This is a genomic window from Nocardia sputorum (assembly GCF_027924405.1).
GTDB lineage: Bacteria > Actinomycetota > Actinomycetes > Mycobacteriales > Mycobacteriaceae > Nocardia > Nocardia sputorum.
The window spans coordinates 6,460,397-6,688,633 of record NZ_AP026978.1; the positions used below are offsets into that span (position 1 = coordinate 6,460,397).

Genomic DNA, 228,237 nt, shown 5'->3' on the forward strand with positions numbered 1-228,237 from the left:
GCTGCTCATCAACCAATACGACGGCCTGGCCACGACCATCACCGCCCTGCGCATCCAGCGCGACGGCGTCTAGCGGTCGGCGGACGGCCCCTCGATGCGGCGCGCCAAACCGTCCAGCACCAGCGTCAAGCCGAACTCGTAGGCGTGCTCGGCGCTGTAGGCGGCGTCGTGCGCCTGGCCCGCCGCAGCGCCGACGCGCGCGGCCAGCGGGTAGCGCTCCGCGTCGAAGACCCGCGCGAGAACCGGCGCGGCCCGTTCCCACCACTGCCCGTCGGACATGGCGCTGTCGGCCGCCGCACGCGCGCTGTCGATGGCGATGCGGGCGACGGAGGTGACGAAGCCGAGCACGAACGTCAGTGCGGCGTCCATGGCGACGTCATCGAGGCCGAGTCCCGCGAACGCGGCCAGCTCGTGGTCGTATTTGGCGGCGAGACCGGGTCCGAGCGGCGGCCGGGTGGTCGGCAGATACGCCACCCACGGATGCCGGGCCAGCATGGCGCGGTTCTCGGCCGCGATCCGGGTGACCCGCTCGCGCCAGGACAGGCCGGTGAGGTTTCCGCGCTCCATCTGCGCGTACACCGTGTCCAGCATCAGATCGATCAGCTCGGCCTTGCCCGGCACATACGTGTAGGTGGCCATGGGGGTCAGGCCGAGCCGGTTGGCGACCGCGCGGATCGTGAGCGCTCCGATGCCGTCCGCGTCGGCGATCTCGATCGCGGCGGCCACGACCGCCTCGACGCTGCTGCGCTGTTTCGGGCCCCGGCCCGACTCGGCCGGCACACGCCATAGCAACTCCAGCGTGCGCACCGGGTCGCCCGCACCGCTGCGTTCCTTCGGCTGTCCCATTGCCGCCTCCTCCATTGCCGCGCCGCACCGATGGTATCGATGTGACGCAGCTCATAGTGACTCCCACCCGCTTTTCCTCTACAAAGTACAATGTACTTAGTACAGCTTACCGAGGAGGGCCTATGAACATCACCGCTTCCGCCATCTCGCTCAACGTCCCCGATCCGGCCGCCTCGGCGAAGTTCCTCATCGACCACCTCGGCTTCGAGGAGAAGATGTCGGCCGACGGATTCGTCTCGCTGGATCGCGCCGACGCCGGCCTGAACGTGATCTACCTGCGCACTGGACTGGCGAGTTTCAAACCGAAGAGCGCGGCGGGCAGCGCGGGCGAAGGCCTGCTCGTCGTCTTCGTCGTCGACGACATCGATGCCGAGTACGCCCGGTTGCAAGGCGAGGGAGTGCCGATCGTGACGCCCATCGAGACCGAGGAATGGGGCGAGCGGTACTTCCAGATGAGCGACCCGAACGGGATCGTCATCCAGTTGGTGCAGTGGGTGTGAGCTGTGTTCGATCGGCCGCGACTGCGTCGCGGCGTGTTCGCATGCTCGATCTCGCTTCGCTCGAAAGACGTAGTCGAGCTGGGCTGAGCACGTATCCGGCCGAACTCGGGACGCACAGCACGCGCAGACAGCAGTCGGGCGGCGATCGGCGCCCTCGGTTGGCACTACCTGCGATGGGCCAGGCGTGGGCAACGAAGTCACCACACCTGGCCCATCGTCCTTTGGCAGGAGAAGCCACCGGAGGGGTTCAGGCGAGCGCCGCGCGGAAGACCTCGACCGCCGGGGTGGCCGGTCGCCCGAGGAGTTTCTCCAGGTCACCGGAGCGCACATCGAGGATGCCGGTGGCGATGCCCGCGTCGGCGTCGGCGAGCGCCTTCGCGTAGACGTCGGGCAGGCCGGCCTGGCTCAGCACGGCGGCATAGTCCGCTTCGGGCAAGTTCTCGTAGCGCACCGGCTTGCCCGACGCCTCCGAAATCGCCTGTGCCAGCTCGGCATAAGTGAGCCGCTCGCCGCCACCGAGTTCGTACACCCGGCCCGCGTGACCATCGGTGGTGAGCACACGGGCGGCCGCTTCGGCGTAGTCGGCGCGCGCCGCGCCCGCCACGCGCCCCTCACCGGCAGCTCCGTGCAACACCCCCGACTCCACCGCGTGCGCGAGGCCGCCCACGTAGTTCTCCCAGTACCAGCCGTTGCGCAGCAAGACGTGCGGCACGGACGATTCGGCGAGCACCGCCTCGGTGCCCCGGTGTTCCTGGGCGAGGATCAGCGGGTTGTCGGCCGCGTTCGGAATGCTGGTGTAGGCGAGCAGTCGCACGCCCGCACGTTCGGCCGCGCGAATCACATTGGCGTGCTGGGCCACGCGCGCGCCGAACTCGTTGCCTGAGATCAGCAGCACCCGGTCGACGCCGTCGAGGGCACGCTCCAGCGCGGCCGAGTCGTCGTAGGCGGCCTGCCGGACGTCGACGCCGCGTTCGGCCAGATCGGCCACTTTCCGGGGATCACGCACGATCGCGACGGGCGTCGACCCCGCGCGCAACAACTCCTCCACTACGAGTCGGCCCAGCTGGCCGCTGGCTCCGGTGACGGCGACGGTCATGACTGCCTCCCAAGGTACGATTTGCATAGTACTAACTATTCGTAAGCACTATGCATTACGCCGCCACTGCGGTCAAGTTCGCTACCATGACGGTCATGACCACCCAGCGCACCGTCTCGGCCGAGGCCGACGACCCCACGCTGGAAGCCGACGTCTTCGCGCGCAACTGCACCTCACGGCCGGTCCTGCAGAATGTCGCCAGCCGCTGGGGCACCTTGGCCCTGGTCGCGCTGCGCGAAGGCCCGTATCGGTTCAGCGCCCTGCGCAGGCGGGTCGACGGCGTGAGCGAGCGCATGCTGTCGCAGACCCTGCAAGCACTGGAACGTGACGGTATGGTGCATCGCGAGGTGCAGGAGACGATCCCACCGCGCGTGGAATACACCCTCACGGAACTGGGCGCCGAGGTGGCCGCACACCTGGAGGCACTGATCCAGGTGCTGGAAACCAACATGCCCCGCGTGCGAGCGGCCCAGGCGGCCTACCACCGCGACTGACCGGCCGCGACGGGGAAGAGACCCGTCACGCGATGGGTTACACGGGCATGGAACTCGCCGCCGCAGTTGATTTCGCCCGCGATCACCGCAGGTCCGTACTCACTACGATCCGCCGTAACGGACGCCCGCAATTGTCCAACGTGCTGCATGTCGTCGGCGACGACGGCCGCATCCGCATCTCGATCACCGCCGACCGCGCGAAGTATCACAACCTCGTCCGCGACCCTTGGGCGGCGCTGCATGTGACCCGTGAGGACTTCTTCGCCTATGCCGTGCTCGAAGGCCCGGTGGAACTCACCCCCGTCGCCGCCGCGCCCGACGATCCCACCGTCGACGCGCTCGTCGACTACTACCGCACCGCGAACGGCGAGCATCCGGACTGGGACGAGTACCGCGACGCGATGGTGGCCGATCGCCGCGCCCTGGTGCTGTTCACGCCGACGCACGCCTACGGGATGCTTCCGGCCGCCGGTTAGCCGAATGGATTCCGCACCGCCCCTTCCGAGTCTTCCGAGGTCCGCGATCGGGCAGTGGTCGGCGACGGCGGAATCGGCGTCGGAGGCGCCTACGGCGAGTCGACCCGGCGCGGATCAGCGCGACATCAGATCGGAGACCGTGACGAATTGGTAACCGGCGGCGCGTAATTCGGCGACAATGCGGGGAATGGCGGCGATCGACGGCTCGGCGTTCCCGTGCATGACGTGCAGCAGGACGATCGAGCCAGGACGGACCTTGCCGAGGGTCTCGGCGACGATGTCGTCCGCCGTGGCGCCCGCCTTGCCCGAATCGGGCTCCACGTCCCACGTCACGGTGACCCGGTCGTGCTCGGCCAGGTAGTGCGGCAGCACCCACAACTTCTTGCCGTAAGGCGGGCGGAACGTGATGGGGCCGACGTAGCCGGTCCGCATGATCTCGGCGTCGGTGCGCTCCACCTCGTCACGAACCGTAGCGGGCGTGACGAAGACCATCCGGCGATGCGAATAGGTGTGGTTGCCGATCTCGTGGCCCGCCGCGGCGATCGCCCTGCCGTACTCCGGGTGCGCGGCGAGATCGCGCCCGTTCAGGTAGAAGGTGGCCGGAACCTGCGCCTCGGCGAGCACTCGCAGCACTTCGGGGGCCCGGTCGGACGGTCCGTCGTCCAAGGTCAGCGCGACCACCCTGGCGTCGGTGTCCACCCTGCTCACGACGTGACCGGCCAGCTGGAAGGTGCGCGCCTTCGTCAGGTAGAAGGTGCCCGTCCCCAGCAGCACCACCACGACGAGCACCGGCACACTTCCGATCAGCCACCTGCGAAACATGCACGCTGTATAGCAGACCGCCGACGCCCGCGCCGACCGCCGACTTCCCTACCGGTGCGGAAACTCTTGCCGGACAGACGAAAAGGGCGCGCGATCAGCGACCGCACGCCCTTTCTCCGCGACCGGATCAGAAGTTGATCATGTGGCCGGCCAGGCCGTGGAAGGCTTCCTGGAGGGCCTCGCTGAGCGTCGGGTGGGTGTGCACGTTGCGGGTCAGCTCGTTGACCGTCAGATCCCACTTCTGCGCGAGGGTGAGCTCGGGCAGCAGCTCGGAGACGTCCGGGCCGATGAGGTGCCCGCCGATCAGTTCGCCGTACCTGGCGTCGGCGATCAGCTTGACGAAACCGGTCGGGTCGCCGAGACCGTGCGCCTTGCCGTTGGCGGTGAACGGGAAGGTCGCGACCTTCACGTCGTAGCCCTCGTCGCGGGCCTGCTGCTCGGTCAGGCCGAAGCTGGCGACCTGCGGCTGGCAGAAGGTGGCGCGCGGCATCATCCGGTAGTCGCCGAGGGTGACGGTCTCCGCACCCGCGATGGTCTCGGCCGCCACCACGCCCTGCGCCTCGGCGACGTGCGCGAGCTGCAGCTTGCCGGTGACGTCGCCGATCGCGTAGATGTGCGGCACGTTGGTGCGCATGTAGTCGTCGATCCCGATCGCGCCGCGGTCGGTGACCACCACGCCGGTGGTCTCCAGGCCGTAGCCGTCGACGCGCGGGGCGAAGCCGACGGCCTGCAGCACCTTGTCGACGGTGACGGTCTCGATCGAGCCGGACTTGTTGTCCTTGATCGCGACGGTGACCTTGGCGCCGTCGTCCTCGATGGACTGCACGGCCGCACCGGTGGTGATGGTGATGCCGAGCTTCTTGTACTGCTTGGTGATCTCCTTGGAGACGTCCGCGTCCTCGTTCGGCAGCGCGCGATCGAGGAACTCGACGATGCGCACGTCGACGCCGTAGTTCTTCAGGACGTAACCGAACTCCATGCCGATCGCGCCCGCGCCGACGATGAGGATGGAGCCCGGCAGGTCACGGGTGAGGATCTGCTCCTCGTAGGTGACCACGTTGGCGCTGAGCCGGGTGCCGGGCAGCAACTTGGTGACAGTGCCCGCCGCGATGATCGCGTTGTCGAACGTGATCGACTCGGTGCCGCCCTTGCCGAGCTCGACCGAGAGCGAGTTCGGGCCGGTGAAGGTGCCCTTGCCGTCGAACTCGTCGATCTTGTTCTTCTTCATCAGGAAGTGGACGCCCTTGACCCGGCCGTCGGCGACCTTGCGGCTGCGGTCGAAGGCGACCCCGAAGTCGAAGTTCACCTCACCGGAGATGCCGAAGGTCTTCGCCTCCTTGGTGAAGATGTGGGCGAGCTCGGCGTTGCGCAGCAGCGCCTTGGACGGGATGCAGCCCACGTTCAGGCACACACCACCCCAGTATTTCTGCTCGACGATCGCTGTTCGCAAGCCGAGTTGAGCGGCGCGGATCGCGGCGACGTATCCGCCGGGACCAGCACCGAGAACGACGACATCGTAGTGGGAAGTCACGCCCCGAGCCTAACTCCGCGATGCAACCCGCACGCACCCGTACCCCACAACTGTGCGGCGTGGTTCACACCGATCGCGGAACTTCCCCCGATCGGGAAGAACGCGCCGGTCGCGCGGCGTTAGCATGCCGCGTGAGCAGCCGTTTCGATCCGATCGCGGCACCCGTTGCCAACGACGCGGGAACACTGTCGGATCCACTCGACGGGACCGCTTCCACCCATCTGACCCGGCTGGTCCGCGACACCGCCGCGGACGCGGGAGTCCGGCCCGAGGTGCTGGCAGCCGTTCCCGGAACCGATGACGCCACACTGACCGGCGAATTGAACCGGATTCCGCTGCGCTCGGTGCTCCGGCTGTGGGATCTGCTGGCGCACAGCACGACCGGTCCCGGCGCGGGACTCGCCGTGGCCGCCGCCGCACCACTCGGCACCCTCACCACCTGGGACTACCTGGTCACCAACGGGCCGACGCTGGCCGATGCCCTGCGCGCGGCTGAGCCCTACCACCGCCTGGTCACCGCGGCCGCCGAGGAGTTGACGCTGAACGATGACGGCCCGTTGAGCGTCGCCTTCCGCACCACCGCGCCCGACCCGGCGACGGCCGCGACGATCACCGAGTACGTACTCGCCTACTACCTGCGCCGCGCCCGCGAAGCCACCGGCCGTCCGGTAGTTCCCGAACGCGTTGTCTTCAGTGGTCCCGCGCCGGCCGACCACCGGGTGGTCATCGAGGCGTTCGGCACCGACCGCATCGAGTTCGGCGGGCCGGTCGACGCGGTCGTCTTCGCCGAAGCCGACGCGCGCGCGCCGCTGGTGCGCGCCGATCCTCGGCTGGCGGAGCTGCTGCGCAGTCACGCCGACCTCGTGCTGGCCACCGCCCGGCCGATCGCGGGACCGCTGGAGTCCTTCCGGATCGCGCTCGCGGCGGCGATCGATGACCGCGACGCCTCGCTCGGGGCCGTCGCACGCAGGTTGGCGGTGAGCACCCGCAGTTTGCAACGACGACTGTCCGAGCAGGACACCACGTGGCGCGCAGAATACGACCTCGCCCGCTACGAGCGGGCACGCGTCCTGCTCGCCGAGGGCCGGTCGACCACCGCGGCGATCGCCGGTCGGCTGGGATTCGCCGACGACCGGGCGCTGCGCAAGGCCTACCGGCGGTGGAGCGGCTCACCCCCGTCGGGAGCCGGAAAGCGCTGACGCCCGGAGGACTTCGCGCAGCGCGGCGGCGCGTCGGGACCGGTTGATGGCGGCGCGGGACCTGGGAGCGGAGCCGAAGCGCTCGTAGCGTCGTGGATGCCGGAGAGCCGACGCATTTCGGACACCCGGCCGCAGCGCAACCCGGACGGAAGGCACCACCATGACCGACGCGACCATCCCGAGCACCGCACGCGAGATCCACCTCGCCGCACGCCCGACCGGCGTGCCGACGGTGGCGAACTTCGCGCTGGTCGAACGACCGCTCCCCGCACTCGCCGACGGGCAGATCCTCGTCCGCAACACCTGGATGTCGGTCGACCCGTACATGCGCGGGCGGATGGACGACCGTCCGTCGTACATCGCACCGTTCCAGGTAGGGGAAGCCCTGGAGGGCTCGGCGGTCGGTGCGGTGATCGCGTCGGCGTCCAGCATCCCGGTGGGCGCGACGGTCACCCATTTCGCGGGCTGGCGCGACTATTCGGTGGTCGACGCCGACACCGCGACGCCGGTCGACACCTCGCTCGCCGCACCTCAGCACTACCTGGGCGCGCTCGGCACCACCGGTTTGACCGCGTACGCGGCACTCGTCGACGTAGCGCGGGTCGAGCCGGGCGACACCGTGTTCATCTCCGCGGCGGCGGGCGCGGTCGGCAGCGTGGCGGGGCAGATCGCCAAACGGCTCGGCGCGGCCCGGGTCGTCGGTTCGGCGGGCGGCGCGGTCAAGACGGCGCTGCTACTCGACGAGTTCGGCTTCGACGCCGCCCTCGACTATCGGGAAGGCGATCTCGCGGGGCAGCTGGCGGCGGCCGCACCGGGCGGCATCGACGTGTACCTCGACAGCGTCGGCGGCGAACACCTGCGGGTCGCGGTCGAGGCCATGCGTCCCGCCGGTCGCATCGCACTGGTCGGAGCGATCAGCGGCTACAACGGCCCCACCGGCGAGCCGGGCCCGGACCTCTACCTCGCCGCCGTCAAGGAACTCTCCCTCCGCGGGATGCTGGTCACCAGCTATCTCCCCCGCTTCGGCGAATACATCGCCAAGGCCGCCGGCTGGCTTGCCGACGGCACCCTGCGCACCCGGCAAACCGTGTACGACGGACTCGATCAAGCTCCCACCGCCTTCCTCGGCGTCCTTTCCGGCGCCAATACCGGCAAAATGCTGGTCCGCCTCCCGTGAGCAGCCGGGCACCAACGCGAAGGGCTCAGGTTCGCCAGACCTGGCGGGCGACGCGGCGGAAGTTCTCGCCGAAGACCGCGGCTCGGTCGGCGGGGGTGAAGCCGCGGGCGGCCAGGGCCTCGTCGAGGCCGGGGACGTCGGAGTCGCCGGTCAGGTCTTCTGGTGGGACCCACTGCAACGGACCGTATTTGGTGTACGCCTCGGAGAAAGCGCCCGGGTTGTTCGCCATCTCGGCGTTGAAGTCCTCGGCGTCGAAGGAGTAGTCGGAGCCGATGCCGATGTGCTCGACGCCGACGAGTTCCGCGCCGTACTCGATGTGCCGCGCCATCGCCGCGATCCGCTCGGCGCGCTCGCCTGCCGCGTTGCGTCCGAGGAAGATGCCGACGCCGTTGATCCCGATCACGCCGCCGGTCGCGGCGCAGGCGCGCGCTTGGTCGTCGGTGATATTGCGCGGGTGGTCCCAGAGCGCGGCGAAGTTGGAGTGGCTGTAGATCATCGGGACGACGCTGAGCTCGGCCAGTTCCAGCCCGGTGCGCCGGGAGCAGTGCGAGCCGTCGGCGAAGACACCGGCTTCGTTGAGCGCGTGGACGAGGTCGCGCCCGTATCCGGTGAGGCCGGTGTCCTCGGTGTCCAGGCATCCACAACCCGCGGCGTTGGCGTGGTTGTAGGCGGGCAGCAGCGACCGCACGCCGAGTTCGGCGAAACGCGCGACGTTGTCCAGATCGCCGCCGAGCGGGCCGGAGTCCTCCAAATCGAACGCGAGCGCGATGGCGCCGGGCGCTCCGACGTCGTCGATGCTGTCGACCAGATGAAACCGCCCGTCCGCCACAGCGGCACGGCGAAATCGCTCCAGCAGCGCCAGCGAGTCGGCGGTCGACTGCCGGGAGTATCCGACGTTCACCGACAAATACGATCCGGCCGGGTAACGGGCGAGGTCGCCGATGCGTGCGGCAGGCGTCAGCGGCAGACAGCAGTGCTGCTCCCAGAGGAAGGGTGGCAACCTCGAACCTCCTGGTCGGATCGGCCTCGCCAGCAGCGATCCTACTGTCCGCACCGAGCGAGCATCGGCACGCGGCGAACGGTCGGCGGCTCCCGGCTCCGCGTAGCTGCCGAGTTGCGATAGCGGCCAACATATTTCGTCGCCATCGCCGGTAACAGGGCGCCCACCTGGACCGATGCATGAAGTACATCAATCCTCCCGTGCCCCGAAGGCGGTGCGACCATGCGTCGCTTGCTTCTGCTGTTGTTTTCCTTCGTGACATTCGCCGGTCTCTGGATCGCGCCCGCGCCGGCGTCCGCCGCCCCGGCGTGCGCGTCCGGTTGGGGGTCGATCCCCAAGACGAGCCAAGCCCGGTCGCTCGCGCCGCTGACCGGAGTCCGCGCCGGCCGGCACGACTGCTTCGACCGCCTGGTGTTCGACGTCGCCGGACCGGTGACCGGCTATCACGTCGGTTACGTCGAGCGGGTCGTCATGGACGGCTCCGGAGCGCTTGTCCCGCTGCGCGGCGGAGCGTTCCTGAGCATCACCCTCAACGCTCCCGCCTACGACGACTCGTTCACCCCCACCTACAACCCGTCGAACCGGACGGAGCTCGCCGACGTGCGGGACCACCGGACCTTCCGCCAAGTGGCCTGGGCCGGCTCCTTCGAGGGCCAGACCACGATCGGCGTCGGCACGCGCGCCCGGTTGCCGTTCCAGGTGTCCACCCTCACCGGGCCGGGCGGCGGATCGCGCGTCGTAGTCGACGTAGCGCACTCCTGGTGAACCCGCGCCGCGCCGCTCGGCCACAATGTGGGGATGAGCGGCGTTGAGCGGACTGTGACCGACCCCTACCTCTGGCTGGAAGAAGTGACCGACGAGCGCGCCCTCGACTGGGCTCGCGCGCACAACGCGGTGGTGCACGCCCGGTTCGCCGACTCCGAGCGCTTCCGCGACCTGGAGCGTCGCATCCTCGACATGCTCGACACCGACACCAAGATCGCCTACCCGGCGCGCCGCGGCCCGTGGCTGTACAACTTCTGGCGCGACGCCGAGCATCCGCGCGGCCTGTGGCGGCGCACCACGCTCGCGGAGTACGCCGAAGACTCGCCGGACTGGGACGTGCTGATCGACCTGGACGCGGTAGCCGCCGCCGAGGACGAGAACTGGGTGTGGGGCGGGGCGGCGGTGCTGCGCCCGGAGCAGTCCCGCGCGCTGATCAGCCTGTCACGGGGTGGTGCGGACGCGAAGGTGGTCCGCGAGTTCGACCTCGAGCGCAGGGTGTTCCTCGAGCCGGCCGACGGCGGCTTCTTCCTGCCGGAGGCGAAGTCGGAGATCCGCTGGATCGACATCGACTCGGTGTACGTCGGCACCGACTTCGGCCCCGGTTCGCTGACCGATTCGGGATACCCGCGGATCGCGAAACGCTGGCGCCGCGGCACCGCCCTGGCCGACGCGATCACTGTTTTCGAGGGCGAGAGCGGCGATGTCGCGGTGTCGGCGGGCTACGACCGCACCCCGGGTTACGAACGGCACTACGTCGGCCGCGCCACCGACTTCTTCAACGAAGAGGTCTACCTGCTGGAAGCCGACGGCACACTGCGGTACCTGGACCTGCCCAGCGACGCCGATGAATCCTGGTACAAGGACTGGCTGCTGGTACGGCTGAAGTCGCCGTGGGAAGTCGGCGGCGCGAGCTATCCGGCGGGCGCGCTGCTGACCGCCGACTTCGAGAAGTTCCTGGCCGGCGACCGCGATTTCGAGGTTCTCTTCACCCCGGACGCGCACACCTCGCTGCACGGCTACGGCTGGACCGAGAACCACCTGTTGCTGGTCACGCTCGAAGACGTGCAGACCAAGCTCTACGTGCTGACGCCGGGGACGGACGGCTGGCGCCGCGAGCCGCTGGCCGACACCCCGCCGATGGCCACCACCAGCGTGCTGAACCTCGACCCGCTGGACAACGGCGACGAGTTCATGCTCAACACCAGCGGATTCACCACTCCGGCCACGCTGCTGACCGGCGCGGTCGGCGAGCGCACCGAGCGGCTCAAGCAGGAGCCCGGGTTCTTCGACGCCGACGGCGTGGTGACCGAGCAGTTCTTCGCCACGTCCGACGACGGCACCAAGGTGCCGTACTTCGTGATCCGCCATCGTGACCGCGAGGGCTCCCCCGGGCCGACCATGATGTCCGGCTACGGCGGTTTCGAGGTGTCGCGCACCCCCGCCTACAGCGGCGCGTCGGGCATGGGGTGGCTGGAGCGCGGCGGGACCTGGGTGATGACGAACATCCGCGGCGGCGGCGAGTACGGGCCGCAGTGGCACACCTCGGCGCAGAAGGCCAACCGGCACAAGGTGTACGAGGACTTCTCCTCGATCGCGAAGGACCTCGTCGCGCGCGGCATCACCACCGCGGATCAGCTCGGCGCGGTCGGGGGCAGCAACGGCGGACTGCTCATGGGCGTGATGCTGACCCGCTATCCCGAATTGTTCGGCGCGATCGTCTGCCAGGTGCCGCTGCTGGACATGAAGCGCTACCACTTGCTGCTCGCGGGCGCCTCCTGGATGGCCGAGTACGGCGACCCCGACAAGCCCGAGGACTGGGAGTACATCGGCAAGTACTCGCCCTACCAGAACGCCCGCGCCGACCGCGCCTACCCGCCGATCCTGCTCACCACCTCCACCAGGGACGACCGGGTGCACCCCGGCCACGCCCGCAAAATGGCGGCGCTGCTGGAGGAACAGGGCCACGAGGTCTGGTACCACGAGAACATCGAGGGCGGCCACGGCGGCGCGGCCGACAACAAGCAGTCGGCTTTCCAGGCGGCGCTGATCTACGAGTTCTTCACCCAGATGCTGATCGAACGCCGCGCCTGATCAACGGTCGCGCAGCCACTTCTCGATCTGGTCGACGGTGCTGGTGTACTGGCGGATCCAGCCGTTGTGCCCCAGTGGCTCGGGCTGCCGCCAGCGCGTCACCTCGGCGTTGGGCAGCTTCTCCAGCAGGTGCTCGGCGGAGCTGGGCGGGGTGAGGTCGTCGCCGGTCATCGTGATGGACAGCACCGGAAGCTTCAGCCGCGCGATGCGCTCCTCGTAGTCGATGTCCGCGCCGACCGGGACGAACCGGCCGGTGCGGGCCAGCCGGGCCCAGTCGGAGATCAGCACCTTGGACTGGCGGCCGAAACCCATCGAGACCCGGTCGCCGGGCCAGAAGCCGGCCAGGTTGGCCGTCAGCGAGATGGCCGTGGTGCCGACCAGCATCCCCGGACCCGAAAGTCCGCGATAGCCACGGTAATACGGCGTGCCGGACGCGACCAGGACGAGCCCGCCGAGCCTGCCGCGGATGCGCGCGGCGTACATGACGCCGAGCTGACCGCCCATGCTGTGCCCGAGCAGATACGGCGTGCTGTCCGGGAACTGCTCGCGGACCACCTCGAAGATCGCCGGGAAGTCCACCGAGACCAGCTCGTGGTAGCCGTACGTGCTGGCGGAACTCGGCTTCGGCCTGCTGTCGCCGTTGCCGCGCAGCTCACCGATGGCCACGTCGAACCCGCGCGCCGCCAGGCCCGCGGCGAACAGTTCGTAGTAACCCGCGGGGACGCCGAGGCCGGGCACGATGACCAGCACCGGGCGCGGCGTATCCGGGGTGACCGGGTGCCGGTGCGCGCCCCCGGCGGGGATCAACCGCACCGGGACCGTGGTGCCGTCCGGCATCTGGATCGGAACTGTCTGCATCCCCGCACGTTACCGCGCTCGTCACCGCCGATCCCGCGGACCGGAACGCTAGGCGCGCACCGCGCCGATGATCACCCTGCTCAGCACCCGGATCACGTCGTCGAGCGGCGGGCGCGGCTCCGCGCCGCTCCAGGAGTCCACCACATAGTTGACGCCGCCGATGATGGCGAGCATCCGCATCTCGTAGTCGCCGGCGGGAATCTCGCCGTGCAACGCGGCGTCTTCGGCGGCGCCGGCCAGCAGCGAACCCCATTCCCGGCGCACCGCGAGCCGGAATTTCTCCACCTTCGGGCCCGCGCCGACCACTTCCACCAAGGCGACGCGCGCCTTGCGCGGATCGGATCCGATCGATTCGACGTAGGCGCGGACGGCCGCGTCGATGACGTCCAGCGACTTCGCCCCGGACTTGGCGTCCAGCGCCTTCTTCACCGCGTCCCGCGACTCCCGGTCGATCTGCTCGTACAGCTCTAGGAGTAGGGACTCGCGACCGGTGAACTCCTCGTAGAACTGTCGCGAGGAGAGTCCGGCGTCCTTGCAGATGGCGCCGACCGAACTGTTGGCGTAGCCGTCCCGCGCGAAGACCGTCAGGCCTGACTCCAGAAAACGCGCACGCCGCTGACGCTGCCGGTCCTCCACGGGTTGCCCGGCATACATTCGACCCGTATTCGCATCCTGTGACATTGGGGCAGACAATACAGAAGGGCCCGAACTCATCGTCATGGATCGGGCCCTTCGTTACAACCCTCGGCCGACAATGCGTTAGCCGAAAGTTGGCTGAGCAGTTGCTACCTCATTGATCGGTCGCCGAGCCGAAGCCCGGCGACCATAGTAGTTTGCGCACAAGCACGCTCATCAGCGAATCGAGCATCCGGCAACTCCGATCTGTCCGTGAGACATTCCTTGTCACTGGCTATTTGCCGGAACAGACGATACCCAGCAGTGCCGCGATTGCGGGCAATTTTAGAGGGAAACTGTAGAATTTTTTGTTTCATTCCGATTCGTCGGTTACGGCGGGTTCGCCCGACCCCCTTGCCGGGCCAGCAATTCCGGCAGCGCGGCCACGGAATCGATCACGTGATCGGGCGGGCGATCGGCCGACGCCAGCACTCCCGACCGGAATTTACCGGTGCGCACCAGCACGCCGGTCAACCCGGCGTCTTGCGCCGCGAGCACGTCCGAATACAGGTCGTCACCGATCATCAGAACCTCCGCCGGGTCGAGCCGCATCAACGCCGCGGCGGTCCGGAAGCCGGGCGCGGCGGGCTTGCCGACCACCTCGATGCGCGCGTTGCCCGCCGCCTCCAGTCCGGGCAGGTACGCGCCCGCGTCGACGCGCAGTCCGTCCGCCGTCGCCCAGGTCAGCCCGCTGTGCATCGCGACGACGGGCACGCCGTCCAGCATCAGTTCCACCACCCGGCTCAGCGCCGCATGGCTGAATTCCGGTCCAGCGCCGCCGATCACCACCACGTCCGGATGATCGTCGTCGAGTGTGAGGCCCGCGAGGTCGGCCTCGATGTCGCCGTGGTTGAGCACCCAGACGGCGGCTCCGGGATAGCGGCCGCGCACGAACTCGGCGGTGAGCCGTGCGGCGGTGACGATCTCGGCGGGCTCGACGTCGATACCCGTGTCGCACAGACGCTTCGCGATCTCGTCACAGGTGCGCGAAGTGGTGTTGGTCAGGAAGGCGCGGCGCAGCCCGCTCTCCCGGATCCGGCGCACCGCGGCGGCCGCGCCCTCGATCTCCTGCCAGGAGGTCACCAGGACGCCGTCGATGTCGTAGAGCACACCTCCGATCCGGTCCGGCATGGCTTCAGCGTACGACCGGTCCGCTCGCCCGGCACGCCGACCGCCCCTCGGGACATCGGCGCTGTGCAGGCTGCGCGACGAACATCTGCCCGTCCGATCACTGATGCCGGGGGCCGACGGCGAGGCGGCCCGCGGGTCGATGCCCACGGCGGCAGGGTTTCTCGTGCGCCGCACCGGCCGGGGACGCGCCCGGCGGGCGGGTCAGCGCTGAGCGCCGGTGATGACCGCGTCCAGCAGGCCGGGGAAGCGCTGCTCCAGGTCGTCGCGCCGTAATTCGACCAGCCGATTGCGGCCGGAGACGAAGGTCGTCGTGATGCCCGCGTCGCGCAGCACCTTCCAGTGGTGCGAGGCGGTCGCCGCGGTGATCTCCACGTCGAACTCCCGGACATTGCAGCTCAGCGGTTCGCGCTCCCCGGCAAGCGCGCGCACCAGCTCCAGCCGGACCGGGTCGGCGAGGGCGCTGAGCACTCGGACCAGATCGATGTCGGCGGTGCTCGGCTGCGGCAGCGGGCGCATCTCCATTCTCCGATCGTTTGACAACAATCGAATCATACCCGACCCTCATTCCATGATGCTTCGACAACCATCGAACAATCTCTATCGGTCGCTCCTTCCGCTCGCCGTGGGCACTTTCGTGCTCGGCACCGACGGCTTCGTACTCAGCGGCCTGCTACCGCTGATCGCCGCCGACCTGCACGTCTCGGTGGCCACCGCCGGGCAGCTGACCACGATGTTCGCCTGGACCTATGCCCTCGCCTCCCCGGTGATCGCCGCGGCGACCGGCTCCTGGGATCGCCGCTGGGTACTCGGGGGCGGCGCCGCGCTCTTCGTCATCGGCATGATCGGGCAGGCCGCCGGGGAAAGCTTCGCCATCATGGCCGCGGCGCGCGTCGTGGCGGCGATCGGGGCGGCGGCGTTTCAGGCCAACGCGTTCGCCGTCGCGGGCGTCGTAGCCGATGACGCCCACCGGGGACGGGCGCTGTCGATCGTGACCGCGGGCATCACGCTGTCCAGCGTCGCGGGCGTGCCGATCGGCATCTTCGCCGAGCGCTGGGTCGGCTGGCGCGGCGTGCTGTGGGGGATCGCGCTGGGCGGGGCGGTAGCAGCGGTACTCGTGCTGCTCCTGCCGCGGGTGACGCTGCCGAGCACGAGCCTGCGCGACCGGATCGGCGTGCTGACCCGGCCGCCGGTGCTGCGCGTGCTGATCGTGACGACAACGCAGATCACCGCCGTCTACACCACCGTGGTCTACCTGCCGGTCGTGGTCTCGGCCTCGGTGCCGCAGACCATGCTCGCCTGGTTGCTGCTGGCCATGGGCATCGGCCAGGTGATCGGCAACGCGCAGGCCGGTCGGGCGGTCGACCGCTACGGCCCGCGGCGCACGCTGATCGTCGGGCTCGCGGGCGCGCTGGCCGGCCTGGCGCTGCTCGGCGTGGCCGTCCCTGCCGCATGGGCGGTGTTCGTCGTACTCGCCGTCACCGGGCTGTTCGGTTCGGCGATCCTGGTCCCGCAGCAGCACCGCCTCTTCGGCATCGCCCACGACGCGCCCACCGTCGCCCTCGGCCTGAACGGATCGGCCATCTACCTCGGCGCGGGCCTCGGGTCGATCATCGGTGCGACCGTGCTGGAATCCCACGGCGCCGAGTGGCTGCCGTGGACCTCAACACTCATCGCCTGCCTGGCGCTCGCGCTCGCCCTCGCGAAGGTCAAGTCTCCGACCGCGATTCCGGTTCCCGCCTGACCCGACCCGAGAGGGGCGCGGCCCCCGGTCGCGCCGCTCTTCACTAGGCGGCGGGACCGGGGCGGATCGAGTCCAGCCGGTCCGCGCATCGAGTCAGCAAGTCCTGCAACGTAGCCCGTTCGGCGTCGGTGAACTCCTCGGCGAGGGCCCGTTCGACCCGGACCGCGCGGACGTCCGCGTCGCGCATCACCGCCGCGCCCTTGTCGGTCAGCGTGGTCTCCAGGACGTTCTTGTGCCACGGGTGCGGCGTGCGCTCGATGAGCCCCCGATCCTGCAGATTGCCCAGCACGGTGTTCATCGACGGCGGGGTGACGCCGCAGAGCCGGGCCAGGGCGGCGGCCGAGATGCCGGGATTCTCCGCGAGGAACAGCAGTGCGGCGTACTGCGGCACAGTGACTCCCGCCGGTTTCAACGCGGCGTTCTTGGCCGTGTTGAGGGACTGCTCGGCACGTTTGAGATACGAGCCGATCCGTTGGGCGGCGGGCAACGACGTCATAACCGCATGGTATCCGTGCGTCACATCGTATGAACCTTGACGGATATTAGAGTTCTAACTTAGATTCATAGACGTTTTCAAATGTGAATGCATTAGATAGAACGGACTCGTATCTCGATGCCCCACGCACTTCCCCACCGCCTGCTGTCGAGCCTGGCCGCGGCGAGCGCCTGCGTCACGCTCGCCGCGTGCGGCGCCGGTGACACGCCCAGCGCCGCCGTCCACACCGTGTACGAACTCCCCGGCGACCGCGTATACCCGGAAGGCATCGCGGTCGACGCGCGCACCGGCGACGTCTACGTCGGCTCGTACACCACCGGCGCCGTCTACCGAGCGACCCCGGACGCCCGGCGCGCCGAAGTCTTCCTGCCCGAAGGCGCAGGCAATCACAAGACCGCCAACGGCTTGAAAGTCGACGCCGCGGGGCGGCTGTGGGTGACCGACTCGACCAGCGGTGTCGCGGTATACGACGTCGCGACCCGCGCTCTGCTCGCCGACTTCACCGTGCCCGGAAGCGATCCCCGCTTCGTGAACGATCTCGCCTTCACCCCGGACGGCACGGCGTATCTGACCGACAGCACGCGGGCGGTCGTCTATCGCGTCACCCAGGACCAACTGGCCGCGGCCAGAGCGCAGGGCGGGCGCGCAGAACTGAGCCCGCAGTTCGACCTACGCTCCGTGCTGCCGCCGATCGAGCCGGGCGGCTTCAGCCTCAACGGCATAGTCGCCGATCCGGCCGGCCGCTATCTGCTCACCGTCGACATGCCGCGCGGCGACCTGTACCGGATCGCGCTGTCGCCGGAAGCGAACCCGATCGGCAAGGTCACCCTGCGTGGCGGCGATCTCCGCCAGGGCGACGGACTCGACCTGCGCGACGGCACCCTGTGGGCCGCGCACAACACCACGAACACGATCAGCCGCTGGACCGTCTCCGGCGACGGGACCACCGCGACGCTGGACCGCCAGCGCAGCGACGAGGCGCTCGCCATCCCGACGACCCTGGCCCGCGCCGGCGACCGGACCCTGATCGTCTCCTCGCAGTTCGACAAGGGTGGTCCGATGGGCCCCGGCAGCCCGAAGACGCCGTTCGCCGTCGTCACCCTCGACGGGATCTGACGCCGGAAACGCCGGAAGCCGGCCCACCTCGCGGTGGGCCGGCTTCCGGTTCGAAATAAGGTGCACCCGGCCCTTGACGGCCTCCGGGTCGCCCGCGCCCTCGACGATCGTGGTCTCGTCCTTGGTGACGACGACCTTGCGCGCCTGACCGAGCAGCTCGATACCCGCGCTCCCCAGCGACAGGCCGACCTCTTCGGTGGTGATCAGCAGCGGCTTGCCCGCCTGGATGACCTTCTCCAGCAGCGGCAGCAGGTCCTTGACGGTCGAGACCTTCGAGCCGACCAGCAGGATGTACGGGTCCTCGAGGACCGCTTCCTGACGCTCCGGGTCGTATGCTGCTGGCCGGAGCACCATTAGCGGGTGCTACAGGATGTTCCAGGTGATCGGCGCGTCATCCCGAAGTGCCTCCACCCGCCGCAAAACCTCGGCGGCGGTCGCTGATCCCGGCCCGCACTTGCGTGCGTTCGTGGTGATCATCCGCAACTCGCGCAGGTCGCGAAGCCACTCATAGCCAGCCCAATCGCGCACATCGAACCCGTACACGCGGCTGAATGCCTCGTATTCATGCGGCGGGTGCCCGAATCGACGGCAATGGATCTCGATGGTTACCAAGTCCCATTCTGGTTGCCCAATTGCCGCGTTCTCCCAGTCGCACAGAACGGCCTGCCGAGTGCGATTGTTCCACAACGCATTTCGGTGTTGCGCGTCGCCATGAATCACACCTCGCATGAGCGTGTACTGGATGCCATGTTCTCGAGCCGCGAGTTCATCAAGGCGCGCTCGCAGCAAAGCGCGGTCTTCGGGCATGAGGATTCTGCTGGTATCGATAGCATGGGCGATCGACGTGATGGTGTCGTGAATCTGCTTGTCCGGCAGTGCGATCGGCGGATTGGAAGAGCAGGCGTGTAAATCAGCGAGTGGCTCTGCGAGTTCGGCCGCGGTTGTTATTCCCCGTTCCTGGTCGATGTACCTCCAGAAGGTGACCGGGCAACCGCCCAGGTTCAGTGGTTGTTCGGTATCGACGAGCGGAACCGTTGGTACAGCCTGTTCCTCCAGCCACCGGACGAGGGCTACGACATCGATGTGGCCGACATGGTTCGGTCGACCGATCTTCACTACGACCGGTTTGCTCGTCAGCGCGTATACGGCGTTGGTGTGGTGGCGCAGTAGTTCGGCACCCGTCGAATCGAACCCGGCTACGAGACAGGCGGCATCGAGGATGGCTCGGGTCCGCTCGGGGGTAAAGGTCGATTCCGTCAGCCGCGCAGGTTCGGTGTCCTGGCGCATCATCGCACCACTGTCTCGGCGCTGAGGAGTTGCCGCAAGGAGGTGGCCGAGGGAAGCAGGCGATGCCCGGTCGGCAAGGCGTCCAGAACATCGCCGGCTCGTGTGGCCACGATCTGAGTCCGATGTTCGTCAGGCAGACTCTCGAGCACATGTTCCGCAAGTCGGCAGCCGTCGTCAGCCGATCCACTCATCGCGTACCCCAGCGCGGTGTCGAATTGGATCAGTGCTGGATCAATTACCACCGCAGTCTCCTGGTAGAGCTGCAACGCCTCGTCTTGGATCCGGCGGGCCCTGGTAACGCGTCGCATGTAGGTCAGTGTTCCAGACATGTACAACAGAAGCCGTCTTGCGCTGAATCGAAACGCTTCGTCGCTGGCAGTGTTGGGCAATGCTTCGGTCAGACGCTGGGCCTTGTTCATCGCCTGTTCGGCGCCCTCTCGGTCGCCGAGTCTGGCGAGCGCGCGAGCCTCGGCCGCGGCGGCAAGTGCGGTGGCGTCGCAGGCGGTATCCGATAGGATTTCCTGCGCCGACCGGGCCAGCGAGATCGCTTTCTCGAGATCGCCATAGTAGTACGGCAGCATTGCGTGTTGCGCACGGGCGGCGGCCTGCAGCTGTCGGTTCGAACTATCGTCAGCCGCCATCCGAGCGGTGCCAAACCACGTGTTTGCGCGGCCGATCTCACCGAGCTTCATCAAAGCATCAGCGGTCAGCAAGCCGAGCACTGCCGAGGACCCTGACAGGCGCGCTTGGATGGCCGCTGGCTGCCGCTCCGCAGAGATGGCCTGTAGCTCCAGCAGATCCGGAGCGATCTCTGCCAGGGCCACCGCCGGCGGCGTCGTGGTGTATGTCCGGATTCGATCCGCGACACGTTCTTCGATCAGTTCAACGCGCGCCGGAGTCACGGTGCACCTCGACAGCGTTTGGTCGACCACCAACCGGAGACCGTCGAACGTTGCCAGCAGGTCACCTTGTTGAGGTGAAACCGAAGTATGAATCCGGCTTGTAGGTTCCGTCGTGGCCGGAGGTAACCGGCCGACCTGTTCGAGCGCAGCTTCAAAACGTTGCCGCGCAGGATCATTGAGGCTCGCGTACTTGCTTTCCAACAGGCGTTTACTGCTTGGATTGAGCTGCGCTCGAGAACCTTTGGATTCCCACAGTCGAACCGACCGCGGAGAGCATCCGATCGTGTGGCCGAACTCATCGACACTGAGGAGCATCGCCTCACGCAGGCACGCGACCTCAATTCCCGTCCAGTGGAGACCTTTCATCAGTAACTCCGCAGCGTTTTGGGTAACGGTGGTCTGAGGCTAGCCCGACCATCGCTGGGTTGAAACACATTGCCGGAACAATTCCGGGTCGCTGCCTTATCGCTTCCAGAGATACGGCGCAGGCTATCACCAGCACCCGGCGTCGGGTCGAGTTCCGAACTCCCCGACGGCGGGTGCGTACCACGCAACAACCGAACAAGCACAGGGGGTCACATCGGATGCCCGCAGTCATCGTCTTGATGGTCGTCGCCGCGCTCGGCGCTCTCGCGATCGTCGTCTATCTACTGCCCAGCCTGGACGAGCCAGTGTCACTCCACAGCGCTGTCCACATGTCCGGCGCCGAATACGCACATCAGGTGTGGCAGGACCACGCCGAATGCGTCATGGCACTCTGCCCGGCCAAGGCCGCCGCATACTGGGCGCTGGTCGACTCCGGCAAGATAGTCCCCGACGCTCGGGTCATCCGATGACCCCCCTCGGCGACGCCGAGATGTGGCGGCACCTGCATCGAAACCACCTCTCCAAGAGAGAATTTCGATCGGTCGATCAAGCGCGGTTGATCAGCAACATCCAATCCGGTCACGGTCCTACGTGTCTGCGATACCTGTCGGCATCCGCCTACATCTGCGGATCGGTAGACGGGGCCGATCATGGCGAGTGACAAAACCCCGAACCCGGAACTGCCGGTGCGAGTCCCGTTCGTCGGGCCATCGGAAGACTATCCCGGTCCGCCGCAGGAAACGGTGGCGATGTTCGCCGAAGCCATCCGCGAATGGGCGGGACCGGACGCAATCGGCTACCGGGAGTCCTTCCTCGACGGGCACGTCTACCTCGTCGGCGACGACGGGCACTCCTACACGTTCGAGGAATACGCCGACCGCCTCGGGGAACGTGCGATCGACCATGCGCGCGATTCGAACGACTGCACCAATGAACCCGGCGGCACTCGACAGCTACCTTGTCAGCGGTGATACCGGAGCGGCGCTGGTGGCATCTTCGGCCGGCGGTCGTCACCGTCGCCGGAATCTGACCAGAAGCGCCGGAAGCCGGACCCGCCTCTCGGCGGACCGGCTTCCCGATGGAGGAGAAGATCTCCGTTGGTATGGAACCGGGAGCGCACCGCACGCGTCGAATTCAGGTGTAAGGCAATGAGGTCGGTTGTCGTGGGTTGCGCCCTCCATCTTGCTCGGGAGGCTCGGGGGTGCGCCTGGCTGACGATGAAGCCCTCATTGGCGCACGCAGCAAAGTTATAGGTAGAAGCGCCAATTAGTGCACAAGATGGGGGTCGAGTTGAAGATATCGGCACTTGTAATAGCTACAGAGGCAGCAGTGGCGTCGGTCATGGGCCTGATGCCGAGTCCGGTGGCTCACGCCTCGTTCCCGTGGGGGGCTTGTGGAATCAGCTCGGCCGAGGAAAAGGTAGTCACAACCTTCGGCGAATGGAAGCTGCTGTGCGGTAATAAAGACTACGGGTATCGGCATATTCAGGCCGGTCACATGAGCGAATGGGAAGGGCTCGCCGCAATCGAGGGGCGCAACTGGCGCGACATTGCCGATATGGCAATCGCCAAGGCTCACGACGCACCCGACTGGCACGGCCCGCAGAGCGGCGGCCGGTATTGTTACACGGGGCAGATCTACCTGGTCAACCGCGTTACCGGAGCGATAGCCAAGACCGTCCAGCCCACCGTGATCGTGAGTGAGGGCGGGATAGTGATCACCGCCTTCCCTGGAGGAGGATGTCGTGGAAAAGCATGAGCCCAGTGTGGAAGAACTCACCGAGTCTGTTATTCGTGCCGGGACCGAGTCCGGATACCAGATCAGCCGCGATGACACTGGTCGGTTGCAGATCACGGCAATCGATGAATCGCCTGTGGAACCCCCCCTGACCTTCGCGGTAACCGACCAGGAACTCCACGACTACTACCTACGGCTCGCGGCGAATACCGGAAAACCGGTGGGCGCGGACTCTCCGTGGAAGACATGGATGCTCTTGATGGCGACCCACCTCGATGAAGCCGTCTACAAGGCCGGGGTCCTGGATCAGCCCTGCGTGATCACGATCGGCGAGACTGGTTTCTGGCCTGTGCCAAGGTGAGTCGGCGAGTCACCGCTGTGCGAGGGCGCTGGCGGCATCTCCGGCCGACGGTCGTCACCCTCGACGGCATCTGACGCCGGAAACGCCGGAAGCCGGCCCACCTCGCGGTGGACCGGCTTCCGGGTCGAAATAAGGTGCCCGGTGGCCGGACTCAGAAGTCCATGCCGCCCATGCCACCGGTCGGGTCGCCGGCGGGAGCGGCGGTCTTCTCCGGCTTGTCGGCGACAACGGCCTCCGTGGTCAGGAACAGGGCCGCGATCGAGGCCGCGTTCTGCAGCGCCGAACGGGTGACCTTGACCGGGTCGGCGACGCCGGCGGCCAGCAGGTCCTCGTACTCGCCCGAGTCGGCGTTCAGGCCGTGGCCCGCGGGCAGGTTGGCGACCTTCTCGGCGACCACGCCGGGCTCGAGGCCCGCGTTGAACGCGATCTGCTTCAGCGGAGCCGACAGCGCGACCTTCACGATGTTCGCGCCGGTGGCCTCGTCACCGGCCAGCTTCAGCTCCTCCAGCGCAGGCGCCGACTGCAGCAGAGCCACGCCACCACCGGCGACGATGCCCTCCTCGACAGCCGCCTTCGCGTTGCGCACGGCGTCCTCGATGCGGTGCTTGCGCTCCTTGAGCTCCACCTCGGTGGCCGCACCCGCCTTGATCACCGCGACACCGCCGGCCAGCTTGGCCAGACGCTCCTGCAGCTTCTCCCGGTCGTAGTCCGAGTCGGAGTTCTCGATCTCGGAACGGATCTGCTGCACCCGGCCCTTGATGGCCTCCGGGTCGCCCGCACCCTCGACGATCGTGGTCTCGTCCTTGGTGACGACGACCTTGCGCGCCTGACCGAGCAGCTCGATGCCCGCGCTCTCCAGCGAGAGGCCGACCTCTTCGGTGATGACCTCGCCACCGGTCAGGATGCCGATGTCGGCCAGCTGAGCCTTGCGGCGGTCACCGAAGCCGGGCGCCTTGACGGCGACGGACTTGAAGGTGCCGCGGATCTTGTTGACCACCAGGGTGGACAGGGCCTCACCCTCGACGTCCTCGGCGATGATCAGCAGCGGCTTGCCCGCCTGGATGACCTTCTCCAGCAGCGGCAGCAGGTCCTTGACAGTCGAGACCTTCGAACCGACCAGCAGGATGTACGGATCCTCAAGGACCGCTTCCTGACGCTCCGGGTCGGTGACGAAGTAACCCGAGATGTAGCCCTTGTCGAAGCGCATGCCCTCGGTGAGCTCCAGCTGGAGACCGAAGGTGTTGCTCTCCTCGACGGTGATGACGCCTTCCTTGCCGACCTTGTCCATGGCCTCGGCGATCAGCTCACCGATGGACGCGTCGCCGGCCGAGATACCGGCGGTGGCGGCGATCTGCTCCTTGGTCTCGACCTCCTTGGCGGTGTCGAGCAGCTTCGCGGTGACGGCCTCGACGGCCTTCTCGATGCCGCGCTTCAGGCCCAGCGGGTTCGCACCGGCCGCGACGTTACGCAGGCCCTCGCGCACCAGCGCCTGGGCGAGCACGGTCGCGGTGGTGGTGCCGTCGCCCGCGACGTCGTCGGTCTTCTTGGCGACTTCCTTGACCAGCTCGGCGCCGATCTTCTCGTACGGGTCCTCCAGCTCGATCTCCTTGGCGATGGACACACCATCGTTGGTGATCGTGGGAGCGCCCCACTTCTTCTCCAGGACAACGTTGCGACCCTTGGGGCCCAGCGTCACCTTGACCGCGTCGGCGAGGCTGTTCAGACCCCGCTCGAGGCCGCGGCGGGCCTCTTCGTCATACGCAATTGTCTTGGCCATGGCGTTGTTGAGATCCTCCATGTGGATGGCTGACACACAGGACGACCGCCGGTTGGGTCGTCCCAGTTACGCTGGCCAGGTTCGGTGCCCGCGACGGACGACCGAGGGTGTCTACGGAACCCGGTCTCACCGTCCCGACCTGGCACTCACAGGTCGAGAGTGCCAAAAGCATTTTTAGCACTCAGGGGTGGCGAGTGCAAGGTCCGCACCGGGTCAGGCCCGGTCGTCGACGCGAAGCACCAGCGCCACGAACGCGTCGGTGCGGCGTTCCTCCGGCGTGCGCGGCTCGCCGCCCTCCACGGTGACGAGCTCGGCGTCGTGCAGCAGCAGCTCCGCCTCCACCCGCATGATGGCGCGAATGAACGGCGGGGCGACGTCCGGCGGTAGGTCGCCGTTCACCACGTAGCTGCCGTCCGGTTGGGACTCGGTGGACACATACGAAAGCGCGCGCAGCAGATCTGCGCGCCGTTCCCCCGCTATTAGGTCGGAATCCATTTCATCCGCCATTGCTATAGCTTAGCCGCCAGCGGTTCACATCTCCGGCCGTACGATCCGCGCCACCCGGTTCGCACAGTAAAAGCCCAGTTCACGACGCCGCCGCCGCTCCCGCCCGCACCTCGCCGCCGCGCCCGCCCGTCCGCGGCGGCGTAGATTCCGAGTGGACCATGATCAACCTCAGCCCGGAAGGGGACGCGGGTGGCCGACCTGCCGTTCGAATCGCTCTACCGGCACGGCTTCGCGCGGGTGGCGGTCGCGGTCCCCCGGGTACGGGTGGCCGACCCCGCCTACAACGTGGAGCAGACCGTGGAGCTGGCCGCGCAGGCCGCGGCCGCGGGCGCCGTGCTGACGGTGTTCCCCGAGCTGGGACTGTCCGCTTACACCGCGGACGACCTGTTCCACCAGGACGCGCTGGACGCCGCGGTCGAGGCGGCGCTGGCCCGGCTCGTCGCGGCGAGCACCGACATCGACACGGTGCTCGTCGTGGGCGCCCCCGTGCGGGCCCAGCACCGGCTGTTCAACTGCGCGATCGCGATCTGCCGTGGCCTCGTGCTCGGCGTTGCCCCGAAGAGCTACCTGCCGAACTACCGGGAGTTCTACGAGAAGCGCCAGTTCGCGGCGGCGCGGGAGGCGCTGGAGGACCACGTCACCATCGCCGGGCACCGGGCGCCGTTCGGATCCGACCTGCTGTTCCGCGCGAGCAACCTGGACGACTTCGTCTTCCACCTGGAGATCTGCGAGGACGGGTGGGTGCCGTTGCCGCCCAGCGGTTTCGCCGCGCTGGCGGGAGCGACCGTGCTGGTCAACCTGTCCGCCAGCAATATCGTGATCGGCAAGGCGGACTACCGGCGGTCGCTGTGCACCTCGCATTCGGCGCGCTATCTCGCGGCCTATCTGTACTCCGCCGCGGGAACCGGCGAGTCGACCACCGATCTCGCCTGGGACGGCCAGGCGCTGATCTGCGAGAACGGCGACCTGCTCGCGGAGGGCGAGCGGTTCCGCGACGATCCCCAGGTGATCACCGCCGACCTGGACCTGCGCCGTCTCGTCGCCGACCGGCTGCGCACCACCAGCTTCGCCGACAACGTGCACGACCACCGGGACCGGCTGGCCGCGATGCGGCACATCGACGTGCGGCTGCCGGTTCCGGAGGAGCCGGTCGCGCTGGAGCGCGAGATCGAGCGCTTTCCCTACGTCCCGGCCGACCCGGCCGTGCGCAACGAGCGCTGCGCCGAGGTGCACCACATCCAGGTCGAGGGCCTGAGCACGCGCTTGCGCGCCACCGGCACGCAGCACGTGGTGATCGGGGTGTCCGGCGGCTTGGACTCCACCCAGGCGCTGATCGTGGCCGCCAAGACGATGGACCGGCTCGGCCTGCCCCGCTCGAACGTGCTGGCGTACACCATGCCCGGCTTCGCGACCAGCACCAGGACCAGGACCGACGCGCATCGGCTGATGGCCGCCCTCGGCGTCACCGCGCGCGAGATCGACATCAGCGCCTCGGCGACGCAGATGCTGCGCGACCTCGGCCACCCGGCCGCCGACGGGGCGCCGGTCTACGACATCACCTACGAGAACGTGCAGGCGGGTGAGCGCACCTCGCACCTGTTCCGGCTGGCCAACATGCATCGCGCGCTCGTGGTGGGCACCGGCGATCTCAGCGAACTCGCGCTGGGGTGGTGCACGTTCGGCGTCGGCGACCATATGGCGCACTACAGCGTGAACGCGTCGGTGCCCAAGACGCTGATCAAATACCTGATCGCCTGGGCGGTGGACACCGAGCAGTTCGGCCCCGAGGCGAACGAGGTGCTGTCGTCGATCCTGCGCACCGAGATCTCTCCGGAGCTGATCCCGCACGAGGACTCCTCCGCGCCCGCCCAGAGTTCGGAGGCCACGGTGGGCCCGTACGAACTGCAGGACTTCCACCTCTACTACCTGTTGCGTTTCGGCTACCGGCCCAGCCGCGTCGCCTACCTGGCCCGGCATGCCTGGTCGGATGCCGCGACCGGCCGCTGGCCGGACCTCGTCCCCGCCGACCAGCGCAACGCCTACGACCTCGCCACCATCAAGCATTGGCTGGGCGAGTTCCTGCTCCGCTTCGTGCAGACCAGCCAGTTCAAGCGCTCGACGCTGCCGAACGCGCCCAAGGTCGGCTCCGGCGGTTCGCTCTCCCCGCGCGGCGACTGGCGCGCGCCCAGCGACGCGTCCGCGGCAGCCTGGCTGGAGGAGCTCGCCGCCAACGTGCCGGATGCCTGACCGCCGAAGCGTCCGACGCCCCTGAAACGGCCGGGGACGCGCTGCTTATGGTGGCTGCGTGAGTGAGAAACCCGGCTGGGATGCGATCGACGAGGCGTTGCGGCCGCTGTACGGCGATATCGAGCCCTTCCATTGGGCGTCCGACCACCCGTGGTCCCTGGGCGGCTCCGACCCTCTCGACGGAATCAGCGCCTACTCCCGCACCGACCCGGTGCCGCACTGGCATTACGTCAGCTACGGGATGACCGAGCTGTACGAGAAGGAGTGGGACAACCCGGCCGAGTCCGGCTGGGGCTTCGAATTCACCTTCCGGCTGGCGCGCGGGCTCACCGACACCGAACCACCCGCCTGGCCGGCGAACTTCATGCAGAACCTCGGCCGTTACGTCTTCCAGTCCGGCAAGTGGTTCGAACCGGGACACACCATCAAGACGAACGGGCCGATCGCGGCCGACCACGCGGACTGCACCAGTCACGCCGTCTGCTTCACCACCGACCCGGAACTGGGCGCCGTCGACAGCAAGCACGGCCGCGTGCTGTTCCTGCAGATCGTCGGGCTGACCATGCCGGAGTACCGCGCGGCGCAGGGCGGGCGCGCGCTCGCGCTGCTCGCCGAGCTGGAACCGCGACTACCCCTGTACATCACCGACATTCGGCGTGAATCGCTGGTCTCCGAGCCGAAGCCACAGGCCCGCTGGCCGCGGTGGGGTGGCGGCCTGGCCGGGCGAGGGTGATCAGGCCGCTCGGGTCGAGCGCTGTTCGAGCGGCGTGATCCGGCGCGGCCCGCGGACACCGGCTCCCCGGGTGCGCAACGCCCGGCGGTGACGCGCCCGCGCGGCGTGCGCCCCACGAACCCCGTTGACGACGTTGCGGATCCGGTGACCGGCACTCGTTCGCCGGACCGCGCCGATCAGCAGCAAGGGCACCGCGAGTGCGATCCGCGCACGAGACTTCCCGCTGCCCATGCCGAATCAGGGTTTCTCGGCCGTGATGGACGCGAGCAGTTCGCCCAGGTGCGTTTCGACGCTTGCCTTGTCGACGCCGAGGTCGCTGAGCAGACCGGCGCCGTTCTCCTGCTCCAGCAGGGCGAGCAGGATGTGCTCGGTGCCGATGTAGTTGTGCCCCAGCCGAAGCGCCTCACGGAAGGTGAGTTCCAAGACCTTCTTGGCCTCCGCGCCGAACGGAACGAGCGCGGGGACGTCCCCCTCGCTCGGCGGCAGGGACGCGGCGGCCGCGGCGGAGATGACGTCGACGGCCACGCCCTGGTGGACGAGTTCGTGCACGGCGAGCCCCTCCGGTTCGGTGAGCAGGCCCAGCACCACGTGGCCGATCGAGATCTCGCGGTTGCCCGCGCTGCGCGCCGCCTCCTGCGCCGCCATCACGACCGCGCGCGCCCGCTGGGTGAAACGGGCGAAGCCCGCGTTCGGGTCCATGGCCGCCGCGGCGCCCGGTTCGGGCACTTTGGGCACGAACCGCTTCTGCGCGGCCTGCTTGGTGACGCCCATGCTGGCGCCGATGTCGGTCCAGGAGGCGCCGGAGCGGCGGGCCTGGTCCACGAAGTGGCCGATCAGGTGATCGGCCACCTCGCCGAGGTGATTGGCCACGACGACGGCGTCGGACAGCTGGTCGAGCACGTTGTCGGGACGGGCCTTCTTGATGCCATCGATCAGGTCGTCGAGGCGGAATTGTGAAGTCATGCGTCAACCATAGGTTGACGATGACGTATCGTCAACCGTTGGTTGACGTATCCTTCACGGGCGTGCCGACCAGGCCGCGCCGCGCACGATGCGCTCCTTGACCCACGCCGCCGTCCGCCCGGTCAGCACCGTCCGCGCCGGCGCGTCATCGGCGTGCACGACCTGCACGACGCCGTCCCGGCGGCCCAGGCTCAGGCACTGGAGCACATAGCGGAAGCGGAGATCCCCCGGCACGCGACCACGCATCCGGGCGACGGCGGCATCGGCCGCGTGCTTGCCGGTGGGCAGCGCTGTGGCACATGCCATACGCAGATCGCGTCCACCCGGCCCCGCCACGACGGCGGCGTCGCCCGCGGCGAAGATGTCGGGGTGCGAGGCCGATCGCAGCGTGGCGTCGGTGAGCACCCTGCCGTCGGAATCCACCGCCAGACCGGAGCGCGCGGCGAGGTCGGGCACCCGGAAACCGGTGGTCCACACTGTCGCCGCGGCCTCGACCAGGGAACCGTCGGCCAGGCGCGGGCCTTCGGGCGTCACCTCGAGCACCTTGGCTCCGGACCGGATCTCGACCCCGAGACGCTCCAGCGTCCGCTCGATGTGCGCCTGCGCCCGCGCCGACAGCCACGCGCCCGGCTCCTCCGACCCGAGCAGCAGCACCCGGGTCCCCGGCTGCGATTCGGCGAGTTCCGCCGCGAGTTCGATGCCGGTCGCCCCCGCGCCGACGATCGCCACCGGGCCGCCCGGAGCGGACAGGTCGGCCAGATCTTCTTGCGTCGCAACGCGATAGGCGTATTCGGCGACGCCGGGCACGCTCTCGACGTCGGCGACGCTGCCGAGGGCGTAGATCAGCGTGTCGTAGTCGAGGGCGGGCGCCACGTCGAGCACCACGCGCTTCGCGACCGTGTCGATCTCCGTCGCCAGGGCGCGGACGAAGCGAATCCCTTTGCTTTCCAGAACATCCCGCAGATCCCACGTGGGAGTCGCCTGTCCGGCCGCCCGCTGGTGCAGTCGCACGCGCTCGACGAACGTCGCGTGGGCGTCCACCACGGTGACCTGCGCGTCCCGCGCCGTGCGAGCCAGTCGGCGGGCCGCCGCCAGCCCCGCGTATCCGGCGCCGAGAACGACGATCCGATGCTGTCCGGTCATGATGTGGCTCCTTTCGATCGGCCAACACCCTTCAGACCGGACAGGCCCCCGATTCCTGACAGACCGGGGCCGTGAAGCCGGTCACAGCGGACGGCGACGGTCCGCCGCTGCGCCCACCACGCCATCCGACCCGCCCGCGGCTGCGAGATAGGTCAGCTTGTCCGGGTTGACGATCAGCCGCAGCGCGGTGACCACGCCGTCGGCCGCATCGATCCCCACCACGAGCAGCGGCGCGCCGTCCACCCGCGCGACCGCGGCGGGCGCGCCGTTGACCTCTTCCACGAGCAGCCGCATCCCCGGCACCTCCCAGCGCATGAGGCCCGCCAGGTACCGCGCCACGTGATTCGCGCCGTGTATCGGCCGCCGCGCCGCGTTGATCTTGCCGCCGCCGTCGGCCGTCGCGGTCACGTCGGCGGCGAGCATCCGCTCCAGGGCCGCGATGTCGCCGTCGCGCGCCGCCTTCAGGAATCGTTCGATCAGTTCGCGGGCATGGTCGGGCGGAATACCGAAGCGGGCCCGGCCTTCTCGCACGCGCCTGCTCGCCCGGCGGAAGATCTGCTGCGAGTTCGCCTCGGTGACGTCGAGCATGTCGGCGATCTCGCGGTGGGCGTATCCGAATGCCTCGCGCAGCACGAAGACCGCGCGCTCGACCGGGGCCAGCCGCTCCAGCGCGGTCAGCAGCGCGAGGGAGACCTGTTCGCGCTCTTCGACGGTCTCCAGCGGGCCGAGCTCGCCGCGCGCGGTCGGCACCGGCTCGGGCAGCCACGGCCCGACGTAGCTCTCCCGCCTGGCCCGCGCCGAAACCAGCCAGGTGCGGCACAGATTCACCAGCGCGGTGGTCAACCACGCCTCGGCGGAGCGGATACCGCCGCGGTCGGCCCCGTCCCACCGCAAATACGTCTCCTGCACCGCGTCCTCGGCCTCACCGGCCGAGCCGAGCATTCGATAGGCGAGCGCGAACAACCGCGGTCGATGCCCCTCGAATTCCCGCAATGCGTCCGGCTCCATACGCACCCTTCCTCCACCCGCCCGACGGATATGACCGTACCGCTCGCAGCGGAGGGCGCGAGGGCGCCGGTGCGCCGATCCGACGACCCGACCCGACGACACGGCGCGGCAGCCGCCGGTCCGGAAGCCGCCGCGAGAGCTTCGCGCTAGAGCTCCGCGCTCGGCGGGTGACCACCGTTCTGGCGTTGCTTCGCCCCAGGTCGGCGCAGCCGCAGACGCGCGGAGCCACGAATCGCCGGACGCGGAAGGGCCGGACGGCGGATGGCCGGACGGCGGATGGCGGGCAGCCGCCGGTCCGCACGTCGCTGCGCACGCCGCTCGGCGGGTTTGTGTGTCCAAGTCTCCGGACGCGCGGCCACCCAGCGCTGGGAATGCCAGGCGAACGGGATGTGGCCCAGGTACAGCGCGACCAGCACCAGCAGCAGCACGATCGGATAGGTGACCAGCGCGGCCGCGGCCAGCGCGACCAGCACCAGCAGCCCGGCCGCCGCCTGCGGCGCGACCGACACCGATTTCATCGCCAGCGTCGGAATGGTGCTGACGGCCAGCGCGGCCGCGAACACCGTCCACGCCGCCACCTCGTAGAAGCCGACCCACCAGCCGTCGCCGAACTGCACGAACAACGCCACCGGCACCATCGCGATGAGGGCGGCGGCCGGGGCGGGCACACCCACGAAGTACTCCCGGGCCCAGTCCGGCCGGGTGTCGTCGTCCATCAGGGTGTTGAACCTGGCCAGCCGTAGCACGAGGCTGACCGCGAACAACAGGGCGACGATCCAGCCCACGCTGTTGCTGCTGAGCAGGGTCACGTACAGGACCAGCGCCGGGGCGACGCCGAAGGAGATGGCATCCGACAGCGAGTCCAGTTCGGCGCCCATCTTCGTGGTGGCGTCGAGCATCCTGGCCAGTCTGCCGTCGAGGGTGTCCAGCACGGCCGCCGCGCCGATCATGGCCAGCGCGATGCCGAGTTGGCCGTCGAGGCCGAATTTCACCGCCGACAGCCCGGAGCACAGCGCCAGGATGGTCACGATGCTGGGCAGCAGCCGGATGCTCCGCCGCCTGCGCCGTTGGGTGGGTACCGCCGCTTCCATCAGGCGTCAGCGGGTGAGCCGAGCACGGCGAGCACGGTCTCGCCGCCGATGGTGCGCTGGCCCGGCTGTACGAGCAGTTCGGTGCCCGCCGGGAAATAGGTGTCGACCCGCGAGCCGAAGCGGATCAGGCCGTAGGTGTCGGCGATGGTCAGCACGTCGCCGACCTGGGCGTCGCAGACGATCCGGCGCGCGAGCAGCCCGGCGATCTGCACCACCACGACCTGGCTGCCGTCCGGGGTCTCCAGCAGCATGCTGTTGCGCTCGTTGACCGAACTCGCCTCCGGCAGGTCCGCGGAACGGAATTGGCCGGGCTGGTGCTGCACCGCGCGCACGATGCCGGAAACCGGCGTGCGCTGCACGTGGACGTCCAGGACGGACAGGAAGATGCTGACCCGCGGCAGCGGCGCGTCACCGAGACCCAGTTCGGCGGGGGGAGCGGCGGAATCGACCAAGGCGATCTCGCCGTCGGCCGGGGCGACGACGACGCCGGGCCGGTTGGGCGGCACGCGATGCGGGTGGCGGAAGAAGGTCGCGCAGGCCGCCGCGGCGAACAATCCCGTGCGCCGCACCCATTTGCGCTTGCCGCCTACGACGGCGACCGCCAAGGGCGCGGCGACGAACGGGAGCCCGGCGGGATGCAACGGAGGGATCGCGTTGCGGACCAGGTCGACGACGTGGCCGACTCCGGTGCGTTCAGGCGTGCCGGGCGGGGTGGGACGGCGGGCCACAGGCTCCTCTTTCGTGCTCGATGCAAACGGTTCGCGCCTCTTCAACGATAGGACGGGCGCAAGCGTTCACACCTTACGGGAAAGGAGCCCGTGGCACGCGAGGTCACGACCTGACTCGGGCCCCCGTGACCAGTCGAACCAGGAACAGCAGGATCACCGCGCCGCCGAGGCAGGTGAAGAAGCTGAACCAGAGGCCGCCGCCCTCGACGTCGACGCCGAGCAGCTTCAGCAGGAACCCACCGAGCAGACCGCCGACTATGCCGACGACGATATTGAGCAGGATGCCCTGTTGGGCGTCCGTCTTCATGATCTTGCTGGCGATCCATCCGGCAAGACCGCCGATGATGATCCATCCGATAATCCCGAGACCGAGCATTGTGTCCTCGCATCCTAGTTGGGCCACGCCTCGTACAGCAGTGGCGTGCGTGGACGTGATACCCACCGATTGTCGGAATACGCGCGGCAGATGAGCGACTTTCAAGCTAATATGAGGAAGCCTCATGTCTATCCGCTGATGGGCAGTGGCTGATGAGGGACCGATTTCGATGCTTCGGGGAAACCCGGCGGCGCCGCCGCAGGTACATAGGAGACGCAGATGGCTGCTCGAATCGCCCAGACCACCGGAGCTGAGCACACGGCGATCCTCGGGCTCGGCGTTTACCGCCCTGCTCGCGTGGTCACCAACGACGAGGTGGCGGGTCCGATCAACTCGAGTGACGAGTGGATCAGGACCAGGTCGGGCATCAAGACCCGGCGGTTCGCCGACGATTCCGAAACGATTCAGAGCATGAGCGTCGCCGCCGCGCGTGGCGCGCTGGAATCGTCCGGCATCGCCGTCGACCAAGTCGATTGCGTGATCGTTGCTACATCCACCCATCTGTTGCTGACGCCGGCCGCCGCGCCGCGCATCGCCACCGAACTGGGCATGAACGGCTCCGCCGCGTTCGACGTCTCGGCCGGCTGCGCGGGCTTCTGCCACTCGATCGCGCTGGCGTCGGACCTGGTCCGGGCCGGTACCGCCCACCATGTCCTCGTGATCGGCGTGGAGAAACTGACCAACACGGTCAACCCGACCGATCGCTCCACCGCCTTCCTCTTCGCCGACGGCGCAGGCGCGGTGATCGTCGGCCCCTCCGACGAGCCGGGCATCGGACCCACCGTCTGGGGCTCCGACGGCACCCAGCACCACGCCATCCGCCAGGACAAGGACTGGATGGAGTACTTCCACGAGATCGACGAGAAGGGCTTGGACGCGGTGCGGCCCTACCTGGCCATGGAGGGCACCGCCGTATTCCGGTGGGCCGCGCACTCGCTGGAGAAGGTGTGCCGCGACGCCATCGACCGCGCGGGCCTGTCCCCCGAAGACCTGGACGCGATGATCCCGCACCAGGCCAACGGCCGGATCATCGAGATCATGGCGCGGGTGCTGAAGCTGCCCGAGCACTGCGCGCTCGCCAACGACATCGAGGAAGCGGGCAACACCTCGGCCGCCTCGATCCCGCTGGCCATGGAGGCGCTGCTGCGCAAGGGCGAGTCGAAGCCGGGCGACACGGCGTTGCTCATCGCGTTCGGCGCGGGCCTGTCCTACGCGGCTCAGGTCGTGAACCTGCCCAACTGGAAGTAATCCGCCCGGAGAACACCGTTGCGCGCGGTCGTTCGCCGCGGTGCTGAGCACGACTTCCCGTGCCACCACCGCGTCGAACGCGCGTGCCGCGAACCGGGCTCAGACGCCCGCTTCGACTGCCGTCTTGATGTTGCCGAGCGTCTCGTTCATGCCCCGCACCAGCGCCTCCTCGAACGGCAGCTCGCCGCCGAGCGCGGCATCGATCGCCCGGCGGGAGAACCAGGTCGTGCCGTTGGGCACGTCCCGCCGTTCGATGAGCCGGGTGCCGGACTCGGTGGGCTCCAAGGTGTAGCTCCACACCGTCCGGTTCTCGTTGACCCGGAAGGCGAACGCCCGGTTCGGCTCGAACCGCACGATACGGGCGGTGGTCGGCCAGAACTTCTTGCCGTCACGATTGAGATTGAGCGTCCAGGTACCCGCCTTCAGCGAGCCGAGCGCCACCATGCGCACGCACTGCGGGCTGAACTCCGGCATCCGCCGCAGATCGGAGACCACCGCCCAGACCCGCTCCGGAGGTGCGGAGATGTCGATGCTGGCTTCGAGATTTTTCGGCAACGCTGCCTCCGAGATCGAGCGACGGACCGACGGTCATCCGTCCGACCGCGCGGTGGAACGAGTCGCGCACATCTTAGACGGGAAGACAGTTGCGTCACATTTCCGCTACTCGTACACCGGCCGCTGTAATGATCGGCGCACAATAACAGATAGATCAAGCACAGACACTGCCTCCAACATTTCGGCGTCCCAACGTGAGGTGATCGGCCGTGAAACTGCGCTCCCTGCTACATCGGCGACCGGCGGACCGGGTTCCGCTACTTCCCGCCATCGAGCCCGAGGACGGGCGAATAACGCGCGGCACGTCGGTATTCCCGCGGCACGCCCGTTCGGCCGCGCAGGAAGAACGCCTGGAGCGTCTGCTCACCCCGAGTGAGCTGGATCTCGTCCTGCGTCATCGGCTCTGAGCCCTGCGCGAACGCCCACGACAGACGGCCCCGCGAGGCTCCATACTCGTCAGGTGACTTCACCCGCTGCTACGAAACCGGCCATCCTGAGCGTCGACGACGACCCGGGAGTCTCCCGGGCGGTCGTGCGCGACCTGCGGCGCCGTTACGGCGCCGACTACCGGATTCTGCGCGCGGAATCGGGAGCCCAGGCGCTCGACGCGTTGCGCGAGATGAAGCTGCGCGGGCAACCCGTCGCGGTCTTGATCGCCGACTACCGGATGCCGGGCATGGACGGCATCGAATTCCTGGAGCAGGCGATGGACCTGCATCCCTACGCACGCCGCGTGCTGCTGACCGCCTACGCCGACACCAACGCCGCGATCGACGCGATCAACGTCGTCGACCTGGACCACTACCTGCTCAAACCGTGGGACCCGCCGGAGGAGAAGCTCTACCCGGTGCTGGACGGGCTGCTGGACGCCTGGCGCAGCAGCGAGCATCGGCCCGTCACCGAGACCAAGGTGATCGGCAATCGGTGGTCGCCGCGGTCCTCGCAGCTGCGCGAATTCCTCGCGCGCAACCAGCTGCCTTACCGGTGGTACCTGGCCGACGAGCCCGAGGGCGCGCGGTTGCTGGAGGCGGCGGGGGCCGACCCCGACCGCTGTCCGGTGGTGATCACCTCCGCGGGCGAGGCGCTCGTGCAGCCCTCCGACAGCGAACTGGCCCAGAACGTGGGCCTGACCGTCGATCCGGCGGGCGAGTTCTACGACCTGATCGTGGTCGGCGGCGGTCCCGCCGGTCTGGGCGCGGCGGTCTACGGCGCGTCCGAGGGGCTGCGCACCGTGCTGGTCGAGCGGACGGCCACCGGCGGGCAGGCGGGACAGAGTTCGCGCATCGAGAACTATCTCGGTTTTCCCGACGGCCTGTCCGGCGCGCAGCTGGCCGACCGGGCCCGGCGGCAGGCGGCGAAGTTCGGCGCCGAGGTGATCACCACGCGCGAGGTGGTCGGGCTGGAGGTCAACGGGTCCGCGCGCACCGTGCGGTTCGCCGACGGCGGCCGCCTGTGCGCGCACACCGTGATCATCGCGACCGGCGTCGACTACCGCCGCCACCCGGCGCCGGGCGTCGACGACTTCACCGGGCGCGGCGTCTACTACGGTTCGGCCATGACCGAGGCGTCGGAGTGCGCCGATCACGAGGTCTACATCGTGGGCGGCGCGAACTCCGCGGGCCAGGCCGCGGTGTTCCTGTCCCGCAACGCGCGCACCGTGCACTTGGTGGTCCGGGCGGATTCGCTGGAACAGTCGATGTCGCATTACCTCATCCAGCAGATCGGGCAGATCCCGAACATCGAGGTGCACACCAACACCGAGGTGGTCGCCGTCGACGGTGACGACCACCTGCAACAGATCGTGCTGCGCGACAACCGGACGGGCGCCGAGGAGAAGGCCGACGCGGAGCGGCTGTTCCTGTTCATCGGCGCGGCGCCGCAGACCGATTGGCTCGACGGCGTGGTCACCCGGGACAGCGCCGGCTACGTGCTCGCCGGGCCGGACCTGATGGTCGACGGCGCGCGCCCCTCCGGCTGGGAACTGTCCCGGCCACCGCATCATCTCGAGACCAGCGTGCCCGGGGTGTTCGTGGCGGGCGACGTGCACGCCGAATCCGCCAAGCGCGTCGCCTCCGCCGTGGGCGAGGGCGCCATGGCCGTCATGCTCGTGCACCGCTACCTCGCGTAACCAGGAGACCGCAGATGACTTCCAACCAGACCGCGGACCGCAGCAGCCGGTCGGTGTGCGATCCCGCCGAACTGCGCAGCCTGTTCCTGTTCGAGAAGCTGAACGACGAGCAGCTGGAGTGGCTGTGCGCCGACGGGCGGATCGAGACCATCGAACCGGGCGTGGTCTTCCGCGAGGGCGATCCGGCCACCTGCTTCTACGTGCTGATGGACGGCGAGGTGGTGCTCACCAAGCAGTCCGGCGGCACGGAGATCGAACTGGTGCGCACCGAGCATCGCGGCGCCTACGCGGGCGCCTGGATGTCCTACATCGGCGACAAGGTCGAGCAGACCTACAACGGGACGATGCAGGTGACACGTCCGTCGCGGTTCTACGTGCTGGACGCCGACGTCTTCGCCCGGATGATGCGCGAGTGGTTCCCGATGGCCGTGCACCTGCTCGAAGGCGTGTTCTTCGGCAATCGCAACACCAACGCGCGCATCGGCGAGCGGGAACGGCTGCTGGCGCTCGGTTCGCTGTCGGCGGGCCTCACCCACGAGTTGAACAACCCGGCCGCCGCCGCGGTGCGCGCCACCTCGGGCCTGCGCGAGCGGGTCGCGGGCATGCGGCACAAGCTCGCCATGATGGCGGAAGGCAAGTTCGATCCGTCGTCGTTGGGCGCGTTGGTGCGCCTGCAGGAGGAGGCGGCCGCCCAGGTCGCGAAAGCGCCGGAACTCACGCCGCTGGAGGCCGCCGACCGCGAGGATCTGCTCGGGGAATGGCTCGAGGAGCACGGGATCGGCGACGGATGGAACCTCGCGCCGAACTTCGTGCAGGCCGGATTCGACACCGACTGGCTGGAACGGGTGGCCGCCACCCTGGAGGGCTCGCCGGAACAGGTGTTCCAAGGGGCCATCCGCTGGCTGAACTACACCATCGAGACCGAGCTGCTGATGAACGAGATCGCCGACTCGACGACCCGCATCTCCTCGCTGGTCGGGGCGGCGAAGCAGTACTCGCAGATGGACCGTGCGCCGTTCCAGGTGGTCGACATCCACGAGCTGCTGGACAGCACGCTGGTGATGCTCAGCCGCAAGATCGGCGACGGCGTGCGCGTGGTCAAGGAGTACGACCGTACGCTGCCGCAGGTGCCGTGCTTCGCGGCCGAACTCAACCAGGTGTGGACCAACCTGATCGACAACGCGGTGTACGCGATGAGCGGCGAGGGTACGCTGACCATCCGCACCAGGCACGAGAACGACTGCGCGGTCGTGGAGATCGGCGACACCGGGCCGGGCATCGCACCGGAGGCCCGTAACCGGATCTTCGAACCGTTCTTCACCACCAAGCCGATGGGCGAGGGCACCGGCCTCGGGCTGGACATCTCGTTCCGCATCGTGGTCAACAAACACAGCGGCGACATCCGGGTGGACTCCGAGCCGGGCGACACCAAGTTCACCGTCTGGCTGCCGCTGCACCGCCCCGACCAGGAGCCTGTCGCCGCCACCGACACGGAAGGGTTGTCATGACCGAGCAACTCGCGGGCATCGACCCCGCGGTACCACCGAGCGGCCCCGGTTGCCAGGAGTGCGAGCAGAACGCCGGCTGGTGGGTGCATCTGCGCCGCTGCGCCCAGTGCGGGCACGTCGGCTGCTGCGACACCTCGCCCGCGCAGCACGCCACCGCGCACGCCGAGAGCACCGGTCATCCGTTCATCCAGAGCTTCGAACCGGGCGAGGACTGGTTCTACAACTTCGAGACCGGGGAGATGTACAGCGGCGGACCGGAATTGGCGCCACCGCGCAGTCACCCGGTGGACCAAGGCGTGCCCGGCCCGCGTGAACGGGTGCCTGCGGATTGGCAGGCACACATCCACTGAACCCGGGAGAACCGGTACGCTGCTGCGGACGCCGGGCCTCCGGCACCACGATCCACCCGGGGAAAGCACGGTATGAAACGAACATCCGCCATCGTCCTGATCGCCGGGACGGTGGGTTTCCTGCTGGCAGGCTGCGGCGGAGGGGACGAGTCCACCGACGCGAACGGATTGCGCAAGGGTTCGACCGGCGTGACCACGTCCGCCTCGGCCGAGCGCACCACGACCGCTCCCGGCACCGCGGCGCCGAGCACCCCGGCGGACCCCGACGCCCCGGCCACGACGAAACAACGCGACTCCGCACTCGGTCCCGCGTCCAGCACCACCTGCGGCGAGTTCCGGAAGCTCGACAGCGACCAGGAGAAAGCGCTGATCGAGCAGATCCTGGCGGAGAACCCGGGTGGCCGGTTCGACGGCAGCCCGAACGTCGCGCTGGGCACGGCCAAGCTGGTGTGCCTGTCGCCGAGCGTCGCCGACACCTCGGTCGCGGTCGCGACCGGAATCACGAAGAAATAACCGGCGGTTCGTCGTCCTCGGCTGCTTCCGGGACGACGAACCGTGACCGAGGGCGGGCCCGCGCGGCAGAATGGCACAGTGGCAGAACTGGCACTCACCGCCCGCCTGAATCCTTCGGCCGCCGACGCCCGGCGCGGGGTGGTCCGGCTGCATCCGGAAGCGCTGACCGCGCTGGGGTTGCGCGAATGGGACGGGATCATGCTGGTCGGCTCCCGGCGCACGGCCGCGGTCGTCGGTGTAGCCCATCCGGACACGCCCGCCGGAGTCGCCCTGCTCGACGACGTCACGCTGTCCAACGCCGGGCTGCGCGAGGATGCGACCGTGGTGATCTCTCCCGCGGTCGTCTACGGCGCGAAGCAGATCACGGTGAGCGGCTCGGTGCACGCCACCCGGACGATTCCGGCCGCGACGCTGCGGCAGGCGCTGCTCGGGAAGGTCGTCACGGTCGGTGACGCGGTCTCCCTGCTGCCGCGCGACCTCGGCCCCGACATCAGTTCCACGGCCGCCACCCAGGCACTGTCGCGCACCTTCGGCATCGCCTGGACCACGGAGTTGCTCACCGTCACCGGCACCGATCCGCGCGGCCCGGTGAGCGTGCAGCCGAACACCGCCGTGGCGTGGGGCGCGGGCGCGGTCGCCGCGCAAGACGCCCCGGCCTCGGCGGTGGCGTCGCTCGCGGCGGGCGAGGCGCCCCTCGGCGTCGCGGCGACCCGCACCACGCCGCCCGGCGAGACACCGAGCATCTCGGTCGAAGACCTGGCGGGTGCGCGCAGCCAGGCCGCGAAGCTCACCGAATGGCTCAGCCTCGCCCTCGACGAACCCGAATTGCTGCGCACGCTGGGTGCACGACCGCACCTCGGTGTGCTGATCACCGGCCCGGCCGGCGTCGGCAAGGCAGCGCTGGCCCGCGCGGTCGCCGCGCCGCGCCGCGTGGTGGAACTGGACGGCCCCACCATCGGGGCGGCCGAGAGCGGTGCGCGACTGCGCGAGGTCGCCGAGGCGGTGGCCGACATCGGCTGCGGCAAGGGCGGCGTCCTGCTGATCACCGATATCGACGCGCTGCTGCCCGCCGACGCCGAGCCGGTCGCCACGCTCATCCTGGACCAGTTGCGCGCCGCGATCGCCGAACCCTGCGTCGCGTTCCTGGCGACCACGGCGCACCCCGCCGGGATCGACCAGCGCCTGCGGGCGCCGGACCTGTGCGACCGCGAACTCGCGCTGCCGCTGCCCACCGCCGCCGTCCGCAAGGCCCTGCTGGAACAGCTGCTGCGCCGGGTGCCGACCGCGGAGCTGAAACTCGACGAGATCGCGGCGCGCACCCCCGGGTTCGTGGTCTCCGACCTGGCGGCGCTGTGCCGCGAGGCTGCGCTGCGCGCGGCATCGCGGGCCAGGGAGAACGGTGAGCCACAGCTCACCCAGCCCGACCTGCTCGGCGCGCTCGAGGTCATCCGGCCGCTGTCGCGGTCGGGCATGGAGGAACTCGCCATCGGCAGCCTGAGTCTCGACGACGTCGGCGACATGGCGGACACCAAACAGGCGCTCACCGAGGCGGTGCTGTGGCCGTTGCGTCACCCCGACTCCTTCGCCCGCCTCGGCATCGAGCCGCCGCGCGGGGTGCTGCTCTACGGCCCGCCCGGCTGCGGCAAGACGTTCCTGGTGCGGGCGCTGGCCGGCAGCGGTCAGCTCAGCGTGCACGCGGTCAAGGGCGCGGAGCTGCTGGACCGGTGGGTCGGCTCGTCGGAGCGCGCGGTACGCGAATTGTTCCAGCGCGCCCGCGATTCCGCGCCGTCGCTGGTCTTCCTGGACGAGGTGGACGCCTTGGCGCCGCGCCGCGGGCAGAGCGCCGACGCGGGTGTCGGCGACCGAGTGGTCGCGGCGCTGCTCACCGAACTCGACGGTGTGGAGCCGCTGCGCGATGTGGTGGTGCTGGGCGCGACCAACCGTCCGGAGCTGATCGATCCGGCGCTGCTGCGCCCGGGCAGGCTCGAACGGCTCGTCTTCGTGCCGCCGCCGGACGCCGCCGCCCGGCGGGAGATCCTGCGCACCGCGGGCCGCGCGGTGCCGCTGGCCGACGACGTCGACCTCGACGCGCTCGCGGACGACCTGGAGGGCTATTCCGCCGCCGACTGCGCGGCGCTGCTGCGCGAGTCCGCCCTCGCGGCGATGCGGCGGGACATGCACGCCGCCGATGTCACCGGGGCCGACGTGCTGGCCGCCCAAGCGGTGGTACGGCCGTCGCTGGACCCGGCTCAGATCGACACGCTGCGCCGGTACGCGGAAAGCCGCGGGTAGGCGGCCTCACTCAGCCAATGTGCGGCAAATTGGCTTATGCCGCATATTTCGCACCCGAGACATTTTCGGGCGAATCGTCGGCAATCACAAGATCGCGCCCGCGCCCCGGGTATGTTCGACAACCGTGCGCAGGGTCGGCGACATTGTCGACGCGATCACGGCCTTCACGGGAGCCGCGGTCGCGGGCGTCACGCTGTTCCTGCCGGTCAGCGTCAGCACCAAAGGCCAGTCCACCTCGTACCGGATCGCCGGGCTGCTCAACAGCGTGCCGCGCAGCGCCGCGCTCGGCGTGATCGTCGCCGTCGCGATCGCCGTGCTGGTGGCGACCACCAAGCGGCCGTTGACCGGCTGGGCGACGGCGACGGCCGCGGCCCTCGCCCAGTTGCTCAACCACTTCGCCGGCCGCCGTGGGCCCACGGCGGAGATGCTGACCACGCAGAACTACATCGACTCCATCTGTGCCGCGGTGTTGCTCGGCGGGTTGGGCGCGGTGGCGCTGCGCCGCCCGCTGCCCGGCGCGGCGTTCGCGATAGGCGGCGTCGGGTTCTTCGGCTTCGGCGATCTCGCGGGCCTGCTGAATATCAACGCGGATCCGTACGCGGTCCTGGAGACGCCGACGCGCTGGATGATCGGCGCGGCCCTGACGCTGCTGGTGATCAGCACCTTGCACAACTGGAGGCGCACCGACGAGCCGAAGACGCCGGGGATGGCGATCGCGCTGCCGGTGACGCCGATCCTCGCCGCCATGGTGCTCGCGCTGGTGGTGCTGGCCGGCACCGAATGGCTGGGCCGCCAGTACAGCAAACTGCCCGCCGAGAGTCACGGGGTCGAGATCGCCATCGTCGTCGCGGCAACGCTCGTCAGCGCGACCGCGGCGGCCATGCTGCTACCCGGCCGCGACGGCACCGGCATGTACCTGGCCGTGAGCCTCACCGCGGCGGTCGACGCCGTGGGTTACGCGGTCCGGCCCGGCTGGACCTCCGCGGTGCTAATCGCGCTGACCGCGGCCGGACTGGCCGTCGGCGCCCGCATGCCGTCGACCGCGCTGGCCATCCTGCTCCTCGCGGGCATCTCGGTCTTCGCCCTCGTCACCTCGACGTCGGCGAGCACCGTCGCCTTCGCCGTGATCAGTGGGGTCATCGCGTTGACCGCGGGCTACTGCTGCGGCACGGTGCGACCGCACTACGCGCCCAGCGGTGTGCTCGCGCTCGCCGCGCTCTACCTTCCCTCGGCGGTGTCGGTGATGCCGGACAGGGTCAAGGACTGGCGCGAAGAGGTGGAGGTGCACGACGCGACGCCCGGCCGGACCGCGCTGGCCATCGTCGTCGGGAGCGCTCTCGGGCTCGTCATGTTGCGTAAATTGCGGCCGCGCAGCAAGGCGCAACCGAATGGGCAGCCGGAAAGCGAATCATTAGCGGACATATAGCAGGGGTCCGCGCGGATGGCGTACGCCATACGCGCCCCTTCCGCGAGAAAGGCACCCTTTCCGTAGGCTTGTCCCGAACACCCCGCCGCCCCTACTCGACGGAGTGAAGTTTGCTCGTAATCCTGCTCGTCCATGCCGCGGCCGCCTTGCTGGCTCCGCTGTGTGTGCGGGCACTGGGGCGCAACGCTTTCTACCTGCTGGCCGCGATCCCGCTCGGCGGCCTGGGGTGGGTCCTCGCGAATTGGTCCGAGCCACAGCGTGTCCGGCTGGCCTGGGCGCCGAGCATCGCACTGAATATCGAACTGCGTTTCGACACGCTCGCGGCCGTCCTGTGCGCGCTCGTGCTCGGCATCGGAGCGCTGGTTCTGGTCTACTGCGGCAGGTATTTCGACAACGACGAGCCACGGCTCGGGGTGTTCGCCGCCGAGCTGGTCGGCTTCGCCGGGGCCATGTTCGGGCTGGTCACCAGCGACAACATGGTGCTGCTCTATGTGTTCTGGGAAGCGACGACAGTGCTGTCGTTCCTGCTCATCGGGCACAACGCCGAGCAGGCGGCCAGTCGAAGGTCCGCGATTCAAGCCCTGCTGGTGACCGGGGCGGGCGGATTGGCGATGCTGGCCGGCATCGTCGTGCTCGGCACCGCGAGCGGCAGCTATCTGCTCTCGGATCTGCTGTCCGGGGCGCATCCACCGAACGGGCTCGCGATCGACGTCGCGGTGGCGCTGTTACTGGTCGGCGCGCTCACCAAGTCAGCCGTGGTGCCTTTGCATTTCTGGCTGCCCGGCGCGATGGCCGCGCCGACGCCGGTGAGCGCGTACCTGCACGCGGCGGCGATGGTGAAGGCGGGTGTGTACCTGGTCGCCCGCCTGGCGCCGGTGTTCGCGCAGAATCCGGTGTGGCACCCGCTCGTGCTCACCCTCGGCCTGGCTTCGATGCTGCTGGCCGGGCTGCGGGCGCTACAGGTCGTGGACCTGAAGCTGGTGCTGGCCTTCGGCACGGTGAGCCAGCTGGGGTTCCTGATCGTGCTCGTCGGCATCGGCACGCCCGGCGCCGCGCTGGCCGGGGTGTCGTTGATCGTCGCGCACGCGCTGTTCAAGGCGTGCCTGTTCCTGGTGGTCGGGATCATCGATCACGGTGCGGGCACGCGGGATCTACGCCGGTTGTCCGGTCTCGGCCGCCGGGCTCCCGTGCTGTGCGCCACCGCGGTGCTCGCCGCGCTCAGCATGGCGGGGATCCCGCCGCTGCTCGGCTTCGTCGGCAAGGAGAGCGCGCTGAGCGCCGTGCTGGACGCCGACGTGCTCACCGCCCCCGCACGCAGCGCGGTATTCGCCGGCGTGGTGCTCGGTTCGATGCTGACCGTCGGCTACAGCATCCGATTCGTCTGGGGCGCCTTCGCCGACAAGCGCGGTGCGCCGGAGCCCGCCCCCGGCACCACCACCGTCGCTCACCACCCGAGCGAAGTACCGATCGCCGAGGACCAGCCGGAAGGCGGGGACCATTGCCGCTGGCACCCGCCGGGCGCGCTGTTCCTGGCGTCACCGGCGCTCCTCGCCGTCGCGAGTCTCCTCGCCGGTCTCGCGCCGTCGTGGCTGGACGCCCGGTTGCGTCCCTACGCCGAAACGCTGACCGGCCCCGCGCCCGAGCATCTGGCGCTGTGGCACGGATTCACCCCCGCATTGGCGACGACGCTGCTGATCGTCGCCGTAGGTGTCGCGCTGTACCGGCTGCGCACCCGCTTCGTCGAATCGGCGCACCCGCGCCTGGGCAACGCCGACCGCGCCTACGACGCCACGCTGCGCGCGATGGACACCCTCTCGCTGCGAATGACCGGCGCCGTACAGCGCGGGTCGCTGCCGCTGAGTCAGGCCGCGATCCTGGTCACGCTGATCGTCCTGCCGACCGCCCTGCTCGCCGTCGGCACCCGCACCGGCGTGACGCTGCGGTGGTGGGATTCGCCCCTGCAAGCGGCCATCGGCGCGATCATGGTGGTGACCGCGCTCGCGGCGACGGTGCTGCGCAACCGATTGGCGAGCGTGCTGGTCGTCGGCGTGACCGGTTACGGCAGTGGCGTGATCTTCGCGCTGCACGGCGCGCCCGACCTCGCGCTGACCCAATTCCTGGTGGAGACGCTGACGCTGGTGATCTTCGTTCTGGTCCTGCGCGCCTTTCCCGCGCGGATCGAGGCCAGCCGCGCGACCGCGTTCAAGTTCCGCAGGGCGATGCTGGCCGCGGGGACCGGAGCGGTGGTCGCGGTTCTGGCCGGTTTCGCCGTCGCCGCCCGCACCGCCGAACCCATCTGGCCCCGGATTCCCGACGCGGCTTACGAATTCGGCGGCGGGAAGAACGCCGTGAACGTCCTGCTGGTCGACCTACGGGCCTGGGACACCCTCGGTGAGATCTCGGTGCTCGTCGTCGCCGCCACCGGCGTCGCGTCCTTGGTGTTCCGCAGCAGGCGTTTCGGCAGCGCGCCGCGCGCGGCGGACTCTCCCGACTACGACCCGGAACTGGTGAGCTGGCTGCCCGCGGGCCGGTTGGTCGACCGGGCCGAACGGTCGATGGTCCTGCAGATCACCACCCGGCTGGTGTTCCCGACCATCATGCTGCTGTCGGTCTACTTCTTCTTCTCCGGGCACAACGCGCCGGGCGGCGGGTTCGCGGGCGGGCTCACCGCGGGGCTCGCGCTGACCCTGCGGTATCTCGCGGGCGGGCGCTACGAACTGGGCGAGGCGCTGCCCGTCGACGCGGGGCATGTCCTCGGTGCGGGCCTCACCTTGGCAGCGGGCACCGCGGTCTCCTCGCTGCTGCTCGGCGCGCCGCCGCTGTCCTCGGCGATCATCGAGGTTTCGCTGCCGGTGGTCGGCCACGTCAAGGTGGTCACCGCGCTGCTGTTCGATCTCGGCGTCTATCTGATCGTGGTCGGCCTGGTGCTGGACGTGCTGCGCAGTCTCGGCGCGCGGCTGGACAGCGAGCTGGCCGACGCCGAGCCCCCGGCGAGGAAAGGCGGTTCCCGCGCATGACCGCGAATCTGACCCTGCTGATCGTGATCGGCGTCCTGGTCGCGTGCGGGGTGTATCTGATCCTGGAACGCGCCGTGTCGAAGATGCTGCTCGGGTTGATCCTGTTCGGCAACGCGGTGAACCTGCTGATCCTCACCGCGGGCGGCGGCGACGGCGCGGCACCCATCCGGGGGGCGGCCGCCACCGCGGAGATGGCCGACCCGCTCGCTCAGGCGATGGTGCTCACCGCCATCGTGATCACCATGGGCATCGCGGCCTTCGTGCTCGCGCTGGCCTACCGCGCCTACATGCTCACCACCAGCGACGACGTCGCCAACGACGAAGAGGACGCGGAGGTCGCCCGGCGGCGGGCCGGAGAGGACCCGGAGACGTGAGCCTGTCCCCCGGCCTGCTGCCGGTCCTCGCGCCGCTGCCGGTGCTCGTTCCGCTGCTCGGCGCCGCGGCCACGCTCGTCTTCGGCCGCAGGCCCCGCATCCAGAGCGTGGTCATCGTCGGGGCGCTCACCGGTGTGGTGGTGATCTGCGGGCTGCTGCTGTTCCTGGCCGACCGGGACGGCACCACCGCGTTGCAGGTCGGCGATTGGGCGGCGCCGATCGGCATCACGCTGGTGGTGGACCGGCTCTCGGCGGCGATGCTGCTCGTCTCGTCCATCGTGCTGCTGTCGGTCGCCCTCTACGGCGCGGGCCAGAACATTCGCGACGGCGACGAGCGGCAACCCACCTCCATCTACCGGCCGACGTATCTGGTGCTGACCGCGGGTGTTTCGGCCGCTTTCCTGGCCGGTGACCTGTTCAACCTGTTCGTGGGTTTCGAGATCCTGCTCGCCGCGTCGTTCGTGCTCCTCACGGTGGGCGCGACCACCGAACGCATCCGCGCGGGCGTGGCCTACGTGATGGTGTCGATGGTCTCCTCGCTGATCTTCCTCACCGGCATCGGGCTCACCTACGCGGCCACCGGAACGCTGAATCTCGCCCAGCTCGCGGTGCGGTTCGGCGCGGTGCCGGAGGGCACCCGCACGGCGATCTTCGGAGTGCTGCTGGTGGCGTTCGGCATCAAGGCCGCCGTCTTCCCGCTGTCGAACTGGCTGCCCGACTCCTATCCGACCGCCCCGGCCCCGGTCACCGCCGTGTTCGCCGGCCTGCTCACCAAAGTCGGTGTGTACGCGATCATCCGCACGCACTCGCTGCTGTTCCCCACGGGCGGCTTCGACGCGATCCTGCTGACGTGCGGCCTGCTGACCATGCTCGTGGGCATCCTCGGCGCCATCGCGCAGAGCGACATCCGCCGCTTGCTGTCGTTCACCCTGGTCAGCCACATCGGTTACATGGTGTTCGGGGTGGGCTTGGCCACCGCGTCGGGGCTGGCGGGCGCGGTCTTCTACGTGGCGCACCACATCCTGGTGCAGACCGCGCTGTTCCTGGTGGCGGGGCTGATCGAGCGGCAGGCCGGCTCGACCTCGCTGCGCAGGCTGGGCGGGCTCGCCGCGGCCAGTCCGCTGCTGGCGGTGCTGTTCCTCATTCCCGCGCTGAATCTCGGCGGGATACCCCCGTTCTCCGGGTTCATCGGCAAGGTCGCGCTCTTGCAGGCGGGCGCCGAACGCGGCAGCGTGCTGGCCTGGCTGCTGGTCGGGGGCGCGGTGCTCACCAGCCTGCTCACCCTCTACGCGGTCGCCCGGGTATGGAGCAAGGCGTTCTGGCGGCCCCGCGCGGACGCCCCCGAGGGTCATCTCACCGCGGCGAAGCCGCCGACGCTGATCGAGGAGGCGACCGACGTGCACTACGACGAGCGCACCGATCCCGGCCGGATGCCGCCGCTGATGGTGTTGTCCACCGCGGCGCTCGTGGCGGTCGGGCTGTGCCTGACGGTGCTGGCCGGTCCGATCCTGACGATCGCCGACCGAGCCGCGGCCGACCTGCGCGACCCCGGCGTGTACATCGGTGCGGTGCTGGGTGGTTCGCGATGAGCGTCGAGCAGACCGGGCGCGGCCGCGGACACGAGGCGGTCGTCCGGGTCGGCGTCCTCGTGTGGCTCACCGTGGTCTGGCTCGCCCTGTGGGGCGATCTGAGCGTCGCGAACCTGCTGGGCGGGCTGGTGGTCGCCGCCCTGATCATGGTGGCGTTGCCGCTGCCACGCGTTCCGGTGTCGGGTCGGCTGAACCCGCTGCCGCTGCTCGAACTGGTCGTGGTGAGCGCCTATTACGCGCTGGAGTCGAGCCTCCAGGTCGCCTGGTTCGCGATCCGGCCCGCTCCCACCCCGGTGTCCGGAGTGCTGCGGGTGTACGCCCGCACGCGGTCGGATCTGGTGCTGGTGCTCTGGACCGATGTGCTCAACCTGATCCCCGGCACGATGGTGCTGGAGATCGACCGCAGGCGCTGCGTCATCTACGTCCACGTCTTGGACGTGGGCAGCGACGCGGCCGTGGACAAGTTCTTCCGGATCACCCGGCGGCTGGAACGCCTGCTGATCGAAGCCTTCGAACGCCCGACCGGATGGCCGTACTCCCGGCCGCCCGCACCCTCGGAGGTGGCGGAGTGACCGTCGTCGCCGTGCTCGCCGCCGTCGTCCTGACGGCGGCCGGGCTGCTGACCACCTATCGCGTCGTCCTGGGGCCGAGCACGTTGGACCGGGTCGTCGCCCTCGACTCGCTGATGGCCATCGCGGCTTCGGGACTGGCCGTGTGGGCGGCCTACAGCGCCGACACCACCGTGGTGCCCGCGATCGTCGCGCTGGCGCTGGTCGGATTCCTCGGTTCGGCCGCCGTGTCCCGATTCCGGGTACGGGACGACAAATGAACCTTTGGCACGTGCTCGCCGGCTCCCTGATCCTGCTCGGCTCTGCGCTGGCGCTGACCGCCGCGCTCGGCATCGTCCGCTTCCCGGACACGCTGACCCGGATGCACGCGGCCACCAAACCGCAGGTCACCGGGTTGATCCTGGTGCTCGCCGGTGCCGCGATCCAGCTGCGCGGGCACGGCGGTGTCTGGGCGCTGGCGCTGGTGGGGCTGTTCACCCTGCTCACCGCCCCGGTGATCGCCCACCTCATCGGCCGCACCGCCTACCGCGAGCAGCGCCACCGGGACGGCCTGTTGCGCGTCAACGAGATGCGCGACGACGACGTCGACTAGCCGCGTGCCGGACTCAGCGCGCGGCGGGCTCGACCTCCCGTTCGGCCCGCAGCGGCGGCCGCGCGGCCGCGAACCAGGTCGCGTGGAACGCCGCCGCCAGTCCGGCCAGCAGCCCGAGCACGACGGTGCCCGCGAGTACCGGGTACTCGGCCATCGGCACGGCGAGGTAGCGGTAGGACAGCAGCAACGCCGCCAGCACGACCGCCCCGGAGCCGACCAACCGGATCCGGAACCATCCCCAGCCGCGCTCCGGGTCGCGCAACGCCGATTCGACGGTGAGGCACAGCACCGCGCCCGCCACCAAGTCGACGCCGTAGTGGTAGCCGAAGCCGAGCGTGGCGGCGAGCGTGGCCAGCAGCCAGAACGCGCCGCCCCAGCGCAGCCAGCCCGGGGCGGGTTCGCCGTCGCTGTCGCGGCGGGTGTGCAGGAACACCGACAGCGCCCACGCGGTGTGCATCGAGGGCATGCAGTTGCGCGGAACCGCCGCGTCGAACGGCAGCGGCATCGGGTTCCGGTCGATCGGCGGCACCACCCCGGGCCAGTAGTTGCCCAGTTGCAGCCCGTTGCCGTCCGGCCCGAACGCGAACATCGGCCCCACCACCGGAAAGAGCACGTACACCAAGGGACCGATCAAGCCGAGCACCAGGAAGGTCCGCACCAGGTAGTGCGACGGCCACCGGCCCGACGACGTCACTCGGCGCAGCTGCCACACCGCGACGACGATCGCCGCCACGGGCAGCTCGATGTAGACCCAGTGCAGCACCGCGTAGACCACCGGTCCCATCGCGTCGACCGCCCGGCCGAGCACCCACGACGGATCGCCCAGCGCGTGGTCGGCCAGGATCACGTACTCGTCGAGCACGGTCGGCCTGCCGATCACGGTGACGTGCAGCCAGACGTCGCCGACCTTGGTGGCCAGCACCAGCAGCGCGCCGAGCGCGGCCGCGTGCAGCGCGTCGCGCCGTTCGGCGCCGGACCAGCGCAGCCAGGCCACCAGCGCCAGCCCGGTCAGCACGATCACCGGGCCGTTCCCGATCGCGAACGGCGCTCCCGCCACTAGGCGGACGCCCGCCCACACCACGTCGATGGCCGCCGCGACACCCACCACGACCAGCCTGCGGCGGGTCGAGATGCCCACCAGCGCGAGGACGAGCCCCGCCCAGGGCACCGACATCGATTTGGGTGTGCCGATGTAGTCCCGCCCCAAACTCTCCAGGGGGCCTTCGAATCCCTGCCAGAGGGCGACGCCCTGCAACACGATCAGCAGAACCGGCACCGCGGCCACCGCGGCGACGACCCCTACCCGAGTTCGCGGCACGCGACGGCGCGATACCGCACTTCCTACTTCGGAACCCGGGTATTCGACAAGCATCCGACCATAGTAAACGGGGGGTGAACGCCGTCCCCCTGACCAGCTGAACAGCAGCCGACCGCTATCCGGCCGGACGCTACTGCTTCAGCTCCTCGACCAGCGCGTCCACCACCGCGACCAGATCGCCCTGCGACGCCGCCGCGACGCGGCGCTGCCGCTGATAGGACGCCCCGCGCTTGGGGATCTCGGCGACCAGCGCGAGTTCGTCCGCGCAGCCCAGGCGCGCCGCCGTCGGCTCCAACCGGTTCAGCAGATCGTCCAGGTCGTCGGTGACCAAACGCTCGTTGCTGTCGGCGTCGGTGATGATGATCGCGTCCAGCCCGTAACGGGCGGCGCGCCACTTGTTCTCCTGCACGTGCCACGGCGGCAGGGTGGGCAGGTCCTCGCCGTTCTCGACGCGGTGATCGAGGTCGACGATCAGGCAATGGATGAGGGCGGCCAGCGCCGCCAGTTCGGTGCGCGTGGAGATGCCGTCGCAGACCCGCACCTCGATGGTGCCCCACTTGGGCGCCGGGCGGATGTCCCAGTGCATGCCGCCCAGCTGCGTGAACACGCCCGTCTTGACCTCGTCGTGCACGAAATGCTCGAACTGGGTCCAGTTCTCGAACTGGAACGGCAGGCCCGCGGTCGGCAGCTGCTGGAACATCAGCGTCCGGTTGCTGGCATACCCGGTATCCGACCCGGACCACATCGGCGAACCCGCCGACAGCGCGAGCAGATGCGGATACGACAGCAGCAAGGAGTTGAGGATCGGAAACACCTTGTCGCGGTGGGAGACCCCGACGTGCACGTGCACACCCCAGATCATCATCTGGCGGCCCCACCACTGCGTGCGCTCGATCAACTCGTCGTAGTGCTCCGACCGGGTCAGTTGCTGGGCCGACCACTGCGCGAACGGATGGGTTCCCGCGCAGAACAAGTCGACGCCCAAGGGGTCGGCCGCGCGCCGCACCGTGTTCATGGTGCCGGTCAGGTCCTCCACCGCCGCGCCGACGGTCTCGTGCACACCGGTGACGAGTTCGACGGTATTACGCAGCAACTCCTTGGTGACCTGCGGCGTGCCGTCGTGGGCGCGCAGCTCACCGAGGGAATCGAACACCGCCGCAGCGGTATTCGACAGGTCGCGGGTCACCTTGTCCACCAAGGCGATCTCCCATTCGACCCCGATGGTGGGCCGGGGCGAACCTTCGAAGGGAACGTGCTCGATTCCTGCCCCGGCCATATGCCACCCGCGCTACTGGATCACGCCACAGGCGACACGGCCACCCGCGTCGCCCGTCGCTAGGGTCGACTCATCGGGACCCGCGACGCCGTCGGCGCGGGAATAACGGTTGGGGATGTTGCCGAAGTTGTCGGCGTCGGCGTGGATGATCAGGGCCTTGCCCTTGACGTCGTCCAGCGTCACCGCGTCGGTGGTGGTGACCAGCTTGGCCACGCCGTCGCCGCGCACCTCCAGCGAGGTCAGATCGCCGCTGGCCGGATGCGCGTTGGCGCTGCCGACCTGCAGATGGCCACCGGCGGACAAGAAGTCGCCCGCCGGGCCGCCGGTCGGCGCGACGGAGTTCGGCTCGCACTTGCCTACCTGGTGCACGTGCAGGCCGTGGAAGCCGGGACGCAGCCCGTGCGCCTCGACGGTGATCTGCAGGTGGTTGCCGTCCTTGGCGAAGTTCGCGGTGCCGACCGACGCGCCCGAGGGGTCCTTCAACTGCACGTTCACCCCCTCCTCGGTGTGCGGGGTGCCGTGCTCGGTGCTCGACCGACCGGCCGGGGCGGGGGACCCGGTCCACACCGGCGGGGTGGTTCCCTGGACGTCACTCGACTCCTGGCTGTTCGAGCAGGCGGCGAGGCCGAACACCGCGACCGCGAGCACCGGGGTCACAGTCCGCCAGGACGGGCGTCGAGTTGTGGACGGGGCCATCGGGGAACTCCTTTACGAGTACCGAGTTTACGAGTAAAGCTGGGTGGACACGTTCGTTACCGGACAAGATGATGCCACGCCGCGCCGCCGCGCCCCCGACAGGGCGGCGTGCCCTCACCTCACGTTCGCCGGTCCGCGCGTACGAACAGCGGCTACACGGGTCAGTTACCCGTGACGATCACGGTTACACCCGGTCCGGTGTCCCCGATTGCGTCCGATTTGGGTGCCACCGCCGCGCCGAGATCGTCCGCGATGGCCTGTGCCGCTTCCTTGTCGCCAGCCGAATTGCCGTAGTAGACAGTGGTTTTCGCGATATTCGAGCCGGGGTAGTTGCCCGTTTCCGCGATGGTCCACCCGTCCGCCGCGAGCTGACCGGCCGTCTTGGCCGCGAGCCCGGCCACCATACTGTTGTTGAGCACGCGAACCGGGACCGAACGGGCCGCCGCGGACGTGGTCGGCGCGGCCGTGGTGGTCGGCGTCACCGCGGCGGACGAGGCCGCTGCCGAGGTCGGCGCCTTGGGCGCGGTGGTGCTCGCCGGGACCTGCGGCGCGGCGGTCGCGCTGGAGGTCGGCGAATCGCTGGTTCCCGAGGCGTCGGTGTCGGCGTCGGAACTCGACAGCGACATCGCGCCGAGACCGGCGAAGACGATGGCCAACGCGATCAGCACCATCGCCAGGGCGCGCAACGGTGGCCCACCGGAGGTGGGATTCGGGTAGCTCACCCTCGCGAGCCTAGTCGCACCGAGCGGGTCCGGGTCCGCATCGCCGGGTCAGACCTGGAATCCCAGCCGGCGCGCCGCACGCGCCTTCTGCCTGCTCGCGCGCAGCCTGCGCAGCCGCTTCACCAGCATCGGATCGGCGGCCAGCGCCTCGGGCCGGTCGACCACCGCGTTCAGCACCTGGTAGTACCGCGTCGGTGACATGGCGAACAGCTCGCGGATCGCCTCTTCCTTCGCGCCCGCGTACTTCCACCACTGGCGCTCGAAGGCCAGGATGTCGAGTTCGCGGCGGCTCAGTCCGGCGTCGTCGGCCTGTCCGGCCGCGGCGTGTCCCGTCGTGACCTCTTCGCTCGCGGAAAGGCCGTCCTGGCTCTCGGAAAGATTCCGTGCCGCTGCGCCGTCCATCTCGCTCCCTCGCCGAGTGACCACCAGACGAAAATGGTGCTTGTACGTCGCGGAACATTCAACCACGCGCGCCGGGAATCGCCCGGGCCGCGGCGCGGCGTGTTCCCTACCTGCCGGTAGTTCCCGGCACCCGGGGCGGGGTGACGTGGCGCGCACGGCAATAATTGGCGCATGGCAATCCTCCCGATCGTGATCGTCGGCGACCCGGTTCTGCACAACCCGACCGAGCGGGTCACGCAATCGCCGGAGGAATTGGCTCCGCTCATCGCGGACATGTACGAGACGCTCGAGGCGGCGCACGGCGTGGGCCTCGCGGCCAACCAAGTCGGCGTTCCGCTGCGCCTGTTCGTCTACGACTGCCCCGACCTGGGCGCGGACGGCGCCGCCACCCGCCGCCGCGGGGTGGTGGTCAACCCGGTGCTGGAGACCTCGGAGCTCCCGGAGACCATGCCCGACCCGGACGACGACGAGGAGGGTTGTCTGTCGGTTCCCGGCGAGCAGTTCCCCACCGGCCGCGCCGAGTGGGCGAAGGTGACCGGCACCGACGAGCGCGGCGAGCCGATCGAGGTGGAGGGCAAGGGCTTCTTCGCGCGCATGCTGCAGCACGAGGTCGGGCACCTGGACGGGTTCCTCTACGTGGACGTACTGATCGGCCGCAACGCGCGCGCCGCCAAGAAGGCGATCAAACGCAACGGCTGGGGCACACCGGGCCTGACCTGGCTGCCGGGCACCGATCCCGATCCGTTCGGGCATGACGACTGACCCCGCCGCCGGTCTGCCCGATATCCCGCTCGGCCGCCGCGTGGTGCTGCGCTATCAGCTGCCCGCGGGTTATCCCCAACCGCTGACCGACGTGATCGGCGAGCTCGTCTCCTTGGACCCGCCGACCGTGCGCGGCGCCGACGGCACGGTCGTCTCGGTGGCGCCGGAGCGCGTGGTCGCGCTGAAGGCCCTGGGCCCCAGGCCGATTCGCACGAAGGAGATCCGCGCGCTGGAGGCCGCGGCCGCCTATGGCTGGCCGGGCGTCGAGCACGCGTGGATCGACGGCTGGCTGGCACGCGCGGGTCACGGATACACGGGGCGCGCGAATTCGGCTGTGCCGCTCGGCAGCTCGGACGGGCCCGCCGCCGTCTCCGCGGAGACGCTGCGCCGGATCGGCGAGTGGTACACCGCGCACGGCCTGCCCGTGCAGCTCGCGCTGCCCGATCGGCTGGCCCCCGTGCCGCCCGGCTGGCACAGCTGGCGGGAGACGCTGATGCTGGCCATCGATATCGACAATTTCGTTCTGCCGCAGGGCCCTTCGATGGTGCGGATCGCGCCCGCGCCGGACCACGACTGGCTGGGGATGCACCGCTACGGCGGCGAAGATCCTGCCGCTCGCCCGATTTCCGTTCCCGCGCCGGATCCCGAGGTGCTGACCGCGGTCCTGGACGGTGAACTGGGCTTCGCCTCGCTCGGCCTGCCGCGCCCCATCGCGATCGGCCGCGGCGCGCTCACCACCGCCCCGGACGGACGACGCTGGATCGGCCTCACCTGCGTGGCCGTCGCCGCCGCGCACCGCAGGCACGGGCTCGGTTCGCTGGTCTGCGCCGAGCTGGTGCGCTGGGGTCACGACCGCGGCGCGACGCACGCGTATCTCCAGGTGGAGGCGGCCAACGAGGCGGCCGTCGCGATGTACCGCGAACTGGGTTTCGTCGATCACCACGCCTACCGCTACGCCGCGCCCGAACCCCTCGCCGGGCCCGGCGGACTGCGGTAGAACAGACCTGTCACCCGCGAAGGAAGGCCGCAGTGCGTCTCGCCACCTGGAATGTCAACTCGATCCGCTCCCGGCTCGACCGTGTCGCGGACTGGCTCGATCGCCAGGACATCGACGTGCTGGCCATCCAGGAGACCAAGTGCCGTGACGACCAGTTCCCGTTCGAGCGCTTCGACGAGCTGGGCTACGAGGTCGCCCATCTGGGGATCAACCAGTGGAACGGGGTGGCGATCGTCTCCCGGGTCGGTCTCGCCGATGTCGAGTTCGCCTTCCCGGACCAGCCCGGTTTCGACAAGGACGCGGGCGAGTCGCTGATCAGCACGCCGGTCGTCGAGTCCCGCGCGATCGGCGCCACCTGCGGTGGCGTGCGGGTGTGGAGCCTGTACGTGCCCAACGGCCGCACCCTGGGCGACCCGCACTACGCCTACAAGCTGGAATGGCTGGCCGCGCTGCGGGACAACGGCGCGCGCTGGCTGGCCGAGGACCCGCAGGCCAAGATCGCGCTGGTGGGCGACTGGAACATCGCCCCGACCGACGACGATGTGTGGTCCGTGGAGTACTTCGCCGACAAGACGCACACGTCGCAGCCGGAACGCGCGGCCTTCCAGGCCGTCGTGGACGCCGGATACGCGGATGTCATGCGCCCGTTCGCGCCGGGACCGGGCGTTTACACCTATTGGGATTACACCCAGCTGCGCTTCCCGCGTAAAGAGGGGATGCGCATCGATTTCATCCTCGCTTCCCCCGCGCTCGCCGCCACCGTGACGGACGCCATGGTCGATCGTGAGGCGCGAAAGGGCAAGGGCGCCAGCGACCACGCTCCGGTGATCGCCGAATTCGCCGACGAACCCGGGCGCTCGTGACGCGCCCGGCACAGCCGCCTTTCCCGCGCCGCAGCAGCGGAAACCGGCCGGCCGGCGCCCGGCTCGGCGTGAACGGCGACGCGGGACAACGGCAGCGGGCGCAGCATCTCGGCCCGGAGCGCCGCCGCCCGCAGGTGCTCGACGCCGCGCTCGCCATCGCCGTGGAGCACGGCATCGCCGCGGTCACCATGGCCGCGATCGCGGAGCGGATGAACGTGACCAGGCCGGTGGTCTACGCCTGCTTCGCCGATCGGGTCGAGCTGATCGAGGCGCTGATCCAGCGCGAGGAAGGCTACCTGGTCAGCGGCGTGCTGGAGGTGGTGACGCCGCGGGACGTGGACGCGGACGAGACCGTGTTCGTCGAGGGATTCCGCGCGCTGCTGACGAAGGCCGCGAGCAGGCCCGACGCCTGGCGGCTGGTCTACGGGAACCCCGACCCCGCCGTGGCGAAGTCGTTCGGGCGCGGCCGCGCGCTCGTGGTCGAGCGCTGTGCCAAGCTCCTACGCCCGACGTTGCGCGCCTGGGGCACCGCCGACGCCGAGCGCAAGCTGCCGGTGCTGGTGGAGCAGTGGGTGTCCGCGGGCGAGGGCGCCGTGCGCGCGCTGCTCGCGGACCAGGACGGCTGGACACCGGCGGATCTCGGCGCGTTCGTCGGGGCCGCGGTCTACCGCGCCCTGCGAAACGCCTGATAGACGATCCGGCCGCACTACGATGGTGATCAACTATCCGACCACGGGCTGGCGGAGGAACGGTCATGGCGTTCTATCGGCAAGTGGGTGCGGTACCGCCGAAGCGGCACACCCAGCATCGTGACGAGCAAGGCCGGCTCTACTACGAGGAGCTGATGGGCGAGGAGGGCTTCTCCGGCGACTCCTCGCTGCTCTATCACCGCGGCCTGCCGCCCGCGCTGGTCGATTCGACGGTCTGGGAGTTGCCCGACCAGCGGACCACGCCGAATCATCCACTGCGCCACCGCCATCTGCGGCTGCACGCCCTGTTCCCCGGCGACACCCCGGCCGAGACCGATCCGGTCACCGGGCGGCGCCTGCTGCTCGGCAACGCGGATGTGCGCATCTCCTACGTCGTCGCCAAGGGCGGATCGCCGTTGTACCGCAACGCGATCGGCGACGAACTGGTGTACGTGGAGTCCGGCGCGGCGGTGGTGGAGACCGTGTTCGGCGCGCTGCCCGCGCGTCAGGGTGATCAGGTCCTCATTCCGCGTGCGACCACGCACCGCTGGCGGCCCACCGGACCGGATGCCCTGCGCGCGTATGTGATCGAGGCGACCGGGCACATCACGCCGCCGAAGCGCTACCTGTCGAAGTTCGGCCAGCTGCTCGAGCACGCCCCGTATTGCGAGCGCGACCTGCACGGACCGACCGAGCCGCTCACCACGACCGGCGCCGACGTGGAGGTGCTGGTCAAGCACCGGCCCGGCGGACAGGTCGTCGGCACCCGGATGGTCTATGCCAGCCATCCGTTCGACGTGGTCGGCTGGGACGGCTGCCTGTACCCGTTGACCTTCAATATCGCCGACTTCGAGCCGATCACCGGCCGCATCCATCAGCCGCCGCCCGTCCATCAGGCATTCGAGGGCGGCAACTTCGTCGTCTGCAATTTCGTGCCGCGCAAAGTGGACTATCACCCGCTGTCGATCCCCGTGCCGTACTACCACTCCAACGTCGACTCCGACGAAGTGATGTTCTATTGCGGCGGGAACTACGAGGCGCGCAAGGGCTCCGGGATCGCCCAGGGTTCGGTGTCGGTGCATCCCGGCGGCTACGCGCACGGCCCGCAACCCGGCGCCTACGAGAACAGCATCGGCATCGAGTACTTCGACGAGCTGGCCGTCATGGTGGACACCTTCCGCCCGCTGGAACTCGGCGAGGGTGCGCTGGCCTGCGAAGACACCACCTACGCGTGGACCTGGTCCGGGCGGGGCCCCGAGTGAGGACGAGAGTCGAGGTATCCCCGGAGTCCCTGTTCGGTCCGGACAACCTGCCGTACGGCGTGTTCGCGCCGACCGGCGGCAGTCCCCGGGTCGGCGTGCGGCTCGGCGAACACGTCATCGATGTGGCTGCGCTCCTGGATGATCCGCTGTTCGCCCAACCGAGCCTGAACGCCTTCCTCGCGCAGGGTCCCGCACGCTGGCGCGCGGTGCGCGACCGAATCCGCGAGGCGGTCGAGGGGGAGGTGGACAGCGCCGCGGTACACCCCCTGTCCGACGTGGCACTGCGGCTGCCGGTGCGGATCGGCGACTACGTGGACTTCTACGCGAGCATCGATCACGCGACGAATCTCGGCCGCCTGTTCCGGCCGGATGGTGACCCGCTGCTGCCGAACTGGCGGCACCTGCCGGTGGGCTATCACGGGCGGGCGGGGACCGTGGTGGTGTCCGGCACCGACGTGGCGCGGCCGTGCGGGCAGCGCCGATCGGAATCCGGCGCGCCGGATTTCGGCCCGTCGCGGCGGCTGGACATCGAGGCGGAGCTCGGCTTCGTGATCGGCGTCGGCTCGCGGCTCGGCGCGCCGGTCGGCATCGACGAGTTCGCCGACCGGGTGTTCGGCGTCGCGCTGGTCAACGATTGGTCCGCCCGCGACATCCAGGCGTGGGAGTACCAGCCGCTCGGCCCGTTCCTCGGCAAGTCGTTCGCGACCTCCATGTCGCCGTGGATCACCCCGCTGGCCGCGCTCGAGTCCGCGCGGGTACCGCTGCCCGAGCAGTCGCCCGCGCCGCTGCCCTACCTGCGCGGGACGGAGCATTGGGGCCTGGACATCGAACTGACCGTGGCGTGGAACGGACAGCCGGTCGCGTACCCGCCCTACCGCCGGATGTACTGGTCACCGGCGCAGATGCTCGCCCATCTCACCTCGAACGGCGCCGCCACGCGACCCGGGGATCTGTACGCCTCAGGCACCGTCTCCGGCCCCGAACCGGACCAGCGCGGCTCCTTCATAGAGTTGTCCTGGGGCGGCAGCGAGCCCGTCCTGGTGAACGACCGGAAACGTACCTTCCTGGAGGACGGCGACGAAGTGACGATCACGGCCTCGGCTCCCGGGCCGGGTCCGGCCCGGATCGGATTGGGCGAGGTCACCGGGCGCATCGTTCCGGCACACTCGCCCGGTCGCGGCGCCCAGGAGCGACGACGATAGCCGCGCCGCAGCAGCAACCGGCTGGCGCTTGAGCGCGCCGGCATCCGGGTACGCCGCCGCTACGGCCCCATCCGCCTGACAAGGAGCGAGGTCATGACCGATCGCCCGCACGCAGCGCACCGCCGCCCCGATGGCGTCGACGATGTCACCGTGGCCGCCACCGGCAAACTCTCCGAAGCCCTGGAGACCATCGAACGCGCACGCGGCCATCTGTACGCCTTCCACCAGCTGACCGGCGGGGCTGATCTGGCGCTCGACGAGGCCGTGGAGCTGTTCCGCGAGGCCGGGCACGCGCACATCGCCGAGCGGATCTCCACCGAGTTGATCGGCCGCAACGTCCTGGCCGGGCGTTGGACATTCCAGGTCGTCGAGGAATACGACGACGGCTACTACGGCCTGTTCCGCGACGTCGAGCGGGCCGCCCGGGAGGAACTGCTCGGCGGACGCCGCCACCTCTACGAAGCCGAGATGAAAGAAGCCCGCCGTACTCATGGCGCACCGGGCCATTCGGCCACGCCGGAGACAGCGGAAGACCCCTGACCGGACAAGCGCCGATGCCGCTGCCTGGCCATTCGCTCCCGCTGCGCGAATCACCGGGCACGGGTCCGGGACGGCCGGGTATGGTCGGGCGGGAAAATTCCACAACCAACGGGGGCTCGCACCAGCGGGCTGAGAGGACGGCTAGCCGCAAGGCGTCAGGGCCGTCGACCGTATGAACCTGACCGGGTAATGCCGGCGTAGGGAGGAAAGAATGGCACCCGACGGCGTCTCCGCACCTGTCGACAGCGTCACCACCGGCCCCATCGAGGGCAGCGTCAAGCACTATCTCGAGGTCGAGGACCTGCGCATTCCGGTGCGCCGGATCAATCTGACCAACGGGGAGCATTTCGACGTCTACGACACGTCCGGCCCGTACACCGACGAGACGGCGACGATCGATCTCGAAGGCGGTCTACCGAAGCTGCGCGACACCTGGACCAGACCGGAGGGGAAGGGCCCGCGCACCCAGCTCGCCTGGGCCCGTGAAGGCATCGTCACGCCCGAGATGCGGTTCATCGCCGCGCGTGAGGGCGTCTCGCCGGAATCGGTACGCGAGGAGGTGGCCGCGGGCCGCGCGGTCATCCCGGCCAACCATAAGCATCCGGAGCTCGAGCCGACCATCATCGGCAAGAAGTTCCTGGTCAAGATCAACGCGAACATCGGGAACTCGGCCGTCTCCTCCTCGATCGCCGAAGAGGTGGAGAAGATGGTGTGGGCCACCCGCTGGGGCGCGGACACCATCATGGACCTGTCCACCGGCAAGAACATCCACGAGACCCGCGAGTGGATTCTGCGCAACTCCCCCGTTCCCGTCGGCACCGTGCCGATCTACCAGGCGCTGGAGAAGGTGAACGGCGACCCCACCGCGCTCACCTGGGAGATCTACCGCGACACCGTGATCGAGCAGTGCGAGCAGGGCGTGGACTACATGACCGTGCACGCGGGCGTGCTGCTGCGCTATGTCCCGCTGACCGCCAAGCGGGTGACCGGCATCGTCTCGCGCGGCGGGTCGATCATGGCCGCTTGGTGCCTGGCGCACCACCGGGAATCGTTCCTCTACACGCACTTCGAGGAACTCTGCGAGATCCTGGCGCGCTACGACGTCACCTTCTCCCTCGGCGACGGCCTGCGTCCCGGCTCCATCGCCGACGCCAACGACGAGGCGCAGTTCGCCGAGCTGCGCACCCTGGGCGAGCTGACCAAGATCGCGAAATCGCATGGCGTGCAGGTCATGATCGAGGGACCCGGCCACGTGCCGATGCACAAGATCGTGGAGAACGTGCGGCTCGAGGAGGAACTGTGCGAGGAGGCGCCGTTCTACACCCTCGGCCCGCTCGCCACCGACATCGCGCCCGCCTACGACCACATCACCTCCGCGATCGGCGCCGCCATCATCGCGCAGGCGGGCACCGCCATGCTGTGTTACGTCACGCCGAAGGAACACCTCGGCCTGCCCAACCGCGACGACGTGAAAGTCGGCGTGATCACCTACAAGATCGCCGCGCACGCCGCCGACCTCGCCAAGGGCCATCCGCACGCGCAACAGCGGGACGACGCGCTGTCGAAAGCCCGTTTCGAGTTCCGCTGGCGTGACCAGTTCGCGTTGTCGCTGGACCCGGACACCGCGCGCGAATACCACGACGAGACGCTGCCCGCCGAGCCCGCCAAGACCGCGCACTTCTGCTCCATGTGCGGACCCAAGTTCTGCTCGATGCGGATCTCGGCGGACGTGCGCGAGTACGCGGAGCGTCAGGGTCTGAACGAAGTCGAGGCGCTGGAGGCGGGCATGGCGGAGAAGTCCGCCGAGTTCGCCAGTCGCGGCAACGCCGTCTATCTGCCCGTCGTCTCGTAACGACCACCCGCCGCCCGCCACCGGGGCGGGCGGCGGGACGCCGGATCATCACTGGTCAGCGTTCGAGGTAGAGCCGTTCGCAGGGCAAGCGTGGGAGCCCGGTCGTGTCGCCGGGCAGCACAGTCGCCGCGCCGGGGCGGTGGTGGGCGTTCCATTCCCGCACGAACACCAGGGCGGCGGTCAGGCAGGCGGCGAAGTCCATCCGCTGATCGTGCAGGTACACCGACAGGTGGACGTCGGGCTCCTCCGGGTGTGGAGACCCTCCCGGGCCGGTCACGGCACCACCCGCCACACCGCGTGCCGGCTCATCGACCCGCCCGAACCGCTCGCGCGAGCAGGCACGCGCGCACCGCATCGACCACCACCCGGCCCGAAGGCCGGTAGGTGTCCCGCGGCGCTTCCATCCATGCCCGGTATCCGTTGGTGCTGTCGGCCGGGGACGGAAGCGCGATCAACGCGCCGTCGCGGATCACCTTCACTCGGTCGCGGAACAACCCCGCGAACGTGTGCGGGTCGTCGGGCAGATCAGGGCGGACAAGGAACGTCCAGGTCCGCGAGGACGGGTGCGAGATGATCGGGCCGAGACTGTTGCCACCGCTGCGCAACCGCTCCGCCACCGCGTGGCCCAGCGGTTCGGGCACCGACACACCCCACACCATCGACCCCGCCCGCACCACGATGCGGCCGAGGGCTTCCGGTTCCACCTCGGCCGGGAGCTGGCACACCAGTTTGTAGAACGCGCACCGCCCGTGCGGGGTCGCCAGATCGAAACTCTCCGCGCCTGCCGCGCTCACCTCCGCACCCCCGTGTCGAGGTGGTCGCCGAACGATGAGCGCGCGGACGTGGGACACCGCGCCTCGATGGTGGCTTGATCACTCGCCGCCTCCGCACCCGCGACGGATGCGCACCGCAACCCGATCGCCGACGCGCCGGGCGGTTCCGCAGGTGAGCCGTGTAGCGGCATGGACTGGTCTCTCAGATACGCCGCCATCCGTTCCAGCTCGGCCACTCCCGCCGAATACAATCCCCGCTCGCTGCTCGCATCCATACCCCTGCGCCTCCCTGCGATTCGAATGGAAGGCACCCGACGCCGAGGGCATCGACACCAGCCAGCGGCCATAGCTGTGCTGGCGCGGCCGAGATGAGGAATCGACCGGCTCACCCCGGCGTCGGGGCCGGGGACGACGTTATGAGCAGGGGCACAACGGATTTGCCCTCAAAGGACAAACACGAGTTCGATCATCCATTCGGTCCCGGTTCGGGAGCAATGCCCAACCGCCAGGCCAGGCCGCGCAACTCCCGGCCGCCCGCATCTCGACGCGCAGCCCGTAACTGGTTCGCCACAGCCTCACGAACGAAGAAATCACTCCGAACCCTTTGTGGGGCCAGCTTTTCCGCCTTCAACAACAGCGCTAACCCACGGTCGCGATACTTCCGTTCGATCAATAGCGCCCGGCCCGCCTCTGCGTAGTAGTTGGCCTGCCGTACCGAGCTCGGGATCGCATGAACCGGGACATCGACAGCGCTGTCAACCGCCCGTGCCCCGTCGCCGAGCTCCAGCCCGATCGAGGAACGCCAGATATCGACATTGACTCTGCCGAAAAAGAACCCGCCAAAGCCGCCTACCGGCTGGTCCATACGCTTCGCCACTGCTGCGGCTTCGTCCAGATGTGTTTTGGCGGTCTCTCGATCCGCCTGTACGGCAGCAGCAAGCGCCGCATTCAGATGCAGCATCCCGTATACCTGCACAACCTCTGAATCATCCAGATGCTTCAGCAGTCGATCCGCCATATCCACCGATCGGTCGTATTGCTGGGTGCGGGACACCTCCCCGGCGACGCTGCCACGCAGCCACACTCCGAACCCTATCCGGGCCGGTGATTCGAGTTCTTCCGCGCACTGGCGCACCGCTTTGGCAGCCAGCAACGGCAGCCCGCGCCCGGCGAGTCGTTTCGTCGCCCACGCCATCGCGTCGTAGCAGGTGATCAGTCCGACCAGAATCTGCTGCCGAAGTTCGGGATGACGGACGTAGGCCGCGTGCAATTCGGCAAGAAGTCTCGGCGTCAGATTGCCCTGCGCCGCGTAGTCTGCTGCCTGTCGGTGCTCGAACACGCGCTGGAGGTCGGCAGCGACTTCCGGCCACGGCCGTACCGGCACCCCGGAGTCCTCGCCCAGTTCACATACCTCTAATGCGTTCTCGAACGCGACCAGAGTCGCGTGAGATTCCGACGAGGGTCCGTCTGTCATCTCCCATGGTCGGCCGTTGAATTCCGAAGGTGCCACGCGCAGTGCCCGCGCCAGCGCCTCGAGGGTGTGACGGTTGGTCAGCGCCTGTTCTCCGCGTTCCAGGCGACCGAGGTATCCAAAGCTGAGGCCAGCCAGGCCCGCCACGACCTGGAGGCTTAACCCCCGCCACGCGCGGATCTCCCGCAGCCTGCGCCCGACTTCGTTCGGTGGAATGTCGTTCATGGCGTACTCCTCCGCCGATGGCTACCACCTGCGACGGTACCTGTTGATCCCCATCGTGCAGGCGGAGGAACGCGCCAGAAATCGATTGGCGGGGCCTGACTCCCGCGATGGGGGCGATCTCCGGACCGCTGTAGCGGGTTTTCGAAAGCGCTGGGTTACGCCGAGCGTGATGATCGCAGGACATCGATCCGAGGAGAATCATGCGACGACATGTGGGGCGGGCCTTGCTGGCCGCCGCGGGGCTGCTCAATACCGCGCCTGCGATCGGCGCGGCCGCGCCACAGGGAATGTACGCGGCCTACGGCATAGCTTCGGCAGACCGCGATCTCGAGGTGGTGCTGCGGCATCGGGCCGTGCTGTTCGCGGTCGTCGGTATCGGTTTGCTGCTGGCGATCCTTCGTCCCGCGCTGCACCCGATCGCGGTGTGCGCCAACGCCATCAGCTTCGGCGGCTTTCTCGTCCTGGTGATCGCCGGAGGGCCGGTCGGCCCTGGATTGATGCGCGTCGCTGCATTCGACGTCGTGGGACTGGTTGCACTCGGCGTCGGAGTCGCGTGCCTGCGGGGTGAGCGCCCTGTCGAGCGAGGCGCATGCCGACCCGCTGCCGCTTGACATGGGAGATGCGCCACCACCACACCCCGATGCTCCCCAGGGGACTTGGAAACACGGTCAGCGCACCGTCTGCTCGATCAGGCGGCGGGCCGCGCGATCGGTCCGCTCGACGTCGCCGGTGATCAACCGGTCTTGCAGGATGCCGCGCAGGCCCGCGATGAGAAGAGTGGCAACGACTTCCGGGTCATCGATGGTTCGGAGGTTGCGCAGCCCGTCGGCCAGCGCCGACACGAAGACGGCGATGGCCGAGGTGGCGTAGTCACTGTATGGACTCCGTGGCGCGCAGGCCGCGCCGAGGACTTGGAGCATCACCCGGACGCTCGTGCGGCCGTCGCCCGAGGCGTTGGCGGTCCAGAAGCTCCACAGCCGGTCGCGCAGTTCGGACGCGTCATCGATGTCGGCGAATACGGCCGCGATATCGGGGCGCTGCGTCGCCAGCGCTTGGACGAGCAGTTCCTCTTTGGTCGAGAAGTAGTAGATCAGCATGCGCGAGCTGGTGCCGAGCTCGGCGGCCAGCGGGCGCAGCGACAGGTCCGCGAGGCCGTGCTCGGCGATGTAGCGCACGACGGCGGCGAGCAGTTCGGCGCGTTTGGCGTGGTCGAGGGGGCGGGCCATGAGTTGACTGTAGCGATTGGTACAGGTATTCATGACATCGTGACTGTAACAATCGCTTCAGAAACTCGGGATTCGGTCGTGGTCACCGGATACGCGGCGACCACGTCGCTGGCCGACGACATGGACACCACCTGGTCCCGATTGCTGGCGGGGCACAGCGGCATCGGCGCGCTCTCCGACGATTTCGTGGCCGAGTACGACCTGCCGGTCCGCATCGGCGGCAAGCTGAAGTCACAGCCGAGCGCCGAGCTGACCCGGGTCGAACAGCGCAGGCACTCCTACGTCGAGCAGATGGCGCTGGCGCTCGGCCGCCGGGTCTGGCGTTCGGCGGGCGCGCCCGAGGTGGACGGCGACCGGCTGGCGGTGTCCATCGGCACCGGGCTGGGCGGCGGTGACGCGCTGATCGAGGCGGTCGACGCGATGCGCGCCGGCGGCTACCGCAAGGTGTCGCCGATGTCGGTGCCGATGGTGATGCCGAACGGTCCCGCCGCCACCGTGGGACTCGAAATCGGGGCTAGAGCAGGCGTTTTCGCGCCGGTATCGGCGTGCTCCTCGGGTTCGGAGGCGATCGCGCACGCCTGGCGGCTGATCACCACCGGCGAAGCGGACGTGGTGGTGGCCGGTGGCGTCGAGGGACACATCGACGCCGTGCCCATCGCGAGCTTCGCCATGATGCGCGCCATGAGCACCCGCAACGACGACCCGGAACGCGCGTCGCGCCCGTTCGACCGGGACCGCGACGGGTTCGTCTTCGGCGAGGCGGGCGCGCTGCTGGTGCTGGAATCCGAGCGGCACGCACGCGGGCGGGGCGCCACCGTGCACGGGCGGGTGCTCGGCGCGGGGATCACCTCCGACGCGTACCACATCGTCGCCTCCGAACCGGAAGGGATCGGGGCGGCCCGCGCGATGCGCAAGGCCATCGAGACCGCGGGTCTGCGGGCTTCCGATATCCAGCATGTGAACGCGCACGCCACGTCGACGTCCATCGGCGACGCCTCGGAGGCCAACGCGATCGCCTCCGTCGTGCCCGACGCATCGGTCTACGCGCCGAAATCCGCGCTGGGGCATTCGATCGGGGCGGTCGGCGCGCTGGAATCGCTGGTCACCATGCTCACCCTGCGCGATCAGGTCGTCCCGCCCACCCTGAATCTGGACAACCCTGATCCCTCGATCGACCTGGACATCGTCGCCGGCGCGCCGCGTACTCAGCGCATCGACTTCGCGCTGAACAATTCGTTCGGCTTCGGCGGGCACAACGTCGCGCTGGCGTTCGGCCGGGTCTGACGGCGGAGGACCGCACCGGCCGAGCTAACGTCGTGGGACATCCGACCACTCGGCCTGAGGGACATCGACGTGAGCGAGCGAGACAACCGAGGACACCGCGTGCGGTCGCGCACGAGGGTGGGCAGGGAACAGTCGTGAGTGACGCCTTCTATCTCCCCGACCCCGCCCAGCCGGATCGCTTTCTTTCCACCGAGCTGACCCGCGGCCCATGGTCGCCGGACGCCCAGCACGCGGGTCCGCCCTCGGCGCTGCTCGGGCACGTGATCGAGCGGTGCGAGCCGCGTCCTGGGTTCCAGGTCGGCCGGGTGGCGGTCGATATTCTCGGTCCGGTGCCGCTGGCGCCGCTGACGGCGGCGGCGCGCGTCGTCCGTCCCGGACGCAGCGTCGAACTCATCGAGGCGACGCTGTCCACCGAGCGCGGGCCGGTGATGCGGGCGAACGCCTGGCGGTTCAAGCTGTCCGAACCGGAATTGCCGCTGCCGGAACGCTTCTTGCCGACCGGCACCCGCCCCGGTCCGGAGCAGGTGGAGGCCCCCGAGCCGTTCCCGTCCACCCAGCCGATCGGCTTCCACACCGCTATCGATTACCGCTTCGTCAGCGGGTCCTTCGCCGAACCCGGCCCGGCGATCTGCTGGATCCGGATCAAGCACCCGATCGTCGCGGGCACCGAACCGAGCCCGCTGGAGCGCACCCTCGCGGCCGCGGATTCCGGCAACGGCGTCAGCGCGATCCTGGACTGGTCGAAGTACCTGTTCATCAACACCGACCTGACGGTCACCCTGCACCGCCAGCCCGCGGGCGAATGGGTCTGCCTCGACGCCGTCACCTACCCCCAACCCCATGGCATAGGTATGGCCGAATCGGCGCTCTACGACGAAAAGGGCCCCCTGGGCCGCAGCACGCAAACCCTCTTCCTCGGCACCCGATAACCGAGGCAGACCCACTCGGCGTTCGTCGCCGACGCGCTCACGGACGGGTGGAGATCGACTGACCGCTCCAGTCGTCCACAGATCGGCCCGCTGAGTGCATGGCAGTGTGGGCACCATGTCACGTCGACTGCGAAACATCCGCAAGCGCTTTGCGATTCGGCCGTGTGGGGCGGCAACCGTTGCTCTGCTCGCCCTCGCCCTCGTAACGTCCGGCTGCAACGAACCGGGTGCGGTGGACATGAAAGTCGGCGAGTGCGGCTTTTTCACGCCGGGCCAAGCGAACCGTGCGTGGGAGGTACAGCGGCGCAGTTGCACCGACCCCGAGGCTGCGCTGGTCGTCGTGCGAGGTGCCTCGACGGTTGATTGTGCTGACCTTTCGTTCAGCTGGTCCGGCCGGGGGAGCCAGAAGCTCAACGTCTGCACCCACTTGAATGCCCAGGTCGGGGACTGCTTCAACAACCCGAAGAACCAGTATTCGCACCTCGTCCGTTTGCGGAAAGTGCCGTGCTCGACGCCCGAGGCGTACCAGGTGAATACCCGCGTCGAGGGCGACGATTACGGCGTCTGCAAAGCTACGAACAGCAAATACGGCCAGACCGCCGACATCGTGCACAAGCAGCCGCCGGTGTCGTTCTGCCTGCATCGCGTCGGATCCTGACGACGCTGCCTGCGCAGCGGCTCATGTCCGGTGGCGCGCACCTCGCTCAAGGACGGGTCGAGATCTGCTGGACGCCCCAGCCGTTGCCGTCGGGGTCGGTGAAGAAGAAGAAACCGACGTTGTCCAGGGGGTCGGGCATGGGGGTCGGGTTTTCGCCGAGGACCTGGATTTCGGTGACTTCGACGCCACGGGAGGTCAGTTCCTCATGGGCCTTGCGCAGATCGTTGACCACGAGTTGCAGGCCCTGCTGGGAGCCGGGGGTCATGTCGGGTATCGCGCCCTTGCCGATCACGATCGAGCAGCCGGAGCCCGGCGGAGTGAGTTGCACGATGCGGACGTTGTCGTCGATCTTGGTGTCGTGGTCTACGGCGAAGTCCAGCTTCTCGGCGTAGAACCGCTTCGCGCGGTCGATATCCGACACAGGCACGATCACGACCTCGAGCGTCCAGTTCACGGTGCTTCCTTTCGGCAGTCTGCGGTGTTCGTACCAGTGCGGACCGGTTACGGCGGGGAAATTCATCGGCGCGCTAGCGCCGCACCCAGCGCCAGGCGAACTCGTCCGGCGCGGGCGGAGGTCCCGGGAGTTCACCGTCCGCGCTCATTCCGGCCAGCAGCATGGCGAGTACCCGGCGGCGCAGCTGGGCGGTGCGCTCCGGGCTGGGCAGCGTGATGGCCGCGCAGGATTCCAAGATCAGGCCGAGGTCCTGCGGTGTGACGTCCGGGCGCAGCTTGCCGGAGGCATGCGCGCGGCGCACGATCTCCGCGGTCGCCTCGCCGGAGCGGGTGACGTCGGGCAGCATCGATTCGTCAGGGGTGAAGGTGCCGGCGAGATGCACGGTGAGCGAGTGCACGTCGGCGTCGACCACCCGCTCCAGGAAGCCGACCAGGGCGCGCCAGCCGTCCGGGTCCTCCAGCGCCGCTTCGGCTTCCGCGTTGTACCGGCGCAGACCGTCGTGACAGAGCGTACGTAGCAGCACTTCCTTGCTGGGATAGCGCCGGTAGAGCGCGCTGATCCCGACGCCGGCGCGTTCGGCGACGGCGGAGATCGGAGCCGTGGCGTCGGCGAGGAACACCGCGCGGGCGGCCTCCAGGATCAAGCCGTCGTTACGGGCGGCCTGCGCCTTGCGGCCGGGCAGGCCCTTCTGAGCTGGGGCATCGGATGTCTTCGGCATGCTCCGAGAATAGCACTTGAACGGAATGATCCGTTCTGTTACTGTTCAAACAGAACAGAGCATTCCGTTTCAAAGGAGCGAGCACATGACCGCCATCACCCCCTTCCGCATCGACATCGACCAGGCCGACCTGGACGACCTGCATGATCGCCTGGCCCGCACCCGCTGGGCGGAGCAGATCCCCGGCTCGGGCGACACCTACGGGGTGAGCGTCGATCGGGTGCGCCACCTGGTCGGCTACTGGCGCGACGGGTTCGACTGGCGCGCGGTCGAGCGGGCACTGAACGCGTACCCGCAGTTCACCACCGAGATCGACGGCCAGAACATCCACTTCCTGCACGTGAAATCCGCTCGGGACAACGCGTTCCCGCTGATCCTCACGCACGGCTGGCCGGGCACTTTCGTCGAATTCGTCGGCGTCATCGAGCCGCTCACCGCGGCCGGGTTCGATCTGGTGATCCCCTCCGTGCCCGGGTACGGGTTCTCCGGCCCCACCACCGAGGCGGGCTGGAACGACGCGCGGATCGCCCGCGCCTGGGCGGAGCTGATGCGGCGGCTCGGCTACACCCGCTACGGGGCGGTGGGCAACGACGGAGGGGCGCAGATCTCGCCGGAACTCGGGCGCGTGGCGCCGGAGCAGGTGGTCGGCGTGCACGTGACGCAGGTGTACTCCTTCCCCTCCGGCGATCCGGCGGAGCTGGCCGACCTCGACGAGGACGAGCAGCGGTCGCTGGCCACCCTGGACTGGTTCGTGAAGAACAAGATGGGCTTCAACGTGCTGCAATCGCAGCAGCCGCAGACGCTGGCGCACGCGATCACCGATTCGCCCGCCGGGCTGGTCGGCTGGAACGGCCAGCTGCTGGGTCCGGATCTGGACGACGACTTCGTGCTGACCAACATCGCGATCCACTGGCTCACCGGCACCGCGGGTTCGGCGATCCGGCACTACTTCGAGAAGGACAAGGCCGAGCACCCTGCCACGCCGTCCACGGTTCCGCTCGCGCTGTGCGGCTCCACCGGCGATTTCCACGGCATCCGCCGCTTCGCCGAGCGCGACCACAACATCGTGTCGTGGCGCACGCACGACGTGTTCACCCACTACCTGCACCACGTGGCGCCCGCGCTCATGGCGGAGGAGATCACGAAGTTCTTCGACCCGCTGCGCTGAGACAGTCTCTTATGGCATCGAGACTCACGGCCATGGTTCGTCTCGTTCTCCGCTGATGTACTGAATCCACAAGAACACAACAGCTTTCGAACCAGAGGAGAAACCATTGAAGATCGCGGTCTTCGGAGCCACCGGTACGGTCGGTCGTCTCGTCGTCGAGCGGGCGCTGCGGGAGGGGCACGAGGTGACGGCCTTCACCCGCAGCGCCGCGGGCGTCGCGCAGCGGCACGAGCGGCTGCGGGTCGTGGAAGGCGATGTGCTGGACACGCATTCCGTGCAGCGCGCGGTGGAGGGGCAGGACGCGGTGCTGATCTCGCTCGGCAACGGCCGCAAGGGCGTGGTCCGCGCGGAAGGCACCAAGGCGATCATCGCCGCGATGAACCGCACGGGTGTCGAGCGGCTGATCTGCCAGACGACGCTCGGCGTGGGCGACAGCCGGGGCAACCTGAACTTCCTGTGGAAGTACGTGATGTTCGGGCTGCTGCTGCGGCCGGCCTACGCCGACCACGTCCAGCAGGAGAAGTACGTCGAGGCCAGCGATCTGGACTGGACGATCGTGCGGCCGAGCGCCTTCACCGACGGACCGGCCACCGGCAGCTACCGGCGCGGATTCCCGGCGGGCGAGCGCGGTCTCACCTTGAAGATCGCCCGTGCCGACATCGCCGACTTCATGGTCGAGCAACTGACCGACACCACTTACCTCCGCCAGGCGCCTGGCATCTCGAACTGAGCGCACCGTGCGGCGGCCGGGAAGCGGTCTCAGGCGTGCTCGTGCAGGTCGCCCCAGGCCGGGAAGGGATCGGGATACTCCGCCCACGCGCCCGGCCCCTCGGCGAACTCCGCATCGGTGAGCAGCGCGCCGTCCAGCAACGCGCGCACGTTGTCGCAATCCAGTTTGATTCCGATGAACACGATCTCCTGCCCCGGCGGCACCTCCAGTGACGACCACCAGGCGGCGGGTTCGAAGACCAGGTTCGGCCCCGCTTGCGACCACACCGCGGCCAGCGTCGAGCGGCTCGCGATCCAGCAGAAACCTTTGCTGCGCAGCAGCCCGCGCAACTGTTCCAGCGCGGCGGACAGACGCAGCGGATGGAACGGCCGATCCGCGGTGTAGGTGAGACTGCGAATGCCGTACTCCTCGGTCTCCGGCGTATGCCCGCCCGCGAGTTCCTCCGCCCAGCCCTCGGCCTCGGCGGCGACCAGCGGGTTGTAGCGGCCGGTGTCGAGCACCTCGCGCAGGTCGACCACACCGTTGCTGGTGCGCAGCACGTGAGCGCGTGGATTGAGCCTGCGCACCGTCGCCTCCACCGCCCCCGCCGCGGCCGCGCCGACCAAGTCGGTCTTGTTGACCAGCAGGACGTCGGCGAACTCGACCTGATCCACCAGCAAGTCGGCGATGGTGCGCGCGTCGCCCTCGCCCGCTTGCAGGTTCCGCTCGGCCAGCGCCTGCCCGCGCGCCACCTCGGCGAGGAAGGTAGAGGCGTCGACCACGGTCACCATGGTGTCCAGCCGCGCGACATCGCCGAGCCGGAAGCCGTCCTCGAACTCCCAGTCGAACGTCGCGGCCACCGGCATCGGCTCGGAGATGCCGGTCGATTCGATCACCAACTGATCGAACCGCCCCTCGCGCGCCAGCCGCGCCACGGCTTCGATCAGGTCCTCGCGCAGCGTGCAACAGATGCAGCCGTTGGTCAGCTCGACCAGCTTCTCCTCGGTGCGATCCAGGTGGCCCTGTCCCGCGACCAGCGCGGCGTCGATGTTGACCTCGCTCATGTCGTTGACGATGACCGCCACCCGGCGGCCCTCCCGGTTGGCGAGGATGTGGTTGAGCAGCGTCGTCTTGCCCGCACCGAGGAAGCCGGACAGCACGGTGACGGGAAGCAGATCGGAGTCCATGCATTAATGATAACGATTTTCATTTGCTGACCGCGGGCGGGTCCGGTTGCCCGAATCGCGCGAACCGGATCGCCGTAGGGTTTGTGTCGTGAAATTGCTGCCATTGCCCGCCGAGGGGCAGACCCCCGTCCGGGCGCTCACGATTGCCGGTACCGATTCCGGCGGAGGCGCCGGAATCCAAGCCGATACTCGCACCATGGCCCTGTGCGGCGTGCACGCGCTGGTGGCCGTCGCGGCGGTGACCGTGCAGAACACGGTGGGCGTCAGCGGATTTCACGAGATTCCACCGCAGGTCGTGGCCGCTCAGGTGCGCTCGGTCGCCGGGGACATCGGGGTCGGCGCCGCGAAGACCGGCATGCTGGCCTCCACCGCGATCATCGAGGCGGTGGCGGCGGTGTGCCGGGAGGTCGGCATCGGCCGTGACGGCGAAGTCCCGCTGGTCGTCGATCCGGTCGCGGCCTCTATGCACGGCGATCCGCTGCTGCACGCCGAGGCGCTCGACGCGCTGCGCTCCACCCTGATCCCGCTCGCGACGGTGGTGACGCCGAACCTGGACGAGGTCCGGTTGCTCACCGGGATCGACGTCGAGGACGACGATTCGGCGCGCCGCGCCGCCGAGGCGCTGCACAAGCTGGGGCCGCGGTGGGCGATCGTGAAGGGCGGGCACCTGCGTTCCTCCGAGTACAGCACCGATCTGCTTTTCGACGGCGAGCAGTTCCTCGAGTTCACCGCACCGCGCATCGCCACCGGCAACGATCACGGTGGCGGCGACACCCTGGCCGCCGCCATCGCCTGCGCATTGGCGCACGGCTATTCGGTGCCCGAAGCGGTCGAGTTCGCCAAGGAGTGGACCTATCGCTGCCTGGCCGCGTCCTACGATCTCGGCGCGGGCCACGGGCCGGTGTCCCCGCTGTGGCGCTTGCATCGCAGCTGAGCGGCGACCGCCCGGCACACGCCATTTCTTGTCGGTGGTGGCTGCGATACTGAGAACGTCGCCGACACGGATGGCTTCAACGGCGAGGCGATCGGAACAACGAAGTTCGGCGTGAACGCGGCGGAGACCTCGGCGCCCGGCCCGGGGGGCGCTCCGGTCACATAGCGGAAAAAGCGAGGTGCAGCGGTTGATCCGCCGCCATCGCGATGCCGTGCAGTCGAGCGCTCGCGGCCACCAGCGCGAAGATGACCTCGCTCAGATAGTCGGCGAACTGCTCGACCGGCATGGCCGGTGGCTCGGGCTGTTTCACCCCCAGCCACCAATCGGTGGCCGAGGCCACCGCGCCGAAGATCGAATAGATCACCAGCTCCACGCTCGCGACCTGCACCGACTCGTCGTTCACCGCACCGGCGAACAGCTCGGCGGCGCGTTCGGCGGACTGCCTGGCCGACTGCAGGGCGCGGTCGGCGTCGCCGGACCGTCGCGTGAAGTGGCTGTGCAGCATGAACCGGAAGACGTTCGGCTGCCGCGACACCACCAGCGCGTATTCGGTCGCGGCGCGGCGCACCAGGTCACCGGCCGAGTCGCCGGTCAGGTCGAAGCTGGTCATGACTTGCTCCCAGAGCATGTCGCGCACCCGGTCGACGATCGCGTTGTAGAGGTCGCTCTTGTCCTCGAAATGGCGATACAGCTTCGGCTTGGCCGCGCCCGCTTCCTTGGCGATGTCGCCCATGCTGACGGCGGGACCGAATTTGTCGAGCGCGCGGAACGCCGCGTCCACGAACTCCTCGCGCACCTTCCGGCGATGCTCACGCCAACGCTCGGTGCGCGCGTCCACACGTTTCGACGGCTGGTCGTCTTCCGTCCGGCCGCGCAGCATCACGAATCCGGATGCTACCTGCTAGCCCGGGTACCGAGACCCGGCCGTGCGCCGGGTCTCGTCCCCCGGTCAGTGTTTGCCGGAACCGGCGCCGCCGTCGCCCGCGGCCTTGGCCTTCTTCTCCGCTCGCTTTTCCTTGAGGGTCTTCCCGGATTTCTTGGACATCGAACTGCGCGGAGATTTGTCGGACAAACGTGGTCCTTTGCTCGGAGAACCTGAATGGTCCCGCTGGCATCGACCGTACGCTACGGCGGCTGCCGGGGACGCGAAACTCCTCGGGCGGCACCCCCAGGAACCTCACAGCTGAGCCCCAGCACCGTGGCAGCGTGGCCCTCGACTCTGGTTCGCATGACCGAGACTTCGACCGTCGCGGCGACGGAACGGACCGAGACCACGGGCGCGCCCGTGCTGGACGTGGTGATACCCGTCTACAACGAAGAGACCGACCTCGGCGTGTGCGTCCGCAGACTGCACGCCTACCTGCGCGACGGATTCCCCTTCCCGGCGCGCATCACGGTCGCCGACAACGCGAGCACCGACGACACGCTGCAGGTCGCACAGCTGCTCGCCGAAGAACTGGACGACGTGCGCGTGGTGCACCTGTCCGCGAAGGGGCGCGGGCGGGCGCTGCGGGCGGTGTGGGAACGCTCCGACGCACAGGTGGTCGCCTACATGGACGTCGACCTGTCCACCGACCTGAACGCACTGCTGCCCCTGGTCGCACCGCTGATCACCGGGCATTCCGACCTGGCCATCGGCACCCGGCTCGACGCCGCGTCCCGCGTGGTGCGCGGGCCCAAGCGCGAGATCATCTCGCGCTGCTACAACTTGTTGCTGAGGGCCTCGCTGCGCGCGCACTTCTCCGACGCCCAATGCGGCTTCAAGGCGATGCGCGCCGACGTGGCGCGCCGTCTGCTGCCGCTGGTGCACGACGGGGAGTGGTTCTTCGACACCGAATTGCTGGTGCTCGCCGAGCGGGCCGGTCTGCGCATCCACGAGGTTCCGGTGGACTGGATCGATGATCCGGACAGCCGCGTCGACATCGTCGACACCGCGCGCAAGGACCTGCTCGGCATCTGGCGGCTCGGGCGGGCGCTGGCCACCGGGGCGCTGCCGCTCGACGAGTTGCGGCGCTCGGTGGGCCGGGAACCGTTGGTGCCCGGGGTGCCGCTGGGCATGGTGGGACAACTGGTGCGGTTCGCGATCGTCGGCGTGCTGAGCACGCTGGCCTATCTGCTGCTCTACGTGGTGTTGCAGCCGCTGATCGGCGCGCAGGTGGCGAACTTCGCGGCGCTGCTGATCACGGCGGTGGGCAATACCGCGGCCAACCGGGCTTTCACCTTCGGCGTGCGCGGCTCGAACGGCGCGGTGTCGCACCAGTTCCAAGGACTGGTGATCTTCGGGATCGGGTTGGCGCTCACCAGCGGGTCGCTGTTCGCGCTGCATCGGTGGGCGCCGGACGCCTCGGTGCATCTGGAGCTGTTCGTCCTGGTGGTGGCCAATCTGGTGGCTACGCTGTTGCGGTTCGTCGGGCTGCGCTGGGTGTTCCGCGACAGCGGCGGTGATCGCGCGCCGAGCGCACCGGCTCCCGCCGCCGTCGGACGCTCCGCCGAGGGAGACCGTTGATGACGGCGACTACGACCGCACCGCCGGTCGCGACCGAACCGCCGCCGAAAGGCCGCCGGAACTGGGAGTATCCGGCGCTGGCTGCGCTACTGTTCGGCACGGCCGTGGCATATCTGTGCAACCTGAGTGCCAACGGATGGGCGAATTCGTTCTACTCGGCCGCCGTACAGGCGGGTTCGGTCTCGTGGAAGGCGTTCTTCTTCGGGTCCTCCGACGCGGCGAACTCGATCACCGTGGACAAGCCGCCCGCCTCGCTGTGGCTGATGGAGCTGTCGGTGCGGGCTTTCGGGCTCAACAGTTGGAGCATCCTGGTGCCGGAGGTGCTGCTCGGCGTGGCGAGTGTGGCAGTCCTGTGGGCGACGGTGCGCAGGCCGTTCGGGCCCGCGGCCGGATTGCTCGCGGGGCTGGCGCTGGCGGTGACACCCGTCGCGGCGTTGATGTTCCGGTTCAACAATCCCGAAGCGCTGCTGGTGTTCTTGATGATCGCCGCCGCATGGGCGATGACCCGCGCGGTGGAGGACGGCCGCTGGCGGTGGCTGATCCTCACCGGCGCGCTGATCGGATTCGGTTTCCTCACCAAGCAATTGCAGGTGCTGCTGGTGGTTCCGGCGCTCGCGCTGACCTACTTGCTCGCTGGTCCGCCGAAACTCGGCAAGCGCGTTCTGCAACTCTTCGCGGCCGCGGCCGCGATGGTGGCGGCCGCGGGCTGGTGGCTGCTGGCGGTGGAGCTGTGGCCGGCCTCGTCGCGGCCGTGGATCGGCGGCTCGCACGACAACTCGATCCTGGAACTCACCCTCGGTTACAACGGGCTCGGCCGGCTCAACGGCAACGAGCGCGGCAGCGTCGGGCCGGGCGGCGACCTCCCGCCGGGCGGCAACGGCATGTGGGGATCCACCGGCATCACCCGGATGTTCGAACCGGCTCAGGGCGGTCAGATCGCGTGGTTGATCCCCGCGGCGCTGGTCGCGCTCGTGGCCGGAATCCTGCTGCGCGGCAAAGCGGCTCGCACCGATCGACAGCGCGCTTCCCTCGTCCTCTGGGGCGGCTGGCTGCTGGTGACCGGGCTGGTGTTCAGCTACATGGCTGGCATCTTCCACCAGTACTACACCGTGGCCCTGGCTCCGGCCGTCGCCGCGCTCGTCGGCGCGGGCACGGTGCAGGCGTGGCGGCAGCGGCAGCGGCTGTGGGTGCGGCTGGCCTCGGCGCTGGCAGTGGGCCTGACCACGGCGACCGCGTGGATGCTGTTGTCCCGCAGCCCGGAATGGCAGTCGTGGCTGCGCTGGACGGTGCTGGTCGTCGGCGTGCTCGCGACGCTCGCCGTGCTCGTCCCCGCGCCGCGCAAACTGGCCGTGGTGTCGGCGCTGGCGGTCGCGTTCACCTTCCTGGCCGGACCGGTCGCCTACGCCGTCGACACCATCGCGACGCCGCACGCCGGGTCCATCCCCTCCGCCGGACCGAACGTCGCGATGCGCAATCGGCCGCCGTGGGGCGAGGGCATGCCGGGAATGGGCCGTCGCATGCAGGACGGAACCGGAACCACCGGCCGCGACGGCACCGCGCAAGCCCCGGGCGGTACGCCACCGGACGGCGGTGCGCCGGGAACGGGTCCGCAGGGCACGGCACCGGACGGCCGGATCCCGCAGCCGGGCAGCCAACTCCCAGGCACCCGGCCGCAGGGCAACGCGCCCGGCGGGCAGGCACCGGACGGCGCGATGGCCCCGCAGGGGCAGGGCATGCCCGGAGACGACGGCCCCAATGGCGGCGGAATGGGCGGCTTCCTCGGGGCGAGCGAACCGAGCGCGCAAATCGTGGCCCTGCTCGAGCAGAACGGCGGCGACTACACCTGGGTCGCCGCGGCCATCGGCTCGAACAGCGCCGCGGGGCTGCAACTGGCCACCGAACTTCCGGTGATGCCGATCGGCGGCTTCAACGGCAGTGACCCCTCGCCGACGCTGGAACAGTTTCAGCGGTATGTCGCCGAAGGGAAGATCCACTACTTCGTCGGCGGCGGACGTGGCGGACCCGGTTCGTCCGAGTCCTCCCCCAGCGCGCGGATCACGCAGTGGGTCCAGGAGAACTTCACCGCCATTCAGGTGGACGGGGTCACCTTGTACGACCTGACCGCCACCCGCTGATACCACGCGATGCGGTCCGGTCGCCCTGCATTCCCCCGGACCGCATCGCCTCCCGTGTTCAGCGCTTCCCCCTGCGTCCGCTGAACACCGCATCCGCACCGGCGCCATACCTCGGCGCCGGTGCGGATCGCGTTCGCGCACCGGATCCGCCACCGGCGTGCGGCCGGTTCGGCTTCCCGCTCTTGGCATCCCGCAAAACTCCAGCGATGATGATCGGACCTATGACGGCTCCCGGCCGGGAGCCGGGCCATCAGGTCCCGTGTCCACGCGAAACATGCAGGGAAACAGTTGAACGCTTTCATGAAGCTGGCCGTGACGGTGGTCAGCGCACTGGTCGCAACCGCGCTCACCGTCGGATTCGCCGCCACCGCGTCGGCCGCGCCCGCCGACCGCGCCGAACCGCTCGCCGCCGCGACCGGTGAGCCCCCGCAGGTGACCTACATCAAAGCGTGCCTGCCGCCCGGCGACACGATCGAACTGCGCACCGGAATCGGCGCGGCGATCGGGGCCGCGATCGGCGCGCTCGTCGGCCTGCCCGTCTTCTTCGTCGGCGCGATCCCCGGCGCGATCATCGTCGGCCTGATCGGCGCCGCCATCGGAGCCTCCTCCTACGCCATCGATTCGGGACGGCTCGAACAGCAAGGTCTGTGCTGAGCGCCACGGCGTGACGGCACGCCGAGCCCCGTAGGCGCTGACCGCCGTCACTCGCTCGCGGCGGTCAGCGCGCGCACCAATCGGTCCAGCGCGGGGCGTGGATCGAAGTCCGCTTCCGGGTTCACCAGCTGATGCAGGATGATCCCGTCGAGCTGGTCGACCAGGGGCCGCGCCGCGGTCCGATCGGCGCCGACCCACGCCAGCAGCGTCGCGGCCCATTCGGTCAGGCGCAGGTGTCCGCGCCGGACGCTCTCGCGCAGCGCGGGAATGGACTGTCCTTCCAAGAACAGGGCGTAGCGGGCCAGCGTGCGCACCCGGTCGGCGCCCACCGCGCGCACCGCGAAAGCGGCCATGCCGTCGACGAGTTCGTCGATCGATCCGGGCGCTGGTCGCCGCAGGAGCGCCTCCCAATTCGCGTGGTCACGTGCCTCGAGGCGCTCGGTGATGCCGATCAGCAGCGCTTCCCGGGTGCGGAAGTAGTTGGAGGCCGAACCGGCGGGCATCCCCGCGGCCTCGTCGACCGCGCGGTGGGTGAGCGCGCGGGTGCCGCGGGATCCCAGCAGGTCGATCGCCGCGTCCAACACGAGTTCGCGTTTGGTGGACACATTTCGATACTACGTAAGTAGTGGTACAGGTTACAGTCAGGTGGCGCTGAATTCGCCGCGCTCGCACGCTCAGCGAGCCTCGCTATGCCACAGCTTCGCCCCGATGCCGAGCTCCGGTTCAGCGGGGTGCGTGCAAGGCGGCGTGCAGCGTGGCCGCCCATTGTTCGACTATTCGCTTGCGACGGGCCGAATCGTCGGTGAGGACATCGGCGAGGCCCAGACCACGCGCCATGTCCAGGGTCGCCTGGACCAGGTGATGGGCGACCGGGTCCGAGTCGTCGACGCCCAGGGCCTCGACCGCGCGGCGATGGGAGGCGCGCCCGAAGCGGGCCTCCAGCGGGACGATGCGTTCGCGCAGCGCCGGGTCCGCGGCGGCATGGGTCCACACCTGCAACGCCGCCTTGAACAACGGGCTGGTGTAGGACTCGACCAGCCCCGCCACCACCGCCTCGGTGCGGGCGATGCCGTCACCCAGTTCCGTCAGCGTCGCCGCCTCCTGCACCGCCTGCCCGCTGCGCGTGTCGAACATGTACTCCAGCGCGGCGGTGATCAGGTCCTCCCTGGTGGGAAAGTGATGCTGCGCCGCGCCACGCGACACCCCGGCCCGTTCGGCGACCACGGCGACCGTCGCTGCCGCCCAGCCCATCTCGGCCAGGCAGTCGATGGTCGCCTCGAGCAGGCGCTGCCGGGTGGCGCGGCTGCGGTCCTGCTTGGGTTCGTGGGGTGTCGCCATGGTCGTTATTCTGCCCAGCTCGGCGGACGGCGCTGCAAAAAGGCCAGCATGCCCTCGTGCACTTCGGGGGTGCCGAAGAAGCTCGCCGAACGCCGCGCGAGTTCTTCGGCGGAGGCGTCGAACTCGGCGAGGATGCCCGCGTTGACCAACCGCTTGGCCTCGGCCAGGCCCTGCGGGGAGCCCTTGCGCACCTCCCCGCACAGCCGTTCCACTTCGGCGGCCGGATCGTCGGCGGTCACCGTGACCAAGCCGATCTCCCGAGCCACGGTCGCATCGAACTTCTCGCCCGTGAGGTAGTACCGGCTGGCCGCGCGCGGGTCGAGCCTGGGCAGCAGGGTCAGCGAGATCATGAACGGCGCCAGCCCGATGCGCACCTCGGTGAGCGCGAAACTACTGCCCGGACCGGCCACGACGATGTCGCAGCCCGCCACGATGCCCATGCCGCCGGCCCGCACATTGCCGTCGATCCGCGCGATCACCGGCTTCGGGATCTCCACCAGCCTGCGCAGCACGCCGATCATGACCCGGGTGCGCTCATCGGCGGCCACGGCCGGATCGGCGTCGCTCGCCTCGCTCAGATCCGCGCCCGCGCAGAAGGTGTTGCCGGTGTGCGCGAGCACGATGACGCGCACCTTCTCGTCGGCGGCCGCGTCGTCGAGCCCGCGCAGCAGTTCGGCGACCAGCTTGGACGACAGCGCGTTGCGGTTGTGCGGCGAATCGAACGTGAGCGTCGCGACGCCGCCGCTCACCTCGTAGCGGACGAACGGGCCCGTCTCGGTCATGCGCGTCCTCTCAGTACGACTTCGGCAGGCCCAGCGAGTACTGGGCGACGAAGTTCAGGACCATCTCCCGGCTCACCGGCGCGATGCGGCCGATGCGCGCGGCGGCGAGCATGGCGGCCAACCCGACGTCCCTGGTCAGACCGGAACCGCCGTGGGTCTGGATGGCCTGGTCGAGGGCCTTGATGCTGGCTTCCGCCCCGGCGTACTTCGCCATGTTGGCCGCCTCGGCGGCGCCCATCTCGTCGCCCGCGTCGTAGAGGGCGGCGGCCTTCTGCATCATCAGCTTCGCCAGCTCCAGTTCGACCTTCACCTGGGCCAGCGGATGCGAAATGCCTTGATGCGCACCGATCGGGGTCTTCCACACCGTGCGCTCCTTGGCGTATTCCACGGCGCGTTCGATGGCGTAGCGGCCCATGCCGACGGCCATGGCCGCGCCCATGATCCGCTCCGGGTTCAGGCCCGCGAACAGCTGCATCAGCGCCGCGTCCTCCTTGCCGACCAGCGCGGTGGACGGCAGCCGGACGTCGTCGAGGAACAGGTTGTACTGGTGGTCGGGCTCGATGATGTCCATCTCCTGCGCCGTCTTGGTGAAGCCTTCGGCGTCGGTCGGCACGATGAACAGGGCGGGCTTGAGCTTGCCGGTCTTGTGGTCGGAGGTCCTGGCCACGATCAGCACGGCCTCGGCCTGGTCCACGCCGGAGATGAAGATCTTGCGGCCGTTGAGGATCCAGTCGTCGCCGTCGCGGCGCGCGGTCGTGGTGATCTGGTGGGAGTTGGAGCCCGCGTCCGGCTCGGTGATGCCGAACACCATCTTGCCGGAGCCGTCGGCGAGCTTGGGCAGCCATTGCCGCTTCTGCTCGTCGGTGCCGTACTTGGTGATGATGGTGCCGCAGATGGCCGGGGAGACGACCATCAGCAACAGGCCCGCGCCCTGCGCGGACAACTCCTCCATCACCAGCGACAGCTCGTACATGCCCGCGCCGCCGCCCCCGAACTCCTCGGGCAGGTTCACGCCGAGGAAACCGAGTTTGCCCGCCTCCTGCCACAATTCGTCCAGCGGCTCGTTCTTGCGCGCCTTCGGCAGCACGTAGTCGCGGTAGTTGTACTTCGCGGCCAGCGCGGCGACGGCGGCCCGCAGCGCCTTCTGCTCGTCGGTTTCGATGAACGACATCAGTTCTCCTGGGTTTCGGTGTTGTCGGCGGCGGGGTCGACGACCGCGAGCACGGCGCCGACGTCGACCTGCTGGCCGACGGTGACGTTGACGGCGCTGAGCACGCCCGCGGCGGGCGCGGCGATGGTGTGCTCCATCTTCATCGCCTCCAGCCACAGGATCGGCTGGCCCTGTTCGACCCGGCTGCCGACTTCGGCGCCGAGCCGGATCACGCTGCCCGGCATGGGCGCCAGCAGGGAGCCGGTGGCCACTTGGTCGGCCGGGTCGCTGAAACGCGGCAGCCTGCGCAGGGCAACCGGGCCGAGCGGCGAGTCGACGTAGACCTGGTCGCCGTAGCGGGCGACCTCGAACTGCCTGCGCACCGGACCGCGTTCGCCCGGAACCGACAGCACGACACGATCGGGAGCCGCTTCGACGAGATCGAGACCGTCGTGCCCGTCCACGGCGACACCGGTGCGGCCGAAGCGGTAACCCACCTCGTGCCTCCCGGTGGCGCGGCTCTCGTAGGACTTGCGCTGCGACTGCGACGGCAGGTTCCGCCACCCGCTTGGCAGTCCGCCGCCCACCCGCGCGCGGCCACGGTTGGCGGCGGCGTCGGCGAGCGCAGCGGCCACGATGGACAGCGCCTCGTCGGACTCCGACACCAGCGGCGCGGCGAGCACGTCCAACCCGTGCGTGGCGAAGAACGCCGTGTCGGTGTCACCGGACAGGAACGCCGGATGACGCAGCACGCGCACCAGCAGATCCCGGTTGGTGACCAGCCCGTGGATCTTCGCGCGATGCAGTGCCGCAGCGAGCAATCGCGCCGCCTCGGTACGCGTCTCGGCGTAGGAGATGACCTTGGCCAGCATGGGGTCGTAGTGCACGCCGACGACCGAGCCGTTCACCACGCCCGTGTCCAAGCGCACGCCCGGCCCGTCGAGCAGGTCGAATTCGGTGCGGACCGACGGGATCTCGATCCGGTGCACGGTTCCGCTCTGCGGCTGCCAGTCCTGTGCCGGATCCTCGGCGTAGAGCCGCACCTCGATCGAATGTCCGCGCATCGCGGGCGGTTCGGCGGGCAGCGCGCCGCCCGCGGCGACGTCGAGTTGCAGCCGGACCAGGTCCAGACCGGTGGTGCACTCGGTCACCGGGTGCTCCACTTGCAGGCGGGTGTTCATCTCCAGGAAGAAGAACTCGCCCTGCTCGTCGGCGAGGAACTCGACGGTGCCCGCGCCGGTGTAGCCGATCGCGCCCGCCGCCAGCCGCGCCGCCTCGAACAGGCGCGCCCGCATCCCTTCGGTGCGTTCCACCAGCGGAGACGGGGCCTCCTCCAGCACCTTCTGGTGGCGGCGCTGGATGGAGCACTCGCGCTCGCCGACCGCCCAGATGACGCCGTGCGTATCGGCCATCACCTGGACTTCGATGTGCCTGCCGGTCTCCAGGTAACGCTCACAGAAAACCGTCGGGTCGCCGAACGCGGATTCCGCCTCGCGCCGGGCGGCCTCGATCTGCGGGGTCAGGTCCGCCAGCTCGCGGACCACCCGCATGCCGCGCCCGCCGCCACCGGCGGATGCCTTGATCAGGACCGGCAGGTGCGCCTCGGTGACCTCGGCCGGGTCCAGTTCGGCGAGCACCGGCACGCCCGCGGCGTCCATCATCTTCTTCGAGGCGACCTTCGAGCCCATCTGCTCGATCGCTTCGACGGGCGGGCCGATCCAGACCAGCCCGGCGTCGAGCACCGCCTTGGCGAATTCGGCGTTCTCGGAAAGGAACCCGTATCCGGGATGGATGGCGTCGGCACCGGCGGCGAGCGCTGCCTCGATGATCAACTCACCACGCAGATAGGTTTCCGCCGGCGTGTTGCCGGGCAGGCGCACCGCGGCGTCCGCCTCGGTGACGTGCGGCGCGGCGGCATCCGCGTCGGAGTACACCGCGACGCTGCCCAGACCCATCCGGCGGCAGGTGGCGAAGACCCGGCGAGCGATTTCGCCACGGTTGGCGACCAGAACATTCGTGAGCCCACCCGTCACCCGGCCGCCACCCCTCATCGAATCGCTTTGCGATGCAGTCATCATCGGCCTCACATTCGGAAGACGCCGAAGCCGTCGGCGCCTTTGATCGGGGCGTTGTGAATGGCCGACAGGGACATTCCCAACACGGTGCGGGTGTCGCGCGGATCGATGACGCCGTCGTCGTAGAGCCGCCCGGACATGAACATCGCCAGCGATTCGGCCTCGATCTGCGCCTCCACCATGGCGCGCATCCCGGCGTCGGCCTCCTCGTCGAACGGCAGGCCCTTCGCCTCGGCGGCGGCGCGGCCGACGATCGAGATGACGCCCGCCAGCTGCGCGCCGCCCATCACGGCGGATTTCGCGCTGGGCCAAGCGAACACGAAACGCGGGTCGTAGGCCCGGCCGCACATGCCGTAGTGGCCCGCGCCGTAAGACGAGCCCATCAGCAGCGAGATGTGCGGCACCTTCGAGTTGGACACCGCGTTGATCATCATCGCGCCGTGCTTGATGATGCCCTTCTGCTCGTACTCCTTGCCCACCATGTAGCCGGTGGTGTTGTGCAGGAACAGCAGTGGCGTGTTCGTCTTGTTGGCCAGCTGGATGAACTGGGTGGCCTTCTGCGACTCCTCGGAGAACAGCACACCCCGCGCGTTGGCCAGGATGCCGACCGGATATCCGTGCAGCTCGGCCCATCCGGTGACGAGGCTGCTGCCGTAGAGCGGCTTGAACTCGTCGAAATCCGAGCCGTCCACGATGCGTGCGATCACCTCGCGCGGATCGAACGGGATCTTCAGGTCCGACGGCACGATGCCGAGCAGGTCCTCCGGGTCGTACAGCGGCTCGATCACCTCCGCTCGCGGAGCCGGGCCCTGCTTGCGCCAGTTCAGCCGCCGGACGATGGAACGGCCGATGCGGATCGCGTCCTGCTCGTCGATCGCGTAGTAGTCCGCGAGGCCGGAGACCCGCGCGTGCATGTCCGCCCCGCCGAGCGACTCGTCGTCGGACTCCTCGCCGGTGGCCATCTTGACCAGCGGCGGACCGCCGAGGAACACCTTGGAGCGCTCCTTGATCATCACCACGTGGTCGGACATGCCGGGGATGTACGCGCCGCCCGCGGTCGAGTTGCCGAACACCAGCGCGATCGTCGGGATGCCCGCCGCCGACGCCTGGGTGAGATCGCGGAACATCCGGCCGCCGGGGACGAACACCTCCTTCTGCGTGGGCAGATCCGCGCCGCCGGATTCCACCAGCGAGATCACCGGCAGCCGGTTCTCCCGCACGATGTCGTTGATGCGCAACGTCTTGCGCAGCGTCCACGGGTTGGAGGTGCCGCCGCGCACGGTCGGGTCGGGCGCGACGATCATGCACTCGACGCCCTCCACGATGCCGATCCCGGCGATGGTGCTACCGCCGACGTGGAATTCGCTGCCCCAGCCCGCCAGCGGGCACAGTTCCAGGAACGGCGAGTCCTCGTCGACGAGCAGTTCGATGCGCTCGCGCGCGGTCAGCTTGCCGCGCTTGCGATGCCGGGCCAGTTTGTCGGGTCCGCCGCCCGCGATGGCCTTGGCGAACTCCGCCTCGACCTCGGTGAGCTTGGCGGTCATGGCCTCCGCGGCCGCCTCGTACTCGGGCGCGGCGGTGTCCAAGGTGCTGCGCAGGATGGTCATGACTGGTACCCCAATCGCTTCGCCGCCAGTCCGGTCAGGATCTCGGTCGTGCCGCCGCCGATGCCGAGGATGCGCATATCGCGGTACTGGCGTTCGATCTCGGATTCGCGCATGTAGCCGAGACCGCCGAACAGCTGCACGGCCTGGTTGGCCACCCACTCGCCCGCTTCGACGGCGGTGTTCTTGGCGAAGCACACTTCGGCGATCAGGTCGGTCTCGCCTTCGGCGCTGCGCTGCACCACGTCGCGGGTGTAGACGCGGGCGACGTCGATGCGCCGCGCCATCTCGGTGACCGTGTTCTGCACCGCCTGCCTGCTGATCAGCGGGCGGCCGAAGGTCTCGCGGTTGCGCACCCACTCCAGGGTCAGGTCCAGGCAGCGCTGCGCGCTGGAGTACGCCTGCACCGCGAGGCCGACGCGCTCGCTGACGAACGCGCCCGCGATCTGGAAGAAGCCGGAGTTCTCCGGGCCCACCAGGTTCTCCACCGGCACCCGCACGTCGACGTAGGACAACTCGGCGGTGTCGGAGGCCAGCCAGCCCATCTTGTCCAGCTTGCGGCTGACCGTGAAACCGGGCGTGTCCTTGTCGACGATGAGCAGCGAGATGCCGCCGGAGCCGGGGCCACCGGTGCGCACCGCGGTGACCACGAAGTCGGCGCGGACGCCGGAGGTGATGTAGGTCTTGGCCCCGTTGACGATGTAGTGGTCGCCGTCGCGGCGCGCCGTCGTGGTGAGGTGCCCGACGTCGGAGCCGCCGCCGGGCTCGGTGATCGCGAGCGAGCCGATCTTCTCCCCGGCCAGCGTCGGCTTCACCCAGCGCTCGATCTGCTCGGCGTTACCCGAGGCGATGATGTGCGGCACCGAGATGCCGCAGGTGAACAGGGAGGCGAACAGCCCGCCGGACGCACCGGCCTGGTGCATCTCCTCGCAGACGATCATCGCGTCCACGCCGTCGCCGCCGGAGCCGCCCGCGGATTCCGGGAACTGCACGCCCAGCAGACCGAGCGCGCCCGCCTTCTTGTGCAGTTCGCGCGGGATCTCCCCGGCGCGCTCCCAGCCGTCCAGGTACGGCAGGATCTCGCGTTCCACGAATCCGCGCACCGTGGAACGCAATTCGCGTCGTTCCGGCGTCTCCCAGAGTTTCGTCATGCTGTGTCCTTTCTCGCATGACCGGTGGCCCTGCGTGGTGACGCGAGCTGCCGCCTCCGGGCCTGACCGGTCATACGGTGTCCTTTCTCGCATGACCGGTGGCCCTGCGTGGTGACGCGAGCTGCCGCCTCCGGGCCTGACCGGTCATACGGTGTCCTTTCTCGCATGACCGGTGGCCCTGCGTGGTGACGCGAGCTGCCGCCTCCGGGCCTGACCGGTCATACGGTGTCCTTTCTCGCATGACCGGTGGCCCTGCGTGGTGACGCGAGCTGCCGCCTCCGGGCCTGACCGGTCATGCGAGCAGCTCCACTGGAATGTCGAGGTGACGAGACCGCAGCCATTCGCCGAGTCCCTTGGCCTGCGGATCGAAGCGGGCCTGATAAGCCACGCCCTGACCGAGCAGACCTTCGATGATGAAGTTCAGCGCCCGCAGATTGGGCAGGACGTGCCGGGTGACGGTCAGCGAAGCCGCTTCCGGCAGTAGTTCTTTGACGCGGGCCACGGTGAGCGTGTGCGCCAGCCAGCGCCATTGCTCGTCGGTGCGCACCCACACGCCGATGTTCGCGTCACCGCCTTTGTCACCGCTGCGGGCCAGCGCGATCGTCCCCAACGGGACGCGGCGCGTGTCCCCGGCCGGCAGGGGCTCCGGGGCGGGCGGCTCCGCGACGTCGGCGAGTTCGGTCGTCTCCGTGGCCGGCGCGACGTCGACGCGAGTGCCGTCGGGCAGCACCGCCGTGTGCGGAACCTCCGCGGCGTCGACGAAACCGGGCGTGAACACGCCGTAGGGAGATCCGTTGCCGGGGAGCGTCGTGAAACTGCATCCCGGATAGCTGGCCAGCGCCAGCTCCACGGCGACGTTGGAGAACGCGCGCCCGACCTTGTTCGGGTCCGGGTCGCGGACCACGCAGCGCAGCAGCGCGCTGGCCTGCTCCTCGGTCGCCGCGTCCGGCCGATCCAGACGGGCCAGCGTCCAGCTCAGCTCGGCGGGACGGGTCGGCAGCCAGGACTCCAGCTGGCGTTGCGCGAGTGCGGCTTTGGCCTCGATGTCCAGGCCGGTGAGCACGAACTCCATCTCGTTGCGGAAGCCGCCGAGCGTGTTCAGCGAGACCTTGAGCCGAGGCGGCGGGGCCTCACCGGTGACGCCGCTGATCCGCACCCGATCGGGACCGTCCTGGTCGAGCCGGATGGTGTCCAGGCGGGTCGTCACGTCGGGGCCCGCGTAGCGGGGACCCTGGATCTCGTACATCAGCTGGGCCTCGACCGTGTCGACGGTGACCGCGCCGCCGGTGCCCGCGTGCTTGGTGATGACGCTGCTGCCGTCGGCGCGGATCTCCGCGATCGGGAAGCCCGGCCTGCCCAGATCGGCGAGCTCGGTGAAGAAGGCGTAGTTGCCGCCGGTGGCCTGGGTGCCGCATTCGATCACGTGCCCCGCCACCACCGCACCGGCCAGCCGGTCGTAATCCTCGCGGTCCCAGCCGAAGTGCGCGGCGGCCGGGCCGACGATCACCGACGCGTCGGTGACCCGGCCGGTGACCACGATATCCGCGCCCGCGTTCAGGCATTCGACGATGCCCCACGCGCCGAGGTAGGCGTTGGCGGTCAGCGGCGCGCCGAAGCCGAGTTCACCGGCGCGCGCGAGCAGGTCGTCGCCCTCCACGTGCGCGATCTTCGCGTCCAGTCCGAGATCGGCGGCCACCTTGCGCAGTTTCCCCGCCAGGCCGGCCGGATTGAGGCCGCCCGCGTTGGCCACGATCCGCACGTTGCGTTCCAGCGCCAGCCCGAGGCAGTCCTCGATCTGCTTGACGAAGGTCTTGGCGTAGCCGAGGTCCGGGTCCTTCATGCGGTCCCGGCCGAGGATCAGCATGGTGAGTTCGGCGAGATAGTCGCCGGTGAGGACGTCGAGCTGTCCCCCTTCCAGCATCTCGCGCATGGCGCCGAGCCGATCACCGTAGAAGCCGGAACAGTTGCCGATCCGGAGCACATGCGGGTCGGCGGCCAGCATACTCATCAGCGGGAATGCCTCCTGTGCGGCGAACCGTCAGGATGAGCCGCATGCCGCACCCGTGAAGTCCGCGTTCCGCGACCAGCATCACACCAGGGCCAGAAAAAAGCAAGCATGCGTGCTTGTTACTTGCGGGAGGCGACCCACCCACCCGTCGGCCGCCGGGCGGCCTGGAGCATGATGGGCACGGTGTCCAGCGACGTCACCGTGATCGTTCTGTTCGCCTTGGCAGGGTTCCTGCTCGGCGGCGCCTACACCACATGGAAGACGGCGCGGCCGCTGTCGATCGCGCTGGCCGTCTGCGCCGTTCTGGCGGCGGGCGGCGCGCTGGCCTGGTGGCTCGGCTAACCCTTCGACAAACGGAAGATCCGCAGGTCATCGGGAACGCCGCTGAGCGGAGCGGCGAAGAGGCCGCGGCGATATGGCTTGGCCGCCAAGCCCAGTTCCGTCAGCGTCTCCGGCCGCAACCCCTGCAGCGTCACCTCCGACAGCATGGTGTGGCCGTTGCCGCCCGCCTCCATGACCCGCGCCGCGATCGTGACGTCCACGCCGAGCCAATCGCCGCCGATCTCACGCGGGGAACCGGTGTGCAAACCGATGCGCATATGCGGCGTGTAGCCGCGCACCTGCACATCGGCCAGATTGCGCTTGGCGGTCACGGCCGCGCGCACCGCCCGGTCCGCCGAGGGGAACACCGCCATCACGCCGTCACCCATGCGCTTGACCACCTGCCCGCCGCGTTCGGCGATCGGCGGCTCGATGGCCTTGGCCACCTTGCGCAGCAGTTCGAGGGTGGCCTCGTCACCGGCCGAGAGCGACCAGCGCGAGAAGGCCACCAGGTCGGTGAACATGACGGTTACTTCTTGGCTACCTTTGCCACGGCCCATCCGCTCCAAGGCGGCCTGCCAGACCTGCAAGGCGCCGAAACCGATCTCGCGCGCGGCGCTGGGAGCATCGCCGACCAGCTTGTCCGCCGCCCGCGCGACCGCTCGCGCGCCACCGGGCCCGGACACCGACAGCGGGTCGCCGAAGGCAGGGTCACCGGGGAGCTGTTCGCGGGCCCTGCGCAGCACACCGATGAGATCCGCACGCTGGTTCGCGGCGTTCATCAGCGCGGACAGCTGGCTGCGGCGCGATCCGCCGGAACGGCGGGAAGAATCGAACCCGTCGGACGGCTCCAACGGAATGACCACCTCGGGCGGTTCGCCACCGGCGGCCTCGCGCCCCGACTCCGGCTCCGTACCGCCGGAAGGTCTTTCGTTCACGCCCCGAGGGTATCTCAGCCGATCTGCCGTCGGCAGATTACCGATCATCGCCATCTCTCACCTCCGCGACGAACACAGCGAGCACGTCGGCGGGCTCCGCGTTGGATAACGAGCTGGTTGCTGAACCGAGGCTACTCGGCACAGCGCAGGTCTCGGAACCGGCAAGCGGCATAGTTTCCTCGATGTTCACACGCACGATCGGCCCGGCGCGAGGAATCGCATCGGGCCGATCGCGGCACCGTCCGCCGGGCAGTGGCGACGGTGGGCGAAGCGCCGGACCTCCCGACAAGGTCGGCGCCCCACAACCCGAGTGGCGAGGGATGGCGACTCGGGTGGCTTCGCGCTAAGCGTCGCGCTGGTTCACCACGACCAAGGCCGCGCCGAAGACGATCGCGACGAAGACGGTGAAGTACAGCAGGCTGCCCCACGGCCCCCAGTGCCAGTTGGCCGTGGACACGGAGGCGCTGAAGAAATGGTTCGCGTTCGCGAACGGCAGGAACGGCGTGACGTTGCGGCCGAAGCTGCCGAACGCGCCGAGCAGCCCCTCGATGAGCAGCGGCCACAGCACGATCAGGGAGATGGCCGCGGCGGACTGCCGCACCAGCACGCCGACGCCGATCGCCAGCAGCACGCACAGGAACGCGTAGATCGGGATGCCGTAGACCTCGCGCCAGTCCTCCGCGCTGGACAGCGTGAGGGCCGCGCCCGCGTCCGGGCCGCTGATGGCCTTGGCCACCGCGTAGGCCAGGAACACCAGAACGAGGGTCAGCACCGCGCCGTACACGCCGACCAGCCCGGCCTTGGTCACGATCACCTTGGCCCGATGCGGCGTCGCCTGGTACGTGGTCCGGATGATGCCGAAGCGATATTCGCTGGTCACCGTCAAGGTGGCCATGATCATCAAGACCATCACGCCGAAGCCGCTGATGCCGGCCACCGCGGTGGAGACGGTCAGGTCGATCGCGCCGTCCTTGCCGTAGGACGCGCGCGCCACCGAGGCGAGCAGCGCGGCCATGCCCAGCGCGAGGGCGATGACGATCGCCGAGCACCACCAGGGCGACCTGGTGGAGGTGAGCTTGATTCGTTCCGCTGCCAGCACGCCCATCAGAGCGCACCTCCCATAACTTGATCGAAGCCTTCGCCGTGGTACTGCACGGCGCCGCCGGTCATCCGCATGAACGCCTCTTCCAGCGACGCGCGCTGGGGGGCCAGCTCGAACAGCGTGATGCTGTGCTCGCCGGCCAGCTTGCCGACCGCGTCACTGGACACGCCCGCCACCACCAGCGCGGGGCCGTCGGCTCCGGCCCCGTCCTCGCGGACTGTCATGCCGTTCGAGGTGAGCACGCTGCGCAGCTGGTCGAGCTGCGGGCTGCGCACCCGCACCGACTGCTCGGAGGCGCGTTCGATGAATTCCTGGGTCGTCGAGTCCGAGATGAGCTTGCCGCGCCCGATCACCACCAGGTGCTCGGCGGTCTGGGCCATCTCCGACAGCAGATGGCTGGAGACCAGCACCGTGCGGCCTTCGGCGGCCAGCCGCTGCATGAACCGCCGGATCCACAGGATGCCCTCCGGGTCGAGGCCGTTCACCGGCTCGTCGAACAGCAGCACCTCCGGGTCGCCCAGCAGCGCGCCGGCCAGGCCGAGCCGCTGCGACATGCCCAGTGAGAAGCCGCCCGCGGTCTTGCCCGCCACCTCCGACAGGCCGACCAGCCGCAGCACCTCCTCCACCCGGGACTTGGCGATGTCGTTGGACGCGGCCATCCACTCCAGATGGGCGCGCGCCGACCGGTTCGGATGCACCCACTTGGCGTCCAGCAGCGCGCCGACGGTGCGCAGCGGATGGTCCAGCTCGTGATAGGACTTGCCCTTGATCAGGGCGGTCCCAGCGGTGGGCCGGTCCAATCCGAGGATCATCCGCATGGTGGTCGACTTGCCCGCGCCGTTCGGTCCGAGGAACCCCGTCACCTGCCCCGGTCGAACGGTGAAGGTCAGATCCTGCACCGCTACGGTCTGCCCGTAGTGCTTGGTCAGGCCTCTCAGCTCGATCATGCGCCCAGCATTCCGCAAATCACGGCCGCGCGCGTCGGTAAATGGTGCCGAGTTGGATCATCCTCGAGGATGAGGGGCGAGGTGTCCGGGTGGGTGCAAGCCCGTACGGGGAAGTCGATACACGCTCACCAGCACACAGAAGACCCGCGACCAGTCGAATCGGTCGCGGGCCTTCGTGGCCCTGCCAGGGGGTCAGGAAGTCACAGCGACGTACCCAGCCAGGATGCGAACCCGACCAGACCCTCACTCTGGCGTCGCTGCGCCGCTGCGATGCCGTGCACCGTCTCCCGCACTCCCGGGTGCAAACGGGTCTGCTGCGGTGCCGCTGCCCGTGCCTTGTTCAACGCAACCAGGGCCTTGTCCGGCTTGCCGGACATCAACCAGGCGCGTGCGTTGTCCTGCCAGTGATGCCCGATGCGGGTAGGTGGCGCTCCGGCGGAGTAGACCAGCTCGGCGCCTTCGATCGCGGCCCGGGTCGGGTCGCCGGATTCCAGCTCGATCGCGTGCGAATGGATCTCGGTGTTCAGCGGTCCGAAGTCGACCATGTACATGTCCGTCTCACCGGTCCGTGCCGCGATTTCACGTGCTGCGGCGATGTGGTCGACCGCGCCGGCGTGGTTCAGCTTCCGCGCTTCGTTCACCGCCCCGGCAAGGTGCGAGTAGCCGCCCAGGATCAGCCCGGATCGGGTTTCGTCGGCGGTCGATATCGCCGACTCGATGAGTTGACCAGCCACCTCCGACTCTCCGAAATGGGTGAGTACCCGCGCCCGTGCCAGGACGGAGAACGCACCCCAGTTGCGATCATCGGCCAGAGGCGCATACGTGTCGGCGAGGTCGAGCGCTGGCAGCGTGAGCGACAGGTGGCCGGTTCGCCGGGCAGACCACTCGGCGAGCACGTACGCGGCCGTCAGCAGCGTGTAGGCGCGTGCCTGCTCGTCGCCGGACAACTCCCGCACCGCACCGTGCAATCGGCGGATGATACCCGGCAATACCTCGATGGTCTGCCGCGTCCGGTCGCGGCGATACAGCAGTTGCGCGGCGGACAGGTCCGCATCCAGCTGCGCCAGCGGCCCGGGGTCGACCGCTCGGGCGTATCGGCCCTCGGTCAGCAGCACCGATAGTTCATTCACCGCGTCGGACAACGGCTTTCCGTCGTCGTAGGGTGCGCCGGTCAACTGCTCCGGGGTGACCCGTAGTGCCCGCGCTACCGCCGAGATGAAGCCGGGAGAGGCTGGCTCTCGTCCCTGCTCGACCGCCTTGACCATGCTCAGGCTGTAGGCCGCACGGGACGCGAGCGCCCGTTGACTGAGCCCGGCGATCTTGCGTTCCGATGCGATCCGCTGCCCCACGCTGTCGCTCATGCCCCAACGGTAGATCGATCGCGGCCGGCTGTCCCCGCACTGTCCCTCGGTGGCCTTGCCGTCCGCGAACGTTTTGGCAGGCCCCGGCGTCGGGTGAATCCCCGAATCCTCGGCGCCGGACGCCACCCAACTACACCACAATGCAAGGGGGTTTCGGAGTGACCGAACTCGCAGTCACCCTTACCGTTATGGCCGCTGTCGGCGGACTGCTGATCATCGTGTTCTGGGTCCTGCCTTGGCTACTCGAGCTCGGCGGCGATCCCGACGAGCGGGTGCCGTTCCGCGAGGTCATGGACCGCATCGAACGCGAGGAACAGCGATGACGACGCGGGGCAGTTGGATCCAGGACTACTGCGAGGACAGCAACTGGCCCGTCGATGAGAAGCACGCGCAAGGCTTGCTGAAACTCCATGCCACATGTACGCCACCGTGCCCGCGCAAGCTGTCCGCCGAGCGGTGGCTCCAGGAGCGCGACATAGACGGACCGGATAGTACGACCAGCCAGGCGTAGAACTGGACGACCAGGTGCTACCGCGTCATTCGCCGCCAGGAGGCCAGAACTGGGCCGACTCTGCGGAGCTGCGAGGTCAGCGCAGTTCCGCCGAAGCCTCAGCGGCCCAGCGGCTCGGCGCCGTCCGCGAGCACGGCGGCGAGCGCGGCGGCCGCGTCGAGCAGGGCGTGGGAGCGAGCGGTGATGCTCGCGTCCCGGGCCGCCAGCGCCGCCTCGACGTCATCGGATCGGTGGCCGCGCGGCAGGTGGGGCATCAAGGTTTTCAGCGTGTCGACGCGGTATCCGGCCCTGCGGAGTTGATGGACGATCCGGGCGTCGCGGACCTGGGCGGGCGAGTACCGTCGCGTGCCCTGCGCGGTCGCGCGATCCGGGACGACGAGTCCCTCGGCGTCCCAATGCCGCAGGGTCGACGGGCGCACGCCCAGCGCGGCGGCCAGTTCGGCGACGCTCATCGCATCCGACGGCCGCGCGTCGGCGATCGGCTCGGCGGCGATCACCTCCGCCGCCCGCTTGGCGAGCGCCAAGTCGGCGCGCTCTCGGTCCAGCCCGGCGTGTGCCGCATCGAGCAGGGCGAGCACCTGCGAAAACGGTCCCGTGTGGACGGCGCGAACGATGCGCTTGGCCTCGACGGGGCCGACGCCTGCCGCCAGCGCTCGATAGGCGAGCGCGGAACGCACGTGCACCTCGCCGTATCGGCGATAGCCCGTCGCGGTGCGGATCGCTGTCGGCAGAACGCCGTCGCTTTCGAGGTTGCGAATCTGCTGCACGGAGTACCCCGCCCGCCGCGCCACCTCGGCGGTGCGCAATGTGGAGTTGCGAGTTGTCACCCTTACTCCCAGCATATCTCGCCCAAAGTCTCCACAAGCACCTTAATGAAACGCTGGAAGCATGACCATCGACGAGATCATCGACTTCGTCTCGGCCCTCGACGGAGTCCTGACGCTGCGCCCCGGCCCCGGGGACGGCTCACCCGAAATCAGTTGGGGCGACACGTTCTTCTACTACTCGCCGGACGGCGTCGTGCCGAAGGCGACCCAGCCCTTCGCGACGATCGTGACGAAGAATTATCCCGGCGACGAAAGTTCCCGCCTGGACCGGCCTGACACGTTCCGAGTCAACATCGCCGCCGGAAAAGAAGCCTTCACCTACTGGACCGGCCACACCCCCCGCGAATCATCCCCTCCCGACGATCCGAGCGCGGCGGACACGGTGATCGCCCACCCGGTCTACGCATCCGCAGGTTGGCTATCGATCATCAACCCAGGCCCCCGAACCGCCGAATCCACCCGCACCCTCCTCGGTACCGCCCACGAACGCGCCCGCTCCCGCCGCGAACGTCGGACTTAACGAACCGCGAGTGGCACATGGTTGCGGCGAAGCGCTCTCCACCATGTGCCACTCGCGGAAACGGTTTCCGGACTGTTGACATGGAGCGCACTCCAGCACCTAGCGTCGGGACCGACGGATTCGAGTGCAGGAGGTAGCAGCATGACCGACATTCCCACCCGGCAGCTCGGTGAACTGGCGGTTTCCGCGCAGGGCCTGGGGTGCATGGGCATGAGTCACGGATACGGCGCCGCGGACGACGAGCAGTCGATCGCGACGCTGCACCACGCTCTCGACCTCGGAATCACCTTGCTGGACACAGCCGACTTCTACGGCGCCGGGCACAACGAGGAGCTGATCGGGCGCGCCGTCGCGGGGCGGCGTGATGACGTGGTGCTGGCGACGAAGTTCGGCTTCGCCAACCGGCTGGGCGAGCCGACCCGCATCCGCGGTGACGCCGCCTATGTGCGCGAAGCGTGCGAGGCTTCGCTGCGCAGGCTCGGGGTCGACCACATCGACCTCTACTACCTGCACCGGGTCGACCCGCAGGTGCCGATCGAGGAGACCGTCGGCGCGATGGCCGAACTGGTACGGGCGGGAAAGGTCCGCCACCTGGGGCTTTCGGAAGCGAGCGCGGACACCGTCCGGCGCGCGCACGCGGTGCATCCGATCGCCGCGTTGCAAAGCGAGTGGTCGCTGTGGACCCGCGACCTGGAGGCGGAGATCCTTCCGGTCTGCCGTGAACTCGGCATCGGCCTGGTGCCGTTCTCCCCGCTCGGGCGCGGATTCCTGACCGGCAAGTACAGCTCGGTCGAGGGTCTGGCGGATAACGACGTGCGGCGCAGCCAGCCGCGTTTCGCCGAGGGCAACCTCGAACGCAACCTCGCCATCGTCGCGAAGCTGAACGAGCTGGCCGCGGCGAAGGGTGTCACAGCGGGTCAGCTCGCCTTGGCCTGGGTGCAGCACCGCGGCGACGATGTGGTCCCGATCCCCGGCACCCGGCGGCAGCGCTACCTGGAGGAGAACCTCGCCGCGCTGACCATCGAACTGTCCGCCGACGAGCTCGCCGCCATCGAGGCCGCCGCCCCGCCCGAGCAGGTCGCGGGCACCCGCTACGACGCGACGAACCTCACCTTCGTCAACGGCTGAGCCCGCACGGCCCACCGCCCCGGACTCACCCACCAAGCGGTGACCTCCCCCGCCATGACGTGCAAGCCTCACGTCGTCAACGGCCGAGCCCGGCGCTCTATGCCCCGGACTCACCCACCGTTAGGTGTCGTCACACGCCGCGTGCCCGAGCGGCTCGAGGCTTCCGAGAGCGGTCACCGAACTACCGGACGCGGGCTCGGCCCCTCACAGCGCCGGGGATGACGCCTGGGCCCAGAAGCGTTTGGGGATGCGCCCGGCCAGCCGCGCCGCATAACCGGCGCGGACGGCGTCCGCCATCGCCGCGGCCATCAGTTCGGGGCGGCGCGCCCTGGTCACGGCCGTGGCCAGCAGCACCGCCGAGCAGCCGAGTTCCATGGCGAGAGCGGCGTCGCTGGCCGTCCCGATGCCCGCGTCCAGGATGACGGGGACCTTCGCGTCGGCGACGATCATCTCGATGTTGTGCGGATTGCCGATACCGAGGCCGGTGCCGATGGGCGCGCCCAGCGGCATCACCGCCACGCAACCCGCGTCCTCCAGACGACGGGCCAGCACCGGGTCGTCGTTGGTGTAGGGCAGCACGACGAACCCGTCGTCGACGAGTTGTTCGGCGGCGGTGAGCAGTTCGATCGGATCGGGCAGCAGGGTGCGCTCGTCGGCGACCACCTCGAGCTTCACCCAATCGGTGTCCAGCGCCTCACGCGCCAGCTGTGCGGTGAGCACCGCTTCGGCCGCGGTCCGACAGCCCGCCGTGTTCGGCAACGGCGCGATGTCCAGCCGTTTCAACAGATCGAGCACGCCGGTGCCGCCCGCGGCGTCGACGCGCCGCATCGCCACCGTGGTCAACTCGGTGCCGGAGGCGATCAGCGCCTCCTCCAGCACGGCCAGGTTCTCCGCGCCGCCGGTGCCCATGATCAGGCGAGAGCCGAACTCCCGGTCGGCGATTCGCAGCGGGGCGTCGGCGGGTCCGGATGCCGTCATCGCCTCAGCCACCTTGAACCGCCGTCAGCACCTCGATCTCCCAGCCGCGCCCGACCGGTTCGTCCCAGCGCGACTTGGGGAACACCGCGCCGTCCACCGCGAGCGCGACGCCCCGGCACGGCAGCCCGAGGCGTTCCAGCAGCTCGCGCACGGTCAGCGGCTCGGCGAACTCGTGCTCGTCGCCGTTCACCGTGACACCGACGGGGACGGATGACAGCGTCATCTGACTCCTCCTACAGTCGTCGAAAACCGTTGCGGGTCGGCGGCTTCCGCTTCGGGCAGCACTGCCCCGCCGAGCAGTTCGAGTACCGCGTCCACGGTGAGCGGCACGGTCAGCATGCCGTTGCGGCCATGCCCGGTGGCCGCGACGATCCGGTCGGTGAGCCGGCCGATCAGCGGCAGGTTGTCCGGGCTGCCCGGCCGCGAACCGGCGCTCGCCTCGGCGAACTCGTATTCGCCGATGCCGGGGAACACCGCTTCCGCGTCGGCGATCAGGTCGCGGACGCCCCCGACCGTGACCGCGGTGTCGAAACCCGCCTCGTACTGGGTGGCGCCCACGACGATCCCGTCGGCGCGCGGCACCAGATAGACCGACCGCCCGTGCACCCGGGCCCGGATGACCCGGCGCGGCGCGGGCGCGACGCCGGGGCGTCGCCGCAGGCGCAGGATCTCGCCCTTGACCGGGCGGACCGGCAGTTCCGGCCACAACGCGGCCGAGGCGGCCCCCGCGGCGAGAACGATCTGATCGTGCGGAAGTTCCGTCAGCGAGTCTACGGATTCGGCGCGCACCACGACGCCCGCCGCCTCGGCGGCCTGCCGCAACGCGGCGACCAGCTTGCGATTGTCGATCGCCGGTTCGGCGGGCGCCAGCAGCGCGGCGCGCACCGTCCTGGCCAGGCCAGGTTCCCGCTCGCGCACCGCGGCGCGGTCGAGCAGGTGCAGTTCGTGCCCGCGTCCGCCGACCCAGTCGGCCACGGTGCGCAGGTCGGCCGCGTCGGCCGCGTCCAGCGCGACGGTCATGGTCTCGTCGGCCACGAAGACCGAGACACCGGTCGCGGCCGCCACCCGGGCGGCGAACTCCGGCCAGCGGGCCAGCGACGCCGCCCCGAACTCGAGCACCCGGTCCTCGCCGGGCCAGCCCTCCGACAGCGGCGCGAGCATGCCCCCGGCCACCCACGACGCGCCCGAAGCCACGGCGGGATCGAGGAGCGTGACCGACCAACCGGTCTCGGCGGCGCGCCAGGCCACGGCCAGCCCGATGGCCCCGCCACCGACGACGGCCAGAGTCCGCATCCCGATCCACCTGCCTCCTGTTTCGCATCCCCACGGTAGCGCGGCTACGGTCGAAGGCGTGCAACCCTCCCACCCGAATCGACCCGCCTCGCCGCGGGAACGTCTGGCGAACGCGCGGCTGTATCTGTGCACCGACGCCCGCCGGGAGAAGGGCGATCTGGCCAAGTTCGCCGAGGCCGCGTTCGCAGGCGGAGTCGACATCATCCAGCTCAGAGACAAAGGGTCACCGGGCGAGGCCAAGTTCGGCCCGCTGGAGGCCAGGGCCGAACTCGGCGCGCTCGCCGAACTCAAGGCCGCCGCGCGCAGGCACGGCGGGCTGGTCGCGGTCAACGACCGCGCCGACATCGCGCTGGCCGCGACCGCCGACGTGCTGCACCTCGGGCAAGGCGACCTGCCGCCCTGGTACGCGCGCCGGATCCTCGGACCCGACGTGGTGATCGGACGATCCACGCACAATCGCGCCCAAGCCGGGCTCGCCGCGATCGATGAGCACATCGATTACTTCTGCACGGGCCCCATCTGGGCGACCCCGACCAAACCCGGCAGGCAGGCGGCGGGCCCCGAATTGATCCGCTCCACCGCGGACGCCCATCCCACCCGGCCCTGGTTCGCGATCGGCGGGATCAACGCCGACAACCTCGCGCAGGTGCTGGAAGCCGGAGCGAAGCGGGTCGTCGTGGTGCGCGCGATCACCGAGGCGCGCGATCCGGAAGCCGCGGCGCGAGAGCTGAAAACGGCACTGCTCGCGAACGCGTGAGGACCGTGGTCAGGACAGCACCTGCCCGCGGGTGAACGACAGCGCGGTCTCCACCGCCGTGTTCCCGCTCGGCGCGGGCTCCGCGACCTGCGCGCCCGGCTCGTCGACGATCCTGGCGTAATCACCCGGCCCCGCCGGATCCGAATGCAGCCAGACGAAACCGAGATCGGCGAGGTCGAGTGTGCGCGGCAGCGCGGCGGCGACGGCGTGGTCGTCACCGATCTCGGCCAGCAGCACCCGTGCGGGGGCGGCGCGCAGGGCAGGCCAGGACGCGGCGAAGCCCGGATGCAGCGGACGGGCCTCGACCTCGTCCTCGGGGACCCAGACCAACTCGACGCTCTCGCGGTTGCCGGTGGTCGGGAGGGTCATCACCGCGTCGGCGACGACCGTGGTGTAGGTCCAGCCGCTCGAGGCCGAGGCCGTCACCCGCTCGCCGCGCACCCGGACGTCGGCGGGATCGATGCCCGCCTCCTCCCACGCCTCGCGGACCGCCGCGTGCACGGGCGTCTCGTGACTGTCGCGCGCCCCGCCGGGCAAGGCCCAGGTCCCGCCTTGGTGACTCCACGGAGCGCGGTGTTGCAGCAGCACCGCCGAACCGCCTGCGGCCAGCGGAGCGCGCAGGAGCAGTCCGGCGGCGCCGAAGCGACCCCAGTGCCGCAGTCCGTCCGGGCCGCGCGACCAACCGTCACCGTCACCACGCATCTCGTACCATCCTGTTCAGCTACGGGAGCACCCCACCGCCGTTTCCTCCCAACCGGGGGTGTTTCACACGCCGCGGCGCCCGTACGACCACAATAAACTCCGCACCAACACGCACGGGTCGATCGGATATTCGGTCCAACCGTCGAGAAATCCGCGTACGCGGCCCAAACTGGGGAGGTGGACATGGCTAGCTCCGAGCCGACGACGGCCGAACTCCGGCCATCGTCCGCGCCCGAAGCCGCCGGCCGGGACGAACCGGGCGGGCTGAGCGTCGCGGTGGTGCGCGAACGTCTCGACCTGGCCAATCTGCGGTCGTTCGCCAATTCCTCACCAGGACGGCTGATCGCGCTCGGGCTGCTGCTGATCGGATTGTGCCTGGCCGCGGGCTCGGTGACCGCCGCGACCGTCGGTGACCGGCAGCAGAGCCTGGACGTCTTGCTCTACGACACCGAACCGGACGCGCATTCCGCCCACCGGCTCTACACCTCGCTGTCGATCGCCGACGCCGCCGCCAGCACCGCGTTCATCGCGGGCGGGCTGGAGCCGCAGGCGGTGCGGGACCGCTACACACAGGCGCTGGGCGAGGCGGCCGCGGAATTGGTGACCCGATCCGACAGTCCCGTCGGGCCGAACGCGGACCCGGATGCCCGGCTGCGCACGGGCATAGTCACCGGCCTGCCGGTGTACTCCGGTCTGGTGGAAACCGCACGGACGAACAATCGCAGCGGATATCCGGTCGGCGCGGCGTATTTGAGCGAAGCGTCCAACCAGATGCAGACGACGCTGCTACCGATGGCCGAAGAGCTGCACAATCATCGCTCGGCGGCGGTGACCGACGCGCAGCGCAATCACGTGCGCCCGCCCTGGGCCGCGATCGGACTGCTGATCCTCACCCTCGGCGTGCTGGTCTGGGTGCAGCGGGATCTGGCGCAACGCTGGCGGCGCGTGCTCAATCCGGGCCTGCTGCTCGCGTCGGTGTCCATGCTGATCCTGCTGGCGTGGACGGTGATCGCGGGTTCGGTGTCGGCGACGTCGATGATCAGCGCCCGCGACGACGGCGCGGTGCCCTCCTCGCGCCTGACCGAGAGCCGGATCCTCGCGCAGCAGGCGCGCGCCGCGGAGACGTTGAAACTGGTGCGCCGGGACGCGACCGGCGACTACGACCGCACCTACGACGCGGACATCGAACGGCTGGCCGATCTGATCGGCAACTACCCCTCCTCCGCGCCGGCGGCGGACGAGGTGCGCAACGCCGTTCCGGCGCTGGCGCGCTGGCGGGTGGCGCATCAGCGCATGAACGACGCGCTGGCCAAGGGCGATTTCAACAGCGCGGCCGTGGTGGCGACCGGGCCCGGCTCGGCGGACGCCACCGTGCAGGTGGAGGCGCTGGATCGTTCGCTCGAGCAAGGCATCGCCGAGACCAGGGACACCCTGCGCGGCAAGATCTCCCAGGCCGCACGCGTCTTGGACTTCCTGGGCGCGGGAGCGATGGTGCTCGGCATTCTGGCGGCAGGCTATGTCGGACTGGGCATATGGCCCCGGCTTCGGGAGTACCGATGAGATCCGCGCGCGGCATTCTGGTGGCCGCCCTCCTCGTGGTAGCGCTGACGAGCGGTTGTGCGAGCGATTCCAGCGCGCCGGTGTCGACCAAGACGCCGAAGTACACCGACCCTCCGTTTCCCGCCAGAGCGGTTCCGGTGCTCACCGATTCGCCGGTTCCGCCTCCGCCGGGCACACCGCGATGCGGCGATCCGACCGCCAGCTTGCGCCCGACCGGGGCGGGGGCGGGCGCGCGCGGACCGACCATCGATGCGATCCGGGCGCGCGGGCGGTTGCTGGTCGGCCTGGACACCGGCAGCAATCTGTTCAGCTACCGCGACCCGGTCTCCGGCGCCATCGTCGGTTTCGACGCCGACATCGCCAGGGAGGTGGCCCGCGACCTGCTCGGCAGCCCGGATCTGATCGAGTTCCGCAGCCTCGGCTCCGCCGAGCGCGAGACGGCGCTGCAGAACCGCACCGTGGACCTGGTCGCCAAGACGATGACGATCAATTGCGAACGGCGCGAGAAGGTCGCGTTCTCCACCGTCTACCTGCACGCGAATCAGCGGGTGCTCGCGGTGAAGAACTCCGGGATCCGGAGCCTGGCCGATCTGGCGGGCCGCCGGGTGTGCATCGTCAGCGGCACCACGTCGCTGGAACACATGCGGCGCGACCAGCCCGCCGCGACCATCCTCACCGTGCCGAGCTGGGCCGATTGCCTGGTCGTCCTGCAACAGCGCCAGGTCGACGCGGTCAGCACCGACGACGCCGTCCTCGCCGGTCTGGCCGCGCAGGACCCGTACACCGAGTTGGTCGGTAGCAGCATCAGCGAAGAGCCGTACGGCATCGGCATGACCAAAGGCAACGACGATCTCGTGCGATTCGTCAACGGCACGCTGGAACGCATCCGCAACGACGGCACGTGGGTCGGGCTGTACCAGAAATACCTCACCATCCTCGGTCCCGTTCCCGCCCCGCCCGCCCCCACCTATCAGGATTGACCGGCCGATGAGCACACGGCCCGACCCCGAGCCCGACCCGGACGAAACCGCCCCGGGACGGCCCGGCCCGGCCGAGGTGTTCGAGGGCGGATGCACCGGATCGGCCGCGCGTCGCCCGGGCGCGAAACCGCCGCGCGCTGATCACGCGGGCGCACAGCACGCGGACGGTCACTCTCCAGCAGCAGGGCGACGGTCGAGCTCGATCAATTCGGAATCGGCGGCCGCCGAGGGCCTTCAACACACGGCACTTACGTCGGCCGACCGTACGGCTCCCTCGCTCGGCACGGTCGCCTGGGACCGCGCCGAGGACACGGACCCGCCGGATGCGGCGCGGGAGCCACGGGGCGCTCGCGACACCGCGCCCCCGATCTCCGGCGAAGCACCGAGTGGCACCGGCGACGAACAGCTCACCGCACCGCCGACCGGCACCCCGGTCGCCGGGCCAGAAGCGTCGTCCGTGGAATCGGCACAGACGGCGGACGAGTCGGACTCGGACGCCACCCGCATGCAGGTCAACCGACCGGGCACACCATCGAGCACGATCGCATGGACGCGCGGCTCCGGACCGGAGAAGCCACCGCCGCCCGCGGCGCACGAAGTCCCCGGCACGGAAAAGGCGCGCGACCAGCCGAGCACCGCTGCGGCGGGACACGACGAAACGCGCCGCAGCCCCTCGGAACCCACGTCGTCACCCACGTCGTCCCCGCAGCGCACCTCCGGACGCAGCGTGCGCACGGCGCGAACCCGCCCCGCGGTACGACGGCTCGGCGCGGGACTCGTGCCGATCCCCACGGTGACGCCGGCGGATCCCCGCGACGCCGTGCTCGCCGACGCCGTGGTCTCCGAGGGCAGGCGATTCTGCTGGCGCTGCGGCAAACCGGTCGGCCGGGCGACGGCGACCCGGCCCCCGACCACGGCGGGCACCTGCGCGACTTGCGAGGCGTCGTTCGACTTCCGGCCCACGCTGCACGCGGGCGACATGGTGGCGGGGCAGTACGAGATCCAGGGGTGCATCGCCCACGGCGGACTCGGCTGGATCTACCTGGCGATCGACCGCAATGTCAGCGACCGCTGGGTGGTGCTCAAGGGCCTGCTGCACGCCGGTGACGGCGAAGCGCAGGCGGTGGCCATGGCCGAACGCCAATTCCTGGCCGAGGTGGCGCATCCCAGCATCGTCAAGATCTACAACTTCGTCGAGCACACCGGTGCGGACGGCACACCCGTCGGCTACATCGTCATGGAGTACGTGGGCGGCCGTTCGCTGCGCGACATCCTCGACTCCTACGAACGCCCCAAGCGCATGCCGGTCACCGAGGCGATCGCCTACCTGCTGGAGATTTTGCCCGCGCTGGACTACCTGCACTCGACCGGTTTGACCTACAACGACCTCAAACCCGACAACATCATGGTCACCGAGGACCAGGTGAAGCTGATCGATCTCGGCGCCGTCGCCACCATCGACGCATACGGAAACCTGTACGGCACGAGGGGATTCCAGGCGCCGGAGATCGCGCGCACCGGCCCGACCGTCGCCTCCGACATCTACACCGTCGGGCGCACACTGGCCGTGCTCACCCTGCACCTGCCCTCGGAGCACGGACGCTATCTCGACGGGCTCCCCGCTCCTGCCGACGAGCCGGTGCTGGCGCGCTACGAGTCCTTCCATCGTCTGCTGCTGTGCGCCACCGACCTGGACCCGCGCCGCCGCTTCCCCTCCGCGCGTGCGATGTCCGCACAGATGTCGGGCGTGCTGCGGGAGATCCTCGCGCTGGAGACCGGCACCGAGCATCCCCAGCTGTCCACCGTCTTCACGCCGCCGCGAGCCAGTTTCGGCACCGAGGAGCTGATCAGCCAGACCGACGCCTACACCGACGGCCGCCCCCGCAGCAGCCTGCTGGACGCGCTCGAGGTGGTGGCGGGACTGCCGATCCCGCTGCTCGATCCGGCCGATCCGTCGGCCCCGTTGCTCTCGGCCGCGGTGCATCCCGAGCCGTCCCACGCGCTGGAGGCGCTGCGCGACGCACGCGAGCGAGCCGACGCCGATCCCGGCAACGCCCCGGCGACGCTCGATCTGGAACTCGCCCTCGCCGAGGCGCGCGTGCGGCTCGATCTGCGGGAATCGGCCACGGTGCTGGATCTGCTCGCGCGTCTGCCGGAAGGGGAGTGGCGGGTGAGCTGGTATCGCGGCATGGCCGAACTGCTCGACCGGGAGTACGAGCGCGCCTTCTCGAACTTCGACGAGGTATTCCGCGTGCTCCCCGGCGAGCTCGCCCCGCAGCTCGCGCTGGCCGCCACCGCCGAACTCGTGCTCCAGCACTGGGATTCGCCGGACCCGGAGCAATGGCGCGCCTACGCCGAGAAGGCCTACGAGACGGTCTGGCGCACCGACCGCACCGTGGTGAGCGCCGCCTTCGGGCTGGCCAGGCAGTTGGCCGCGGACGACCGGGTGGCGGAGGCCGTACAGGCGCTGGACGCCGTGCCCGCGTCGTCCCGGCATTTCACCACCGCGCGGATGACCGCCGTGCTGTTCCTGCTCACGGCGGCGCCGGTAGCCGACCTCGACGAAGCCACCCTGCACATCTCGGCATCGCGGGTGTCGAGTCTGCCCGCGGGCGAGAGCCGCGCGATGCAGATGCGGGTGCTGGTGCTCGGCGCGGCCTTGGCGTGGCTCCAGTCGGGCAACAGGCCGAAGCGTCCCGATGCCACGCTGTTCGGCGCGCCTTTCACCGAGCGCGAACTGCGGGCGGGCACCGAGGCGGGGCTGCGCTCCCTGGCGCGCGGCGCACCCGATCGCAAGCACCGCTACGCGCTCGTCGACCTGGCCAACATGATCCGCGCGAAGACCTGGATCTAGCCGAGCCGCTCGACCACTTGCCGGGCGGCACGCGCGATGGCCAGTTCCTCGTTGGTGGGCACCACGAGCACCGCGACCGGCGCGCCGGGCGGCGAAATGCGCCGCGCGGCACGGTTTCGCGCTGTGTTGGCCGCGGGATCGACTTCGATGCCGAAGCCGGTGAGGCCGGCCAGCGCGTCCGCGCGCACCTGCGGGCTGTTCTCGCCGACTCCGGCGGTGAAGGTGATCGCGTCGACCCCGCCGAGTTCGATCAGATAGGCCCCCAGATAGCGCCGGAGCCGATGGATGTACACGTCGTAGGCCAGCCGCGCGGCCTCGTCCCCGCTGTCGATGAGACGCCGCAGTTCGCGGAAATCGTTCACGCCGGACAGACCCTTGATGCCGGAATCGCGATTGAGCAGGGCGTCGATCTGGGCGATGTCCAAGTGCGCGGACCGGGCCAGATGCGCGACGATGCCGGGGTCGAGGTCACCGGACCTGGTGCCCATCACCAAGCCTTCCAGCGGGGTGAGCCCCATGCTGGTGTCGACCGGCTGCCCGCCGCGGATGGCCGAGGCCGACGCGCCGTTGCCCAGATGGAAGACGATCTGGTTCAGCTCGCCCGGGTCGCGCCCGAGCAGTGCGGCCGCACAACCGGACACGTACTCGTGCGACGTGCCGTGGAAGCCGTACTTCCGGATGCCGTGCGCGGCGGCCACCTTGGCGTCGATGGCGTAGGTCTTCGCGGCGGCGGGCAGGCCGTGGAAGAACGCCGTGTCGAACACGGCGACCTGCGGCACGCCCGGCAACAGCACACGCGCGCTCTCGATCCCGGCGACGTTGGCCGGATTGTGCAGCGGCGCCAGCGCAGCGAGGTCGGAGATCGCGGCGACCACGTCGTCATCGATCAGCGTGGGCCGGTAGAACACCTCGCCGCCGTGCACCACTCGGTGCCCGACCGCGCGCACGCCCTCGCGCACCAGGTCGTGGCCCGTCGCGGCGAACGTGTCGAAGACCAGCCGCAGCCCGGCGGCGTGGTCGGCGATCGGCTCCCTGCGCTCGGTGGTCTCGCCGTCGGCGCGATGCTCGAGTCCGCCCTCGTCCTCGCCGATCCGCTCCACCATGCCGGAGGCCGCGACCACGCTCGAATCCGGATCCAGGAGCTGGTATTTGATCGACGAGGAACCGGAGTTGATCACCAGCACCATGCCCTCGGCCGTCTCGCTCATCGCGCCTCCTGTATCCCGTGGGCCCGCCGCACTCGCTCGGCAACCACGATCACGACGCGCTTGTTCCGCGCCGCGGCGGTGGGCGCGCGCATCAGCTCTCCTGCGCCTGGATGGCGGTGATCGCCACGGTGTTGACGATGTCGGCCACCAGCGCGCCCCGCGACAGGTCGTTGACCGGCTTGCGCAGGCCCTGCAGCACCGGGCCGATCGCGATCGCGCCCGCGCTGCGCTGCACCGCCTTATAGGTGTTGTTGCCGGTATTGAGATCGGGAAACACGAACACCGTCGCGCGGCCCGCCACCTCGGAATCGGGCAGCTTGGCGTCGGCGACGGTCGGTTCGATCGCGGCGTCGTATTGGATCGGCCCCTCCACCGGCAATTCCGGCGCGCGTTCCCGCGCCAGCTTGGTCGCCACCCGCACTTTGTCCACGTCGGCCCCGCTGCCCGATTCACCGGTCGAATACGACAGCATCGCCACGCGGGGCTCGATGCCGAAGCGCCCGGCGGTCGCCGCCGAGGAGATCGCGATATCGGCCAGCTGTTGCGCCGTCGGATCCGGCACGACCGCGCAGTCGCCGTACGCGAGCACCCGGTCGGCCAAGCACATCAGGAACACGCTGGAGACCGTGGACACCCCTTCCACCGTCTTGATGATCTCCAGCGACGGCCGGATGGTGTGCGCCGTGGTGTGCGCCGCGCCGGAGACCATGCCGTCGGCGATCCCCTTGTACACCATCATGGTGCCGAAATACGAGATGTCAGCGACGGTCTCGCGGGCCCGCTCCAGCGTCATGCCCTTGTGTTTGCGCAGCTCGGCGTACTCGGCGGCGAACTCGTCCAGGTAGCCGGAGGTGCGTGGGTCGAGCACCTGCGCGGCGGAGACATCCACCCCGAGTTCGGCGGCCCTGGCCCGCACCGTCGTCTCGTCGCCCAGGATGACCAGGTCGGCGATCTTGCGCTGTAGCACCCGTCCCGCCGCGCGCAAGATGCGGTCGTCGTCGCCTTCCGGCAGCACGATCCGCTTGCGATCGGCTCGCGCGCGTTCGATGAGCTGATATTCGAACATCTGCGGCGTGACCACCGGGCTGGGCGGAACGTCGATGCGCCGCAACAACTCGACGGCGTCCACGTGTTCTTCCATCAGCGCCAAGGCGGTGTCCACCTTGCGCGGGTTGCCCGCGGACATGCGGCCGCGGGTGCGGTAAGCGGCGCCCGCGGTGTCGTAGGTGCCGAGCTCGGTGGTGAGGATCGGCAGCTTCGGCTTCAAGCCGGTCATCAGCCGCGCCACCGCGGGGTGCGGCAGCAGGCCGCCGTTCATGATGATGCCCGACAGCGACGGAAAGCCCTCCGCCTCGTGCGCATTGACGACGCTGAGCAGCACGTCCGACCGATCGCCCGGCGCGATCACCACGACGCCCTCTTCCAGCCGTTCCAGGATGTGCTCGGCGGTCATGCCGCCGACCATGATCCGCAACGCCTCGCGGTGCAGCAATTCCGGGTCGCCGCTGTACATTTCGCCGCCGATGGCGGCGCACAGCTCGGCCATGGTGGGCGCGATCAGCAGCGGCACCTCGGGCAGCGTCCAGGAGGGGACCTCGAAGCCGCGCAGCGCCGCCGCGACCTCGTCCAGCCGCTGCGGGTCGCACCGATTGGCGACGATGGCGACCAGCTGCGCGTGCTCGTGGGCCAGCTCGGCCGCGCACAGCTCGGCCAGCTGCTCGACCTCCTCCGGGGTGCGTCCCGCGCCGCGGACCACCAGCAGCACCGGTGCGCCCAGGTTGACCGCGATCCTGGCGTTGAAGCGCAGCTCGCTGGGGCTGGCCACGTCGGTGTAGTCGCTGCCGACCACGACCACCGCGTCACACAGCTTGGCGACCTCGTGGAAGCGCAGGACTATCTCGCTGATGGCCGCGTCCGGGTCGGCGTGCACCTGCTCGTAGGTGGTGCCGATGGCCTGCGCGTAGTCGATGTCGGCCGTGCTGTGCTCGAGCAGCAGTTCGAGGATGTAGTCGGGCTCGGTGGTCGAGCGCGTGATCGGCCGGAACACCCCGACCCGCGCGGTCGTCGCGCACAGCATCTGCAATACCCCGAGAGCCACCGTCGACTTGCCGGTGTCGCCCTCGGGAGAGGCGATGTACACGGCGGATAGAGCGTTGTCGGCCATGCCCGAGAGCTTAGTGAACCAGCGGCAACCGGGCCGCTCCGCGCGACGGTCGTCACCCCGGTTCCCCGCGCCGCTATAGTCCGGGCATGGCTGAGCATTTTCCGGATCGGCAGTGGGGTTCGCGCACCAATCTGTTCGCCCGCGCGGCAAGCAGATTCGCCGCGACCAAGCCCGGCTCCCGGCTCGTCCGCGCCCTCACCCCGCTGGACCGCGCGGTACTGGAGCGCACCGGCGCCAAGTACACCGTGCTCGGCCCGATCGGCGCGCCGGTCGTCCTGCTCACCACCATCGGCCGCAAATCCGGCCGACCGCGCACCCAGCCGCTGCTGTACGTGCACGACGGCGACACCCTCTACGTGATCGGCAGCAATTTCGGCCAGGCGCACCACCCCGCCTGGACCGCCAACCTCCTGGCGAACCCCACCGCGACGGTGGCGATCGCGGGCGAACGCATCCAGGTGACCGCCACCCCCATCCAAGACCCCGACAAAGACGCCATCTTCCAACGCTTCGTCGACATCACCGGCGCCTACGCCGCCTACCGCACCCGCACCACCCGCGACCTCCGCATCTTCGCCCTCCGCCGGGCATAGCCGCACGAGTGGCACACCACTGCGGCATCGGCCGAGAAGACCTCGCCGTGGTGTGCCACTCGTGAAGGTCAGGCCAGGGCGCGGAGGCGGGGGGCGAGGTCGCGCTGGAAGAGGTCGAGGAAACGGCGCTGGTCGTGGCCGGGGGCGTGGAACACGAGGTGGTTGAGACCGGCGTCGAGGTAGGGCTTGATCTGCTCGACCGCCTGGTCGGGGTCGCCCGCGACGATCCAGCGCTTGGCGATCTGTTCGATGGGCAGCGCGTCGGCGGCGGCCTCCATCTCGATCGGGTCGGTGATGCTGTGCTTCTGCTCCGCGGTGAGCGAGAGCGGCGCCCAGAACCGGGTGTTCTCCCTGGCCAGCTCCGGATCGGTGTCGTAGGACAGCTTGATCTCGATCATCCGGTCGATGGTGTCGACGCTGCGCCCGGCCTTCGCCGCGCCCTCGGCGACGGCGGGCAGCAACTTCTCGGTGTAGAGGTCCATGCCCTTGCCCGAGGTGCAGATGAAGCCGTCGCCCGCGCGTCCGGCGTACCGCGCGACCAGCGGGCCGCCCGCGGCGATGTAGATCGGGATGCCGCCCTTGGGCACGTCGTAGATGGAGGCGCCGACGGTCTTGTAGTACTCGCCGTCGTAGTCGACGCGGTCGCCGGTCCACAGGGCGCGCATCAGGTCGACCGATTCCCGCAGGCGCGCGAAACGCTCCTTGAATTCCGGCCACTCGCCGGTGTATCCGGTGGCGATCTCGTTGAGCGCCTCACCGGTGCCGACACCGAGCATGACGCGATCCGGGTACAGGCAGCCCATGGTGGCGAACGCCTGCGCGATCACCGCGGGGTTGTAGCGGAATGTCGGGGTGAGCACCGAGGTGCCGAGCTGGATGCGCTGGGTGCGCTCGCCCACCGCGGCCATCCAGGCCAGCGAGAAGGGCGCGTGCCCGCCCTTGTGCCGCCAGGGCTGGAAATGGTCGCTCACGGTGGCGCTGTCCAAGCCGTGTTCTTCGGCCAGCACCGCGATCTCGACGAGTTCACGGGGGCCGAACTGCTCCGCCGATGCCTTGTATCCGAGCTTGAGTCCGCTCATCTGCCACGCTCCTCGCGTTTTGTTTCGCCGCCATCGCGATCCGTCCTCGACAGTAGTCAACCCTGCCGCCTCCGCGCCGACGGCATGGCGCGGATGATCTTCCCAGCGAGAGAACGCCGCGTCGGGGGCGAAATGTTTCTGCGCCGGATGCCGCGACCGGTCGGCGGCGTTTCCGTCGCGCGGCGATAGCGGATAATGGCCCGCGTGACCGCAGACGACGAGCCGATCCTGTCCTACCTGACCGATATGGACGGCGTGCTGGTGCACGAGGACCACCTCATCCCGGGCGCCGACAAGTTCCTCGCCGAACTGCGCGCCAACGAGACGCCGTTCCTGGTGCTGACGAACAACTCGATCCGAACCCCGCGTGACCTGCAGGCACGACTGCGGCACACCGGGCTCGACATCCCGGAAGAAGCGATCTGGACCTCGGCCCTGGCCACCGCCACCTTCCTCAACGAACAGCGTCCGAACGGCACCGCCTACGTGGTGGGCGAATCCGGGCTCACCACCGCGCTGCACGAGATCGGCTACGTGCTGACCGACAGCGATCCGGACTACGTCGTCCTCGGCGAGACCCGCACGTACTCCTTCGAAGCGATCACCACCGCGATCCGGCTGGTGGAGCGCGGCGCCCGTTTCATCGCGACCAACCCGGACCCGACCGGGCCGTCCCGCGAGGGTTCGCTGCCCGCGACCGGGTCGGTGGCCGCGCTGATCACCCGTGCCACCGGACGCGACCCGTACTACGTCGGCAAGCCGAACCCGCTGATGATGCGCTCCGCGCTGCGCCGCATCGGCGCGCATTCCCAGTCGACGGTGATGATCGGCGACCGGATGGACACCGATGTCATCTCGGGCTTGGAAGCGGGCATGCGCACCATCTTGGTCACCTCGGGCATCTCCACCCGCGCGTCGTACGAGGCCTACCCCTACCGCCCCACCATGGTGGTGGACTCCGTCGCCGACCTGATCGGGAAGACCAGGTCCCCGTTCACCGAATGAGCGGATCGTCCGGCTGACACGGCTATCGACGAGAGAAACGCATGCCGCCAACCACTGCTTGCGACGAGATCCGCCAGTTCGCCGCCTGGTTACCTACTACACCCCTCGGAAGTCGCCCAACGCAGCCGGACAGACGCCAATCCGCGGCAACCCTTGTCGAGCGGACGGCGAGCCGGGCTCGAACGGCCTTCCGTGCCCCCGCCTGCTGCGCCACACGAACGGGCGATGTGCGCTGCCGCTGCACGCGATTCGCCGTTGCCGCGGCTAGTCGCCGTCCGTGGTGATCGCATCGATCGCGGCGGACAGCGCGGTGAGCGCCTCGACCGCGCGCGCGAGGTGCTCCCGGCCGAGCTCGTCCACGAGCCGTTCGGCCAGCACCTTGTGTTCTGGATTGATGCGGCGTACCGCGGCCAGGCCCCCGTCGGTGATCGCGACGAGTTTCGCGCGCCGGTGGGCGGGATTGGGACGGTATTCGGCGAGTCCCTTGTCCACCAGCAGATCCGCGATGCGCTGGACGCTCTGGCGGGTGATGCCCATCTCGCGGGCGATGCCCGCGACGGGCAGCGGCGCGCGCGTCACCGCACCCAGCACCTGCCACCAAGCGGCGGTCAGGCCCGCCGGGCGCGCCAGTTCCTCGGCCACCGCGAGGAACTGACCGTTCAAACGGAACGAGGTGATCGCCGCCGCGGCGAACAGTTCCTGTTCAGGGGTCATGCGTCCGCCTCCCGCTGCCGGTGATCCGGCCGGATCACCGGCGATTATCGCTTACGCGTGCTGCGCGTCGTACTCCGCGAGCACCGCCCAGCCGGCCGGATCGGCGTGCGCGAACAATCGGTACCAGCCGTCCAGCACGTGCGGCTCGTACACGCCGAGCCTGCCGAGCACCTCACGCGCGAATTCGAACGGCGCGCTCGCACTGGCGGTGATCACGTCGCCGTCGGTGACGGCAGGGGCCTCGACGTAATGGTCCGCACCCGAATATCCGCTGTAGGCGAGGAATTCCGCGACGTTGCTCGTGTGCTTGCGAGTATCCAGCAGACCCGCCTTGGCCAGCCCGAAGGTCGCGCCGCAGATCGCGGCGACCGGAACGCCCGCGCCGACGAATTCGCGCGCCTTGCGCGTGAACGGATCCAGTTCCGGCCCCTCCCAGGTCTCCGCGCCCGGCAGGATCAGCATCGCGCTGTCCGCGGGCGTGAGGTCGGCGAGCGCGACGTCCGGCACGATGCGCAGGCCACCCATCGTGGTGATCGGCTCCGCGGTCGGGCCGACCGTCCGCACCCGCCACGTTCCCGGCTCCCGATGCCAGCTGGGCTTGTTGATGTGCGCGGTGGCCGCGCCCACCTCCCAATCGGCGAGCGTGTCGTAAACGGCCATGTGCACTGTCTTCATTGCCATGACAGTATGCTGTCATATTTGACAGTATACTGTCAATAATTTGGCGGTCGGGCCGACTCGCCGAACCGGCAACTACGCTGAGGGCATGCGGATTTCGGTGGCGGCGGACGAGCGGGTGGGAATAGCCGCGGAACTGGTCGATGAACTGGGCAAGCGCGGCCACGACCTCGTGCTGCACGGGGCGCTGTCCGCCGAGGAGCGCGACGACTGGGCGTGGGCCAGCGAGGCGGCGGCCCGCGACGTCGCGTCCGGACACGCCGACCAGGCCGTCGTCTGCTGCTGGACCGGAACGGGCGCCTCGATCGCGGCCAACAAGGTCGCCGGCGTCCGCGCCGCACTCTGCGCCGACGCCTCGACCGCGGCGGGCGCCCGCACCTGGAACGACGCGAACGTCCTCGCGCTGAGCCTGCGGTCGACCTCCAGCGCCGAACTCCGGGAGATCCTCGACGCCTGGTTCACCACCGACCCGAGTTCGTCCCCCGACGACCAGGCCAACATCGCCCATCTCGCCGAGATGGAACGGCGCTCCTGACGCGATCTTCGGTGTCGGCGCTGTGGGATGCGGGCTAGCCGGGTCGGCTAGCACCGCCACGAAGCGGGGAGCGACGCGTCAGAGGCAATGGCGGGGCTGTGTGCCGTGCAGTAATCGGATGTAGTACTCGATCGGATCGATCTTGCCGACGCAGGACGGCGGGATCTCCGCCGAACCGGTCGAGACAACCGCGGCAGTGGTCTCGGCGGCGGCTAAGCCAGCTGATGCCAGCTGTATCGGAGCCAGCACCGCAGCAGTGACCGCAGCTATCACAAGAGGTGTCCGCACAATGATCTCCTCGCCTCGGATGCGCTCGCGGCGGAGCCAATGGCTACTGCGTCGAAAATGCTATAGACGCCGTTCACCGACGAGTAGCCACCCTTTCTGGGGGCTACTCCGGCGCCAGTTCCCCACGCAGCTGCCCGGGATCGCCCTTGCCCCGCGCTCTGCGGGATCAGGACAGGGCGTGATCGAGGTCGCCGAGGAGGTCTTCGACGTCTTCGAGGCCCACCGAGATGCGCACGACGCCGTCGGTCAGGCCGATGGTGGCCCGGCCTTCGGGGCCCATGGCGCGGTGTGTCGTGGTGGCGGGATGCGTGATCAGGGACTTGGCGTCACCGAGGTTGTTGGAGATGTCGACGATGCGCAACCGGTTGAGCACTTCGAACGCACGCTTCTTCGCCTGGTCTTCGGGCGCGTTCAGTTCGAAGGTGACCACGGTGCCGCCCCCGCTCATCTGGCCGGTGGCCAGCGCGTGCTGCGGATGTGATTCCAGGAACGGGTAGCGCACCCAGCTGACGGCCGGGTTGCTCTCCAGGAAGCGGGCGATGCGCAAGGCGGACTCGGTCGAATGGCGGACCCGCAGCGGCATCGTCTCCAGGCCCTTGAGCAGCGTCCACGCGTTGAACGGGCTCAGCGCCGGACCGGTGTGGCGCATCAGCGTTTTCACCGGGCCGTCGATGTAGTCCGCGGCGCCGAGGATCGCGCCGCCGAGCACGCGGCCCTGTCCGTCGATGTGCTTGGTGCCCGAGTAGACCACCACATCGGCGCCGAGCTCGAAGCCGCGTTGCAGCAGCGGAGTGGCGAACACGTTGTCCAGCACGACTTTCGCGCCCGCCGCGTGCGCCAGCTCGGTCACCCGGCGCACGTCGACCAAGGTCTGCATCGGATTGGCCGGTGTCTCGAAGAACACCGCCTGGGTGGGCACCGACAGCGCCTGTTCCCACTGGTCGAGGTCCTCGCCGTCGACGAAGACGGTCTCCACGCCCCAGCGCGGCAGGATCTCGTTGCACACCACGAAGCACGAACCGAACAGGCTGCGCGCGGCGACGAGCCGGTCGCCCGCGCCCAGCAACGCGCCCAGCGCGGTGAACACCGCGGACATGCCGCTGGCGGTGGCGAAGCACGCCTCGGCGCCGTCGAGCAGGCGCATCCGCTCCTCGAACATGGCCACCGTCGGGTTGCCGTAGCGGGAGTAGACGAAGTGTTCGACCTCGCCGGTGAACGCCGCCTCGGCGGCCTCGGCGCTCTCGTAGACGAAGCCGGAGGTCAGATAGAGCGCCTCGGCGGTCTCCTCGAAGCCGGAGCGCCGCAGCCCGCCGCGCACGCCCAGCGTCGCGGGACCGACGCCGTCGGGCAGCGGCTTGTCGAACGCGCCACCGGTGATCACGACTGCCGCCAGGGCAGTCCGAGGGCACGCCAGCCCGCGCCGCCGCGATGCCCGAACTCGTCGAGCGGACCCTCGAAGCCCTCGAGCACGTTGTAGGAGGTGCGGTAACCCGCCGAGGTGGCGGTGATCGCCGCGCCAACCGAACGCTGACCGGAGCGACAGAGGAAGACGACGGGAGCGTCGGGGTCGTGACCGTCGAGCGCCTGCTTCAACTGCTCGACGAACGCCTCGTTGCGCGCGCCGGTGGAGTCGACCCATTCGATCAGCACGGTCGGCCGGTCGATCGAGCTCGTGTCGGGGACGCCGACGAACTTCCATTCCGCTTCCGTCCGCACGTCCACCAGGACGGCTTCGGGATTGTCCCGCAGCAGCTCCCACGCCTGCTGCGGAGTGATGTCACCGGCATAACTCATGTGCACCTCCTGCGAATCCGCACTTGCCGCGCCCGGGACCGAGGCGCCGCCAGGTCGTCACCCGGAGCACCCCACCGCGGAGGAGGGTTGCCGACCAGCAATGCCGGGGCTTGACACTGGTTCTCATGACCTTCGACTGAGATTGCACCGACCCGGGTCACCCTGTCAAACGCCGGCCAGGACGGCGCGAAGGCTCAGGTGCAGACCAGCCACTTGTCGCCGGACCTGGTGAGATTCCAGGTCGACGTCGCCTCCCGGCCGCCCACCGTCGTGGTCACCGTCGCCTTCCCGCGGTCGCCGTCCACCATGGGGTTGTCGATTTTCGTGATCTCGACCGGCTTTCCGGTGCCGTCCTGGCCGGCCAGCGGCGAGCGGCTCGCGTCGAAACCCTGGCACGCGGTGCCGGGCGGCGGCACGACGTCGCTGCGGTTCGAACCGTCGACGAAGTTGCGGACGGCCGCCGCGATGCGCTCGGACTCTGTGACATTTTTCTCAGCGGGCGACAGCACACCGCCCAGCACGATCGCGATCAACACGATGGCCGCCACCACCGCGGCCGCCACGAACGGGACCACCGAGCGCTTGTCGGTCTGATCGACCCGGATGATCTCGTCCTCCGGCTGCTGTTCGGTCATGACTCGATGATCCCTGGTCGGCGCGGGTATCCAGCGCTCGGCCCCCGGCTGGAACCGCGGCGGACGGCATGCGGATCTCGTCGGCCGCGATAGGCCGCACCCGAGCGGGTAAGCGACGATTGTGGCTTTCGACGGCATTCGCCGAGTCCACGCACCGACGCGGGACGGCATCGACCATCCCGATAGAATCGCGGGACGGCGGCCTGCTGTCATAGCGAATCGGCAGCTCTTCGCCGCGGCGAACGGAGCACCGTGCAGCTACGAGCCGGCATCGCCGGCGTCCGCACCGGACGGGTGCGAGAGAGCCGGTGCGTCAACTTAGCCTAAGCTAAGCCTGACGTCCTTAATTGTTTCGACCATAAAGGTGCGCGTAAAGAGATGACCGAACAGAGTGCAGCCCGCCCGCTCCGCATCGCGATCGTGGGCGCCGGACCGGCCGGGATCTACGCCGCCGACGCGTTGATGAAGTCGGACGCCGAGGTGAGCATCGACCTGTTCGAGCGCATGCCCGCCCCGTTCGGGCTGATCCGCTACGGCGTCGCGCCCGACCACCCGCGCATCAAGGGCATCATCACCGCCCTGCACAAGGTGCTGGACAAGCCGCAGGTTCGCCTGCTCGGCAACATCGACTACGGCACCGACATCACCCTCGACGACCTGCGCGCGTTCTACGACGCGGTGATCTTCTCCACCGGCGCCAACGCCGACCGCGCACTGCCTATCCCCGGCATCGATCTGGACGGTTCCTTCGGCGCCGCCGACTTCGTCTCCTGGTACGACGGCCACCCCGACGTCCCCCGCACCTGGCCGCTGGACGCGGAGAAGGTCGCCGTACTCGGCGTGGGCAACGTCGCCCTCGACGTCGCGCGCGTGCTGGCCAAGACTGGTGACGAACTGCTGCCGACGGAGATCCCGCCGAACGTCTACAAGGGCCTGAAGGCCAACAAGGCCGTCGAGGTCCACGTCTTCGGCCGTCGGGGCCCCGCGCAGGCCAAGTTCACCCCGCTGGAACTGCGCGAACTCGACCACTCGCCCACCATCGAGGTGATCGTCGATCCCGAGGACATCGACTACGACGAGGGCTCCGAGGCCGCGCGGCGCCATTCCAAGCAGGTCGACATGGTCGCCAACACCCTCGAGCAGTGGGCCATCCGCGACGTCGGCGACCGGCCGCACAAGCTGTTCCTGCACTTCTTCGAGTCTCCCGCCGAGGTGCTGGGCGAGAACGGCAAGGTCGTCGGCCTGCGCACCGAGCGCACCCAGCTCGACGGCACCGGCAACGTCAAGGGCACCGGCGTGTTCAAGGACTGGGACGTGCAGGCGGTGTACCGCGCCGTCGGTTACCTGTCGCAGAACCTGACCAACCTGCCGTTCGACGACCAGGCGGGCACCGTGCCGAACGAAGCGGGCCGCGTGCTCGCCGACGAGAACGCCGACGGCCCCGCGCGCTACCTGCCCGCCACGTACGTCACCGGCTGGATCAAGCGCGGCCCGGTCGGCCTGATCGGCCACACCAAGGGCGACGCCAACGAGACCATCGCCTGCCTGCTGGACGACGCTCCGAACTTCACCCCGGCCGAGCGGCCCGAGCCCGAGGCCGTCACCGAGTTCCTGGAGAGCAAGGGCATCCCGTTCACCACCTGGGCCGGCTGGTACCGCCTCGACGCGCACGAGCGTTCCCTCGGCGAACCCGAGGGCCGCGAGCGCGTCAAGGTCGTCGAGCGCGAGGACATGCTGCGCGCGAGCGAACCGCACAAGGTCTGATCACACCGCAGCGCCACACTCCGCTGCCATCGCCACACCCCCGCTGTGGCAGCGGAAAATTCGACCCTGAGGCATTCTGTACAAGTGTTCGATGCCCACCTGCACATCTTCGACCCGCGGTTTCCGCTGGCCGAGAACGAGGGCTACCTGCCCGACCCGTTCACCATCGCCGATTACCGCAAGCGCATGTCGCGGTACGACGTCGCCGGCGGCGCGGTGGTCAGCGGGTCGTTCCAGGGAACGGACCAGAGCTACCTGAAGGCCGCGCTCGCCGAGCTCGGCGAGGGCTGGGTCGGCGTCACCCGGCTCGACCTGGACGCCACCGACGAGGAGATCCTCGAACTCGACCGCATCGGCGTCCGCGCGCTGCGGTTCAACCTCAAGCGGGCGGCCACCGACATCACCGGGATGACGTTGCAGGCGCTGCGCGCGTACGACCTGGCAGGCTGGCACGTCGAGGTCTACATCGACGGCACGATGCTGGCCTCGCTGCAACCGGTCATCTCCAAGCTGCCCGCGCTGTCGGTCGACCATCTGGGCATGTCGGAGGAAGGGTTGCCGTTCCTGCTCGACCTCGTCGACCGCGGAGCCAAGGTCAAGGCGACCGGTTTCGGCCGGGTCGCGATGAACGTCGCCGACACGCTGCGCCGCATCCACGCGGTGAACCCCGAAGCCCTCATGTTCGGCACCGATCTGCCCGGTACCCGCGCCGGACGCCCGTTCCGGGACTCGGATGTCGATTTGCTCTGTGACGTGGTGGGCACCGACATGCACGCGGTCCTGGAGGACAACGCGCGCGCGTTCTACCGGCTGCCCGCCCGCGAGCGCGTCGTCCGCGACGATCCGGCCCCCACGCTGCCGCTGTACCGCCCGGAACCGCCGACGCTGCGGCTGCGCCGCGACGAATTGCCGGAAAGCCAGGCGGGCGACACGATTCCGTTTCCCGCCATCGATCGGTAGCGCTCAGACCGCGAAGACACCGGCGAGCCAGACGCCGGTGGCCAGCAACGCGCCGAAGAGTTCGATCAGCATGGACAGGCCGACGCCCTTCAACGCGTGCACCGTCGCCTGCCACGCCTGCCGGTTGGCGCGCAGCCGCTGGAATTCCGAAAGGTAGACGCCGAGAACGAACCCCAGGAACAGGCCGATCACCGGGATCACGAAGAAGCCGACGACGCCGAGCACCGCGCCGAGGAAGAGCGACCGATTCGACACCCCCGCGTCCTTCATCCTGCGGCCGGGCCAGGTGTATTTGACGACGCCGGAAATCACCAGTAGCAGCGCGCTGATCGCGAAAACCGTCCAGGCCGTGGCGCCTCCGGTCAGGAAAGCCCAGACGGCGATGGCCGCGAAGATCAGGATGACACCGGGCAGGATCGGCACCACGATCCCGACCAGGCCGACCAGGATCGCGAGACCGGCGAGAAGGTTGTACCACCCCTGATCAGACAGCGCTTCCACACGTGCAGCCTAGAGGCGGGCACCGGCCCGGGCGAGCCGTAACGGCGCGGCGTTATTGTCATACTGTCAATACACCCCTCCCGGTCCCGTCCGGGAGGACGCACCGGCCACCGGTGCGCTGGATCAACGACGAACCGAGGTAGGGCGTGAGTACTCCATCCACCGCCGAGCAGGGCCCGCTCGCGGGCATCAAGGTCATCGAGTTGGCCGGCATCGGCCCTGGCCCGCACGCCGCGCTGCTGCTCGCCGATCTGGGCGCCGACGTGGTGCGGGTGCAGCGCGCGGGCCAGTTGCCGGGTGGTTTCGACCGCCCCCAACTGCGCGGCCGGACCATCGTCGAGGCCAACCTCAAGGACCCCGCCGACATCGAGAAGGTGCTGGGCCTGATCGAGAAGGCCGACGTGCTGATCGAAGGCTTCCGCCCCGGTGTCACCGAGCGCATGGGTCTCGGTCCGGACGACGCGCTCGCCCGCAACCCGCGACTGGTCTACGGACGGATGACCGGCTGGGGCCAGGAAGGGCCGCTGGCCGACCGCGCCGGCCACGACATCAACTACATCTCCATCACCGGCGTGCTGCACGCCATCGGCCGCAAGGGCGAACGCCCGGTTCCGCCGCTGAACATGGTGGGCGATTTCGGTGGCGGCTCGATGTTCCTGGTGTTCGGCATCCTCGCCGCGCTGGTCGAACGGCAGCAGTCCGGCAAAGGCCAGGTGATCGACGCGGCGATGGTCGATGGCGCGCTTGCCCTTTCGCACATGATCTGGGGCATGCGCGGAGCGGGCGCGTGGTCCGACGAGCGCGGCGTGAACCTGCTCGACACCGGCATGGCGTTCTACGACACCTACGAAACCTCCGACGGCAAGTACATGGCGGTCGGCGCGATCGAACCGCAGTTCTACGCGCAATTGCTCGCCGGACTGGAGATCGACCCCGAGGGCCTGCCCTTCCAGCTCGACCCCGCCGGGCAGGAAACCCTGAAAAAGCTTTTCGCCGAACGTTTCCGGACCAAGACGCGGGACGAATGGGCCGAGATCTTCGTCGGCACCGACGCGTGCGTCTCCCCGGTGCTCACGTTCGACGAGGCCACGCGCAACGAGCACATCGCGGCTCGCGGTTCGTTGCTGAAGCTGGAGGACATCACCCAGCACGCCCCCGCACCGCGATTCTCCCGGACTCCGAACGGGATTCCGACCCCGCCGCCCACCACCGCGACCCCGATCGAGTCGGTCTGGGCCGACTGAGCGCCTGCGGGGTGGCGCACCCGCCGCGGCACCCCGCCACTCGATCGATACCTTGCCGCGCTCGATAATTGAAAGTTGCAACAGACCAACCGGTTCGACAGTGTCGCACCGGGCCTGCCATACTGTCCGCGAGCAGGCGGCTTTCGAGAATCGCGGATGCACCCGGACATCGTCCGGTCCGCTCCTTGACCGCCGCTCTAGGTGGAGGCCTCGGCGCCGTGCGAGCTTTCGTCCGCCGCCCGAACACGAGGTGGGCCAGTCCCGAGGGGTGACCGGCCATTCGTGCCCGGCGGCGCTCGGAGGGGAGTGCCGCCGGCGGAGGCTCTCCCCAACGTCACAACGCCCCCGCGCGGCGGCGAGATCGCCTCAGTAGCAGGTCAACGGCGTCAACGGATCCGCGGCGCGGGGGGTAAGCGCCGCATAGGCGGACGCGATGGCCTTGACCGCCAAACGCAATTCGGGCTCCCGGTGGGTGAACGGCAGCCGGAGGAACCGCTCGAACGCGCCCTGCACGCCGAATCGAGGCCCGGCCGCGAGCAATACGCCGTGGTTGGGCGCCGTGGCGGCCAGCGCCGTGGAAACCGAGGTCGGCAGCTGCGCCCACACCGACATGCCCCCCGCGCCGACGGTGACGCGCCAGTCCGGCAGTTCTTCGGCGAGCGTGTCCAGCAGAGCGGCGCGCTGCGAACGCAACTGGTCCCGGCGGCGGTCGAGGATCGTCTCGGCGTGCTCGAGCAGGTGCACGGTGGCCAGCTGGTCCATCACCGGGGTGCCCAGGTCGACGGTGGAGCGGATGCCGAGCAGCTTGGTGATCAGCGCCTGATTGGTCCGGATCCAGCCTACGCGCAGACCGCCCCAGAACGATTTCGAGGCCGAGCCGATGGTGACGATCTCGGAGCCCTTGGCGAAGGCCGCGACCGGCGGCGGTGTGCGGTCCGCGTCGAGCCCGAGATCCGCCATGGATTCGTCGATCACGACGGTCATCCTGGTGTCCCGCGCGATGGCGGCCAGTTCGGCTCGGCCGTCGGCGTCGAGCAGCAGGCCGGTCGGATTGTTGTAGTCCGGCACCAGGTAGGCCAAGCTGGCCGCGGTCTGCCGGGCGGCGCTGCGGATTCCGTCCAGATCCCAGCCGCCCGCCGGGTCCTCCGGGCGCAGCGGCACCGGCACCGGCCGGGCGCCGACGTCGCGAATCGCCTCGATGGCGTTCGGATAGGTCGGGTGGTCGATGAGCACGCGAGCGGCGGGCGCCGTGAGCACGTTCAGCAGCAGCCGCAGGCCGTGCTGGGCGCCGAGGGTGACGAGGATCTGATCGGGCTCGGTGGGCAGCCCGCGCGCGGTGTAGCGGCGGGCGATCGCCTCGCGCAGCGCCAGCACGCCGACCGGGTCCATGCCGTGCGTGCCGAGGTAGGCCGGAATTCCCTCCAGGGCCGCCGAATACGCGTCCTGCATCTCCAGTGGGGCGGCCATGGCGGCATAGGTCATGTCGATGGTGGGCAGCTCCGGCGAGCCCATCATCGCCAGGATGCTCCTGGCCGGTTTGACGCCGTCGTGCTGCACGTCGCGGGGCAGGGCCACCGTGCTGCGCGATCCCTGGCGGCTGATCAGGTAGCCGTGCTCGCGCAGCAGCGCGTAGGTGGAGGTGATGGTGGTGCGGCTGACTCCGAGGGTGGCGGCGAGATCACGCTCGCTGGGCAAGGCGACGCCCAGCGGTGCGCGACCGTCGTGAATCAGCAGCCGGATGCCCTCGGCGAGCGCCAGGTATGCCGGGCGGGCGGAGCGCCGCCCCACCGAATCCGGATCACCGTCGTGCGCGTGCCGCCAATGGCCCAGATCGCGGGCCAGACTGCCCGCGCCGATCACTCTTGTCGCCATGCGGTCCAGTATCGACCGATTGGATATTTCTTGGCAAGGCCAGTGACGCGCACGCTGGCAGACATGACCGCCCTCGCCACCCTGCTCCTGGTCGCCGTGTTCGGCTACCTGATCCACCGCTTCGCGCCCGGACGCGACGAGCGCGCCTTCCGTCTCGAACGCTTCCACCCGGGCACGCCGATGTCCGACCAGACGCCGTCGTACTACGATCACCAGCGGCGATACTCGGATCTGGTCGCGATCCACAGCCGTGGCGACGTGCCGGACCCGGATTCGCACGGCAGCGCGAAGTCCACGGGAGCCAGGTCGGAGTCACTCGCGTCCACGCACGGAGAACCGTTCCGGAAAGCCACGGCTCCCGAACCAGGCCAGTGTGGCGGCAGCCCGAATCCGGCCAGGTGACCTCTGGTGGTCCACCACGGCGAAGCCTTGCGCCACCGGCTCACACCTCCGTCCATCGAAGGCCACTTTCGCGAAACTGGACTGGCCGTTGCGAATTTGTCGGTCCCCCGGTGCAGACTTGGCTCATGAGTGACGCCACGAGCCTCGCTGCCGATCGCCCGGCGATCGAGGCCACCGGTCCGGTGACGGATCCCGTGGTCTCCGGCTCTCCCGCACTGTCCGGCCCGGTCGCGGCGACGCTGTTCGACACCGCGATCGGCTGCTGCGCGATCGCGTGGAGCGGCGCAGGGGTGATCCGATTCCAGCTCCCGGAGGCGAGCCCGGCGGCCACCCGAGCGCGCATCACGCGCGCTCGCGCGGGCGAGAAACTCCCCGAGGAGCCGCCCACCGACGCCATCGCCGAGGCCATCGCGGGCATCCGCGCCCATCTCGCGGGGGAACTCGACGACCTGCGCTGGATCGCCGTGGACACCAGCGGGATCCCGGAGTTCCACCGCGCCGTCTACACCGTCACGCGTGCCATCGATCCCGGCCACACCCTCAGCTACGGCGCGGTCGCCCACCGCGTGGGCGCACCCGGCGCCGCCCAGGCGGTCGGACAGGCTCTGGGCCGCAACCCGATCCCGCTGATCATCCCGTGCCATCGCGTACTCGCCGCCGACCACGCCTTGCACGGCTTCTCCGCCCCCGGCGGCATCGACACCAAGCAGCGCCTGCTGGCCATCGAGCGCACCCCTGGATTCGGCGAGCCCACCTTGTTCTGAGCATCACCGACCGTGCAGGTCAGGTCCTGGAGTGTGGATACGCCAACGGTCCGATGGCGTCGCCACTTGGTGATCGCCGACGGCAAGGGCGACGCGCTACTCCGGAACGAGCCCGCGCCACCGCCGCAGTACGTCCCGACGCCGTGTTCGGGGGTTCCCCGGCTCAGCCTCAACCCGCATACCGGGCTGCTCGCCCCCTTTCGCCGGTTGATTCCGTACCAGCGCCGAGCAGTCCGCCGGTAGTGCGCGGCTCAGCTCAAGGGGTGCGCGCGGAAGAATTCACACGCGTCCCCGGTGATGTAACCGTCCTGACAGCCGAAGTAGGTCTGGATGCAGGCGTTCGTCGAGCAGCCGAGTTCGATGAGCTTCTGCCGGATCCGGGCGTTGCGCTCCTGGGGCGTCTCCGTCTTCGGCGAGACGGTCGCCGAGGGACGCGCCGAACTGGTGACCGGTCGCGGCTGCCCGTCCGAGCATCCGGCGGCCAGGACCATTCCGGCTGCCAGCGCGCAGATCACCGCGGCCGAACGCACGGTCATCCCCCGGTCTCGCCGCGCATCAGCGCTCCGAGCGACTCGCGATCGGTGACGTCCATCTTGATGCAGGCCCGGTAGAGGTGTCCCTCCACGGTGCGCACCGAGACCGTGAGCCGGTCGGCGATCTGCCGGTTGGACAGGCCGGCGGCGACGAGGTTCGCGATCTCGCGTTCCCGCGCGGTCAACGGCAGCGGTTGCGCGGCCTGCCGCAGCGCCGGGGTGCTCGCTCCGCCGCAGGCGGCGGCGAGCCGGTTGGCCGTGGCGGCGGACTCCAGCAAGCGGCGCCGATCCCCGCTCCGCTCGTGTGCCGACGCGGCCTGCGCCGCGGCGTCGGCGGCCGACAGCAGCACCCCGAGGCGCTCGAATTCGGCTGCGGCCGCGTCCAGCCCGGGTCCGTCGTGGGCGACGAGCGCCACCGCGTGCCGCGCTTGCGCCTGCACCAGCCGCCCTTCCACCCGGTCGGCCAGCTCCGCCAGTCGCCCCGAGACGGAGTGGTCGCCGAAGCGGGCCGCGGTGTGCAGTGCCATGGCCTCGATCGCGTGCTGATGTGAGCGTGCGGCCGCGTCGGCGGCGCCGACCGCGATCCGGATGGCGGGGGTCACGGTTCCTTCGGCGGCGGCCAGCCAGGCGCGGGCCACTTCCAGCTGCGGTTCGTACACCGCGCTGTGCCTGCCACCCCGCGCGGTGGCGTGCGCGATCGACTCGGCGGCCTCCGCGGCGCGGCCGAGTGCCGAATACGCTTCCGCCAAGCGGATTCTCGCGGGGAACATCCAGGCGGCCGCGCCCTCCGCGGCCAGTGCGGCCAGCGCCTGTTCCAGATTCTCGATGCCGTCCAGGAACCGGCCCTGCGCCACGTCGACCGTGCCCTGCAAGATCTTCGACATGCCCCAGGCCAGATACTGGCCCGGCGAGGAGTAGCCGACGAATGCCCCGGCGCAGCGCCGGGCGGCCTCCAGCTCGCCGGCGAAGGTCAGGGCGAGCACCTCGGCGTGCGTGGACATGAAGCGGTTGAGCCCGTCGATGTGACTTTCCACCTCGTGCCCGCGCGCCGCGTACTGCCTGGCCGCCGCGCTCTTGCCCAGCAACGCCGACGCCAGGCTGCCGCCGAACGCCGCCCACCACACCGCCCACGGCGGTGCGCCGTCAGCGGACATCACCGCCTCCGCCTCGGCGATCGCGTCATCGACCCGGTTCTCGTTGACCAGGCTCGCGGAGGCCAGACCGGTGAAGATGGCCGCGATCTTCGGATGCCGCACCTTCCCGCGCACCAGCTTCAAGACCTCGTCGGCGCGATCGGCGTCACCCATGGCCCACAACAGGTTCGCCACCCGGGTGCTGCCCCAGCGCGCCAGCTGCACCTCGTCGAGCTGGTCGGGATCGAAGCTGGCCAGGGTGCGCTCGGCCTCGATCCGATGCCCCTGCCACAGCAGCGCGCGCGCCAGCAGGTCGGCGGCCTCCACGCCGCCGCGCCGCTCCACCGCGGCGCGGGCGAAACGCTCGCCCAGCGGCAGATTCGCCAATCCGATCGCGTCGGCCGCGGCCGCCTCGAACAATTCCAGATCCGCGGATTTGTCGCTGTCGAGCGCCAATTCGGCCAGCCGGATGCGGTCGGCGGCCGAATTTATCCGACGCTCCTTCAGCGACGAATACAATCTGCCGCGCAGCCGCCGCGCCGAGGCGATGCCCAGCCTGCGCCGGATCACCTCACCGAACAACGGGTGGTTGTATCGCACGATCAGATCCCGGGAATTCTCCACGACCCGGATCACACCGCGCGTTTCGGCGGCTTCCACCGCGTCCTCGCCCGCCAATTCGGCCAGGACATCGAGATCGATGGGCTCACAGAAGGTCAGCAGTTCCAGCACCCGCAGCACCGGCTCGGGCAGCTGCTCGACCCGATCCTCCAGGAGCGCGGCCAGCTCCGAGGTCACCGCCGCGCGCCCGCGCAGCTGCCACACGCCGTTGACCTGGCGCAGCGTGCCCGCCTCCAATGCGCCCTCGACCAGATGCCGCAGGAAAAGCGCGTTCCCGGCGGAGGACTCCCACATCAGATTGGCGGTGAACCCCTCTAGCTGCCCACCGAGCATGGACTCCACCAGCTCCACACTCTGGCGCTGGGTGAACGGACGCAGGTCGATCCGGGTCAGGTGGCCGTCTTTCCACAGTGAGGTGACCGCGTCCGGCACCGGGACTCCGCTGCGCACGGTCACCACGATGTGCGCGGCTTTATCGATCGCCAGCTGCAGCAGCAGCGTGGCGGAGAGCTGGTCGAGCAGATGCGCGTCGTCCACGCCGATCACCGTGTCCCCGTCGGCGAGCAACGCCTCGCGCGCCGCCGACATGAAGGTGACCGGATCGTGCGCCGTATAGACGCCGACCATGTGCGCGAAAACCCCCAGGGGAATACTGCGCGCCGACTCGGTGCCCGCCACCCATCGGACGTTGCCGCCGATCGCGGAGGTGGCATGCCGCGCCAGGGTGGTCTTACCGACCCCCGCGTCGCCGGTCAGCACCACGCCGACGTGCTCCGGACCGGTCAGCGCCGCACGGATCGCCTCGAATTCGCTCTCGCGCTCGATCATCGGCCAGTTCCGAGCCATGCTCTAACTGTAGTTCTTCACCGATCATGATCGAAGCCGAGCGAGCACGATAGATGTGCCGAATTTTCGGTGATATTGCCGAATTTTCGCTGGCACACGCGGAATACGAACAGGTTCTAGCCGAGTACGTCGTGCCGGACGATGGTCTGATCACGCCCCGGACCCACGCCGATGCAGGAAATACGGGCGCCGGAGAGCTCCTCCAAACGCAACACGTACGCCTGCGCGTTGGCGGGCAGTTCCTCGAAGGTGCGCGCGCCGGAGATGTCTTCCCACCAACCGGGCATTTGCTCGAAAATGGGCTTCGCGTGATGGAATTCGGTTTGTGTGGTCGGCATCTGCTCGACCCGCTCGCCGTCGACCTCGTAGGCGACGCAGATCGGCACCGTCTCCAGACTGGATAGAACGTCCAGTTTGGTGAGGAAGTAGTCGGTGATGCCGTTGACCCGGGTCGCGTAGCGGGCGATCACGGCGTCGAACCAGCCGCAGCGGCGGGCGCGCCCGGTGGTGACGCCGACCTCGCCGCCGGTCTTGGCCAGGTAGGCGCCGAACTCGTCGAACAGCTCGGTCGGGAACGGGCCGGAGCCGACCCGGGTGGTGTAGCACTTCAGGATGCCGAGCACCGTGTTGATCCGGTTCGGACCGATGCCCGCGCCCACCGCCGCGCCGCCCGAGGTCGGGTTCGACGACGTGACGTACGGATAGGTGCCGTGGTCGACGTCCAGCAGCGTGCCCTGCGAGCCCTCCAGCAGCACCGTCTCACCGCGCTCGAGCGCCAGGTTCAGCTTCAGCCGGGTGTCGGCGATCCGGTGCTTGAAGCTGTCGGCCTGGGTGAGGACCTCGTCGACCACCTGCTGCGGGTCCAGCGCGCGGCGGTTGTAGATCTTGACCAGCACCTGGTTCTTGAACTCCAGCGCCGCCTCGACCTTCTGGGTGAGGATCTTCTCGTCCAGCACGTCCGCGACGCGCACGCCGACGCGGGCGACCTTGTCCTGGTAGCACGGCCCGATGCCCCGGCCCGTGGTGCCGATCTTCTTGTTGCCGAGGAAGCGCTCGGTGACCTTATCGATGGCCACGTGGTACGGCATGATCAGGTGCGCGTCGGCGGAGAGCAACAGGCCGGTGGTGTCGACGCCGCGCTCCTCCAGCCCCGCCAGCTCGGCGAGCAGCACGCCGGGATCCACGACGACGCCGTTGCCGATGACGTTCGTCACGCCGGGGGTCAGGATGCCGGAGGGGATCAGGTGCAACGCGAAATTGTCACCGTTGGGCAACACGACGGTGTGACCCGCGTTGTTGCCACCTTGGTAACGGACCACCCAGTTCACCCGACCGCCGAGCAGATCGGTTGCTTTGCCCTTCCCCTCGTCGCCCCACTGGGCGCCGATCAGGACGATTGCCGGCATGGTCGTGTCTCCTACGGTTCGACAGGCAACACTGGTGTGTTGCAGCTACCTGCCGTACTGAGGCGGTGGCCGGAAGCACAGTCTAGCCGACCCGTCCGGAGCGGCATCGCAGCGGATCTCGTCGTAGGCTCGACAACCGTGTGGTCGCGGCCGGGCAGGGCTATGGTTGCACGGCACGCCGAGCGGCAGCCCGGTGTGCACGGACGAGCCGCAGCGGGGTTCGGCCGCGATGGCGAGGGGCCCGACGGTGTCGGCTCGAACCGAGGAGGGTGTACGGCAGCTTGAGTACCCATGTTCTCCGCTGCGACGGCGCACCCGTACCCATCGCGCTCGCGGCACTGCCGACCACCCAGACGGCCGCCGTCCCCGATCCCGCCGTGATCGACGAGCTGCTTCCCGTGCTGGCCGCCGACAGCCTGCCCCGGCTGATCGTGCTGGGTGTGGACGTGGCGCTGGCCGCGGTGCTCACCCATCTGATGCGCACCGAACGCCTGCACGTGGAGATCGGCTACGTGCCGGTCGAGCGGACCTACGCGTCGCGCGCCTACCAGACCGGCACCGGCAACGCCGCCGCCAAGCGCGCGATCGAGGGCCGCGCCGTGGAGACGCCGCTGGTGCGCGACGACACCGGCAAGGTGCTCGCGGGGCGCGCGGTGATCACCGGCGTCGGCGGCGAGAAGCTGGATGGCGAGGCGTACGTCGACGACACCCTGCTGTTCTCCGGGCAGGTGACGGCCATGCTCGTCTCGCCGTGCCTGGAACCGCCCGGCGTGCGGGCGAGCGTGCGCAAAGGCTTCCGCAAGCGGCGCTGGCTGGAGGGACGAGCGGCGCAGCTCGGCACACCCGGCGCGATCGTCACCCGGGACGGCGTCCAGGCCGATCGGCCGGTGCCGCGCTCGAGCTTCTACCGCCATCACGAACCGTGGCTGCTCGTGCGATGAGCGTTCCGATCCATCGCAGGTCGCGCGCGGTGCGGCCGAGCCCGGTGTTCCTGCTCGTGATCGCCCTGACCGCGGTGGGCGGCGCGCTGGCCTGGGACGCACCGCTGGACTCGGCCAGGGCCAAGGCCGGGGTGTTCGTCTTCGTGGTGGCGGGCTGGGTGGTGTCGCTGTGCCTGCACGAGTTCGCGCACGCCTACACGGCGTGGCGCGCGGGCGATCGCGAGGTCGAGTTGCGCGGTTACCTGACGCTCAACCCGCTGAAGTACAGCCACCCCCTGCTGTCGATCGTGTTGCCGATGGTGTTCATCGCGCTCGGCGGCATCGGCCTACCGGGCGGGGCGGTCTACGTGCACACGCACAATGTCGCGCCGCGTACGCAGCGGATCATCAGCGGCGCCGGGCCCGCCGTGAACGCGCTGTGCGCGGTGCTACTTCTGGTGACCGTTCGTGTCCTGGGCAGCTCCAGCGCTCATCCCGCCTTCTGGTTCGGCGTGAGCTTCCTTGCCTTCCTGCAGATCACCGCGGCGCTGCTGAACCTGATCCCGCTGCCGGGACTGGACGGCTACGGCATCGTCGAGCCGTCCCTGAGCTACCAGACCAGACGCTCGCTGGATCAGTTCAAGCCGTTCGGCATGCTGATCCTGTTCGCGCTGCTGTTCACTCCCGCCATCAACGAAGTGTTCTTCGACGCGGTGTACGCGCTGTTCGAACTGTCCGGCGTGCCGTCGAGCTGGTCGCGCTACGGCGGCTATCTGACTCGATTCTGGACCTGACCCGCGGCTGCGGCCGATGACATGGATGGCGCGGGGCCGCCCGGCCGGGTTCGCCGGACGGCCCCGCTTCTTCGCCCGCTTCCGATCCGCCCTCCCCTCGGCCATCACACCCCTTGGCCGAGGGTCCTTTTCGTCCACGTGCGAAGCGGTCGACCGCGATACCCCGCGACTCGCGGTCACATGGCAAAGCTATGGCGGGAGACCGCGCGGAACGCGAGTAGCGGACTACCCGAAGATCGAACTTTCCGCGCACCGCGCCGGGCGCGGACCACGTGCCCGGCACGAATGTCCGATTACCGCTGAGTAGTTCGGGTTCAGACCTGGGGCTGCACGTAGGGGTTCTTGACCGTCGGCGGCAGCAGGGCAATCGCCGAGATACGTTGCACCCCGCACACCTGCATCAGGTCTACCAGCGTCGAACGCACCTGCGCGAAGACGACGTGCGCCGAAAGCCCCGCTCCGGCTACCAGTTCCGGGCGCGCGCCCTTGGCGACCGAGCGCAGTACGCGCGCCGCCTCGGCCTGGTCGGGCTGCTCGCCCGGGTCGGCCAGCATCATCCGGCGCACCACGTCCACGGCTTGGCCCAGCCGCTCCACCTCGTCGATCAAACCGGGATCGAGGATCTCGTCGTCGCGCACCAGAGTCAGCGAGCGCCGCAACAGGACTCGGGTGTTGCGGATGGCGTTGTCCAGTGGGTCGGCCGTCGCCCTGATGCGTTCGAGGCGGGGACGGGAGTTCCAGTACAGCGGCGAGATCCGGCTGATCTCGCGGCCACCCTCCAGCGTGGCGCGCAAGGAGTCGATCTGCGGCTGGGTGGCGCGCATCGCGGTGAGCGCGTGGTGCAGCTTCTCCGGATCCTGCTCGAGCAGTCCGTCGGCGCACTCGGTGATCGATTTCCCCATCACGCCGAGAATGTCCGCGGCCAGCGACCGCGCCCTGCGCACCGGATGGAGCGGAATCGCGGCGACCACGACCACGCCGACCAGGCCACCCACCAAGGCGTCGATCATGCGGGAGAGCCCGCCGCCCGCCGAGGGCGGCAGCAACGTCGCGACCAGCACGGCGGAACCGGCCGCCTGCACGGTGATGACCGAACCGCCGTCCAGGAACACCGCCGCGGCCATGGCGACCGCGACCACCAGCGCGATCTGCCACACGCCGGTGCCCGCGCGGGAGATGAACAGATCGCCGATGCCGATGCCCACCGCGACCCCGACCACCAGTTCCACCGAGCGACGCAGCCGCGCGCCGAAGGAGATGCCCATCGACACGACGGCGGCCGTCGGCGCGAAGAACGGCAGCGCGTGACCGATGACGTGATGCGCGAGGAACCAGGCCAGCGCGGCGCCGACCGAACACTGGATGATCGGCAGCGCTGAGCGGCGCAGCCGCGCCCACGAGGTGCGCAACCTCGCCATGCTGTTCGCGCGGGTCACGCTGATCCGGGACATCGGGTCGAACGCACCCCTCACCCGGACGCCGTCTCTCATCGAATCGCTACGCGGTGCACCGATCACTACGACTCAGTCGAGGCCGAGCTCCGCGGCCGCCCGGGGGTCGCAGTCTTCCAGCAGGTCGAGGCAGCGGGCGTACTCGTCGGTCTCGCCGATCGCCTTGGCGGCGCGGGCCAGCGCGCCGACGCTGCGCAGGAAGCCGCGATTGGGCTCGTGGCTCCACGGCACGGGACCGAAGCCCTTCCAGCCGTTGCGGCGCAGCAGGTCGAGGCCGCGGTGGTAGCCGGTGCGGGCGAACGCGTACGCGGCGAGGACGTCGTGGTTGATCGCCTCGTCCTGGGCTTCGCCGCGGGTCAGCGCCGCCTCGGCGAGGTACGCCCAGGCGATCGAGGCGGCGGGGTGCTCCGCCGCGACCCGCACCGGATCGACGTTGCCGAGGAGCGCGTCCTCGGCGTCGGAGATTTCGGGCAGCAGTACCGGCTGCGGGCCGAGCAGGTCACCGAACGAGGTCATGCGGTTCATTCTGCACCGCACGACGGTTTGCCCGACAGGCGGCTTCGCTCGTGCTCCGTCCCTCCGCCGTCCGTCGCACGAGCGGCTCGGCGTCCATTCCGATGGACGTGGACTGATGCCGGACTTCGCCGGGCGGCGACCATTAGGCTGGCCGTCGAGTTCAAACAGTTCCGCTTTGACGAGGGGTGTGCGTGTCCGACCCGAACGACGAGAAGAATCCGGCGCCCGACAGCGCCGAACCGGCCGACGCCGCCCGGGCCGACGCACGCCCCGGCGCTGCCACGGAACGCATCCCGGCCCCCGGCAAGGACGGCCCGGCGGCGTCTGCCGCGCCCACCGAACGCATCGCCAAAGCGCAGCGGCCGAATGCCGCGCCCTCGGGTACCGGCGATTCCGCCTCGGGTGCGGACGCGTCGGCGGCGAGCCCGAAGGCGGAGGCGGGCACACGCGGTCCGGCCCCCGCCGCTCCGCGAGCCGAAGGTGCGAGACCAGCGCCCGCCAACTCGGGCAACGGTCCGGCCTCGTCCGAAGACACCGGCGCACCGGCGAATACGGCGGGTGCGAAACCGGCGAACGGCCCCGGGAGCACGACGAACTCACCCGCCTCCACACCGGCAGCAGGCACCGCCAAGAGCGCCGGCTCCGCGCAGCCCGCGCCACAGTCCGGCGGGAAGCCCGCGACCCCGGACAACCGCACAAGCCCCGCGGCCCGGCCTGCCCCCGCGAACCCTCCGGCAGGCACCGCGAAGAGCGCGACCTCCACGCAACCCTCGCCGCGGCCCGGCGCGAACCCCGCGACCCCGGACAACCGCACAAGCCCCGCAGGCGGGCCTGCCCCCTCGAACCCTCCGGCAGGCACCGCGAAGAGCGCGACCTCCACGCAGCCCGGCGCGAACCCCGCGACCCCGGACAACCGCAGGAGCCCCGCAGGCGGGCCTCCTGCCGCCAACCATCCGGCCGCCGGGACCGCCGCTGGTTCGGTCGCGCCCGATAGCACGAACGTCAGGGGCACGCCCTCCTCCGGCCCCGGCGCGATGGCTCCGTCGCCGAGTTCTGCGCCGAAGCCCGCGGGCGACGCACCCAGCTCGGCGCCCGGTGGCACCGGTAGTCCGCACGCTCCCGCTTCCGCCCAGCGCCAAGCCGCGCGATCCGAAGGCAGCAACACCACGCCGCCGCCCGCCGGTTCAGCCGCGACGAGCGCGCCCGGTGCCAAGGGCACGGGGCCTTCCGGACCGGCAGGTCCCGGCCGGGCGAACCCTCCGGCGGGTAAGACAGACGAAGCGTCGCGTTCCGGCGCGGGCGCGTCCGAACCGAACCGGGCCCCGAACGCCGACGCGGAGACCGCCGAGATCGGCCGCAAATCCGCGCCGACGCAGCCGGAGACCGGCGCATCGAAGCCCGGTTCCGCACCGAACCAGCCGGGCGAAGCGCGCACCGTGGTGATCAAACGGGATCAGATGCCGTCCGGTGCGGGGCGCGGATCCGCGCCGGGCGGGGCCCCTGCCAGCGGGTCCGCTCCGAAAGACGCTACGCCGCAATCGACTCCGCCCGGGCAGGGCAAGGCGGCGCCGGAGTCCGGCACCAAAGCGGGCCCGGCGGCCGCGAAGAAGGCGGCGCCGGGCGCGTCAGGTGACGCCACCGCACCCGGGGAGCCCACCGGCTCGGAGTCGCGGAACGCGGCTGTCCCGCCGGTCGGTGAATCCGCGACCGTCGTGATCCGCAAGCCTCAGCCCCCGGCCGGACCGGCGGCTCCCGCGCCGGAGAAGACCGGCGAATCCGGCGATCAGCAGAATCCGCCCGGTTCGGAAGACGTGACGATGGCGATGCCGATCGTCAGCCGGGACGACGCCAAGACCATCGCGCTCCCCGTCCAGCGCCCCGCCGACGGCGGCAGGCCGGGGACCGATCGTGTGGTCCCGCCCGCGGCGGGGCAGGTTCCGATCACCAAGCCGCCGAGTACGCCCCGTCCGGCGACCGGTCCGAAGCAGCCCGGCCCGCACGGCCCCTCCGCGCCGCCGCAACACGGACCGGGAGTCGAGGAGACCCGCCCGTCACCGCCGCGTCCCCAAGGCAGGCCGCGCCAGGTGGCGACCGCGCCGTCGCCCGCGGACGTCCAGCAGACGGTGCCCGCGCAGTCGATGGCAGGTCCGCGCGCGCCGCAGACCCGGCCCGTCGCCCCGCCGCAGCGGATCCCTCCGGCCCCGCAACCGGGCGTCGGGGCGTCCGCCACCGGCCCGGCTCGACCCGATCGACGGCTGCTCGTGCTGGGCGCGGCGGGCGCGCTGGTGCTCGCACTGGTCGCGGTGGTCGTGGCGCTCGTCACGATGTCCGGCGACGACTCCCCCGAAGCGCAGGTGCGCAGCGCGATCACCAGCTACACCGACGCGCTGAAGGCCGGCGACCTGGACGCCCTGCGGTCCACCACGTGCGGTCCGCTGCACGACTTCTACCAGGGCATCCCGAGCGACCAGTTCGCCGGTGTGCACAAGCAGTCGGTGGAGCGCAAGACCATCCCGGTGGTGGACAGCATCGACGCCATCCGCATCACCGAGGACACCGCCATCGCGCAAGCCACGGTCTACACCGACGCCGATCCGGCGAAGCGGTCCGCACGCACCTTCGACCTGCAGCGCACCGACGACGGATGGAAGGTCTGCGACCCGCCCGGCAGCACCCAGTAACCTCCCAGCCGCGCGATAGCCGATGAACATCGATGCCGGTCGCGCCCGTCACACATACCTGGTCAATGGTCCGGATCGGCAGTAGCATGGCCCGGATCATGAGCAGGGAGCAGACGATGGCGCGGCCGGATATCGATGTCGTTCCGGCGACGCAGGCCGGACAGCGATTCCGGGTGCGGGACCATTACGAAGTCGGCAGGGAGAAAGTGCGGGAGTTCGCCCGCGCGGTCCAGAACCACCACGCGGCACACCAGCGCGAGGCCGACGCACGCGCGCTCGGGTATCCCGGGATCATCGCGCCGCCGACCTTCGCCTCGGTGATCGGGATGACCGCGACCAGGGCGCTGCTGGACTCGGTGCTCATCCAGTACGACCTGTCCCAATTCCTGCAAACCGATCAGGTCTTCGAGATCTACCGGCCGATCCTGGCCGGTGACCGGATACGCAGCGAGATAGTCATCGAGTCGATCCGCCAGTTCGGGGACAACGACTTCATCGTGGTGCGCTTCTCGCTGAGCAACCAGCACGGCGAGGTCGCCATCGTCGGGTCGACCACGATCGTCGCGCGCCGCGGCGCCGAGGCCGACGCCTCCCTGAGCGACGTGGTGGACAACATCATGATGCACGGGCGCCCGCTGGAACCCGCGTCGGCCGCCGACCTGGCGCACAACGAGGCGCTGGTGCCACTCGGCGTCAGCCCGCTGGTCGAGCCGGACGCCCATGAGATGGCGACCGTGCACACCGCGCCCGCGTTCGACGACCTCACTCCCGGCGATCGGCTTCCCGACGGCGCCTTCCGGCTGACCCGTGGCGACCTGGCGAACTACGCGGGCGTGTCCGGGGACGCCAACCCGATCCACTTCAGCGACCACGCCGCGCAGCTGGCCGGGCTGCCCACGGTGGTCGCGCACGGCATGCTGACCATGGGCTTGGCCGGTGGCTACCTCACCGCGTGGCTGGGCGATCCGACCGCCATCCAGAAGTTCAGCGTGCGGTTCTCCGGCTTCGTCCCGGTCGCCGCCGACACGGCGAGCACGGTCGAATTCTCCGGGCGGGTCAAGTCGCTGGACCCGAGCGCGCGCACCGCGACCATCCTGCTCGGCGGCACCTCCGAAGGGCGGAAGTTGTTCGGCCGCGCGGTGGCCGAGGTCCGGCTGCGCTAGCGTCCGCGGGTCACTCCCCGATCACCGAGTGCATCAGGTAGACGTTGTAGTCGCTCCAGGTCGAGAGGGTGAAGTAGAAGTCCGTCCCGGACGACCACGGGTGGATGAACCCGCCGTACAGCTCCGGATAGCTCAACGCCGACACCGTCGGCGTGCTCTCCGACCACACCCCCTGCGGTGTGTCCGATTCCCGGACGACGATGGCGGCCTTCGTCGTGTCCAGATAGCTCATCTGCCAGACGCCACGGGCGACGTCGTAGCGGACGGACAGTTCACCGGCGGGACCGTCCACGATCGGTGTGGCGGAGCCGAATCCTCCGACGGGAGTCCACACGCCGTCGCGCCAGTACTGGTAGGCGGTGGTGTTGAGCAGCTGGTCCTCCGGCACGCGGGCCAGACCGACCGCGCCGAGCCGGGTGTTGGGCGTACCGAACATGTAGACGTAGCCGCCGTGCGGAACCATCGCGCTGACTTGGAAATTCGCCAGACCGAAGATGTTGTCCCAGCGCGCGTGCGGATCTTTCGTCCAGGTCTGGCCGTGGTCGTCGGAGTAGGCGATGCCGCCGTAGTTGGTGAAGAACGTGCCGGGCAGGCTGTTCCAGGTCCGAATGGACATGTAGCTCAGATACTGCCGCTCGCCGAGCGCGAAACCCGAGGTGGGAATGGTGGTGACCTCGACGTTGTCCAGCTTGCGGCTGGAGAGCACCTCGGCGGCGTGGCAACGGTCGTCGGTGACCATCCGGTCGAAGGTCACGCCGTCGGCGAGATCGCGATCGGTGCTGAAGGCCAGCACGTTGCTTCGCCAATCCAGCCCCATGCCACCGGGCGGATGGAAGCCGCGCCCCACGGTGTCACCGAACGCGGTCGCGATCTCGCCCGGTGCGCTCTCCCACATGATGCCGAGGTCGGTGCCGTCCACCTGCCACCGTTTGTCGGTGCGGTTCACCGAGTTCGCGCCGGTCAGCTTCGCCACCTCGCGGGCGGGGCCCAGCCGCGGCGCGGGCCGGGCCGGTGACTGCGCCGCGGGTTCGACCGGTGGCCGCACCGGTGCGGGCGGCGGCGGCACCTGGCCGGGGTCCGGGCCGGGGCCGGGTATCGCGAAGTGGAACGGCTTGGGATTCAGCAGGATTTCCGGGATTCCGAGCTGAGTGGCGAGACTCGGTGGCGCGCCGGGCAGATCGGTGAGATCCGGGCAGGGGTTGACGCAGGGGTCCGGCGGTAGCTCCATCCGCGTGCGCGTCGGGGTGGGTTCGGGCGCGTTCGCCGGGAGCACGGTGACCACCGGATAGGGAATCGGCACCTCCAGCGTTTTCGGCACCAGCGGCTCGTGGGTCGCCACCGGGTCGGTCGCGCACGGCCCCACTCCCGGGACAGTCGCGGCGGTTTCAGGCGCGGCCGCGGCGTGCCCGTCGGCGTAGACGAGCATTCCCGCGCCGATCACCAACGCACCGACGGCGGCCGACATTCGCATCGCCATAGCAAACCCCTCGGAATCCATCGCGGACACGAACCTTGCGGACACGAACCAGCGGAACGACCCTACCGCGTTCGACTTTCGGAGACCGTCAGACCGACACGCCAAACGCTGTTGCGCGGGCAGCCGGGTTACGCCCCGCATCTGGACCGGGACAATGACGGCGTCGCCTGCGAGTGAATCGCACCGGCGCACCGGCGGATCCCGGAGCAGGATGGAAGGCGTGACCAACTCAGTTCTCCGCGCCGCGCCCGCGATCGGGGCGGCGTTGCTGGCGGCCGGAGCGAGCGCGCTCCTGCCGCAGGCGGCGTCCGCCCTGCCCGCTCCGGCCGTCGCGATCGCCGGACCGCACGAAGACCATCCGATCCCGCACAATCGATCCGGCCCGAAGGGCGACGCCGAGCGACCCGAGGAACCCACCGAACGATCGCCCAGGATCTACACCGATTGCGATCAGGTGCGGGCGGAGGGCGCCGGGCCGCTGTACCGCGGGCAGCCCGGCTTCAACGCGCAGCTGGACCGCGACGGCAACGGAATCGCCTGCGACTAGCGCAGCGCCTGGAAGACCAGGATCGTCCCGCCGATCCGGATCTGATCGCCGTCGGCCAGCAGCGCGCCGCTGTCGATCGCCTCGTCGTTGACGTAGACGCCGTTGGCCGAATGCAGGTCCTTGATCAGCAGACCGGCGCGGCTCGGCATGATGTGCGCGTGGTAGCGGCTGGCCCGCGGGTCCTCCAGGACCAAGTCGTTGTCGGTCATCCGGCCGATGCGCAGGCCGCCCTGGGCGATCGCCACCACGCGACCGTCCGGCATCCGCAGTTGTCCGCTGCGCACCGCGCGCGGCACCTCGGTGACCGTCTCGGTCATCGCCGCGGCCAGCCGTTCGACCTGCCGGAGTTCGACCGTGCTCAGCGGCTCCTGCCGCAGCACGCGCTGCTCCAAGTCGATCAGTGCCGGTCCCGGGTCGATGCCGAGTTCGTCGGCGAGCACCCCGCGCACCTTCCGGCACGCCTCCAGCGCGTCCGCCTGACGTCCGGACAGGTACAAGGCGGTGATCAGCTGACCCCACAGCGGTTCGCGCAGCGGGTGCTCGTTGGTCATCGCGACCAGCTCGCCGATCACCGAAGACGCCCGCCCACAGGCGATCTCGGCGTCGATCCGAGCCGAGGCGGCCAACAGCCGCTCCTCGTCCATCGCGGTGGCGAAGCCGTCGGCGAACTGCAGACCGGCCAGGTCGGCCAGCGCCCGGCCGCTCCATTCGCGCAGCGCGGAGCCGAACAGCTGCGCCGCCCCGGCGTGATCGCCCGACGCGGCCGCGCGGGCGCCCGCCTCCCGCGCCGCCTCGAAACGACCCAGATCGCAGGCGGTCTCGTCGATCTCCAACCGATAGCCCGACGATTCGGTGCGCAGCACCGTCGCCGGGTCCACTCCGGAATTCCGCAGCGCCTTACGAATATTCGAGACGAAAACCTGCAGGCTGGCGGCATAGGAGTCGGGTGGATCCTCGTTCCACACCAGATCGGCGAGCGCGGCCGAGGACACCGCACGCCGCCGATTCACCGTGAGCGCGGCGAGCAGAGCTCGCGGTTTGGGCCCGCCGACCGCCACCGGTTCACCACCGACGAGCAGTCGCACGGGCCCGAGCACGCGCACATCCAGACTCATGTGCACTCGGCCCCTGACGGGTGTATCAGGGTCAGGCGCTGATCGAGCGTCCGGCGGAGTGCAGGTCGTTGCACGCCTCGACCACGCGCGCCGCCATCGACGCCTCCGCCTTCTTCAGGTAGCTGCGCGGGTCGTAGGTCTTCTTGTTGCCGACTTCGCCGTCGATCTTCAGCACGCCGTCGTAGTTGGCGAACATGTGCCCGGCGACCGGCCGCGTGAACGCGTACTGGGTGTCGGTGTCGACGTTCATCTTCACCACGCCGAAGCGCAGCGAGTCCTCGATCTCGGACTTCAGCGAGCCGGAACCGCCGTGGAAGACGAAGTCGAACGGCTGCGCGTCGGCGCCGAGACCGAGCTTGGCCGCCGCGACGCGCTGGCCCTCGGCGAGCACCTCGGGCTTGAGCACGACGTTGCCCGGCTTGTACACGCCGTGCACGTTGCCGAAGGTCGCCGCGAGCAGGTACTTGCCGTTCTCGCCCGCGCCGAGCGCGTCGATGGTCTTCTCGAAGTCCTCCGGCGAGGTGTAGAGCTTCTCGTTGATCTCGGCCTCGACACCGTCCTCCTCACCACCGACGACACCGATCTCGACCTCGAGAATGATGTTCGCGGCGTGCGTGGCCTTCAGCAGTTCCTTGGCGATCTCGAGGTTCTCGTCGATCGGAATCGCGGAGCCGTCCCACATGTGCGACTGGAACAGCGGGTTCTGGCCGGCGTTGACCCGCTCCTGGGAGATCGCCAGCAGCGGCCGCACGAAGGTGTCCAGCTTGTCCTTCGGGCAGTGGTCGGTGTGCAGCGCGATGGTCACGTCGTACTTGGCCGCGACCACGTGCGCGAACTCGGCCAGCGCCACCGCGCCGGTGACCATGTCCTTCACGCCCTGGCCGGAGCCGAACTCCGCGCCGCCGGTCGAGAACTGGATGATGCCGTCGCTGCCCGCGTCCGCGAAGCCCTTGATGGCCGCGTTGATCGTCTCCGACGACGTGCAGTTGATGGCCGGGAAGGCGAAGGAATTGGCTTTGGCCCGACCGAGCATCTCGGCGTAGACCTCCGGAGTCGCGATGGGCACAGTAAGACCTCCGTGTTGTGCGGCAAAGACCTATTTTGTCAGCCTTCACCCTAAGGCAGCGGTGTTTCGCCTGGTATGCAGGGAGGGAGTGCGCGGAGTTGACCCACCGGTAATTTTGCGCACAGCACGAGCATTCTCCGGTGGAGCCGGTACTGTGGGGCCGGTAATTTGCGCTGGCAGCTTCCGACGCGGTGGCAAGCGATGCAGGCCAGCCGTATCGGGACAGGAGGCCACGTGATTCTGCAGGCAGCGACAGAATCGGTGACGAGCAACCTCGCGCTGACCGAGTTGCTCGATCCGATGCACCTGCTCACGGAGACGTGGCTGAAGAACGCGGTGCTGCCGGCCATCCTGGTCATCGTCTTCATCGAGACCGGCCTGTTGTTCCCGATCCTGCCCGGCGACTCGCTGCTGTTCACCGGCGGACTGCTCGCCGCGCAGCCGAATCCGCCGGTGTCGATCTGGGTGCTGGTGCCCGCTACCGTCCTCGTCGCGTTCGCCGGCGACCAGTGTGCCTATTGGATCGGACGGGCGATCGGTCCCGCGCTGTTCCACAAAGAGGACACCCGGTTCTTCAAGAAGCATTACGTCACGCAGACCCACGAATTCTTCGAGAAGCACGGGCCGAAGACGATCGTCCTGGCCCGATTCGTGCCGATCGTGCGCACCTTCATGCCGGTACTGGCCGGTGTCTCGAGGATGGACTACCGCAAGTTCGTCGCGTTCGACATCGTCGGCGCCCTCCTGTGGGGCGGCGGCGTCACGGTGCTCGGCTATTTCCTGGGCAACGTCGCGTTCATCCGGGACCACGTCGAGGCGATCTTCCTGCTCATCGTCTTCGTGTCGATCCTGCCCGGCATCACCGCGGTGGCGAAGAAGCTGCTGAACCGGAAAGCGCCAGAGGACGATGCGGTCGAGGGCGAGCTGACCGCCTCGACCAGCGAGCCCACCCGCTGAAGCCGGTGACGACGGAATCCTCGCCCCTAGCCGTGGGCAGTTTCGATCCGCTGCTGTCGGCGGGCCCGGCGCTCGTCTGGACGGTGGTGCTGACCTTCGTCTTCCTCGAGTGCGCGGTGATCCTCGGGCTGTTCCTGCCCGGCGACTCGATGCTCATCACCGCGGGCATCGTGATGGCGTCGCACGCCTCCGGCGAGGCGCACGTGTGGGCGCTGTCGCTGGGCGCGATGGTCGCGGCCATCGCGGGCAACCAGGCAGGCTACGTCATCGGACGCCGGACCGGGCGGCACCTGGTCGCCCGGAAGAACGGCAGATACATCAACGTCCGCAATTTGCAGCGCGTCGCCGAGCTGCTGCACCGGCACGGATTCGTCGCGGTGCTGATCGCCCGGTGGATCCCGTGGGTGCGCACCCTGTGCCCCACGGTCGCGGGCGCCGCGGGCATGGAGCATCGCAAGTTCACCGTCGCCAGCACCATCGGCGCGATCGTGTGGGCGCCGGTGCTGTTGCTCATCGGGTACTACGCGGGCAACTTCCTGCAGCGCGTGGAATGGCTGATGCCGATCGTGATCGGCACGCTCGTGGTGGGCCTGATCGTCGGGACGGCGCTCGGTGTGCGGCACTACCGGCAGGAAATGTCCCAGCCCGCCGAGGACTTCGCGCTGGAGACGACTCCCGGCGCGGTGCTCGAGCCGGAGGGCTGATCCTCACAACCCCGCGGCGCTGACCTGGTAGGCCGCCTCCATGAGCAGCCAGCCGGACAACTGCACCGACAGGTCGCGTCCCGGCACCTTCGAAGAGGTCACCGAGCCGCCGGAAGTGAAGTAACCGGCTCCCGCGCTGCCGCCGGGCAGCTGCGCCGGCTTGCTCCAGTCGTGCCCGAACAGCGGCTCGCCCTCGACCTGCAGCCGGTTCCCCCACGCCGCCGTGGCGGACGCGGTGACGATCGCGGCGGCCGCGCGGCGGTCGGCGACCTGTTCGGGGTCCTCGCCGGGCAGCATCACCGCGACCAGCGCCAGATACCGGGCCAGGATGCCGTTGAACAGTCCTCCATCGCCGCCACCGCCCCCGGCGACGACGCCGTCGGTGGTCATGTGCTCCTCGATCGCCGCGAGCAGCCGGTGCACGCGCTCGGTGTGCTTCGGATCGCCGGTCTGCACGGCCAGCTCGGCCTCCAAGCCGAGCGCCACACCCTGGCAGTAGGTGAACACCGGACGCTCGATCTCGCCGGAGGGCAGGTGGATGCCGTCCAGGATCAGCCCGGTCTCCGGATCGCGCAGCGTCGCGTCCAACCAGTCGGCCATCTCCTCGGCGCGCTGGACGCGCCCGAGGCGTAGCAGCGCGATCGCGGCGGGACCGTTCGCGGGGGCGTTGAAATAGTCCGAGCCGACGCGCCACGGCAAGCCGCCGCCGACCTGCGGCTGCCAGCCGTCGTGCAGTTGCTTCTCCAGCGCGGCCAGCGCGCTGCGCACATCGGCGCCCTGGGTGCGCTCCGCGCGTTCCAGCGCGATGGCCAGCCACGCCATGTCGTCGTAGTAGCGATTGGTCCAGCCGGTGATGTTGCGGATGCGGTGCGAGCGCGCCAGCGCCGCGATCCGCCTGCGACGCACCGGCGTCGGCGCCCGGTTCGCGGCGTCGGTCGCGCACTCGATGAGATGCGCCTGCCACCAGTAGTGCCATGCGCCGAAGACCCGCTCGCGCCTGGTGGCGGGCCAGCCGACCACGCCGAGTTCGGTCCCCGGCAACGCCCACAGCGCGCGGAGGTGCCGCGAGACGACCGCCGATTCGGCCATGTCGGCCCGTTCCGACCACAGCGTCGGGCGCGCGACGGCGTCCCGGCCCGCCTGCGCCCGGCCGGTCGGCGGACGCGGTGCCGCGGAGCCGTTTTCGGCGTGCTCCACGCTCGGCACCTCGATGTCGTCGCTCCGCGAGGTCATGAGTCAATGGTGCCAGGCCAGAACGGATTTATGCGCCCGATTTGTTACGAAAGCGATGTGCAATCGTGCCGGTGCGCCCCCGGGCCGGAAGATCTCCAGCTCACAGGGCGGAGAGCTGGTCCGGTGATCACCACGCCTGCGTGAGATCGGCGTGTTGCCGGATCCAGGCGTGCATGGCGATCCCCGCGGCCACGCCCGCGTTGATACTGCGGGTGGAACCGAACTGCGCGATCGACACCGTCATCACGGCGGCCTGCTTGGCGTGCTCGGTGACGCCCGGCCCCTCCTGGCCGAACAGCAGCAGGCAGGCGCGCGGCAGGGTGACCGTCTCCAGCGGAATCGAGCCCGGCACGTTGTCGACGGCGACCACGGTGAGCCCGGCGCCCTCGCTGAATGCCAGCAGTTCGCCGATGTCGGCATGGTGCCGGATGTGCTGGTAACGATCGGTCACCATGGCGCCGCGGCGATTCCACCGCCTGCGCCCGACGATGTGCACGGCCGCGGCGGCGAAAGCGTTCGCCGTGCGCACCACGGTGCCGATGTTCGCGTCGTGCCCGAAGTTCTCGATCGCGATGTGGAACGGGTGCCTGCGCCGGTCGATGTCGGCGACGATGGCCTCGCGGCTCCAGTACCGGTAGGCGTCCACCACATTGCGGCGGTCGCCCTGGGCCAGCAGTTCCGGGTCCAGGCGCGGATCGTCCGGCGGCGGCCCGGCGTGCTCGCCGGCCCACGGACCGACGCCGTTCGGGTGCTCGCCCCACTCCGTCGGCCCGGGTAGGTCCTGCTCCGCCGCGTCCGGCACTGGGTGACTCACGCCGACGATGCTAATTCCGGCCGCCGTGCCCGCGACGGGTGGCTCAGTAGCTGGACGAACTCCCCGCGAACGCACCGACCAGCCCGAGCACCAGGAACAACAGCAGGAACACCAGACTCAGGACCATCAGGGCGGTGGCGATGATGCCGCAGATGTAGCCCGCGTTGACGTTGCCCCGGCCGCCGATGGTTCCGCCGGACGCGTCGATCTCGTTGAGCGCCCGCTTGCCCATCACCCAGGCGAAGGGTCCGATGAACTGGCACAGCACGAGGCTCAGGATGCCCAGGATCAGGATCGTGGTGGATTGCGGGTGGTCCGGCGGTCCGTAGGCCCCATAGGCTGGATAGCCGTACGGCGGCTGCTGCGGCGGGTAGCTCATCAGCAGGATCGTAGTGGGTGTGGCGGACTACACCACATTTTCGGCGGACAGCTCCATCGAACCTCGAATCGAGCGCGACCACCATGGATCCCATGACGAAGACACACGCCGAACCGGCCCTGGTGCTCGACCTGCCGCCTGACGCACCCGAATCGGAGGAACACCTGCTGCGCACGGTGCTGCTCGCGCCGGTGCGCGCCCGGTTCTGGAAGGAACTCGTCTACGTCCTGACCGTTTTCGTGATCGGCTGTCTGGCCGTCACCTATCTGTTCTTCGGCTTCGGCGGCGGGCTGTATATCGCGATCACCGTCATCGGCCTGCCGCTACTGGCCCTGGTGCTGCTCGGCGGACGGGTGTGGGGCCGGATCTACCGCGCGCTGGCCAAGGACCTGCTCGGCGTCGCCGTCGCACCGCCTCCGCCGTTCGTGCCCGCGCCCGGGCTGATCGGCTACCTCAAGAGCGCGTTCACCGATCGGGCGAGCTGGCGTGCGGTGGTGTTCCTGCTCGCCCAGGCGGTGCTCGGGGTCGCGGTGGGGTACTTCGTGCTCGTCGCGGTGGCGATAACCATGTTCACCGCACTCTCCCCGATCCCGTGGGCGCTGGTCCACCCGACCAACGTCGACGCGGACGGCGTCGAGCACACGTCGATGGTCCAGTTCGGCGATTTCTACCTCGACAGCTGGCCGAAGGTGCTCGGATTCGCGCTGCTGGGTCTGCTCGGCTGCCTGGCGTTGCCCTGGCTGCTGCGCGCCGTCTGCTGGGTGCACGGGCTGCTCACCATCGCCCTGCTCGGTGCGACCGATCGCGACCGCCGGGTGACCGAACTGCGGGAGAGCAGGCGGACCGCGGTCGAGGACTCCGCGGCGACCTTGCGCAGACTGGAACGCGATCTGCACGACGGCACCCAGGCCAGGCTGGTCACCATCGCGATGGCGCTGGGCCGGGCCGAGGACCGGCTCGCCGCGGGCGGTGACCCCAGCGACCTCATCGCCGACGCGCGCGCGAGCTCGAAGGAGGCGCTGACCGAACTGCGCGAACTGGTGCGCGGAATCCATCCGCCCGCACTGGAATTGGGGCTCGAACCGGCGCTGGAGACGCTGACGGCGCGCTGCTCGGTGCCGGTGGAGCTGCGGGTGCACCTGCCGGAGCGACCGAGCCCGGCCGTCGAGGCGATCGCGTACTTCTCGGTGGCCGAGCTGCTGACCAACGTGGTGCGGCACGCGCGGGCCACCAGCGCGTGGGTCTCCGTCCTGCCGGGCGACGGACGGACCATCGCGGTGACGGTGCGCGACAACGGGATCGGCGGCGTGGTGGCGCCGGTGGACGGCGCGATCGGCGCGGGCAGCGGATTGTCCGGGCTGGCGGCGCGGGCCCGCACCGTGGACGGGACGCTGACCGTGCGGAGCCCGGCCGGCGGACCGACCGTGGTGACCATCGCGCTGCCCTTGGCGGGGTCGCGATGAGCGACGGTCTGCGCATCGTGATCGCCGAGGACAGCGCCATCCTGCGCGACGGGCTGGCCGGGCTGCTCGCCGAACGCGGCCACGAGGTGGTCGCCATGGTCGGCGACGCGACCACCCTCGCCGACGTGGTCGGCACGCACAACCCGGATGTCGCCGTGGTGGACGTGCGGATGCCCCCGAGCTACACCGACGAAGGACTGCTCGCCGCCATCGAATTGCGCCGCAAGTATCCGATGACCGGCGTGCTGGTGTTCTCCCAGTGGGTCGAGACGCGCTACGCCACCGAGTTGCTGGCCGGGGGCGCGAGCGGCGTCGGCTACCTGCTCAAGGACCGGGTCGCCGATGTCGGGGACTTCGTGGACGCGCTGCACCGCGTGGCCACCGGCGGCACCGCGCTCGACCCGGAGGTGGTGAGCCAACTGATGGGCGCCTCGCGTCAGCAGGATTCGCTGGCCCGCCTCACCCCGCGCGAACGCGAGGTGCTCGAACTGATGGCCCAAGGCCTGTCCAACAGCGCCATCGCCGCCACCCTGACCGTGACCGAACGCGCGGTGGAGAAGCACATCGGCAACATCTTCATCAAGCTCGACCTGCCGCCCTCGGACACTCACCACCGCCGTGTGCTGGCGGTATTACGACTCAGGGGCTGAATTCGCGCCCGCCCCGCACGCCGTGTGCAAGACTCCCCAGTGGATCGACACGGAGGGGGCGCTGTGACCATCGGGTGGCCGGATCACCTTCTGACGCTCGCGGAGTGGAACGCGCTACCCGAGGACAACAGTCGCTTCTACGAATTGGCAGAAGGTGTTCTCATCGCGTCGCCGCGGCCGCCGTCGCGGCACCAGCGGGCGGCCTTGCGCCTCTCCATGCAGATCGAGCCACAGCTTCCCTCCGGCTACAGCGTGCTCATGCAGTCGGAAGTGGTGGTCGACGACGGTCGGCCACCGACCGTGCGTGTGCCGGACGTCCTCGTGGGCCCGAGCGCGGATATCGACGCGAACCTACCGCGCTGGAACGCCCGCGACTTGCTGCTCGTGGTCGAGATACTCGCCGATGGCACGCGCCGGACCGATCGACGGACCAAGTTCTTCGAGTACGCCGCGGCCGGTATCGGGCACTACTGGCTCGTCGACCTCGAGCCGCTCAGCCTGACCGCCTATACGTTGATCGACGGCGGCTACGAGTTGTCCGCGAAGACGTCCGGTGCGGTGAACCTGGAACTGGCCGAAACCACTATCACCGTCGATCCTGACGCGCTGACCAGCAGCCGAGCGGCCCGATAGCCCCTACCACCGAGTGGTTCGGGCCTATCCTGGAGGTCTGGCACTCGGGGTGGAGGCTGGTATGGATCACGAGCGGATTCTGCGCACGGTGCTCGGGGTGACCGCCGGGTATCTGATCCTGCTGGCGCTGTGGCTGGGGTGGGTGGTGCAGCGGACGCCGCCGGGGACCGTGCCGTATCAGATCGTGGCGTTGGTCGGGTTGTTCGGCTCATGCCTCGGCATCGGGATGATGCTGGCCGCGCGGCCGTCCAAGGCGGATCGCCAGTTGTGGCGGCACGGCTTGGAGGGGTGGGCGACGGTCGAGGGCGTGCACCCGCTGCAACGCACCGACCATCACACCGAACTGACCGAACTCGATCTCGAACTGACCGTCCCCGGATCCGAGAGTTACCGGGGCACAGTGGTTTTCGACGCCACCCCGGCCGACAAACCCCGGCTCGCGGTCGGCGAGATCCTTTCGATCCGCGTCGACCCGGCGAACCGGGACCGCATCATTCTGGTGCTGTGATCAGCGGCTGAACGTGCGCGTTCGGATCGGCGAGCAGGTACTGCGCGGCCGCGTAGGTCGCCAGGATCACGCCTTCGGTCACCCGGCGGGCCCGCCGACCGCGCGCGAACAACCGCCGCAGCACGATCAGCCCGTCCGACACGGTGAACAGCAGCGCCCCGAGGCCGAGGCGGCTGCGCGGATCGACACTCGGAATATTCAGTCCCGCAATATTTTTCGCGCTCGGCGCCAGCGCCGGGTCGGACGCCAGCACGGCGGCGGCACCCAAGGTGACGCCGTAGGCCGTCAGCGGTGCGGCCACCGTCGGCGCCTTCCTGCGCAGCAATCCTGCCGCGCCCAGCCACGCGATCACCCGCGGTACCGCCACCCCTGCGGCGGGCCTGCCGCCCATCCGCCACCACAGCGTGGCGTATCCCGCCTGCATCACCGCGAACGACGACGCGCCCGCGATGAGCCTGCGGTCGTCGTCCGGATCGATGAGCAGGATGTCGCCGACAGTGGCCGCGCCGAGCGACCCGATCAGCACGGTGCGCTCGGTGGACGGCAGCTGCTTGCCTTCGGTCGCCACGTCGGCCGCGAGCAGCGGCATCAACAGCGGCTTGGCGAGCCACTGCGCCTTCTCCCGTCCGGTGACGGCGCCGTAGACGGTGACCGCCGCCGCGGCGAGGAACCCGGCTCGGAACGGGCGCATGCTAGAAACTCGGCTCGGCCGGGGCGGGGGGCAGCGTGACGACCTGGCCCGCGTAGCTCAGGCCCGCGCCGAAGCCGAGCAGCAAAGCCGTCTGGCCGCCCTTCGCCTTGCCGGTGACCAGCATCTCCTCGATCGCCAGCGGAATGGACGCGGCCGAGGTGTTGCCGGTGTTCTCGATGTCGTTGGCCATCGGGACCTCGTCGGCCAGTCCGAGATTCTTCTTCATCAGCTCGTTGATCCGGGCGTTGGCCTGGTGCGGGACGAAGACCTCGATGTCCTCCTTGGCCACGCCCGACACCTCGAGCGCGGTGGACAGCGCGCGCGGCAGCGTCACCGCGGCCCAGCGGAAGACCCGGGGGCCTTCCATCCGCAGCGACATCCGGCCGACCGGATCGACGGCCGGGTCGAGCCCCTGCATGGACTGGGCCCGGTGCATGTACTCCAGGAAGTCGATGTCCTGCATGATCGCGGCGGCGTTCTCACCGTCGCTGCCCCACACGGTGGGCGAGATGCCGTTCTCGTCGCTCGGACCGACCACCACCGCACCCGCGCCGTCACCGAAGATCATCGCGGTGCCGCGGTCGGTGGGGTCGAGCCCGACGGTCATCGTCTCGGCGCCGATGAGCAGCACATATTCGGCGGAGCCGGACCGGATCATGTCCGCGGCCACGCCGAGGCCGTATCCGAAGCCGCCGCAGCCGGAGGTCAGGTCGAACGCGGGGACGCCGTTCATGCCGATGTCGTAGGCCACCTGCGGCGCGCCGTGCGGGGTGAGGGTCAGCCAGCTGGAGGTGGCCAGGATCACGGCGCCGATCTTCGACCGGTCGACGCCGCTGTTGACGATCGCGCGCTCGCCCGCCGCCGCCGCGATCGACCGGAGCGTCTCGTCACCGCTGATCCAGCGCCGGTTGCGGACGCCGGTGCGTTCGTAGATCCACTCGTCGGTGGAATCGAGGACTTCGCAGACCTCGGCGTTGCTGACCAGGCGCTTGGGTCGGTAAGCGCCGATTCCGAGCATCGCAACGTTTTCGCGACTCCTGTTGACTGCAATGCTCACCACTGGTGACTCACACGACCCTTCACCTTCGAAGACTTAGACCATCGCCCAGGCTATCCCAGGGCGAGATCCTTCAAGCCGAGGATCGACCGGTACTCCAGACCTTCCGCGGCGATCACCTGGTCAGCGCCGGTTTCCCGGTCGACGACGGTGGCGACGCCGACCACGGTAGCGCCCGCCGCGCGCAGTGCCCGCACCGCGGTCAACGGTGAATTGCCGGTCGTGGTGGTGTCCTCGACCACCAGCACCCGCTTACCCACGATGTCCGGGCCCTCGATCTGGCGCTGCATGCCGTGCGACTTCGCCGCCTTGCGCACCACGAACGCGTCGATCGGGCGGCCGGGAGCGTGCATCACGGCCAGCGCGACCGGGTCGGCGCCCATGGTGAGACCGCCGACGGCGTCGAAATCCCAGTCCGCGACGAGTTCGCGCAGCAGCTTGCCGATCAGCGGGCCCGCGCCGTGGTGCAGCGTCGCGCGGCGCAGGTCGACGTAGTAGTCGGCCTCCTTGCCCGAGGACAAAGTCACCCGGCCGTGCACGACCGCGAGCTCGCGGACCAGCGCGGCCAACCGGTCCCTGTCGTTAGTAATCACGTCGATCATGTCAAGTCCTTCCGCGTGCGTTGAACAGCCCGCGATTGAGCCGGGCCCCCAGGGTTCGCGGGATCGCTCCGGCGAGGGTGGTGAGCGCTTTGTACTGCATTCCGGGCACGCTGAGCACCCGGCCCTTCTCCAGATCGCGCAGTGAGCCGGCGACTACTTGGTCGACGCTCAGCCACAACGCTTCGGGCAGCGAGGGCATCTCGATGCCGGCTCGCCGGTGGAATTCCGTGCGGACGAATCCCGGGCACAAGGCTTGGACCCGGACTCCGGTTCCGGCCAGTCCCCCTGCCAACCCTTCCGTGAAGGATACGACGTAGGCCTTGGACGCCGAATACGTCGACCCGCGTCCGGGGATCAGGCCGGCCACGCTGGCCACGTTGACGACGCAGCCGTTCGCCGCCGCGATCATCGGCGGCAGCGCGGCCCTGGTGAGCCGCACCACCGAGGTGACGTTGACGTCCAGTTGCGCCTGCAACTGCTCGGGCGGCACCGTCCAGAACTCGCCGGAGTGCGCGAAACCGGCATTGTTGACCAGGAATTCGACTCCGTCGGCCAGCCGCGCCGCGACCTGCTCGCGGTCCTCGGCGCGGGCCAGATCGGCGACGAGTATCTGCGAGCGGGTACCGAAGCGGTGCTCCAGGTCCGTCGCGAGGGCCACCAGACGCTGCTCGGTCCGGGCGGCCAGCACCAGGTCGTAGCCGAGCGAGGCCAGCCGCGTCGCGTAGCCGCGGCCGATGCCCGAGGTCGGGCCGGTGACCAAGGCCACCGGGCGGGCGGTGCCGGGCAGCCTCGGATGCGGATGCTCGGTCATGACGGCGCGATCGGTCGCAGTCGCGCGGTTCCGACTGCGGTGGGCGCGCGGCCGATCACTTCGGCACGGGTCCCTGGTAGGGGCGGAATCCGGGATGGAAGGGCCCGCCTGGCGGGTCGGCGGGCCGCTGCCGCGACTCTCGATCGGCGCGACCCTCGTCGCGCTCCTCGCGCGGCCGCGCCTCGGCGTCCGCACGCCCGCGGGCGCGCGCGTCCGGCACGACGGCGAGCGAGGGGCGGCGCGCCGGTTCCGAGCCCGGCTCGTCGGCGTGGGCGTCCTCGCCGGACCGCTCGTCGTCCTCGGCGTGCGGCCGGTCGTCGGCGTCGTCCTCGATATCTCGAACGTCCTCGCCCCGCTGCCGCTCCCGAGGGCGGGGACGACCCGGCTCGGCGTCGAAACGCGGCTCGCTGACCGGCGGCAGCACGTGCAGCAGCCCGGACAGGCGCAGCACGGCGTCGATCGCGCTTTCCCAGTCCTTCGGGGTGGTGCCGACCAGCAGCATGCCCAGCGTCCAGTTGCCCTCGCTCCAGAGCATCTGCACGGTGTCGGGAAGATTCTCGATGAAGGCGACCATGCGCTGATCGACGGCGTGCCTGGCGATTTCGGGATTGGTCGCGAACACCACGCGGTCGCCGATGGCGCCGAGCAGTTCCAGATCGTGGTCCTTGGGCGGGCTGGCGGTCTTCAACCGCATGTCCACGTCGATGTCCGAGCCGATCTGGCGGCGCACCGCGACCAGCGTCGCGGAATCCTCCAGGTCGAACAGCACGAACTTCTCGCCCTTACGGATGCCGGAGACCACGTCGACCGCGGAGAGATAGCCCAGCTTCGCCAGCGCGCCTCGCCGCCAGGTCGACGCCAGCGCGGGTTCCACGGACACGTAGGTATAGCCCTGCGACTTCGCCCAGACCTGTCGCGCGTGACCGGTCCGCTGCCGCTGGAGCCGATCGAAATACAGCAGCACGATCGCGCCCACGAGCGCGATCGCCGCCAACCCGAACCACATTGCCGTCATCGACGCCTAGCCTAATGGTCCCGGACGGACATGGTCCGTCATTACCCCCGCGCCGAGCCGAGCGAAACGGGAGCGGTCATCGATCCCGCTCACCGGGCGATTGCGCGGTACTTCGCTCCGACGACGGACCGGGCGGCTCATCGGCCGCCGCCGGGCAGCGAGGTACCGATGATGACCTTCGCCTGGATCGATCCGTCCGGCGCCTTGTCGCCCTGGATCAGGACCAGCTCACCGGCGGCCAGATCCGACACTTTGGTGCCGGACAAGGCGATCACCTGGGTATTCGCGTCGGTGCGCACCGTGATGGTATTGCCCATCACCGAACTCACCGTCAAGGTGCCTCCGTCGTTGGCGGTGATGGTGCCCATGGTCGCGCCGAGCCCGTCGACGTCGCCGAGGCCGGGCACGCTGGGCAACCCGCTCGGCGGACTCGGCTGCGTGGACCTGGGCACGGGCGCGGGCCGTGTCGTGACGCGCGCGGTCGAGGCCGCCGCGGTGTCGGCCGAACCGGAGTCGCTGCCGCCCAGCAGCACACCCGCGACCACCCCGATCGCACCGATCAGCACGATGACGCCGAGGCCGAGGGCGATCCAGAGACCGGTGTTGCGCCGCGGCGGCTGCGGTGGCGGTCCGCCGCCGGGGGGCATCGCGCCACCGGGCGGCCCGGCAGTGCCTTGCCACCGATCAGCGCCGCTGTCCGGATAAGCAGACCACTGGGAGTCGTAGGCCGGGAATTCGCGCGTCGCGTTCGCCCCCGGCGGCGGCCCCCAAGACCCGTATTGCTCCGTCGGCGGATACTCCGACGGAGCGCCCGCGCCGTATGCCTCGGAGTACTCCGTGGTGTGCGCTGGGCCGCCGTACCCGGATTTGCCCGGCGGACCCAGGTGCTCGGTCGGCGCATCCTCCGGCCGCTGTCCCCAGGGATCGTTCGGGTTGGTCATGCCTTCCAGCGTAGGCTTTGTCCGCTCGCTCGCACCCGCACCTCATGGGCGGGTGTGCCTTCGCCCGTGCGGAAGCCTGCCGGGAGGCGCACGCTCGCAATCGATCCCACATCCAGCACGCTCGCCCCCCGTGGACGAAATGTGCTGTGCGCGAGAGGCACTGGCGGCCCTCGCCCTGCCGTGCCGCGAAGTGGGCAGTATCCCATTCGCGACATCGCCGAGACCGCCCCCGGCCTCAGCCCGCCGCGCCGACGACCCCCGGGGGCTGTAGGGCGCGTTCGCCGATCCCCTCGACGGGCCCGGCGAGTAGCCGGCCTCGCCCCGAGCGCTGCCCGGAGCGAGGCCGCTCGCTCACCTGCCGATGATCAGGCCGTCCCCGTCGGGGCTGACACTCACCTTGACGTTGTCGCCGTCGGTGATCTCGCCCGCGAGAAGTTCCTTGGCGAGGGAATCGCCGATGGCCTGCTGGATCAGCCTGCGCAACGGGCGCGCGCCGTAGGCGGGGTCGTAGCCGCGTACCGCCAGCCAGAATCGGGCCGAATCGCTGACCTCCAGCTTCAGTCTGCGCTGCGCCAGCCGCTTCTGCAGCTGCTCGAGCTGGATGTCGACGATGTGCTCGAGCTGCTCCTCGTCGAGCGAGTGGAACATGACCACGTCGTCGAGGCGGTTGAGGAACTCCGGCTTGAAAGCCGAACGCACGGCGTTCATGACGAACTCGCGATCACCGCCCGCGCCCAGGTTGGAGGTCAGGATGAGGATGGTGTTGCGGAAGTCCACCGTGCGGCCCTGGCCGTCGGTGAGCCTGCCTTCGTCGAGCACTTGCAGCAGGATGTCGAACACGTCCGGGTGCGCCTTCTCGATCTCGTCGAACAGCACCACCGTGTAGGGCCTGCGCCGCACCGCCTCGGTGAGCTGACCGCCCTGGTCGTAACCGACGTAGCCGGGCGGGGCGCCGACCAGCCGGGCGACCGAGTGCTTCTCGCTGTACTCGCTCATGTCGATGCGGACCATGGCGCGCTCGTCGTCGAACAGGAAGTCCGCCAACGCCTTCGCCAGCTCGGTCTTGCCGACGCCCGTGGGGCCGATGAACATGAACGAGCCGGTCGGGCGATTCGGGTCGGCGACACCCGCGCGCGCCCGGCGCACCGCGTCGGACACCGCCTGCACCGCCTCGTTCTGGCCGACCACGCGGCGGCCCAGCTCGTCCTCCATGCGCAGCAGCTTCTGCGTCTCCCCTTCCAGCATCCGGCCCACCGGAATACCGGTCCAGGAGGACACCACCTCGGCGATGTCGTCCGGGCCGACCTCCTCCTTGAGCATCACCTCGCCGTCTCCCGCTGTGGCCGAGGTTTTTTCGGCCTCGGCGAGCTGCTTCTCCAGCGCCGGGATCCGGCCGTAGCGCAGTTCGGCGGCCTTGCCCAGATCGCCGTCGCGCTCGGCGCGCTCCGACTCGCCGCGCAGCGCTTCCAGCTGCTCTTTGAGCGTGCGCACCTGATCGATCGCGTTCTTCTCGTTCTGCCAGCGGGTGGTCAGCTGGTTGAGTTTCTCGCGGTCGTCGGCGAGTTCGGAGCGCAGTTTCTCCAGCCGCTGCTTGGAGGCCTCGTCGGTCTCCTTGGCGAGGGCGACCTCCTCGATCTCCAGCCTGCGCACCGCGCGTTCCACCTCGTCGATCTCCACGGGGCGGGAGTCGATCTCCATGCGCAACCGCGAGGCCGACTCGTCGACCAGGTCGATCGCCTTGTCCGGCAGGAACCGGGAAGTGATGTAGCGGTCCGACAGCGTGGCCGCGGCGACCAGCGCGGAGTCGGTGATGCGCACGCCGTGGTGCACCTCGTAGCGCTCTTTGATGCCACGCAGGATGCCGATGGTGTCCTCCACCGACGGCTCGCCGACCAGCACCTGCTGGAAGCGCCGTTCCAGGGCGGCGTCCTTCTCGATGTGCTGGCGGTATTCCTCCAACGTGGTCGCGCCGACCAGGCGCAGCTCGCCGCGAGCCAGCATCGGCTTGATCATGTTGCCCGCGTCCATCGCCGATTCGCCGGTGGCGCCCGCGCCGACGATGGTGTGCAGCTCGTCGATGAACGTGATGATCTGACCCGCGCTGTTCTTGATGTCCTCGAGCACGGCCTTGAGCCGCTCCTCGAACTCGCCGCGGTACTTCGCGCCCGCGACCATCGCGCCGAGGTCCAGCGCGACGACGGACTTGCCGCGCAGCGACTCCGGGACGTCGCCCGCCACGATGCGCTGGGCCAGGCCCTCGACGATCGCCGTCTTGCCGACGCCGGGCTCGCCGATCAGCACCGGGTTGTTCTTGGTGCGCCGACTCAGCACCTGCACCACCCGGCGGATCTCGGTGTCCCGGCCGATCACCGGGTCGAGCTTGCCCGCGCGAGCCGAGGCCGTCAGATCGGTGGAGTACTTCTCCAGCGCCTGGTAGCTGCCCTCCGGATCGGGGCTGGTCACCCGGGCGCTGCCGCGCACCGCGGTGAACGCCGAGCGGAGCGCGTCGGCGGTGGCGCCGTACTTGCGCAGCAGCATCGTCACGTCGGAGTCGCCTTCGGCGAGACCGACCATGACGTGCTCGGTGGAGACGTACTCGTCACCGAGCTCGGTGGCCAGGCGCTGCGCCGCGGTGATCGCGGCGAGCGCCTCGCGGCCCAGGTTCGGGGTGGTGGTGGCGCCGGTCGCGCGGGGCAGCCGGTCCACGATGTCCTGTGCCTCGCCTCGCACGGTCGCCGGATCCGTTCCGACTGCTTTCAGCAAGGGCGCGGCGATGCCGTCGGTCTGGTCCAGCAACGCCACCAGCAAGTGCGCCGGACGAATCTCCGGGTTGCCCGCGGCGGAGGCCGCCTGCAAGGCAGCGGTCAGCGCCGCCTGGGTCTTGGTGGTGGGATTGAACGAGTCCACGGGTCACCTTCCTACTAGTCGATGCACACGGCGGCCGAGCGCGGTCATCCGGCCGGAGCTCACGCTCCGACGCGCCCGCTCCCGCTTCGGCTCGGCGCCGTTCCTTACCGTCCAACGTCCGAAAGGTTGAGTCTGTTCCGCTCAAGTTTGAAATTCTTCACCGCGCCGGTCCGATACCGCCGGATCGTGTCGAACGCTACGCCGCGACACCGGCGAATGCGACGCCGCGCGACACCGCCGATGCGATGATTCCGCACGTCGAGGGGGTTCGGGTGCCTACGATGACCTCGGCCGTGAGCTCTTCACCCCGAATCAAGGAGCGTATGGATGCGCGCGATCGTGGTACGGAAGTTCGGAGCGACGCCGGAACTGGCCGAGATGCCGATGCCCGAGCCCGGCCCGGGAGCCGTGCGGGTCCAGCTCCAGGCGGCCGGAGTGAATCCCTTCGACGCGAAGCTGGCCGACGGGATCCTGGACGGCAAACTGCCGCACGACTTTCCGATGATCCTCGGCGTGGACGGTGCGGGAACGGTCGCCACGATCGGCGCGGGCGTCAGCCGCTTCGCCGTCGGCGACCGGGTGGTCGGCAAGTTCCTCACCCCACCGGTTGGCCACGGCAGCTTCGCCGAGTACGCGGTGTTGCCGGAGGGCGGCACGCTCGTGCCGATCCCGCCGGGCGTGCCGACCGTCGCGGCCGCCGCGCTGCCCACCGCAGGGGTGACCGCGCAGGACCTCGTGGACGCCACGCACATCCAGCCCGGCCAAACGGTACTGATCGTCGGCGCGACCGGCGGCGTCGGCTCCTTCTTGGTGCAACTGGCCAATATCGCGGGCGCGCACGTCATCGCGACGGCGCGCGGCGGCTCCGCCGATCAGATGACCCGGCTGGGCGCGGCCGAGACGGTGGACTACACCGCGGGCCCGGTGCGCGACCAGGTCGCCGCCGCGCATCCGGACGGGATCGACGTGCTGTTCGACCTGGTGAGCCCGCCCGAGGCGCTGGCGGAGCTGACCACGCTGGTCCGCGACGGCGGCACGGTGTACTCCACCATCTTCGCCGCCGACGAGGACGCGTTGCGCGCACGGTCGCTCGCGGGCGGCAACATCGAATCCAAGGGCAGCGCGGCGGAACTGGCCCGGCTGATCCAGCGCGTCGCGGCGGGTGACGTGGTCGTGCCGATCGATGCCACCGTCCCGCTCGCGGAGGGACCCGCCGTCATCGGAGCGCCCGGCGCGCGCGGCAAGACCGTGCTCGCCATCTGAGCCGTCCCGGCCCCGCGACACCACCCCGGAGGTGTGTGCTGAGCACCCGACCACCCCAGTTCGGCTTGTTCCTGATCCCCGAGGCCGACGACTTCCGCAGGCTCGCCGAGCTGAGCGTCTACGCGGACGTGTCCGGACTCGACCTGATCGGCATCCAGGACCACCCCTACCAGCGCCGCTTCCTGGACACCTGGACGCTGATCACCGCGCTCGCCGCACGGACCGAGCGGATCACCTTCTTCCCCGACGTCGCGAACCTGCCGCTGCGCCATCCAGCGCTGCTCGCGAAGGCGGTGGCCTCGCTCGACATCATCAGCGACGGCCGGATCCAGCTCGGCCTCGGCGCGGGCGCGTTCTGGGACGCCGTCGCCGGCATGGGCGGACCACGGCGAACCGGCGGCGAGGCGGTACACGCCCTGGCCGAGGCGATCGCGGTCATCCGCGCCCTGTGGAGCGACGCGCGGTCGGTCCGGGTGCCGGGCGCCTTCTACGCCCTGGCGGGTGCGCATCCCGGTCCCCGTCCGCAGCACGATCCGGGCATCTGGCTCGGCGCGCGGGGGCCGCGCATGCTCGAACTCACCGGTCGCGTCGCCGACGGCTGGGTGCCGTCGGCCGCGTGGGCCCCGCCGGAGTTCCTCGCCGAAGCCGGCAGGCGGATCGATGACGCGGCCGTCGCGGCGGACCGGGATCCGCTGACGGTGCGGCGGGTGTTGAACGTGTCGGGGACCATCACCGCGGACGGGGCCGACCGCGGCTTCCTGGAGGGCCCCGCCGAGCGCTGGGTCGACGATCTGCTCGCCCTGCACCGTGACCAGCGGATCGATGGTTTCGTCTTCTGGCCGACCGAGGGGGAACCGGTGGAGCAGATCCGTCGTTATACCGAGCAGGTCGTGCCCGCGGTCCGCACCGGCGCCGGGGCCTGACCGGCTGGGAACGGCCTCCGCGCGTCCAGGACGGACCGCGGGATTCCGGCACAGCTCGCCCGCGGCGCGGGTTCGTGCGGGGCAGCGGCATCCGCCGTTTGCCCACCGATTACCGTTTGCGCGGGTCGCACGGCGCCGTCGGACGTAGTCCGTCTCCGGCCCGCCCACGGCCGGAGGGAAGGCGAGGTACGCCTATACCCACACGACCACGGCATTTTCGGGGATACTTGTCGGCGGGAGACCACCGGTAACGGGTATGTCCCCGGGCAGAACTGAGGGAAAGGAAGCTCCACGTCGTGGATGCGCGTTCGGCTGCGCTGGTCCGCGCCAATTTTCGTTCGGTGATCGAGTCGCCGAACGGACCCGAGCGGTTGGTCAGTGCGTTCTACGGACATTTGTTCGCCGAGAACCCCCGGCTGCGCGAATTGTTCCCGCCCGCCATGGAGATGCAGGCCAAACGGATCGCCACGGCCATCCAGTACGTGCTCGACCACCTGGAGGACTGGGACCGGGCACAGAAATTCCTGGAGCAACTCGCCCGCGACCATCGCAAGTACGGCGTCGAGGCGGCGCACTACGACATGGCGGGCCGCGCGCTGCTCGCGGCGTTCCGGGTCTACAACGGCGCGGGCTGGAATCGGGGCCTGGAAGAGGGCTGGCGCGACATCACCATCCTGATCTCCGCCTCCATGGCCATCGGCGCCAACTCCGACAAGTCGCAGCCGGTATGGGAGGCCACCGTGGTCGGCCATCGCCGTGTGCTGGAGGACCTGGCCATCGTGCGCCTGCAGTCCGACGGGCCGGTGCCCTACCAGGCGGGGCAGTACGTGCCGGTGACGATTCCGCAGCGGCCCAAGATGTGGCGTTATTTCTCCCCGGCGATCCCCTCCAACCCGTACGGCGAGATCGAGTTCCACGTGCGCAAGATCCGCGGCGGCTGGGTCAGCCCGGCGATCGTCAACGAGACCAGGGTGGGCGACCGATGGCGGATCGCGGGCCCGCTCGGCGGACTGCACGTCGACCGGGACAGCGGCCGCGACGTGCTCATGATCGGCTCGGGCACCGGCATCGCCCCGCTGCGCGCGCAACTGATCGAGATGGGCCAGCGGGGCATCAACCCACGTGTGCACTTCTTCATCGGCGGTCGCTATCCCTGCGACCTGTACGACGTGGAGAACATGTGGCAACTCTCGCAGAGCAACCCGTGGCTGACGATCGTCCCGGTGTGCGAGCAGAAGACCAACCCCTGGTGGTACCCGCATCCGCCGCAGGACGCACCGTACGGCATGCACCGGCGCCTGATCGGTAACCTTGGCGCCGTGGTCGCGAGCTTCGGCGCGTGGGCGGACCGGCAGATCCAGATCGCCGGTTCGGCCCGGATGATCGCCGACACCCGGCGAGCGCTGCTCGCGGTCGGCACGCCGGAGCAGAACATCAGCTGCGACCCTGTGTAACGAAGGAGGCCCCGTTGGGGGATCCGAGCATGCTCGGTAACGGTAATCAGGCGCCGGAATGGACCTCGACCGTCGTCGGTCACCATCGGCTGCGGCACGACCTCGCGGTGATCCGCCTGATCGGCGAGTTCGTGCCGTTCGCCGCCGGACAGTCGGTCGAGGTGCGGGTGCCCCAGCACCCTGGGGTGCGCCGCAGGTTCTCCCCGGCGCTGCCGCCCTCGCTGGACGGGAAGCTGGAGTTCCACGTGCGCACGGTGCCGGGCGGCTGGTGCAGCGGCGCGATCGTCGCCGACACCCAGCCGGGCGACGAGTGGCGGATCGGCGCTCCGGCCGGCGGGTTCTGGGTAGACCCGGACGGCGGCGAGGTGGTGATGATCGCCGGCGGCACCGGCTTGGCGCCGATGCGCGCGCAGATCCTCGAGCTGGCGCGCAAGCCTTCGCCGCCGCCCACCTACCTCTTCGTCGGCGGCCGGTCCCCGCGCGACCTCTACGCGTCCGACATGCTGTTTCTGCTGGCCGCCGAATTGCCTTGGCTCACCGTGATTCCGGTGGTGGAGAGCCCGCAGGACCCGAACTGGGTCGACGAGTGGTACGAACAGTCCCGCGTCGACATCGGTTTCGCACCCGACGATCTCCTCTACGGCACGCTCGCCGACGTCCTCGGCTCGCACGGCGCGTTCCTCGAACACCAAGTGCTGGTCTGCGGCTCCCCGGCCATGGTCCAGACCACCGTCGACCGCCTCCTCGAAACCGGAACCCCACCGGAACGGATTCAGTTCGAGGGGCTGTAACCGATCCAACCGATCGCTCATCCGAACGGCCCTCCGTGAGTTCGGTGATCGCAACCGACGCAACCACACCAGCTCGATCACGGGCTTCGAGCGAAGCGAGACCGAGCATCCGCCGTTCGCGGGCGCTGGGAAAAACCAACACAACCTCAATACAACGGGTCGTGGCGGATGTTCTTCGCCAGCGTCCCCGCTGCCATGAGGCGGAACTTGGTGGTCTGCACCATCGAGGGCGAACCGGCGATCTGGACGTCGCGGTCGGACCAGGCGCCGAAGCTCGCGACGACCTTGCCGATCTGGCCGGTCACGCGCGGTTCCAGGCCGGGCCAGGTGGTGCGCGGTTCGTCGGGTTCGGCGTACCACCACGGGTTTTCCTCGTGCTCGCTCACCGGTGTGACGGTGAGCCAGCGGTTGGCCATCGCGAGCTTGCTCAGCGTCTCCAGGTCGTAGAGGTCGCACGGGTGGTGCCCGCCGACGAACAGGTGCACCTTCGGATTGGTGCGCCGCATCGCCATCGACATGAGCTGGGCGCGCAGCGGCGCGATCCCGGTGCCGCAGCCGATCATCAGCATCTTGCGTTTGGCGTTGCGCGGGACTCCGAGACCGCCCAGCGGTGAGCCGAGCAGCCACTGGTCGCCGACGACGGTCTGGCCGACGATGGCCGAACTGACCCAGCCGCCCAGCACGTTCCGGACGTGGAACTCGATCTCGCCGTTGGCAGTCGCGGGCACGGCGGGCGAGAGATAGCGCCACATGCGCGGCCGCGACGGGATCTGCACACTCAGATACTGACCCGCGGCGTACCGCATCGGCTGATCCAATTGCAGCCGGACGATGACCAGGTTGCGCAGGACCTCCCGGCGTTCGATCACCGTGCCGGTCCATGCCGACGGCGTGGTCTCCTTCTCCGCCGCGCCGATCATGGTGTCGGCGATGATCTTCAGGCCCTCGTCCCAGGCGCGGTCGACCTCGTCGGTCCACATCTCGGTGCCCGCGAACACCTTCACGGCGGTCTTCAGCGCGGTGGCGACGGCGGTGTAGTGCGCGGGCTGCACGCCGTACTTGCGGTGGTCCCTACCGAGCTGGGCGAGGAAGGGCAGCAGCTTGTCGGGCTCCTCCAACCGGTCCAGCGCATAGGAGATCGCCTTGACCAGGCGATCGCGCTGCGAGTCCATCGCGGCGGGAAAGAAATCGCGGACGTGCGGGTAGTCGGTGAACAAGATCGCATAGAACGATCTGGCCAGTTTCTCCGGCCCCCCATCCTCCGCAGCAACCGCCTTGAACGTAGTTCTGATCAAAGCGACAGTGCGTGAATCCATTGGTCTCACAACCCCATTTCGCACTCGTTCACGAACCATGCCGGCGAGTGAGGTGCTGCGGGGCCACTCGACAGCAGCCGATGGCAAGGAGTGTAGGCGAGGTTTGCCAGCAACGGAATCTTTCGAAGGAACATCACGCGTGCAATTTCCTCGAAACGAGGATATCCAGGGAGACACGCCAGAGAAACCGACTGAAAGACCGTAGATCTGCCGCTAAATCAGTCGTCCGCACACCGAAAAGGTAAGTGCCTCTTGGTTAAATACGTCCCGATTGGTCTGTTCTAGCGACTTCAGGGCAACACGCAGAACAGCACACGGAGTACGAACCGGGCAAACCGATCTCGATCCGTAAACAAATCTATGGTGAAAAGCGCCAGTTGATTCGACAACGAAATGAACTCCGCCGCAGCACTTGTACAGAGCATAATATGGCTTATTTTCAGCAAATCCTCGGCGGTGTCTCAACGACGACGGCCCCGGCCTCGGGTCGCGCTGTGCGACCGAGGCCGGGGCCGTCGTCGTGCCGGTTATCGCCTGCGCTGGCCGTCCTCGCGGCGGTGCCGCGGCTGCCAGACGACCAACGCGGTACTGCGCTGCGGGGCGAGATCGGGACGGTATCCGGCCCGGGCCCGCTCCAGCTCGGCCGACAGTTCCGCGACCTGCTGGCGCAGCTCCTCCACCTGATTGGTCAGTTCGATGATGCGCTTGATGCCCGCCAGGTTGACGCCTTCGTCCTGGGACAGCCGCTGCACCTCGCGCAGCAGCTCGACGTCCCGGGCCGAATAGCGCCGCCCGCCACCCGAAGTCCGTTGCGGCGTGACCAGTCCCAGACGGTCATACGTGCGCAGCGTCTGCGCGTGCATGCCGGCCAGCTGGGCCGCCACCGAGATCATGAAGAACTCGGCCCGCGACCCGCCGGACGCGTTCTTCGGTTCCGAGGACATCACGCACCTGCCCATCCCGCACGTGGATCGAAGCCACTCGCCCGCTCGGCCTCCTGGTAGCGCTTGAGTGCCTCGACGGCGTCGCCGTCGAGCTTCTGCGGCACCGCGACTTTCACCGTCACCAGCAGGTCGCCCGCGCCGCCGCCGCGCTTGGGCACGCCGCGGCCGCGTACCCGCAGGGTGCGGCCGTCCGCGGTGCCCGGAGGCACCTTGACGCCGACCCGGCCGTCCAGCGTGGGCACCGAAACCGTGGTGCCGAGAACCAGTTCACTGTAACTGACCGGCAGCACCAGGGTCAGGTCGTCGCCGTTGCGGCCGAAGACCTTGTCCTGGCTGACGTGGACGGTGACATAGAGGTCGCCCGAGGGCGCCCCGCGCAGTCCCGCCTCGCCCTGTCCGGCCAGCCGGATCCGTTGCCCGTCACCGACTCCCGGGGGAATACGCACCGTGATGGTGCGCGTGCGGTTCTGGATACCGCTGCCCTGGCAGTCCAGGCACGGGTCGTCGATGATCGATCCGCTGCCCCGGCACTCGTCGCACGGCTCGCTGAAGCCGAACGCGCCCTGGTTACGGCTGACGATGCCGGTCCCGTTGCAGATCGGGCAGACTCGCGGACTCGTGCCCGGCTTGGCGCCGCTGCCGTGACACGTGGTGCACGGCGACGGACTGGTCATTCGCAGCGGAACCGTGACGCCCTGGGCCGCCTCCCGGAAACCGAGAGTGGTCTCGGTCTCCACGTCGGCGCCGCGCCGGGGGCGGCTCGACGTCCGCGCGCCGCCACCCCGGTTGAACAGACCGCCGAGCAGGTCGCCGAGGCCACCGTCGCCGGTGCTCGCACCGCCGAAGATGTCCCCGAGATTGAACTCCTGTGAGAAGCCGCCCCCCGCGCCGGACCCGAACCCACCGCGGCTGTAGCCGCCACCCGCGAAGAGCTTGCGGGTGTCGTCGTACTCCTTGCGCTTGGCCGGATCCGACAGCACGGCGTGCGCCTCGCTGACGGCCTTGAACTTCTCCTCGGCTTTGGTGTCACCGGGGTTGGCATCCGGGTGCAAGTCGCGCGCGAGCTTGCGGTAGGCCTTCTTGATCTCGTCCTGCGAGGCGCTGGAGGAAACACCCAGTTCCTTGTAGAAGTCCTTTTCGATCCACTCCCGTTGGCTCACCGAGCATCTCCTCCTCTCGCGTCCTTATTGTTCGTTCGCGCCGGCATCAACATCCGATGCCTCTTCGGTCGGCTGGTTCTCGTTCTCCGTCAGATCGGCCACGCCGTCGGTTACCCCGACGAGCGCGTGCCGAAGCACCCTATCGCCGAAGCGATAGCCTTTGCGCATCACAATGCCGATCACCGGATCGTGGCCGGAGCCCTCGTGCTGCACGGCCTCGTGCAGGGTCGGGTCGAAAGGCTCGCCCTCCGAACCGAACTCCTCGAGGCCCTGCTTGAGCAGCGCGGCCGACAGCTTGTCGGCCACCGACTTCAGCGGACCGGACTCCAGGTCGCCGTGCGCCCGCGCCCGGTCGAGATCGTCGAGCACGCCGAGCAATTCGGTGACCACCGACGCCTTGGCGGAATCGATCGCGGCCTTGCGGTCGCGCTCGACCCGGCGCCGATAGTTGGCGTACTCCGCGGTCAGTCGCTGCAGGTCGGCGGTGCGCTCGGCGAGCTCGCCGCTGATGGTGTCGGCGAGCGCGTCGCCGTTACCGAAGTCCGCACCGTCGCCCGGCTCCGGGGCCTGCGCGGCCGCGGCGCCGTTGTCCGCGGCCGGCTGCCTGATCTCACCGGTCTCCGGATCTATCTTCCGGTTGTCGACGAAGGTGACCGGCTCCTTCTCGGCGTTGCCCTCGCTCACTTCTTCTCCGTGTCGACCGGCTCGTCCACGACCTCGGCGTCCACGACCTGGTCATCGTCCTGCGCGCTGCTCGACGCGCCGTTGCCCTGCGCCGCGGCGTCCGCGGCGGAGGCCTCGTAGATGGCCTGGCCGAGGGCCTGCGACTCGGTCGCCAGCTTCTCGACCGCCGCCTTGACCGCGGCGATGTCGGTGCCCTTCAGAGCCTCGTTCGCCTCGGCGATGGCCGCCTCGACCTTGGTCTTGACGTCCGCGGGGACCTTCTCCTCGTTCTCCTTGATGAACTTCTCGGTCTGGTGCACCAGCGACTCGGCCTGGTTGCGGGTCTCGGCCTCCTCGCGGCGGGCCTTGTCCTCGGCCGCGTGCGCCTCGGCGTCCTTGATCATCCGATCGATCTCTTCCTTGGACAGACCGGAGCCGTCCTGGATCTTGATCGTGTTCTCCTTGCCGGTGCCCTTGTCCTTCGCGGTGACGTGCACGATGCCGTTGGCGTCGATGTCGAAGGTGACCTCGATCTGCGGCACGCCACGCGGAGCCGGCGGGATGCCGGTCAGCTCGAAGGAACCGAGCAGCTTGTTGTGCGAGGCGATCTCGCGCTCACCCTGGAACACCTGGATCTGCACCGACGGCTGGTTGTCGTCGGCCGTGGTGAAGGTCTCCGAGCGCTTGGTCGGGATGGTGGTGTTGCGCTCGATGAGCTTGGTCATCACGCCGCCCTTGGTCTCGATGCCCAGCGACAGCGGGGTCACGTCGAGCAGCAGGACGTCCTTGACCTCACCCTTGAGCACACCGGCCTGCAGGGCGGCGCCGACGGCGACGACCTCGTCCGGGTTCACGCCCTTGTTGGGCTCCTTGCCGCCGGTCAGTTCCTTGACCAGATCGGAGACGGCGGGCATCCGGGTGGAACCGCCGACGAGCACCACGTGGTCGATGTCGGACACCTTGATGCCCGCGTCCTTGATCACGGACTGGAACGGCGCGCGGGTGCGGTCGAGCAGGTCCGAGGTGATCTTCTGGAATTCAGCGCGGGTCAGCTGCTCGTCGAGGAACAGCGGGTTCTTGTCCGCGTCGACGGTGATGTAGGGCAGGTTGATCGAGGTGCTCTGCGAGGAGCTCAGCTCGATCTTGGCCTTCTCGGCGGCCTCACGCAGCCGCTGCATGGCCATCTTGTCCTTGGTCAGGTCGATGCCCGAGCTGGCCTTGAACTTGTCGACCAGCCACTGCACGACCCGCTCGTCCCAGTCGTCACCACCGAGGTGGTTGTCGCCGGAGGTGGCGCGGACCTCGACGACGCCCTCGCCGATCTCCAGCAGCGAGACGTCGAAGGTGCCGCCACCGAGGTCGAAGACCAGGATGGTCTGCTCCTTGTCGCCCTTGTCCAGGCCGTAGGCGAGCGCCGCCGCGGTGGGCTCGTTGACGATGCGCAGGACGTTCAGGCCCGCGATCTGGCCTGCTTCCTTCGTGGCCTGCCGCTGGGCGTCCTCGAAGTAGGCGGGCACGGTGATGACCGCGTCGGTGATCTCCTCACCGAGGTAGGACTCCGCGTCGCGCTTCAGCTTCATCAGCGTGCGCGCGCTGATCTCCTGCGGCGTGTACTTCTTGCCATCGATCTCGACGGTCCAGTCCGTGCCGATGTGCCGCTTGACGGAGCGAATGGTGCGGTCGACGTTGGTGACGGCCTGGTTCTTGGCCGGCTGGCCGACCAGTACCTCGCCGTTCTTCGCGAACGCGACGATCGACGGGGTGGTGCGCGATCCTTCCGAGTTGGCGACGACGACCGGCTCGCCGCCTTCGAGAACGGCGACGACCGAGTTCGTGGTCCCGAGGTCGATTCCGACCGCACGAGCCATTGTGGTTCCTCCTAAGTGACGTACCAATGTGTGTCGGTGCCGGGCGAAAACCGCCCTGCGACGCCCGATGACGGACGCCGCGAGACCTCGCCCCTAGCACCTCACGGAGCACAGCCCCAGCAACACTGAGCGTGGTCGGCTCAATCCTGCCCCGCAGGAGTCTCGGAGTCAACCGAAACTTGAGTCGATCGCACTCAATCTTGTCGAAAAGCTCAACGGCCGACTCGCGCGATTAATTCCCGGCGGGCGGCACAACCGTGTGATCCGCCGCACAGCGCAGCCCGCACAACCAGGCGGCCGAGGAAGCCGCGACGGGCGTGCTCGCGCAGTAGGGTGACCGCGGGGCACCCGCCCGTGCGCCGTCGATCCGAGGAGTCGCCATGAGGGCCGCCGTCGTCACCGCCGCCGAATTCGAGGTCGCGGAGCTGCCCACGCCCCGGCCAGGCGCGGGTCAACTGCTGATCGATGTGTCGCGCTGCGGCATCTGCGGATCGGACCTGCATGCCCGCACCCACGCCGACGAACTGGCCGACCTCGCCGTCGCCACGGGCTACGAGCACTTCATGCGCTCGGACCAGAGCGTGGTGCTCGGCCACGAATTCAGCGGCACGGTCGTCGAGTACGGGCCGGACTGCCGCAGAAGGTGGAAGACGGGCACGCCGGTGGTGGCGCTCCCGATCGTCCGGCACGGCCGCCAACCGCATCTGGTCGGGCTGTCCACCGCGGCGCCCGGCGCCTATGCCGAGCAGGTGGTGGTGCAGGAATCGATGACCATGCCGGTGCCCAACGGCCTGTCCCCCGAACACGCCGCGTTGACCGAGCCCATGGCAGTGGCCTGGCACGCGGTGCGCAAGGGCCGGGTCGGCAAGGGACAGACCGCGTTCGTCATCGGCTGCGGGCCGATCGGCCTGGCGGTGATCAGCATGCTCAAGGCGGCGGGCGTGCGCACCGTGATCGGCAGCGATTTCTCGCCGCGCAGGCGCGAACTCGCCACCGCCTGCGGCGCGGACGTCGTGGTCGACCCCGCCACGGAGTCGCCCTGGACGGCCGCCCCGAAGAAGGGCCGGATCAACGGCGTCACCGACATACTCGGGCTCGGGTTCGACACCATGGAACGCCTGCGGCGGATACCGAACCTGCCCTGGTGGTATGTCTTCCGGCTGGCTCACACGGTGAACGCGGGTCCCGCCGGGCCGGTGATCTTCGAATGCGTCGGCGTGCCCGGCGTCATCGACCAGATCATCACGGCCGCACCGCCGCTGTCGCGCGTGGTCGTGGTCGGGGTGTGCATGGAGACCGACCGCTTCCACCCGGCGGTGGCGATCAACAAGGAGATCGAGCTGCAGTTCGCGTTCGGCTACGACCCCGGCGAGTTCCGCGACACCTTGCACATGCTCGCCGAGGGCGAAGTCGATCCGAGCCCGCTGATCACCGGGACCGTCGGACTGGACGGCGTGGCGGACGCCTTCGCCGCACTCGGCAACCCGGAGCGGCACGCGAAGATCCTCATCGACCCGCGCGGCTCCGGCGCCGCCCTGAATTGAGGACCGCTCAGGGCGCGGCGGCGAGGACGTCGTCGGCGATCTTCTCGTCCAGCGTCACCCGCACCAGGGCCGCGGCGAGCTCCGCGGTGTGGTGATCCGGGGCCAGGCTCGCCAGCCGGTCGGGGTCTTCCGGCAACTGCACCCGCTTGGCGCCGCGCAAGGCCCGTTCGTCGAAGTGCGGCCGGACCCAGGTCCAGATGTCCTGGATCTCGCGCAGGAAGATGTGGGCCCCGGTCGGGCCGATGCCGTCGAACTCTTGCAGCAGTTCCGCGGCGCGCTGCGGGTCGTTGTCCGCCTTCTTCGCCAGTTCCCGAAGGTCACCGTGGTAGCGGTCGAGCACGCGCGAGGCGTTGTGGCCCAGCCGCGTCGCGGTGCTCTCGTCGTAGCGGCGGTAGTTCCCCCGCCCCAGCGCGTCGACCAGTTCCTGCCACTCCGCGTCCGCGACCCGGTGCGGCGTCCGGTAGCCGCTGCCGATCAGCTCTCGTGTGGCCCCGATGGCGATATCGGCGGAGATCCGGGCGCTGAGCAGCTGGGAAAGCATGAGCAACTGGAAAAGCGCGGCCGGTTTGTCGTCGAGCGTGATGCCCGCTTCCTCGGCGTATCCCGTGCCGGCGCGGACGAGCAATTCGTGTACGACGTCCTTTTGGCTCATCGTTACCTCCTCTCGCTACCAGGGCGCATACCCGGGCGCACCTCGACTACACCGCCCGTGGCGGCGGAGTGCGACAGTCACCGCAGGTCACGGGACCTCGGAGGCTCAGCGGCCAATCATTCCGGCAGCACGCTCAAGGTGCCTTCGGCGCTGCGGGCGGCGGTCAGGCAGGCCGTCGCGGTGAACTGGTCGGCGAGGGGGTGGCGCGCCCGGGCGCGCCACTTCCGGACCGCGGCCACCGCTTGCGCGCGCTGCGCGGGCAGCGGCGCGTCGAATGGAAGACCCAGACGCAGGTGGGGTGCGATGCCAGAGCCGCCGATGAGACGGTGCAGCTCGGCGAGATCGTCGGCGGGCAGCGCCAATTCGTCGGTGCGCAGGCGGCCGAGCAGGCGTAGCTCGGCGAAACCGTGCACGTCCGCGAGCAAGGTGCGCACCCTGGGCAGCAGGCGGTCGGCCGGGGTACCGCGGTAGGCGGTCAGCACCCGGGCCAGGGCGGTCAGCGCGGAATGCGCTTTGAGCTGGTCGGCGCGCTGCCCGAACTGCACGTCGAGCACCGACCGCAGTTCGTCCACGCCGCTGCGGCTGGTCAATTCGGCGGCCAGCGTGGCTGAATCGCGCACCCCGAGCCGGATCAGCGTGACGGCCATCCGGATGCCGAACAGCCCGAACCGCTCGGCGAGCTGCGCTCGCAGTTCCGGCGGCACCGGCAGCGGCACGTCCGCGCGCGCGAAACGGTCGGCCGAGAGCAAAGCGGCGCTCAGCTCGTCGACCGGGACCCGCGCCAGCGTCTCGAACGCGGCGAACTCCTGCTGACGCAGCGTCGCCGCGGCGAACGCGAGCAGCCCGGCGACCGGGATCACGGCCTGGCACAGACCCGTCCGTTCCAATTCCCCGGCGAAGCGGGTGGCGACATCGCGCGCCGAGTGCAGCGCATCGATCCGGCCCGCCCCGATCTCGTCGGCCCGCGACACCACGCCGACGATGCCGAGCGGACCGGGCGCTCCCGGCCCGCCGTTGGTCGCGGTTCCGGCGCCCACGCGCTCGAGGAACTGCACGTCGGTAGCGTCCAACCGGCGCAGCAGATAGACGACCGCGTCGGCGCCCGGGATGGCGATCCCCTGCTCGGCCCGCTCGTCGTCCGCTCCCGGCGTCAGCAGGCGCGCGGTGCGCCGCGACACCTCGCGCGACAGCGAAGACGTGCCCGGCGTGTCGATGATGGTGGTGTGCGCGAGCGCCGCGGCGGGCCATTCGACCTCGAGATGGTCGACCTCCCGCGCCGCCGGGGCGTTCCAGTTGAGCCCGTCCAGGTCGAAAGACAGCCCATGGGTCCCGCTGCCACGCCGGACCACGACGTGCGCACGGGCGCCGTCGGGGGCGTAGGCGGTCACGCTGGGTGTCGAACCGTAGCGGTACCAGGTGACCACCCTGGTGCACTCGGTCGCGTCGGTGGGTGCGATGTCCTGTCCGACAAGGGAGTTCAGCAGGGTGGATTTGCCCGCCTTGATCGAACCGGCGAGCGCGACCCGCAGCGGCTGATCCAAGCGGCGGGCGCAGTCGGCCAGCAGGGCACGCGGGCGCGGCTCGCCCGACAGCGCCGCCTGCGCCGCGCCGACCAGCCGATGCGCCTCGGCGACGATTCCCGGTACCGGGCCACCATCACGTACCGGGCCACCATCACGTCTCACGGGGCTACCGTACCGGCGGGTCCCATCGGTAGTGCGGTCTGCATGGCATCGGCGTAGCGGCGCAGTTCGGCGACCACACGCAGCTGCTGTTCGAGTTGCGCCCCACGTTCGGCGCGGCGGGTGGCGACCATGGACGCCGCCTCCTGCGCGGCCCGCAGCGACTCGTCGATCGAGCGCAGGCTGCGTTCGGCGACGCCCGCGTAGTGGTCGCGCAGCGCGCGGTGGATGCGGTGCAGCCGGTCCTTCGACTCCTTGCCCGCCTGGAACGCCACGTCGTCGACGAACCGGCGCACCGCCGCCTTCGCCTCGTTGCGCCGCTTGGCCAGCCGGGCCTGCTTGTCGTCGCGGAATGCCTTGCCGCCCACGATCAATCCCGCGCCGATCGAGATCGGATTGAGCAGCGCGAGCCCGGCGAAGGTGCTGGCCAGCCCCACCATGAGCACGCCGCCGTAGGAGCCGCGCATGCCGACGAGCAGCTTGCTGCCGAAACCGATATCGGGTTCCAGGTCGGCGAGCGTGCCGGAGATGGCGCGGCCGGTGTCGGCTCTCGCGCCGGGACGCACGTCCGGCAGGTCGACGGCGCCGAGTTCGGAGAAATGCTCGGCGACGCGCTCGGCGAGCTGAATCGCCCGGGAGTGGGTCCACAGCAGATTGTCGCCGAGCGCGGTGTCCACGGTGCCGGTGAGGTGTTCGGCGATGCGATCCCAGTGGCGGCCCGGATCGTGCTCGTCGATCCATTCCTCGGTGGTGCGCGCGATAGTGCGCAGGCGGTCGCGAAGATCGTGGTCCACGTCCCCGGCCAGGTCGGTGATGCCGTCGGCGAGCGTCTGCTGCCAGGCGGCGGTCCTGCGGTGCAGTTCCTCGGCCGCGGAACGGGCGGATTGCAGTTCCCGCACCGCCGCCGCGCCCTGGGCGGGATCGCGGACCGCGACCAGCTCACTGCCCAGGGCGAGCGCGAGATGCTCGGCTGCCGAGCGGATATCGCGGGCCACGGCGGTGCGGGTGGCCTGCTGATCGCGCGCCACGACCTGGTCGCGCAGGAAGGTGTAGAGCACGCCGAAGCCGGATTCCACACCCAATTGCTTGTCCTGCAACCGCATCGCGTGGGTGCGCAGCAGCGACGACACCGGGATCATCGGCACGTCGAGGCGGGCGCGCGCGAGATGGCCCAGGTCGGCCTCGTGCACCTGCCGCCAGTGCGGGTACAGGTCGGTTTTGGTGAGCAGCAGCGCGACCGTCGGGCACAGTTCCCGCACCTGCCGCAGGAACGCCAGCTCGGGCTCGGTGAGCTCGGTCGACGCGTCCGACAGCACGAATACCGCGTCCGCGGCGGGCACCAGTCCGAGCACGCCCGCCGCGTGGGCGTTGCCGTGCCCGCCGACACCGGGAGTGTCGATCAGCACGATGCCGTCGGCCAGCAGGGCGTTGGGTATCTGCACCTCCAGGCGCACGATCCGCTTCCCCTGCGCGAGCGGGGAGCGCTGGTCGATCGCACCGATCTCCGCGACCGGCACGGCCACCCTGCTCTCCGCGCCGCTGGAGTCACCGTGCGCTGCGAGCACCAGCTCGGCGCGCGGCTCCGGACCGTGTGCGAGCAGCATCGGCACCGTGGTGGTGGCGTCGTCGCCGACCGGGCAGATGTCCAGGTTCAGCAGCGCGTTGACGAAACTGCTCTTGCCCTGGTCCAGCTGTCCGGCGACGACGATGCGCCGGCGCGGGTCGCGGACCCGGTCGGCCGCCACTTCCAGGCGGCCGACCAGATCGTTGCGGCCCGCGGCACGGGCCGCCGCGATGGTTTCACCGAGTACCGAGAGCAGCGGTACCGCCGGTGGAGTGGCGTTCGGCGCGGGCGTCCCCATCGCGGTATGGACCTCTTTCCGTATTACCGGGCAACTGTCAGTGCAGGAATGTATCGCCACCCAGATCGGCGCCCGCGGAACCGCTGAACTCCGTGCTCGCGTGGCTCTCGCCGAACAGGCCCGCATCGGTCTGGCCGCTGCTGTCCAGGCCCGAGCCGAAGGCGCTCGACACGTCCAGCGAGGACCAGGTGTGCGCGGTGGAGCCGACGCTTCCGCCGAGGCCCGCGCCGGTGTCCACCGCGCCGTGCGCCGCCCCGCTCGCCGAGCCCGCCAGTCCGGCGCCCGCGTCCGCCGCGCCGCCGACGGTCGACTGCGCCGCGCCACCGAGGCCGGTGGTCGCGTCGAGACCCGAGGACAGGCCGGAGGTCGCGTGCGAGCCGATGCCGCTGTCCAGGCTGGAACCGAGGTGCGCTCCCGCGCTCGACGCGCCTTCCAGGCCGCTCGACAGGCCCGCGCCCGCGCTGCCCGCAGCACCAAGACCCGTCGACAGACCCGACTCCACACCCGCCCCCGCGCTGCCCGCAGCACCAAGACCCGTCGACAGACCGGACTCCAGACCCGCACCGGCATGGCCCGCGCTGTCGATTCCGGTGGAAAGGCCGGAGCCGAGTCCGGCGCCCGACTGCGCACCGGCGTTGAGCCCGCCCGACAGACCCGCACCGAGACCGGCGCCCGCCTGAGCCGCGGCATCGAGTCCGGACGACAATCCGGAGGCGAATCCGGCGCCCGCCTGCGCACCCGCGTCGAGCCCGCCCGACAGACCCGCGCCAGCCTGCGTACCCGCGTCGAGTGCGCCGGTGAGCCCGGATCCGGCTTGTGCCGCACCGTCCAGACCACCGCCGAGACCGGTGGACAAGCCGGTCTCCAAGCCGGTCGCGCCCTGGACCCCGGCCTCGAATGCGCCGCCGAGCCCGGACTCCAGACCCGCGCCGGCCTGCCCGCCGGTGTTAAGCGAGCTGTCCAGACCGCCGCCGAGTTCCGCTCCGGTGCTCACGGCCGCGCCGAGACCCGTGGCGAGCCCGGTCTCCAGGCCCGCCGTCGCTTGCGTTCCGAGGTTGCCGGCTCCGCCGACGGCCGACGAGAAGTTGCCTCCGAGCCCGGCGGCCAGGTTGCCGGAACCTTGTGCGGCGGTGTCGATTCCGCCGGTGAGGCCGGTCGTCGCCTGGCCCGTGGCGTCGAGCGCTCCGCCCAGCCCGGTCTCCAGACCGGAGCCGATCTGCGCGCCCGCGTCGCCCGCTCCGTGCAGTCCGGTGGACACTCCCGCGCCGAGGCCTGCGCCCGCCTGCCCACCCAGTCCGGTGGTCATCTCACCGGCTCCGTTCAGCGCGCCCTCCAGACCCGCACCGGCACCAGCCCCGAGATCGGCCCCCGCACCCGCAGCACCGCTGAGACCCGCACCCAGTGCGGTCGTCGCGTCCACCGCGCTTTCGACTCCTGCGCCGATTCCAGCCTGCGCACCTGTGCCGAGACCCGTCGCCGCACCCGCAGCGCCTTCCAGACCAGCGGTCAAGTCCGTCGCGGCACCCGCGGCGCCGTCCACAGCGCCTTCCAGGCCCGCGCCGAACCCGGCACCAGCCGCGCCGCCCACGCCGAGCCCGGCGTTCGAACCGCCGACCGCGTCGACAGCGCCCTGCAGGCCGCCGCCAACACCCGCACCGACACCAGCCGTCAGATCGGTCGCCGCACCCGAAGCGCCCTCCACAGCACCTCCAAGATTCGCGCCCAAACCGGTAGTCGCATCGACAGCGCCGCCGAGACCCGCACCCAGGCCCGCAGTGGCATCTACCGCACCCTCCAGACCCGCACCGGAACCGAGATCCGCCGCCCCGCCGATCGCACTCTCGAAACCGGCGCTCAGATCGGTCGCCGCACCCGCGGCACCACCGAGCCCAGCACCGAGGCCCGTGGTGACATCCGCCGCACCACCAATGGCGCCCTCCAGACCTGCCCCCAGCCCGGTCGATGCATCAACAGCACCCTCGAGGCCAGCGCCGACACCGGCACCGAGCCCCGCGCCCAAATCGGTCGCCGCGCCCGAAGCGCCCTCCACAGCACCTCCGAGGTTCGCGCCCACGCCGGTGGTCGCATCGACAGCGCCGCCGAGAGCAGCGCCGAGGCCCGCGGTGGCATCCACCGCACCATCCAGACCCGCACCGGAACCGAGATCCGCCGCCCCGCCGATCGCACTCTCGAAACCCGCACCCAGACCAGCCGAGCCATCCACAGCACCACCGAGTCCTGCGCCGAGCCCGGTGGTCAAACCGGTCGTCGCATCGACAGCACCGTCCAGACCAGCGCCGAGACCCGTGGTGACATCCGCCGCGCCCTCCAGACCCGCACCGAGACCCGCGCCCAGACCGGCCGCCGCATCCACTGCTCCACCCAGCCCGGCACCGAGGCCTGTGGTGACATCCGCCGCGCCACCAACAGTGCCCTCCAGACCCGCACCGAGACCGGCCGCAGCATCAACAGCCCCGTCGAGACCCCCACCGAGACCCGCGCCCAATCCGGTCGTCGCATCAACAGCGCCTTCCAGACCCGCACCGACCCCGCCGCCCAGGCCCGCGGTGACATCCGCCGCCGCACCCAGGCCGCCCTCCAGACCTGCGTTCAATCCCGCGGAGATGTCCGTGGCACCCTGCACAGCCCCTTCCAAACCCGCGCCGAGGCCCGTGGTGATGTCCGCCGCGCCGCCGATGGCGGTTTCCAGGCCCGCGCCGAGGCCGGTCGTCGCGTCCACCGCGCCCCCGAGGCCCGCGCCGAGATCAGCGCCCGCCTGCGCACCGGCGCCCAACGCCGCGCCGAGTCCCGTGGTCAGTCCGGTCGCGGCGTCGACCGCGCCCTGCAGTCCCGCGCCGACCCCGGCGCCCAGGTCCGCCGTCCCATTCACCGCGCCTTCCAGCCCGGCACCCAGGCCGGCCGCCGCGTCCACCGCGCCTTCCAAGCCCGCGCCGATACCCGCGCCCGCGCCGATACCCGTGGAGAGGCCGGTCCCGAGTCCGGCGGCGATGTCCCCCACGCCTTCGGCATCGAGATCGAGGCCCGCGCCGATGCCGCTGATCACCTGGGCGCCAGCGCCGAGCAGGCCGCCCACGGCGGCGGACAGGTCGGCGCCCGCGTTCACCACGGTGTCGAGGCCGGTGGCCAGCCCAGCGCCAAGACCTGCGCCGATCTCCAGCCCGGTTTCGATCGCGGTGTTCAGGCCCGCGCCCAGGTCGACGCCAGTACCGACACCCAGGTCGACCCCGCCACCAGCGCCCAGGTCGACCCCGCCGCCCGCGCCCAGGTCGACGCCCAGATCCGCGCCCAAGTCGACGCCGGCGTCCGCCACCGCCGCCGCGCCCACGGTGCCCGCCGCGCCGACCACGGCGGCAGCGCCGGTCTGCGCGCCCGCCGCGACGATGGACTGCAACTGGGAGCCGCCGGTCACCAGCGCCGACTCCGCGACCATCGGGGCGCAGAGGGCGATGTCCTCCGGCGTCACCGCGCTCAGGCCCGCAGCGGCCAGCGCCTGGGTCGGGTTGGCGCAGTAAGCGACCGCGGCCTCGTGGTTCCGCAGCAGATCGAGGATGAACTCCAGAATCGCGTTGGGTGTCATGAGAATCTTCTCCTGAGTCCCGGCGGACCTCGCTGATCCGCAGTCGTTGGAATGCAAATCACGCTAGGAGCGCACGGCGTTACGCCGAAACGGGGCGAACCCCTACGACCGTCCGAGGGCACCCGATAGGGGTGGGAGCGGAATTAGGGGAATTTCCCTAAACGATCCCCTAACGAGGTAACGGCTGATGGCCAGCAACCGACAGAACGGTTGCGTCGGCAACTACACCGCCCAGCGCACCAGCTCGGACACAGCAGCGACACCGGACCAGACAGTTATCTCGAACGGGGTTCTCGAATGACACAGCGCCTGGCGCTCGGCATCACTGTCGGGGCGTCGAATTCGGTCGCCGTGGCGGCAACGGAAGAGGGCGACGACGGCCTCGGCCCCTCCGGCGGCGGATTTCTACGCTCGCATCCGAGCGTGCTACGGCTCTCGCCGGACATGGCGCCCACGCTCGGCGCGGGCGCTCGCTCCACCGGCCGCCATTCCAGCGACGTGCTGCTGGAGGGCTTCCTCGCCAGGGTCGGCGATCCGGTCGGCATGCTCGCCGAGGACGGTTCCTCGTATTCGGCGCCCGACCTGGTGGCCACCGCGATCGGATGCCTGGTCGACGAGATCGCAGCCGAGACGGGGCGAAGCGGCGTCCAGGCGATGGTCGCCTGCCATCCGGCCTGGTGGTCGCGGCACACCGTCGATATCCAGCGCGACGCCTTGGAGCGGGCCGGACTCGGCGAGGTGACGCTGGTTCCGGAGCCGACCGCGGCGATCCGCTGGCTCGACGCCGCGCACGGCCGGACCGACGACGGGGCGGTGATCGTCCTCGATCTCGGCGCGTCCGGGTCGACCGTCTCGGTGGTCCGCACCGGCGAGCACGCCAGCCTGCTCGGCGCGCCGCTGCGCAGCACCGACGTGGCCGGCGCGGAATTCGATCTGCTGACCATGCGCTATGTCCTGGCAAATGCGGTGCTCGCCGCGGATTTCGATCCGTTCGATCCGGTGGTGGAACGCGAATTATCGGCTTTGCGAGAACGCTGCAGAAAAGCGAAAGAAGAGCTTTCCATAAATACCGCGACGGTCGTTCCGGTCCGGGTGGACCCCGCGGATCCGCACGGCAGCACGGTGCGGCTGGTGCGCGGCGAGCTGGAAGACCTGCTGCGCGGACCGCTGTCGAGTGCGATGAACCTTATCCACGACGCGGTGCACCGGGCCGGGCTGGACATCGGCGACGTCGGCCGCGTCCTGCTCACCGGAGGTGGCGGCGCCATTCCCCTGGTCGCCGAACTCATCTCCTCCGAGTTCGGATTGCCCGTGGTGGCGGCTCCCGACCCCGAGCACACCACGGCACGCGGGGCGGCGCTGCTGGCCGCCGATCTGCTCGCCGCCGAGACCGACCAGCTCCCCTTGGTGGTCGATCCGGTGGCCGAGGACGAGACCGTCCCGCAGCCTCGGGCGCTACCCTCGGCGGGACTCGCGGCGTTGCCCGAGGAGCCCGCTCCGCGCAGGCGGGCACTGACCGGCAGGCAGCGCCTCGCGGTGGTGGCGGGTGTCGCGGCCGCCATCGGCGTGCTGGCCACCGGCACGCTCGCCATCGGCACCGGCATCCAGTCCGGTTCGAACCCGCCCGCCTCGACCGACCAGTCCAGCACCGGCGCCGTGCAGGTCGCCGGGACGACGGGGACGCAGGCAGGCGACCCGGCCGCACCGTCCGGTGTCGCCGCCACGGATTCCGCGTCCGCCACCGGCCGGCCGAAAACGGAGGCGCCGCGAGCCGGTACGCCTTCGTCCGCCGCCCAGAACACCACCGTGGCCGTGGTGAACAGCGAACAGAACCCCGATCAACCCGCTCCGGCGCCCGCGGACCCCCCGGCGCAGCAGCCCGCGCCTCAGCCGCAATCTCCGCAGCCTGCCCCGGCCCCCGCTCCCGCGCCGGCGCCGGCCAACCCGCCCGCCCCCACCCAGCAGCAGCCCCGGCCGACGCCGCCGACCGCGCCGAGTCTGCCGACGGGCGTACTGGGCGATACCCTCGGCACGGTGCTGCGCGCTCCCGGAGAAATCCTGGGAGGCTCCGGTGGCTGATACCGCCTTCGACACGCTGCCCTGCGCTCGCGACATCTTCCGCGATCTGGATTCCGCCGACGACCAGCCGGTGGTCTACCTGATCCGCGGCCGCTCACAGACCGGCAAATCGACGCTGCTCGCCGAGATCCGCGCTCGTCTGCGCGCCCGCGGCGTCCCGCTGCAGGACGACTTGGCCACGCTCCAGCACGCCCACGCGCGCAACGGCTCGCACCCGGTGACCAGAGCGCAGGGCGGCGGCACGGCGGGCGTCACCACCGACACCGCCCGCCCGGCCCTGATCATCGACAACGCCCACACGCTCGGTCACATCGATCTCGAATACCTCTGCGCGGCAGTGGAATCCGGCCATCGCACGATGGTGATCGCCACCCAGCCGCGCCCGCACGATCCGCGGCTGCGGATGCTCGCCGACGCGATCGCCCGGCGCGGGCGCATCGTGGAGCTGCGCCCGCTCGGCGTCGCCGACATGGCGCCGTTCGCCCGGGAGCTGGGCATGATGGTGCCGCGCCAGGTCGCTCAGCACATCCACCTGCAGACCGCGGGGATCCGCGGCGGCGTGGTGGCGGCGCTCACGGCCGCCTGCTCGGCGCGTCTGGACGCGGGCATCACCGCCGTCGACACGGCCGTCGCCGCGTGGGCTCGCGGGTTGCTGGACAACCTCGAACCCGACCTGCTGGAGACCTTGGTGGTCGCCACCACGGGCACGGGCCTGGATTCCAGCGAACTCACCGAAGTACTCGGCGTGGAGCAGTCCGTCGCGCAGGATCTCATCGACCGCGCCAGGGCCAGCGCCCTGGTGACCGATGCCGACCTGCTGCTGGAACCCGCCGTCGCCCCCCTGCGCACGCTGCTGGGCGACCGCAGGTTTCTCGCGGTCGAACGCCGTTTGCTCGGCGCCCGCCTGGAGGCGGGGCTGCTGCGCGACCGCACCGCGCTGCAACTGGCCGAATCCGGCGTCCGCGATCCGCGTCTGGCCGACTTCCTCGTCGACGCCGCGGGCCAGGCGGGCCGCGAGGCGGTCCGCTACTACGCCGCCGCGGCGGCCGCGGGGGCGGAACTCGATCTGATCGCGCTGCGCTGGGCCGAGGCGGCCGCGCGGACCGGCGACGGCGACACGGCCATGCGGCTGGCCGAGCCTATGCTGGCGCGGTCGGGCAGCACCGGCACGGAGCTCGCGACGGCTGTGCGGATCTGCGCGGCGGTCCTCACCCGCCGGGGCCTGGTCGGCCGCGCCGCGCAGCTGTACACCTGGCTGGGCGGACATCGGGTCGGCCCCGATTGGGCGGTCGGCGCGACGGTGTTGTGCCTGGCCGGTGACGTGCCGGGCGCCAGGGAGATGTCTTCCTCGGCCACGAAGTGGCCGCCCACCGAAGCGGGCGCGCATGCCCGGCTGATCGCGACCGCGCTCGCGGACACCATCGAACCGGGCAACAACACCGCGGCGGCGGTGTCGGCGCTGGTCCAGGCCGCCCACGCGGACGCGGGCGTGGACCGCTTCCTGCCCTGCACGGCGGCCTCGATCGCCACTCTGCTCTCGCTCGGCACCGGCGAGCCCCGCCGCGCCCAGGACGCGTTGCGGCGCGCCACCGCCAGCGGGCTGCGCTGCCATCAGCTCGACGTGCTCGCGGCCTGGACGGCGATGCTCGGCGGCGACGAGCGCGCCGCCGCGGCCACGGTGGCCGCGCTCGACCACGACCGACTCGATGTGCGCGACCGGCTGCTGGCGCACGGCGTCGCGGTCGGTCTCGCGCGGCGCAGCGGCGACCACACCGCGCTCGCCCGCGCGTGGCAGGCCGCGTATCCGCTGTTCGACGACGTGCAGGCCGACCTGCTGGCGCTGCTGCCGATCGGCGAGCTGTGGTTGGCGGCCATCCGGATGCGCGACGAACGCCGGATCGCGCCCTTGGTGGACGCCGCACTCGCGCTGCTGCGCCGCTTGAACGATCCGCCCGCCTGGTCCAACGCCTTCCACTGGTACGGCGTGCAGGCCGCGATCGCACACGAGAGCCCCGAGGACCTGTTGCCGCACGCGCACGCGTTGAAAACCGCGGCCGAGGCGGGCGACCGGCACGCCGCGGTGCTCGCCGACGCGGGCCGCACCTGGGTGCTGGTGCTGCGCGGCCAGGTGGCCACCGCACCGGTGCACGCGGCCGTCGCGGCGCTCACCGAGATCGGCATGACCTGGGACGGCGCCCGGCTGGCCAGTGAGGCGGCGCTCGCGGCGGCCGACTCCGCGACGGCCACCGCACTGCTGAAACTGGCCCGCACGGTCCGCGCCGACGCACGTCCCCAGGAGGCGCAGGCTCGGCCCCCCGCACCGGCCGCGCACAACGGCGACGCTCCGCCGCCGCCCACGCCGCCGCAGGCCGCGATCCTCAGCGAACGGGAGCGCGAAGTGGCCGAGCTGGTTCTGCTCGGGCTCACCTACCGCGAGATCGGTGCGCGCCTGTACATTTCGGCGAAGACGGTCGAGCACCACGTCGCGCGCATCCGACGCCGGGTCGGTGCCCGGTCCCGTTCGGAGTTATTGTCGATGCTCCGCGCCATGGGACACGGTTCGCTTCTGGTGTGACCGGGTGCGGTTCCGTCAGCGGGAACGCCGAAGCGAGGTAGGTGAGATGGCCACTGGGGTTGGCCTGCGCGTCGCCGACGACGAGTGCACGGCGGTCATCGTCACCGACGGTGACGAGGAGCCGCGGTACATCGTCCGTGCGTCGGTGCTGCACATGTCCGACGACGGTGATGCCGAGCTGGGCGGTCCCCCGCCCCCAGGCGACGCCCACTCGATCAGCGGCTTCGTGTCCGCGGTGGGCGACCCGGCGGGAATCCCGGTCGACGACGGGGAGGCGTATCGCGCCGAGGACCTCGTCGCGACCGCCCTGTTCTGCCTGATCAACCTGGCCGCCGAACATCTCAGCGGCCCGGCCGAGTTCTATGCGACGCATCCGGCGCACTGGCCCGCCGAGTATGTGCGTTCGCTTCGGGACGCCTTGGACTACCTGGGTCTGCGCTCGGTGCAGCTGGTCAGCGAGGGCGAGCTGCCCAGCGCCGAGACCGGAGCCGACGGTAGGTCCTTCGCCCACGACGCGGCCCGAGGGGCGCTGGCCGCCGTGCTCGCCACCCCGGCCGGGGCCACCCCGCCGGACCCGTCCACCGCGGAGAACTCGACGGTGGACACCGTCGTCATCCCGGCCGTGCCCGCCGCCGACGCGCTACCGCAGGCGTATTCCGCCGCCATCCCGATCTCCGAGCCGACCTTGGTGGCCGAAGCCGAGCCGGAAGCCGAGAAACCCGCGCAGGCACCCGTTCCCGCGAAGGAATCGAAACGCATCCCGCTGCTGATCGCCGGCGCCGCGGCGATCGGGCTGGTGCTCGGCGGCATCGTGGTGGCCTTGCTGTTCCGCGACGGCGCCGAGACACCGGTGCCGCCGTTGCCCGACGCCAAGTCCGAGCCGACGTCGGTCAGTCCCGCCCCGCCCCCGCCGCTCGTCACCTCGACGACGCCCGCCACCACCGAGCCGCCCGAGCCACCGGTGGTGATCACCGAGACGACGACGCCGGAGCCGACGACCACGACGCCGCCCACCACCACCGAGCCGCCGACGACGACGCCGACCACCACCACTCGTACCTCGACCACGCGGACCCCCACGCCCACGACCAACCCGTTCGGGCAGCAGCTACCGCAGATCCCCACCATCCCCGGCATGGGAATACCGGGTAGTCGGTGATTAGTAGCGTCCTATCCGGGTTTGTGGCTTAGAGTGTTGCGCTGACCGTGTTGTCGGATGAATTTCCACACCGGTCGGTTGCTGGACGAAGGCTGTGCGCCAACGGATTCTGCCCGTGGCCACGGATTTAGCTGGCACGTGCGTGCCGACGAAGGGACTTCATGCGCAAGTTGGTGGCGCGTCGCGCCGCGGTCAAAGCTGTCGCCATCGCATCGACCGTTCTCCTGGCTCCCTTGTTCGGCACGACCACCGCCTCGGCGGTTCCCGAAGCCCCGGCGCAGCTCGCCGCGGACAATCTCCCCCCGGAACTCGTGCAGGCCATCGCGCGTGATCTGAAGATGACCCCGACGGAGTACCTGGACCGTGCCGCGCGCGCCCAGCAGCTGCGCGACTACGCGCGCGATTTCCGTTCGGAGCGACCGGATTCCTTCGCGGGCGCCTGGATCGGCGCCGACGGCAAGCCCGTCATGGCGGTGACGTCTCTGGACGCCGCCAAGATCGTCGCGGCCGACGGCTATCAGACCCGGCTGGCCCCGGTGTCCGCGGACAGCCTGGAGAGCTCGCTGGTGCAGCTCAACCAGTGGATCACCGGACTGCCGCGGGAGATCTCGCAGGCGATCAACTCCGTGGCCATCGACTTCCTGAACAGCCAGCTGGTGCTCAGCGTCGCCAACACGCCCGCGGGTCACATGCTCAACCTGCCCACCCTGCTGGCGAACATCAAGGTCATCCTGTCGCCGAACAACGGCGGCCCGGTCGAGCGCAGGCCGATGGGCGGTGACACCTACATCAGCGCTCCCGGTTCGCTCGCCGACTCGTCGCTGCGCGCGGTGGACGTGTGCTCGTTCGGGTTCAACAGCATCGACGCGTCCGGCAACGCGCTGAATATCAGTGCGGGCCATTGCGATCCGAACCTGGGCAAGGGCAACCAGGAAGCCGGTGTCTACCTGCCGAACGTCCGCGACATCCCGGCCAGCCCGGAACTCGGCACGTTCGTGCGCGCCTCGCTGGGCGGACAGTCCGCGCTGGACTACTCGGTGATCAAGCTGAACGAGCGCGCGGTGCGGGCGGGCATGGACCAGCCCTCGGTGCGCGGCGCCAACGGCACCACGCTCGCCATCACCGGCACCGCCGACCCGATCACCGGCGCCCCGGTCTGCAAATCCGGCCAGTCCTCCACCTTCACCTGCGGCTTCGTCGTGGCCGATCGGGTGGAGACGCAGCTCTACACGGCCGATGGCGAGAGCAAGACCGTGCGCGGGTTCGCCAGCTCGGCCTGCACCCTGGGCGGCGACAGCGGCGGCGCGATCGTGTCCGGCACTCTGGCGCTGGGCATCACCAGCGGTTCCAACGCCGCGGACGCGCCGAACTGCAACGAGGCCAACATCGCCCTCGCGCAGTACGGCGGCACCGCTTCGCTCGGCATCCCGATCCGGGCCATCCTGGCCGACATCGACGCCTCCTCCGGCGGCGGAATCGGCAGCGGAATCGCCGTGCGCACGCGGCCGAACGCGAGCTGAGCGCGAGCCCGAAATCTGTGGCAATCCACATATCCCCGGTCGAGTGGCTATGAGGGAATCGAGAACCACGAGATGAGTAGGCATACCGCGCCAAACCCCATATAGTCTGCTCATGCTCCTGCCACGTATAGGACCTCCCCGCTCGACTGCGCGACAGACCGTAATCCGAAAGACAGTGATCGCCGCCTCGGCGGCGATACTGCTGTTCGGGCCCACGGCGGCAGTAGCGACGGCCCAGCCGGACCAGGGACCCGGCCTGCCGGCCGAACTGGTCGCCGCGGTGACCCGCGATCTGAAGATCTCGCCCGACGAGTACCTGCACCGCGCGGAGGTGGCGCAGCAGGTGGCCGCGTTCGCCACCACCGCCCAGCGGCAGTACCCGGCCGTGTTCGCCGGCTCCTGGCTGGACGACGCGGGCAAGGCAGTCGTGGCGCTGGCGCAGGGTCCTGGCGCCGACGAGGCGAAGAAGGCCGCCGAATCGGCCGGTTTCGAGGTCCGCAACGTCGCCAAGAGCGAAGCGGCCCTGCGTGGCGAGAAGAGCGCGTTCGAGCGCTGGCTGGAGGGCCAGCCGGAGGCGGTGCGGTCCCTGGTGCGCGGCGCGGTGGTGGACACCGTGAACAACACGATCGCGGTGCGCGTCGACCAGGCGGGCCTGCCGATGCCGAACTTCATCGACCCGGCGCGCGTCATCGTGATGGCCCCGCCGGTAGCGGGCGAGCAGGGCCCCATCCAGGCCGGTGAGATCGCCGGAGACGCGCGCGGCGCGCTCGCGGGCGGCGACGGCTACGCCTCGGTCGCCGGACGCAGTTCGCTGCGCTGCTCGCTCGGCTTCAACGGCACCGACCGCAACGGCAACACGGTGAACATCACCGCGGGCCACTGCAACCCCGACATCCCCTCCGCGGGCAGCGGCAACGCCGCGGGCGTGTACGAGATGAACGGCGACCGCCTCGGCGCGCAGCTCGGTGTCTTCCAGAAGTCGGTGCTCGGCGAGCAGGACTACTCGATCATCCGGGTCAACGACCAGGCCAAGGACCGTTTCGCGAACAACGGCGTCCGCGCGCCCGGCGCGGCTCCGATCCCGGTCGATGGCGTGGCGACCCCGGTCGTCGGCGCCCCGGTCTGCAAGTCCGGTGCGCGCACCGGCTTCAGCTGCGGTGTGGTCAACGCCGTCGACCAGACCGTGCAGGTCGGCGACCGGGAACTCACCCAGAGCTTCTCGGCCAACATCTGCGCGCTGCCCGGCGACAGCGGTGGTCCGATCGTGACCGGCCGCCTGGCGCTCGGCATCTCCAGCGCGTCGTCGGTGGCGGACTACCCGATCTGCGAGATCCCGAATCTCATCGGGGCCCTCACCGGTAACGTGCCGCAGCTGTTCGCGCAGCCGGTGCACGTGGTGCTCTCCGACAACCCGGGGCTGCGCGTGCGCACCAACTGACAGCAGGAACCACGAAAGGCCGGCAGCGTCGAGCTGTCGGCCTTTCGCCGTCTCAGGGGCTTTCCACTGCCCTTACGCGGCCCCCCGCGCCGGAAACCACGCATGGGGTACGGCGGCGGTCCGGCATCCTGGACCGCATGTGTTTGGTGTTGATCGGCTGGCGCGCGCACCCGGAATACCGGTTGATCGTGGCCGCCAACCGAGACGAGTTCTACGCTCGGCCGACCGAGTCCATGCGCTGGTGGCCCGAGGCGCCCGGCCTGCTCGCCGGACGCGACACCGGAGCCCCGGGCCGGGCCCACGGTGAGCCTCCCGGGACCTGGCTGGGGCTCAGCGCCCAGCCCCACGGCGACAATCGCTTCGCCGCCGTCACGAACGTGCGCAATCCCGCCGATCTACGCCTCGACGCCCGTTCCCGGGGCGCGCTGCTGATGGACTTCCTGCGCGGCGCCTCCGACCGCGGTGCGGCGGGCGAATTCCCCGGGCCGGAGAAGTACGTCCTCGACGTCGCCGCCGCTCCGGACGACTACAACGGCTACAACCTGGTGGTCTCCGACCTGCGCACGCTGTGGTGGCATTCCAATCGCAGCGCCGCCGAACCGCGCGAACTCGCTCCGGGCTTCCACGGGCTCTCCAACGGCACGTTCGTCGCCTCCGCGGGTCCGAACCCGGTCGAACCGGATCTGACGGCGTCACAGCCCGTCTGGCCCAAGATACGGGCGGGCGTGACCGAGTTGCGCGATGTGGTGCACACCGAGCCCGGCGCGGTGGACCGTTACTTCGAGGTGCTGGCCGACCGCACCGAGGCCCCCGACGATCTGCTGCCGCGGACCGGGGTGCCGCACGAGATGGAGCGGGCGCTCTCGGCCAGGTTCATCGCGCACACCGTGCACGGCACCAGAGCGAGCACGGTGCTGGTGGTCCGCGAGGACGGCACGTTCGACATGGTCGAGCGCTCGTTCGGCAGGCTGGGCGAGGAGCTGGGTGAGGTCGTCGTGCGCGGCCTGCTCGATTTGGCCGGATAAACGACCGGCGGCCCGCCCTCCGAAGAGAGCGGGCCGCCGAGGATGTGACGGAGCGTGGAGCCGGAGGCTCAGTTCGCCGGCTTGTCCGCCCACTTCGTGGTGCCGTCCGGCGCCTGCAGCGTGTTCACCAGGTCGATGCCCGCGACGAGCAACGCCGGGCCGCCGATGGCCACCGTGCCGAGGATGCCACCGATGCCCGCGCCCGCGATCGCGGCCGGGATGCAGCCGACACCCAGGAACGGCAGACCGAGGATGCAACCGATCACGGCGCCACCGATGACGCCGATGGCGGTGCCGAGGAAGCCGCCGACGGCGGTCGCGATGCCGAACTGGCTGGCGAACTCGTTCTGCGCCCGCTGGTTCTCGATCGGCGAGGCGATCGGCTGCGCGACGACGTTGACCCCGTTGAGCGGCTTGTCCTTGGGCACGTTCACGTTGACGCCCTGCTCAGGCGTCAGCTCGAGCACCGTGTTGTCGTCCTTCACGACCGGCTTCACCGGGACGACCGTGTCGGCGACCTTGAAGGCGATCGGCAGCGTGAGGACCGCGTTGCCCTGCGAGTCCTTGATCCGGTAGACGTCGTCTTCCTTGACGTCCTCGGACGACTTGGCCAGCTCGAAGGTTCCCCCCTTGAGCGTCGTCACGACGGTCTTTTCCACCAGCTTGACCGAGTACCGGATGGGGTCAGCGGCCGGTTCGGCATCGGCATGGGCGGTTCCCAGTCCGATGGTCATCGCACCGATGACCATCGCGGCCGCCGCGGTGGTTCTGCGGAGTTTCATTCAGTTTCCAATCCATCATCAGGTCGTACGTCACCGCTGCTCTTCAGCACGCGAGAGCTCTATCCAGCACATCCGGGTGGTCGGCTCCGGATCCTCCCCGAGCAGTGTGAAGACGGTCGCAGTGATCAGAACGTCGTGAGCCTAATAGAACGGCGCGTTTTAAGCGAGATCCCTTATCAGGCATGGGGACTAAGCCAATCCTTACCGACTGGACGGGATGGTTCGACGTTTACGGTGGTGAACAACGGACCAGCAGCGGGATCGGCGGAAATTACTGTGACATTGATCACAGGTAAATAATGGGTCAAGCCCCAGCATATGGGGCTATAGCCCAAAAGCCGATCGTACGATGGACATGGTTGTTACTGACGGGTAACTTACTGCCAGTTAGGATACGAGCCAACCGACGCGGTAGCACAACGCGGCCGCGCTCGAGGTGCCTCTAAAGAAAGGTCGCGACATGAATGCCCTGACAGTGACGCTGGGCACGATTGGGGCGGCGCTCAGCCTCCTGTGTTGGGCGTCGTTCATCGGCGGCGTCCGCAATATCGTCCGCGCCATCATGATCGGACAGCCCGCGCCGGACCGCTGGCGGCCCTTCTTCCCGCGTTTCAAGCAGATGATCGTGGAGTTCCTCGCGCATACGCGCATGAACAAATTCCGCACCGTCGGCTGGGCGCACTGGCTGGTGATGATCGGCTTCATCGGCGGCGCCATGCTGTGGTTCGAGGCGTACGGGCAGACCTTCGACCCGGCGTTCCACTGGCCGATCATCGGCAACCTGGCGATCTACCACTTGTGGGACGAGATCCTCGGCATCGGCACCGTGGTCGGCATCCTGACGCTGATCGTCCTGCGCCAGCTCAACCACCCCCGGGTGCCGGAGCGCCTGTCCCGCTTCAGCGGTTCCAAGTTCGGCCCGGCCTACGTCATCGAGGCGATCGTCCTGCTCGAGGGCCTGGGCATGATCTTCGTGAAGGCGGGCAAGATCGCCGCCTACGGCCACTCCGACCCGGCCACCGACTTCTTCACCATGCAGGTGGCCAAGCTGCTGCCCGCGAATACCACCATGGTGGCGCTGTTCGCCTTCGTGAAGCTGATGTCCGGCATGGCGTTCCTGTACTACGTAGGCCGCAACGTCACCTGGGGCGTGGCTTGGCACCGCTTCTCGGCGTTCTTCAACATCTACTTCAAGCGTGAGGAAGACGGCGGCGTCGCGCTGGGCCCGGCCAAGCCGATGATGTCGAAGGGCAAGCCGGTCGACATGGAGACCGCCGACCCGGACACCGACACCTTCGGCGCGGGCCGGATCGAGGACTTCTCCTGGAAGGGCTGGCTGGACTTCACCACCTGCACCGAGTGCGGTCGCTGCCAGTCGCAGTGCCCCGCCTGGAACACCGGCAAGCCGCTGTCGCCCAAGCTGCTGATCATGTCGCTGCGCGACCACGGCTACGCGAAGGCCCCCTACCTGCTGGCCGGCGGCCGCAAGGACATGGGCGGCGACGAGGTCGGCCTGGTCGACGCCGAGGGCAACCCGAACGAGGCGAAGCTGGCCAAGATCTCCGAAGCGGCGAAGGCCGAGGCCGAGCGGCCGCTGGTCGGCGGCGCGGAGGTCAACGGCATCATCGATCCCGAGGTGCTGTGGAGCTGCACCACCTGTGGCGCGTGCGTCGAGCAGTGCCCGGTGGACATCGAGCACGTCGACCACATCATCGACATGCGCCGCTACCAGGTGCTGATCGAGTCGGAGTTCCCCTCCGAGCTCGCCGGTCTGTTCAAGAACCTGGAGAACAAGGGCAACCCCTGGGGCCAGAACGCCAAGGACCGGCTGAACTGGATCAACGAGCTCGATTTCCAGATCCCGGTGTTCGGTCAGGACGCCGACAGCTTCGACGGCTACGAGTACCTGTTCTGGGTCGGGTGCGCGGGCGCCTACGAGGACCGCGCCAAGAAGACCACCAAGGCGGTCGCCGAGTTGCTGGCCACCGCGGGCGTGAAGTTCATGGTGCTCGGCGCGGAGGAGACCTGCACCGGTGACTCCGCTCGCCGCGCGGGCAACGAGTTCCTGTTCCAGCAGCTGGCCCAGCAGAACATCGAGCTGCTGAACTCGGTGTTCGAGGGCGTGGAGGATCGCAAGAAGAAGATCGTCGTCACCTGCGCGCACTGCTTCAACGCGCTGAACAACGAGTACCCGCAGGTCGGCGGCACCTATGAGGTCGTGCACCACACCCAGCTGCTCAACCGCCTGGTGCGGCAGAAGCAACTGATCCCGGTGGCCTCGGTGTCGCAGAACGTCACCTACCACGACCCCTGCTACCTGGGCAGGCACAACAAGATCTACAACGCGCCGCGTGAGCTGATGGCCGCGTCCGGTTCGAATCTGGTCGAGATGCCCCGGCACGGCGAGCGGTCCATGTGCTGTGGCGCCGGTGGCGCTCGGATGTGGATGGAAGAGCAGCTCGGCAAGCGCGTCAACATCGACCGCGTGGACGAGGCGTTGACCACCTCCCCGGCGAAGATCGCGACCGGCTGCCCGTTCTGCCGCGTGATGCTCACCGACGGCGTCACCGCACGCCAGGAGAAGGGCGAGGGCGAAGGCGTCGAGGTGGTGGACGTCGCCCAGCTGATGCTGGACGCCATCGAGCGCGTCGAGCCCGCGGTGCTGACCGAGAACCTGACCGTCATCCAAGAGCCGAAGGCGCCCGAGGCGGAACCCGAGCCGGAGCCGGAGCCCGAACCCGTCCCGGCCGCCGAAGCTCCCGCACCGGCCAAGGCCGCGCCGACCGGCGGCGGTCTGGCCATGAAGGGCCCGGCGAAAGCGCCCGGCGGCGGCGGTCTGGCCATGAAGGGCCCGGCGAAAGCGCCCGGCGGCGGCGGTCTGGCCATGAAGGGCCCGGCCAAGGCACCCGGCGGCGGTCTCGGGATGAAGGGCGCGGCCAAGGCGCCCGGCGCCAAGGCACCCGCCGCCGAACCGGCGGAGACCGAGGCCACGTCGGCTCCCGCCGCTCCGGTCAAGGGTCTCGCGATGAAGGGTCCGGCGAAGGCGCCCGGCGCCAAGGCCGCCGCGGCCCCCGCCGCCGAAGCCCCGGCCGAGACGTCCACCACCGAAGCTTCCGCGGCCAAGCCGGTCAAGGGGCTGGGCATGAAGGGCGGCGCGAAGGCGCCCGGCGGTGGTCTCGCCATGAAGGGCGCGGCCAAGGCGCCCGGCGCGAAGGCTCCGGCGTCCGCCCCTGCGGCCGAGGCCGCGCCCGCCGAAGCGGCTGCGGAACCGACCGAGGCGAAGTCGGCCGAAACGGTTACGGAAACGGCCGAAACCGGCCCGACCGAGACCAAGCCGACGGTGCCCGCCAAGGGTCTGGCCATGAAGTCCGGCTTCAAGCGGCCCGGTCCAAAGGCCCCCGGCAAGGCGGCAGCTGCCCCGAAGGACGCGGCTCCCGCCGAACCGGCTCCCGCGGAGCAGGCTCCCGTCGCGGAAACTTCCGCCGCGCGGCCCGAACCCGCCGCCGAACCGGAGCAGTCCAACGGCGCGAACGGCAACGGCGCACCCGAAGCCGCGCCGCCCACCGCCAAGCCCGGCGGTCTCGGCTTCAAGGCCGGCGCGAAGGCGCCGGGCCGCAAGAGCTGAGCTGGATATCGGAGAGAGCCCGGGTACTCGAGGAGTACCCGGGCTCTTTCGTTCGCGCCGTATCCCGCGATCGGCACAGCCCGCCGACGCAGGCGAGCGCTACTCGCCGATCACCGGAGGCGTCCAATCCCACAATCGGGCCGACTTCCGTCCGGCCATGTTGCGTCCGGCGAGACGGGTCAGACCGGTCGCCAGTCCATAGACGAGGGCACTGGTGGACAGACTCATCGCGGGATCCCGGCGTGCCATGCGCTGCACCTGCTGGCTGCGAGGGCGCCGAAGCTGGTCGAAGCGGGCCAGCGCCGCGGGAACCGCGCCGCCGCGCAGCTCGGCGGCGAGCACGGTCGCGTCCTCGAGCGCCTGGCACGCACCTTGGGCGAGAAATGGTGTCATCGCGTGGGCGGCATCGCCGAGCAGCACCACCCGGCCGTCGGCGAACGACGGCAACGGATTCAGGTCGGAGATGTCATGGCACAGAATCGCCTCCGGTGTGGTCGCGGCCAGCAGAGCCGGGATCGGGTCGTGCCAGTCGCCTAGCCGCCGGCGCAGTTCCGCGCGATCGTCCTCGTAGCGGGTCCCTGGTTCGTGCTGCCGTACGGTGAGGAACCAGAACACCCGCCGATCGGTCAGTGGGTGGGCGCCGAAACGCGCACCTCGTCCCCAAGTCTGGAACCCCTCGACCGGCCATACCGAGCCGGGCTCGGTCACCCCGCGCCAGCAGAGAATGCGCTGGAAAACCGGATCGGAGTCGGCCCACAGTCCGCGCCGCACCGCACTGTGGATGCCGTCCGCTCCCACAAGGACATCCGCGGCGGCTCGGTGCGTCCCGTCCTGCGTCCGGTAGGTCACCGACACCTCCGATCCGGACTGCTCGTACCCGATGGCAAGGAGCGATCGAGCACGGGACCGGACGACGCGCGGGGGGCCAGTACCCCGCGCGCGTCGTCGCGCGATTACGGCCTGGTCAGCGCCGCATAGCGAGCGAGATGTTCATCGGTGGAGCCGAATTCGTGTTCGACCACGGTGAGCCGCTTGAAGTAGTGGCCGATGGCCAGTTCCTCGGTCATGCCCATCGCGCCGTGCAGTTGCACGGCATTCTGTCCGATGAACCGGGCCGCCCTGGCCACGGTGACCTTCGCCGCCGAGACGGCGCGGGCGCGGTCCGCGGCGGGGGCGCGCAGCGAGTGGATGGCGAGATGGACCGCCGCGATGGCCTGTTCGAGCTCGATGTACATATCGACCATGCGGTGCTGTAGCGCCTGGAAGCTGCCGATCGGCTGACCGAACTGCTCGCGCTGCTTGGCGTAGTCGATGGTGTCGGCGAGCACTTTGCGCATGCAGCCGACCGCCTCGGCGCAGATCGCCGCGGTCGCCTCCGCGATGGTCGGCTCGATGACGGTCCAGCCGTCCGACTCAGCGCCGAGCAGGGCGTCGGTGGGCAGCCGCAGGCCGGTGAACACCAGGTCGGCGGCGGTGCGGTCGTCGATGGTGCGGTAGGTGTGCACCTCGACGCCTGGAGGCGGATCACCCGCGTCGAATTCGAGCCGGAACAACGAGATCCCCGCCTTGTCGCGCCGCTCGCCGGACGTGCGTGCGGTGATCAGCAGGTCGGTGGCCAGCGGGGCGCCGGTCACCACGATTTTCGCGCCGTCGAGGACCCAGGCGTCGCCGTCACGGCGGGCGGTGGTCGTCACGTCGTACAGGGCATGCCCCGAAGTCGGTTCCAGCGCGGCGAACGCGACGCGCGCGTCACCGGACACGATCCGGCGCAGCACGGCGTCGGCCTGTTCGCCGCCGGAACGGTCGAGCAATCCGGCGCCGATCACCACCGTGTCCACGAACGGCTCGACCACCAGGGCGCGGCCGAGTTCCTCGGCGATCACCATGAGCTCGACGGGCCCGCCGCCCGTGCCGTCCACCCGCTCGGGCAGGGTCGCGCCGAGAATGCCCAGCTCGTCGGCGAAGCCGCGCCAGACGGCGGGCTGCCAGCCGACCTCCGATTTCGCCGCGATGCGGCTCTTCTCCAGGTCGTAGCGGGCGCCGAGGTAGCCGGCGATCGCGGAGCGGAGCATTTCCTGCTCGTCGGTAAGCGTGAAGTCCATCAGAGCCCCAATGCTGCTTTGGCGAGGATGTTTCGCTGAATTTCGTTGCTGCCCGCGTAGATCGAGCCCGCTCGGTCGTTGAAGTACTTCAGCGGCGCGACGGCCTGCCAGTCCGCGCCACTGTGGTAGCCGTCGGCGGGCGGCGTGAACTGGGCGATCGGGCCGCCAGGCTTGGTGGCGTGCGGCTGGTACACGCGACCACGCGGCCCGGCGGCCTCCAGCGCCAGTTCGGTGAGCTTCTGGCTGAGTTCGGTGCCGAGAATCTTGAGTATGGAGGACGCCGGGCCCGGGCTCTTGCCCTGCGCCATCGCGGAGATGGTGCGGTATTCCAGGATCTCCAGCACCTCGGTGCGGATGCGCAGGTCCGCCAGCTTCGCCGCGAACGCGCGGTCATCGATCAGCGGGTTGCCGTCCGGGCCGGGCTGCTGCGCCGCGTTGGCGGCGATGTCCTCGGCCATGACCTGCAGCCACGGCGCCGCCGCTCCGCCGCGCTCGTGCACCAGCAGGTATTTCGCGACGGTCCACCCGTCGTCGATCCGGCCGAGCACATTGCTCTTGGGCACCCGCACGTTGTCGAAGAAGACCTGGTTCTGCACCTGCTCACCGGAGGTCATCACCAGCGGCCGGACCTCGATGCCCGGCGCGGTCATGTCGATCAGCAGGAACGTGATGCCCTGCTGCTTCTTCCCGGTGCGCGAGGTGCGCACGAGGCAGAAGATCCAGTTCGCCTCGGTGGCGTGGGTGGTCCAGATCTTGCTGCCGGTGCACACGAAATCCTCGCCGTCGTCGACGGCGGCCATGGACAGCGCCGCCAGGTCCGATCCGGCCTCGGGCTCGGAGTATCCCTGGCAGAAGAAGACTTCGCCGGTGAGGATGCGCGGCAGGTAGAACGCCTTCTGCTCCTCGGTGCCGAACGCGATGATCGCGGGCGCCACCATCCTGATGCCCATCGGCGAGAGCGCCGGCGCGCCGGCCAGCGCGGATTCCCGCTGGTAGATGTAGTGCTGGGTCAGGCTCCAGTCGCATCCGCCGTGCTCCACCGGCCAGGCGGGCGCCGCCCAGCCGCGCTCGTGCAGGATCCGCTGCCATTCCATGCTCGCCTCGTGGTCGGGATACACGCTTGTCGCCGAGCGCCCGGCCCGCCGCAATTCCGGCGTCAGCTTCGCGTCGAGGAATGCGCGCACCTCGTCGCGAAACGCCAGATCCTCCGCTGACCAGTCGTAATCCATCTGCCCTCCCGGAGGGGTGTGCACCGTTGCTTCCATGGCGGCCGTCCCGCCATCACGCGACAGAATGTACGGGTACTTCTTTCACAGAGTCAAAGTGAAGTCATCCGCCCGCACATTGTCTACCAGGTATGACCGACCCAGCTGGGCAGCAGGGCCCATATCACGGCCCCGGCCACCGGGTCACTTCTGCCGAGCTGCCGCCACCGGAGTGGTCAGCAGGAACTGGTTCGCCGATCTCGTTCGCGCGGGCGTGCCGATATACCTCCCGAAGACCTGCGGGCGGTTCAGCAGTCCTCGAAGATGGCCTTCGAGTAGCCCACGGATTGGTAGGCGTAGTCGTAGGCCCAGCGGGGGATGGAGAGGTCTGGTTCGGGGTCGACGAAGAGAAGTTCTCCGTTCCAGCACTTCTGCAAGATGTAGCGGGCTCGGGAGATGTGCGGAGTGAAGGTGACGACGATGACGCGCCGCCAATTGTGGGCGCGGGCCAGTCGGGCGAGTTCGCGGCCCTCGCCGCGGGTGGTGCGTGGAGACGGGTCGAAGCACAGGACCTCGAAGCTGTAGCCGCCGTGGCAGATACGGTTCAGCATCGCACTGTTCGCATAGGGATCGGAGAACACCACACGAGGCGCGTACCCCTCGCGCGCCAAGCGCAGACCCAGTTGCTCGCGGCCGTCGTGCGCCCCGCCCAGGACGAGAACGGCGTCCGCCGGCGCGGGCGGGTCGGTTCGCGGGCGCACATAGACCGGCCACAGCGCGACCGTCGCGACGACCACCGCCACGCCGGCGCCGAGCCCGCTCCACACCCACCGACGACGTCGCACCACGTCGATGCTAGCGACCGTCAGGCCAGGTCACGGCACCGCGATCACCGATGTCGCCGCATGTACATCTGCTGTTGCCCGGACCCTTGCCTCGCTGACGTGGCGTGGCCACCGGAGGGGCTTACCAATCGATCATGCGATGCACAGTCTTCGGAACCGGGTATCTCGGGGCCACGCACGCGGCGTGCATGGCCGAACTCGGGCACGACGTCATCGGAGTGGACGTGGACCCGGGCAAGGTCGCGAAGCTGTCCGACGGAGTTGTGCCGTTCTACGAACCGGGCCTGGAGGGTGTGCTGCGTCGCAACCTCGACGCGGGCCGCTTGCGGTTCACCACCTCCTACGCCGAGGCGGCCGCGCACGCGGAGGTGCATTTCCTCGGCGTGGGCACCCCGCAGAAGAAGGGCGAGTACGCCGCCGACCTGAAATACGTGCACGCGGTGGTGGATACGCTCGCTCCACTGCTGCAACGTCCCTCGGTGATCATCGGCAAGTCGACCGTCCCGGTCGGCACGGCCGCCGCGCTCGGAGCCCGCGCTCGCGGCCTGAGTTCCACCGACGTCGAGGTGGCGTGGAACCCGGAATTCCTGCGGGAGGGGTTCGCGGTCAAGGACACCTTGCGCCCGGACCGGCTGGTCCTCGGCGTCGACCCGGAGCGAGCCGCCGCCGGATGGGTCGAGGATCTGGTGCGCGAGATCTACGCCGATCTCCTCGCCGCCGAGGTCCCGTTCCTGCTGACCGACCTGGCCACAGCCGAATTGGTGAAAGTCTCCGCCAACGCCTTTCTGGCCACGAAGATCTCGTTCATCAACGCGGTGTCGGAGGTGTGCGAGGCGACCGGCGCCGACGTGACCATGCTGGCCGACGCGCTCGGCTACGACGCGCGCATCGGCCGCCGATTCCTGAACGCGGGCCTGGGTTTCGGCGGCGGGTGTCTGCCGAAGGACATCCGCGCGTTCATGGCCCGCTCCGGCGAACTCGGCGCCGACCACGCCGTCGCCTTCCTACGCGAGGTGGACAACATCAACATGCGCCGCCGGACGAAGGTGGTCGACATGGCCGCCCGCGCCTGCGGCGGCTCACTGCTGGGAGCGAACGTCGCGGTGCTCGGCGCGGCGTTCAAACCGGAGTCCGACGACGTCCGCGACTCGCCGGCGTTGAACGTGGCCGGCATGATCCAGCTGCACGGGGCCGTGGTGACCGTCTATGACCCCAAGGCCCTGGAGAACTCGCGCCGAGTGTTCCCCACCCTGAATTACGCGACTTCCGTCGCCGAGGCGTGCGAGCGTGCCGACGTGGTGCTCGTGCTCACCGAGTGGGACGAATTCACCGCCCTGCGGCCGCAGGACCTGGACGGTGTGGTGCGGGCCCGCTCGATCATCGACGGCCGCAACTGTCTCAATCGTGCCACCTGGAGAGCAGCCGGATGGGTGTACGCGGGACTCGGCACACCGTAGAGTTGCGGGGCGAGGCGGGCTACTGCCAGACAGACGACCAGTCCTGCCTTAAGCACAGCTGATCGCCGGCGGTAGGGTCCGTCCAGCGGGTCTCCGCCGACGGACGGCGCAGGCTCGCATGTCGTGAAGTGTGAAACGAGATGGGCAGCTGATGAGTTCGGTACTGGGAGTTTCGGTGGGGGCCGGCGCTGTCCGTATGGCGCGGCCGCACGCCGGTAACCCCCACGGGCATGTCTCGCCGCATTCCTTCGATCTGCAGACCATCCCGGTCCTGGACCAAAGCGTGGAAGAGCTGGCGGCCGAGGCCATCGGGGTCACCCTGGAAGCCACGCCGGGAATCGGCGCCACAGCGATCGCCTACCGCAGTGAGCAGCACGCCCGCGCTATCCGCGCCGCCATGGCGCGCCAGCAGCTCACCAATTACGAACTCGTGCCGGAGATCGCGGCGGCACTCGAATTCGCGCAGGCCACCGGCGATATCCGGGGCATCTCCTCGCTGGTCGTCTACGACCTGGGCAGCTCGGGCCTGACGGTGAGCGTGGTCGACACCCAGACGCGCGAGGTGCGGCACAGCGAGCGCACCAGCGACATCAGCGGCGACTATCTCGACTCGCTGATCCGAGAGCAGCAGATCGCCTCGGGACGTATCGCGCATCCGCCGAACGCCGCGGGCCTGGCCGCGCTGGACGCGCTGTGCCGGGAGGCGAAGGAGCAGCTGACCAGCAATACCGCGGTGGCGCTGCCCAGCGAGCAGGGCTTGGTCCTGCTCGCGCAGGAGAATTTCGAATCGCTGATCATGCTGGCCATCGAATCGTCGGCGCGGATGGCGCGCGACGTGATCGTGCGCTCCGACCGCCCGGTGCACGGCGTACTGGCCATCGGCGGTTGCGCGCGGATCCCGCTGGTGGCCAAGGTGCTCGAACGCTGGATGGGCGTGCCCGTCATCGTGCCGGACAGTCCGGAGACCGTGATGGCACGCGGCGCCGCGCTGCTGGCCAGACCGGTTCGCAAGGAGACGCCCGCCGCGACCGCGGCGCTGGACGACGAGCTGTCGCCCGCCTGGTTGTCGGCCCCGGCCCAGCGTGGCAAACGCGAGATCAGCGGCGCCGTGTTGACGGTGAGCGCGCTGGCCGTCGTCGCCGCGATCGGGCTCGGCCTCGGCTACGGACCTCAGGTACTGGAACGGGATTCGCACACCAGCGAGGGCTCGCCGTCGCTGTCCCCGACCACCGCACCGCGCACGACCAGTTTGGATCCGCAGATCGCGGTCGCGCCGGGTACCACGGAATCGCCCGCGCACGAATCGGTCGCCGCGCCGCCGCCGAACCGGCGGCAGACCACCAGCGAGGCGGCGCCGACGCCCGGCCCGAACACCATTGTGGTGCCGGGCCTACCGCCGATCGTGGTCCCCACGATCCCGCCTGAGGTCTTCCCCTTCCCCCCGCCGCCACCACGCTGAGCCCGGCGACAGCACCGCACAACTCCCGGCGTTCCCGAAGCATCGGGCTCCACGCGCGTAGCCCTCGCTCAACGCGCCTTGGCGCCGCGCGAGACCGGGTAGCTCAGGGCGAACGCGCCGAGGGGCTCCGCGCGAGCGCGGAGCCGACCACGCCGCACAACTCGTGACGAGACGGCAGGCCGAACCGCGCGGGCGGGTCCACGCGAGCGCGAGCAAGCGCAGTTCCAGACTTGATGTGCCGGGCTTCATACGAACGAAGTGGCGCCACATACCGTCAGCCGCTGACATAGCCTGCCTGCACACGACCTAAGGCATGCGATTCAAGCCTGACCTGCCAGGATCCACGCCGGGTGGCCAGGGCGAACGCCGACGCTGACCTGGCCGGGGCCGCGCGGTAGTCGGGTGCAGCTCAGACCCTGGCGTGCCGGGCTCGGCGCGGCGGCGGGGGCGGGCTGGGTTCCTTGGTCGTGAAGGGCCGGGCCAGCAGCACCGCGATGCCGGTGGTCAACGGCACCGAGAGGGCCAGCGCGATCCCGCCGACCGACGAGCGCGCGATCTCGATGGCCACCGCGTCACCGGTCAGCACGTCGCGGATGGACCGTCCCGCCACGCTGAACAGCAGCAGCAGCGGCAGCGCTCCACCGGCGTAGGCCAACACCAGGGTGTAGACGGTACTGGCGATGTGGTCGCGCCCCACACGCATGGCAGCGGCGAAAACCTCGCGGCGCGAGGCCGATTCGTCGAGGGCGGCCAGCTCGAACGCGGCCGACGCCTGGGTGATCGTGACGTCGTTGAGCACACCCAGCGAACCGATGATGAACCCGGCCAGCAGCAGGCCGGTGATGCTGACGTGCTCGAGGTAGGTCGCGACGTTCGTGTTCTGTTCCTCCGAAAGCCCGGTGAGATCGGTGATCTCGATCGTGAGCCAGGACAGCGCGGCGGCCAGCAGCATCGAGGTCAGCGTGCCGAGCAGCGCCGAACTGGTGCGCAGGTTCACCCCGTGCGCCAGATACAGCACCGCGTAGAGGATCAGCGAGCCCGCGACCAGGGCGACCGGGATGGCCGGTTTGCCGTCCAGCAGCGCGGGCAGCAGGAACAACACGAGGACCGCGAAGGCGAACACCAGGCCCAGCAGCGCGCGGACGCCGCGCCAGCGCGCCACCGCGATGATCACCACCACGAAAGCCACGACGATCAGCGTGAGCGGCAGCCCGCGCGAGTAGTCCTCGAACGAGTACAGCGGCGTCCCGCTCGGATCGGTCTGGCGGACCAGGCGGAGTTCGTCACCGGCGTGCAGGTCGGGCTGCCCTGGCCCGGGGGCGATCTCCAGCAATGTGCGGTTGCCCTTGTGCGGCCCGGATTCGATCGCGATCAGGCTGCGCTGACAGGTGTAGGCGGTGCTGCGTGGCGGCTCGGGTTGGTCGACGAATACCTTGCCCAGCGATGGGCTGCCGCACGGTCCGACGTCCTGCAGCACCACGGTGCCCGCTTCGGTCTGCACCGCGCCGCCGCCCGCGTTCTGCATCGGCAGCGGGATGTCGATGTGCTGCTTGCTGGGCCACAGCGCGATCGCGCCGATGACGACGCCGACCCCGATCACGGTGAGTAGCCCGATGACCACGCGCGCCGCGGTCGCGCCGATCGCGATCGGTCCCGAATGATCGTGGTGATGGTGGTGGTCGCTCACCGCGCTCCTACCTGTCAGATGTGGTTCTGCCCGGAGCGAGCCTAAAGGATTTCATTTTCAAGACCGGCGGCGGCGGTTGCCGAACACTGCGAATACACGGTCAGAGCGATCCGATCGCAAAAGAAATGGGATTAGAGGGGGCGGCGGAGAGCAGGGGGATGTCTCCGCCGCCCGCAGGGCAGGCGGCCCAGGGGGGTAGGCGGCCTAACCCGAGGCCGGATATGCCCAGGGGGGGTAGGCAATCCGACCGGGCACCTGAGTGCCGAGGACCACTGTACACAAAAGTACTTCTTTTGCGCTAGCTAGTCGCCAAACCCGACAGATATCCGTAGTTCAGGTTTGTTTCCAGGCCGGAAGCGGGGCGATTATATTGTCCACCGCCATCCTTCCCACTATTGGCGATAGCTGGCGAGGAAGTTGCCGAAGCGTTCGATCGCGACCGCGAGATCCCGGGCCCACGGCAGCGTGACGATCCGGAGATGGTCGTGGTGCGGCCAGTTGAAGCCGGTGCCCTGCACCATGAGGATCTTCTCCTGCAGCAGCAGATCCAGGATCAGCTTCGAGTCGTCGTAGATCTCGTACACGTTCGGATCCAGCTTCGGGAACGCGTACAGCGCGCCCTTCGGCTTCACACACGACACTCCGGGAATCGTGTTCAACCGCTCCCAGGCGACGTCGCGTTGTTCGAGCAACCTGCCGCCGGGCAGAATCAGATCCTCGATGCTCTGATGACCGCCGAGGGCGACCTGAATCGCGTGCTGCGCGGGCACGTTCGGGCACAACCGCGAGGAAGCGAGCAGGTCGATGCCCTCCAGGAACCCGGCCGCGTGCTCCTTCGGGCCGGTGATCGCCAGCCAGCCCGAGCGATACCCGGCCACCCGGTAGGCCTTGGACAACCCGTTGAAGGTCAGGCACAGCAGGTCGGGCGCCACGGTGGCCAGCGAGATGTGCTTGGCGTCGTCGTAGAGGATCTTGTCGTAGATCTCGTCGGCGAGCAGCAACAGCTGATGCTTGCGCGCGAGGTCGGCGATCTGCTGGAGCACTTCGGCGGAGTACACCGCGCCGGTGGGGTTGTTCGGGTTGATCACCAGCAGCGCTTTGGTCTTGTCGGTGATCTTCGATTCGATGTCGGCGATATCGGGCTGCCAGCCGTTGGCCTCGTCACAGAGATAGTGCACGGGAGTGCCGCCGGCCAGGCTGGTCATGGCGGTCCACAGCGGGTAGTCCGGGGCCGGGATCAGCACTTCGTCGCCGTTGTCCAGCAGGGCCTGCATGGTGATGGTGATCAGCTCGGAGACGCCGTTGCCGAGGTAGACGCCGTCCACGTCGAGTTCGGGGAATCCGGGCACGAGCTCGTAGCGGGTCACGATCGCGCGCCGTGCCGAGAGGATGCCCTTGGATTCGGAGTAGCCCTGGGCGTACGGCAGCGCCGCGATGATGTCGCGCATGATCACGTCCGGGGCCTCGAACCCGAACGGGGCGGGGTTGCCGATATTGAGCTTGAGGATGCGGTGACCCTCCGCCTCCAGCCGTGCCGCGTGCGCGTGTACCGGTCCACGGATCTCGTAGACGACGTTCTGCAGCTTCGTGGACTGCTCCAGAACACGCGGGGGGCGGTGCGGATGATGAGGACTCACCCGTCCCATGGTGCCATCCGTCGCAACTGGATAAACCGCCTGTCCGCACCCGTCCGGGGCCTTCCCGCCCGCGACGGCGGCCACGTCCCGGCCGGATGTGACGCGTCACTCAGTGAGCCGTGCCCGGCGGGATGCTCTTGGCCGCGGTGGAACCGCAGAATTCCTCGATCCGCTCGTCCAGCCGGCGCGCCTCGACCGCGTCGCGGAAGGCCGAAGCCGCGATCCGCCTGCGCACACCGGTCAGCCGCTCCTCCAGTTGCGCGATGCGCTTGTCCTCGTCGAGCCCGAGCACCGGTTGCAGCGCCTCGGACGCGCCGTCCAGGCTGCCGTTGATCAGGTGGGCGACCGCGCAATCGACCCTGGCCAGGGCCTCCGCGCCATAGGAGCGCTGTTCGGAGGGCCCGTTGGAGTACAACTCGATGGCCCGCTGCGTGGCCCCGAGCGCGGGCTCCGCCCGACCGAGGTGGATGTAGGTGGCCCCGGCGTAGTAGTTGGCCTTGGCGTCGTTGAAGCCGAAGACGCCGCCCACTTCGTCGTGCAGCGTGTCGGTCGCGGCGATCTCGCGGGCGTCGTCGGCCGCCCGCACACAGCGATCGGTGTCCGCGCCGCTGCCCAGCGCCGACCAGATGCGCGCCTCGATGTTGAGCAGGCGCACCTGCGCGGTCGCGGACTCGGCGAACTCCTGCCCGCTCTGGGCCAACTGGACCGCCCGGCGGGGGCGCTGCGACCAATACTCGATCAGCGCGTGCATGCCGCGCGTCCAGGCGCGAAGGCCGTTGTGCCCGCACAGTTCCGCGTAGGCCCAGGCGGCTCGGACCTGCTCGCCCGCCGCGTCGTAGTAGCCCAGATCGGTGCTGGCGTTGGCGAGCAGGCCCGAGAGCGTGCCCGCCAAGAGATACAGATGCCCCGTGTCGGCGGGCCGCTGATGGCCTTCCAGCAACCGATACACCCGGCGGCGCACCCGCACCATTTCCACCATCATCGGCACCGGCGGAATACGCACGTAATCGTTCGCGATGCGCACGACATCCGCGTCGAGCTGTTCCAAAGTGCTCGCACCGACATTGGTGCTCTCGGCCTTGCCGGCGTGCTCGCTGGCCTCGTGGGCAGCCGCCATGATCAGATCCCTCTCCGAAATCGCTGCTAACGCAACACCTCTCATCGCACCGGCGTCTATGAGAGCCAAAAGGTCGGCGTCGCTCGAATAATGAACGCGGGCCGAGGCGTCGGCGCGCGCGTCGAATCCCGGCGGGACGGCTCGATCGCTCGAGGGCTGATCGATCAAGGCCGCGAACCGGGCCCGCACCACGTCGTCGGACCTGGCCAGTGAGGTGTCCAGCGCGGCCTGGTTGATCGGTCGTGGATGAACCCGGACGCCCCCGGCTTCCCACTTCGACACCAAGCGTTCGTGCACACCCAAATGGGCCGCGAATTCCCTGATGCTCATCCGCTTGGCATCGCGAAGGGCGCGGGCCTCTTTGCCTGACCAATGCCTGACCACGGTGCCATCCCTTCCGAACGAACCCCTTCCAGAGTACGAGCGGTTTGTGAGCAGGGCCACAGGTGAAATGTGGTCCGTATCAAAGGCAGCGGAAGGGCAGCGGAAAGCGGGCACGCGGGCGATACCGAATCACGGGGCGAGCCGGGACCATTGAGTCGGAAGGCAAGGAGTTCGCCGTGAATGTCGAGAAACTCAGAACCGTGGACGATTGGGTGGCGTTCTATCGGCACGAGTTCGGACTGCCGGTCACCGAGCGTGGCGGTTTCGCCATGCTGCCGGTCACCGGCCGCGTTTGCGTCGTCCACCTGCCTACCGCGCGTGCCGAAATGGTGCGCGCCGCACTGGAACAGCAGGGAACGAGGGGTCCCATGTTGGCCAGGCAGATCCGATGGAGTTTCCTCGCCGAGCCCGACAGTCGACCGGGACCACAGGTGCTCGAGGCACTCAATCGGCTGGATATCGGCCTGCCCGCCGTCGGCAGCGCCGTGATGTTGCCGACCGGCCTCGGTCGCTGGACCCGGGAAGGGTGCTTCTGGGTCAGCCCGCCGAGCCGCGGTGACACGCTTCCGCCGCTGTCCGTCATCCTCACTACGGCGCTCGCGGTGGGAGCGGGCGGCGGGGACTGATCACCTCCGCGGTCAGATCCCCGCTGCCGTCCGCCGGGTCCGCTTCTCCAGTCGACGAAGCGGACCCGGCGACGTCAGCGTGATTCGGCGGCGTCGATCGCGGCGGCCGGAATCGGGAAGTTGAGGTAGGACCGCGACGGAGTCGGTCCGCGCTGGCCCTGGTACTTGGAGCCCGCCACGGCGCTGCCGTAGGGGTGCTCGGCCGGGCTGGTCAGCCTGAGCAGGCACAACTGGCCGATCTTCATGCCGGGCCACAGCGTGATCGGCAGATTGGCCACGTTCGAGAGCTCGAGCGTGATGTGCCCGCTGAAGCCGGGATCGATGAAGCCCGCCGTCGAGTGGGTCAGCAGACCTAACCGGCCCAGGCTGGACTTGCCCTCCAACCGTCCGGCCAGGTCGTCCGGCAAGGTGCACACTTCGAGGGTGGAGCCCAGCACGAACTCGCCGGGGTGCAGGACGAACGGCTCGCCTTCGGCCGGCTCGACCACGCTGGTGAGTTCGTCCTGCCGCTGCGCGGGATCGATGTGGGTGTAGCGGGTGTTGTTGAACACCCGGAACATCCGGTCCAGGCGCACATCGATGCTCGACGGCTGAATGAGGTTCTCCAGCAGCGGCTCGACCCCGAGACGCCCAGCGGCGATCTCCGCGCGGATGTCACGATCGGAAAGCAGCACGCGACGAGCGTAGCGCCTGCTCGCCCGGACTCCTCCGCCGCACAGTGATATGGAGAGAGCGATATCCTCGCATTCATTCGGGCGGCGCCGCCCGCGATCGAAGGGATACACCATGACCGAGGGCTCGCTGTTCGACCTCACCGGCCACGTCGCCGTCGTCACCGGAGGCAACTCCGGCATCGGTCTCGGATTCGCCCGTGGGCTCGCGAAGGCCGGGGCCGATGTCTGCGTCGTCGGCCGCAACAGCGAACGCAACGAGGCCGCCGCCATCGAATTGCGCGAGTTCGGCGGGCGCGTACTGGCGCTGAGCTGCGATGTCGGCGAGGAGCAGCAGGTGATCGACACCATGGACCGTGCGGCCGCCGAACTCGGCCGCATCGACTCCTGCTTCGTGAACGCCGGTGTCAGTCAGGGTTTCATCCCGTTCGTGGAGACCGATCTCGCGGAATTCCGCCGAGTCACCTCCCTCAACCTCGACGCCGCGTTCGTGACCCTGCGCGAAGCGGCCAAGGTGATGCTCGCCCAAGGCGAGGGCGGCAGCCTGGTCGCCACCGCCAGCCTCGCCGCGCACCAGGGCGTTCCGCGCGGGCAGTCCTACGCGGCCAGCAAGGCGGGGCTGATCGCCATGGTCAACTCGATCGCGGTGGAGCTGGCCAAGCACGGCATCCGCGCGAACTCGGTGCTGCCCGGCTGGGTCGAGACGCCGATGACCGAAGGGGCCTTCGCCTGGGACCGTTTCCGCGAACGCGTCCACCCGAGGATCCCGGTTCGCCGCTGGGGCCTGCCGAGCGATTTCGAATCCGTCGCCGTCTACCTCGCCAGCCCCACCAGCGCCTACCACACCGGCGACACACTCTTGATCGACGGCGGTTACAGCAAGTTCTGAGTCGGCGGCGGCCGCTGCTCGGACCCGGCGCTGCCGCGGCGGCGGCCCGGCAGACGCTCGACACGACCAGCTGGACGCAGCGGGCCGTCGAGCACTGCTCGCCCACAACGGCACAAAGGCGGCATGGACGCCACTGCCGTGACCCGCGTGCGGCACGACCGCCTCATCGCGCATCGCTGCCGTCCGGCGACGCCGGTCCATCGACGCACGCCTAGACCGATGGCTCCGAGCTTGCCGACGATGGTCGAGTCGTCGGCGTGGTGTCGTCCCAGCTGGGAACGGCTCGGGTTACCTTCCAGCGTCGGAGATGGCAACGTGGAATGGGTGACCTCCCCTCGCATTCGCAACGCTCTCGGGGTGCTCACCGCATTGCTGGTGGTGTGCGCCGCAGCTCTCACCGCAGGAGTCGTCGGGGATCGCGGCCCCGGCGGAGTCGATCGCGGCATCGCCGACTGGGCCGTCGCGCACCGTATCGACGCGCTGACACCGACCGCGGTGGTGATCAGCGTCCTGGGCGGAACGCTCGCCATGACCGCCCTGGCCACCGCGACCTGCCTGGTGCTGACCTGGCGGCGGCGCTGGACATCGGCGGCGCTCGTCGCGATCACCGGGCTCGGCGGCGGCTTACTCGTTCGCGGCGGCAAGCGCCTGACCGATCGGGACCGCCCGCCCGTCGAGGACCACCTGATCAGCGTCTCCAACCAGGCGTATCCCTCCGGGCACAGCATGGGCTCGTTCGTCGTGGTCGGCATAGTCCTGGTGGTCGCGCTGCCCAGCGTGCACGGCCCCGCCCTCCGCGCCTGCACCGCCATCGCCGCCGCGCTGTTCGTCCTCGCGGTCGGCTTGTCCCGTATCTACCTCGGCGTCCACTGGACCACCGACGTCCTCGGCGGTTGGTGCTTCGGCGCGCTGTGGCTCATCCTCTGTTTGACGGTGTATCGGTACTTGATACCCGTCGGCCGGGGCGCGGCAACGTCTCGCGACGACCTTTCCAGCACGGGGCCTGGCAGAGCCGGGGCTTCGTCTACCTAGCTGTACTTTTCCCACCCCGCGCGCGGCTTCTGCTACAGTCTCGGTTGGCACATCTGCCTCTGCCGATGTAGTTCAATGGTAGAACTTCTGCTTCCCAAGCAGACAGCGCGGGTTCGATTCCCGTCATCGGCTCCACCGAAGGCCCTGGATCGGCACCCGCCGCCCCAGGGCCTTTCTGCTGCCCGGCCAAACCGCCCGGCTGCACTCGCCATCGAGTGGCACATGGTTGAGGCGATCCCGAGCAGACCTCTCCGTGATGTGCCACTCGACGCGGCGGCACGCGATCAGTCGGTCCGGGCCAGGGAGGTGTGGATTCATTGCCGGACAGGTAGGTCGCACGTCCGTACACTCACCGCGTGGTTCCTACCAAGCGCCCATTCCCGTTGCTGCGGCCGGCATCGACGTCCGATGCGGCGGCCATTCGGTCCAACGACTGGGTTGCGTTCCGGCAACTCGGGAACCTGCACGACCACTGGACCTTGAAGTCATGGGCGCCCGGTCAGTCCGGTTACTACTGGTATCTCACTTTCGATGATCCCGCGCTGACCGATCTCGCCGAGCGGTGTCAGAAGACTCTCGCCGATGATGGGATCGACCTGGTGCCCCTCGACGCTCTGCACATGACACTCCTGAGTGTCGGCAAGGTCGGCGAAGTGTCCGATGAACAGCTCGCGGGTATCGCGGATGCCGCACGTGCTCGGCTGGCTGATATCGCACCGTTCGAGGTCGAGGTCGGGCCGCTGACCGGATCCGCTAGTGCGCTGCGGTTCTCGGTCGCCCCGTGGCACAACCTGCTGGGCTTGCACCACGCGCTTCGTACGGCGACCGCCGCACACCGGCCGACAAGTCGCCTCCCCGAGACGACCGACTTCCGGCCGCATGTCGGGATCGGCTACCTCAACCGACCCCGGGCCTCCGCGGCGCTGATCGCCGACGTGGCCGCGCTGCGGGATCTGCCACCGGTCACCGTGCGCGTCAGCGAGGTCGACCTCGTCGAGCTGCGCCGCGACGGCCGCCGGTATCGCTGGACCGACCGCGCCGTGCTCACGCTCGCCTGAAAGCGGCTACCCCTCCGGCGCGGAGAACTCCCGCGCGGAGGACGACCACTCCCGCAACGAACCGAGGTATTCGTCCGAACCACGAGCGCGGATCGCCAGCACTGGACCTGTATGAAGGGGATGCCGAGTGAACGGGTGGGTCACTTTCGGGATCGGCCTCGGCGCCGCACTCCTGGTGATGGTCCCAGCAGTCGCGGCCTCGTTGTGGTGGCAGGTTCCCCCCGACCACGAAGCCATTCGTGCCGCCGAACAGCGCACGGGCGAGAGACCACGGGCCGCGGGTCGCTCGCGCGATATCCAGGCCGTGCAAGAGGCGCACCTGACAATGCAGCGGCATCGGAACTGCGATATCGCCGTGTGCCACCGAAAGCAGGTTGCCTGGCACACCCTCATCGCGGCAGGGAGGAGCCGGCCGGACGCCTCACGGCATAGGTAGGCAGCCCACCAGTCGAGTGGCACATGGGCGAGGCGAATCCGAGTAGACCTCTCCGTTATGTGCCACTCGACGAGGTTGCCCACCTTCGCCTGGCGAGTGATCTAGGTCACTGGGTTGTCACAGTGTTCGTTCGCGCGGTGTCTGGATGCCGACACGTTAGAGACGGAGGAGATTCCGATGAACATCGCGCTGTGGATCGCTACGGCACTGTTGGCCGCGCTCGCCCTTTTCGGCGGTATCACCAAGGCATTCGTTCCCCGGGAAAAGCTTGCCGCGTCGCCTGGCGGGGAATGGACCGCGGCCGCGGGCGACGGGTTCGTCAAGGGCCTGGGGGTTCTACAGATCCTGGCGGCGGCCGGTCTGATCCTGCCCGCCGTGCTCGACATCGCCCCGGTGATGGTGCCGGTCACGGCCGTCTGCTGGGTGGGGCTCATGGTCGGCGCGATGATCACGCACGGCCGGCTCGGGGAGTACAAGTTCGTGGTGCTGAACTCGGTGTATCTCGCGGTGGCGGTATTCATCGCGTGGGGCCGTTTCGTCCTCGAACCTTTCACGAGCTGACGGCTCGGACCGAGCGCAGCCGACTCCCGAGGAGAAGGCCGACCATGCGACCGACATTTTCGTCGCCACCACGACCTGCTGTTCCTCGAGCCCCCCGCACTGAGCACATCATCGAGTGGCACATGGGCGAGGCGAATCGCGAGTAGTCCTCTCCGCCATGTGCGCTCAACGAGGGGTCAGGCGGTAGAGGGAGGTGGTCTCGCGGGTACGGGCGTTGTGGAGGGGTGAGGTTGGGTTGTGGGCTCGGTGGTGGGTGGGGTGGGTCGAAAGTCGGCCGGTGATGTGGAGCCCTGCGGCGGTGATGCGGGCGAGTATGTCGCCGTGGGGGCGCAGGCCCAGGTGTTCGGGCAGGTCGGAGAGGATCAGCCAGCCTTCGCCGCCCGGGCGCAAGTGGGCGGGCAGGCCGGAGAGGAAGGCGTGCAGCATGGACGAGTTCTCGTCGTAGACGCCGCTTTCGAGCGCCGAGGTAGGCGTGCCGGGGAGCCAGGGCGGATTGCACACCACGAGGTCGGCCTCGCCGTCCGGGAAGAGAGCCGGCCCTCGCACGGCGACAGATGACAGGCCCAGCCGATCGAGGTTGGCGCGGGCACAGGTCAGCGCGCGAGGATTGTTGTCCGTGGCGGTGATTCGCCGGAATCCACGGCGGCCCAGGATCGCGGCGAGCACGCCGGTGCCCGTGCCGAGATCGAAGGCTGTCTCCGCTCGTGCGGGTAGCGGCGCGGACGCGACCAGATCGACGTACTCGCCGCGGACCGGGGAGAACACGCCGTAGTGCGGATGGATGCGCTCCCCGAGTGCGGGCACGTACACGCCTTTCTCCCGCCATTGCGCCGCACCCAGCACGCCGAGCAACTCGGTGAGCGCGACCACCATGCGCCCGCGCGGCGCGCCGTACGCCCCGGTGCACGCGCGCCGCACATCGGGAGCGCGACGCAACGCCAGCGAATAGTCGTCTTCCAGCAACACGAGCAACTTGCCGAGCAGTTCCGCGCGCCGACGACGCGACGCGCGATACCGCCGGAACGCTTCGGCCGGATCGTCACCCAGCGGAGCCTTCCGCTCGACCCGCCGTCCCATCGCTCGCAGCAGCTGCCGCGCATTGTGGAAATCCCCGCGCCACAGCAGGCCGGTTCCTGCTCGCGCCGATCGACAAGCCGCGTCAGCGGTCGTCGAGTCGCTCACCACCACGATGGAATAGGGTGGCAGCGTGCCATTTTCGGAATGCCAGCGGGCTGTCCGGCAGGTCTTGTCCTCGGTCCAGGAAACGGTGGACACCGCGTACTCCTCGTGATCGAACGTGCAAAGGGCACGACGAGCACTTCGACGCGGGGTCGCGAAAGACCTGTGCGGCCAGCGCACAGGAGTCAGTAGGTCGTCTCTACGCCCGCGCCGAAGTGCGCGGGAAATCACCGAGAACCATCCCGAGTGTCATGGCCGGACCTTTCCGTAGGAGACATCCGAGTCTCCCACAGCGCTGCCCGGTAAGCCGAACCCTCGGGCAGGCACCGCTGAGGCCCGTTTCGGCGCGCAAGCGGCAAAGTGGCCCATCGGCTGCGGCAGGACCGGTCACAATGCCACTCTTGCACAAATCGGTACTACAGGTAGTACCATTGGTCAGTGGGTAAGCGTGAGAAGCTCCTGGCGAAGATGCGGGAATCACAAACCAACGTGAGCTACCAGGATCTCTACAACGTCTGCTGCGATCACTTCGGGCTCCCACGCCAAGAAGGCAGCAGCCATGCCGTCTTCAAGATGCCTTGGGCAGGTGACCCACGTGTAAATATCCAAAAGGGACGGGACGGGAATGCCAAGTCCTACCAAGTCAGGCAAGTGCTCGCAGCGATAGACAAGCTGCTCGAGATAGAAGCAAAGGAGGATGCCTGATGTCCGACCTGCACCACCTACCGGACTATACGCACTACGCGTACCGCGTCCTCTGGTCGTCCGAAGACCAGGAGTACGTCGGTCTGTGCGCGGAGTTTCCCTCGCTCTCGTGGCTGGCTCCGACGCAGGACGAGGCTCTCCGGGGCATCGGCGAACTCGTCCGCGACACCATCAAGGACATGGCGGTCAACAACGAAGTCGTGCCGCGCCCACTCTCGGAGCGCAGCTACAGCGGGAAGTTCATGGTGCGTATTTCCACTGAGCTGCACGCCAGGCTGGTACGGGAAGCCACCGAGATGAACGTTTCACTCAATCAGCTGGTCAACCAGCGGCTCGCGTCGCGCGGTTAGTCCCGGTCAGGCGAGGGGCCGGCGCCGAAGTACCCGACCCCTGCACGACCGGGCGAACCGCACCGCGTTCTGGCGGCTGAACCCCGTCAGGCCGCCCCGTTCGCCGGTTCGGCATGCAACCGGCGGAACTTGCTGCCGTGGAAGACGAGTGGGTCCACGTCGGTGCGGGTGGCGATGCGGTGGATGCGGAGGATGACGACGGCGTGGTCGCCCGCGGGGACATGGGCCTCTTGGACGCCCTCGATCCAGGCGGACGCCCCGTCGATGAACACGGCGTCGCCGGAACCTCGGTGCAGTTGGATGTCGCGGAAGCGGTCGCCGTCGCGGGCGCCGAGGGAGCGCGCGGCGGCCTGCTGGTCGGTGCCGAGCAGGCTGAGACCGAGGTGGCTCGCGGCGGCGAGCTTGGGCCAGGTGGCCGAGGAGTTCTGCACACAGAACGAGACCAGCGGCGGATCCAGCGAGACGGGAACGAACGTGCTCACCGCGAGACCGTGCGGGACGCCGTCGATCTCGGCGCACACCGCGACCACGCCGCTGGGGAAGTTGGCGAACGCGCGACGCAGACCGGCTCCGTCGGCGGGGAATTCGAACAGGTCATGCATGATTCGCAGCCTTCGAGCTGTGGGCCAGTGCCTGGGCGACCGAACGCCACCGACCACTGTACCGGTCGATGACGCCGTCCTCGGTGAATGTGCGATCGGACAGGTAGAGCCCGGGCAACGCGGCGGTGGCCCCGATTTCGACGAGCACGGGCTTCAACAACAGATCCGGCGCCAGCGCGTGCGCCGGTCCGGCGCCGAGCATCATCGGGACCGCGAGCACGCCTTCCAGGCCGGTCCCCCCTTCGAACTGTTCGAGGAACAGCTTCAGCAACCCGGTGTAGGTGGCCTTGAAGGTGGGGCTGGCGAAGACGACGAGTTCGGATCCGGCCACGGCGCGCACCGCATCGGCCACGGCCGGGTCACCCCAGCTGAGCAGGGCGGGACCGAACTCGACCAGATCGATCACGGTGGGCTCCACCTCCGGCCGCAGTCCCCGCGCCACCAAGGTGGCCGCGGTGAGCGTGCGTGAGGCGGGCTTCGGATTTCCGACGACGACAGTGACTGTCATTTCGTCTCCTTTCAGATCACCCCGTGGAGCGGAGGCGCGGCGTCGTGCAGCAAGGCCCGGCCGATGTGCTGGTACTTCCAGCGCACCGGATCGTGCAAAGTGTGCGTGCGCGCGTTGCGCCAGAAGTGGTGCAGATTGAGATCCGCTGCCGCGCTGCGCGTTCCGGCCACCTCGAACAGTGCGGCGGACACGTCGTTGGCGGCGCGGTCGGCGAGGACCTTGGCGGTCGCGACGGCCAGCGACGCCTGGGCGACGTTCGCGGCGCTCTGGTCGATCCTGATGGCCGCGTCCAACGTCCATCCGGCCGACGAGAGCGTGGCCTCCGCGGCGGTCACCGCGACGGACAGTTCACCGAAGCGCTGGATCAACAACGGGTCGTCGACCGCGTTCGCCACTCCCGCCTCGAACCACGGACGACTCTTCGTACGCACGAATTCCGTTGCCGCGGTGAGGGCTCCCCGGGCGATGCCGGTGTCGATGGCGGCGTGCAGCAACTGCGCGAAAGCGCCGTAGCCGGTGGGCGCGCGCACCGCGCCGGAGCGGGGAATCACCTGGTCACGCTCGACGAGCACCTCGTCGAAGGACACCGTTCCGCTGCCGGTGGTGCGCTGCCCCAGCCCGTTCCAGTCGTCCACGACCTGCACGCCGGGAGTGTTCGCGGGCAGGTAGGCGATGTACTCCCCGGGCTCGAGGCCGCTGCGTCCCTCGGGATCGTCCAGCCGGGTCAGCACCGCGAACAGGTCGGCGAACAGCGACCCGGTGCAGTAGTACTTCACGCCGTCCACCCGGAATCGGTCGCCGACCGGCCGCAACGTGGTCGAGATATCGGCGACGGTCGCGCCGCCCCGCTCGGATTGCGCGTTGGCGATGCGCCCACCGTCGAGCACCCGTCCGAAATACCGCTTCTGCTGCTGTGCCGTACCCGCAAGCCGCAGCAGGTTCACGTAGACGAAGTGGCTGTGCGGGATCTGCGCGATATTGGGGTCGGCCGTGGCCAGAATCCGCGTTACTTCCGCGACCACGCTCGGCGGCAGGTCCGCGCCGCCGTAGGCCGCCGGGACGGTGACCGCGAGCAAACCGCTGGCCGCCAGCCGCTCGACCTCCGGGAACGGCAGCACACGATCCCGGTCACGCTCCGCGGCCCCCGACGCGAAGTCGGCCGCGAGCCGCTGCGCGACCGCGAACGCCTGTGCCGCCGACAGGATGCGATCGGCGGCGACCGCGGTCATCAGTTCACCGCCGCGACGGGCCGCTGCGCGGCTTCCAGCTCGCGTACCAGCGGGAGCACCTTCGCGCCGAAGTACTCGATCTCCTCCTGGAAGTGCAGGAAGCCGCCGAGGATCAGGTCGACGCCGAGCTGCTTGTAGGCGACGATCCGCTCGGCCACCTGCTCCGGCGTGCCGATCAGCTGGGTGCGGAAACCGTCGTTGTACTGCACCAGGTCTTCGAAGGTGGAGTCGGCCCACATGCCCTTGCGGTCCTGGGTGGACGCGCCCGCCTGCTGCACCGCGTCGCGGAAACCCTCCACCGCGGGCTTGTTCGCCTTCGCGATGATCTCGCGCAGGGTGTCGCGGGCTTCCTTCTCGGTGTCGCGGGCGATGATGAAGCCATTGAGCCCGAATTTCACCTCGCGGTCGTGGGCGCGGGCGACGGCGCGCAGGTCGTCCAGCTGTTCGGTGACGCCGTCGAAGTCCTTGCCGTTGGAGAAGTACCAGTCGGCGTAGCGGCCGCCGTTGCGCCGGGCTGCGGTCGAGTTGCCGCCTTGGAAGAGTTCGGGATTCGGCCGCTCGGGGCTGTTCAGCGGCTTCGGCTTCAAGGTGAAGTCCCGGATGCGGTAGAAATCGCCGCCGTAGTTCACGTTGTCCTCGGTCCAGATCTTGCGGATCACCTCGAGGAATTCCGCGCTGCGGCGGTAGCGCTCGTCGTGCTCGAGCCAAGGCTCGCCGAGCGCGGTGAATTCGCCGGCGAACCAGCCGGACACGACGTTGATGGCGAACCGGCCATTGGACAGGTGGTCGGCGGTGGCACCGAACTTCGCCAGCACCGCAGGGTGCCACAGCCCGGGATGCACCGCCGCGATGACCTTCAACCGTTCGGTCGCGCCGAGCAGCGCGAGGCTGAACGAGGTCGATTCGTGCTGGTACTCGGCGCCGTAGGAGGCGGTGTAGCGCACCTGGGACAGCGCGTAGTCGAAGCCGTTGTTCTCCGCGGTCTGCGCGAGCTTCTTGTTGTACTCGAAATCCCAGCCGGTGCGCTGTTCGATGTCGCTGGTGACCAGTCCCCCGCTGACGTTGGGCACCCAGTAGGCGAATCGGATCTGCTCGGCGATCTGCTCCGTGGTCATAGCTGCTCCATGGTTTCCGGGGGTAGCCGTCGGATCGGAGGCCGGACGCCACGCGTGCGTCCGGCGCTCCTTCCACTCCAGCACCGGCACCCGATAGGGACGAGGTTTTGAATCTGTGCGATTCGGATCAGGCGTCGGCGAGGGCAGGCGAGTAGGTCGACCTGGCGAATTCGCCCGCGGGGGCGAAACGGCCGAGCAACGCGGCGGCGTCCTCGCCGGTGACCCGCGTGATGAACTCGTCGACCGCTTCCGGCGAGTCGACCGGCAGGAACGGCTGCGGCCGGTGCAGCAAACCGACCAGCGCCGAAGCGAACGCCGGGTCGACGGCCGCCGCGGCGAAGAACGCGTTGCCGACCTCGGCCAGCTCGGGATCGCTGAGAAACAGCCTGGTGACCTTGTTGGCGGCGTCGGCGCGCGCGGCCAGGAACGCGGCGTATTGCTTCGCGATCCACGCCTCGTCGAACGGTCCTTCGTGCACAGCGGCCGCCGCGACCAACCGCTGCGCCTGGATGAGGCCGCTCTGCGCGCCCTGCCCGGCGATCGGGTCGTAGGCGATGGCGGTATCGCCCAGTGCGGCGACCACATGCCCGCCCGCGGTGCGCCCGACACCGGACCGCACCACCGGGCGCACCGCGCCCTTCAACCACGAGTGCGGATCCTCCGGGATGGTCTTGGTGGCCAGCACCTCCGGCAGGTCCCAGTCGATGTAGTCGCGGTAGAGATCCTGCACGATCCGGTGCGCCGACTCCGCGGAGTCCGCCGCGGCGAAACGCTTCTCCCAATCGCTGCCGGGACGCGCCCAGCCGAGGAACGCCCAGCTCGGCCCCGCGTCCTTGTGCAGGTACGGGCCCCACCACCCCTCACCCTGGTCAGCGAGGATGGAGAAACCGCTGTGCGCGCCGCCCGCGACGCTGCGATGTGCGAAGACGTTCTCGTCGTGGCCGAGTCCGGTCACGACGACGGTGAGCAGCGAGCGCTGCGGCGCGTCGTAAGGGGTGCGCTGCGCGTCGACGGGGAACAGGTCCGAAAGCCCGCCACGTCCGGTCGCGACCAACGTGAGGTCGCTGGCGGCGGCGATGCCGTCGAGTGTCTCCGGCGTCACCGGCTCGACCACGAATCGGCCGCCGCGCTCGAGGAACGCGGTCAGTCGCTCGTCGGCCTTGAGCCGGGTGTCCACCGCGACGCCGACGTATCCGTCGAAATGACCGTCGAATTGGATCAATTCGGGACGGTCGGGGCCGGGTCCGGCGATGCGCACGCTCAAGCCGGTGTGCCGGGGCGCCCGCGCGGTGTAGCTGTCCAATCCGAGCGCGGCCTCGGCCTGCTGGGTCTCACCGAATTCGAGGGCGGTGCCGGTGGCGGGCACGTCGTCGCGCAAAGCGCGCTGATCGCGCTCGCTGTAGAGGGTGACGTCGAAACCGGCGTCGAGGAGTCCTAGCGCCGCAGTGACGCCGGTCTGTCCGGCACCGATAACCGCGGCCGAACGAGTGGAACGGGAAACGGATTGCTGCGAAGTCATGCAGGGATGATGCGATGGTCGCCCGGTGCTCGCGGAGTGTTGCGATCATCGAGAATCAATGGGCAGACAGCGAATTCCCAACGCGTACCATTCGGGCCATGTCGTTCGTCGTCGCCGACCTGACCGGAGACCGCGCCGAGCAGTACCGGCAGCTCGCCGCCCAGGCCGAAGCGCTGGTGGCGGGCGAAACCGACCGCATCGCCAACGCCGCCAATCTCGCCGCCCTGGTCTTCCACGCGCTGCCCGATGTGAATTGGGTGGGTTTCTATTTCTATGACGGCCGGGAACTCGTCGTCGGCCCATTCCAAGGCAAACCGGCGTGTGTGCGCATCGCGTTGGGGAAAGGTGTGTGCGGCACCGCGGCGCAGACCAGGGCCACCCAACTCGTGCCCGACGTACACGCATTCGACGGGCACATCGCGTGCGACGCCGACACACGTTCGGAAATAGTCGTCCCGCTGGTCCGGGATGATGTGCTGATCGGAGTATTCGATCTCGATAGTCCGCTGCCCGAGCGCTTCGACGAAATCGATCGGGCGGGGCTGGAGGCGATAGCCGAGATATTCCTCGCCGCGATCTGATTCGCGGACCCGAAATACCGGAGGGCGCCGGACCACGAGGGCTCCGGCGCCGTCCGAGCATGTTAGTTCGCCTCGACCGTCGCTCCCGGCCGCGAGACGGTGTCCGGCAGAGCCGTCGATCCCGCACCGCCCAGCCGGTAGCTCGCCCCCCGGTGGTCGGCGGGCAACCGGTCACCCGCGCCGAACAGCGCGTTGCGCAGTGTGCCGGGCGCGTACTCCTCGGCATACGCGCCTCGGGCCGTCAGCACCGGGACCACGTGGCGAACGATGTCTTCGAACGTTCCGGGTGTGATCGCGTAAGCCAGGTTGAAGCCGTCCAAGTCGGTCTCGGCGGCCCACTCCTGGAGGAGGTCGGCGACCGTCTCCCCGGAACCGACGAACACCGGGCCCATGCCGCCGATACCGGCCCACTTGCCGATGTCGCGGACGGTCCATTCCCGCCCGTCGTCGTCGAACTCCTGGAACGCCGCCACCGCCGACTGGATCGCGTTGCTCTCGACTTGGCCGATCGGGTCGTCGAGGTCGTAGCGGGACAGATCGATGCCCATCCAGCCGGACATGAACACCAGCCCGCCCTCGACGCTCGCGTAGGACAGGTACTCCTCGTGCTTGCGCCGCGCCGCATCGTCGGTCGCGTCGGTGACGATCGTCGCGAGCGCGTAGACGCGCGCCGCGTCACGGCTGCGTCCCGCCGCCTCCAACGCGTCTCTGATGCGGGAAACGGTCTGCGCGAGCACCCGTTTCGACGGACCGGCGATGAAGATGGCCTCGGCGTTCTCGGCCGCGAACCGCACGCCGCGCGGCGACGCGCCCGCCTGGTAGATCACCGGCGTCCGTTGCGGCGACGGCTCCGACAGGTGGATGCCCGGCACGGTGTAGTGCGTGCCGCGATGACCGATGTGGTGCACCTTGGCCGGGTCCACGTAGACGCCCGCGGCCGCGTCGCGGACCACCGCGTCGTCCTCCCACGAGCCTTCCCACAGCTTGTAGAGCACTTCCAGGTACTCGTCGGCCTGGTTGTAGCGCTCGTCGTGGTCGAGTTGGTCGGCCGCGCCGAAATTGCGCGCTGCCGAAGGCAGGTAGCCGGTCACCACGTTCCAGCCCAACCTGCCGTTGGTGAGATGGTCGAGCGTCGACAGCCGCCGGGCGAACGGGTAGGGATGCTCGAATCCGGTGCCGGTGGTGATGCCGAACCCGAGATGCTCGGTCACCGCGGCCATGGCGGAGACCAGCAGCAGCGGGTCGGCCACCGGGATCTGCGCGCCTTGCCGCAGCGCGGCGACGTCGTTGCCGCCGTAGACGTCGTAGGTGCCCAGCACGTCGGCGATGAAGATGCCGTCGAAGCGGCCGCGCTCCAGCAGCTTCGCCAGCTCGGTCCAATAGCCGAGTTCCTTGTAGCGATGCGACTGGTCGTCCGGATGCCGCCACAGCCCGGGTGACTGATGGGCGACACAGTTCATGTCGAAGGCGTTGAACCGGATCCGGCGGGTCACCGCGCGGCTCCCGCGGCCGGAGTGCGTTCGCCCGCGCTCCACGCGAACGGCAGATCGGCGCCGTTGAGCAGGTGATCACCGATCGCGCGCGCCTTTTGGATCGCCGGATTGTGCACCGAGATGGTGCGGGCGTTGCGCCAGTGTCGATCCAACCGCAGCTGTTCGGACACCACCGAAGCGCCGCCCACCTCGAACAGCAGCGACGTCGCGGGCAGCACCAGATCGATGACGGCGAGCTGCGCCCGAGCCGCCGCGAGTTCGGCGGCGACCAAGGCGCTCTCGTCCTTCGCGCCGCTCGCCAGCACCCCGTCGAGCACGTCGGCGACGGCGAGCACACTGGCTTCGGCGGCGAACGCGGCCGCCGAAAGGCGCCCGATCACCTGCTGCACCAGCGGATCGTGCCGCGGCAGATCGGCGGCGGAGTGGGTGTAGCCGCGGGTGCGCGCCGCGACCCATTCCCGGATGTCGCGTTCGGCGCGCTTGGCGATGCCCGCGAGCACCGCGAGCTGGACCAGTTGCAGGTAGGAGGTCGCGTAGGTGGGGCCGGGCGCGCCGTAGCCGGGACCGAGGATCCGGTCCTCGGTCACCACCACGTCGGTGAATTCCGTGGTGCCGCTGGCCGTCAGCCGCTGACCGAAGCCGTCCCAGTCGTCGTGCTGACGCACTCCCTCGGCGTTCGCGTCCACCAGGACCCCCACCCGCTCACCGTTCCGGTCGGCGGCCGCCAGGATGTAGTCCGCGTACAGCGATCCCGTGCTGTAGTACTTCACGCCGTTGAGCAGCCAACGCCCGCCGTCCTCGGTCAGCGTGGTGCGGTAACGGTCCACCGCGCCGACGCCCGGTTCGGTGATCGCGTTGCCCACCAGGGTGCCTTCGGCCACCGCGCGCAACCAGCGCCCACGCTCCGGCCCCCGCTCGGCCAGCAGTTGGTCCTCGACGAACGAGAAGTGCACCCGCAGCGCCTGCGGCAAGTTGGATTCGGCGGCGGCGAGTTCGATGAGCAAGCGGAACAGCTGCCGGACGGTGACGCCGTATCCGCCGAGCTCGACCGGAACGCGCAGCGCGCCGAATTTCGCCGCGCGCAACTCGCCGACCTCGTGGTAGGGCAGGGTGCGATCGATTTCCCGTGCCACGGCGCCCTGGGCGATCCGGTCGAAGATCGGGCCGAAGATCGCATCCAGTTCGGCATCGGTAGTGGATTGGGCCTCGGTGGTCGTCATCAGCCCACGATCGCGCACCCCGCCCGGTCGCTCACGGGTTGCACGCAGCGCGATCGGAATGCTGGCCCGACGTGATCCGTCCCGGACCGCCCGACCGGCCCGGAAATCCGTTTTCGGCGACTTACCAAGGCCCCATGCCCACCGCTACAGTCGCGGCGTGAGTGGTTCGCGGTACTCGTTCACGGCGGAAGTGTGGGAGCACAAGGGGGATGCCGCCTGGCATTTCGTGTCGCTGCCCGAGGACGTGGCCGATGACATCGAGGAGCGCTACGCGCACCGGTCCGGCGGGTTCGGCGCGGTGCGGGTGCATGTGGTCGTAGGCGGCAGCCGCTGGTCCACTTCGTTGTTCCCGGACAAGTCGCGGGCGACCTACGTGCTGCCGATGAAGAAGGCGGTCCGGGTCGCGGAGGGGTTGGAAGCGGGGTCGACCGCGCTGATCGAGCTCACCGTCGCACTGTGAGGGCGGATCGCACACGCGTCCGCGCGGAGCTCAGTATTCGATCGGGCGACCCGAAACCCGTCCCGCCGCGGCATCGCGCTTGCTCGCGCGTCGCTTGACCGCCACCACCACGATCACCAGTACACCGAGCACCACGCCACCGAAACCCAAGGCGAGCCCGCCGAGCAGGGCGCCGACGAACGACGAGCCGAGACCTTGGCCGACGGCTACCGTCACCTCTGAGCTACCGGCTGTGGTCACGCGGTAGCCGCCCGGCTTTCCGGCCTCGAACGAGAAGCCCGCCCGTCCCTCGTGCCCGCCGAAGGAATAGGTGATGGTCGCGTCGTACTTCCGCAACTCCACGTGCTTGCCGTCCGGGTCGAGCACCCGCAGGTTGACCGTGCCGGGAGTGCTCCGGGACGACGCCCCGGAGTACTCGACGTACACGGTGTATCCGCCGGACTCGGCCAGATTCACCACGCCGGAGCCGGGCACCTTGACCCGCTGGAAGTCATCGATCCGGCCCGAGGTCTGCAGGAAACCGAAGGCACCGAGCACGATCCCGCCGATGATGCCGAGGGCGATCAGCGCGCCGCCCAGCGCGAACCAGCGACCGGACGGGGTGATCGGTTGCGGGGCGGGTGCTCCCGCCGAGCTCGGCGATGTCGGGAAAGGCGGCTGTGACACGGTCGGATCCTCGGCTTCTGGTCGACACCCGCGCCGACGTAGCGTCAGCGTACGGTTTGCCGCACCGCCTCGCTACGCGAATCGTCGGCCGCCGCACCGCGACGGCGACCGCCGATCTCTCAGCGCGGCTGGGCCGCCGACATGCACTCGCTCGCGATGCGACCGCTGGCAGCGCGCGCCTTGTCCGCGTCCTCCTTGCTCATGCCCAGTGTTTCCTGGTTGGGAGCCTTGGTGTCGTACTCGTCGCTGATCATGATCCGCAGTCCGTCCTGCGAGATCCCCTGGCCGACGAACACCTTCGCGGCGCAGTCGGCCAGCTCCTTGTTCTTGAGGCCCTTGTCCTGCAACGACTTGGCGAGATCGGCCTGCGTCACCGTGGGCGCCGCCGTCTCTTCGTCACTGCCGCATGCCGCGAGCACCGGCAGCGCGATCAGCGCCGCGGCGATCATGCAGATCCGCACCTGACTCCTCTTCCTCGACTGACCACTGTCGGTGGCGTGGGCCACCATAATGCCGTCCGGCGTTCGGCGGTAGTCCGCGGTGACATGAGCGCGCCGAGAACGAGCGACCCGGCACGGCGGTCGCGGTCACAACTCCACGAATCGGCCGGGCCGGGAGTTGCCATCGGCGTACTTTTCCGGCAGCACGTAGAGCGACGCGCTGGAGGGATCCGGATCCCATGCGACACCGCCTTCGACGTTCTTGTCCGGACGCGCCAACGGCAGACCGGACGCATCGGTGGCGTGCGTGAACGTTGTGCCGGAACCCCCGTACATCGGCACATCGACCCCGTGATGGCGCAGGCGCGTGCCGACCAGCCTGCCTGCGGTACCTTCCTCGGCGGCGATACCGCAATTGTGGAACAGCACGTCTCCGCCACGAGACCGCAACAACGACCAGAAATCCGGATTGGTGGCGAGATAGTCACCCATGACGTGTCCGTTGACGGCCACCTTCAGGTACTTCGGTTCGCCGGTGGGTTCTCGGCCCACCTGGATGTTGAAAGTGAACCGGTGCTTGTTTCCGTGCCCGCGGATGTGTATCGGCTTATCGTTCGGTCGATCGGGGTGGTACCAGTCCGCACGCACAGCCGTTGTGTACTCGCGATCGAACCACTTGCCCTGCCCCTCCCAATCTCGGATGGCGTCGTCGTTCGCCACCTCGTACTCTCGCTCGAGCCTGACGTCGCGGGCCTTGGCCCATGTGCTGTGTTGTGCGTAATCCGGGGGTTTCGAGTTGAACGACAGTCCGCTGGGCCGCCCTTCGACATCCTCGAGAATGTCGTACGACACGGCGTCGCCACGGAACCACAGTCTGGGACTGGGAATCTCACCGCGTTCCAGGCGCGCCCGGCGTTCGGCCTTCGGTACCCACTCGACACCGGGAAACCAAAGGATTCGCTGGCCGGCGGCTCGATCGGCTTCGGCCAGAGCTCTGGCTTGATCCCGCAGCCGCCACGCCGTTTCCCGGAGCAGTTCGCCATAGGAGCGGCTGGACGAGTCGATGTCCCGTGCGAGTCGAGCAGCCATGTGGCAGAACAACTCTGCCGGTTGGGCGAGGGCCACGGCACACCCTTCGAGATTCACGGCTTCGGCAAAGTGGTTGACCACCCTACCAGCGAACGTTCGCCGATCGGCCGAATTCAGAGATCCATCGCCGCACGCAGCGCGGTGTCGAGCCGCTCCAGGGTGTCGGTGTCCACCACGTCCACCCGCTCGGCCAGCCAACCACGGAAGATGCGCCCGATGTTGCCGGCGTGCACCCAGCCGTGTTCCTCTACCGGAACCGCGAGGATGTCCTGCGGATCGTCCTCGATCACCTCGGCCGCGATCAGCCAGGGGCGCGGTGATTCATTGATGCCGTCACTGCTGATGAGCACGACCGTTCGGCGACGCGGCGAACCATGCGGGTTGTAGATCCACAGCTCACCCCGACGCACGCATCTCCTCCTCGGCGGCCGCCAGCTCGGCCGCGTCCGCGGCGGCCTCGGCGGTCACGTCCGACACCGGACCGACCCCGGTGCGCACGGCCTCCCGTCGCGCGGCCTTCGATATCCAAGCCGACGGCGACATTCCCGCGCGAGCCGCCGCCTGTTCGGCGTACGACCAGGCGGCTTCGTCCAGCGAAAGGGTGACCTTACGCGTTGCCATACCAATTATCCTACCGACAGCGCCCAGCCCTCGCCACACGGTCCGCGATCCCAACTGACGACAGGTGACTGCTGTTAGGGTTGGCGCATGACGACGTTGCACCATCACCGCGTCGGCGCGGGCGAGCCGCTCGTGCTGGTCCACGGGGTCGGAAGCCGATGGCGGGTGTGGGAGCCGATCATCGACACACTGTCCGCGTCGTACGAAGTGATCGCGGTCGACCTGCCCGGCTTCGGCGGATCGACGCACCCCCTCGCGCACAACACGGTACCGAATCTCACCGAGGCGCTCGCCGAATTCCTCGCGGCGCAGGGCATCGAACAACCGCATCTCGCGGGCAACTCGATGGGCGGGCTGATCACGCTCGAGCTGGGCGCCCGCGGGCTGGCCCGCTCGGTGACCGCTTACTCGCCGATCGGGTTCTGGGACACCGCGGGCCGGGTGTGGTGCCAGCAGTCGCTGGGCAAGTCGCGTGCGCTGGCGCGCAAGCTGCGTCCCGCCCTTCCGTCCGTCCTCGGCACCGCCGCGGGCCGGACCGTCTTCCTCTCGCTGGTCTTCGGCAAACCATGGGCGCTGGATGCGAAGGTGGCGCTGGACACCGCACTCGGCGCGGCGGACGCGGCCGGATTCGACGAGGCGATCGCCTCGTTCACCGACGTCCCGCCGCTCGAAATCCGTGCGCTTGCCGACATTCCGGTGACGATCGCCTGGGGTAGTCGCGACATCCTGCTCACCTACGCGACCCAGAGCCGCAGGGCGCGCAGCGTTCTACCGGACGCCGAGCACGTCACGCTGCACGGCAGCGGGCACACGCCGTTCTTCGACGACCCGGCGGGCTGCGCACAGGTCCTGCTGGAGACGATCACCCGTCGGCGGTAGGCGTCTGCCCGTTACGGTCCGCGGGCGGGTCGAGCAAGGTGTCGGCGGCCGCCGTGCCGAGCAGGACGCGCACGGCGTTGCCCCACCGGTACCGCAGAATCCGGTTCCGGGACATGTCACCGGTGAGCAACACGCGCAGGGCCTGGCCGGTCATGATCTCGATGGTGAACTCGGTGATCGTCGGCACCCGGGGGTCGTCGGGGAACTCGCGCCGGAAGCTGTCGCGAATGCTGGTGTGCATCAGCTCGAACAGGCGGACCTCCAACGGAAGGAACGCCGCCCGCAGTTCCGGATCGGTCCGCGCGCCCACCCACATCTCCAGCGCCGCCCAGAACGACGGGCCGCTGAGCATCCGCATGGTCAGCTCGACGGCCGTCTCCAACCGGTCCGCGTCGTCCGGAATGGCCTGGAATTCGCTTGTCAGCTGGTCGAATCGGCGACGCGCCACATGCTCGACGGCGCCGGCGAGCAGGTCGGCTCTGGTGGGGAAATAGTGCTGCAACGTCCCCCGCGGCACGCCCGCCCGCTTCTGCACCTCGAGCGTGGTCGTGCCCGCGTAACCGACTTCCACCAGACTTTCCACCGCCGCGTCCAGCAACCGCGCGCGCATCCGCTCCCTGCGCTGCGCCTGCGGCTGCCGGACGTGTCCCGGCCCGCCCCTCAGCGGCCCTGCCACTGCGGCTCGCGCTTCTGCACGAACGCCAGCGCGCCTTCGGCGGCGTCCTTGGAAATCAGTGCGGGCAGGGCGATCTCGCCCTGCTTCGCGAACGCCTCCGCGACCGGCCAATCCGGCGACTCGTCGATGATCCGCTTGCTCGCGGCCACCGCGAGCGGTGCGGCGGCGACGATCTCGGCCGCGAGTTCGAGCGCCACCGACAGTGCCGCGCCCGGATCGGTGACCCGGTTGACCAGGCCCAGCTGATAGAGCCGCTCGGCGCCGATCCGGCCCCCGGTGAGCGCGAGTTCGGCGACGATGCTGCGCGGCAGCCGCTGGGTCAGGCGCAGCACGCCACCGCCCGCGGCCACCAGGCCGCGCTTGACCTCGGGAATGCCGAACTGCGCGTCGCGTGCCGCGACGATGAGATCGCCTGCCAGGGCGAGCTCGAATCCACCGGCCAGCGCGAAGCCCTCGACCGCGGAGATCATCGGCTTCGCCGGGGGCTTCGCCGTGATGCCGAGCGGACCGCGGCGCTGCGTCATCGGCATCTCGCCCTTCGACGCGGCGACGAGATCCATTCCCGCGCTGAAGGTTCCGCCCGCACCGGTGAGCACCAGCACGCGCGCCGCGGCGTCGGCTTCGAACTCGTCGACGGCGGCCTCGATGGCCTGCGCGGTGGCCAGGTTGATCGCGTTGCGCGCCTGGGGACGGTCGACCGTCAGCACGGTGATGGCGTCGCGCCGCTCGATCAGGATCGAGTCGTTCATCGGGCGCTCCTCTCGGTGAGCAGGGTGAACGTGTCCGCGGCGAGCTCGGCGTCCGCGCCGAGCGGGTCGCCCGCGGTGAACGCCGCGAGGGTGTCGGCATCCGACGCCCGGACCAGTATGCGGGTCCCCGCGGGCGTCAGCGCGCTCACCACAACGGCTTCCGGCTCGTCGGCGCGGTCGGGCGCGGGGCCTTTGCGGTAGGCCACGGTGTAGGACTCGACCGTGGCGGGACCGGTGTACCCGGGCGCCGGTTCGCGCCGCGCCGCGGGCACTTCCGCCTCGATCGCACGGAACAGCCGCTCGGGCGGCCTGGCCGAGTACACACCGATACCGTGCTTGGTGCTGTACCAACCGAGCGCCGTCGCCAGACCGTAGGCGTCGGGTTCCGCGCGCAGGATGCCGGACAGCGTCGCGATCGAGTGCGTCGTGTAGTTGTTGCCCGGCCCGCCCGCGAAGGTCAGGCCACCGGTCACCGACAGCGGCCGGGACGGATCATCGATCCGCAGGCCGAGTTCCTCCGCCGCGATCTGCACCGCGACCGGGAAGCACGAGTAGAGGTCGATGTGCGCGACATCGTCTATCGCGATGCCCGCCGCACCGAGCGCCGCTTTGCCCGCGGCGGCGATGGCGGGCGAGCGGGACATGTCCGCGCGCTCGGAGACGAACCACTCGTCGGTCGCGGTGGCACCCGCGTGCGGGAACACCCAGTGGTCCCGTGGCACACCGGCGGCGTCGGCGGCCGCCGCGCTGCACAGGATGAGCCCGGCTCCCATGTCGACGGTCAGGTTCGCGACCATCAGTTTCGGGTACGGCGTCGACACCATCCGGTTGGCCGGCGCGGGCGTCACGAGGTCGGCCGCGGACTGCGCGGTGGGCTGCCACGCGTACGGATTGCGCGCCGCGATCTCCGACAGCCGCGACCACAAGGCACCGATCCGCTCGTTGTGCGCGGCCGCGCTCGACCCGAGTCTGTGGCGCAGCGCCGTTTCCATGAGCGCGTAGAAATACACGGGGCCCCACAGGCCCGCGGCGGTCTCCATATCCGAGTTCGGGCCGCGATCGGAGCCGATGATCTCGTCGGGGCCCACGTCCTCGGGTTGATCGGGCCAGTCCACCGCCGTGCCGGTCCGCGCGGCCGCCGTCCCCGAGTACACCGCTTCGGCCCCGGTGAGCAGGGCGACGTCCGAGCGGCCGTCGGCGATGGCCTGGGCGACGCTGTTGAGTAGCCGCTGCGGCGCGTCACCGCCGAAACGCACCGACTGCACGGTTCTTCTCGGGGTGACGCCGAGGTCGGCCGCGACGAGCGCGCCCAAGTCGCCGTAGGGGCGGCTGACCGGGGCAACGGCGGCGATCAGATCGGCCGACCGCAGCAGCCGGTCGCCGACGCCGCTGTCGGCGCCCGCCCGGCGCAGCGACTCGGCGGCGAGTTCGACCGGACCGGGCAGGCCCGGCTCACCCGGTCGGTGTACGACCTGCCCGGCGCCGACGAGCACCGGCGTTCTCGGGTCCATTCCGGCTGGCAGCATGTGTCCTCCGCTCCAGAACCGTCAACATTGACGGTAACTCGAGTCCGATTAGAGCAGAGGCCGCGGCCTCCGGCAACAGCGCGCGCGGCACAACTGACTCGTGAGTAAGATTCGGGAATGGGCACCAACATCGCCGTGCGGTTCGACGACCATCGCGCGTACGTCACGCTGGACCGGCCGGACAAACACAACGGCCTGACCATCGACATGCTCAACGGGTTGGTTGCCAGCGCGAAGCTGGTAGCTCGTCGCAGCGATGTGCGGGCGGTGATTCTGTCCGGCAACGGACCCAGCTTCAGCAGCGGACTGGACGTCGCCGCAGCCACCAGCGACCCTCTGGCAATCGTCCGCAACTTCGTTCCCCTGCCCTGGCGCGGCACGAACGCCTTCCAGGAGGCGTGCTGGGCTTGGCGCCGCCTGCCCGTGCCGGTGATCGCCGCCGTACACGGGCGCTGCTACGGCGGCGGGCTGCAACTCGCGCTCGCGGCGGACGTCCGTTTCGCCACTCCCGACGCGGAGTTCTCCGTCATGGAAGTCAAGCACGGCCTGGTTCCGGACATGACCGGCGCGGCGACGCTGTCCAGGTTGATCGGCATGGACAAAGCCCTCCTGCTCGCGATGACCGCGGACACCGTGGACGCGGCCTACGCCGCACGGATCGGCTTGGTCACCGAGCTGGCGCCGGACCCCGTCGCCGAGGCCGAGAAGCTCGCCGACCGCCTCGCGACGAGGTCGCCCCACGCGGTCGCCGCCGCCAAGCGACTCTTCGAGAAGTCGTGGGCAGCATCCACCCGGCGAACCCTCGCCGTCGAGCGCGCGACCCAATTCCCGTTGATCATCCGTAAGGCGATCGGCCGCTCCCCAGCAAGATAGCTACAAATTTGCCAATCTGTCGGAGAAGGCTCCTCGCGACCGGTTCCACTGCTAGCATTTGCACGATTTGCCAGCCAGTCGACTAGTGGTGCGAGGCACGCTGCGAAGGGTCTGTGTATCGCGGGACGTCTGTGTTTCGCACCGCTCTCGGGAAGAAACCGGAGGGCTCACAGACAGTGCTCAAGACCGCATCCTTCCTGCTCTCGGCGCTGACGGGCGTCTCGGCCCTGCTCTTCACGGCGACTACCCCCGCCATCGCCAATCCGAACGCCATCAATCCGATTCCCGTGCTCAATGGCACGACCGGATTACCGAATCTGCTCGGCCGCACCAAGGCGGTCTTCCAGGTGACCGGCATGGCCAGCCCGAACAACACCCAGACCTACAACGTCCTCGGCACCGATCTCGGGATCATGTGGGACAACGGGCACGGCGAAATGCTCACCGCGTTCGGCGACACCGCGGGCGTCGGATTCCCCAATCTGCTCGCGGGCAGCATGTGGGCCTGGCGCAGCAATATCCTCCTGCGCAGCCACACCACCGATCCGGCCGAGGGCATCTTCTTCGACAGCGTGGTGCGCGACGTATTCGGCCAGGCGCGCGACTTGATTCCCAGCCCGAAGATTCCCTTCCTGGAGATCAGCCGGATCCCCACCGCGGGCATCTCGGTCGACGGCGTGCAGTTCATGAGCTTGATGTCGGTGAAGACCTGGGACGACGTCGGCCAGTGGAGCACCAATTTCTCCGGACTCGCCGTCTCCGGGGACAACGGCGAGACCTGGGCCGAACTGCCGGAAACGCGGCGGAACAACGAGGGTGGGAACGCCAACTTCCAGATGAACGCCTTCCTCTCGGACGGCGGATACATCTATGAATACGGCACGCGGTCCGGACGCAATCACACCGCCCACGTCGCCCGCGTGCGTGCGCAGGATATCGCGAATCTCGCCGAATACGAATACTGGGACGGCCACGCATGGCGAAAGAACGACGTGAATGCCGCGGCGCCGATCATGTTCGGCGTCGGCGAGCTGTCGGTGATGTATAACGCCTATCTCGGCCAATACATTTCGCTCACCACCGACCGATTCAACTCCGTGGTGATGCGGCGGGCGTCCTCGCCGGTCGGCCCGTGGAGCGAACCCGAAGTATTGATCGACACTCGGGAATTGCCCAGCGCCTACGCACCCTCGATCTTCCCCTACCAGACCGGGCGCGATCTGTACTTCCTCACGACGGTGCACAGCCAGTACAACGTCCTGCTGATGCGCACCACGCTGTAGTCCGGAACGGCGATCCGACGCGGTACTTGACCTCAACATTAGTTGATGTATGAGGCTGCACCGCGTTGGATCGTTCGCATTTCCGGGAGGCACCATGCTCAACACCACCGTCGACGTCCGCGCCTGGCTGCGCGACAACGCCGTCGCGATCGACAGTTCCGATCCGGACGCCTCCGGCGCGGATCTCGACACACTGATCGCGCGGCTGGGCGCCGCCACCGTGGTCGGTCTGGGCGAGTCGACGCGGTTCTCCCGGCAGACCTTCGGGGTGCGCGAGCGGTTGTTTCGCGGACTGGTCGAACGGCATGGCTTCCGCGCGCTCGCCATTCAGGACAGCGCGCGCTCCGGCGAGCGCTGGGACCGGTTCGTCACCGACGGCGCCGGCGACCCGGAAACCGTGCTCGCCGGCGCCTGGCGGCCATGGCGCACCGAGGAATCGGTGGCCACGTTGCGATGGATCCGCGCGTACAACCTGGCGCATCCGGACGACCCGGTGCGCATCTTCGGCGTCGAACCGCCGCATGCCGAGCCGAGCGACTACGACGCGGTGCTCGACTATGTGCGCCGGGCAGCTCCCGACCGGTTCGCCGCGATCGAGGCGCACCTCGCCCCGATCCGCACCGCACACCAGGTCGACGAGCATGTCCAGCGTCACCATGGCACCCACCCCGGCCGCCCGTTCGTGGAGCACGCCGAGGATGCCCTCGCGCTGCTCGCGGAGTTGCCGGACACGAGCGAGCGCACCACGGCGCTCGGCCACGCCCGCCTGATCCTCGACTTCCACCGGCAGAGCGTCGCCAACCGAGGATTCGCCCGGGACGAACGGCCCGCCGCGGAAAGGGTGCTGGAACGGCGACGCTCGACCGGCGCCAAGATCGTCTACTGGGACGGGCTCGCGCACACCAGCGGTCTTCCGATCGTGCTCGGCTCGACCGAATTCCGCGGTACCGGAAGTCATTTGCGCGCTGAGCTGGGTGACGGGTACGTGTCCGTCGGTATCGGCTTCCACCACGGCGATCTCGGCGCGACCGTGGCGCCCGACCCGCAGCCGGACTTGGTCGATGCCGCACTGGGTGCGGTCGAACTCCCGGCCTATTACGTGGACTTGCGCGCCTCTGCGCCGGAACCGGTCCGCGAGTGGCTGACCGGCCCGGCGAAGCTGCGCACCATCAGCGGCGTCTACGACCCGGCGGCCGACGCCACGGCGAACATCCGGCTCGCCTCGCTCGTCGACGCGTTCGACGTGCTGATCCACCTGCGCGAGACCACGCCGGTGCACTGGCTCTCGCAGGTATCGGACTGACTCGGGCAACCCCCGGAGTACGGGCCGCGCGATCAATAGACTCGAGATATGGACGCGGCCGACTGGGACGAGCGCTACGCGCAAACGGAATTGGTCTGGGGGGCACCGCCGAACAACACCGTGGTGGAGCACGTCTACGGGTTGGAACGCCGTGCGCCCCTGCAGACCACACCCGAGGGCGAGGCGCCGGAGCTCCCCCGCGCGCTCGACTTGGCGTGCGGGGAGGGCCGCAACGCCCTGTGGCTCGCCACGCACGGCTGGCAGGTGCACGCCGTCGACTACTCCCAAGTGGGCATCGACAAGGGCCGCACCGTGGCCTCGCGCCTGTCCCGCTCGGTCCGCAGTCGC

The 228,237-nt window shown here is 69.4% G+C and carries 220 protein-coding genes, 1 tRNA gene, 1 pseudogene and 1 riboswitch (2 of these 223 only partly in view); of the genes and pseudogenes, 105 read left to right on the forward strand and 117 right to left on the reverse strand.

The features are described from left to right. On the forward strand, positions 1–73 hold the end of the coding sequence (locus QMG86_RS29095; RefSeq protein ID WP_281881182.1) for a carboxymuconolactone decarboxylase family protein. Its footprint begins 461 nt before the window's first position; the window shows 73 of its 534 coding nt (coding positions 462–534); its start codon lies off the left edge, out of view; it ends in the stop codon at positions 71–73. Here QMG86_RS29095 and QMG86_RS29100 read toward each other — a convergent pair. After that, the gene (locus QMG86_RS29100; protein ID WP_281875958.1) at positions 70–846 is read right to left on the reverse strand and encodes a TetR/AcrR family transcriptional regulator C-terminal domain-containing protein; all 777 of its coding nucleotides are present in this window, start codon (positions 844–846) and stop codon (positions 70–72) included. The genes QMG86_RS29095 and QMG86_RS29100 overlap by 4 nt on opposite strands. Before the next feature lie 122 nt (positions 847–968). On the opposite strand from QMG86_RS29100, the gene QMG86_RS29105 reads away from it, so the two are divergent. Further along, on the forward strand, positions 969–1,346 hold the full coding sequence (locus QMG86_RS29105; RefSeq protein WP_281875960.1) for a VOC family protein: 378 nt from the start codon (positions 969–971) through the stop codon (positions 1,344–1,346). A gap of 247 nt (positions 1,347–1,593) precedes the next feature. On the opposite strand, the gene QMG86_RS29110 is transcribed toward QMG86_RS29105, so the two are convergent. Further along, on the reverse strand, positions 1,594–2,442 hold the full coding sequence (locus tag QMG86_RS29110) for an SDR family oxidoreductase (protein ID WP_281875961.1): 849 nt from the start codon (positions 2,440–2,442) through the stop codon (positions 1,594–1,596). Positions 2,443–2,537: 95 nt separating this feature from the next. Here QMG86_RS29110 and QMG86_RS29115 point away from each other — a divergent pair, with 95 nt between their 5' ends. Both QMG86_RS29115 and QMG86_RS29120 read left to right on the forward strand, forming a co-directional pair. Continuing rightward, positions 2,538–2,936: a winged helix-turn-helix transcriptional regulator gene (locus QMG86_RS29115; protein ID WP_281875962.1), complete on the forward strand. Its 399-nt coding sequence runs from the start codon at positions 2,538–2,540 to the stop codon at positions 2,934–2,936. Between the two features lie 47 nt (positions 2,937–2,983). Beyond that, positions 2,984–3,412 carry a PPOX class F420-dependent oxidoreductase gene (locus QMG86_RS29120; RefSeq protein WP_281881183.1) on the forward strand — a complete coding sequence of 143 codons (429 nt, stop codon included), beginning with the start codon at positions 2,984–2,986 and terminating at the stop codon, positions 3,410–3,412. Positions 3,413–3,526: 114 nt separating this feature from the next. Here QMG86_RS29120 and QMG86_RS29125 read toward each other — a convergent pair whose 3' ends face one another. Then, on the reverse strand, positions 3,527–4,234 hold the full coding sequence (locus QMG86_RS29125) for a polysaccharide deacetylase family protein (protein ID WP_281875964.1): 708 nt from the start codon (positions 4,232–4,234) through the stop codon (positions 3,527–3,529). A 127-nt stretch (positions 4,235–4,361) separates the two neighbouring features. Then, on the reverse strand, positions 4,362–5,765 hold the full coding sequence (lpdA, locus tag QMG86_RS29130) for a dihydrolipoyl dehydrogenase (RefSeq protein ID WP_281875965.1): 1,404 nt from the start codon (positions 5,763–5,765) through the stop codon (positions 4,362–4,364). Between the two features lie 131 nt (positions 5,766–5,896). On the opposite strand from lpdA, the gene QMG86_RS29135 reads away from it, so the two are divergent. Next, positions 5,897–6,964, forward strand: a complete 1,068-nt coding sequence (locus QMG86_RS29135; RefSeq protein ID WP_281875966.1) for an AraC family transcriptional regulator — start codon at positions 5,897–5,899, stop codon at positions 6,962–6,964. Between the two features lie 160 nt (positions 6,965–7,124). Beyond that, on the forward strand, positions 7,125–8,141 hold the full coding sequence (locus QMG86_RS29140; protein ID WP_281875967.1) for an NADP-dependent oxidoreductase: 1,017 nt from the start codon (positions 7,125–7,127) through the stop codon (positions 8,139–8,141). Between the two features lie 25 nt (positions 8,142–8,166). Here the strand turns inward: QMG86_RS29140 and QMG86_RS29145 are convergent, their stop codons facing one another. After that, positions 8,167–9,141 (reverse strand): dipeptidase, encoded by a 975-nt coding sequence (locus tag QMG86_RS29145; protein ID WP_281875968.1) that lies wholly within the window; start codon positions 9,139–9,141, stop codon positions 8,167–8,169. 222 nt (positions 9,142–9,363) lie between these two features. Here QMG86_RS29145 and QMG86_RS29150 point away from each other — a divergent pair, with 222 nt between their 5' ends. Then, complete coding sequence (locus tag QMG86_RS29150) at positions 9,364–9,906, forward strand: AMIN-like domain-containing (lipo)protein (protein ID WP_281875969.1); 543 nt, start codon at positions 9,364–9,366, stop codon at positions 9,904–9,906. Positions 9,907–9,939: 33 nt separating this feature from the next. Further along, positions 9,940–11,997: a prolyl oligopeptidase family serine peptidase gene (locus QMG86_RS29155; protein WP_281875971.1), complete on the forward strand. Its 2,058-nt coding sequence runs from the start codon at positions 9,940–9,942 to the stop codon at positions 11,995–11,997. On the opposite strand, the gene QMG86_RS29160 is transcribed toward QMG86_RS29155, so the two are convergent. The 4 genes from QMG86_RS29160 to QMG86_RS29175 form a co-directional block, all read right to left on the reverse strand. After that, positions 11,998–12,855: an alpha/beta hydrolase family protein gene (locus QMG86_RS29160; RefSeq protein WP_281875972.1), complete on the reverse strand. Its 858-nt coding sequence runs from the start codon at positions 12,853–12,855 to the stop codon at positions 11,998–12,000. A 48-nt stretch (positions 12,856–12,903) separates the two neighbouring features. Further along, positions 12,904–13,509, reverse strand: a complete 606-nt coding sequence (locus tag QMG86_RS29165) for a TetR/AcrR family transcriptional regulator (RefSeq protein WP_281875974.1) — start codon at positions 13,507–13,509, stop codon at positions 12,904–12,906. A gap of 351 nt (positions 13,510–13,860) precedes the next feature. Further along, positions 13,861–14,661: an HAD-IIA family hydrolase gene (locus QMG86_RS29170; RefSeq protein ID WP_281875976.1), complete on the reverse strand. Its 801-nt coding sequence runs from the start codon at positions 14,659–14,661 to the stop codon at positions 13,861–13,863. A 201-nt stretch (positions 14,662–14,862) separates the two neighbouring features. After that, positions 14,863–15,183, reverse strand: coding sequence for an ArsR/SmtB family transcription factor (locus QMG86_RS29175; RefSeq protein WP_201298008.1), 321 nt, complete (start codon positions 15,181–15,183; stop codon positions 14,863–14,865). A gap of 46 nt (positions 15,184–15,229) precedes the next feature. Here QMG86_RS29175 and QMG86_RS29180 point away from each other — a divergent pair, with 46 nt between their 5' ends. Beyond that, a complete protein-coding gene (locus QMG86_RS29180) occupies positions 15,230–16,402 on the forward strand; it encodes an MFS transporter (RefSeq protein WP_281875977.1) in 1,173 nt (390 codons plus the stop codon). Positions 16,403–16,445: 43 nt separating this feature from the next. Here QMG86_RS29180 and QMG86_RS29185 read toward each other — a convergent pair whose 3' ends face one another. Then, the gene (locus QMG86_RS29185) at positions 16,446–16,898 is read right to left on the reverse strand and encodes a MarR family winged helix-turn-helix transcriptional regulator (RefSeq protein WP_201298007.1); all 453 of its coding nucleotides are present in this window, start codon (positions 16,896–16,898) and stop codon (positions 16,446–16,448) included. Positions 16,899–17,015: 117 nt separating this feature from the next. Between QMG86_RS29185 and QMG86_RS29190 the strand changes: the two genes are divergently transcribed. After that, positions 17,016–18,014 (forward strand): SMP-30/gluconolactonase/LRE family protein, encoded by a 999-nt coding sequence (locus QMG86_RS29190; RefSeq protein WP_281875978.1) that lies wholly within the window; start codon positions 17,016–17,018, stop codon positions 18,012–18,014. A 63-nt stretch (positions 18,015–18,077) separates the two neighbouring features. On the opposite strand, the pseudogene groEL reads toward QMG86_RS29190, so the two are convergent. The 3 genes and pseudogenes from groEL to QMG86_RS29205 all read right to left on the reverse strand — a co-directional run. Continuing rightward, positions 18,078–18,344, reverse strand: a pseudogene (groEL, locus tag QMG86_RS29195) (chaperonin GroEL); the annotation flags it as partial. Between the two features lie 33 nt (positions 18,345–18,377). Next, positions 18,378–19,304, reverse strand: a complete 927-nt coding sequence (locus tag QMG86_RS29200; protein ID WP_281875979.1) for an aminoglycoside phosphotransferase family protein — start codon at positions 19,302–19,304, stop codon at positions 18,378–18,380. Continuing rightward, the gene (locus QMG86_RS29205) at positions 19,301–20,569 is read right to left on the reverse strand and encodes a helix-turn-helix domain-containing protein (protein WP_281875980.1); all 1,269 of its coding nucleotides are present in this window, start codon (positions 20,567–20,569) and stop codon (positions 19,301–19,303) included. The genes QMG86_RS29200 and QMG86_RS29205 overlap by 4 nt, the downstream gene beginning before the upstream one ends. A gap of 218 nt (positions 20,570–20,787) precedes the next feature. Between QMG86_RS29205 and QMG86_RS29210 the strand changes: the two genes are divergently transcribed. The 4 genes from QMG86_RS29210 to QMG86_RS29225 all read left to right on the forward strand — a co-directional run bounded on the left by QMG86_RS29210 (position 20,788) and on the right by QMG86_RS29225 (position 22,667). Continuing rightward, positions 20,788–21,039 (forward strand): hypothetical protein, encoded by a 252-nt coding sequence (locus QMG86_RS29210; RefSeq protein WP_281875982.1) that lies wholly within the window; start codon positions 20,788–20,790, stop codon positions 21,037–21,039. 180 nt (positions 21,040–21,219) lie between these two features. Next, positions 21,220–21,540 carry a hypothetical protein gene (locus QMG86_RS29215; RefSeq protein WP_281875983.1) on the forward strand — a complete coding sequence of 107 codons (321 nt, stop codon included), beginning with the start codon at positions 21,220–21,222 and terminating at the stop codon, positions 21,538–21,540. A 358-nt stretch (positions 21,541–21,898) separates the two neighbouring features. Continuing rightward, positions 21,899–22,327 (forward strand): hypothetical protein, encoded by a 429-nt coding sequence (locus tag QMG86_RS29220; RefSeq protein ID WP_281875985.1) that lies wholly within the window; start codon positions 21,899–21,901, stop codon positions 22,325–22,327. Then, on the forward strand, positions 22,314–22,667 hold the full coding sequence (locus QMG86_RS29225) for a hypothetical protein (RefSeq protein ID WP_281875986.1): 354 nt from the start codon (positions 22,314–22,316) through the stop codon (positions 22,665–22,667). The genes QMG86_RS29220 and QMG86_RS29225 overlap by 14 nt, the downstream gene beginning before the upstream one ends. 151 nt (positions 22,668–22,818) lie before the next feature. On the opposite strand, the gene groL is transcribed toward QMG86_RS29225, so the two are convergent. Together groL and QMG86_RS29235 are read right to left on the reverse strand one after the other, a co-directional pair. After that, on the reverse strand, positions 22,819–24,444 hold the full coding sequence (groL, locus tag QMG86_RS29230) for a chaperonin GroEL (RefSeq protein ID WP_281875987.1): 1,626 nt from the start codon (positions 24,442–24,444) through the stop codon (positions 22,819–22,821). Between the two features lie 213 nt (positions 24,445–24,657). Continuing rightward, positions 24,658–24,951, reverse strand: a complete 294-nt coding sequence (locus QMG86_RS29235; protein ID WP_281875988.1) for a hypothetical protein — start codon at positions 24,949–24,951, stop codon at positions 24,658–24,660. A 189-nt stretch (positions 24,952–25,140) separates the two neighbouring features. Here QMG86_RS29235 and QMG86_RS29240 point away from each other — a divergent pair, with 189 nt between their 5' ends. Together QMG86_RS29240 and QMG86_RS29245 are read left to right on the forward strand one after the other, a co-directional pair. After that, positions 25,141–27,198, forward strand: a complete 2,058-nt coding sequence (locus tag QMG86_RS29240; RefSeq protein ID WP_281875990.1) for an NAD(+) synthase — start codon at positions 25,141–25,143, stop codon at positions 27,196–27,198. Between the two features lie 58 nt (positions 27,199–27,256). Continuing rightward, positions 27,257–27,931 (forward strand): suppressor of fused domain protein, encoded by a 675-nt coding sequence (locus QMG86_RS29245; protein WP_281875992.1) that lies wholly within the window; start codon positions 27,257–27,259, stop codon positions 27,929–27,931. Here the strand turns inward: QMG86_RS29245 and QMG86_RS29250 are convergent, their stop codons facing one another. From QMG86_RS29250 to QMG86_RS29280, 7 genes are all read right to left on the reverse strand, one after another. Then, entirely contained in the window at positions 27,932–28,162 is a 231-nt protein-coding gene (locus tag QMG86_RS29250) for a hypothetical protein (RefSeq protein ID WP_281875993.1), read from the reverse strand. 6 nt (positions 28,163–28,168) lie between these two features. Continuing rightward, positions 28,169–28,894, reverse strand: a complete 726-nt coding sequence (locus QMG86_RS29255) for a Clp protease N-terminal domain-containing protein (protein WP_281875994.1) — start codon at positions 28,892–28,894, stop codon at positions 28,169–28,171. 54 nt (positions 28,895–28,948) lie between these two features. Further along, positions 28,949–30,037 (reverse strand): NAD(P)/FAD-dependent oxidoreductase, encoded by a 1,089-nt coding sequence (locus tag QMG86_RS29260; RefSeq protein WP_281875995.1) that lies wholly within the window; start codon positions 30,035–30,037, stop codon positions 28,949–28,951. An 81-nt stretch (positions 30,038–30,118) separates the two neighbouring features. After that, entirely contained in the window at positions 30,119–31,045 is a 927-nt protein-coding gene (locus tag QMG86_RS29265; protein WP_281875996.1) for an RNA polymerase sigma-70 factor, read from the reverse strand. Positions 31,046–31,191: 146 nt separating this feature from the next. Beyond that, positions 31,192–32,136 carry a CDP-alcohol phosphatidyltransferase family protein gene (locus QMG86_RS29270; protein ID WP_281875997.1) on the reverse strand — a complete coding sequence of 315 codons (945 nt, stop codon included), beginning with the start codon at positions 32,134–32,136 and terminating at the stop codon, positions 31,192–31,194. After that, on the reverse strand, positions 32,136–32,864 hold the full coding sequence (locus tag QMG86_RS29275; RefSeq protein ID WP_281875998.1) for a phosphatidylserine decarboxylase: 729 nt from the start codon (positions 32,862–32,864) through the stop codon (positions 32,136–32,138). Before QMG86_RS29275 ends, QMG86_RS29270 begins: the two co-directional genes overlap by 1 nt. Before the next feature lie 103 nt (positions 32,865–32,967). Beyond that, a complete protein-coding gene (locus QMG86_RS29280) occupies positions 32,968–33,240 on the reverse strand; it encodes a GlsB/YeaQ/YmgE family stress response membrane protein (protein ID WP_063016203.1) in 273 nt (90 codons plus the stop codon). Positions 33,241–33,459: 219 nt separating this feature from the next. Between QMG86_RS29280 and QMG86_RS29285 the strand changes: the two genes are divergently transcribed. Further along, positions 33,460–34,488 carry a beta-ketoacyl-ACP synthase III gene (locus QMG86_RS29285; protein WP_281875999.1) on the forward strand — a complete coding sequence of 343 codons (1,029 nt, stop codon included), beginning with the start codon at positions 33,460–33,462 and terminating at the stop codon, positions 34,486–34,488. 99 nt (positions 34,489–34,587) lie between these two features. Here the strand turns inward: QMG86_RS29285 and QMG86_RS29290 are convergent, their stop codons facing one another. Further along, positions 34,588–35,043, reverse strand: coding sequence for an SRPBCC family protein (locus QMG86_RS29290; RefSeq protein WP_281876001.1), 456 nt, complete (start codon positions 35,041–35,043; stop codon positions 34,588–34,590). Between the two features lie 209 nt (positions 35,044–35,252). Here QMG86_RS29290 and QMG86_RS29295 point away from each other — a divergent pair, with 209 nt between their 5' ends. From QMG86_RS29295 to mnhG, 13 genes are all read left to right on the forward strand, one after another. After that, positions 35,253–35,450 (forward strand): hypothetical protein, encoded by a 198-nt coding sequence (locus tag QMG86_RS29295; RefSeq protein ID WP_281876002.1) that lies wholly within the window; start codon positions 35,253–35,255, stop codon positions 35,448–35,450. Between the two features lie 53 nt (positions 35,451–35,503). Continuing rightward, positions 35,504–37,171: an NAD(P)/FAD-dependent oxidoreductase gene (locus tag QMG86_RS29300; protein ID WP_281876003.1), complete on the forward strand. Its 1,668-nt coding sequence runs from the start codon at positions 35,504–35,506 to the stop codon at positions 37,169–37,171. A gap of 14 nt (positions 37,172–37,185) precedes the next feature. After that, on the forward strand, positions 37,186–38,679 hold the full coding sequence (locus tag QMG86_RS29305) for an ATP-binding protein (RefSeq protein WP_281876004.1): 1,494 nt from the start codon (positions 37,186–37,188) through the stop codon (positions 38,677–38,679). Continuing rightward, a complete protein-coding gene (locus tag QMG86_RS29310; protein ID WP_281876005.1) occupies positions 38,676–39,029 on the forward strand; it encodes a UBP-type zinc finger domain-containing protein in 354 nt (117 codons plus the stop codon). Before QMG86_RS29305 ends, QMG86_RS29310 begins: the two co-directional genes overlap by 4 nt. A gap of 72 nt (positions 39,030–39,101) precedes the next feature. Next, positions 39,102–39,542: a hypothetical protein gene (locus QMG86_RS29315; protein WP_281876006.1), complete on the forward strand. Its 441-nt coding sequence runs from the start codon at positions 39,102–39,104 to the stop codon at positions 39,540–39,542. A gap of 78 nt (positions 39,543–39,620) precedes the next feature. Further along, positions 39,621–41,834, forward strand: coding sequence for an AAA family ATPase (locus QMG86_RS29320; RefSeq protein WP_281876007.1), 2,214 nt, complete (start codon positions 39,621–39,623; stop codon positions 41,832–41,834). A 124-nt stretch (positions 41,835–41,958) separates the two neighbouring features. Next, on the forward strand, positions 41,959–43,260 hold the full coding sequence (locus QMG86_RS29325; protein ID WP_281876008.1) for a hypothetical protein: 1,302 nt from the start codon (positions 41,959–41,961) through the stop codon (positions 43,258–43,260). A gap of 110 nt (positions 43,261–43,370) precedes the next feature. After that, entirely contained in the window at positions 43,371–46,277 is a 2,907-nt protein-coding gene (locus tag QMG86_RS29330) for a Na+/H+ antiporter subunit A (RefSeq protein WP_281876009.1), read from the forward strand. Next, positions 46,274–46,651 (forward strand): Na(+)/H(+) antiporter subunit C, encoded by a 378-nt coding sequence (locus QMG86_RS29335; protein ID WP_281876010.1) that lies wholly within the window; start codon positions 46,274–46,276, stop codon positions 46,649–46,651. Before QMG86_RS29330 ends, QMG86_RS29335 begins: the two co-directional genes overlap by 4 nt. Then, positions 46,648–48,240 (forward strand): Na+/H+ antiporter subunit D, encoded by a 1,593-nt coding sequence (locus QMG86_RS29340; RefSeq protein WP_281876011.1) that lies wholly within the window; start codon positions 46,648–46,650, stop codon positions 48,238–48,240. The genes QMG86_RS29335 and QMG86_RS29340 overlap by 4 nt, the downstream gene beginning before the upstream one ends. After that, complete coding sequence (locus QMG86_RS29345; RefSeq protein WP_281876012.1) at positions 48,237–48,812, forward strand: Na+/H+ antiporter subunit E; 576 nt, start codon at positions 48,237–48,239, stop codon at positions 48,810–48,812. Before QMG86_RS29340 ends, QMG86_RS29345 begins: the two co-directional genes overlap by 4 nt. Continuing rightward, on the forward strand, positions 48,809–49,069 hold the full coding sequence (locus tag QMG86_RS29350) for a monovalent cation/H+ antiporter complex subunit F (protein WP_281876013.1): 261 nt from the start codon (positions 48,809–48,811) through the stop codon (positions 49,067–49,069). Before QMG86_RS29345 ends, QMG86_RS29350 begins: the two co-directional genes overlap by 4 nt. Then, positions 49,066–49,401: a monovalent cation/H(+) antiporter subunit G gene (gene mnhG / locus QMG86_RS29355; protein ID WP_281876015.1), complete on the forward strand. Its 336-nt coding sequence runs from the start codon at positions 49,066–49,068 to the stop codon at positions 49,399–49,401. Before QMG86_RS29350 ends, mnhG begins: the two co-directional genes overlap by 4 nt. Positions 49,402–49,414: 13 nt before the next feature. Here mnhG and QMG86_RS29360 read toward each other — a convergent pair whose 3' ends face one another. The 5 genes from QMG86_RS29360 to napA form a co-directional block, all read right to left on the reverse strand. Beyond that, positions 49,415–50,773 carry a phosphatase PAP2 family protein gene (locus QMG86_RS29360; protein ID WP_281876017.1) on the reverse strand — a complete coding sequence of 453 codons (1,359 nt, stop codon included), beginning with the start codon at positions 50,771–50,773 and terminating at the stop codon, positions 49,415–49,417. A gap of 76 nt (positions 50,774–50,849) precedes the next feature. Further along, positions 50,850–51,995 (reverse strand): glutamate--cysteine ligase, encoded by a 1,146-nt coding sequence (locus QMG86_RS29365; protein WP_281876019.1) that lies wholly within the window; start codon positions 51,993–51,995, stop codon positions 50,850–50,852. 12 nt (positions 51,996–52,007) lie between these two features. Continuing rightward, a complete protein-coding gene (sodC, locus tag QMG86_RS29370) occupies positions 52,008–52,691 on the reverse strand; it encodes a superoxide dismutase[Cu-Zn] (RefSeq protein ID WP_281876021.1) in 684 nt (227 codons plus the stop codon). 161 nt (positions 52,692–52,852) lie between these two features. Then, positions 52,853–53,413 carry a LytR C-terminal domain-containing protein gene (locus tag QMG86_RS29375; RefSeq protein ID WP_281876023.1) on the reverse strand — a complete coding sequence of 187 codons (561 nt, stop codon included), beginning with the start codon at positions 53,411–53,413 and terminating at the stop codon, positions 52,853–52,855. A gap of 48 nt (positions 53,414–53,461) precedes the next feature. Continuing rightward, positions 53,462–53,815 (reverse strand): nucleoid-associated protein NapA, encoded by a 354-nt coding sequence (napA, locus tag QMG86_RS29380; protein ID WP_281876024.1) that lies wholly within the window; start codon positions 53,813–53,815, stop codon positions 53,462–53,464. Between the two features lie 171 nt (positions 53,816–53,986). On the opposite strand from napA, the gene QMG86_RS29385 reads away from it, so the two are divergent. The 8 genes from QMG86_RS29385 to thiC all read left to right on the forward strand — a co-directional run bounded on the left by QMG86_RS29385 (position 53,987) and on the right by thiC (position 61,982). Continuing rightward, the gene (locus tag QMG86_RS29385) at positions 53,987–54,577 is read left to right on the forward strand and encodes a peptide deformylase (protein ID WP_281876026.1); all 591 of its coding nucleotides are present in this window, start codon (positions 53,987–53,989) and stop codon (positions 54,575–54,577) included. Then, complete coding sequence (locus QMG86_RS29390; RefSeq protein ID WP_281876027.1) at positions 54,567–55,574, forward strand: N-acetylglutamate synthase, CG3035 family; 1,008 nt, start codon at positions 54,567–54,569, stop codon at positions 55,572–55,574. Before QMG86_RS29385 ends, QMG86_RS29390 begins: the two co-directional genes overlap by 11 nt. Before the next feature lie 32 nt (positions 55,575–55,606). After that, positions 55,607–56,437, forward strand: a complete 831-nt coding sequence (locus QMG86_RS29395; RefSeq protein WP_281876029.1) for an exodeoxyribonuclease III — start codon at positions 55,607–55,609, stop codon at positions 56,435–56,437. Between the two features lie 134 nt (positions 56,438–56,571). Beyond that, entirely contained in the window at positions 56,572–57,126 is a 555-nt protein-coding gene (locus QMG86_RS29400; protein WP_281881184.1) for a TetR/AcrR family transcriptional regulator, read from the forward strand. 65 nt (positions 57,127–57,191) lie between these two features. Beyond that, complete coding sequence (locus QMG86_RS29405; RefSeq protein WP_281876031.1) at positions 57,192–58,388, forward strand: homogentisate 1,2-dioxygenase; 1,197 nt, start codon at positions 57,192–57,194, stop codon at positions 58,386–58,388. Further along, the gene (fahA, locus tag QMG86_RS29410; RefSeq protein ID WP_281876033.1) at positions 58,385–59,590 is read left to right on the forward strand and encodes a fumarylacetoacetase; all 1,206 of its coding nucleotides are present in this window, start codon (positions 58,385–58,387) and stop codon (positions 59,588–59,590) included. Before QMG86_RS29405 ends, fahA begins: the two co-directional genes overlap by 4 nt. A gap of 93 nt (positions 59,591–59,683) precedes the next feature. Continuing rightward, positions 59,684–60,130 (forward strand): hypothetical protein, encoded by a 447-nt coding sequence (locus QMG86_RS29415; RefSeq protein WP_281876034.1) that lies wholly within the window; start codon positions 59,684–59,686, stop codon positions 60,128–60,130. A 211-nt stretch (positions 60,131–60,341) separates the two neighbouring features. After that, the gene (gene thiC, locus QMG86_RS29420) at positions 60,342–61,982 is read left to right on the forward strand and encodes a phosphomethylpyrimidine synthase ThiC (RefSeq protein WP_281876036.1); all 1,641 of its coding nucleotides are present in this window, start codon (positions 60,342–60,344) and stop codon (positions 61,980–61,982) included. Positions 61,983–62,037: 55 nt separating this feature from the next. On the opposite strand, the gene QMG86_RS29425 is transcribed toward thiC, so the two are convergent. The 3 genes from QMG86_RS29425 to QMG86_RS29435 all read right to left on the reverse strand — a co-directional run bounded on the left by QMG86_RS29425 (position 62,038) and on the right by QMG86_RS29435 (position 64,451). Continuing rightward, positions 62,038–62,259 (reverse strand): hypothetical protein, encoded by a 222-nt coding sequence (locus QMG86_RS29425; RefSeq protein WP_281876037.1) that lies wholly within the window; start codon positions 62,257–62,259, stop codon positions 62,038–62,040. A 28-nt stretch (positions 62,260–62,287) separates the two neighbouring features. After that, positions 62,288–62,776 carry a DNA-directed RNA polymerase subunit beta gene (locus tag QMG86_RS29430; protein WP_281876038.1) on the reverse strand — a complete coding sequence of 163 codons (489 nt, stop codon included), beginning with the start codon at positions 62,774–62,776 and terminating at the stop codon, positions 62,288–62,290. A 445-nt stretch (positions 62,777–63,221) separates the two neighbouring features. Further along, positions 63,222–64,451: a helix-turn-helix domain-containing protein gene (locus QMG86_RS29435; protein ID WP_281876039.1), complete on the reverse strand. Its 1,230-nt coding sequence runs from the start codon at positions 64,449–64,451 to the stop codon at positions 63,222–63,224. 224 nt (positions 64,452–64,675) lie between these two features. On the opposite strand from QMG86_RS29435, the gene QMG86_RS29440 reads away from it, so the two are divergent. Then, positions 64,676–65,062, forward strand: coding sequence for a hypothetical protein (locus QMG86_RS29440; protein WP_281876040.1), 387 nt, complete (start codon positions 64,676–64,678; stop codon positions 65,060–65,062). A gap of 57 nt (positions 65,063–65,119) precedes the next feature. Here the strand turns inward: QMG86_RS29440 and QMG86_RS29445 are convergent, their stop codons facing one another. Next, positions 65,120–65,677, reverse strand: coding sequence for a TetR/AcrR family transcriptional regulator (locus tag QMG86_RS29445; RefSeq protein ID WP_281876041.1), 558 nt, complete (start codon positions 65,675–65,677; stop codon positions 65,120–65,122). 39 nt (positions 65,678–65,716) lie between these two features. Here QMG86_RS29445 and QMG86_RS29450 point away from each other — a divergent pair, with 39 nt between their 5' ends. The 3 genes from QMG86_RS29450 to QMG86_RS29460 all read left to right on the forward strand — a co-directional run bounded on the left by QMG86_RS29450 (position 65,717) and on the right by QMG86_RS29460 (position 68,548). After that, positions 65,717–66,961: a KasA/KasB family beta-ketoacyl-ACP synthase gene (locus tag QMG86_RS29450; protein WP_281876043.1), complete on the forward strand. Its 1,245-nt coding sequence runs from the start codon at positions 65,717–65,719 to the stop codon at positions 66,959–66,961. A 134-nt stretch (positions 66,962–67,095) separates the two neighbouring features. Continuing rightward, complete coding sequence (locus tag QMG86_RS29455) at positions 67,096–67,890, forward strand: thioesterase family protein (RefSeq protein WP_281876045.1); 795 nt, start codon at positions 67,096–67,098, stop codon at positions 67,888–67,890. Between the two features lie 115 nt (positions 67,891–68,005). Further along, complete coding sequence (locus tag QMG86_RS29460) at positions 68,006–68,548, forward strand: LppU/SCO3897 family protein (protein ID WP_281876046.1); 543 nt, start codon at positions 68,006–68,008, stop codon at positions 68,546–68,548. 46 nt (positions 68,549–68,594) lie between these two features. Here the strand turns inward: QMG86_RS29460 and QMG86_RS29465 are convergent, their stop codons facing one another. Continuing rightward, positions 68,595–69,002, reverse strand: a complete 408-nt coding sequence (locus tag QMG86_RS29465; protein ID WP_281876047.1) for a VOC family protein — start codon at positions 69,000–69,002, stop codon at positions 68,595–68,597. Between the two features lie 73 nt (positions 69,003–69,075). After that, complete coding sequence (locus QMG86_RS29470) at positions 69,076–69,720, reverse strand: TetR/AcrR family transcriptional regulator (RefSeq protein ID WP_281876048.1); 645 nt, start codon at positions 69,718–69,720, stop codon at positions 69,076–69,078. A gap of 85 nt (positions 69,721–69,805) precedes the next feature. Between QMG86_RS29470 and QMG86_RS29475 the strand changes: the two genes are divergently transcribed. Both QMG86_RS29475 and QMG86_RS29480 read left to right on the forward strand, forming a co-directional pair. Beyond that, positions 69,806–70,888: an epoxide hydrolase family protein gene (locus QMG86_RS29475; protein WP_281876052.1), complete on the forward strand. Its 1,083-nt coding sequence runs from the start codon at positions 69,806–69,808 to the stop codon at positions 70,886–70,888. A 106-nt stretch (positions 70,889–70,994) separates the two neighbouring features. Then, the gene (locus QMG86_RS29480; RefSeq protein WP_281876053.1) at positions 70,995–71,618 is read left to right on the forward strand and encodes an NAD(P)-dependent oxidoreductase; all 624 of its coding nucleotides are present in this window, start codon (positions 70,995–70,997) and stop codon (positions 71,616–71,618) included. Between the two features lie 29 nt (positions 71,619–71,647). Here the strand turns inward: QMG86_RS29480 and QMG86_RS29485 are convergent, their stop codons facing one another. Next, on the reverse strand, positions 71,648–72,784 hold the full coding sequence (locus tag QMG86_RS29485; protein WP_281876054.1) for a GTP-binding protein: 1,137 nt from the start codon (positions 72,782–72,784) through the stop codon (positions 71,648–71,650). Positions 72,785–72,872: 88 nt separating this feature from the next. On the opposite strand from QMG86_RS29485, the gene thiD reads away from it, so the two are divergent. Further along, positions 72,873–73,718, forward strand: coding sequence for a bifunctional hydroxymethylpyrimidine kinase/phosphomethylpyrimidine kinase (thiD, locus tag QMG86_RS29490; protein WP_281876055.1), 846 nt, complete (start codon positions 72,873–72,875; stop codon positions 73,716–73,718). A 157-nt stretch (positions 73,719–73,875) separates the two neighbouring features. On the opposite strand, the gene QMG86_RS29495 is transcribed toward thiD, so the two are convergent. Continuing rightward, a complete protein-coding gene (locus QMG86_RS29495) occupies positions 73,876–74,598 on the reverse strand; it encodes a TetR/AcrR family transcriptional regulator (RefSeq protein WP_281881185.1) in 723 nt (240 codons plus the stop codon). A gap of 69 nt (positions 74,599–74,667) precedes the next feature. Continuing rightward, the gene (locus QMG86_RS29500) at positions 74,668–74,790 is read right to left on the reverse strand and encodes a hypothetical protein (protein ID WP_267470263.1); all 123 of its coding nucleotides are present in this window, start codon (positions 74,788–74,790) and stop codon (positions 74,668–74,670) included. 156 nt (positions 74,791–74,946) lie between these two features. Between QMG86_RS29500 and QMG86_RS29505 the strand changes: the two genes are divergently transcribed. The 3 genes from QMG86_RS29505 (at position 74,947) to QMG86_RS29515 (ending at position 79,013) form a co-directional block, all read left to right on the forward strand. Then, positions 74,947–76,224 carry a bifunctional glycosyltransferase family 2/GtrA family protein gene (locus tag QMG86_RS29505; protein WP_281876057.1) on the forward strand — a complete coding sequence of 426 codons (1,278 nt, stop codon included), beginning with the start codon at positions 74,947–74,949 and terminating at the stop codon, positions 76,222–76,224. After that, positions 76,224–78,359 carry a glycosyltransferase family 39 protein gene (locus QMG86_RS29510; RefSeq protein WP_281876059.1) on the forward strand — a complete coding sequence of 712 codons (2,136 nt, stop codon included), beginning with the start codon at positions 76,224–76,226 and terminating at the stop codon, positions 78,357–78,359. Before QMG86_RS29505 ends, QMG86_RS29510 begins: the two co-directional genes overlap by 1 nt. A gap of 288 nt (positions 78,360–78,647) precedes the next feature. After that, positions 78,648–79,013, forward strand: a complete 366-nt coding sequence (locus tag QMG86_RS29515; RefSeq protein ID WP_281876060.1) for a hypothetical protein — start codon at positions 78,648–78,650, stop codon at positions 79,011–79,013. Between the two features lie 47 nt (positions 79,014–79,060). On the opposite strand, the gene QMG86_RS29520 is transcribed toward QMG86_RS29515, so the two are convergent. The 8 genes from QMG86_RS29520 to QMG86_RS29555 all read right to left on the reverse strand — a co-directional run bounded on the left by QMG86_RS29520 (position 79,061) and on the right by QMG86_RS29555 (position 89,121). Continuing rightward, complete coding sequence (locus QMG86_RS29520) at positions 79,061–79,618, reverse strand: TetR/AcrR family transcriptional regulator (RefSeq protein WP_281876062.1); 558 nt, start codon at positions 79,616–79,618, stop codon at positions 79,061–79,063. Between the two features lie 118 nt (positions 79,619–79,736). Beyond that, positions 79,737–80,351: a TetR/AcrR family transcriptional regulator gene (locus tag QMG86_RS29525; protein ID WP_281876063.1), complete on the reverse strand. Its 615-nt coding sequence runs from the start codon at positions 80,349–80,351 to the stop codon at positions 79,737–79,739. 5 nt (positions 80,352–80,356) lie between these two features. Next, positions 80,357–81,133 (reverse strand): enoyl-CoA hydratase family protein, encoded by a 777-nt coding sequence (locus tag QMG86_RS29530; RefSeq protein ID WP_281876064.1) that lies wholly within the window; start codon positions 81,131–81,133, stop codon positions 80,357–80,359. Positions 81,134–81,143: 10 nt separating this feature from the next. After that, positions 81,144–82,304 (reverse strand): acyl-CoA dehydrogenase family protein, encoded by a 1,161-nt coding sequence (locus QMG86_RS29535; protein WP_281876066.1) that lies wholly within the window; start codon positions 82,302–82,304, stop codon positions 81,144–81,146. After that, the gene (locus QMG86_RS29540; protein WP_281876067.1) at positions 82,304–84,316 is read right to left on the reverse strand and encodes an acetyl/propionyl/methylcrotonyl-CoA carboxylase subunit alpha; all 2,013 of its coding nucleotides are present in this window, start codon (positions 84,314–84,316) and stop codon (positions 82,304–82,306) included. Before QMG86_RS29540 ends, QMG86_RS29535 begins: the two co-directional genes overlap by 1 nt. Positions 84,317–84,366: 50 nt before the next feature. After that, entirely contained in the window at positions 84,367–85,965 is a 1,599-nt protein-coding gene (locus QMG86_RS29545) for an acyl-CoA carboxylase subunit beta (RefSeq protein ID WP_281876068.1), read from the reverse strand. After that, positions 85,962–87,113, reverse strand: coding sequence for an acyl-CoA dehydrogenase family protein (locus QMG86_RS29550; protein WP_063016331.1), 1,152 nt, complete (start codon positions 87,111–87,113; stop codon positions 85,962–85,964). The genes QMG86_RS29545 and QMG86_RS29550 overlap by 4 nt, the downstream gene beginning before the upstream one ends. Positions 87,114–87,405: 292 nt before the next feature. Next, positions 87,406–89,121 carry an acyclic terpene utilization AtuA family protein gene (locus QMG86_RS29555; RefSeq protein WP_281876069.1) on the reverse strand — a complete coding sequence of 572 codons (1,716 nt, stop codon included), beginning with the start codon at positions 89,119–89,121 and terminating at the stop codon, positions 87,406–87,408. Between the two features lie 108 nt (positions 89,122–89,229). On the opposite strand from QMG86_RS29555, the gene QMG86_RS29560 reads away from it, so the two are divergent. Next, a complete protein-coding gene (locus tag QMG86_RS29560; protein WP_281876070.1) occupies positions 89,230–89,463 on the forward strand; it encodes a hypothetical protein in 234 nt (77 codons plus the stop codon). Here the strand turns inward: QMG86_RS29560 and QMG86_RS29565 are convergent. The 4 genes from QMG86_RS29565 to QMG86_RS29580 all read right to left on the reverse strand — a co-directional run bounded on the left by QMG86_RS29565 (position 89,460) and on the right by QMG86_RS29580 (position 93,790). Continuing rightward, on the reverse strand, positions 89,460–90,224 hold the full coding sequence (locus QMG86_RS29565; RefSeq protein WP_281881187.1) for an adenylate/guanylate cyclase domain-containing protein: 765 nt from the start codon (positions 90,222–90,224) through the stop codon (positions 89,460–89,462). The two genes, QMG86_RS29560 and QMG86_RS29565, sit on opposite strands and share 4 nt — an antisense overlap. Before the next feature lie 499 nt (positions 90,225–90,723). Next, positions 90,724–91,485 carry an ABC transporter permease gene (locus QMG86_RS29570; RefSeq protein ID WP_281876072.1) on the reverse strand — a complete coding sequence of 254 codons (762 nt, stop codon included), beginning with the start codon at positions 91,483–91,485 and terminating at the stop codon, positions 90,724–90,726. Continuing rightward, on the reverse strand, positions 91,485–92,429 hold the full coding sequence (locus QMG86_RS29575) for an ABC transporter ATP-binding protein (protein WP_159849369.1): 945 nt from the start codon (positions 92,427–92,429) through the stop codon (positions 91,485–91,487). Before QMG86_RS29575 ends, QMG86_RS29570 begins: the two co-directional genes overlap by 1 nt. A 200-nt stretch (positions 92,430–92,629) precedes the next feature. Further along, the gene (locus QMG86_RS29580; protein WP_281876075.1) at positions 92,630–93,790 is read right to left on the reverse strand and encodes a helix-turn-helix domain-containing protein; all 1,161 of its coding nucleotides are present in this window, start codon (positions 93,788–93,790) and stop codon (positions 92,630–92,632) included. Positions 93,791–93,948: 158 nt separating this feature from the next. Between QMG86_RS29580 and QMG86_RS29585 the strand changes: the two genes are divergently transcribed. Then, positions 93,949–94,113, forward strand: a complete 165-nt coding sequence (locus QMG86_RS29585; protein WP_281876077.1) for a hypothetical protein — start codon at positions 93,949–93,951, stop codon at positions 94,111–94,113. Positions 94,114–94,399: 286 nt separating this feature from the next. On the opposite strand, the gene QMG86_RS29590 is transcribed toward QMG86_RS29585, so the two are convergent. Continuing rightward, positions 94,400–95,128 (reverse strand): MerR family transcriptional regulator, encoded by a 729-nt coding sequence (locus QMG86_RS29590; protein WP_281876078.1) that lies wholly within the window; start codon positions 95,126–95,128, stop codon positions 94,400–94,402. 61 nt (positions 95,129–95,189) lie between these two features. On the opposite strand from QMG86_RS29590, the gene QMG86_RS29595 reads away from it, so the two are divergent. Together QMG86_RS29595 and QMG86_RS29600 are read left to right on the forward strand one after the other, a co-directional pair. Then, positions 95,190–95,648, forward strand: coding sequence for a DUF6194 family protein (locus QMG86_RS29595; RefSeq protein WP_281876079.1), 459 nt, complete (start codon positions 95,190–95,192; stop codon positions 95,646–95,648). Positions 95,649–95,789: 141 nt separating this feature from the next. Beyond that, positions 95,790–96,776, forward strand: a complete 987-nt coding sequence (locus tag QMG86_RS29600) for an aldo/keto reductase (protein ID WP_281876080.1) — start codon at positions 95,790–95,792, stop codon at positions 96,774–96,776. Between the two features lie 204 nt (positions 96,777–96,980). Here the strand turns inward: QMG86_RS29600 and QMG86_RS29605 are convergent, their stop codons facing one another. From QMG86_RS29605 to thiO, 3 genes are read right to left on the reverse strand one after another with little or no spacing between them, the layout of a single operon-like run. After that, a complete protein-coding gene (locus tag QMG86_RS29605) occupies positions 96,981–97,754 on the reverse strand; it encodes a thiazole synthase (RefSeq protein WP_281876081.1) in 774 nt (257 codons plus the stop codon). 4 nt (positions 97,755–97,758) lie between these two features. Beyond that, entirely contained in the window at positions 97,759–97,977 is a 219-nt protein-coding gene (gene thiS, locus QMG86_RS29610) for a sulfur carrier protein ThiS (protein WP_159849376.1), read from the reverse strand. Continuing rightward, positions 97,974–99,047, reverse strand: a complete 1,074-nt coding sequence (gene thiO / locus QMG86_RS29615; RefSeq protein ID WP_281876083.1) for a glycine oxidase ThiO — start codon at positions 99,045–99,047, stop codon at positions 97,974–97,976. Before thiO ends, thiS begins: the two co-directional genes overlap by 4 nt. Before the next feature lie 58 nt (positions 99,048–99,105). On the opposite strand from thiO, the gene thiE reads away from it, so the two are divergent. Continuing rightward, complete coding sequence (gene thiE, locus QMG86_RS29620; protein ID WP_281876084.1) at positions 99,106–99,804, forward strand: thiamine phosphate synthase; 699 nt, start codon at positions 99,106–99,108, stop codon at positions 99,802–99,804. Positions 99,805–99,813: 9 nt separating this feature from the next. Here thiE and QMG86_RS29625 read toward each other — a convergent pair whose 3' ends face one another. Next, positions 99,814–100,506 carry an NUDIX hydrolase gene (locus QMG86_RS29625; RefSeq protein ID WP_281876085.1) on the reverse strand — a complete coding sequence of 231 codons (693 nt, stop codon included), beginning with the start codon at positions 100,504–100,506 and terminating at the stop codon, positions 99,814–99,816. A 183-nt stretch (positions 100,507–100,689) separates the two neighbouring features. Between QMG86_RS29625 and QMG86_RS29630 the strand changes: the two genes are divergently transcribed. From QMG86_RS29630 to QMG86_RS29640, 3 genes are all read left to right on the forward strand, one after another. After that, the gene (locus QMG86_RS29630) at positions 100,690–102,066 is read left to right on the forward strand and encodes a GlnX family signal transduction membrane protein (RefSeq protein WP_281876086.1); all 1,377 of its coding nucleotides are present in this window, start codon (positions 100,690–100,692) and stop codon (positions 102,064–102,066) included. Then, positions 102,063–103,046: a glutamate ABC transporter substrate-binding protein gene (locus QMG86_RS29635; protein WP_281876087.1), complete on the forward strand. Its 984-nt coding sequence runs from the start codon at positions 102,063–102,065 to the stop codon at positions 103,044–103,046. Before QMG86_RS29630 ends, QMG86_RS29635 begins: the two co-directional genes overlap by 4 nt. Before the next feature lie 505 nt (positions 103,047–103,551). After that, complete coding sequence (locus QMG86_RS29640; RefSeq protein ID WP_434085646.1) at positions 103,552–105,900, forward strand: serine/threonine-protein kinase; 2,349 nt, start codon at positions 103,552–103,554, stop codon at positions 105,898–105,900. On the opposite strand, the gene QMG86_RS29645 is transcribed toward QMG86_RS29640, so the two are convergent. Then, positions 105,897–107,108, reverse strand: coding sequence for an acetate kinase (locus tag QMG86_RS29645; RefSeq protein ID WP_281876090.1), 1,212 nt, complete (start codon positions 107,106–107,108; stop codon positions 105,897–105,899). The genes QMG86_RS29640 and QMG86_RS29645 overlap by 4 nt on opposite strands. Positions 107,109–107,199: 91 nt before the next feature. Beyond that, entirely contained in the window at positions 107,200–109,272 is a 2,073-nt protein-coding gene (gene pta, locus QMG86_RS29650; protein WP_281876091.1) for a phosphate acetyltransferase, read from the reverse strand. Between the two features lie 86 nt (positions 109,273–109,358). Here pta and QMG86_RS29655 point away from each other — a divergent pair, with 86 nt between their 5' ends. Further along, entirely contained in the window at positions 109,359–109,865 is a 507-nt protein-coding gene (locus QMG86_RS29655) for a nitroreductase/quinone reductase family protein (RefSeq protein WP_281876093.1), read from the forward strand. A gap of 68 nt (positions 109,866–109,933) precedes the next feature. On the opposite strand, the gene fgd is transcribed toward QMG86_RS29655, so the two are convergent. Then, positions 109,934–110,944 carry a glucose-6-phosphate dehydrogenase (coenzyme-F420) gene (gene fgd, locus QMG86_RS29660; RefSeq protein WP_281876095.1) on the reverse strand — a complete coding sequence of 337 codons (1,011 nt, stop codon included), beginning with the start codon at positions 110,942–110,944 and terminating at the stop codon, positions 109,934–109,936. A gap of 246 nt (positions 110,945–111,190) precedes the next feature. Between fgd and QMG86_RS29665 the strand changes: the two genes are divergently transcribed. After that, the gene (locus tag QMG86_RS29665) at positions 111,191–111,949 is read left to right on the forward strand and encodes an HAD-IIA family hydrolase (RefSeq protein ID WP_491565761.1); all 759 of its coding nucleotides are present in this window, start codon (positions 111,191–111,193) and stop codon (positions 111,947–111,949) included. A gap of 264 nt (positions 111,950–112,213) precedes the next feature. On the opposite strand, the gene QMG86_RS29670 is transcribed toward QMG86_RS29665, so the two are convergent. Then, positions 112,214–112,663, reverse strand: coding sequence for a MarR family winged helix-turn-helix transcriptional regulator (locus tag QMG86_RS29670; RefSeq protein WP_281876097.1), 450 nt, complete (start codon positions 112,661–112,663; stop codon positions 112,214–112,216). Between the two features lie 51 nt (positions 112,664–112,714). Beyond that, complete coding sequence (locus QMG86_RS29675) at positions 112,715–113,338, reverse strand: type 1 glutamine amidotransferase family protein (RefSeq protein WP_281881188.1); 624 nt, start codon at positions 113,336–113,338, stop codon at positions 112,715–112,717. A 91-nt stretch (positions 113,339–113,429) separates the two neighbouring features. Here QMG86_RS29675 and QMG86_RS29680 point away from each other — a divergent pair, with 91 nt between their 5' ends. Further along, positions 113,430–113,876 carry an RpiB/LacA/LacB family sugar-phosphate isomerase gene (locus QMG86_RS29680; protein WP_281876098.1) on the forward strand — a complete coding sequence of 149 codons (447 nt, stop codon included), beginning with the start codon at positions 113,430–113,432 and terminating at the stop codon, positions 113,874–113,876. A 454-nt stretch (positions 113,877–114,330) separates the two neighbouring features. Here QMG86_RS29680 and QMG86_RS29685 read toward each other — a convergent pair whose 3' ends face one another. The 3 genes from QMG86_RS29685 to QMG86_RS29695 form a co-directional block, all read right to left on the reverse strand. Next, entirely contained in the window at positions 114,331–115,545 is a 1,215-nt protein-coding gene (locus QMG86_RS29685) for an O-succinylhomoserine sulfhydrylase (RefSeq protein WP_281876100.1), read from the reverse strand. Then, complete coding sequence (locus QMG86_RS29690) at positions 115,542–115,958, reverse strand: rhodanese-like domain-containing protein (protein WP_159849403.1); 417 nt, start codon at positions 115,956–115,958, stop codon at positions 115,542–115,544. The genes QMG86_RS29685 and QMG86_RS29690 overlap by 4 nt, the downstream gene beginning before the upstream one ends. 14 nt (positions 115,959–115,972) lie before the next feature. Next, positions 115,973–116,089: riboswitch (SAM riboswitch) on the reverse strand. A gap of 63 nt (positions 116,090–116,152) precedes the next feature. After that, positions 116,153–116,593, reverse strand: coding sequence for an Rv0361 family membrane protein (locus QMG86_RS29695; protein ID WP_281876101.1), 441 nt, complete (start codon positions 116,591–116,593; stop codon positions 116,153–116,155). A 378-nt stretch (positions 116,594–116,971) separates the two neighbouring features. On the opposite strand from QMG86_RS29695, the gene QMG86_RS29700 reads away from it, so the two are divergent. Further along, positions 116,972–118,357, forward strand: coding sequence for an FAD-dependent oxidoreductase (locus QMG86_RS29700; RefSeq protein ID WP_281876102.1), 1,386 nt, complete (start codon positions 116,972–116,974; stop codon positions 118,355–118,357). Between the two features lie 84 nt (positions 118,358–118,441). Then, positions 118,442–119,317 carry an amidohydrolase family protein gene (locus QMG86_RS29705; protein WP_281876103.1) on the forward strand — a complete coding sequence of 292 codons (876 nt, stop codon included), beginning with the start codon at positions 118,442–118,444 and terminating at the stop codon, positions 119,315–119,317. A 3-nt stretch (positions 119,318–119,320) separates the two neighbouring features. Here the strand turns inward: QMG86_RS29705 and QMG86_RS29710 are convergent, their stop codons facing one another. After that, positions 119,321–119,818: a DUF456 domain-containing protein gene (locus tag QMG86_RS29710; RefSeq protein ID WP_281876104.1), complete on the reverse strand. Its 498-nt coding sequence runs from the start codon at positions 119,816–119,818 to the stop codon at positions 119,321–119,323. Between the two features lie 146 nt (positions 119,819–119,964). Between QMG86_RS29710 and QMG86_RS29715 the strand changes: the two genes are divergently transcribed. Continuing rightward, complete coding sequence (locus QMG86_RS29715) at positions 119,965–121,062, forward strand: CaiB/BaiF CoA transferase family protein (protein WP_281876105.1); 1,098 nt, start codon at positions 119,965–119,967, stop codon at positions 121,060–121,062. Positions 121,063–121,428: 366 nt separating this feature from the next. Here the strand turns inward: QMG86_RS29715 and yczR are convergent, their stop codons facing one another. Then, positions 121,429–122,934 (reverse strand): MocR-like transcription factor YczR, encoded by a 1,506-nt coding sequence (yczR, locus tag QMG86_RS29720; protein WP_281876106.1) that lies wholly within the window; start codon positions 122,932–122,934, stop codon positions 121,429–121,431. A 63-nt stretch (positions 122,935–122,997) separates the two neighbouring features. Here yczR and QMG86_RS29725 point away from each other — a divergent pair, with 63 nt between their 5' ends. Then, positions 122,998–123,336: a hypothetical protein gene (locus QMG86_RS29725; protein ID WP_281876107.1), complete on the forward strand. Its 339-nt coding sequence runs from the start codon at positions 122,998–123,000 to the stop codon at positions 123,334–123,336. Positions 123,337–123,461: 125 nt separating this feature from the next. Beyond that, positions 123,462–124,100 carry a methylated-DNA--[protein]-cysteine S-methyltransferase gene (locus QMG86_RS29730; RefSeq protein WP_281876109.1) on the forward strand — a complete coding sequence of 213 codons (639 nt, stop codon included), beginning with the start codon at positions 123,462–123,464 and terminating at the stop codon, positions 124,098–124,100. A 251-nt stretch (positions 124,101–124,351) separates the two neighbouring features. Here QMG86_RS29730 and QMG86_RS29735 read toward each other — a convergent pair whose 3' ends face one another. From QMG86_RS29735 to QMG86_RS29745, 3 genes are all read right to left on the reverse strand, one after another. After that, entirely contained in the window at positions 124,352–124,636 is a 285-nt protein-coding gene (locus tag QMG86_RS29735) for a hypothetical protein (protein WP_281876110.1), read from the reverse strand. Beyond that, positions 124,633–127,233, reverse strand: coding sequence for a helix-turn-helix transcriptional regulator (locus QMG86_RS29740; protein WP_281876111.1), 2,601 nt, complete (start codon positions 127,231–127,233; stop codon positions 124,633–124,635). The genes QMG86_RS29735 and QMG86_RS29740 overlap by 4 nt, the downstream gene beginning before the upstream one ends. A 116-nt stretch (positions 127,234–127,349) precedes the next feature. After that, positions 127,350–128,639 carry an adenylosuccinate synthase gene (locus QMG86_RS29745; RefSeq protein WP_159849425.1) on the reverse strand — a complete coding sequence of 430 codons (1,290 nt, stop codon included), beginning with the start codon at positions 128,637–128,639 and terminating at the stop codon, positions 127,350–127,352. Between the two features lie 281 nt (positions 128,640–128,920). Between QMG86_RS29745 and QMG86_RS29750 the strand changes: the two genes are divergently transcribed. Further along, positions 128,921–129,580 carry a hypothetical protein gene (locus QMG86_RS29750; RefSeq protein WP_281876112.1) on the forward strand — a complete coding sequence of 220 codons (660 nt, stop codon included), beginning with the start codon at positions 128,921–128,923 and terminating at the stop codon, positions 129,578–129,580. Further along, complete coding sequence (locus QMG86_RS29755) at positions 129,577–130,353, forward strand: site-2 protease family protein (RefSeq protein WP_281876113.1); 777 nt, start codon at positions 129,577–129,579, stop codon at positions 130,351–130,353. The genes QMG86_RS29750 and QMG86_RS29755 overlap by 4 nt, the downstream gene beginning before the upstream one ends. Before the next feature lie 314 nt (positions 130,354–130,667). Here QMG86_RS29755 and QMG86_RS29760 read toward each other — a convergent pair whose 3' ends face one another. The 3 genes from QMG86_RS29760 to QMG86_RS29770 all read right to left on the reverse strand — a co-directional run bounded on the left by QMG86_RS29760 (position 130,668) and on the right by QMG86_RS29770 (position 133,539). Next, the gene (locus QMG86_RS29760; RefSeq protein ID WP_281876114.1) at positions 130,668–131,804 is read right to left on the reverse strand and encodes an FUSC family protein; all 1,137 of its coding nucleotides are present in this window, start codon (positions 131,802–131,804) and stop codon (positions 130,668–130,670) included. A 72-nt stretch (positions 131,805–131,876) separates the two neighbouring features. After that, positions 131,877–132,320 carry a DUF3151 domain-containing protein gene (locus QMG86_RS29765; RefSeq protein ID WP_281876115.1) on the reverse strand — a complete coding sequence of 148 codons (444 nt, stop codon included), beginning with the start codon at positions 132,318–132,320 and terminating at the stop codon, positions 131,877–131,879. Between the two features lie 160 nt (positions 132,321–132,480). Continuing rightward, a complete protein-coding gene (locus QMG86_RS29770; RefSeq protein ID WP_281876117.1) occupies positions 132,481–133,539 on the reverse strand; it encodes a hypothetical protein in 1,059 nt (352 codons plus the stop codon). A 217-nt stretch (positions 133,540–133,756) separates the two neighbouring features. Here QMG86_RS29770 and QMG86_RS29775 point away from each other — a divergent pair, with 217 nt between their 5' ends. Continuing rightward, positions 133,757–135,001: an Rv0361 family membrane protein gene (locus QMG86_RS29775; RefSeq protein WP_281876118.1), complete on the forward strand. Its 1,245-nt coding sequence runs from the start codon at positions 133,757–133,759 to the stop codon at positions 134,999–135,001. A 98-nt stretch (positions 135,002–135,099) separates the two neighbouring features. Further along, the gene (locus tag QMG86_RS29780) at positions 135,100–136,164 is read left to right on the forward strand and encodes a fused (3R)-hydroxyacyl-ACP dehydratase subunits HadA/HadB (protein ID WP_281876119.1); all 1,065 of its coding nucleotides are present in this window, start codon (positions 135,100–135,102) and stop codon (positions 136,162–136,164) included. Positions 136,165–136,174: 10 nt separating this feature from the next. Here QMG86_RS29780 and QMG86_RS29785 read toward each other — a convergent pair whose 3' ends face one another. Continuing rightward, the gene (locus tag QMG86_RS29785) at positions 136,175–137,641 is read right to left on the reverse strand and encodes a glycoside hydrolase family 183 protein (RefSeq protein ID WP_281876120.1); all 1,467 of its coding nucleotides are present in this window, start codon (positions 137,639–137,641) and stop codon (positions 136,175–136,177) included. Here QMG86_RS29785 and QMG86_RS33655 point away from each other — a divergent pair. Both QMG86_RS33655 and QMG86_RS29790 read left to right on the forward strand, forming a co-directional pair. After that, positions 137,567–137,818 (forward strand): excalibur calcium-binding domain-containing protein, encoded by a 252-nt coding sequence (locus tag QMG86_RS33655; protein WP_350356355.1) that lies wholly within the window; start codon positions 137,567–137,569, stop codon positions 137,816–137,818. The genes QMG86_RS29785 and QMG86_RS33655 overlap by 75 nt on opposite strands. A 43-nt stretch (positions 137,819–137,861) precedes the next feature. Then, positions 137,862–138,188 (forward strand): excalibur calcium-binding domain-containing protein, encoded by a 327-nt coding sequence (locus tag QMG86_RS29790; RefSeq protein ID WP_281876121.1) that lies wholly within the window; start codon positions 137,862–137,864, stop codon positions 138,186–138,188. On the opposite strand, the gene QMG86_RS29795 is transcribed toward QMG86_RS29790, so the two are convergent. Further along, the gene (locus tag QMG86_RS29795; RefSeq protein WP_281876122.1) at positions 138,185–139,303 is read right to left on the reverse strand and encodes a BTAD domain-containing putative transcriptional regulator; all 1,119 of its coding nucleotides are present in this window, start codon (positions 139,301–139,303) and stop codon (positions 138,185–138,187) included. The genes QMG86_RS29790 and QMG86_RS29795 overlap by 4 nt on opposite strands. Before the next feature lie 31 nt (positions 139,304–139,334). Further along, positions 139,335–140,369 (reverse strand): class II fructose-bisphosphate aldolase, encoded by a 1,035-nt coding sequence (fbaA, locus tag QMG86_RS29800; protein WP_281876123.1) that lies wholly within the window; start codon positions 140,367–140,369, stop codon positions 139,335–139,337. Positions 140,370–140,669: 300 nt separating this feature from the next. Between fbaA and QMG86_RS29805 the strand changes: the two genes are divergently transcribed. Further along, a complete protein-coding gene (locus QMG86_RS29805) occupies positions 140,670–141,326 on the forward strand; it encodes a DedA family protein (protein ID WP_281881189.1) in 657 nt (218 codons plus the stop codon). A 5-nt stretch (positions 141,327–141,331) separates the two neighbouring features. Further along, positions 141,332–142,030, forward strand: coding sequence for a DedA family protein (locus QMG86_RS29810; RefSeq protein ID WP_281876125.1), 699 nt, complete (start codon positions 141,332–141,334; stop codon positions 142,028–142,030). A 3-nt stretch (positions 142,031–142,033) separates the two neighbouring features. Here the strand turns inward: QMG86_RS29810 and QMG86_RS29815 are convergent, their stop codons facing one another. From QMG86_RS29815 to QMG86_RS29825, 3 genes are all read right to left on the reverse strand, one after another. Then, positions 142,034–143,119, reverse strand: a complete 1,086-nt coding sequence (locus tag QMG86_RS29815; RefSeq protein ID WP_281881190.1) for a glycoside hydrolase family 76 protein — start codon at positions 143,117–143,119, stop codon at positions 142,034–142,036. A gap of 271 nt (positions 143,120–143,390) precedes the next feature. Beyond that, positions 143,391–144,077 (reverse strand): TrmH family RNA methyltransferase, encoded by a 687-nt coding sequence (locus QMG86_RS29820; protein WP_281876126.1) that lies wholly within the window; start codon positions 144,075–144,077, stop codon positions 143,391–143,393. Positions 144,078–144,120: 43 nt separating this feature from the next. Beyond that, positions 144,121–144,456 (reverse strand): DUF4190 domain-containing protein, encoded by a 336-nt coding sequence (locus tag QMG86_RS29825; protein WP_159849448.1) that lies wholly within the window; start codon positions 144,454–144,456, stop codon positions 144,121–144,123. Between the two features lie 92 nt (positions 144,457–144,548). Between QMG86_RS29825 and QMG86_RS29830 the strand changes: the two genes are divergently transcribed. The 4 genes from QMG86_RS29830 to QMG86_RS29845 all read left to right on the forward strand — a co-directional run bounded on the left by QMG86_RS29830 (position 144,549) and on the right by QMG86_RS29845 (position 147,710). Next, a complete protein-coding gene (locus QMG86_RS29830; protein WP_281876129.1) occupies positions 144,549–145,919 on the forward strand; it encodes a sensor histidine kinase in 1,371 nt (456 codons plus the stop codon). After that, positions 145,916–146,569: a LuxR C-terminal-related transcriptional regulator gene (locus tag QMG86_RS29835; RefSeq protein ID WP_281876130.1), complete on the forward strand. Its 654-nt coding sequence runs from the start codon at positions 145,916–145,918 to the stop codon at positions 146,567–146,569. Before QMG86_RS29830 ends, QMG86_RS29835 begins: the two co-directional genes overlap by 4 nt. A gap of 63 nt (positions 146,570–146,632) precedes the next feature. Beyond that, positions 146,633–147,202, forward strand: coding sequence for a Uma2 family endonuclease (locus tag QMG86_RS29840; protein ID WP_281876131.1), 570 nt, complete (start codon positions 146,633–146,635; stop codon positions 147,200–147,202). Positions 147,203–147,263: 61 nt separating this feature from the next. After that, positions 147,264–147,710 carry a DUF3592 domain-containing protein gene (locus tag QMG86_RS29845; protein WP_281876132.1) on the forward strand — a complete coding sequence of 149 codons (447 nt, stop codon included), beginning with the start codon at positions 147,264–147,266 and terminating at the stop codon, positions 147,708–147,710. On the opposite strand, the gene QMG86_RS29850 is transcribed toward QMG86_RS29845, so the two are convergent. The 7 genes from QMG86_RS29850 to clpB form a co-directional block, all read right to left on the reverse strand. Then, positions 147,694–148,401 carry a lysoplasmalogenase family protein gene (locus tag QMG86_RS29850; protein WP_281876133.1) on the reverse strand — a complete coding sequence of 236 codons (708 nt, stop codon included), beginning with the start codon at positions 148,399–148,401 and terminating at the stop codon, positions 147,694–147,696. The two genes, QMG86_RS29845 and QMG86_RS29850, sit on opposite strands and share 17 nt — an antisense overlap. Position 148,402: 1 nt before the next feature. Then, positions 148,403–149,461, reverse strand: coding sequence for a beta-ketoacyl-ACP synthase 3 (locus QMG86_RS29855; RefSeq protein WP_281876134.1), 1,059 nt, complete (start codon positions 149,459–149,461; stop codon positions 148,403–148,405). 50 nt (positions 149,462–149,511) lie between these two features. Then, positions 149,512–150,060: an orotate phosphoribosyltransferase gene (gene pyrE / locus QMG86_RS29860; RefSeq protein ID WP_040870748.1), complete on the reverse strand. Its 549-nt coding sequence runs from the start codon at positions 150,058–150,060 to the stop codon at positions 149,512–149,514. Between the two features lies 1 nt (position 150,061). Next, a complete protein-coding gene (locus tag QMG86_RS29865; RefSeq protein ID WP_281876135.1) occupies positions 150,062–150,871 on the reverse strand; it encodes an SDR family NAD(P)-dependent oxidoreductase in 810 nt (269 codons plus the stop codon). 55 nt (positions 150,872–150,926) lie between these two features. Further along, on the reverse strand, positions 150,927–151,886 hold the full coding sequence (locus QMG86_RS29870; RefSeq protein ID WP_350356356.1) for a type III secretion system chaperone family protein: 960 nt from the start codon (positions 151,884–151,886) through the stop codon (positions 150,927–150,929). A gap of 137 nt (positions 151,887–152,023) precedes the next feature. Beyond that, positions 152,024–152,827 (reverse strand): DUF5666 domain-containing protein, encoded by an 804-nt coding sequence (locus QMG86_RS29875; RefSeq protein ID WP_281876137.1) that lies wholly within the window; start codon positions 152,825–152,827, stop codon positions 152,024–152,026. A 351-nt stretch (positions 152,828–153,178) separates the two neighbouring features. Further along, a complete protein-coding gene (gene clpB, locus QMG86_RS29880; RefSeq protein WP_281876138.1) occupies positions 153,179–155,734 on the reverse strand; it encodes an ATP-dependent chaperone ClpB in 2,556 nt (851 codons plus the stop codon). A gap of 327 nt (positions 155,735–156,061) precedes the next feature. Between clpB and QMG86_RS29885 the strand changes: the two genes are divergently transcribed. From QMG86_RS29885 to QMG86_RS29900, 4 genes are all read left to right on the forward strand, one after another. Then, the gene (locus QMG86_RS29885; RefSeq protein WP_281876139.1) at positions 156,062–156,997 is read left to right on the forward strand and encodes an NADP-dependent oxidoreductase; all 936 of its coding nucleotides are present in this window, start codon (positions 156,062–156,064) and stop codon (positions 156,995–156,997) included. A gap of 35 nt (positions 156,998–157,032) precedes the next feature. Continuing rightward, positions 157,033–157,920 carry an LLM class flavin-dependent oxidoreductase gene (locus QMG86_RS29890; RefSeq protein ID WP_281876140.1) on the forward strand — a complete coding sequence of 296 codons (888 nt, stop codon included), beginning with the start codon at positions 157,033–157,035 and terminating at the stop codon, positions 157,918–157,920. Positions 157,921–158,216: 296 nt separating this feature from the next. Next, a complete protein-coding gene (locus tag QMG86_RS29895; protein WP_281876141.1) occupies positions 158,217–159,374 on the forward strand; it encodes an FAD-binding oxidoreductase in 1,158 nt (385 codons plus the stop codon). Positions 159,375–159,403: 29 nt separating this feature from the next. Continuing rightward, positions 159,404–160,165, forward strand: a complete 762-nt coding sequence (locus tag QMG86_RS29900; protein WP_281881193.1) for an FAD-binding oxidoreductase — start codon at positions 159,404–159,406, stop codon at positions 160,163–160,165. 146 nt (positions 160,166–160,311) lie between these two features. Here the strand turns inward: QMG86_RS29900 and QMG86_RS29905 are convergent, their stop codons facing one another. The 5 genes from QMG86_RS29905 to dnaK form a co-directional block, all read right to left on the reverse strand. Beyond that, on the reverse strand, positions 160,312–161,481 hold the full coding sequence (locus QMG86_RS29905) for a globin domain-containing protein (RefSeq protein ID WP_281876142.1): 1,170 nt from the start codon (positions 161,479–161,481) through the stop codon (positions 160,312–160,314). A gap of 527 nt (positions 161,482–162,008) precedes the next feature. Beyond that, the gene (locus tag QMG86_RS29910; RefSeq protein WP_281876144.1) at positions 162,009–162,425 is read right to left on the reverse strand and encodes a heat shock protein transcriptional repressor HspR; all 417 of its coding nucleotides are present in this window, start codon (positions 162,423–162,425) and stop codon (positions 162,009–162,011) included. Next, positions 162,425–163,585, reverse strand: a complete 1,161-nt coding sequence (gene dnaJ / locus QMG86_RS29915; protein ID WP_281876145.1) for a molecular chaperone DnaJ — start codon at positions 163,583–163,585, stop codon at positions 162,425–162,427. Before dnaJ ends, QMG86_RS29910 begins: the two co-directional genes overlap by 1 nt. 24 nt (positions 163,586–163,609) lie before the next feature. After that, positions 163,610–164,269: a nucleotide exchange factor GrpE gene (gene grpE / locus QMG86_RS29920; RefSeq protein WP_159846058.1), complete on the reverse strand. Its 660-nt coding sequence runs from the start codon at positions 164,267–164,269 to the stop codon at positions 163,610–163,612. After that, on the reverse strand, positions 164,266–166,116 hold the full coding sequence (gene dnaK / locus QMG86_RS29925; RefSeq protein ID WP_281876147.1) for a molecular chaperone DnaK: 1,851 nt from the start codon (positions 166,114–166,116) through the stop codon (positions 164,266–164,268). The genes grpE and dnaK overlap by 4 nt, the downstream gene beginning before the upstream one ends. Positions 166,117–166,496: 380 nt before the next feature. On the opposite strand from dnaK, the gene QMG86_RS29930 reads away from it, so the two are divergent. After that, positions 166,497–167,660 (forward strand): zinc-binding dehydrogenase, encoded by a 1,164-nt coding sequence (locus QMG86_RS29930; RefSeq protein ID WP_281876149.1) that lies wholly within the window; start codon positions 166,497–166,499, stop codon positions 167,658–167,660. Positions 167,661–167,667: 7 nt separating this feature from the next. On the opposite strand, the gene QMG86_RS29935 is transcribed toward QMG86_RS29930, so the two are convergent. From QMG86_RS29935 to QMG86_RS29950, 4 genes are all read right to left on the reverse strand, one after another. Further along, positions 167,668–168,312 carry an HhH-GDP family DNA glycosylase gene (locus QMG86_RS29935; RefSeq protein WP_281876151.1) on the reverse strand — a complete coding sequence of 215 codons (645 nt, stop codon included), beginning with the start codon at positions 168,310–168,312 and terminating at the stop codon, positions 167,668–167,670. 116 nt (positions 168,313–168,428) lie between these two features. After that, a complete protein-coding gene (locus QMG86_RS29940; protein ID WP_434086128.1) occupies positions 168,429–169,997 on the reverse strand; it encodes a dynamin family protein in 1,569 nt (522 codons plus the stop codon). Beyond that, positions 169,994–171,856, reverse strand: a complete 1,863-nt coding sequence (locus QMG86_RS29945) for a dynamin family protein (RefSeq protein ID WP_281876152.1) — start codon at positions 171,854–171,856, stop codon at positions 169,994–169,996. Before QMG86_RS29945 ends, QMG86_RS29940 begins: the two co-directional genes overlap by 4 nt. A gap of 37 nt (positions 171,857–171,893) precedes the next feature. Continuing rightward, positions 171,894–175,454 carry a beta strand repeat-containing protein gene (locus QMG86_RS29950; RefSeq protein WP_281876153.1) on the reverse strand — a complete coding sequence of 1,187 codons (3,561 nt, stop codon included), beginning with the start codon at positions 175,452–175,454 and terminating at the stop codon, positions 171,894–171,896. A 297-nt stretch (positions 175,455–175,751) separates the two neighbouring features. Here QMG86_RS29950 and QMG86_RS29955 point away from each other — a divergent pair, with 297 nt between their 5' ends. The 6 genes from QMG86_RS29955 (at position 175,752) to QMG86_RS29980 (ending at position 185,250) form a co-directional block, all read left to right on the forward strand. Beyond that, positions 175,752–177,533: an Hsp70 family protein gene (locus QMG86_RS29955; protein WP_281876154.1), complete on the forward strand. Its 1,782-nt coding sequence runs from the start codon at positions 175,752–175,754 to the stop codon at positions 177,531–177,533. Then, positions 177,526–180,108: a LuxR C-terminal-related transcriptional regulator gene (locus QMG86_RS29960; RefSeq protein ID WP_281876155.1), complete on the forward strand. Its 2,583-nt coding sequence runs from the start codon at positions 177,526–177,528 to the stop codon at positions 180,106–180,108. Before QMG86_RS29955 ends, QMG86_RS29960 begins: the two co-directional genes overlap by 8 nt. Before the next feature lie 46 nt (positions 180,109–180,154). Next, complete coding sequence (locus QMG86_RS29965) at positions 180,155–181,267, forward strand: hypothetical protein (RefSeq protein ID WP_281876156.1); 1,113 nt, start codon at positions 180,155–180,157, stop codon at positions 181,265–181,267. A 161-nt stretch (positions 181,268–181,428) separates the two neighbouring features. Further along, positions 181,429–182,787, forward strand: coding sequence for a S1 family peptidase (locus tag QMG86_RS29970; RefSeq protein WP_281876157.1), 1,359 nt, complete (start codon positions 181,429–181,431; stop codon positions 182,785–182,787). Positions 182,788–182,962: 175 nt separating this feature from the next. Beyond that, on the forward strand, positions 182,963–184,225 hold the full coding sequence (locus QMG86_RS29975) for a S1 family peptidase (RefSeq protein WP_281876158.1): 1,263 nt from the start codon (positions 182,963–182,965) through the stop codon (positions 184,223–184,225). A gap of 137 nt (positions 184,226–184,362) precedes the next feature. Then, positions 184,363–185,250, forward strand: a complete 888-nt coding sequence (locus QMG86_RS29980) for an NRDE family protein (RefSeq protein WP_281876160.1) — start codon at positions 184,363–184,365, stop codon at positions 185,248–185,250. 68 nt (positions 185,251–185,318) lie between these two features. On the opposite strand, the gene QMG86_RS29985 is transcribed toward QMG86_RS29980, so the two are convergent. After that, a complete protein-coding gene (locus QMG86_RS29985; RefSeq protein ID WP_281876161.1) occupies positions 185,319–186,032 on the reverse strand; it encodes a DUF8020 domain-containing protein in 714 nt (237 codons plus the stop codon). Positions 186,033–186,492: 460 nt separating this feature from the next. On the opposite strand from QMG86_RS29985, the gene QMG86_RS29990 reads away from it, so the two are divergent. Continuing rightward, a complete protein-coding gene (locus tag QMG86_RS29990) occupies positions 186,493–189,657 on the forward strand; it encodes a (Fe-S)-binding protein (protein WP_281876162.1) in 3,165 nt (1,054 codons plus the stop codon). A gap of 99 nt (positions 189,658–189,756) precedes the next feature. Here QMG86_RS29990 and QMG86_RS29995 read toward each other — a convergent pair whose 3' ends face one another. From QMG86_RS29995 to QMG86_RS30010, 4 genes are all read right to left on the reverse strand, one after another. Then, entirely contained in the window at positions 189,757–190,506 is a 750-nt protein-coding gene (locus tag QMG86_RS29995) for an FAD-dependent monooxygenase (protein ID WP_281876164.1), read from the reverse strand. Between the two features lie 104 nt (positions 190,507–190,610). Further along, positions 190,611–191,759, reverse strand: a complete 1,149-nt coding sequence (locus tag QMG86_RS30000) for an acyl-CoA dehydrogenase family protein (RefSeq protein WP_281876167.1) — start codon at positions 191,757–191,759, stop codon at positions 190,611–190,613. Further along, positions 191,759–192,988, reverse strand: a complete 1,230-nt coding sequence (locus QMG86_RS30005; RefSeq protein WP_281876169.1) for an acyl-CoA dehydrogenase family protein — start codon at positions 192,986–192,988, stop codon at positions 191,759–191,761. Before QMG86_RS30005 ends, QMG86_RS30000 begins: the two co-directional genes overlap by 1 nt. Positions 192,989–193,272: 284 nt before the next feature. Continuing rightward, the gene (locus tag QMG86_RS30010; RefSeq protein WP_281876171.1) at positions 193,273–193,809 is read right to left on the reverse strand and encodes a YdcF family protein; all 537 of its coding nucleotides are present in this window, start codon (positions 193,807–193,809) and stop codon (positions 193,273–193,275) included. Positions 193,810–193,943: 134 nt separating this feature from the next. On the opposite strand from QMG86_RS30010, the gene QMG86_RS30015 reads away from it, so the two are divergent. Further along, positions 193,944–195,266 (forward strand): UDP-glucose dehydrogenase family protein, encoded by a 1,323-nt coding sequence (locus QMG86_RS30015; protein WP_281876172.1) that lies wholly within the window; start codon positions 193,944–193,946, stop codon positions 195,264–195,266. Between the two features lie 151 nt (positions 195,267–195,417). Next, a complete protein-coding gene (locus tag QMG86_RS30020; RefSeq protein WP_281876173.1) occupies positions 195,418–196,725 on the forward strand; it encodes a DUF7159 family protein in 1,308 nt (435 codons plus the stop codon). A gap of 409 nt (positions 196,726–197,134) precedes the next feature. On the opposite strand, the gene QMG86_RS30025 is transcribed toward QMG86_RS30020, so the two are convergent. From QMG86_RS30025 to QMG86_RS30035, 3 genes are all read right to left on the reverse strand, one after another. Next, complete coding sequence (locus QMG86_RS30025) at positions 197,135–198,412, reverse strand: YibE/F family protein (RefSeq protein WP_281876175.1); 1,278 nt, start codon at positions 198,410–198,412, stop codon at positions 197,135–197,137. A gap of 392 nt (positions 198,413–198,804) precedes the next feature. Next, positions 198,805–200,058, reverse strand: coding sequence for a pyridoxal phosphate-dependent aminotransferase (locus tag QMG86_RS30030; RefSeq protein WP_281876177.1), 1,254 nt, complete (start codon positions 200,056–200,058; stop codon positions 198,805–198,807). Between the two features lie 100 nt (positions 200,059–200,158). Then, positions 200,159–201,496, reverse strand: a complete 1,338-nt coding sequence (locus QMG86_RS30035; protein ID WP_281876179.1) for a helix-turn-helix domain-containing protein — start codon at positions 201,494–201,496, stop codon at positions 200,159–200,161. 230 nt (positions 201,497–201,726) lie between these two features. Between QMG86_RS30035 and QMG86_RS30040 the strand changes: the two genes are divergently transcribed. Continuing rightward, positions 201,727–202,176, forward strand: coding sequence for a hypothetical protein (locus tag QMG86_RS30040; RefSeq protein WP_281876180.1), 450 nt, complete (start codon positions 201,727–201,729; stop codon positions 202,174–202,176). A gap of 74 nt (positions 202,177–202,250) precedes the next feature. Here the strand turns inward: QMG86_RS30040 and dcd are convergent, their stop codons facing one another. Beyond that, positions 202,251–202,850 (reverse strand): dCTP deaminase, encoded by a 600-nt coding sequence (gene dcd / locus QMG86_RS30045; RefSeq protein ID WP_281876181.1) that lies wholly within the window; start codon positions 202,848–202,850, stop codon positions 202,251–202,253. 112 nt (positions 202,851–202,962) lie between these two features. Between dcd and QMG86_RS30050 the strand changes: the two genes are divergently transcribed. The 5 genes from QMG86_RS30050 to QMG86_RS30070 all read left to right on the forward strand — a co-directional run bounded on the left by QMG86_RS30050 (position 202,963) and on the right by QMG86_RS30070 (position 206,823). Further along, positions 202,963–203,736, forward strand: a complete 774-nt coding sequence (locus QMG86_RS30050; protein WP_281876183.1) for an SDR family NAD(P)-dependent oxidoreductase — start codon at positions 202,963–202,965, stop codon at positions 203,734–203,736. Between the two features lie 324 nt (positions 203,737–204,060). After that, positions 204,061–204,768 (forward strand): phosphatase PAP2 family protein, encoded by a 708-nt coding sequence (locus QMG86_RS30055; RefSeq protein ID WP_281876184.1) that lies wholly within the window; start codon positions 204,061–204,063, stop codon positions 204,766–204,768. A gap of 61 nt (positions 204,769–204,829) precedes the next feature. After that, positions 204,830–204,903 (forward strand) — tRNA-Gly (locus QMG86_RS30060). A 221-nt stretch (positions 204,904–205,124) separates the two neighbouring features. Next, positions 205,125–205,826 carry a 2'-5' RNA ligase family protein gene (locus QMG86_RS30065; protein ID WP_281876185.1) on the forward strand — a complete coding sequence of 234 codons (702 nt, stop codon included), beginning with the start codon at positions 205,125–205,127 and terminating at the stop codon, positions 205,824–205,826. Positions 205,827–206,439: 613 nt separating this feature from the next. Continuing rightward, positions 206,440–206,823, forward strand: coding sequence for a DoxX family protein (locus QMG86_RS30070; RefSeq protein WP_281876186.1), 384 nt, complete (start codon positions 206,440–206,442; stop codon positions 206,821–206,823). 165 nt (positions 206,824–206,988) lie between these two features. Here QMG86_RS30070 and QMG86_RS30075 read toward each other — a convergent pair whose 3' ends face one another. Further along, a complete protein-coding gene (locus QMG86_RS30075) occupies positions 206,989–208,098 on the reverse strand; it encodes a methyltransferase (protein ID WP_281876188.1) in 1,110 nt (369 codons plus the stop codon). 342 nt (positions 208,099–208,440) lie between these two features. Here QMG86_RS30075 and QMG86_RS30080 point away from each other — a divergent pair, with 342 nt between their 5' ends. Both QMG86_RS30080 and QMG86_RS30085 read left to right on the forward strand, forming a co-directional pair. After that, positions 208,441–208,707, forward strand: coding sequence for a toxin HicA (locus tag QMG86_RS30080; protein WP_281876189.1), 267 nt, complete (start codon positions 208,441–208,443; stop codon positions 208,705–208,707). After that, positions 208,707–209,057: a type II toxin-antitoxin system HicB family antitoxin gene (locus QMG86_RS30085; protein ID WP_281876190.1), complete on the forward strand. Its 351-nt coding sequence runs from the start codon at positions 208,707–208,709 to the stop codon at positions 209,055–209,057. The genes QMG86_RS30080 and QMG86_RS30085 overlap by 1 nt, the downstream gene beginning before the upstream one ends. An 86-nt stretch (positions 209,058–209,143) precedes the next feature. Here QMG86_RS30085 and QMG86_RS30090 read toward each other — a convergent pair whose 3' ends face one another. The 5 genes from QMG86_RS30090 to QMG86_RS30110 form a co-directional block, all read right to left on the reverse strand. After that, positions 209,144–209,659 carry a flavin reductase family protein gene (locus QMG86_RS30090; protein WP_281876193.1) on the reverse strand — a complete coding sequence of 172 codons (516 nt, stop codon included), beginning with the start codon at positions 209,657–209,659 and terminating at the stop codon, positions 209,144–209,146. Beyond that, positions 209,652–210,167 carry an NADPH-dependent FMN reductase gene (locus tag QMG86_RS30095; protein ID WP_281876195.1) on the reverse strand — a complete coding sequence of 172 codons (516 nt, stop codon included), beginning with the start codon at positions 210,165–210,167 and terminating at the stop codon, positions 209,652–209,654. The genes QMG86_RS30090 and QMG86_RS30095 overlap by 8 nt, the downstream gene beginning before the upstream one ends. A gap of 11 nt (positions 210,168–210,178) precedes the next feature. Further along, the gene (locus tag QMG86_RS30100; RefSeq protein WP_281876196.1) at positions 210,179–211,396 is read right to left on the reverse strand and encodes an SfnB family sulfur acquisition oxidoreductase; all 1,218 of its coding nucleotides are present in this window, start codon (positions 211,394–211,396) and stop codon (positions 210,179–210,181) included. Continuing rightward, complete coding sequence (gene sfnG, locus QMG86_RS30105) at positions 211,396–212,511, reverse strand: dimethylsulfone monooxygenase SfnG (RefSeq protein WP_281876197.1); 1,116 nt, start codon at positions 212,509–212,511, stop codon at positions 211,396–211,398. Before sfnG ends, QMG86_RS30100 begins: the two co-directional genes overlap by 1 nt. Before the next feature lie 127 nt (positions 212,512–212,638). Beyond that, positions 212,639–214,030: a styrene monooxygenase/indole monooxygenase family protein gene (locus QMG86_RS30110; protein ID WP_281876198.1), complete on the reverse strand. Its 1,392-nt coding sequence runs from the start codon at positions 214,028–214,030 to the stop codon at positions 212,639–212,641. A 98-nt stretch (positions 214,031–214,128) separates the two neighbouring features. On the opposite strand from QMG86_RS30110, the gene QMG86_RS30115 reads away from it, so the two are divergent. Then, positions 214,129–214,611: a GAF domain-containing protein gene (locus tag QMG86_RS30115; RefSeq protein WP_281876199.1), complete on the forward strand. Its 483-nt coding sequence runs from the start codon at positions 214,129–214,131 to the stop codon at positions 214,609–214,611. Between the two features lie 62 nt (positions 214,612–214,673). On the opposite strand, the gene QMG86_RS30120 is transcribed toward QMG86_RS30115, so the two are convergent. After that, positions 214,674–216,104, reverse strand: a complete 1,431-nt coding sequence (locus QMG86_RS30120; protein WP_281876200.1) for an LLM class flavin-dependent oxidoreductase — start codon at positions 216,102–216,104, stop codon at positions 214,674–214,676. Continuing rightward, on the reverse strand, positions 216,101–217,324 hold the full coding sequence (locus QMG86_RS30125; RefSeq protein WP_281876202.1) for an acyl-CoA dehydrogenase family protein: 1,224 nt from the start codon (positions 217,322–217,324) through the stop codon (positions 216,101–216,103). Before QMG86_RS30125 ends, QMG86_RS30120 begins: the two co-directional genes overlap by 4 nt. 157 nt (positions 217,325–217,481) lie before the next feature. Between QMG86_RS30125 and QMG86_RS30130 the strand changes: the two genes are divergently transcribed. Beyond that, positions 217,482–217,784, forward strand: coding sequence for a DUF1905 domain-containing protein (locus QMG86_RS30130; protein WP_281876203.1), 303 nt, complete (start codon positions 217,482–217,484; stop codon positions 217,782–217,784). Positions 217,785–217,814: 30 nt separating this feature from the next. Here QMG86_RS30130 and QMG86_RS30135 read toward each other — a convergent pair whose 3' ends face one another. The 5 genes from QMG86_RS30135 to QMG86_RS30155 all read right to left on the reverse strand — a co-directional run bounded on the left by QMG86_RS30135 (position 217,815) and on the right by QMG86_RS30155 (position 220,600). Then, on the reverse strand, positions 217,815–218,450 hold the full coding sequence (locus tag QMG86_RS30135) for a hypothetical protein (RefSeq protein ID WP_281876205.1): 636 nt from the start codon (positions 218,448–218,450) through the stop codon (positions 217,815–217,817). A gap of 119 nt (positions 218,451–218,569) precedes the next feature. Continuing rightward, complete coding sequence (locus QMG86_RS30140; protein WP_281876206.1) at positions 218,570–218,899, reverse strand: hypothetical protein; 330 nt, start codon at positions 218,897–218,899, stop codon at positions 218,570–218,572. Positions 218,900–219,037: 138 nt separating this feature from the next. Further along, positions 219,038–220,060 carry a hypothetical protein gene (locus QMG86_RS30145; RefSeq protein WP_281876207.1) on the reverse strand — a complete coding sequence of 341 codons (1,023 nt, stop codon included), beginning with the start codon at positions 220,058–220,060 and terminating at the stop codon, positions 219,038–219,040. Positions 220,061–220,092: 32 nt separating this feature from the next. Continuing rightward, on the reverse strand, positions 220,093–220,389 hold the full coding sequence (locus QMG86_RS30150) for a hypothetical protein (protein WP_281876209.1): 297 nt from the start codon (positions 220,387–220,389) through the stop codon (positions 220,093–220,095). Continuing rightward, the gene (locus QMG86_RS30155; protein ID WP_159846189.1) at positions 220,376–220,600 is read right to left on the reverse strand and encodes a hypothetical protein; all 225 of its coding nucleotides are present in this window, start codon (positions 220,598–220,600) and stop codon (positions 220,376–220,378) included. The genes QMG86_RS30150 and QMG86_RS30155 overlap by 14 nt, the downstream gene beginning before the upstream one ends. Positions 220,601–220,687: 87 nt before the next feature. On the opposite strand from QMG86_RS30155, the gene QMG86_RS30160 reads away from it, so the two are divergent. Next, positions 220,688–221,479 (forward strand): alpha/beta fold hydrolase, encoded by a 792-nt coding sequence (locus tag QMG86_RS30160; RefSeq protein WP_281876212.1) that lies wholly within the window; start codon positions 220,688–220,690, stop codon positions 221,477–221,479. Here QMG86_RS30160 and QMG86_RS30165 read toward each other — a convergent pair. Genes QMG86_RS30165 through QMG86_RS30175 form a run of 3 tightly spaced genes read right to left on the reverse strand, consistent with a single transcriptional unit; the run spans position 221,463 to position 224,430 of the window. Next, entirely contained in the window at positions 221,463–222,155 is a 693-nt protein-coding gene (locus tag QMG86_RS30165) for a TetR/AcrR family transcriptional regulator (RefSeq protein WP_281876213.1), read from the reverse strand. The genes QMG86_RS30160 and QMG86_RS30165 overlap by 17 nt on opposite strands. Beyond that, positions 222,140–222,904, reverse strand: coding sequence for a crotonase/enoyl-CoA hydratase family protein (locus QMG86_RS30170; RefSeq protein WP_281876214.1), 765 nt, complete (start codon positions 222,902–222,904; stop codon positions 222,140–222,142). Before QMG86_RS30170 ends, QMG86_RS30165 begins: the two co-directional genes overlap by 16 nt. Continuing rightward, a complete protein-coding gene (locus tag QMG86_RS30175) occupies positions 222,901–224,430 on the reverse strand; it encodes an acetyl-CoA acetyltransferase (RefSeq protein WP_281876215.1) in 1,530 nt (509 codons plus the stop codon). Before QMG86_RS30175 ends, QMG86_RS30170 begins: the two co-directional genes overlap by 4 nt. Before the next feature lie 117 nt (positions 224,431–224,547). On the opposite strand from QMG86_RS30175, the gene QMG86_RS30180 reads away from it, so the two are divergent. The 4 genes from QMG86_RS30180 to QMG86_RS30195 form a co-directional block, all read left to right on the forward strand. Continuing rightward, entirely contained in the window at positions 224,548–225,303 is a 756-nt protein-coding gene (locus tag QMG86_RS30180) for a crotonase/enoyl-CoA hydratase family protein (RefSeq protein WP_281876216.1), read from the forward strand. A 176-nt stretch (positions 225,304–225,479) separates the two neighbouring features. Further along, positions 225,480–226,586: a glycoside hydrolase family 183 protein gene (locus QMG86_RS30185; RefSeq protein WP_434085479.1), complete on the forward strand. Its 1,107-nt coding sequence runs from the start codon at positions 225,480–225,482 to the stop codon at positions 226,584–226,586. Positions 226,587–226,680: 94 nt separating this feature from the next. After that, positions 226,681–227,889, forward strand: coding sequence for an erythromycin esterase family protein (locus QMG86_RS30190; RefSeq protein ID WP_281876217.1), 1,209 nt, complete (start codon positions 226,681–226,683; stop codon positions 227,887–227,889). 48 nt (positions 227,890–227,937) lie between these two features. Then, positions 227,938–228,237 carry the beginning of a class I SAM-dependent methyltransferase gene (locus QMG86_RS30195; RefSeq protein ID WP_281876220.1) on the forward strand. It continues 372 nt past the right edge of the window, so only the first 300 of its 672 coding nucleotides appear in the window; its start codon is at positions 227,938–227,940; its stop codon lies off the right edge, out of view.

Coding starts and splice junctions, on each gene's coding strand:
- QMG86_RS29255 (WP_281875994.1), bottom strand. CDS start 28,894: ATGACTTCACAATTCCGCCTCGACGACCTGATCGATGGCATCAAGAAG.
- QMG86_RS29560 (WP_281876070.1), top strand. CDS start 89,230: ATGCGTGCTTGTTACTTGCGGGAGGCGACCCACCCACCCGTCGGCCGC.
- QMG86_RS29930 (WP_281876149.1), top strand. CDS start 166,497: ATGAGGGCCGCCGTCGTCACCGCCGCCGAATTCGAGGTCGCGGAGCTG.
- QMG86_RS29405 (WP_281876031.1), top strand. CDS start 57,192: ATGGCGTTCTATCGGCAAGTGGGTGCGGTACCGCCGAAGCGGCACACC.
- QMG86_RS29390 (WP_281876027.1), top strand. CDS start 54,567: ATGACGACTGACCCCGCCGCCGGTCTGCCCGATATCCCGCTCGGCCGC.
- QMG86_RS29570 (WP_281876072.1), bottom strand. CDS start 91,485: ATGGGCGTGCTGGCAGCGGAACGAATCAAGCTCACCTCCACCAGGTCG.
- QMG86_RS29725 (WP_281876107.1), top strand. CDS start 122,998: ATGACCGCCCTCGCCACCCTGCTCCTGGTCGCCGTGTTCGGCTACCTG.
- dnaK (WP_281876147.1), bottom strand. CDS start 166,116: ATGGCTCGTGCGGTCGGAATCGACCTCGGGACCACGAACTCGGTCGTC.
- QMG86_RS29150 (WP_281875969.1), top strand. CDS start 9,364: ATGCGTCGCTTGCTTCTGCTGTTGTTTTCCTTCGTGACATTCGCCGGT.
- pyrE (WP_040870748.1), bottom strand. CDS start 150,060: ATGATCGACGTGATTACTAACGACAGGGACCGGTTGGCCGCGCTGGTC.
- QMG86_RS30070 (WP_281876186.1), top strand. CDS start 206,440: ATGAACATCGCGCTGTGGATCGCTACGGCACTGTTGGCCGCGCTCGCC.
- QMG86_RS29780 (WP_281876119.1), top strand. CDS start 135,100: ATGAGCAGGGAGCAGACGATGGCGCGGCCGGATATCGATGTCGTTCCG.
- QMG86_RS29385 (WP_281876026.1), top strand. CDS start 53,987: ATGGCAATCCTCCCGATCGTGATCGTCGGCGACCCGGTTCTGCACAAC.
- QMG86_RS29950 (WP_281876153.1), bottom strand. CDS start 175,454: ATGACACCCAACGCGATTCTGGAGTTCATCCTCGATCTGCTGCGGAAC.
- QMG86_RS29985 (WP_281876161.1), bottom strand. CDS start 186,032: ATGAAACTCCGCAGAACCACCGCGGCGGCCGCGATGGTCATCGGTGCG.
- QMG86_RS29910 (WP_281876144.1), bottom strand. CDS start 162,425: ATGTCCTCGGAACCGAAGAACGCGTCCGGCGGGTCGCGGGCCGAGTTC.
- QMG86_RS30000 (WP_281876167.1), bottom strand. CDS start 191,759: ATGGACTTCACGCTTACCGACGAGCAGGAAATGCTCCGCTCCGCGATC.
- QMG86_RS29865 (WP_281876135.1), bottom strand. CDS start 150,871: ATGACCGAGCATCCGCATCCGAGGCTGCCCGGCACCGCCCGCCCGGTG.
- QMG86_RS29735 (WP_281876110.1), bottom strand. CDS start 124,636: ATGACCGTGCGTTCGGCCGCGGTGATCTGCGCGCTGGCAGCCGGAATG.
- QMG86_RS30170 (WP_281876214.1), bottom strand. CDS start 222,904: ATGAACGACTCGATCCTGATCGAGCGGCGCGACGCCATCACCGTGCTG.
- QMG86_RS30110 (WP_281876198.1), bottom strand. CDS start 214,030: ATGACTTCGCAGCAATCCGTTTCCCGTTCCACTCGTTCGGCCGCGGTT.
- QMG86_RS29730 (WP_281876109.1), top strand. CDS start 123,462: ATGAGTGACGCCACGAGCCTCGCTGCCGATCGCCCGGCGATCGAGGCC.
- QMG86_RS29310 (WP_281876005.1), top strand. CDS start 38,676: ATGACCGAGCAACTCGCGGGCATCGACCCCGCGGTACCACCGAGCGGC.
- QMG86_RS29830 (WP_281876129.1), top strand. CDS start 144,549: ATGACGAAGACACACGCCGAACCGGCCCTGGTGCTCGACCTGCCGCCT.
- QMG86_RS29640 (WP_434085646.1), top strand. CDS start 103,552: ATGCAGGTCAACCGACCGGGCACACCATCGAGCACGATCGCATGGACG.
- QMG86_RS30160 (WP_281876212.1), top strand. CDS start 220,688: ATGACGACGTTGCACCATCACCGCGTCGGCGCGGGCGAGCCGCTCGTG.
- QMG86_RS29785 (WP_281876120.1), bottom strand. CDS start 137,641: ATGGCGATGCGAATGTCGGCCGCCGTCGGTGCGTTGGTGATCGGCGCG.
- QMG86_RS29980 (WP_281876160.1), top strand. CDS start 184,363: ATGTGTTTGGTGTTGATCGGCTGGCGCGCGCACCCGGAATACCGGTTG.
- QMG86_RS29680 (WP_281876098.1), top strand. CDS start 113,430: ATGCGGATTTCGGTGGCGGCGGACGAGCGGGTGGGAATAGCCGCGGAA.
- QMG86_RS29270 (WP_281875997.1), bottom strand. CDS start 32,136: ATGGAAGCGGCGGTACCCACCCAACGGCGCAGGCGGCGGAGCATCCGG.
- QMG86_RS29200 (WP_281875979.1), bottom strand. CDS start 19,304: ATGATGCGCCAGGACACCGAACCTGCGCGGCTGACGGAATCGACCTTT.
- fgd (WP_281876095.1), bottom strand. CDS start 110,944: ATGAGCGGACTCAAGCTCGGATACAAGGCATCGGCGGAGCAGTTCGGC.
- QMG86_RS29525 (WP_281876063.1), bottom strand. CDS start 80,351: ATGGCGACACCCCACGAACCCAAGCAGGACCGCAGCCGCGCCACCCGG.
- QMG86_RS29210 (WP_281875982.1), top strand. CDS start 20,788: ATGCCCGCAGTCATCGTCTTGATGGTCGTCGCCGCGCTCGGCGCTCTC.
- QMG86_RS29535 (WP_281876066.1), bottom strand. CDS start 82,304: ATGTCGTTCATCGAAACCGACGAGCAGAAGGCGCTGCGGGCCGCCGTC.
- QMG86_RS29280 (WP_063016203.1), bottom strand. CDS start 33,240: ATGCTCGGTCTCGGGATTATCGGATGGATCATCATCGGCGGTCTTGCC.
- QMG86_RS29530 (WP_281876064.1), bottom strand. CDS start 81,133: ATGACCGAGACGGGCCCGTTCGTCCGCTACGAGGTGAGCGGCGGCGTC.
- QMG86_RS29665 (WP_491565761.1), top strand. CDS start 111,191: ATGGACGGCGTGCTGGTGCACGAGGACCACCTCATCCCGGGCGCCGAC.
- QMG86_RS29305 (WP_281876004.1), top strand. CDS start 37,186: ATGACTTCCAACCAGACCGCGGACCGCAGCAGCCGGTCGGTGTGCGAT.
- sfnG (WP_281876197.1), bottom strand. CDS start 212,511: ATGACCACGGAGCAGATCGCCGAGCAGATCCGATTCGCCTACTGGGTG.
- QMG86_RS29265 (WP_281875996.1), bottom strand. CDS start 31,045: ATGGAGCCGGACGCATTGCGGGAATTCGAGGGGCATCGACCGCGGTTG.
- thiC (WP_281876036.1), top strand. CDS start 60,342: ATGGCACCCGACGGCGTCTCCGCACCTGTCGACAGCGTCACCACCGGC.
- QMG86_RS29760 (WP_281876114.1), bottom strand. CDS start 131,804: ATGTCCCGGATCAGCGTGACCCGCGCGAACAGCATGGCGAGGTTGCGC.
- QMG86_RS29795 (WP_281876122.1), bottom strand. CDS start 139,303: ATGAGTCTGGATGTGCGCGTGCTCGGGCCCGTGCGACTGCTCGTCGGT.
- QMG86_RS29990 (WP_281876162.1), top strand. CDS start 186,493: ATGAATGCCCTGACAGTGACGCTGGGCACGATTGGGGCGGCGCTCAGC.
- QMG86_RS29805 (WP_281881189.1), top strand. CDS start 140,670: ATGCACCTGCTCACGGAGACGTGGCTGAAGAACGCGGTGCTGCCGGCC.
- QMG86_RS29815 (WP_281881190.1), bottom strand. CDS start 143,119: ATGGCCGAATCGGCGGTCGTCTCGCGGCACCTCCGCGCGCTGTGGGCG.
- QMG86_RS29740 (WP_281876111.1), bottom strand. CDS start 127,233: ATGGCTCGGAACTGGCCGATGATCGAGCGCGAGAGCGAATTCGAGGCG.
- QMG86_RS29630 (WP_281876086.1), top strand. CDS start 100,690: ATGGCTAGCTCCGAGCCGACGACGGCCGAACTCCGGCCATCGTCCGCG.
- QMG86_RS29360 (WP_281876017.1), bottom strand. CDS start 50,773: ATGCTTGTCGAATACCCGGGTTCCGAAGTAGGAAGTGCGGTATCGCGC.
- QMG86_RS29175 (WP_201298008.1), bottom strand. CDS start 15,183: ATGGAGATGCGCCCGCTGCCGCAGCCGAGCACCGCCGACATCGATCTG.
- napA (WP_281876024.1), bottom strand. CDS start 53,815: ATGGACGGCGCAGCGGCACGGAATCTTTCCGAGAGCCAGGACGGCCTT.
- QMG86_RS29140 (WP_281875967.1), top strand. CDS start 7,125: ATGACCGACGCGACCATCCCGAGCACCGCACGCGAGATCCACCTCGCC.
- sodC (WP_281876021.1), bottom strand. CDS start 52,691: ATGGCCCCGTCCACAACTCGACGCCCGTCCTGGCGGACTGTGACCCCG.
- QMG86_RS29970 (WP_281876157.1), top strand. CDS start 181,429: ATGCGCAAGTTGGTGGCGCGTCGCGCCGCGGTCAAAGCTGTCGCCATC.
- QMG86_RS29555 (WP_281876069.1), bottom strand. CDS start 89,121: ATGAGTATGCTGGCCGCCGACCCGCATGTGCTCCGGATCGGCAACTGT.
- QMG86_RS29565 (WP_281881187.1), bottom strand. CDS start 90,224: ATGAACGCCGCGAACCAGCGTGCGGATCTCATCGGTGTGCTGCGCAGG.
- QMG86_RS29505 (WP_281876057.1), top strand. CDS start 74,947: ATGACCGAGACTTCGACCGTCGCGGCGACGGAACGGACCGAGACCACG.
- QMG86_RS30050 (WP_281876183.1), top strand. CDS start 202,963: ATGACCGAGGGCTCGCTGTTCGACCTCACCGGCCACGTCGCCGTCGTC.
- QMG86_RS30095 (WP_281876195.1), bottom strand. CDS start 210,167: ATGACAGTCACTGTCGTCGTCGGAAATCCGAAGCCCGCCTCACGCACG.
- QMG86_RS29205 (WP_281875980.1), bottom strand. CDS start 20,569: ATGAAAGGTCTCCACTGGACGGGAATTGAGGTCGCGTGCCTGCGTGAG.
- QMG86_RS29510 (WP_281876059.1), top strand. CDS start 76,224: ATGACGGCGACTACGACCGCACCGCCGGTCGCGACCGAACCGCCGCCG.
- QMG86_RS29670 (WP_281876097.1), bottom strand. CDS start 112,663: ATGACCCCTGAACAGGAACTGTTCGCCGCGGCGGCGATCACCTCGTTC.
- QMG86_RS29905 (WP_281876142.1), bottom strand. CDS start 161,481: ATGGATTCACGCACTGTCGCTTTGATCAGAACTACGTTCAAGGCGGTT.
- QMG86_RS29215 (WP_281875983.1), top strand. CDS start 21,220: ATGGCGAGTGACAAAACCCCGAACCCGGAACTGCCGGTGCGAGTCCCG.
- QMG86_RS29580 (WP_281876075.1), bottom strand. CDS start 93,790: ATGAGCGACAGCGTGGGGCAGCGGATCGCATCGGAACGCAAGATCGCC.
- QMG86_RS30190 (WP_281876217.1), top strand. CDS start 226,681: ATGCTCAACACCACCGTCGACGTCCGCGCCTGGCTGCGCGACAACGCC.
- QMG86_RS29605 (WP_281876081.1), bottom strand. CDS start 97,754: ATGACGGCATCCGGACCCGCCGACGCCCCGCTGCGAATCGCCGACCGG.
- QMG86_RS29695 (WP_281876101.1), bottom strand. CDS start 116,593: ATGACCGAACAGCAGCCGGAGGACGAGATCATCCGGGTCGATCAGACC.
- QMG86_RS29160 (WP_281875972.1), bottom strand. CDS start 12,855: ATGCAGACAGTTCCGATCCAGATGCCGGACGGCACCACGGTCCCGGTG.
- QMG86_RS29625 (WP_281876085.1), bottom strand. CDS start 100,506: ATGCGTGGTGACGGTGACGGTTGGTCGCGCGGCCCGGACGGACTGCGG.
- QMG86_RS29155 (WP_281875971.1), top strand. CDS start 9,940: ATGAGCGGCGTTGAGCGGACTGTGACCGACCCCTACCTCTGGCTGGAA.
- QMG86_RS29875 (WP_281876137.1), bottom strand. CDS start 152,827: ATGACCAACCCGAACGATCCCTGGGGACAGCGGCCGGAGGATGCGCCG.
- QMG86_RS29900 (WP_281881193.1), top strand. CDS start 159,404: ATGCTCGGTAACGGTAATCAGGCGCCGGAATGGACCTCGACCGTCGTC.
- QMG86_RS29485 (WP_281876054.1), bottom strand. CDS start 72,784: ATGGACTCCGATCTGCTTCCCGTCACCGTGCTGTCCGGCTTCCTCGGT.
- pta (WP_281876091.1), bottom strand. CDS start 109,272: ATGGCCGACAACGCTCTATCCGCCGTGTACATCGCCTCTCCCGAGGGC.
- QMG86_RS29635 (WP_281876087.1), top strand. CDS start 102,063: ATGAGATCCGCGCGCGGCATTCTGGTGGCCGCCCTCCTCGTGGTAGCG.
- QMG86_RS29475 (WP_281876052.1), top strand. CDS start 69,806: ATGACCGCCATCACCCCCTTCCGCATCGACATCGACCAGGCCGACCTG.
- QMG86_RS29285 (WP_281875999.1), top strand. CDS start 33,460: ATGGCTGCTCGAATCGCCCAGACCACCGGAGCTGAGCACACGGCGATC.
- QMG86_RS29870 (WP_350356356.1), bottom strand. CDS start 151,886: ATGACGGCAATGTGGTTCGGGTTGGCGGCGATCGCGCTCGTGGGCGCG.
- QMG86_RS30030 (WP_281876177.1), bottom strand. CDS start 200,058: ATGGGACGGGTGAGTCCTCATCATCCGCACCGCCCCCCGCGTGTTCTG.
- QMG86_RS29600 (WP_281876080.1), top strand. CDS start 95,790: ATGACCGACATTCCCACCCGGCAGCTCGGTGAACTGGCGGTTTCCGCG.
- groL (WP_281875987.1), bottom strand. CDS start 24,444: ATGGCCAAGACAATTGCGTATGACGAAGAGGCCCGCCGCGGCCTCGAG.
- QMG86_RS29945 (WP_281876152.1), bottom strand. CDS start 171,856: ATGGGGACGCCCGCGCCGAACGCCACTCCACCGGCGGTACCGCTGCTC.
- QMG86_RS29165 (WP_281875974.1), bottom strand. CDS start 13,509: ATGTATGCCGGGCAACCCGTGGAGGACCGGCAGCGTCAGCGGCGTGCG.
- QMG86_RS30090 (WP_281876193.1), bottom strand. CDS start 209,659: ATGCATGACCTGTTCGAATTCCCCGCCGACGGAGCCGGTCTGCGTCGC.
- QMG86_RS29745 (WP_159849425.1), bottom strand. CDS start 128,639: ATGCCGGCAATCGTCCTGATCGGCGCCCAGTGGGGCGACGAGGGGAAG.
- QMG86_RS30140 (WP_281876206.1), bottom strand. CDS start 218,899: ATGATCGCCGCGGCGCTGATCGCGCTGCCGGTGCTCGCGGCATGCGGC.
- QMG86_RS29120 (WP_281881183.1), top strand. CDS start 2,984: ATGGAACTCGCCGCCGCAGTTGATTTCGCCCGCGATCACCGCAGGTCC.
- QMG86_RS29180 (WP_281875977.1), top strand. CDS start 15,230: ATGATGCTTCGACAACCATCGAACAATCTCTATCGGTCGCTCCTTCCG.
- QMG86_RS30155 (WP_159846189.1), bottom strand. CDS start 220,600: ATGGCAACGCGTAAGGTCACCCTTTCGCTGGACGAAGCCGCCTGGTCG.
- QMG86_RS30180 (WP_281876216.1), top strand. CDS start 224,548: ATGGGCACCAACATCGCCGTGCGGTTCGACGACCATCGCGCGTACGTC.
- QMG86_RS29850 (WP_281876133.1), bottom strand. CDS start 148,401: ATGCGCCCGTTCCGAGCCGGGTTCCTCGCCGCGGCGGCGGTCACCGTC.
- mnhG (WP_281876015.1), top strand. CDS start 49,066: ATGAACCTTTGGCACGTGCTCGCCGGCTCCCTGATCCTGCTCGGCTCT.
- QMG86_RS29100 (WP_281875958.1), bottom strand. CDS start 846: ATGGGACAGCCGAAGGAACGCAGCGGTGCGGGCGACCCGGTGCGCACG.
- QMG86_RS29260 (WP_281875995.1), bottom strand. CDS start 30,037: ATGACCGGACAGCATCGGATCGTCGTTCTCGGCGCCGGATACGCGGGG.
- QMG86_RS29595 (WP_281876079.1), top strand. CDS start 95,190: ATGACCATCGACGAGATCATCGACTTCGTCTCGGCCCTCGACGGAGTC.
- QMG86_RS29250 (WP_281875993.1), bottom strand. CDS start 28,162: ATGGGCAGCGGGAAGTCTCGTGCGCGGATCGCACTCGCGGTGCCCTTG.
- QMG86_RS29115 (WP_281875962.1), top strand. CDS start 2,538: ATGACCACCCAGCGCACCGTCTCGGCCGAGGCCGACGACCCCACGCTG.
- QMG86_RS29345 (WP_281876012.1), top strand. CDS start 48,237: ATGAGCGTCGAGCAGACCGGGCGCGGCCGCGGACACGAGGCGGTCGTC.
- QMG86_RS29435 (WP_281876039.1), bottom strand. CDS start 64,451: ATGAACGACATTCCACCGAACGAAGTCGGGCGCAGGCTGCGGGAGATC.
- QMG86_RS29700 (WP_281876102.1), top strand. CDS start 116,972: ATGACCGAACAGAGTGCAGCCCGCCCGCTCCGCATCGCGATCGTGGGC.
- QMG86_RS29835 (WP_281876130.1), top strand. CDS start 145,916: ATGAGCGACGGTCTGCGCATCGTGATCGCCGAGGACAGCGCCATCCTG.
- QMG86_RS30020 (WP_281876173.1), top strand. CDS start 195,418: ATGAGTTCGGTACTGGGAGTTTCGGTGGGGGCCGGCGCTGTCCGTATG.
- QMG86_RS30115 (WP_281876199.1), top strand. CDS start 214,129: ATGTCGTTCGTCGTCGCCGACCTGACCGGAGACCGCGCCGAGCAGTAC.
- QMG86_RS29655 (WP_281876093.1), top strand. CDS start 109,359: ATGGCTGAGCATTTTCCGGATCGGCAGTGGGGTTCGCGCACCAATCTG.
- QMG86_RS29550 (WP_063016331.1), bottom strand. CDS start 87,113: ATGACGAAACTCTGGGAGACGCCGGAACGACGCGAATTGCGTTCCACG.
- QMG86_RS29110 (WP_281875961.1), bottom strand. CDS start 2,442: ATGACCGTCGCCGTCACCGGAGCCAGCGGCCAGCTGGGCCGACTCGTA.
- QMG86_RS29575 (WP_159849369.1), bottom strand. CDS start 92,429: ATGATCGAGCTGAGAGGCCTGACCAAGCACTACGGGCAGACCGTAGCG.
- QMG86_RS29495 (WP_281881185.1), bottom strand. CDS start 74,598: ATGCTGCGCGGCCGGACGGAAGACGACCAGCCGTCGAAACGTGTGGAC.
- QMG86_RS30005 (WP_281876169.1), bottom strand. CDS start 192,988: ATGGATTACGACTGGTCAGCGGAGGATCTGGCGTTTCGCGACGAGGTG.
- thiO (WP_281876083.1), bottom strand. CDS start 99,047: ATGCGGACTCTGGCCGTCGTCGGTGGCGGGGCCATCGGGCTGGCCGTG.
- QMG86_RS29545 (WP_281876068.1), bottom strand. CDS start 85,965: ATGACCATCCTGCGCAGCACCTTGGACACCGCCGCGCCCGAGTACGAG.
- QMG86_RS29470 (WP_281876048.1), bottom strand. CDS start 69,720: ATGCCGAAGACATCCGATGCCCCAGCTCAGAAGGGCCTGCCCGGCCGC.
- QMG86_RS29675 (WP_281881188.1), bottom strand. CDS start 113,338: ATGAAGACAGTGCACATGGCCGTTTACGACACGCTCGCCGATTGGGAG.
- QMG86_RS29965 (WP_281876156.1), top strand. CDS start 180,155: ATGGCCACTGGGGTTGGCCTGCGCGTCGCCGACGACGAGTGCACGGCG.
- QMG86_RS29690 (WP_159849403.1), bottom strand. CDS start 115,958: ATGAGTTATGCCGGTGACATCACTCCGCAGCAGGCGTGGGAGCTGCTG.
- QMG86_RS29645 (WP_281876090.1), bottom strand. CDS start 107,108: ATGAGCGAGACGGCCGAGGGCATGGTGCTGGTGATCAACTCCGGTTCC.
- QMG86_RS29190 (WP_281875978.1), top strand. CDS start 17,016: ATGCCCCACGCACTTCCCCACCGCCTGCTGTCGAGCCTGGCCGCGGCG.
- QMG86_RS29460 (WP_281876046.1), top strand. CDS start 68,006: ATGTCACGTCGACTGCGAAACATCCGCAAGCGCTTTGCGATTCGGCCG.
- yczR (WP_281876106.1), bottom strand. CDS start 122,934: ATGGCGACAAGAGTGATCGGCGCGGGCAGTCTGGCCCGCGATCTGGGC.
- QMG86_RS30175 (WP_281876215.1), bottom strand. CDS start 224,430: ATGCTGCCAGCCGGAATGGACCCGAGAACGCCGGTGCTCGTCGGCGCC.
- QMG86_RS30085 (WP_281876190.1), top strand. CDS start 208,707: ATGTCCGACCTGCACCACCTACCGGACTATACGCACTACGCGTACCGC.
- QMG86_RS29825 (WP_159849448.1), bottom strand. CDS start 144,456: ATGAGCTACCCGCCGCAGCAGCCGCCGTACGGCTATCCAGCCTATGGG.
- QMG86_RS29755 (WP_281876113.1), top strand. CDS start 129,577: ATGAGCGTTCCGATCCATCGCAGGTCGCGCGCGGTGCGGCCGAGCCCG.
- QMG86_RS29885 (WP_281876139.1), top strand. CDS start 156,062: ATGCGCGCGATCGTGGTACGGAAGTTCGGAGCGACGCCGGAACTGGCC.
- QMG86_RS29125 (WP_281875964.1), bottom strand. CDS start 4,234: ATGTTTCGCAGGTGGCTGATCGGAAGTGTGCCGGTGCTCGTCGTGGTG.
- QMG86_RS29185 (WP_201298007.1), bottom strand. CDS start 16,898: ATGACGTCGTTGCCCGCCGCCCAACGGATCGGCTCGTATCTCAAACGT.
- QMG86_RS29315 (WP_281876006.1), top strand. CDS start 39,102: ATGAAACGAACATCCGCCATCGTCCTGATCGCCGGGACGGTGGGTTTC.
- QMG86_RS30015 (WP_281876172.1), top strand. CDS start 193,944: ATGCGATGCACAGTCTTCGGAACCGGGTATCTCGGGGCCACGCACGCG.
- QMG86_RS29845 (WP_281876132.1), top strand. CDS start 147,264: ATGGATCACGAGCGGATTCTGCGCACGGTGCTCGGGGTGACCGCCGGG.
- QMG86_RS29935 (WP_281876151.1), bottom strand. CDS start 168,312: ATGAGCCAAAAGGACGTCGTACACGAATTGCTCGTCCGCGCCGGCACG.
- QMG86_RS29955 (WP_281876154.1), top strand. CDS start 175,752: ATGACACAGCGCCTGGCGCTCGGCATCACTGTCGGGGCGTCGAATTCG.
- QMG86_RS29765 (WP_281876115.1), bottom strand. CDS start 132,320: ATGACCTCGTTCGGTGACCTGCTCGGCCCGCAGCCGGTACTGCTGCCC.
- thiS (WP_159849376.1), bottom strand. CDS start 97,977: ATGACGCTGTCATCCGTCCCCGTCGGTGTCACGGTGAACGGCGACGAG.
- QMG86_RS30100 (WP_281876196.1), bottom strand. CDS start 211,396: ATGACCGCGGTCGCCGCCGATCGCATCCTGTCGGCGGCACAGGCGTTC.
- QMG86_RS29170 (WP_281875976.1), bottom strand. CDS start 14,661: ATGCCGGACCGGATCGGAGGTGTGCTCTACGACATCGACGGCGTCCTG.
- QMG86_RS30035 (WP_281876179.1), bottom strand. CDS start 201,496: ATGAGCATCAGGGAATTCGCGGCCCATTTGGGTGTGCACGAACGCTTG.
- QMG86_RS29335 (WP_281876010.1), top strand. CDS start 46,274: ATGACCGCGAATCTGACCCTGCTGATCGTGATCGGCGTCCTGGTCGCG.
- QMG86_RS29235 (WP_281875988.1), bottom strand. CDS start 24,951: ATGGCGGATGAAATGGATTCCGACCTAATAGCGGGGGAACGGCGCGCA.
- QMG86_RS29365 (WP_281876019.1), bottom strand. CDS start 51,995: ATGGCCGGGGCAGGAATCGAGCACGTTCCCTTCGAAGGTTCGCCCCGG.
- QMG86_RS29415 (WP_281876034.1), top strand. CDS start 59,684: ATGACCGATCGCCCGCACGCAGCGCACCGCCGCCCCGATGGCGTCGAC.
- QMG86_RS29445 (WP_281876041.1), bottom strand. CDS start 65,677: ATGGCCCGCCCCCTCGACCACGCCAAACGCGCCGAACTGCTCGCCGCC.
- QMG86_RS29105 (WP_281875960.1), top strand. CDS start 969: ATGAACATCACCGCTTCCGCCATCTCGCTCAACGTCCCCGATCCGGCC.
- QMG86_RS30125 (WP_281876202.1), bottom strand. CDS start 217,324: ATGACGACCACCGAGGCCCAATCCACTACCGATGCCGAACTGGATGCG.